Below are 228,710 nucleotides of genomic sequence, written 5' to 3' on the forward strand. Positions count from 1 at the left end.
CGCTGCGCCGCAGGAGCGTCTTGCGGTCCTGGATTTTCACCAGCCGCGCCAAGGTGTCCGGCTCGCCGGAGACGTCACCCACGAGTGAAACGAAATCCCCCGCCACCACCGGGTTCCTTCGCAGTTCCCTTGCCCTGGCGGCAATAACCACACGCTCGTTGCCCGAGTCCTCACCCACCACAGCCCTGTAACGGCCCCGGTCAACCGTGATGATCCGGCCGGTGACGGCGTCGTCGTGGCTGGGCCTGTCCTTTGTGCGGGGCCTGGAGCCCTTTTTGCTGGGCCGAATCCGGACGTCGGATTCGTCCCAGGAGTCAGTGCTCCGCGCCACCGCTGGAACCTTCCGCCCCCGCCTCGGGGGTGCCGTCCTGCGCAAGCATGTCCGCCCACAACCGGGGGAAGTCCGGCATGGTCTTGGCGGTGGTGGCGATGTCCTCCACCTCGACGCCCTCCACGGCCAGGCCGAGGATGGCTCCGGCGGTAGCCATGCGGTGGTCCGCGTAACTGTGGACGACACCGGCGTGCAGCCTGGCAGGACGGATCACCAGGCCATCGCTGGTCTCCTCAGCGTCACCGCCGAGCCGGTTGATTTCGGCCACCAGCGCGGCAAGCCGGTCCGTTTCGTGTCCCCGCAGGTGGGCAATGCCGCTCAGCCGCGACGGCCCGTCCGCCAGTGCACACAGGGCGGCTACGGTGGGGGCCAGCTCGCTGGTGTCGGCGAAGTCCGCGCCCTTGATGGCCGGTCCGCCCGTGACTGTCAGGACGCCGTCGTGCAGGGTGACGTCCGCGCCCATCCGGGCGAGGATGCTGCGCCAGAGGTCACCCACCTGCTGCGTTTCCTCGGGCCAGCCGGGGATCCGCACGGTGCCCCGCGAGGCCAGGGCCGCTGCGAGGAACGGCCCGGCGTTGGACAGGTCCTGCTCGATCCGCTGGTCAAACGCCCGGATGGGTCCCGGGCTGACAACCCAGTGGTTGGGAACGGAGTCGTCCACGGCAACACCGGCCCCACGCAGGACGGCCACGGTCATGTTGATGTGGTCGAGGCTGGGCACGGGTTCGCCCGCGTGTTCCAGGTGCAGCCCCTCGGTGAACCGTGCCCCCACCAGGAGCAGCGCCGAAACGAACTGGGAGGAGGCGCTGGCGTCGATTACCAGGTGGCCGCCGCGGACCTCACCCGTGCCATCCACCACAAACGGCAATGACGACGGCGTGCCGCCCTCCGTGGAGGAAACGGCCACTCCCAGCGACTTGAGTGCTTCGATGATGGTTCCCATCGGCCGCTTGCGGGCGTGGGGGTCGCCGTCGAATTCGCCGGCGCCCCTGCGCAGTGCCGCGAGGGGCGGGACGAACCGCATGACCGTGCCGGCGAGGCCGCAGTCAATCCTGGCCAGGGACGGGGCGGCGTCCGGGTTCAGCGGAACAACTTCCAGGTCGGGTCCGAAGGCTCCGTCCCCGGGCACCTCCGTAATGGTGGCCCCCAGCTGGCGAAGTGCTTCGATCATCAGCGCGGAGTCCCTGGAGTGCAGCGGTGCGCGCAGGCGCGACGGTCCGTCAGCCAGGGCTGCAAGGACCAGGTACCTGTTGGTCAGCGACTTGGAACCGGGTACCGTGACGGTGGCATTGACGGGCCGGGACGCGAAGGGAGCGGCCCAGTGGGGGACAGGCGTGCCGGAATCATCCCGGACGGCGGCTGCTGCGGTCATTCGTTGTTATGCCCCCGTGGCCTGCTCCACCGCGCGGCGCACGGCTTTGTCCGCTTTGTGGAGTTTCTTGTTGGTGGTCTTCCTGGCATCCGCCGCGAGGTGGGACGCGCCCTTGCGTGCATCCGCGGCCAGGTGCTCTGCCCGCCAGGCCAGGCCCGGCTTGCCGGCAGTATCCACTGACGCCAGCAGTGCGCCCCCGCTCAACGACAGGTTCTTGAGGAGCTGGTTACGCCGGGTGTCGCGGCCTTCCTTGCTGCTGATGTCTGCGCTGCGCCATTCGACGAACGTGTTGAGCAGGGAAACCACGGTGAGCACAGTGGCCGAAAGCCTGGAGAACTTGCCCAGCCCGAACAGCACGCCGGCACCAACCTGGGTTCCGCCGATGACGCGGGCCAGGGTCTTCTCGTCCGTTTTGAAGGGCAGCGAGGCGGCCGCCTTGCGGAGCAGCGGCGAGAGCTGCTGCGCGGTGTCGTCAGCGTTCTTGAGCTTATCCATTCCAGCAAGGACAAAGCTGGAGGCCAGCATGGGGCGGGCGAGCGTGCGGACAAAGGACATGGATTTCCTCCCGGGTGGACGAACCGCGTCGAATGCGGCGGAGTCCGTCCTAGTCTTGCACTTTTGGGGAATATTTGCCGAGCGCGGGAGGTTATGGATGTCGGATCCGGGAACACCGGTCCGCAGGGAAGTCATGGGTGAAACCATGGAACAGATGGCCGGGCACGGATCGCCAGACGCCGGTCCCCGGCCGGACAAGCAGAGCGGAGTTGGGCCCTTGGCGCGCGTGTTGGACGGAATTGAAGCAGCAGGCCCGGTGGCACTGGACACGTTTAAGTCGGAACCATCAGGGTACGGGCCGCCGCGTGCGCGGAGCCTGACAGTAGACTTGAGGGCAATGAGCACCTTGGATCCGGCCGTTTCGGCCATGTACGAAGCTTCCCATGACGAAGCGAAGAGCAGCCTTGCCGCCGGAACAGAGGCTGCCGATTCCGCAGTTGTCCCGGTGGCCGGGCCTGCCGCGGAAACGGGCGGGGACCTGGTGGATGTTTCCACTGAATCTGTGGAAGAACGCAGGCTGAGGTTCGAGCGCGATGCGATGCAGTATGTCGACCAGCTGTATTCGGCGGCGATGCGCATGGCCCGGAACCCGTCAGATGCCGAGGACCTCGTCCAGGAGGCCTACACCAAGGCTTTCTCCGCGTTCCACCAGTACAAGCCCGGAACCAACCTCAAGGCCTGGCTCTACCGCATCCTGACCAACACGTACATCAATCTGTACCGCAAACGGCAGCGGGAGCCGCTCCAGTCCAACTCGGACACCATCGAGGACTGGCAGTTGGCGAGGGCTGAGTCCCACACCTCCAGCGGTCTCCGGTCCGCCGAGGCCGAAGCGCTGGACCACCTCCCGGATTCCGACGTGAAAAGGGCGCTCCAGGACATTCCCGAGGAATTCCGCCTTGCGGTCTACTTCGCCGATGTCGAAGGGTTCGCCTACAAGGAAATTTCAGACATCATGAACACGCCCATCGGCACGGTGATGTCCCGGCTCCACCGCGGCCGGAGAATGTTGCGGGACATGCTGGGGGAGTACGCCGCAGAGCGCGGATTCAAGACAGCCGCCGAATCACCGGACGCGGCAGGAAGCACACAACAGGAGAGCAGGAAATGAGCGACTGCCAGGGATTGGGCGATTGCGATGACACCCGGATGCAACGGATCTACGAGTACCTCGACGGTGCTTTGACCCGCGAGGACATCACCGAAATCAAGAACCACCTTGATGATTGCCCGGAATGCACGGAGCAGTACGACCTCGAATGCGTGATCCGCAACATGGTTAAGCGCTCCTGCACCGAGGCTGCCCCGGAAAACCTGAAGAACGCCATTCTTGACCGGATCCACACGATCCGGCCGGTAGACGCGTAGGGCGGCCGCACAGCCGCCGCTGACAACAGCAAAGGACCCCGGAAGCCATGTGGCTTCCGGGGTCCTTCGCTTGAACCGTATTTCCTGGCATGTGCCTAGGTGTTGGGGCGCTTCCCGTGGTTCGCGCCGCCACGCTTACGGTCACGACGCTTGCGTGCACGCTTGCTCATAGCTGGCCTCCTTCTTACTGTTGGTACTCAAAAGAGCTGCCCTCAAGTCTCGCACATCAAGTAGCTGCCCGCGAACCAGGGACGGCCGCGTGACCTGCGCTTTGTCAGCTGTAAGGGCGTACAGGCCTAGGGTCTGAGCGAGTTGCGGATCGAGATGCCGGCCTGTTCGAGGACGGTCCTGACTGTTTCCAGTGCCAGGGGGCTGAGCGGCTGCCTGCCTGCGTGCAGCCGCAGTTCCGCCCTGAGATCGTCCCGGAACCGCTGGAGCATCATTTCCGCTTCCTTCAGGGAGCGCTGGCTTTCCGGGGGCAACCTGCCGGGGACCTTGAATTCCGTCGACAGCGCGGTGGCCCGCGCGGCCTCCGCCGTGGCGGCAAGATCCGCGCGCAGGCCCCGCATGTTGCTGCGGATGTCCTCGCGGAGGTTGTCGGCCAGGCGCCGGACGGAGGCGGAGATTTGGCTCTCCACCCCGGCCAGTTCGTCACGGCGCCGGTTCAGCTCAGCCAGTCCGGAAGCGGTGATGCGGTAGTTTGTCCGGCGCCCGGCGGATTCCGTGGCCACCAGACCCTCCTCCTCAAGTTTTCCCAGCCGCGGGTAAATGGTTCCGGCGCTGGGGGAGTAGGTGCCACCAAACCGTTCCTTGAGTTCCTTGATGAGCTCGTAGCCGTGTTTGGGACCTGACTCAAGCAGTGCCAGCAGGTAAAGGCGAAGCGCGCCGTGGGCGAATACCGGGGCCATTAGGAGCCGGCTTCTGCATTTTCAACCGCCGGGCCGTGGAAGATGGAGGTTTTGCCGGACACCGTGTTCGTCCGCACCAGCATGAGCTGTCCGTCCGGGCCCGCAATGGTTTCCACCTTGCCGCCGACCACCGTGTACCGCTGGTCTCCGATCACCACCGCACCGCTGGCAGACTTGGCCACGATGTCCACGCCGACGTCATGGGGCAGGCGGATGGTGAGGTCTCCGGACACCGAGTTGGCCCCGAAATCGTGCGTGAAGCCCAGGAGGTCAAAGCTCATGTCCCCGCTGACGGTGTTGGCGCGGATATTGCTCAGGTGCCCGGATGCGGTCACTTCGCCGGAGACGCTCTTGGCGGTGAGGACACCGGTGTGGTTCCGGGCGGAGACTTCTCCGCTGATGGTGCTGATATGCAGTTCACCCTCGGTACCGTCCGCCATGACCGAGCCGGAAACCGTGTTCAGGCGGGTCTGCCCTTTGATGCCGGACACCAGCCCGTCACCGCTGACTGTTCCCGCCTCCACGCGGACGTGGGCAGGAACGGCAATACTGATGACGGCTGAATTCTCGCTGTTGTGGCTGACGGTCCCCATCAGGTTCTTGAACCAGCCCTGGGGTCCGTGCAACTGGTGGCGGACCTCCAGCCGGCCATCGCTGAGGGATACCGCCACCGGGTCTCCCTGGACGTCCGCGATCTCGATCCGGGCTACGGGTTCCTCGTGCGTGACTACGTCGAAGCGGCCCTGGACCATGCCCAGCTTCAGGGACGCCACGCCGTCGACGTCGATGGTCTGCGGGCTGGTGACAGTCCATTCTTGATCAGTCACGGGGTCCTCCAAAAGGCGATATATCGTGTTGACCCTTCCAAGCTACCCGCCCATGGAAACAGCGTCAAGATATATCGCGAATCGGGCCTACTCCGGGACGTCCATGCCGAGCCACTGGAACCAGCCCCGGTGAAGAACCAGCCATGCCATCAGTCCGTAACCTGCCTGCCCCGGAGTTCCCCCGTTGGCTGCCAGGTCCTGGCGCCACTGTTCGTGGTTCAGGAGAGGGGAGAAGGTGTCAACGTACAGGTGCTTGCGCCGTGTTGTGACGTCGGCGAAGGCCGTGTTCAGCTCATCCAGGCGCCTGTTCCGGTTCGGGTCCAGTGTGGGGGGCGGCCCCACGACGAAGACCTCGATCCGGTTCTGCGACGCCGAATCCAGGATGTTGGCCAGGTTGAGCCTGCTGCGCGCCGTGGAGAGCCCAAACTCGATGTCACGCCCGGAAAGTCCGATGACCAGCCTGTTTTCGGCGTGGTCGCTGAACCGGCGGCCGGCTTCCTCGAGCCACCGCGCGGCCAGGCCTTCCGTGCCTTCCTGCGGGCATGGGAGGGCGTAGCTTTCCAGGAGCATGCTGTCCCGGGGCGTGCGGGCGAGGACGCGTCCCAGCCAGCCGAGCGCCCGGGGATCACCCAGTCCGGCCAGCAGTTCATCTCCTACAGCTGCAATGCGCAGCTTCCTGTCTTCCACACGTTCCTCTTTACGTCAGTGCCTTGCCGCTGCAACCGTGGATTCAACTGCCGGCCACGGAGCGGCGCCTGTGCATTCGTTGGGGCTGTCCATCTCGCGCCGTGCGTTTCATCGGCGCTGTGCACTCCATTAAACAGAACTGCCCGGCCGGAGTCTGGGATTTCGACGTCCGGCCGGGCAGCCTTACTGCTTTACTTCCGTGCAAATGCCTGCTTCAGGAGGACGTCCTGCTCAGCGGCGTGCCGCTTCATGGACCCTGCAGCGGTGGATGCCGAGGCCGGGCGGGAGACCAGCCGGATGCGGCGATCGAGGGCGTCCGGCAGGTTCAGGCCGATGAATGGCCACGGCCCCTGGTTGGCGGGCTCATCCTGGGCCCAGACCACCTCGGCGTTCGGGTACTTGGCCAGCTCCTTTGCGATCTCCTCGTGCGGCAGCGGGTAGAGCTGCTCCACGCGGACAATCGCGGTGGTCTTGTCACCGGTCTTTTGCCGCGTGGACAGGAGGTCGTAGTACAGGCGGCCGGAGACCAGGAGCACGCGTTCGACGGCGCCTCCCGCCAGCTGCTCGTGCTCGCCGATCACAGGGCGGAAGCTGCCGGTGGTGAAGTCCTCCACCGAGGATGCGGCCGCCTTGAGGCGCAGCAGCTGCTTGGGCGTGAAGATGATGAGCGGCTTCCGCGGACGGCTGTAGGCCTGGCGGCGCAGCAGGTGGAAGTGCGAGGCGGCCGTGGTGGGGTTGGCCACGATCATGTTCTCTTCGGCGCACAGCTGCAGGAACCGCTCGATCCTTGCGGAGGAATGGTCCGGTCCCTGGCCTTCGTAGCCGTGGGGCAGCATCAGTACCAGCGAGGAGCGCTGGCCCCACTTCTGCTCAGCGGAGGAGATGAACTCGTCGATGATGGTCTGCGCGCCGTTGACGAAGTCGCCGAACTGCGCTTCCCAAAGGACCAGCGCGTCAGGCCGTTCAACGGAGTAGCCGTATTCGAAGCCCATGGCCGCGTATTCGGAGAGCAGGGAGTCGTAGATCCACAGCTTCGCCTGGTCGTCGGAGAGATGGCCCAGTGGCAGCCATTCCTTGCCGTTGGCGCGGTCGTGGAAGACGGCGTGGCGCTGCACGAACGTGCCGCGGCGGGAGTCCTGGCCGGCAAGGCGTACGGGGACGCCTTCCATGATCAGCGAGCCGAAGGCCGCGATTTCACCGAAGCCCCAGTCGATGCCGCCTTCACGGGACATCTGTTCACGCTTCTCGAGCAGCTGCTTGAGCTTGGCGTGGACGGTAAAGCCCTCGGGGACCTCCACATGGGCCTTGCCGATCCGGGCCAGGGTCTCGGCGGAGATTGCCGTGGAGGCAGGGGCATTGACGCCGGAGTCCGACTGCTGGGAGATGGGACGCTCGATGTCCGAGACGGCGGCAGTATCCGCCGTCACGATCGGGATGGGGGAGGTCTGCGCCGCGTGGGTTTCGGCAAAGACGCGTTCCAGGCGCTCCTGGTAATCGCGGAGCAGCTGTTCGGCCTCTTCCTCGGTGATGTCGCCACGGCCGATGAGGGACTCGGTGTACAGCTTGCGGACTGAGCGCTTGGCCTCGATCAGGTTGTACATCAGCGGCTGCGTCATCGAGGGGTCATCGCCCTCATTGTGCCCGCGGCGGCGGTAGCAGACCATGTCGATGACAACGTCCTTGTGGAACCGCTGGCGGAACTCGTAGGCGAGCTGTCCGATGCGGACCACGGCTTCGGGGTCGTCGCCGTTCACGTGGAACACCGGTGCCTGGATCATCTTGGCAACGTCCGTGGAGTACGTGGACGAGCGGGATGACGAGGGGGCCGTGGTGAAGCCCACCTGGTTGTTGACCACAACGTGGATGGTGCCGCCGGTGCGGTAGCCACGGAGCTGGGACAGGTTGAGTGTTTCGGCAACCACGCCCTGGCCGGCGAAGGCGGCGTCGCCGTGGACCATGATGGGCAGGACCGGGAAGGACTCACCCTGGTCCAGCCGGTCCTGCTTGGCGCGGACGATGCCTTCGAGGACGGGGTCCACGGCTTCCAAGTGGGAGGGGTTGGCGGCCAGGTAGACCTTGGTTTCCTTGCCGTTGTCCGAGGTGAACGTCCCCTCGGTGCCAAGGTGGTACTTTACGTCGCCGGATCCCTGCACGGAGCGCGGGTCCTGGGTGCCTTCGAACTCCCGGAAGACCTGCGCGTAGGTCTTGCCGGCGATGTTGGTGAGCACGTTGAGGCGGCCGCGGTGGGCCATGCCGATGGCAACCTCGTCCAGGCCGTCGTCGGCCGCGTTGGACATGATGGCGTCCAGCAGCGGGATCAGCGATTCGCCGCCCTCGAGGGAGAATCGCTTCTGGCCTACGAACTTGGTCTGGAGGAAGGTTTCGAAGGCCTCGGCTGCGTTCAGCTTGGAAACGATGCGCAGCTGCTCTTCGCGGCTGGGCTTCGAGTAGGGGTGCTCCAGCTGGTCCTGGAACCACTTGCGCTCGGCAGGCTCCTGGATGTGCATGTACTCGATGCCCGTGGTGCGGCAGTATGCATCGCGCAGGACACCCAGGATGTCGCGGAACTTGAGCATGGGCTTGCCGCCGAAGCCGCCCGTGGGCCATTCGCGGTCCAGGTCCCAAAGTGTCAGGCCATAGGTGAGGACGTCGAGGTCGGGGTGCTTGCGCTGGACGTACTCCAGCGGATCGGTGTCCGCCATCAGGTGTCCGCGGACGCGGTAGGAGTGGATCAGCTGCTGGATCCGGGCCACCTTGTTGATTTCGTCGGCCGGGTCCACCTGCTTGTCGGCGCTCCAGCGCACGGGCTCGTAGGGGATGCGGAGGGACTCGAAGATTTCGTCGTAGAAGTCCTGCGCACCCAGCAGCAGCTGGTGGACCAGCTTCAGGAACTCGCCGCTGCCGGCACCCTGGATTACCCGGTGGTCGTAAGTGGACGTCAGCGTGAGGACCTTGCTGATCGCGTTATGGGCGATGATCTTTTCGCTGGCACCCTGGAACTCCGCAGGGTAGTCGAGGGCGCCGACGCCGATGATGGCGGCCTGGCCCTTTGACAGGCGGGGCACCGAGTGGACGGTGCCAATGCCGCCGGGGTTGGTCAGCGACACCGTAGTGCCCTGGTGGTCCTCCGCGGTCAGCTTGCCGTTGCGGGCACGCTTGATGAGGTCCTCGTAGGTGTGCCAGAACTCGGAGAAGTTGAGGGTCTCGGCCTTCTTGATGTTTGGCACCATGAGCAGGCGGGTGCCGTCAGGCTTGGGCATGTCGATGGCGATGCCGAAGTTGACGTGGGCCGGCTGGACCGCAACCGGCTTGCCGTCCACTTCGTCGTAGTACACGTTCATCGACGGGAACTGGGAAAGGGCCCGGATCACGGCATAGCCGATGAGGTGCGTGAAGGAAACCTTGCCACCGCGGGCGCGGGCGAGGTTCGAGTTGATGACCACGCGGTTGTCGATCAGCAGTTTGGCCGGGATGGCGCGGACGCTGGTGGCGGTGGGCACCTGGAGGCTGGTGACCATGTTGGTGGCGATCGCCTTTGCCGGTCCGCGAAGGACGGAGACGACGTCCTCTTCGGGGGCGGTGGGGGCCTTGACGTTCTTGGGCAGCTGCGCGGGGATGGGCTGCGAGCCGGTTCCGGTCCCGGTCTTCTTGCCGCCGTCGCGGGCTTCGGTGGCGGGGGCCTTCTTTGCCGGGGCTGCAGCGGACGCCGGCGGCGCGGCAGGAGGTGCCGGAGGCGCGGCGGGGGCAGCGGCCGGCGACGGTGCCGGGGCTGCGGGGGCGGGGTTTACGGCAGGCATTTCCCGGGTGGCAGGGTGGGCTGCGGCATGCGCCGGATGTCCGTTGGAAGAAGAACTGTTGCCCGACCCGAACGATTCAAACAGCGGCCACCACTTGGCATCCACAGCGTTCTTGTCCTGCTGGTACTGCTCGTACAGTTCGTCAACGAGCCACTCGTTTCCGCCAAATTCCTCTGGTAGACGGTGGCTAGGCTGCTCTGGCACTTGAAATACGCCTCTTCCATGAGTTTGATTTCTCTCCGGCCCCACGGTGCCTCAGCAACACGTTCGAACCGATCTCTGCGTCCTCTGAACCCAGACCTTTGCAAGTCTAGTGAGCATCTTGTCTTAACTGCCAATAAGGGTGATTCAAATCATGAAGTGACGCCGGGATCGCTGAATGTGGCGTTATGCACCACGGTCGAGCAGCGCCCTGCCGTGGCAAGAACCAGGCTGCGGGAGCTGCCGGCGGGCCGGCGGCGGCGGGGCGGGGGGTGCTGCTCCTGTAGACTAAAAACCTTATGGACAGTAAATCTAGGTGCCGGCCTGGGGGCTGTCAGCGGAGCATGAAGACCAGCTCCGCGCAGTCCACCCGCAGAGCCGGCAAACCCCGAACACGAGCCCATCATCCGCCGGCAGCCCGGCCGGCCGTAGCCCCCGCGGAAAGAGCGTCGGTCTCTGCCGACCATCCTCCGCCGGGAAGATCGTCCAGTCCCCGGCTTTCCCTTTTAAATGCCACGCCGTCGGCAACCGCCTCCCGGGCGGGATGCTGAATGGAGTGGCTTCTCCTCGCAGCAGGACTGCTGCTCATCGCCGGTACGGGTTTCTTTGTCGCCGTCGAGTTCTCCCTCATCGCCTTGGACCAGGCAACGGTCCAGCGCGCCATTGACGACGGCGACACGGCCGCCGCGCCATTGCTCACCTGCCTGAAGTCGCTGTCTACGCAGCTGTCCAGCTGCCAGCTGGGCATTACCCTGACCACCCTCCTGACCGGCTACGTGATGGAGCCCTCCTTGGGCCGCCTCCTGGAGGCCCCCCTGGCCGCCGTCGGACTTGCCGGCGTCGCGGCCTCCTCCATTTCCCTGGTCCTGGCCATGGTGATCGCCACCCTGCTCTCCATGCTCCTGGGCGAACTGGTGCCCAAGAACATGGCCATTGCGCTGTCCTTCCCCGTAGGGCGGGCCCTGGCGCGGCCGCAGCTGATGTTCACCGCCGTCTTCAGGCCCGCCATCGTGGTGCTCAACGGATTCTCCAACAAGGTGCTGAACGTTTTTGGACTGGAAGCAAAGGAGGAAATCTCCGGCGCCCGGACGCCCGCGGAACTTGCATCCCTGGTGCGCCGTTCGGCGGCGATGGGAACGCTCGACGCCGGCACCGCCAACTTCGTGGCGCGCACCTTGAACTTCTCCACGAGGACAGCGGCGGACGTGATGACGCCGCGCATCCGGGTGGAGACGATCGACGCCGACCAGCCGGTCTCGGACGTGGTGGATGCCGCGCGCCGGACCGGATACTCCCGTTTCCCGGTCATCGGTGACTCCGCGGACGACATCCGGGGGCTGGTGCACGTGAAGAAGGCGGTGGCTGTTCCCTGGGACCGCCGCCCGAACCTGGAAGCCGGGGCCATCATGACGGAGGTCCTGAGGGTTCCCGAGACCATCCACCTTGACGCGCTGCTGGCAGAACTCAGGGACGGCAACCTGCAACTCGCAGTGGTCCTGGATGAGTACGGCGGAACTGCCGGCATCGCCACCCTTGAGGACCTGGTCGAGGAAATCGTGGGGGAGGTGGCGGATGAGCACGACAAGGTCCGCCCGGGACTGCTGCAGAGTGCCTCCGGCGACTGGTACTTCCCGGGCCTGCTTCGCCCGGACGAGTTGTCCGAGCAGATTCCGCGGCTGACCGTCCCCGACGAAGCGGCCTATGAGACCGTGGGCGGGTACGTCATGAGCAAGCTGGGCAGGATTGCCGCCGTGGGGGACACGGTTCCCGTTGGCGGGGGGACACTGAGTGTCACCAGGATGGACGGCCGCCGGATTGACCGGATCTGCTTCCACCCGGCCGTTGAGCCCGAGCCCGCGGCCACCGATGACAAGACGAAGCGCAACGGCAGGTCCAAGCGCAACGACAGGACAGAACAATGAGCGACTGGGCCGGAATCGTCTGGCTGGGGATCCTGCTGCTTGGTAATGCGTTCTTCGTTGCCGCTGAGTTCGCGGTCATGTCCGCGCGGCGAAGCCAGATCGAGCCGCTGGCCGAGGCCGGGTCCAAGCGTGCGCAGACCACCCTCCGCGCCATGGAAAACGTGTCGCTGATGCTGGCATGTGCCCAGCTTGGCATCACCGTGTGTTCGCTGCTGATCCTGCTGGTGGCTGAACCTGCTATCCACCACCTGCTGGCCGTCCCCCTGGAGACGCTTGGCCTGCCGATGGAGATCGCCGACGTGGCGGCCTTTGCCGTTGCCCTGGTGCTGGTGACGTTCCTGCACGTCACGTTCGGCGAGATGGTGCCGAAGAACATTTCGGTAAGCGTGGCAGACAAGGCGGCGCTGCTGCTTGCCCCGCCGCTGATGTTTGTTGCCCGGCTGGTCCACCCCGTGATCTCGGTCCTGAACTGGTCCGCGAACCACATCCTCAAGCTCCTCCGCATTGAGCCCAAGGATGAGGTGAATTCCTCCTTCACCCTTGAGGAGGTGCAGTCGATCGTGCAGGAGTCCACCCGCCACGGCCTGGTGGACGACGACGCCGGGCTGATCACCGGCGCGCTGGAGTTCTCCGAATACACGGCCGCGGACATCATGGTGCCGCTGGACAAGCTGGTCATGCTGAAGGCGTCCACCACACCGGTGGAGTTCGAAAAAGCAGTCAGCCGCACCGGGTTTTCCCGATTCCCCATGCTTGACGAGGACGACATGCTGTACGGCTACCTCCACGTCAAGGACGTGCTCTCCATCCCCGAGGAGGCGTATGGGCTGCCGATAGCCGAAAGCCGCATCCGGTCGTTGGCCAACCTGGCACTGGACGACGAGATTGAAAAGGCGATGTCCGTCATGCAGCGCACTGGCTCGCACCTGGCCCGGGTGATCGGCCCGGACGGCAACACCCGGGGCGTCCTGTTCCTCGAGGACGTGATCGAGCAGCTGGTGGGCGAGATCAGGGACGCCACGCAGGCCACCGGCATCCGCAGGCTGGGACAGCCGAACGGCAGCTGACCCGAAGGCGCCCTTCCCGGCCAGTTCGGGGAAGGCGCCTTTTCTGCCGGCCTTCCGCCCTAAATAGGAATGATTCCCATTTAGGTATAAGCTGGACTGGTTGTTTTCACCTTCCCCTTTGAATGAGGTTCCCGTGCGCCGTACCGCCGCTGCCCGATCGTCCCTGGCCGCCCTTGCCGGGCTAGGCCTCCTGCTCACCGCGTGCAGCCCGCAGGCGGAACCGTCAACGCAGGCTGCCGACGGGATCAACGTGGTGGCGTCAACCAACGTCTATGGGGACATCGCCAAGACAATCGGCGGTGACAAGGTCAGCGTTACGGCCCTCATCACCAAGACCAGCCAGGATCCGCATTCCTACGAAGCCACTGCCCAGGACCGGCTGGCAGTGTCCAAGGCGGACCTTGTCCTGGAAAACGGCGGCGGTTACGACGGCTTCATCCACACCCTGGCACAGGACAGCGGCCTCGACGACGCGAAGGTGCTGAACGCCGTCGAACTTTCCGGCCTTGCCCACCCGGAGGAGGAAAAGCCCTCCGCTGGGGCGACCACGACGGAACCGGCAGCGGGGGATGGCTCCGCGCACGGCCACGGCGAAATGAACGAGCACGTCTGGTACAGCCTGCACGCCATGGAGCGGCTGGCCGACGGCATCGCCGCCAAGCTCGGCGAGCTGGACCCCGCCTCTGCTTCGACCTTCCAGTCGAACGCTTCCGCCTTCAAATCCAGCGTTGAAGAGCTGCACCTAAAGCTCGATGCCCTCAAGCCTGCGTCAGCCGGGGCCCAGGTTGCCGTCACCGAACCCGTGCCCCTCTACCTCCTTGAGGATGCCGGGCTGGTGAACGCCACCCCTGCGGACTACACTGCTGCGATTGAAGAAGGCTCCGACGTGCCGCCTGCAGTCCTCAAGGCGGCAACCGACCTGGTGGCCACGAAGTCGGTGCGGCTCCTCGCCTACAACAGCCAGACCGAAGGCCCGCAGACGGAGTCGCTGAAGAAGGCCGCGGAAACTGCCGGGGTTCCGGTGGTGGATTTCAACGAAACACTGCCTGAGGGCAAGACGTACCTGCAGTGGATGACGGACAATGTGGACAACATCAGCAAAGTTCTGGAGACAAATAGTTGAAACCCCTGGTCAGCCTTACCGGAGCGTCCCTGAAGTTCGGTAAGCGGGCGCTCTGGGAGGACCTGGACCTGGACATTAAGCCCGGCGAGTTCTTCGCCGTGCTTGGTCCCAACGGAAGCGGCAAGACCACATTCCTGAAGGTCCTCCTGGGGCTCCAGGACCTGCACCGCGGCCAGGCCGTCCTGGGCGGCCGCCCCGTGGAGCGCGGGAGCAGCCTGATCGGCTACATCCCGCAGCAAAAATCGTTCGCTCCGGACACTCCCATGCGTGCCAGGGACCTCGTGGGCCTGGGCGTTGACGGCCACCGCTGGGGCCTGCGCCTGAACACCGCCAAGGCCAACCGCAGGATTGACGAACTCCTTGAACTGGTTGGTGCCACGGAATACGCAAAAGTCCCGGTGGGCCAGCTCTCCGGCGGCGAGCAGCAGCGGCTCCGCGTGGCGCAGGCGCTTGCCACGGATCCGCAGGTCCTGCTTTGCGACGAACCCCTGCTTTCCCTGGACTTGCACCACCAGCAGGCGGTCAGCGCCCTGATCAACAAGCAGTGCCGCGACCAGAACAGCGCCGTTGTGTTCGTGACGCACGAAATCAACCCCATCATCGACTACGTGGACCGTGTCCTGTACTTGGCCGGCGGACGCTTCAGGGTGGGAGCCCCGGAGGAAGTCATGACCACGGAAGTCCTCTCCGGCCTCTACGGCAGCCACGTTGAGGTTATCCACGCGAACGGCCGCATCGTGGTGGTGGGCCTCCCTGACGCCACTACCCACCACCATGCGGAGACGCACGCGGCGGGAGAGGCTGCCTGATGGACGCGGACAGCATCCTTGGCGCGATCTTCAGCTTCGAGAACTACGGCGAGCTGCTGGTCCTGGTCCAGAACTCGATTTGGGCAGGTGCCGTCCTGGGCCTGCTGGGCGGGCTGGTTGGCACCTTTGTCATGAAGCGCGACCTGGCCTTCGCGGTCCACGGCATATCCGAACTCTCCTTCGCCGGTGCCGCCTTTGCCCTGCTGGTCGGCGCGAACATCGTCTTTGGATCGCTCATAGGATCGGTTGCCGCCGCCCTGCTTTTGGGCCTGATGGGCGTCCGGGCCAGGGACAAGAATTCAATCATCGGCGTGATCATGCCGTTCGGGCTGGGACTTGGGATCCTGTTCCTGTCCCTTTACGAAGGACGGGCTGCCAACAAGTTCGGCCTGCTGACCGGGCAGATCGTGTCCGTGGACACGGTGCAGCTCCAGGCGCTTGCCGGTACCGCCGTGGTGGTGATGCTGGCCCTGGTGGCCATTTGGCGGCCGCTCAATTTCGCCAGCCTGGATCCGGAACTGGCGGAGGCCCGGGGTGTTCCCGTCCGGACGCTTGCCATCGTATTCATGGTCCTCCTGGGCGTCTCCGTAGCGCTGTCCATCCAGGTGGTGGGCGCGCTCCTGGTCCTCGCCCTGCTGATTACCCCGGCCGCGGCGGCGCTGCGGGTGACGTCGTCACCGGTGGCGGTGGTGGTGCTTAGCGTGCTCTTTGCCATGACGGCCACGGTGGGCGGGATCCTGCTGGCCCTGGGCGGACGCATCCCCATCAGCCCCTACGTCACTACCCTGTCGTTCCTGATCTACGTGGTGTGCCGGGTGATCGGGTCGGTGCGGGCCGCAAGGGGCATCAACGGGCGGGTCCTGGCCGCATCCTGAAAGGCGGCCTGCCTACTGCCTGCCCCCTGCATGGTCGCCTACCTGGCTGCGTGCCTAAGGGATGCCGGCGGCCTGGCGCACCGTGCAGTCAGGGCAGAGCCCGAAAATCTCCACCGTGTGGGCCACGTCGGTATATCCGTGTTCTGCCGCGATGCGCGCCGCCCACGTCTCAACGGCGGGGGCCTCCACTTCCACGGCCTTTCCACAGTTGCGGCACAGCAAGTGGTGATGGTGCCCGGTGACGGCGCAGCGCCTGTACACCGCTTCACCGTCGCCGTTCCGCAGAACGTCCACCAGCCCCTCGTCCGCGAGAGACTGCAGGATCCGGTAGGCGGTTGCCAGCGAGACCGGGGCGCCCTGGTTTTGCAGGATCCGGTACAGCTCCTGCGTGCTGACGAAATCGTCGAGTTCATCCAGGGCGGCGCTTACGGCCCGGCGCTGCTTCGTGACGCGCTGTTCCTTGCCGCCGCCCGGCACGGGGGACGGGGTGGTGGAATCAGCCTTGGCGCCGAAGGGCATGGATGGACTCGCTTCCTCAGGATGGTGGCAAAGATACAGATTACCAGCCGGAGCGTCGTGGACACGGTCCCGCGGCGGACCCTAGGCTGGCGCTATGAAGCTGACCAAATACACCCACTCCTGCGTCCGCCTTGAAAAGGACGGCCGGGTCCTGGTCCTGGATCCGGGCAACTTTTCCGAGTCGGCGGAGGCCCTGGAGGATGCGGAGGCGGTCCTGGTCACGCATGAGCATGCCGACCACATCGACGTTCCGGTTGTGGTGGAGGCGTTGCGCGCAAACGGGGCGCTGGCGGTTTTCGCTCCGGCGCGGGTTGCCGGCCAGCTGCAGGACAAGGCCACGGGCGAAGCCGCGCGCATCCACGCCGTGAACCCTGGCTCAACATTCCAGGCTGCCGGCTTCACCGTCCGCAGCTTCGGAGGCCAGCATGCCCTGATCCACCCGCAGATCCCCGTTGTCGCCAACATCGGATACCTCATCGACGACAACGTCTACCACCCGGGGGACTCCTTCGTCATTCCGGACGGGACCAGCGTCCGGACCCTGTTGGTTCCCCTCCACGCGCCGTGGAGCAAATCCGCCGAGGTGCTGGACTTTGTGATCGGCGTCCGGGCGCCGAAGGCGTTCCAGATCCATGACGGACTGCTCAACGAGAACGGCCTGAAGATCGTGGAAGGCCATGTCCAGAGGATCGGCGCCAAATACGGCACCGAATACACCCATCTGGCTGCCCGGGAGTCGGTGGAAGTTTGAACCCCTTGATCGACGTGGCCGGCCTGCAGGCCCGCCTTGCCGAACACCGGCGCACGGTGCTCCTTGACGTCCGCTGGGTCCTGGGCGATCCGCACGGTTACCGCCACTACCTGCAGGGGCACCTGCCGGGTGCCGTGTTCGTGGACCTCGCCACCGAACTTGCCGCCCCGGCAGTTCCGGAGCGCGGGAGGCACCCGCTGCCGGCCGCCCGGGACTTCCAGGAAAGCGCCAGGCGCTGGGGCATCCGCGACGGCGACGTCGTGGTTGCCTACGATGACAGCGGCAGCATGGCCGCGGCACGCGTGTGGTGGATGCTTCGGAACGCCGGCTTCGCGGACGTTTACCTGCTCGACGGCGGCCTGGCCGCCTGGCGTGCCGCGGGCCTTCCGGTGGAAGCAGGACCGGTTGTCCCGGAGGCGGGAGACGTGACGCTCGCGGACGGAAACATGCCGGTGCTCGACGCCGCTGCCGCGGCCGGCTGGCCGCACGCCGGCCTCTTGCTGGATGCCCGTGCCGGGGAGCGGTACCGCGGGGAGTTTGAGCCTGTTGACCCCCGGGCCGGACATATCCCGGGTGCGGTCAGCGCGCCGACGTCGGAAAACGTGGACAGCAGCGGGCGGTTCCTGCCGTCCGACGCCCTCCGCCGCCGTTTTGAGTCGCTGGGCGTCCGGGACGGAGTGCACGTCGCGGTGTACTGCGGCTCCGGGGTCACTGCGGCCCATGAGGTGGCAGCCCTGGAACTCGCCGGCTTTCAAGCTGCACTGTATCCGGGTTCGTTCTCGGAGTGGTCCAACAACCCGGACCTGCCGGTGGCAACCGGCGCAGAGCCCGGCCGCCCAAGCGGACCGCCGAGTGGAAACACGGCTGCGGTCAAGGGTAGCGTCCCACTATGACTCCAGGACGCCCCGTACCGCCGCCCCTTGCCAAACCAGTCGCCCCGGAACCTGCCGCTCCTGAAGCAATTGTTGTCGACGGCGGCCGCCTCGCTGCCGCGTACGGCGCGACGTCACCGGACAGCGGGCTCGTGCCGCTGACCCTTGCCCGGCGCGCTCCCGGGGCGGACGACGTCGAAATCGCCATCGAGTTCTGCGGGCTGTGCCACTCGGATGTGCATGCAACCCGCGGCGAGTGGGGCGGCAAGGTCTGGCCGCTGGTCCCGGGACACGAAATTGTGGGCACCGTCAGCCGGGTGGGCTCCGCGGTGACGGATTTCGCCGCTGGCGACCGCGTGGGTGTGGGCTGCATGGTGGACTCGTGCCGCGAATGCGAAAGCTGCCTGGACGGCCTGGAACAGTACTGCGAAAACGGCATGACCGGCACGTACGGGGCCGTCGACCGGCGGAACGGCGGCGCCCTGACGCAGGGCGGCTACTCCTCCTCCGTGGTGGTGGACCGCCGCTACGTCCTGCGGGTGCCGGCAGCCCTCGATCCCGCCGCCGCTGCCCCACTGCTGTGCGCCGGCGTCACCACGTTCTCGCCGCTTCGGCACTTCGACGTCGAAGAAGGCGACGTTGTGGGCGTGGTGGGGCTGGGCGGACTCGGCCACATGGCCGTCAAGTTCGCCAAGGCAATGGGAGCGAAGGTAGTGGTGTTCACCACGTCGGAGGCAAAAGTGGCGGCTGCCGTGGAGCTGGGCGCGGATGAGGTTGTCCTGTCCCGCGACGAAGCGGCGATGGCAGCGGCCAACCGCAGCATCGACCTCATCATCGACACCGTGGCGGCCCCGCACGACCTGAAACCGTTCTTCCGGACCCTGCGGGTGGACGGTGCGCTCTTCCAGCTGGGCCTGCCGTCGGAGGCGATGCCGCCGGTGAACCCGGGCGCGCTCATCGGGCGTCGGCTTTCCTACACCGGCTCGCTGATTGGCGGCATCGCCGCAACCCAGGAGATGCTGGACTTCTGCGCCGGGCACGGTGTTGCTGCGGACATCGAGGTGGTGCGGGCAGACCAGCTGAATGAGGCCTACGACCGGATGGTGGCAGGCGATGTGAAATACCGTTTTGTGCTGGACACCAGCACCTTGCAGGGACCCGCCAAGGAGGCAGACGCATGAGCACGCTTTTCACCAGGATCCTGAACGGCGAAATCCCGGGCCGCTTCGTGTGGCGGGAACCGGATGTTTCCGCTTTCCTCACCACCGGTCCGCTGGCTGACGGCCACACCCTGGTGGTACCCACTGAGGAAGTGGACCGGTGGACGGACGCGTCGCCGGAAACGCTGGCGAAGGTCATGGAGGTGGCCCGGCGGATCGGTGCTGTGCAGGTGGAGACCTTCAAGGCCGCGCGGGCCGGGCTGATCGTGGCGGGTTATGAAATCAACCACCTCCACGTGCACGTCTGGCCCTCAAGGAGCATGGCCGAGTTCAATTTCGCGACGGCGGACCAGAACCCCGATCCGGACATCCTCGACGCCAACGCCGAGAAGCTCCGCCAAGGGTTGCGGGCCGCCGGGTACGGCGAGTTCGTCCCGTCCTAGGCAGCCCGTCCCGGTCCCGCTCCCGGTTTCCGCCTAGGCCGGGGCAAGTGCCTTGTTGAGCACGGCGCGGATCCTCTTCTCCGACACCGAATACGCTGTTCCGAGTTCAACGGCGAAGAGGCTCACCCGGAGCTCCTCGAGCATCCAGCGCACCTGGGTTAACTCAGGGCCGGCCTTCCGTCCGGGGAGCAGGGCCGATACGGCGTCGTCGTAGTCGTCCTCGAGCCGCTGCACCGCGGCCATGTTCAGGGCGTCGCGCTGGACGTTGCCCGGCAGGCGTTCCAGCCTCTTCTCAATGGCCGTAAGGTACCGGGGGAGCTGGCTCAGCTGGGCGTAGCCCGTCCGTGCCACAAAGCCGGGGTAGACCAGCTGTTCCAGTTGGCTTTTGATGTCGTTGAGGGCACTGATCAGCGCCAGGCTGGTGGTGCCCTTCAGCTGTTTTTCGATCCGCCGGGTGCTGGCCAGGATGCGTTCCACCACGGCGGTGACGCTGAACACGGTGTCGATCAGTTCGGCCCGGACCACCTCGTACAGCCGGTCAAAGGACTCCCGGTCCCAGGGCAGTTCCGCGGGCGTGAGCTTGTCGATGGCGGCCAGCGCGCAGTCCGCGATCAGGCTTGAGACCGAGCCGTGCGGGTTTTGGCTGAACGTGAGTTTCTCCGTGTTGCTTAGGTGCTCCAGCACGTACCGGTCAGGAGCCGGAACGCGCAGGGCCAGCAGCCTGACCACCCCGCCGCGCATTGCCTCCTGCTGTTCCTCGGCAGTCTGGAAGACACGCAGTGACACCGACGTGCCCTGGTCCACCAGTGCCGGGTAACCCGTCACTGTATGGCCGTTGACCGTGCTGCTGACCTGGCGCCGGACCGTTCCGACCGTCCATTCGGTGAGCCCGTCCTGTTCCCGGAAGCCGGGTGGGGCTGCGGCCCCCGGCACTTCGGCAGGCTGCCGCGCCGCGGATGATCCGGCGTCGTGCGTTTTCCCTGCTTTTTTGCCGTTGCCGGCGCCGGGCGCGGTGGAGGCAGGCGTGGCCCCCAGCGACTCGGCGATGGCCCGCCGCGTTGCCGGGGCCAGCTTCTCCTGGAGCGCGGCGAGGTCCTTGCCCTCGTCCAGGACTTTGCCCTTGCTGTCCACCACCTTGAAGCTCACCCGCAGGTGCGGGGGCACCGCGTCCCAGTTCCACGAACCCGGCGGGATGACGTGTCCCCGGATCCGGCGCAGGGCAAGCTCAAGGGAGGGTTCGAGTTCATCCACGGCGGGATCGAAATCGGCTTCCAGGAGTGCCACCGCCTGCCGGGCAACGTCCGGGGCGGGAACGAAGTTCTTCCGGACCTGCTTGGGCAGGGATTTGATCAGGGCCGTCACCAGCTCAACACGCTGCCCGGGTATGAGCCAGCGGAAGGCCTTGTCATCCAGCTGATTAAGGAACAGCACCGGCACCTCGGCCGTGACGCCGTCGGACGGGTTGGGCGGCGAACCCGGAGCCACCGGGTGGAACTCGTAGCTCAGCGGAAGCTCGAAGCCCTTGTGCAGCCACGTTTTGGGGTAGGCGGAGTCGTCAAGGTCGTCCGCGTCGTCGCTGAGGAGGAGGGATTTGTCGTAGTCCAGGAGGTCCGGGTTCTTCTGCCGCGCTTCCTTCCACCACTTGTCGAAGTGCCTCTCGGACACCACGTCAGGTCCGATCCGCGCATCGTAGAACTCGAACAGCGTCTCGTCATCCACCAGGAGGTCCCGGCGGCGCATCCTGGCCTCCAGTTCCTCCACCTCATTGAGGAGGGCCCGGTTGCGGTGGAAGAACTTGTGGTGGGTTTTCCAGTCGCCTTCCACCAGGGCATGGCGGATGAAGAGTTCCCGGGCGACGACGGGGTCAACCCTGCCGTAGTTGATCCTGCGCTGGGCGATGATGGGCACGCCGTAGAGGGTGACCTTTTCGTAGGCCATCACTGAACCTTGCCGGGTGGACCAGTGCGGTTCGCTGTAGCTGCGCTTCACCAGGTCCGGGGCCACCTGCTCGGCCCATACAGGATCGAACTTCGCAGCCACCCTCGCCCAGAGGCGGCTGGTCTCCACGAGTTCCGCCGCCATCACGAATGTGGGCGACTTCTTGAAGAGGGCAGAGCCGGGGAAGATGGCGAACCGGCTGCCGCGGGCTCCGGCATACTCCCGCTTGCGCTCATCCAGGATGCCGATGTGGCTCAGGAGGCCGGAAAGAAGGCTGATGTGGATGCCCTCGTGGTTGCCCACCGGATCGGCAAGCCGCTTGTTGTCGAGGCTGATGCCCAGGGGCCGGGCCAGCTGGCGCAGCTGGGCAAACAGGTCCTGCCACTCCCGGACCCGGAGGTAATTGATGAACTCGGCCCGGCACATCCGGCGGAAGGCGGACGACGAGAGCTCCTGCTGCTTCTCCTGCAGGTAGTTCCAGAGGTTAAGGAAGCCGGTGAAGTCCGAGTTCTCGTCCTTGAACCGGTTGTGCTTTTCCGCCGCGAGTTGCTGCTTGTCTGTTGGACGCTCGCGCGGGTCCTGGATGGTGAGGGCCGCGGCCAGGACCATCACCTCGCGGACGCAGCCGCGTTTGCCCGCCTCCACGATCATCCGGCCCAGGCGGGGGTCCACCGGCAGCTGGGCGAGCTTCTGCCCGACGGCGGTGAGCCCGCCGCCGCTTTTCGCCCCGTCCGTGCCGTTCTGCGGCCGGGCGGCAGCGAGGGCGCCGAGTTCGCGGAGCAGCGTGACGCCGTCGTTGATGGCCCGTGTTTCGGGCGGCTCCACGAAGGGGAAGTTTTCGACGTCCTTGGGGCCGCGCGCCACTCCCATGGCGGTCATCTGCAGGATGACGGCGGCGAGGTTGGTCCGCAGGATTTCCGGGTCGGTGTACAGCGGCCGCGAATCGAAGTCTTCCTCGGAGTACAGGCGGATGGCGATGCCGTCCGAGACGCGGCCGCACCGCCCCGAACGCTGGTTGGCGGACGCCTGCGAGACCCGCTCGATGGGCAGCCGCTGGACCTTGGTGCGGTGCGAGTACCGGGAGATGCGGGCGGTGCCGGTGTCGATGACGTACTTGATGCCTGGAACCGTGAGCGAGGTTTCGGCGACGTTGGTGGCAAGGACAATCCTGCGCTTGTTGCCCGGGTGGAAGACCTTGTGCTGTTCCTGCAGGCTCAGCCGGGCGAAGAGCGGAAGGACTTCGGTTCCGGCCAGCCGGCGGTTGGACTGGATGCGGGCCTGCAGCGCTTCGGCAGCGTCGCGGATTTCTCGCTCGCCGGAGAAGAACACCAGGATGTCGCCCGGCGCTTCCAGGGCAAGTTCGTCGACGGCATCACACACGGCGTCAAGCGGATCGCGGTCTTCCTCGAGTTCGTCATCGGAACCGTTCTCGTCGTCAGGGCCGGCTCCGCCTGGCGGCTGGGAGAGCGGGCGGTACCGGATTTCCACCGGGTAGGTCCGCCCGGAGACCTCGACAATGGGTGCGGGTTCTTCCGGTGTGCCGAAATGGTTGGCAAAGCGCTGGGGGTCGATGGTGGCGGAGGTGATGATCACCTTGAGGTCCGGCCGCTGCGGCAGGATCCGCTTGAGGTAGCCCAGGATGAAGTCGATATTGAGGCTTCGCTCGTGGGCCTCGTCGATGATGATCGCGTTGTACTTGCGCAGCAGTTTGTCCCGCTGGATTTCTGCAAGCAGGATGCCGTCGGTCATCAGCTTGACCTTCGTGGCGCGGCTGACCTCACCGGTGAAGCGGACCTGGAAGCCCACCTCCTGGCCGATGTCCACGCCAAGTTCCTCGGCGATGCGCTCGGCCACCGTGCGGGCGGCCAGCCTGCGCGGCTGGGTGTGGCCGATCAGCCCGTTTTCGCCCAGGCCAAGTTCGAGGCACATCTTTGGTATCTGGGTGGTCTTACCGGAACCGGTCTCGCCGGCGATGATGGTGACCTGGTTCGCCGCTATGGCTGCCATCAGGTCTTCGCGCCGCTCGGAGACCGGCAGCTCGGCGGGATAGGAGATGTGAAGTGTCATGTCTGCTGACAGTCTACTGCGGGAGCCCGGGCTTCCCGTCTGTACTGCCGGCAGTTGTCCGGCGCCTTTTGGTCCTGCCGGCTAGAAGACGCGGAGCGTGTAGTTGATGCTGGGGAGGTCCAGGGCGGACCAGGCTTCGTGGGATTCGACAGGAGGCGTATGCCCCCGGCCGTCACGCAAAAGCGCTGAAACGGTGGCGGCGGCCACGAGGAGGATCAGGAGGACGAGGAGGGTTATGAGGATTTCCATGACTCCATGCTTCTCCTCCCCGCAGCCAAGAAAAAGTGGCAGAAATGCCCAAAAAGCGATAATTCCTGCCACAATGGAAGCATGCTCAAATCAGTGGCCCTCATCGTGGTTCCCAACTTCTCGATATTCGAGTTCGGTACTGCCTGCGAGGTCTTCGGTATTGACAGATCCGGCCGGGGGAGCGGCGTCCCGGCCTTCGACTTCCGCGTCTGCACGCCGCAGCCTGGTAACGTCCGGCTCAAGTCCGGCCTGTCCCTGAACGTCGGCCTGGGACTTGAGGCAACCGACGATGCGGACCTGGTCATCATGGCGCCCTACGGCAGGGACGACGAGTTGCCCGAATCCGTCCTCGAGGCGCTCCGGGCTGCCGATGCGAGGGGAGCCTGGGTAATGTCCATCTGCTCGGGCGCTTTTGCCTTGGCCCGCGCCGGCTTGCTCGACGGGCGCCGCTGCACCACCCACTGGCACTACTCAGGCCAACTGGCTGCAGAGTATCCGCGCGTACAGGTGGACGAAAACGTCCTCTACGTGCAGGACGGCAACATCATCACTTCCGCAGGCACCGCCGCCGGGATCGATGCGTGCCTGCACCTTGTGCGCGTCGAACTGGGGGCGCAGGTGGCGGCCGCGATCGCCAGGGACATGGTGGTTCCCCCGCACCGTGACGGCGGCCAGGCGCAGTTCATCGACCGGCCAATGCCAGCCTGCGGTTCCGCTCCCTTGGAGGAACTGCTGCGCTGGATGGTGGAGAACCTGGACCGCGAGCACACGGTGAACGAACTGGCGGCACGGGTCCACATGTCGCCGAGGACCTTTGCACGGCGGTTCAGGTCGGAGACCGGAGCGACGCCTGCCGCCTGGCTCAATTCACAGCGTGTTCTACGCGCCCAGGAACTCCTTGAGTCCACCGACCTGAACATCGAAGAAATCGCCAGGGAGTCCGGCTTCGGGCACCCTGTCCTGCTGCGGCACCACTTCGCCAAGGTCCTGGACACCAGCCCGCAGTCATACCGCCGCGCTTTCCGCGGCCAACTGGCTGTGGCGGGATAGCGCCCCTTGCACGCTAACCGGGCGCCGGTCCGTTGCGGCGTTGTTTGGCGCGGATTTCCTCGGCCGCTTCCCGCGTACTGTCCACGAGAATCCGCCAAGGTCCGGTGACGGCCTGCTCAGGCAGGGCTGCCCGGCGCTGCCCTGCCCGGATCGAATAGATGAACCTGTCCGGTTGGGCTTCCGCAAACTGCTCGGAGGCTGCCTTCGGGGTCCTGGGTACTGAATCCCACGGGCATGCCTCCACGATGGGCTGCCACTGGCTGATGGCGCTCTTGGATTGGGCTTCCACAGTCCACACCCGTGGTATCGCGGCGATTCCTCCGGTGCGCTCAACACTGATCTTCATGGCCTGGTCCTTGGGCTTGCCCTACAGCCTGGCTGCCGCCCCGAAGTACGGCAGCCAGGCGTCCGTTAAAGCTTGACCTTCACAGTTTCCCACGCCTTCCGGACGGCGTCATGCTCGGTGGATCCGGAACCGAAGAGCTCCACGGCGGATGCGGCCGTGGCACGCGCAAAGACCCTGAAGGTCGCCGTGGGAGGCAGTGTTCCGCCCGTGAGTGTCTCGTACCAGATGCGCCCGGGCGAGTCCCAGGCGTTTCCCCCGAGGGTCTCCGCCACGAGGTAGAAGGCGCGGTTGGGGATGCCGGAGTTGATGTGGACCCCGCCGTTGTCGGCGCTCGTCTTGACGTACGCGTCCATGGAGTCCGGCTGGGGGTCCTTGCCCAGCACGTCGTCGTCGTACGCCGTGCCGGGGGCCTTCATGGAACGCAAGGCGCTGCCCTGCACTTCGGCTGTGAAGAGGCCCTCGCCGATCAGCCAGCTGGCCTCGGCAGTGGACTGGTTTTTGACATACTGCTCGACCAGTGCGCCAAAGACGTCGGACATGGATTCGTTAAGGGCCCCCGCCTGGTTGCGGTAGGCGAGCGCGGCGGAATACTGGGTGACACCGTGGGCCAGTTCGTGGCCGATGACGCTCAGGGACCGGGTGAACCGTTCGAAGACCTCGCCGTCGCCGTCGCCGAAGACCATCTGTTTGCCGTCCCAAAAGGCGTTGTCGTACAGCTTGCCGAAGTGGACCGTTGCGTCCAGCGGCAGCCCGCGTCCGTCGATGGAGTTGCGTCCGAACACGTCCGCGTACAGGCGGTGCGTGTGGCCCAGCCCGTCGTAGGCCTCATCGACGGCAGGGTCATCCGTGGCGGCTTCACCCTCCTTGCGGACCAGCCTGCCGGGGAGGGTCTCCGAGCCGCCGGCGTCGTAGATGGCCCGGGTTGACGGTCCCGGCTTCGCCTGGCGGACGCCTGCCGGAATGCCCGGCACAGGCTGGGACCGTGCTGAATGGAACGACTCCACATGGCCCAAAGCTTCCTTGGCTGCCCTGGCCGCGGAGGAAAACTCCGGCGCACCCTGTTTGGCCAACCGCCTCAACAGGTATGGCGGAACGATGGAACAGAACGGAACGTGCATGGCGTACCCCCTCGACTTGGTGATTTCAGCCTACGAGGGCGCACCGACAATCCTTCGCAGGCTCACGTACGGAAGCAGGCAGCGTGAACGGGCGTATGGGAGCAGAAAACCCCGCCACTTCATTGAAGTGGCGGGGTTCTTCTGGTGCCCTCGATAGGATTCGAACCTACGACCTTCTGCTCCGGAGGCAGACGCTCTATCCCCTGAGCTACGAGGGCAATCCGGGGTTTCCTGCCGTTGCTGGCGGGACGTCCTAGAGCTTAGCAGGAAGGTGGCCCGCAAGGGAAAATCGCTACCGCCCCGCCACCCCGTGCGCGGTCCCGGGCCGGAATCAGTAGCCGGAGAATGAGTCCACGTGGAGCCGGCGGGCCCCTGCCTGCTTAGCCGCCCGCCGCAGCGAGGCGACGCTGGCCGGTGAGCCCGAGACGTAAACGTCCCGCTCCGCGATGTCCGGGACCAGTGCCCGGAGGGCTTCGCCATCCAGCCGCGTGCCGTCCCAGGAGGCGGCGGCCAGGTCCGGCGGCGGCGCGGAACCATCCGCAGTGCGCACCAGGACGCGGATGCCCGCCGCCCGCAGTTCCTGCGCATAGGCAATCTCGTCGGCGCTCCTGGCAAGGAGGAGGAGGACAGCGTCCCGTTCCCGCAGTCCTCCCGAAGACAAGTGTGAAAGGTAGGGCGTGATGCCGATTCCGGCGGCAATCAGCAGTACCGGCTTCCGGGGATCCCGGGGGAGGACAAAGTCTCCCCCCACGGACGTGGCGGTCACTTTGTCCCCGGGCTTCAGTGCAAGGAGGACCCGCTTCGCCGGGGACACCGGCTCAGCTGTCCGCACGCCAAACTTCACCAGGCGGTCGTCCGGCGAACCTGTCAGGCTGAACACACGACGCCGTCCCTTCCTGTCCGACTTGACCTGCGGCAGGTCCAGCTCCATGTACTGCCCCGGCACAAAGCGGACCGGCCGGGACGGTTCGAAGGAGAACTCCGTAGTGCTGGGTGTCAACGCCCTGGTTCCGGCAAAACGAAGGGACACGCTCCCATGCTGGCCCGCCAGGAAAGCCAGCAGATTGCCCAGCAGGAGCGCCGCCTCCGGAGAGTTGGCCAGGAAACCGACGTTGTAGGGGACCGCGAAAACAACACCTACCACTGCGGCCAACGCCAGCTGCTGCCAGCGCCGCGGCGGCAGCGTCAGCGGCTCGGTAAGCATGAACCCCGCAAAGAACAGCAGCGGCCGCTGGGCAAAGGACTGCCACAAGGCCATGCCCGCTGACAGCCCGGCCTGGATCAGTTCGGAAGTGATGATCGCGGCGGCAACAACGGTGAACACCGAAGCCATGAGGAACTTCCGGGTGCGGTACAGGACCAGCAGGATCCCGGGGACCAGCAGCCACAGCATGGCCGGCGTGGCGGCCCACCAGGTTGCGATATTCAGGCCGGTGAGGCCCGTGACGAACGCGCCGGCTGCGGCGGGGTTGAACACATGCCGGCCGCGCCAGGCGAGGGCGTATTTCGACGCCGATGCCAGCACGCACGCCAAAGCCACTCCCGCCACATCCATGGGGGCGAAGGAGGGCCAGAACAGGAAATAGAGCAGCAGCCCGGTGATCAGCGACGACTCGGAGTGCGGCCGTACCCGGAACAGCACTGCCAGCGCCCTGTTCGACGCGTACGTCAGCCCAAGGCAGAGGACCAGGTGCGCCAGCATCTCCGGAATGCCGAAAGTCAGCCAGCCCAGGGCATCCAGCAGAAGGCTGTATCCGGCGAGGGCCGCCAGGACCAGGAGGATCAGCCGGTACATGGTGAACCGGCCCAGCACGGTATCCAGCAGGCCGGCCACGGACAGGGCCGGTCCGGCCCCCGGCGCTTCAACGGGGCTCATGAAAACAGTGTCCCTTCAAATCCTGCGGAATGGGTGGCGCTTCCGTCCGAGAAGACCGTCAACCAGGAAAAATCGAAAGACCGCTGGAGTTCGTCACCAGGGAGGAAAAAGAGCGCGGTTGCCAGGGCATCGGCCAGCATGGTGGTTTCCGCCAGTGTCCACGTGGCCACGGCGGTCCTGACAGGGCGACCGGTCCTGCCATCCAGGACGTGGTGCAGGCCGTCGCCCCAGGCGCGCCGGTTTGCGGCAGATGCACAGAGTGCCCGGCCTGCCAGCTGCACCACCCCGATGGCCTGGGCTTCGTTGTAGGGGTGTTCCAATGCCACCGGAACGGGATCCGGGCCACGCGCCAGGAGGTCCCCGCCGGCATCGATGATGAAGGCCTCCACGCCTCCCGCCTCAAGCTCCGCCGCCAGCAGATCCACGAGCAGGCCCTTGCCGGCGGCCCCGATGTCCAGGACGGCAGGAGCCTTCGCGGTGAGGGTGGTGCCGGCCCAGTCCAGTACGTCGTCCCAGGCCGGAGCAGGCAGCGGGGAGCCGGACGGCCGAAGCGAGTAGCCGGCGTCGTAGCCCAGGCGCTCCAGGCTGGTGCCGATGAGCGGGGTCATGGCCCCGCCGGTGAGCTGGTAGAGGGTGCGGTAGACCAGCCCGAGCGGTCCGGCCTCGGCGGGAAACTCGTACCGGCCGGGTTCCCTGGCCATCGCGGTGACGCGGGAATCGTCCCGGAAGCGGGACCAGTCGGCGTCGAACCGTTCCACCACGTCCAAGAGGCGGGTCCGCAGGGCCGGACCGAGCAGCCCGGGCGCAGAGACCTGCCAGCGCGTCCCGATCCCCTCAAACGCAAAGTCCTCCCGGTCCCCGTCCGGCACGGCCTACCGGGCCTCCGACTTGATCTGCTCCAGGGCCTTGTTGAAACCGCCGCTGGTGAGGGAAGAGCCCGCAACCTTGGACACATTGAGCTCGTCGATGTTCCTGCCAACCACCTGGGCCGCGATGCCGCCGGCAAACTCGCCCTGGAACTTGCGGGTATTCGGGTTGGACGGATGCTGGGTGATCTGCACGTCCGTGACGGTCCCGGCGGCGAGCGTGAGCTGGACGCCCACTGTCTCCGTACCGTTGGGCGACACATAGGTGCCGTCGGCGCTGTACGTGCCGTCCTTGTATTCCGCCCCGCCGGCCGCCGTTGTCGACGCTCCGGTGGAGGGGGTGGTTGCCGCGGTGCTGCTCCCGGCTGACGGCGCGCAGCCTGCCACCGCTCCCGCCAGGGACAGGCCGGCGACTCCGGCGTAAACACTTTTACGGACTGAGGGTCTCATCAGGGTTCTCGTTTCATCAGGGGACGCAGGAAGGGATCTGCTCAGTGCTTACTGTGTTGTCAACGCAAAAGCCAGCGTATTGGTTCAACCCGTGCGAAGATTTCCGGTTTCCTGTGGATCGACAGGGTGCAGGAAGCGCCCTGGATTCCTTTGCTGTGACCGGCCCCCGGTAGTCTAGAAGGGTGACTCCCGAAGAACTCTCCCTCGCCATATCCGCCTGCCTGAAGGATGCTGTCGCCGCCGGTGACATCGCCCTTGCAGCATCAGCTGTCCCTGATGAGGTGCGCGTGGAGCGACCCAAGAACCGGGACCACGGCGACTGGGCTACCAACATTGCCCTGCAGCTTGCCAAGCAGGCCGGCACCAGCCCGCGTGAATTCGCCACCATCCTCAGTGCCCGGCTGAAGTCCATCGACGGCGTTGCCGCCGTGGACATCGCGGGGCCGGGGTTCCTGAACATTACCGTGGATGCGGCTGCCGCCGGCGCCCTGGCCAAGGTGATTGTCGAAGCCGGAAAGCAGTACGGCACCAACTCCGCGCTCGCCGGCCACACGGTGAACATGGAGTTTGTCTCGGCCAATCCCACCGGTCCGCTGCATATCGGGCACACCCGTTGGGCGGCGTTGGGGGATTCGATCGCGCGCGTGCTGCGTGCGTCCGGGGCGGATGTGACCGCTGAGTATTACATCAATGACGCCGGCACGCAGATGAACGTCTTCGCACACTCCGTCTACAACCGGCTGCACGGCCTCCCCGTGCCCGACGGCGGCTACCCCGGACAGTACATTGCGGACCTTGGGCATGAGGTGCTGACGGAGCACCCGGACATCCGCGAACTGACTGAAGTTGCGGCCCTTCCAGTGATCCGCGCCGCTGCCTACGAGGCGCAGATGAAGGACATCAAGGCCACCCTTGCGGACTTCGGCGTGGAGTTCGACGTGTTCTTCTCCGAGCAGGAGCTGCACGACGCCGGCGCGATCGAGAGTGCAGTGGCGCGCCTGCGCGAGCAGGGCCACGTGTTCGACGACGGCGGCGCGGTCTGGCTGCGGACCACGGACTTTGGCGACGACAAGGACCGGGTGATGATCCGGGCCAACGGCGAGCCGACGTACTTCGCAGCCGACGCCGCCTACTACCTGTCCAAGAAGGACCGCGGCTATACCGAGAAGATCTACCTCCTCGGCGCGGACCACCACGGCTACATCAACCGGCTCAAGGCGATTGCCGCGTGCGCCGGCGACGACCCCGAGGTCCACATCGAGGTGCTGATCGGGCAGCTGGTGTCCGTTAACGGAGCGAAGCTGTCCAAGCGCGCCGGAAACATCATTGAGCTCAAGGACCTGATCGACTGGCTTGGGAAGGACGCCGTCCGCTACTCGCTGGCACGCTTCCCTGCAGATTCGCCCCTGACCCTGGACCCGGAGCTGCTGAAGAAGCACAGCAACGAAAACCCGGTGTTCTACGTCCAGTACGCCCACGCCCGCTCCCGCGGTGCTGCCCGGAACGCCGTGGCGGCCGGAGTGGAGCGCCAGGTGGACGGCAAAGACAGCTTTGACGCCTCGCTGCTGGACCACGCCACCGAGAACGAGCTGCTTTCCTACCTGGGCAGTTACCCCTCGATCGTGGCCAAGGCCGCCGAGCTGCGCGAGCCGCACCGTGTGGCCCGCCACCTCGAGGTCATCGCCGGCGCCTACCACCGCTGGTATGACGCCTGCCGCATTGCGCCCATGGGCGACGAAGCGGTGACGGATGTCAACCGCACCCGGCTGTGGCTCAACGACGCCACGAGCCAGGTGCTGGCCAACGGCCTTGACCTGCTTGGCGTTTCCGCGCCGGAACGGATGTGATCCAATGACTGCACAGGACCCCATTGCCGGTTCTCCGCTAGCCCCGGGCTGGCTGTCTGTCCCTGCGGACCTGAATGCCCTCGAGCCAAAGATGTGGGCACAGGATGCAGCCAGGAACGAGTCCGGTGAACTCACCATCGACGGCATTCCGGTCAGCGAGCTCCAGCGGCAATATGGGACCCCGCTCTTCGTCATGAGCGAGACCGACTTCCGTGCCAGGGCACGCGCCTTCAGCGACGCCTTCAACAATGCGTTCGCCGATATCTGCGGGGGAGTGGACGTCTATTACGCCGGCAAATCGTTCCTGTGCACCGCCGTGGTGCGGTGGGTCGAGGAGGAGGGGCTGCGGCTGGACACTGCGTCCGGCGGCGAGCTGGCCGTCGCGGCAAAGGCCGGGATTCCCGGCGCCGACGTGGCCCTGCACGGCAACAACAAGTCCGACGGCGAGATCCACCGTGCGCTGGACATGAAGCTGGGCCGGATTGTGGTGGACAGCCTCAGCGAACTGGTCCGGGTGGGCGCCATCGCTGAACTGCGGGGGGAAAAGGCCAAGGTCATGCTCCGGCTCACGCCGGGAGTCCACGCGCATACCCACGAATTCATTGCCACGGCCCACGAGGACCAGAAGTTCGGCCTCTCCATGGCGGCGGACACCACCGAACAGGCAGGGCTATCCGCTGCTGAAGAAGCAGTGGCAGCCGCTGCCGCGCACCCGGGCATTGAACTGCTGGGACTGCACTGCCACATCGGATCCCAGATCTTCGAGCCGGACGGCTTCGCGATGGCTGCCGAGAAGCTCCTTCGCTTCCTCGCCGCCATGCAGGAAAAGTACTCCATTGTCCTTCCGGAGCTGGACCTCGGCGGCGGCTACGGCATCGCCTACACCCCGGTGGACACCCCCCGCCCCGCAGCCGAGATCGCGGAGGCGATGGCCGCCGTCGTCCGTTCCACCTGCGCAGCACTGGGCATTGACTCGCCCCGCATCTCCATCGAACCCGGACGCGCCATCGTGGGCAGCACCACCTTCACCCTTTACGAAGCGGGGACGATCAAAACCGTGCGCGTGGACGCGCCGGCCCCCTCCGGAGCCAGTGACGGAGGCAACAACGTTACGTATCCGCGCCGGTATGTTTCGGTGGACGGCGGCATGAGCGACAACGCCCGGCCCGTGCTCTACGACGCCGATTACTCCGCAATTCTGGCCTCCCGCGCGTCCGCGGCGGCTCCGCAGCTGTCCCGCGTGGTGGGCAAACATTGCGAGAGCGGCGACATAGTTGTTAGAGATGTATATCTGCCCGAGGACGTGGCAGCCGGTGATCTGCTTGCTGTACCGGGGACCGGCGCCTACTGCTGGGCCCTGTCAAGCAACTACAACTATCTGGCCCGGCCGGGCGTTGTCGCGGTGCGCGACGGATCTGCCCGGCTGATTGTCCGCGGGGAAACCGAAGAAGATCTGCTGAACCGCGACATGGGAGCCTGAATGACGGAATTGCGAACCCTGAAAGTAGCCCTGCTGGGCTGCGGCAACGTTGGGGCCCAGGTTGCGCGGATCCTCATTGAGGACGCCGACACCCTTGCCGCCCGCACGGGCGCGAAGCTGCAGTTGAGCGGCATCGCCGTGCGCAACGTCAATGCCCCCCGCGACGTGGACCTGCCGCAGGAGCTCTTCACCACCGACGCCGAGACGCTGGTCAAGGACGCGGACCTGGTGATCGAGCTGATGGGCGGCATAGAGCCGGCCCGCACGCTGATCCTTTCTGCCCTTCGCAACGGTGCCTGCGTTGTCACGGGCAACAAGGCGCTCGTGGCGCAGGACGGACCCACCCTGCACGAGGAGGCTGACAAGGCGGGCGTCCAGCTCTCCTATGAGGCCGCCGTCGCCGGTGCCATCCCCATCCTGCGTCCCATCCGCGACAGTCTCGCCGGCGACCGGATCACGCGCGTCCTGGGCATCGTCAACGGAACCACCAATTTCATCCTTGACCAGATGGACAGCACCGGAGCCCAGTTCGCCGATGCCCTCGCCGAAGCGCAGCGCCTTGGCTACGCCGAGGCGGACCCCACTGCCGACGTCGAAGGCCACGATGCCGCCGCCAAGGCCGCCATCCTTGCCTCGCTCTCCTTCCACACCCGGTTTGCCCTGGAAAACGTCCACTGCGAAGGGATCACCTCGGTCACTGCGGCGGATATCGCCGCGGCCAAGGACGCCGGCTTTGTCATCAAGCTGCTGGCGATTGCGGAGAAGCTTCCCGCAGCAGGCACGGATGCCGACGGCGGCGAGGGCGTCTCCGTGCGCGTGCACCCCACGCTGCTTCCCCGGGAGCACCCGCTGGCCGCCGTCCGCGGCGCCTTCAACGCGGTGTTCATCGAAGCCGAGAATGCCGGCGAACTGATGTTCTACGGACAGGGAGCCGGCGGTACCCCCACTGCGTCCGCTGTCCTGGGCGACCTGGTCTCGGCCGCGCGCAGCCTGGTCCTCGGCGGACCCGGCCGGACGGAAACCACCACCGGCCAGGTTTCGGCGCTGCCGATCGACGCGGCCGTTACCAGCTACTACATCGGGCTCGACGTCGCCGACCAGCCGGGCGTGCTGGCCAGGATTGCCCAGCTCTTCGCCGAGCACGGCGTATCCATCGAGATCATGCGGCAGACCATCCACCGTGACGCGGAGTCCAACGTGGAATCCGCCGAGCTGCGGATCGTCACCCACCGCGCGTCAGAGGCTGCCCTAGCGGCCACCGTCGAGGCCGTGAAAGGCCTGGACGTCATCAATTCAGTTACATCCGTTCTGCGGGTAGAAGGAGTCTAAGTGGCTCACCAATGGCGCGGCGTCATCCGCGAATACGCTGACCGTCTGCCCGTGACGGAATCCACCAGGGTCATCACCCTTGGCGAAGGCGGCACACCGCTGGTGCGCGCGCAGAAGCTTTCCGAGCTCACCGGTTCCGAGGTGTACCTGAAGGTTGAGGGCATGAACCCCACGGGTTCCTTCAAGGACCGCGGCATGACCATGGCCATGACCGCCGCCGTCGCCTCCGGGGCAAAGGCTGTAGTCTGCGCCTCCACCGGTAACACCTCCGCCTCTGCTGCCGCCTACGCCACCGCTGCCGGCCTGAAGTGCGCTGTCCTGGTGCCGGAAGGCAAGATTTCCATGGGCAAGCTCAGCCAGGCCATCGCCCACGGCGCCACGCTGCTGCAGGTGGACGGCAACTTCGACAACTGCCTGGACATCGCCCGGAAGCTGGGGGAGTCCTACCCTGTGTTCCTGGTGAACTCAGTCAACCCGGCCCGCATCCAGGGCCAAAAGACCGGTGCCTTCGAAATCGTCGACGCGCTGGGCGACGCTCCGGACATCCACGTCCTGCCGGTCGGCAACGCCGGAAACATCACCGCTTACTGGAAGGGCTACAAGGAGTACTCCGCTCCCTTCGAGTCCGAAACGGCCGGCACCCTTCCCGCCGTCTCCACCAAGACCCCGGCCATGTGGGGTTTCCAGGCGGCTGGCGCGGCCCCCTTCGTCGCCGGCCACCCCATCACCGAACCGGACACCATTGCCACGGCCATCCGGATCGGAAACCCCGCCTCCTGGGACGGCGCCATTGGCGCCCGTGACGAGTCCGGCGGACTGATTGACGCAGTCACGGATGAGGAAATCCTGAATGCGCACCGCTGGCTGTCCGCACGCGAGGGCGTTTTCGTGGAGCCCGGATCCGCCGCAGGCGTGGCCGGGCTGCTGAAAAAGCACGCCGCCGGTGAAGTCCCGTCGGGCAAGACGATCGTCATCACCGTTACGGGCCACGGCCTCAAGGACCCCCAGTGGGCCCTGCGCACCGAGGACGGCAGCGATGTGCAGCCGGTCAAGGTACTCAACGACGTCGTCACGGTTGCAGCCGAACTGGGACTGGAAGACAAATAACCGTGGAAACCACCCTCACTGTGCCCGCCGAGTCCGCAGCAGCTGCGCCGGCAGTCCCGGCCGGCCAGCTGGTGACCGTCCGCGTGCCCGCCACCAGCGCGAACCTGGGCCCCGGGTACGACAGCCTGGGGCTCGCCCTGTCGCTGCACGACACCCTGACGGTGGAAACCCTGGGCAGTGGCGAGCTGCACTTCGACCTCAGCGGCGAGGGGGCTGAAACACTTCCCCGCGATGCCAGCCACCTGGTGGTCAGGGCCCTCACGGAGGCCCTGCACCGCCTGGGCTTCCGGCACGAGGGGCTTCGGATCACGGCGGACAACGTCAACCCTCACGGGCGGGGGCTCGGGTCCTCGGCGTCGGCAGTGGTAGCTGCCGTGACCGCAGCCAATGCCCTGGTTCCTGAGGCTGCCCGCCGCGGGAAGGACTGGATCCTCCAGCTCACGTCCGAGATGGAGGGGCACCCGGACAACGTCGCACCCGCCATTTTCGGCGGACTGGCACTGTCCTGGCAGAACAATGACCAGTACAGCAGCACGCGGGCAACGGTGTCGGAATCGGTCATCCCCGTTGTGGCGGTGCCTGACTTCGAGCTTTCCACGGAGGCGGCCCGGGCCCTCTTGCCGGCCTCGGTGGGCCACCACGCCGCCGCAATGAACGCCGGCCGCGCCGCGCTGCTGATCCACGCACTGACGGCCAAACCAGAATTCCTGCTGGCCGGCACCGAGGACTACCTGCACCAGAGCTACCGGGCGGAGGCCATGCGCCCGTCCGCAGCGCTGATCGGGGCGTTGCGCACGGCAGGATATGCCGCCGTCGTTTCGGGCGCCGGGCCCACTGTGCTGGTCCTGGCTGACGGCGAGGCCGAGGCTGCCGCCGTTGTGGCTTTCATCGAGGACTTCATCGCAGCCAACACGCCGGATATGGCATGGCGGGTGCTGAAGCTGGCAGTGGACGTTGAAGGTGCTAAGGTGGAGATGCACCGGCGGTAATTCCGCCTATCTGATCTCCTCCAGCATTCATTTGCGATTTGATCTCCTACTGCGCAATCTATTCCGGTGCCGCCTGCTTGGTCTGTCGCAGGAATCTGTAGCTATAAAGCTGCCCCTGATGCGTCAGCCCATCCCTCCGCCACGGGCGGAGTGGAAGGTGAATCAGTATCCGGCCCTGCTGGCCGATCTCCAACCGGCAAGGCCGAACAATCCGGCTGCAGATCTGAACTGCAGCCCAGATCAAATCATCGCGTCCAGCTCCTCGTCTGGACGCCGTCGAGGGGGAAGGATCCTTCGTGACCGAAACCACTGAGCTGTCGCCAGCTGTGGAACTATCATCTTCTGCTGCCGAATCGCCGGCCGCACCCGCCAAGAGCAGTGGCCTCGCAGGCCTTAAGCTCGCCCAGCTGCAGGCACTTGCCAGCCAGCTCGGTATTTCCGGCGGTTCCCGGATGCGCAAGGGGGACCTGGTCTCAGCCATTTCCGCCCATCGCGCCGGCACCCCGTTGACCAAGGCTCCTGCCAAGGCAACCGAGAAGCGGGCGGAGAGCATTGCCGCCCCGGCCGTCTCCGCCCCGGCTGCCGCCGCTCCGGCTGAGACTCCGGAAGCGCCCGCTGAAGGCACCCGCGCCCGCCGTGGCCGCAGCCGCCGCGCAGTGAGCGACGGAGTGGTGGCACCGGCCGCCGCTGAGCCCGCTGCTGCCGAAACGGGCCCCGCCGCGCCGGTGGAAGCGCCTGCGGAGGCTCCCGAAGCAACTGAAGGCGCCACCGAGCGCCGCCAGCCGCGCACCCGTAACCGCCGCCGCGGCGAAGCTGCCGCCGCAGCACCCCAGGGTGCGGAGGCCGCCGAGGCTCCTGCCGTGCAGGCCGACGTCGAACAGCGCCCCGCAGCACAGGCCGCGGAACAGCGCACCTCAGAACTGCGGACGTCAGAACAGCGCACCGAAGCTCCGGCTGAGGGCGATGCAGGCCAGCGCACCGACCGCCGTGAAGGCGGCCGCACCCGCGGCCCGCGTGAAGGCACCGAGGGCGGCCGTGACAACGCAGGCAGCCGCGAGGCCGGCCAGCGCGAAGGGTCCCGCCGCGAGGACAGCCGCGACAGTGACGACTCCGACGGCGGCAGCCGCCGCAACCGCCGTAACCGGCGCGACCGGAACGATCGCAATGACCGCTCGGGCGGCCAGGACCGCGACAACTCCCGCAATGACCGCTTCCGCGACCGCAATGACCGCCGCCGCGGCCGCGCCCAGGGTCCGGATGTCGACGACGTTGAGGTCACCGAGGACGATGTCCTCCTGCCGGTAGCCGGCATTTTGGACGTCCTGGAGAACTACGCGTTTATCCGTACCTCCGGTTACCTGCCGGGCCCCAACGACGTCTACGTCTCCCTGGCCCAGGTCAAGAAGTACAACCTGCGCAAGGGTGACGCCGTCGTCGGCGCCATCCGGGCGCCCCGCGATGGCGAAGACCGCAGCCAGCAGTCCGCCCGCCAGAAGTTCAACGCCCTGGTCCGCGTCACTTCCGTCAATGGCAAGACGCCGGAAGAGCTCAAGGACCGCGTCGAGTTCGCCAAGCTGGTTCCGCTCTACCCGTCCGAGCGCCTGCGCCTGGAGACCGATCCCAAGAAGATCGGCCCCCGTGTCATCGACCTCGTGGCGCCGATCGGCAAGGGCCAGCGTGGCCTGATCGTCTCGCCGCCGAAGGCCGGAAAGACGCTCATCCTGCAGTCCATCGCCAACGCGATCACCACCAATAACCCTGAGGTCCACCTCATGATGGTGCTGGTTGACGAACGCCCCGAAGAAGTCACGGACATGCAGCGCACCGTCAAGGGCGAGGTCATTGCCTCCACCTTCGACCGTCCTGCCGACGACCACACCACCGTGGCCGAACTTTCCATCGAACGCGCCAAGCGCCTCGTGGAAATGGGCATGGACGTTGTGGTCCTCCTGGACTCCATGACCCGCCTGGGCCGTGCCTACAACCTGGCGGCACCGGCCTCGGGCCGCATCCTGTCCGGTGGTGTCGACTCCGCGGCACTGTACCCGCCCAAGCGTTTCTTCGGTGCAGCCCGCAATATCGAAAACGGCGGCTCGCTCACCATCCTGGCCACCGCGCTCGTAGAGACCGGTTCCAAGATGGACGAGGTCATCTTCGAAGAGTTCAAGGGCACCGGCAACATGGAGCTCCGCCTGTCCCGCCAGCTGGCTGACAAGCGCATCTTCCCGGCCGTGGACGTCAACGCGTCCGGCACCCGCCGTGAAGAGAACCTGCTCTCGCCCGAGGAAGTCAAGATCATGTGGAAGCTGCGTCGCGTCCTCTCCGGACTCGAGACCCAGCAGAGCCTTGAACTGCTGACTAACAAGATCCGGGAAACCCAGAGCAACGTTGAGTTCCTCATGCAGGTCCAGAAGACGACGCTTGGTGCGAAGTCGGATAACGACAAGTAGCTGAGTCACCGCTCAAAATATGCCGGCCCCGCCCCTACGCCGGGTGGCTTGCGATCTACGATCCCAAGCCACCCGGCTCCGGCAGGCCCGTAAGGGAGATGACGAGGGCCCCGACCTGAGCTTGCGAAGGTTGGGAGTCATCGACTGCTCCTTGGCCGGCATATTTTGAGCGGTTCGTCGTTAACGGTTCCGCACCAAGAGACGCGACGCGGGGTCACTTTTGGCCCTCCGGGAGCCCTGGATTGGGCGTTAACTGACCCCGCGTTGCAGTAACTAGACTTGTACAAGTCGAAAGAGGTTTTAAATGTTTGAGTCCGTACAGGGCCTGCTTGATGAGCATGACTCCATCCAGGCGCAGCTGGGGGATCCTGCTGTTTATGCTGACCAGCGGCTTGCCCGGAAGCTGGGGCGGCGGTCGGCTCAGCTTAATGGCATTGTTGAGGCCTACCACAAGTGGGAGGCTATCCGGGATGACCTGGCTGCTGCCAAGGAGATGGCGGCCGAGGACCCTGAATTTGCTGCCGAGGTTCCCGAGCTTGAGGCCGCTCTGGAAACTGCCGCGGCCAAGCTGCGGCGGCTGCTCATTCCGCGGGATCCTGACGACGCCCGCAACGTCATCCTTGAAGTCAAGGGCGGTGAGGGCGGCGACGAGGCTGCGCTCTTTGCCGGCGACCTGCTGCGCATGTACACCCGGTACGCGGAATCGCGCGGCTGGAAAACCGAAATCATTTCCGCCACGGAATCCGACCTTGGCGGCTACAAGGACGTCCAGGTGGCGGTCAAGGGCAACTCGAACGATCCTGCCGAGGGCGTTTACGCCCGCCTGAAGTTCGAGGGCGGCGTGCACCGCGTCCAGCGCGTTCCCGTCACCGAATCCCAGGGCCGCATCCACACCTCGGCAGCCGGCGTGCTGGTCCTCCCCGAGGTGGACGAGCCCGAAGAGCTTGAGATCAACCAGAACGACCTCAAGATCGATGTCTACCGGTCCTCGGGCCCGGGCGGCCAGTCGGTCAACACCACGGACTCTGCCGTGCGCATTACCCACCTTCCCACCGGAATCGTGGTGGCCATGCAGAACGAGAAGTCGCAGCTGCAGAACCGTGAAGCCGGCATGCGCGTGCTGCGGGCACGCATCCTGGCTCACCAGCAGGAGCAGATCGACGCCGAGAACTCGGCCCAGCGGAAGTCGCAGATCCGCACCATGGACCGCTCGGAGCGCATCCGCACGTACAACTACCCGGAAAACCGCATCGCGGACCACCGCACCGGCTACAAGGCATACAACCTGGACCAGGTGATGAACGGCGACCTGGAACCCGTCATCCAGTCCGCAATTGAGATGGACGAACAGGCTCGCCTGGACGCCATCGGCGATTAGTCCTTCCGGCACATCCCAGACATGACACTTGAGCCAGGCCAGTCGCTTGCGGATGCCGTCGCCGAGGCAACAGCCATCCTCCGGGACGCCGGCGTGCCCAGCCCCCGCGTGGACGCCGAACTGCTCGCCGACCACCTCCTGAATGTCGGGCTCGGCCGCCTCCGTGCCATGATGCTTGGCGATACTCCAGCGCCGGAAGGCTATGCGGCCCTCGTGGCGGAGCGTGCCGGCAGGACGCCGCTGCAGCACATCACCGGTGTGGCGCATTTCCGCTACCTCGAACTGGCCGTGGGGCCGGGGGTCTTCATTCCCCGCCCGGAGACCGAGTCCGTGGTGCAGTTGGTGATCGACCACGTCATCGGCGTGCCGCACCCGCGCATTGTGGACCTTGGTACCGGATCCGGCGCCATCGCCGGCTCCATCGCCCACGAGGTGCCCGCCGCCGAAGTCCACGCGGTGGAGTTCAGCCCCCTCGCCCACGCCTGGGCTGCAAGGAACCTGGCGCCCCTGGGCGTCAACCTCGTCCAGGGGGACCTGCGGGACGCGCTGCCGGAGCTCAACGGAACTTTCGACGTGGTGGTGTCCAACCCGCCCTACATCCCCGCCGAAGCCATCCCCAACGAACCCGAAGTCGCCCTCCACGATCCGCCCGAAGCGCTGTACGGCGGGGGAGCGGACGGGATGGAACTTCCGACGGCGGCCGCTGCCTCCGCGGCCCGCCTCCTGCGGCCCGGCGGCTACTTCGTGATGGAACACGCGGAAGTCCAGGCGGCCTGGATCTCGGCCATGCTGGCCAGGGCAGGGAACTGGACCGGAATCAGGACGCATCTGGACCTCAACGGCAAGGAACGCGCCACCAGCGCCCTGCTCGCGGATCCGGACTACAGGGAATGAAAGAATAGGCGAGTGACCACTACCTACGACTGCACCAGTGACGACGAGCGCGCCAAGGGGCTGGAGCACGCCCAGCGGGCCATCAGCGAGAAGAAGTGCGTGGTCTTTCCCACGGACACTGTTTACGGCATCGCCGCCGACGCCTTTTCGCCCCAGGCCGTGACCATGCTGCTGGTATCCAAGGGACGCAGCCGCACCATGCCACCGCCCGTGCTGATCCCGCGGATCAATGCACTTGATGGACTGGCTACGGATGTGTCCCCGGACGCCCGCAAGCTTGCGGAGGCGTTCTGGCCGGGCGGCCTGACCCTGATCCTGCACGCCCAGCCGTCCCTCGACTGGGACCTGGGCGAGACCAAGGGGACGGTGGCACTGCGCATGCCGGACGACGAGATCGCCCAGGAACTGCTGACCCTCACCGGGCCGCTCGCCGTATCCTCTGCGAACCGCACGGGCCACGCGCCCGGGCAGACGGCCGCCGCCGCGCGCGAGCAGCTTGCCGATTCCGTGGAGGTCTACCTGGAAGGAGGCTTCCGGCCGCAGGAAGGCCAGGACGCCGTGCCCTCCACCATTGTTGACGCCACGGGGCCGCACCTGCGCGTGGTCCGCAACGGTGCCGTAAGCCTTGACCAGCTCCGGGAGCACGTTCCGGGTGTCCTGGGCCTGGGGGAGATCCCCATGGCTGAAGAGGAACCGGTGGATGCAGGACCCGCTGACGCGTCGCCTGCGGTTGCGGCTCCCGTGGCGGAGGAGCAGGCCGCCGCGCCGGTCCAGCCCCCGGCAGGGTCCTCCGCCGTCGAACCCCCCGCTCCCGCAACCCCGGCGCCGGCGCGGGACACTGAATCTTGATGGCACTGGACCGCCAGCAGGTCCCGGTGCTGGATGTTGAAGCAACCCCGCTGCGCGTTCCGGAACTGGTGGCGGAACTCAGCCGCTACGTCCAGGAAGGCTCCACCCGGACGGTGCTGGGCCATAACCTCCACAGCGTCACGCTGACCCTCTCGGATGAGGGCTTCCGCGACCTCTACCAGCGGAGCGACGTGGTCCTGCTGGACGGGGCTCCCGTGCTCTGGCTGTGGGGGAGGACAGGCAAGGCTGAAGGCCCCGTCATGGACTACAGGCTGGGCTCGACTGACTGGCTTCCGGCGCTGGACCAGGTGCGGGGACTGGAGCGGATTGCCGTGCTTGGCGCCGGTGCGGAGGCCAACGCCGGCGCCGTCAGGAAGCTGCAGTCAATCGTCCCCGGCGCAAAGGTTGCAGGCTTTCCGGGGGAGGGCTGGGATGACGGGCTTGAGGATGAAGCTGTGGCCTGGCTCCACCGGCAGCAGCCGCAGCTGGTCCTGATCGGACTTGGCATGCCCCTGCAGGAAAAAGTTTTGCAGCGGCGCCTTGGCGAGATGCCGCCGGCGGTCTACTGCGCCGTAGGCGGAGCGATCGAACAGCTTGCCGGCTTCCAGAAGCTCGCCCCCCGGTGGCTGGGCAGGCTGGGACTGGAGTGGGCGTGGCGCCTGCTGCTTCATCCCCGCCGCGTGGCGTACCGCGTGCTTGGCGAGCCCTGGGTGCTGCTGTGGCTCCTGGCCGCCCGCGGGCTGAAGCGCCAGGGGCTGGCGCGCAGGAGCTAGGAACCGCAGCCTAGAACTTCTGGTCTTCCAGCGGCGCGAACCCCTTGCCCCGGAGGCCGGTGGTGAAGGACCTGGCCCAGCCCAGGAAGCCGGGAAGGTCCCGGCGCTGCAGGAAGTAGCCCAGATAGCCGCCCACATCCGCAACGAAGGACCTGACGCGGAAGTACCGGCGGATCAGATAGCCGCGGTTCCGGTAGTAGTAGTACCGCTTGAAGGCCGATTCCGGAACAATGACGTGCCAGCCGGCGCCGAACACATGCTGGGTCTCCGAAAACGCGTGCGGGTGGGTGATGGCGGTAGTGGTCACCGTGCCGAACCTGATCCCCGCCTTGCGAAGACGGATGGTGAAGTCAACCTCGTCGCCGCGGATAAAGAGCCGCATGTCGGGCAGGCCCACTTTGAAGAAGACGTCGGAACGGATCAGCGCCCCGTTGAAGAAGTGGCCGTCGTTGGGCAGGAAGCCCAGCTTTTCCACCTCGGCGCGGCTGTGCGTGACCTTGCCGTCCAGGCGGAAGAAAAAGGAAAGCCGGTCGGGCTGGCCCGGCGCCGTCACCAGCGGAACCACCGCTTCCAGGTCCCGTGCCTCAGCCTCACGCACCAGCGTTGCAAGGCATTCCGGATCAGCCGGCTCGGCGTCGTCGTCCATCATCCAGATCCATGTGGCACCGCTGGCCACGGCCTTCAGCGCCGCCAGGGCGAATCCGCCTGCTCCACCGAGGTTTGCTTCCGAGCGGACGTAGTCGACATTCGGGTGCTTGGCGGCGACGTCCGCGGCCGGGGCCGTGCCGCTGTCCACCAGGCAGATCGTCTCCACGGGTGCGCTCTGCGCGTTGATCGCATCCAGCAGGACAGCCAGTTCATTGGGCCGGTCGAAGGTCACGGCAGCGACGGCTATGCGGGGGGTCATTGGGGTCCTTTCAGCATGGCTGACAGGGATTTCCCCGCTCGCACTGCGCCGTGTGGCGCGAAGCCATGATGCTGTTGGCGCTAGTATCTTTGACTAGAGTCCACTGTAATACAGCCCTGTAAGGCACTGCGTTCTGTAAGACACTGCGTTTTGTAAGACACTGCGTTCTGTAAGGCACTGCGTTTTGTATGGCACTGCGCATACGGAAATGCGTACTGCCTGCTGCGCGCTCGGCGACGGAGAAGTTTCATTTATCGAAGAACAGATTCCCGGCCAGTGAGCCCCTCGACCAAGGACCAGCTGCCGGCACGGTTGCCCTGCTTCAGCCTCCCCCCTGAAACGGCCCCCGCCCCATGATCATGTACCTGCTGATGGGGCTGACGGCTGCCATCGTGTCCTACGCGGCCACCTGGGCAGCGCGGGTCGTCGGCCACCGGCTGGAACTGCACCTGCCCATCCGCAGCCGCGACATGCATTCGATCCCGGTGTCGCGGCTGGGCGGCGTGGCGATTTTCCTCGGAGTGATGGTTGCGCTGATTGTTGCCAGCCAGTCATTCTTCGTCAAGGACATCTACCGCAATAACTTCTCCCCCTGGGGCGTCCTTGCCGGTGCTGCCGTCATCGTCCTGGTGGGCGTGGCGGACGACCTGCTGGACATCCGCTGGTGGGTGAAACTCATCGGGCAAAGCGCCGCGGGCCTTACGGTGGCCATCTGGGGAGTCCAGATGACCATCGTCCCCTGGGTGCCGGAAGCGATCTACCTCGAAAACGAGACGGTACGGGTGCTCTTGACCGCGGGGCTGATCGTCACCACGATGAACGCCTTCAACTTCATCGATGGCCTGGATGGCCTCGCCGCGGGTGTGGCCATCATCGGCGGGACCGCGTTTTTCTTCACCGCATACTGGGTGCACCGCAACGCCGTGCTGCTGGACTATTCGGACCTCGCCACCCTGATCACCGCCGTCCTGGTGGGCAGTTGCCTGGGCTTCCTCCCGCACAACTGGTTTCCGTCCAAAATCTTCATGGGCGATTCCGGTGCGATGCTGATCGGGCTGCTGATGGCTTCTGCCGGCGTCGTGTCCACCGGACAGATCACGTCGGGGCTGTATGACAGGGCCAACGGTATCTCCACCGTGATTCCCATCCTGCTTCCGTTCGCCGTCCTCTTCCTGCCGCTGCTGGACCTGGGCCTGGCCGTGGTGCGGCGCACCGCCCGCGGCCGCTCGCCCTGGTCCGCGGACAAGGGCCACCTGCACCACAAGTTGCTGGACATCGGCTACTCGCACCGCACCGCGGTGATCCTGATGTACCTCTGGACCGGCATCCTCTCCTTCGGCGGACTGGCCTTCGCCATCTTCCCGTGGCAGGTGGTGCTCGCCGTGGACCTCTTCGCCACCCTTGTCATGGGCCTCGTCACCGCCTGGCCGTACCTTGCCCGGCGCGGCGAAGAGACGCGGGCGTAACCTCGATGCCAATTATTTCTATCTCGTGTAGAATTTAGGGGCAGCCAAAGCTGCCCCTCCAAACCTGCCTGCCGGCGAACCGCCTGTTGGTGCCGACGATTGGGATCGAATGACCTCCAACGCCGAGTCCGGACCTCCGTCCGGCAACGGAAGTGTTGGCGCATCCGGCCCCACTCCGTCGCTCTGGCTGCACCTCCTCAAGCTGAGCTCGATTGCCTCTGCCGCCGGCCTGCTCCTCTGCGCGGCCGCAGCCGTGCTTCTGCAGGGCGTGAACGCCGCCCTGTCCAGTACCGCGGGTGGGCTGCTGGTCATGCTGTTCTTCGGAATCAGCCTCCTGGTGGGACATTTCGTGGGCCGCGGCAACCCTTCGGGCGCCATCGGCATGTTCGTGGCAACCTACTTCGTCAAGGTGGTCGGCTTCGCCGTCGTGCTGTTCGTCGTAGGGGCTCCGCAGTGGCTGCAAGGGCGCTGGTTTGTGGCCGGAGCGGTGACCGCAGTCGTCCTGTGGCAGGCTGCTGAAATCTACGGTTTCAGCAAGGCGCGCCTGCAGATCTACAACGAGCCGGAACAAGGAAAACCATGATGCGTGATCCGAAGAAGCCCAACAAAGGCCGCAACGGGAACAGCGGATCGAGCGGTTCTGCCCCCGGTGTATCGAGCGACGGAACCAGCGGCGGATACAACGCCGGCATGGCCGTATTCAGCTACATCATTGGCGGAATCATCGTCTGGAGTTTGATAGGGTGGGGACTGGATTACGTGTGGGGAACGCGCTGGATCGTGCTCGCAGGCGCCCTGCTTGGAGCCGTCGGAGGTTTCTACCTTTCCCACATGCATGGCCTTACCAGTTCTCGAAACAATGCTGGGGAGCGCCGTGCTTCCAGCGGGCCGTCCCAGGACGGCGACACTAATGCCAAATAATTTCACAGGGGGAACAGCAGGCCTTCCGGCTGCCGGTCCCCGCCCAACGCCCAATGATGGACACTGCAGAGAGGAAACGCGTTGATCGCGCTTGCGCTCCCGGCCCAAGATTCAGGAGAGTTTACTCCTCCTGGTATTAACGAAATGCATTTGCCGGCAATCCTGCCGTGGGGTGCCGCAGAAGGATTCTCCAAGCAGATGCTGCTGGTCCTCCTCTCTGTCGTCTTTATCGCCGTCTTCTTCGTGCTTGCCGCACGCAAGCAGCAGCTGGTACCCGGCAAGCTCCAGTTCGCCGGCGAGGCCGCCTACGGCTTCGTCCGGAACGGAATCGCCAAGGACATCATCGGCGGCAGGGACTTCATGAAGTACGTCCCGCTGCTGTTCAGCCTCTTCTTCTTCATCCTGGTCAACAACATCTACGGGGCCATCCCGTTCTTCCAGCTCCCCACGTTCTCGCACGTGGGCGGCGCCTACGTGCTGGCCGGCATTGTCTACGTCACCTGGATCGCCATCGGCGTCAGGAAGAACGGACTCCGTTACTTCAAGCTGGCCACCGTGCCCTCCGGTGTTCCGTGGTTCATCCTTCCGATCGTCATCCCGATCGAGATCATCTCCAACTTCCTGGTCCGGCCTGTTACGCACAGCCTCCGTCTGTTCGCCACCATGCTCGCAGGCCACCTCATCGTGATGATCGCCGGCTACGGCATCGAGTTCCTCGTCATGCAGGAGAACCTCCTGCTCAAGGGAACCTCGCTCCTGGTCCTGGCCGGGGCGATCGCCATGTACATGCTTGAAGCCCTGATCATGGTCCTGCAGGCCTACGTCTTTACCCTGCTGACTGCGATCTACATCGAAGGCGCACTTCACGCCGACAGCCACTAGGCACCCTGCCTGCCGGCAACCCGCCGCCGGGCACTAAGACTTCCCCTCGCGGGGATAGAGCAAACCAAACAACCTGCCACATGGGTGGCATCTTGAAAGGAATAAAAATGGAAGGCAATCTCAACCTCGTAGGTTACGGTCTGTCCGCAATCGGCGGTGGTATCGGTGTTGGTCTCGTATTCGCTGCCTACATCAACGGCGTTGCACGCCAGCCGGAAGCACAGCGCGTCCTGCAGCCGATCGCATTCCTCGGCCTTGCGCTGACCGAAGCCCTCGCCATCCTCGGCCTGGTCTTCGCCTTCGTTCTCTAGTCCTTAGAGCGAAGCGAACTTACAGAACCGAGTAGATAAGGACGGGTGAAATATGAATCAGCTGATCATCTCAGCCGCCACTGAGGGCGAAGTCAACCCCCTGGTTCCCAATATCTGGGAAATGGGCGTTGTCTTCGTGGGCTTTGCCATCCTCTTTTTCATCGTGGTCAAGTTCGTTGTCCCGATGTTCGAAAAGACCTTCGCCGAGCGTGCCGAGGCCATCGAAGGCGGCATTGCAAAGGCTGAAAAGGCCCAGGCTGAGGCGTCTGCTGCACTCGAAGAGTACAAGCAGCAGCTGACCGACGCCCGCGCCGAAGCCAACCGCATCCGTGAGGAAGCCCGCGCCGAAGGTGCCCAGATCCTCGCGGATCTCAAGGAGAAGGCAGCTGCAGAGTCTGCCCGCATCACGGCCCAGGCCCACGCACAGATCGAGTCCGAGCGCCAGGCGGCCGTTGTGTCCCTGCGTTCTGAGGTCGGCACCCTGGCCACCACCCTGGCGGGCCGGATTGTCGGCGAAGCGCTCAGCGACGACGAGCGTGCAGCACGGGTCGTGGACCGTTTCCTGGCAGATCTGGAGACCCAGAACGCAGGTGCAGCTAAGTAATGGCAGGCGTATCGAGCGAATCGCTGGCAACAGCGCTGGCAGAGTTGGAAGCCAAACTTCCCACCGCGTCGCTGCAGCTGGCAAAGGAACTCTTCGGAATTCTGGGAATGGTGGACAGCTCGGCTGGCTTGCGCCGCGCCCTGACTGACCCGTCCCGCAACGGTGGCGAAAAGTCGGCGCTGGTCAAGCAGCTGGTTGGCGGGAAAGTCTCCGCTGATGCTGCAGAGATCGCGGGCGGACTGGCCAGCTCGCGCTGGGCAACGGCCCGTGACATCGGCGATGCACTCGAGACTCTTGCCGCAACGGTGGTCATTTCCGTTGCTGAAAACAAGTCGGCCGTTTCTGCCTCCGGAATCACTGGCCTGGAAGAACTGGAAAACGATCTGTTCTCCTTCAACCAGGCCGTTGCCTCCAGCCACGAGGTGCAACGTGCTCTGTCCGAACCACAGGCCAGTGCTGCGGCCAAGGCCACACTGGCCGCGAAGCTGGTGCCAGCTGCAAGCGAGGAAGCTAAAGTCCTCATCTCGCAGGCCGTCACCCAGCCCCGCGGCATCAAGCCCACGCGGCTGGTTCAGCGGTTCGCCGAACTGGCGGCCAAGCGGCAGCAGCGCTGGATTGCAACGGTCAGCGTGACCCGTCCCCTGACGCAGACGCAGCTTGACCGCCTCCAGGCGGGCCTGAATGCCATGTACGGGCGGGAACTGAAGGTCAACCTCAATGTTGACCCGTCACTTATTGGCGGCATCCGTGTCCAGGTTGGTGACGAAGTGCTCGACGCTTCGGTCCTCGCCAGGCTGGGCCAATTGCAGCGCCAGCTGGCCGGCTAGCCGGACAAGCACAACCTAACTGATAGAAACCCCGGTCACCGGAAACGGTGATCACAAAACAGGAGAGCAGGGACTGCAGATGGCCGAATTGACCATCAACGCCGACGACGTCCGTATTGCGCTGAACGAGTTCGCGGCGTCCTACGAACCCGGAAACGCAGAACGCGTAGAGGTCGGCCGCGTATCTACCGCTGGTGACGGCATCGCCCGTGTTGAGGGCCTTCCCTCGGTCATGGCGAACGAGCTGCTTCGCTTTGAGGACGGCACGCTGGGCCTGGCCCAGAACCTCGACGTCCGCGAAATCGGCGTCATCATCCTCGGCGACTTCACCGGCATCGAAGAAGGCCAGGAAGTCCACCGCACCGGACAGGTTCTGTCCGTTCCCGTGGGCGACGCCTTCCTTGGCCGCGTTGTCGACCCGCTGGGCATGCCCATCGACGACCTCGGCGAGATCAAGGCCGAAACCACCCGCGCGCTGGAGCTCCAGGCTCCCGGCGTGACCCAGCGCAAATCGGTGCACGAGCCGATGCAGACCGGACTCAAGGCCATCGACGCCATGATCCCGATCGGCCGCGGCCAGCGCCAGCTCATCATTGGCGACCGCCAGACCGGCAAGTCGGCCATTGCGATCGACACCATCATCAACCAGAAGGCCAACTGGGCTTCGGGCGATGTGACCAAGCAGGTCCGCTGCATCTACGTGGCCATCGGTCAGAAGGCGTCCACCATCGCCGCCATCCGCCAGACCCTCGAGGACAATGGCGCACTGGAGTACACCACTATCGTGGCGTCTCCGGCATCCGACCCCGCAGGCTTCAAGTACCTGGCACCGTATGCAGGTTCCGCTATCGGCCAGCACTGGATGTACGGCGGCAAGCACGTCCTCATCGTGTTCGATGACCTCTCCAAGCAGGCCGAGGCCTACCGTGCAGTGTCGCTGCTGCTCCGCCGCCCGCCGGGCCGCGAAGCCTACCCGGGCGACGTGTTCTACCTGCACTCCCGCCTGCTGGAGCGTTGTGCAAAACTGTCCGACGAACTGGGTGCCGGTTCCATGACGGGCCTGCCGCTGATCGAGACCAAGGCGAACGACGTGTCCGCCTACATCCCGACCAACGTCATCTCCATCACCGACGGCCAGATCTTCCTCCAGTCGGACCTCTTCAACGCCAACCAGCGCCCCGCTGTCGACGTTGGTGTGTCCGTTTCCCGCGTGGGCGGCGCCGCACAGGTGAAGTCCATGAAGAAGGTCTCCGGTACGTTGAAGCTGGATCTGGCCCAGTACCGCGACATGCAGGCATTCGCCATGTTCGCGTCGGACCTGGATGCCGCATCCCGCCAGCAGCTGACCCGTGGCGCCCGCCTGATGGAACTGCTCAAGCAGGGCCAGTACTCGCCGTTCCCGGTGGAGAACCAGGTTGTGTCCATCTGGGCCGGCACCAACGGCTACCTGGACGACGTTCCGGTTGAGGACATCAGCCGCTTCGAGTCCGAGTTCCTGGAGCACCTGACGCACAAGTCCTCGATCCTCACCACGCTGGCGCAGACCAATGTGCTGGACGACGACACCGCAGCAGCCCTGAAGTCCGCCATCGTGGACTTCAAGAAGGGTTTCTTCGGCGAGGGCGACGACCGCTTGGTAGGCGCCGGCCACGAGGAGCATGAAGCCATCTCCGAGGGCGAAGTCGACCAGGAAAAAATCGTCAAGCAGAAGCGCTAGTTCCGCTGGCCGGATGTGCCGGGCCCAAGGGCCCGGCGCATCCGGTCTAAGGAATGTTAGGAAAGGATAAGTATGGGAGCCCAGATTCGGGTCTACCGCCAGAAGATCAGCTCGACCACGTCGATGCGCAAGATCTTCAAGGCGATGGAACTGATCGCTACCTCGCGCATCGGCAAGGCCCGTGCGCGCGTAGCAGCTTCACTGCCTTACGCGAACGCGATCACACGCGCCGTTTCTGCTGTCGCAACTCAAAGCGAAATCGACCACCCGTTGACCACCGAGCCGGATCAGATCCGCCGTGCCGCTGTCCTGGTAATTACCGCGGACCGTGGACTGGCAGGTTCGTACTCGGCCAGCGTGCTCAAGCAGGCGGAAGGTCTCATCGAGCTGCTCCACGAAGAAGGCAAGGAAGTCAAGACGTACGTCGTTGGACGTAAGGCCCAGGCCTACTTCGATTTCCGGAACCGTGAATACGCACGGGTCTGGACCGGAGGCACGGACGCACCCGAATTCGCCACCGCGCGCGAAATCGGCGAAGCACTGCTGTCCGAGTTCGCAACCGACTACGAAGAGGGCGGCGTGGACGAGATCCACGTGGTGTACACCCGCTTCAAGTCCATGGTTACCCAGGAGCCCACGGTCATCCGCCTGCTTCCGCTGGAAGTAGTGGAAGAGCAGGCCGCTTCTGAATCGGACCTGTTGCCGCTGTACGAATTCGAGCCGGAAACCGAGCAGGTTCTTGATGCCCTGCTGCCGCGCTACATCGAGTCACGCATCTTCGCGGCCATGCTGCAGGCTGCGGCTTCGGAGCTTGCTGCACGCCAGCGGGCCATGAAGTCCGCCGGCGACAACGCCACGGACCTCATCAAGAAGTACACGCGTCTGCGCAACACGGCCCGCCAGGCTGAAATTACGCAGGAGCTTTCCGAGATTGTTGCCGGCGCCGACGCCCTCGCGTCCTAGCCTGCAGCAGGTCGGATTCCGCAGGACCTGCACCACCACAGATAAACTTAAACCCACGCCATCTACTGAGTGAAGTGAGAGAGATGACTGCCACTGCTACCGAACACGTAGCCGCAACGTCCGGTGCCACCGGCCGCATTGCGCGCGTAATCGGCCCGGTTGTCGACGTCGAATTCCCGGCTGACGCAATCCCGTCCATCTACAATGCCCTCACCACCGAGATTACTCTCAACGGTGTAACCAAGACCATCACGTTCGAGACCGCCCTGCACCTGGGCGACAACCTCATTCGCGCCATCTCCCTGCAGGCTACCGACGGACTGGTCCGCGGCACCAACGTAGTGGACACCGGCGCCCCCATCTCCGTACCCGTTGGCGACGGCGTCAAGGGCCACATCTTCAACGTGCTGGGCCAGCCCCTGGACGTTGCAGAGTCGGAACTGGACATCAGCGAACGCTGGCCGATCCACCGCAAGGCACCGAACTTCGCCTCGCTCGAAGGCTCCACCGAGATGCTGGAAACCGGCATCAAGGTCATCGACCTCCTCACCCCCTACATCAAGGGTGGAAAGATCGGCCTCTTCGGCGGCGCCGGCGTGGGCAAGACCGTTCTGATCCAGGAAATGATCACCCGTGTGGCCCGCAACTTCGGTGGTACCTCGGTATTCGCCGGCGTCGGCGAGCGTACCCGTGAGGGCAACGACCTCTGGGTTGAAATGGAAGAGGCAGGCGTCCTCAAGGACACCGCCCTTGTGTTCGGCCAGATGGATGAGCCGCCGGGAACGCGCCTCCGCGTGGCCCTGTCCGCGCTGACCATGGCGGAGTACTTCCGCGATGTCCAGAACCAGGACGTGCTGCTCTTCATCGACAACATCTTCCGCTTCACGCAGGCAGGTTCCGAGGTCTCCACCCTCCTCGGCCGCATGCCCTCCGCCGTGGGCTACCAGCCGAACCTGGCTGACGAGATGGGCCTCCTGCAGGAGCGCATCACCTCCACCAAGGGCCACTCCATCACCTCGATGCAGGCCATCTACGTCCCCGCGGATGACTACACCGACCCGGCCCCGGCAACTACCTTTGCGCACCTGGACGCGACCACGGAACTTTCCCGTGAAATCGCCTCCCGTGGCCTGTACCCGGCAGTTGACCCGCTGACGTCCACCTCCCGCATCCTGGACCCCCAGTACATCGGCAAGGACCACTACAACACGGCTGTCCGTGTCAAGCAGATCCTGCAGAAGAACAAGGAACTCCAGGACATCATTGCCATCCTCGGCGTTGACGAACTCTCCGAAGAGGACAAGATCGTCGTGTCGCGTGCACGCCGCATCCAGCAGTTCCTCTCGCAGAACACCTACACCGCCAAGCAGTTCACCGGCGTCGAAGGTTCCACGGTTTCCATCAAGGACACCGTCGAAGGCTTCTCCGCCATCTGCGATGGCGAGCTCGACCACATCGCAGAGCAGGCGTTCTTCAACGTCGGCGGCCTGGATGACGTAGAGCGCCAGTGGGCCAAGATCCAGGAACAGACCAAGTAATATGGCTGAGCTTGAGGTTGAGATTGTCGCAGCGGACCACTTTGTGTGGTCCGGAGCGGCCAAGATGGTCAAGGCCCGCACCAGCGATGGTGAAATCGGAATCCTGCCCGGCCACTCGCCCCTGCTGGCGATCCTGGCCGAGGGTGAACTGGCCATCCAGCCGGTTTCGGGAGACCGGATTGCGGTAGAGGTTGACGGCGGGTTCTTCTCCGTCGACAACAACCGTGTGGTTATCGTTGCTGACAACGCCCAGCTGGGCGGCTCGGCTACCGCTGGGATCCGCTAGCATCACTTTGATGGACGCACCGGGTCTGTTCATCGCCTTGGCAGTCGCTTTTGGATTGCTGATATTTGCACTGTGCCTTTCGGGGGTGCGCCGCTTCAATCTGCGGCGTGCCCTCGGCACGGTGGACGCCTCCATTTGCATGGCTGGAAACAGCTGGCAGATGGGGGTTTGCCGTTATCAGGACAACGACCTTGAATGGTTCCGGCTGCTCTCCCTTAGCGTGCGGCCCAAGCACAAGTTCAAACGGCATTCCCTGGAACTGCTCGGCCGGCGGACGCCCACGGAGGCCGAGGCTGTCAAGGTGCAGCCCGACGTCGTCATTGTTGAACTGCGGTACGAAGGCCAGGACATGCGCCTCGCCATGAACTTCGACGCCTACACGGGCCTCTCTTCCTGGCTGGAAGCCGGCCCGGTCATCGGCATTGGGACTTGGCGCTAGCCAACGTGGACTGGTTCTTCGACATCCGGCTCATCGACGGGCCGCTATATTGGGCTTCCCTCGCCCTTGGGGTGGCCGGTGCCGCGTACCTTCTGCTGCCCCCGTCCGCCGTCGCCAGGCGGAGCTGGTTCTTGAAAGTCATTGCGGTTGCGGCTGCCGCCTTCGCCCTCGTGGCTTCCACCCACTGGGCTCTCATCAACGTTTTCTCGATCTTCCCGGAAAACATTCCCGATACCGTCCTCCTGTGGGTGGTGCCCGGCGTGGCCGCCCTGATCCTCCTCCTCCTGAGGATGCCCCGAAACACGTGGCGCCGGCGTGCGGCCGGATTGGTGGCCGCCCTTTTGGTGACGGCACTTTCGGCAGTGCAGATCAACGCCTATTTCGGCCTCAATAAGACGGTCAGCGATCTCTTCGGCACAGCACTCGCGAGGATTCCGACGCTGGAGCAGGAGCTGATGCGGCAGCCGGGACAGTCCGACGGCGCTACCCTCCGCGGGTGGGTGCCGCAAGGGGACGTCCCTGCCGAAGGCGAGCTGCGGAAGGCCTTCATCCCGGGGGAAAAGTCCGGGATGAGCGCCCGGGACGCGTACATCTACCTGCCGCCCGCCTACTTCGCCAAAAACCGGCCAGTCCTGCCGGTGCTGGTCCTGATCGCCGGACAGCCGGGCGGCCCCGCGGACTGGCTGACCGGCGGTGCCCTGGGCGGGCACATGAATTCCTTTGCGGCGGCGCACGGCGGCCTGGCACCGGTGGTGGTGATCCCCGATCCCAACGGCTCGCAGTCTGCCAACACCATGTGCATGGACAGCCAGATAGCGCAGGCTGACACCTACTTGTCACGTGACGTGCCGGCCTGGATCAGTTCCACCCTGGCCGTGGACACCAACCATAGTCAGTGGGCCATTGGCGGCTTTTCCTTTGGCGGCACCTGTGCCCTGCAGATGGGAACCCGGCACCCGGATCTCTTTCCGGCTGTCCTTTCGTTCTCCGGGGAAGCTGAACCGGCCATCGCCAAGGAGCGGCAAAAAACCATTGACGCTGCCTTTCCGGGGAGGCCGGAGGAATTTGAGCGGCAAACCCCCCTGGCCATCATGAAGGAACAGCGCTTCGAATCCAGCGGCCTGTACTTGACTGCCGGACAGAACGACCCAGAATTTGTGGGTTATCTCCGTACCCTGGCCGCCGCGGCACGGGAGGCCGGCTTTGACGTCCGCGCCTACGAGGTGGAACAAACAGGCCACTCCTGGGACACGTCCTCCAAGCGCCTAGCCGATGCCCTGGAGTTCCTGGCCGCCCGGTGGGGGATGGGGCAATGACAACGGGACATAAGGTCCGGACAGGATCGCTCGCCTGGGCAACGGTGGTCCGCCCGACACTCGACCGTGCCATCAGTGCCCTGAAGTCAATGCCCTTCTCCGTGGCGGTCCTGCTCGTGTTCCTCGCCACCGGTGCTGTCACCGGCAGCTTCCTTGCCGGGCCCCCGGAGCAGTTGCTGGACGGGGCAGGCGTCAGCGGGCCGGGGCTGCGGGCCGGCAACTGGTGGTGCCTGTTCACCAGCCTCTTCTTCGCCACGAACCCGCTGGCCTATATTTCCGCGTCGCTGATGATCCTCCTGCTGCTGGGGCTTGCCGAGCGGAAACTGGGAACCGTCGCAGCGGCCGCCTTCTTTTTCGGAGGACAGTTCGGTGCCGTAACGCTCTTCCTGCTGATCACGCAACTGGCGGGATACGTGGGGGACGGGTGGCTCGACCGGATGGCCGACGACATCCTGATCGGACCCTACCCTGCAGTCCTCGCGGCAGGTCTGGCAGCCTCCGGCCGGCTGCCGGTCCTCTGGCAACGCCGGCTCCGGACAGCTGTGCTGTCCATCTCCCTGCTGCTGGTGCTGTACATCGGGCATGCAGAAACGGTGATCGGCCTGATCGGTGCCATCCTGGGACTCCTGGCCGGCTGGTGGATCCAGGGTGATCGCGGCCAGCTCCACCGGCACCGGTCAACCGGCCGCGAAGCACGGAACCTGCTGGCCCTGACGGTGGCAGTCTTTGCGGTGGGGCCCATCCTCACCGGAATCGCCAGGTCACCCACAGGCCCGCTGGCGCTCCTGCGCGACGTAGTCCTCAACCCGATGCCAACCCTGAGCCAACTGGAGTTCAACTGCGGCGCAACCGTGGAGTCGTCCTGCCTTGAAGCGGGCCGGGCAGGCTTTGCCGGGCCCTTCGGACTCGCGCTTGCGGTGGTTCCGGTCATCCTGCTGCTGATCTGTGCGGACGGCATGCGCCGCGGGCGGCGCCTGGCCCTGAACATCGCCATAGTCATCCAGCTTGCGGTCACAGCCCTTGCCGGCGTCTATCTTGCGCTGTTCGCACTGATCCCGTCCAGGCCGCACAGCGCGTCCGCCACACCCATGGCCTCGGCGTTTGCCCATGTGCTTCCCCTGGTGTTCGTCCCCCTGCTCCTGGCGGTCCTTTTGTGGCTCAACCGGCGTCAGTTCCGCGTCCAGACGCGGCCTGCTGCCCGCCGGACGCTGGCCGCAGTCGTGGGAGGAACATGGCTTGTCCTCGCCGGAGCATACGCGGCGGCCTGGTTCTGGGCCGGCGGTCTGCTACGCGACGGCGGCATCCTGGCGCTCTTTGCAGAGCTTGCGCGCCAGTACGTCCCGGTTCCCATCCCGCAGTACTACCACCGGGTGTTCGCGGACCGGAACAACCTGGAAGCGGTGCTCTTTGCCTATTCCGGACCCGTGTTCTGGGTTGTCGCGCTGGTCAGCGTGTGGTGGGCCCTGCTCAGCGGCCACCACGGCAACGACTCCGGACGGCAGGACAGGATCAAAGCACGCGCCCTGCTCCACCAGGGCGGCGGACCCCTGTCCTGGATGGCGCTGTGGGAACCCAACACGTACTGGTTCAGCCCCGACGGCCGCGGCGCCGTGGCGTTCCAGCGGCACGGCAGCGTGGCTCTGACACTGGGCGGGGCTTTCGGGCCGCCAACTGCACAAGGGCGCGTGACCGAGGGTTTCCTTGACTACTGCAGCCACGAAGGCCTCATCCCTGCGCTCTACTCCTGCGATGATTCGCTCTGGCCCATGCTGCGGGAACGCGGTTTTTCCAGGGTTGCCGTTGCCCAGGAGACCCGGCTGGCCGTCCGTGAACTCGAATTCAAGGGCAAGGAGTGGCAGAACGTCCGGACCGCACTGAACAGGGCAGCCAAGCTGGGGGTTCAGGCTGTTTGGGGAACGTACCAGTCCCTGCCGCCGGCGCTGCGGTCCAAGCTGATCGAGGTCTCCGAGGAATGGGCGGCCGGAAAGACCGTTCCCGAAATGGGTTTTACCCTCGGCGGCATCGACGAGCTCGACGACCCGGAGGTGCTGTGCTGCCTTGCCGTGGATGCCGGCGGCACGGTCCACGGGGTGACCAGCTGGTTGCCGGTTTATGACGGCGGGGTCCTGGTCAGTAGGACGCTTGACGTCATGCGCCGCGGCGCCGACGGATTTCCCGGGGTCATGGAATTCCTCATCGCCTCTGCCGTGCTTGAGCTGCGCAGTTCGGTTGAGGTGATTTCGCTCTCGGGCTCACCGCTGGCCAGCCTTCCCGAATCCCCTGCCGGTGACGGATCCCGTTCTGAGGCCCCCGGTGAAGGCGAAGCGGACAACCTGGTCCGGATACTCGACCTCGTGGGGCACGCACTGGAACCCGTCTACGGATTCCGCTCCCTGGCCGCATTCAAGTCGCGCTTCAAACCCGAATACCGTGCGCTTTACCTGTATTACCAGGACGCGTTGTATCTGCCGGCGATCGGCCGGGCATTGACCCGCGCGTACCTGCCCGGGCTTTCCCTTCCGCAGGGCGCCCGCCTCGTGCGCAAATTGGTGAAATAGCTGTCCTGATTAACGACAATGGTCCCCGGCATAATTGCCGGGGACCATTGTTTCGCTGCCCGGCCGCAGCTGCGGCCGGAATGCGGGACTAGACCAGCGTTACGCCGGTAGCCTGGGGACCCTTGGCGCCCTGGCCGATTTCGAACTGAACGCGCTGGTTCTCGTCGAGGGTCTTGAAGCCGCCGGTCTGGATTTCGGAGTAGTGGACAAAAACGTCCCCATCCGAGTCATCCGGGGTAATGAAGCCGAAGCCCTTTTCAGCGTTGAACCACTTGACGGTTCCCTGTGCCATTTATTTCTCCTCATTATGGAACTTTTTAAGATCGGCACACCTCGTGCCGGCCTTGGTCACTCCGCGAGAAGAATCCTGAATTACCGTCCCGGAAAGGGAAGCGGCGTTGCAGGAGCTTCGCGCTCGCAACATGTCTTGCGAGCATGAAAAACACCTACACAAAGACTGAGACAAGAATTTCATGCCCGTTCCCGCAGGTCAACGGTTTGCACGGCGAAACGGACAAATTTTCGGCAAAAGACAGGTTAATGCGCATGTCAGGAGCTTATTCAACCGGGGTTTGAACACCTTGGCCCTGCAGTCAGAAAAGCCGTGACTCGCTGTCGTCAACGCCGCGCATGGCATCGTAGTCCAGGGTCACGCAGTCGATCCCGCGGTCGTTGGCAAGGACCTTTGCCTGCGGCTTGATTTGCTGGGCCGCAAAAATCCCGCGGACCGGGGCAAGGAGGGGGTCGCGGTTGAGCAGTTCGAGGTACCGCGTCAACTGTTCCACCCCGTCGATGTCACCGCGGCGCTTCAGCTCAATGGCCACAGTGGCGCCCTCAGCGTCGCGTGCAAGGATGTCCACCGGGCCGATGGCGGTGAAGTATTCCCGGCGGATGAGGGAGTAGCCGGCTCCCAGTGTTTCAATCTGTTCCGCCAGCAGGCGCTGCAGGTCCGCTTCCACGCCGTCCTTGATCAGCCCGGGGTCCACGCCGAGGTCGTGGGAGGACTCGTCGAGTTTTTCGTGGATGTTGATGATGAGCCGGTCGTCGGTTTTGGCGGACTGGACGGTCCACTGCTCCACCACCCCGAGTTCGAGGTCCACGTCCTCGGGGGAAATCACCCTGAGCGTGGCCGGCGGGCTCATCCAGTTGAGCGGTTTGTAGGAACCGCCGTCGGAGTGGACCAGGACGGAGCCGTCGGCCTTCACCAGCAGGAGCCTGGTGGCAAGCGGGAGATGGGCTTTGAGCCGGCCAACGTAATCAACGGAGCATCGGGCTATGACAAGTCGCACGCCGTACAGACTACCGTCTGCCGGGTGCAGGCTCCGCCGGCGGTCTCCGGGCGGCTGCGGCCGGCTCCGGCCGGTTGAGGAGCCTGCCGGCCCGCCGCTGGGGCAGAATGGATGCATGCCGCGCTCCAACCGCCCCCGCCGTCCCGTTTCCGGAAAGGGTTCCGGGTCCGGAAGAGCGGGCGCCGGAAAGAAGGGCGGCCAGGACGTCCCCGAACTCGACCTCGAACGCGCACGTGCCGGCATCGTGCGGCGGGAGACTGCGCCCGACGGCGAATGGATGGTCCGCACCATGACCGCCAAAAACGCCGAGAAAACCTACATCTGCCCCGAATGCTCCACCGCGGTGCTGCCCGGCGTCGCCCACCTGGTGGTCTGGAAGGATGACCACCTGTTCGGGGCCGCGGCCGGCCTGGCCGAACGGCGGCACTGGCACACCAACTGCTGGATGTCGCGCAGTTACCGCTACCGCTGACGGGCGGGCAAAGATGCGCCCGCTGTCGCTAAGCTGGCAGGCATGACTTTTGATCCGGCGTCGTACGAATTCCACCAGGCCGCAGGGCCCGCTCCCATCCGTGCCTCAACCGTGCTGCCCGCCAAACGCGAGCTGGTGAAGCTGGACACGGAAGACGGACACACCCTGGTGGCCGAGCTGGCGCTGCCGGAATCCGGCCCCGTGAATGCCACGTTGATCACCCTGCATCCCCTTCCAACGCACGGCGGCTTCATGGACTCGCATGTCTACCGCAAGGCGTCCTACCGGCTGCCGGCGCTTGCCGGCATCGCCGTGCTGCGGTTCAATACCCGCGGAACCACGTCCCCGCACGGAACCAGCAGCGGGGCCTTCGACGAGGGCGTCGGGGAACGCCATGACATGGAGGCCGCGGTGCGCTTCGCCGTCGAACGCGGCCTGCCCAACCGCTGGCTGGTGGGATGGTCCTTCGGCACGGAACTCGCCCTGATGTACGGAGCCGTGGAACCCGTGGCGTCCCTGGTTGAGGGCGCGGTCCTGCTCTCGCCCCCGCTGCACCGAGCCACAGATGAGCACCTGCGCCTCTGGGCCGCATCAGGAAAGCCGCTCACGGTCCTGGTGCCGGAGCACGATGACTTCCTCAAGCCGGACGAGGCCGCAGCCCGCTTCAGCCTGGTCCCGCAGGCCCGCGTGGTGGGCGTGGACGGCGCCAAGCACCTGTGGGTGGGGGAGAAGTACGCCTCCCGGGTGCTCAACGAAATTGTGGATGACGTCACCGAGGCGGGATCGGGCGCTGCCGGACTGCCGCACGAATGGAACGGGCCCGCGGCAACAGCGTCAGCCTAGGGAACGGCTGGGGCCGGGTCCGGTGACGCACACTTAGTGCTGGTCCTGCCTGACGATGTAGATCTCCCTGACCAGCAGCAGGACGGCGGCCGCCGTCGGAATGGCGATCAGCGCGCCGAGCACGCCCAGCAGGCTGCCGCCGGCAATGACTGAAATGACGGCCACGGCGCCGGGGACCGCCACGGCCTTCTGCATGATGCGCGGCGAGATGAAGTAGGCCTCGAACTGCAGGTAGGCGAAGTAGCAGATCCCGTACACCGCTGCCGCCTGCCAGCCCTCGGTGAGCGAAACCAGCAGTACCACGATCCCCGCGATCATGCCGCCTACCAGCGGAATGAACGCGAGCAGGGCCACCACGAACGCCAGCAGCAGGGCGAAAGGGATGCCCACGATGGACATCACGATGAAGGCGAAGGTGGCGTTCAGGAGGGCAACCACCGCCTGGCCGATCACGTAGTTTCCCACCGATCGGGTGATTTCCTCGGACAGCGCTTCAACGCGGTGCCGCCGGGAACGCGGCGCCAGCCGGTAGCCCCACTTCTTCATTGCGGGCAGGGCAGCGAGGAAGTACAGGCTCAACACCAGGACGATCAGGGTGCCGAAGAGGCCGTTGGCCACAGTGGAGCCAAAGCCCACCACGCCCCCGAAGATCCCGCCCATCGCGGCGGGGTCGTTGACGAACTTCTCCAGTTCCTCTGTGATCCGGTCGCGCACGCCGAACTGGTCATCCAGGCTGCGGAAAAAGTCGGAGTCTATGAAGTCCCGGATCCACACCGGTGCCTGCTCGACGATCTGGGTGACCTGCTCCACGATGGTGGGAATGAGCGTGGCAAAAAAGCCGACGACGGCGCTTATCAGCACCGTGACGGACACCAGGATTCCGGCGGGGCGGGGGATCTTCCGGCTTTCCAGCCAGCCGACCACAGGTTCCAGCCCCAGCGCGATGAACAGCGCAGCCACAATCCACAGCAGCAGCTGCGTGGTGTTGGAGCCGATCCAGTAGACCAGCAGGGCAAGTCCGACGCCCACCGTGCCCATGAAGCCCAGATAAAGGGGATGCTGCGGCGAGATTCGGGGGCCGGGGCTGCCGAACTGCGGCTGTACCGCGCTGTCCCGGCTGGCGTCTTCCCCGTTCTGGCGGGAGTACTCCGGCGGCATTTCAAACCGGAGCCTGGGTTGGGCGCCGGGGAGTGGCTGGCGCAGGCGGTGAAGCAGCAGCCCGAGGGCGGCCGCGGCGGGCCTCTTCCGGCGGGCAGCTGCGGGACCCTGCGGAGCGGCTGCCGGCGGCTGCCCACCCCCCGGGTTCTCTGGCGCCGCGGAGGATTCGTCCGTCTTGTCAGTCACTGGTTTTAAGGGCCTGTTCCGTTGATGGCACCGCGTCGGCGGGCCGGTGTGATGATCATCGCAAACACTATCAGCAGCCTTGTCAACAGCAGCGGAACGGCCCGGCCGGCGACCCGCTGGCGGTCCTCGCAGAAGCCCCGATCCGGGCCTTCGATAACAAAACGGATACTATTGAAAGGAAACCCCCGCTGATGATAGGTGTTCCCTTGCGTTTAAAGACTGCAGTCGCACTCGTGCTGCTCGGCCTCCTGACACTTCTGGCCGGCATCGGCCAGAGAACCATCTGGGCCCCCTCCGAGACTTTTACGGCCGCCGCTCCGGTGGATGCTGCCGAGGCCCCGCTGACCGTGATCGACCAAAACCTGCGCACCCTTCACGGCGGGACCGTCAAGATCAAGATCGAGGGCGACGGCAACTTCCTCCTGGCAGCGGGCCGGCCGGACGACGTGGAGGCGTGGGTGGGCCAGACTGCGCACAACACCATCACCGGCGTGTCCGGGGACGAGAAGTCGCTGCTGGTTGAGCACGCCGACGGCGAAGCCACCGCGCCCAACCCCGCCGGCTCGGACCTCTGGGTTTCCACCGAGAATGCGAGCAGCGAGCTTGAATACTCGTGGACAGCACCGGCGGACGGCGACTGGACACTCCTGCTCGCCTCCGACGGAACCAAGCCGGCGCCGGCCACCGTTTCCATGACGTTCCCCAACGACACGTCCACCCCGTGGGCCATCCCGCTGATCATCCTCGGCTCGCTGCTGATCCTGGGTGGAATCGCCCTGGCCCTGCTCTCCGCCCGCAGGCGCAACGGCGAAGGCGACGGCAAGGGCAGCGGCTTTGCGCAGCGCGCCCGGGCCCGCAATGAGGCACGGTCCTCGCGGGTAACCATGGCGGCCGCCGGAGTAGTGGCTGTTGCCGTCGTGGCCGGAACCGGTGCCGCCGCCAGCGCCACCTCGCCGGCGCCTTCCCCGGATCCGTCTTCCGCAGCTTCGCCTGCCGCGCAGGGGCAGTCCGGTCCGCCCGTCCTGCTGGATGCCCAGTTCCGCAGGATCCTGGAACAGGTTTCCAGCGCCGTTGACGCCGGCGATGCCGCAAAGGATGCGGCCAAGCTCGCGGACCGCGTGGGCGGCACTGAGCTTGAGGTCCGCACCCAGAATTACAAGATCCGCTCCCAGGTGGGCTCCTACGAGCCCCGCATGCCGGTCCGCTCCACCAAGCTGCTCACCACCGTGGTGACCAGCGACCGCGAGTGGCCGAGGTCCGTTATGGCGGTGACCCAGGGCGACGGCAACGTGGTGCCGCAGCTGCTGACGTTGGTCCAGCCCTCTCCGCGCGAGAACTACAAGCTGGTGGAAACCAACCCGCTGCAGCCCGGAACCACCTTCCCCACCATCAACCGGGACGGCACGGAGACCCTGGCCGCGGGCGACAAGACCGGCCTGCTCTACAGCGGTGAGGAAGCCATGTCCGGCCTTGCCGACCGACTGACCACAGCTGAGTCCGCCTACAAGGACAAGCTCGTGGAAGGGGAGTCCTCGCCGTACATTGCGGACACCCTGTCCTACCAGGCCGAGGTGGTGAAGGCCGGCGAGAACGGCAACTTCTCCTTCACCCACAAGGTGGCTCCGGAAAATACGGTTGTTTTCCGGACGGCTGACGGCGGCGCCCTGGTCCTGGGCCGGATCAACTTCGGCTTCGAGGGAACCCCCAAGGCCGCAGGTGACAAGCTCACCATTGGTGACGATGCCGCAGCCCTGGCCGGCGGCAAGGAAACCACCACCGGCATGGTCCTGACCTTCGCCGAGTCCGTGGCCGTGTACGTGCCGCCGGCAGGGTCAACCGACCCGATGAAGCTCGTCGCGGCGACCCGCGGACTGACGGGGGCCAGCTTCAAGTAACCCCGGTTCCTGCAGTAGCCCCGGCAGCGGCCGGAGTGGCTAGAGTGGAAAGCATGAGTTCGCCAGCTTCCCGCCCAGTCCCTCCTGCCGCTGCCAACCTGCTTAACCTGCGCGGCGCCGTCGACCTTTCCACGCTGAAGCAGCGCCCCGCGTCCCCGGCCGGGACCGGAACGCCGCAGGGCGGAGCCCCCGATGCTCCTGGCTCGCCGGAACTGAAAGTCAACGTCACCGAAGGCAATTTCCAGCAGCTGGTGGAGCTGTCAGCGCAGGTGCCGGTTGTTTTTGCGCTCTGGGCCTCCTACTCGCCGGAGTCCGCAACCATGCTGGACGTCCTGGAGCGGGTGGTGGCAAGCTACGGCGGCCGCCTGGTCCTCGGCGCCGCGGACATCGAGGCGTTCCCGCAGTTGGCCCAGGCCTTCCAGGTGCAGGCCGTGCCCACCGCGGTGGCCGTCCTCAAGGGCCAACCCGTACCGCTCTTCCAGGGCGGCGCAGACGAACAGCAGGTCCGCAGCCTCTTTGACGAACTGCTGAAGGTGGCTGCGGCAAACGGCGTGACCGGCAGCCTGGGTGCCGGTGCGGCTGAAGACGACACCCCCGCGCCCCTGCCGCCGCTGCACCAGGCGGCTTTTGACGCCATCGAGGCGGGGGACTACGCCGCAGCAGCCGATGCCTACCGCCAGGCACTGACCGAGATGCCCTCGGACCACGAGGCGAAGGCCGGCCTGGCCCAGGTGGAGCTGATGGCCAGGCTGCAGCCGCTCTCCGCGCAGGACAGCGAAGCCCTGCGGGCGCTGGCGGCCAACGAACCGGACAACCTTGAGGCGCAGCTGGGCGTGGCGGACCTGGATGTGGCAGGCGGCCACGTGGAGGATGCGCTGAACCGGCTGGTCACCTTCATCGGCAGGAACTTCGGCCCGGAGCGCGAAACTGCCCGCGTCCGCCTGCTGGAGCTGTTCGACGTGGTGGGGTCTGCGGACGAGCGGGTGGGCAAGGCGCGCCAGGCACTCGCGAGGGTCCTTTTCTAGTGCCGGCACTGTTCCAGCCGCTGAAGCTCCGGGGGCTGGAGCTCCAGCATCGGGGCTGGGTCTCACCCATGTGCCAGTACAGCTGCGATCCCGACGACGCCCCCGGCGTGCCGAACGACTGGCACCTGATGCATTTGGGGTCCTTCGCGGCCGGCGGCGCAGCGCTGATCCTCACCGAGGCGGCGGCCGTCAACGCCGAGGGCAGGATCAGTCCCCGGGACGCCGGGCTCTACAACGACGCACAGGCCGAGGCCTGGCAGCGGATCACGTCCTTCGTGCACCGCCACGGCCCGGCGGAGGCCAAGATCGGCGTGCAGCTCGCCCATGCCGGCAGGAAGGGATCCACCTACTGGCCGTTTTCCGGCAGGCAGGGCAGCGTGCCGGAGTCCGACGGCGGCTGGACCACTGTGGGTCCCTCGGCATCGGCTTTTGACGGCTATGCCGTTGCCGCCGCGATGACGGAGGAACAGATCCGCGGCGTCATCGGCGACTTCGCCGCGGCTGCCGGACGTGCCCTGGACGCAGGCTTCGACACCATGGAAATCCATGCCGCCCACGGGTACCTGCTCCATCAGTTCCAAAGCCCGCTGATCAATACCCGCGACGACCAGTGGGGCGGGGACGAAGCCGGCAGGAACCGACTGATGCTCGCCGTGGTGGACGCGGTACGGGCGGTCATTCCGGAGTCCATGCCGCTGCTCCTGAGGATCTCCGCCAGCGACTGGGCGGACGGCGGCGTGGACCTTGCCGCTTCCGTGCGCCTGGCCCGGCAGGCAGCCGAACACGGAGTGGACCTCATCGACGTTTCCAGCGGGGGTGCCGTGGCTCATCAGCACATCAAGGCCGGCCCCGGCTACCAGACCGGGTTTTCCGCCGCCATCCGCAAGGAAGCCGGAGTGGCCACCGGGACCGTTGGCCTGCTCACCTCCGCCGGGCAGGCAGAACACGCCCTTGCCACGGGACAGGCTGACGGCGTCCTCATTGCCAGGGCAGCGCTGCGGGACCCGCACTGGTGGCTGCGGGCCGCCTTCGAACTGGGCCACGACATTGCGTGGCCGCCGCAATACGAACGGGCCGTTCCCCGGCATTCATTCTGATGTCCGGCTCGATGGAGGCCCGCCGGCAGCACAAAGGCGCAGCTGGATAAGGGGCGTCGCCACGCCTTGTTTACTCCTCCTGCGGGAGGACCCCGAAGGGGTGGGCTGAGGGCTACGCTGGCTTCATGACTGCTCCGCAACCCGAGCCGGCGCTGCCACCGGACCCGGCCGCGCTTCCCGGCCCTGCGGCACACCTGCCTGCCTTGTCCATCAGGGGCCTGGCCAAGCGCTTCGGCGGCAAAATCGCCGTGGACGGCATCAGCCTGGACGTGCCGGCAGGTTCCTTCTACGGGATTGTGGGCCCCAACGGTGCCGGCAAGACCACCACGCTGTCCATGGCCACCGGCCTGCTTCGCCCGGACTTTGGCACAGCGGTGGTCCATGGCGTGGACGTGTGGCAGCGGCCGCTGGAAGCCAAACGGCTAATGGGCATCCTTCCGGACGGCGTGCGGCTGTTTGACAGGCTGACCGGGGAACAGCTGATCACCTACGCCGGGCTGCTGCGGGGAATGGACAAGGATGTCGTGGCCACGCGCGTTGCGGACCTGCTCGCGGCCATGGACCTCCAGGATGACGCCGGCACACTGGTGGTGGACTACTCCGCCGGCATGACCAAGAAGGTCGCGCTGGCCTCCGCCCTGATCCACGCGCCCCGGCTCCTGGTCCTGGATGAACCCTTCGAGGCGGTGGACCCCATCTCCGCGGCCAACATCCGCTCGATCCTGGACAAGTATGTTGCCTCCGGCGGCACCGTCATGGTGTCCAGCCACGTCATGGACCTGGTCCAGCGGATGTGCGACCACGTGGCAGTGGTGGCCGGCGGCCGGCTGCTGGCTGCGGGAACGGTGGACGAGGTGCGCGCCGGGGCAACACTTGAGGACCGGTTCGTCCAGCTGGTTGGCGGCCGCAGCCACACGGAGGGCCTGGAATGGTTGCGCACCTCCTGAGGCTCAAGCTCACCCTGCTGCGCAACGGCCTGCGCCGCAGCCCCTTGCAGCTGGTGGGCATGGCCTTCGCCGGACTGTATGCGCTCGGCCTGGTGGGCATGCTGGTGGTGGTCCTGGTACTGCTGCGCAACGCGCCGCACGATCTCGCCTACGCCGCCGTGGTGCTGGGCGGGTCCGCTGCCATCCTGGGCTGGGGAATCGTGCCGGTGGTTGCGTCGGCAACGGACATGACGCTGGACCCTGCGCGCTTCACAACCTTCGCCATCCCCATGAACCAGATGCTGGCGGGACTGGCCCTGGGCGGCCTGATCGGAATTCCCGGGCTCGCAACGTCCGTCGTTGCCCTGGCCACGGTGGTGACGTGGTCCCGGGCGGTCCTTCCCGCGCTCGCTGCCTTCGCCGGAGCAGTGCTGGGGGTGATGACCTGCGTGGTCATCGCCAAGGTGGTCACAACGGCGACGGCAAGCCTGGCAGCGTCACGGCGCTTCAAGGACATCAGCGCCGTCGCCTTCATGGTGCCCCTGGTCCTGATGGGACCCATCGTGGCCGGGGTAGGCCAGGGCATCTCCTCGTCCGCCGGATTCCTCCCCGGCTTTGCCCGGATGCTGTCCTGGACGCCGCTCGGGGCCCCATGGTCCATTGCCGGTGACGTCGCCGCCGGCGAGCCAGGCGCGGCAGCCCTGAAGCTGCTCCTGTCCGCGGCAACACTTGCCGCCCTGGCGTGGGCCTGGAAGGTCCTGCTGGAGCGGGCGCTGGTGACTCCTCCCTATGCGGGAAGCGGGAAGAGGAAAGGCGGCAAGCTGGGACTTTTGGGGGTCATGCCCGCGGTCCCGGCCGGGGCGGTGATGGCCAGGTGCCTCACGTACTGGTTCCGGGACCCGCGGTATTCGGGCTCGCTTGTGGTGATCCCGTTGCTTCCCGTGGTGCTGCTGTTCCAGGGCAGCCAGACCGGGGATTACACCAGCCTGGCTTTCCTCGCCCCGATGTCCGCGTTCATCCTCGCCTGGTCCATCTCCGCCGATGTGTCCTATGACAACACCGCGTTCGCCCTCCACCTGGCCACGGGCGTCCGGGGCGTGGCGGACCGGCTGGGCCGTGCCCTGGCCTGCCTGGCGTTCGCCCTGCCGGTGGTGCTGGTGTTTGCGCTGGGGTACTCCGCCTTCACGGGGGACTGGGGTGCCCTGCCCGGCCAGCTGGGCCTCAGCCTGGGCGTCCTGTTCACCGGCCTGGGCCTGTCTTCGGTTGTCTCCGCACGCTACACCGTGGCCGTTCCCTTGCCGGGCGACAGCCCGTTCAAAAAACCGCCGGGCAATGTGGGGCAGACCCTCGCGGTCCAGTTCGGCGGACTGGTGCTCCTGATGGTCCTGGTCCTGCCGGAGGCCGGGCTCCTGGCCGCCCAGCTGGTCACCGGCAACCGGATCTTCGGCTGGATCAACCTTGGCGCAGGGACGGCCCTGGGCCTGTGCCTGTTCGTGGCAGGCGTGCGGCTGGGCGGAAAATGGCTGGATGCCCGCGGTCCCGAGCTCTTGGCCCAAGTGGCCGTCAACCGCTGAAAAACTTCGGAAAGGAAGAGCATGGAAGTAGTCATCCTCAACGGCAGCAAACAGATCGGTAAGCTCGCCGCTGACGCCATCGAGGAACTCCTGCGGCGCAAACCGGGTGCTGTCCTGGGCCTGGCAACGGGCTCGTCCCCGCTGCCCGTCTACGATGAGCTGGCCGCCCGGCACGACCGGGACGGCCTGGACTTTAGCCGGGCGCACGCATTTGCCCTGGACGAATACGTGGGCCTTCCTGCCGGCCATCCCGAGTCATACCGCGAAGTCATCCGGCGTGAATTCACCAACCGGGTGAACATCTCCCCGGAGAATGTGCACGGACCGGACGGGACAGCCGAGGACATTCCGGCGTCCTGCCGCGCCTACGAGGAAGCCATCAGCGCCGCCGGCGGAATCGACCTGCAGCTCCTGGGAGTGGGGACGGACGGCCACATCGCGTTCAACGAACCGGGGTCCTCCTTCACCTCCAGGACCCGCATCAAGAGCCTCGTCGAGCAGACACGCCGGGACAACGCCCGGTTCTTCAACAGCCTGGCCGAGGTCCCGCACCATGTCCTCACCCAGGGCCTCGGAACCATCATGGAGGCGCGGCATGTCATCCTGGTGGCAACGGGCGCGCGCAAGGCCCAGGCGGTCCGCGACTTCGTGGAGGGTCCCGTCTCGGCCATCTGCCCGGCGTCGATCCTCCAGTTCCATCCGCACGCCACCGTCCTGCTGGACCAGGCCGCCGCCTCGGCGCTGAAGCTGGCGGATTTCTACCGCCACACCTATGACAACAAGCCCGCCTGGCAGGGCCTCTGACCACCGGCTGGCCGCTGGCTGACCGCGGGCCGGCAGCCAGGGTGCCCGGCGGAAAAGTACGACGGCGGCCGGTTCCGGGCGGCGCGGCGGCAGCGTCCGGCGTCGAACGTGGCCCCGCTCGAACGGCTAAGATGGTTCGCATGACTAGCATGACGGACCCTCTCGAGAACGACCCGATGCGCGAGCTTTCCGGGGCTGGATCGTCCACAGCCACCATTGAGCGCGAGGAACTGCGCCAGGAAGTGGAACCCGGGGACCGGGAGCGCTTTTCGCACTATGTGCGCAAGGAAAAGATCATGGAGTCCGCGCTGACCGGGGAGCCCGTCATCGCCCTGTGCGGCAAGGTCTGGACGCCGGGCCGGGACCCGCAGAAATTCCCGGTGTGCCCGATGTGCAAAGAGGTCTATGACGGCCTCCGCCCGGGCAACGACGGCGGCAAGGGTCCCGGAGGGGACTCGGGCAACAACAAATAGTGACGGAGACGCTCTTTGGCGGCCCCACCCTGCCTCCGGCTTATCCGGAACGCGCAGCCTGGGGAACCGCCCCGAAACTCCGTGCCTGGCAGCAGGAAGCGCTTGACCTCTACCTGAGCAACAGCCCCCGTGATTTCCTCGCGGTAGCAACCCCCGGCGCCGGCAAGACCACCTTTGCCCTCCGGGTGGCCTCCACGCTCATCGACTCCGGCGCCGTGAACAGGGTGACCATCGTGGCGCCCACGGACCACCTCAAGCGGCAATGGGCGGATGCGGCGGCCAGGGTGGGAATCGCCATCGATCCCAACTTCAAGAACTCCGACGGCCAGCACGGCCGCGGCTTCATCGGGGTGGCCGTCACGTATGCCCAGGTGGCCAGCAAGCCGCTGCTGCACCGTGCCAAGACCGAGGCCGCCCGCACCCTGGTGATCCTGGACGAGATCCACCACGGCGGCGAGGCCCTGTCCTGGGGCGACGGCCTGCGCGAGGCGTTCGACCCCGCCGTGAGGCGCCTCTCCCTGACCGGTACGCCGTTCCGCTCGGACACCTCGCCCATCCCGTTCGTCGAGTATGCCGAGGACCGGGACGGGATCCGCCGCTCCAAGGCCGACTACACCTACGGCTACGGCAACGCCCTGCGGGACCACGTTGTCCGCCCGGTGATGTTTATGGCCTATTCGGGGCAGATGCGCTGGCGGACCAGTGCCGGTGAAGAGATGGCGGCGTCGCTGGGGGAGGCCGCGGTGACCAAGGACATCACGTCCCACGCCTGGCGTACCGCCCTAAACCCCGCAGGCGAGTGGATTCCGGCTGTCCTGGCCGGTGCGGACAAGCGCCTCAGCGAGGTCCGGCGGACCGTCCCCGACGCCGGCGGCCTGGTGATTGCCACGGACCACGAGGACGCGCGCGCGTACGCCGGGCAGCTCAAGAGGATCACCGGGGAGTCGCCCACGGTCATCCTTTCCGACGACGCGAAGGCGTCGAGCAAGATCGAGGAATTCACCGCCAGCGAGAAACGCTGGATGGTGGCGGTCCGGATGGTGTCCGAAGGCGTTGACGTGCCCCGGCTTTCCGTGGGCGTGTACGCCACATCGACTTCAACGCCGCTGTTTTTTGCCCAGGCTGTGGGGCGTTTCGTGCGTGCCCGCAAACGCGGGGAAACGGCGTCGGTCTTCCTGCCCTCGGTGCCGCAGCTGATGGCCCTGGCCAACTCCATGGAGGCGGAGCGGGACCATGCCCTGGACCGCCCCGAGAAGGAAGACGGGGACGGCCTGTTCAATCCCGAGGACTCGCTGATGGCCGAGGCCAACCGCGAGGACAAGGCGTCGGACAGCCTGACCAAGGGCAAGTTCGAGGCCCTGGATTCACAGGCGTCCTTTGACCGTGTGCTGTTCGACGGCGGCGAGTTCGGCACGGGCGGCGAAGTGGGGTCCGACGACGAGATGGACTTCCTGGGCATTCCCGGGCTGCTGGACGCGGAGCAGGTGGGCACGCTGCTGCGGCAGCGCCAGCATGAGCAGCTGAACCGCAAGAACCGGAAGGCTCCTGCGGCGGCCGAAACCCCGGCGCCGGCCGTCCCGGACCACCGGATGCTGATGGACCTCCGGAACGAGCTGGCCAAGAACGTGGCCGCCTGGTCAGCCCGGACCGGTACCCCCCACGGCGTGGTGCACACCAAGCTGCGGACGGTGTGCGGCGGACCGCCCGTTGCCCAGGCGAACGAGGAGCAGCTGCAGTCGCGTCTGCGGAAGCTCCAGGACTGGTTCATCGGCCGGAAGTAGCGGCCGAAGCCACCAGGGCCACTCAGGCGACGTCTACCCCGCCGAGTTCCATTTCGGCCACCGCGTCCTCCAGGTCCTCCGCGATCCCCGCGGTCAGGGACCGGAGGACGGTGACCGAGTAGCCTGCCTGGACGGCGTCCAGGGCGGTGGCCATGACGCAGTAGTCGGTGGCGATTCCCACCACCACAACGTCCTCGACGTCGTGGCTTTGCAGCCAGTCATCCAGCCCGATAGCGTCCTCGTCCGGGGCGAATTTTTCCTCGCCTGCCGGTCCGGGCAGGGCCCCGGGCCGGCGTTCCCCGGTGGGTACTGCGTCTTCAGGGGCCAGCAGGCCCTCGAAGCCGGAGTAGGCAGCGGCGAACTGGCCTTTCTGGAAGTACGCCTGGATGTATTCGGTGTCGAGGTCCGGATGGAGTTCGGCGCCCCGGGTCCCGGCCACGCAGTGCGGCGGCCAGCTGTCCTTGAAGTCCGGTGTGTCGGAGAAGTGGGCGCCCGGGTCGATGTGCCAGTCCTGGGTGGCCACGATGTGGTCGAACTCGCCGTGGTGGGCGTCCACGTATTCGCTGATGGCGCCGGCAACGTCCGCACCGCCGGACACGGCGAGCGAGCCGCCTTCACAGAAATCGTTCTGGACGTCGACGATGATCAGTGCGCGGGACATCAGTCCTCCTCAGTTGTCTTCATAGAGAGTCGGGATGGCGGCTTCGCCGCGCTGCAGGCGGTTGACCACCGGGGGGAGTTCCGCCATGGAATCAGCATGGCGCTGGCGTGCGCGAAGCACCCCTTCATGGCCGGTCCAGCCCGGCATCACCTCGCCGTTCTTCATGAACTGCTGGAGCAGCGGGCGGTCATTGCCGTCATCCTCGGGCCGGTGCCCCACGCCCACCACTTCGGCAGTGGCGATGCCGCGTTCATCCAGCTTGCGCAGCGCGTATTTGCGGCCGCCCACACTGGCCTTGTTCTTGGCCGCCTTGGCGACGGAGACGAAGTTTCCGTCATCGTCCGTGCGGCTGACCAGTTTGTAGACCATGCTGGCGGTGGGTGCGCCCGAGCCGGTGACCAGGGAGGTGCCCACCCCGTAGGAATCGACCGGGGCGGACTGCAGGGCCGCAATGGCGTACTCGTCGAGGTCGGACGTGACCACGATCTTGGTGTTCTCGTTGCCGAGGTCGTCCAGGAGGCGGCGCACCCACTGGGCCTGCGCAACCAGGTCCCCGGAATCCAGGCGGACCGCTCCCAGCCGGGGACCGGCAAGGTCCACTGCCGTGCGGACGGCCGCTTCGACGTCGTACGTGTCCACCAGCAGGGACGTATGGTGCCCGAGGGACGCAATCTGCGCCTCGAACGCGTCGCGTTCGGTGTCGTGCAGGAGGGTGAAGGAGTGGGCGGCGGTGCCCACCGTCTTGATCCCGTAGCGGATGCCGGCCTCGAGGTTGGAGGTGCTGTCGAACCCGGCAATGATGGCCGCCCTGGCGGAGGCGGTGGCCGCTTCCTCGTGGGTGCGCCGGGAGCCCATCTCGATGCAGGGCCGGCCTCCGGCGGCACTGACCATGCGGGACGCGGCAGAGGCGATGGCGCTGTCGTGGTTCAGCACGGACAGCAGGTAGGTCTCCAGCATGCAGGCTTCGGCGAAGGTGGCTTCGACGATCAGGATGGGGGAATTGGGAAAGTACGCTTCACCCTCCGGGTAGCCCCAGATATCCCCGGAGAAACGGTAGGAGGCCAGGTATTCGAGGGTCTGGGCATTGACTACCTTGGTGCGCTCCAGGAACTCCAGCTCCGCTTCCCCGAAACGGAAGTTGGCGATGCCCTCAAGCAGCCGTCCGGTGCCGGCCACGATCCCATAGCGCCGGCCGTCCGGCAGGCGGCGGGCGAACGCCTCGAACACAGATTTGCGGTGCGCGGCCCCCGAGTGGAGCGACGCCTGCAGCATGGTCAGCTCGTAGTGGTCGGTGTAGAAAGACGTGCGGGGATGGTCCCAGCCGGCGGAGGTACTCACGAAAGTTACTCTAGTCCCCACCGGCTCCCGCGTCTCGCTCCGCTTCGCCGCGGGGCCCTCGCCGGTGTGGGCCCACCCACCGGCTCCCGCGTCTCGCTCCGCTTCGCCGCGGGGCCCTCGCCGGTGTGGGCCCACCCACCGGCTCCCGCGTCTCGCTCCGCTTCGCCGCGGGGCCCTCGCCGGTGTGGGCCCACCCACCGGCTCCCGCGTCTCGCTCCGCTTCGCCGCGGGGCCCTCGCCGGTGTGGGCCCACCCACCGGCTCCCGCGTCTCGCTCCGCTTCGCCGCGGGGCCCTCGCCGGTGTGGGCCCACCCACCGGCTCCCGCGTCTCGCTCCGCTTCGCCGCGGGGCCCGCCCATCATCCCCATAGAATGGATAGATGACCATAAGCGTTGCGCCCGGCCCCGATACACGGGAGGGCACCCGGACCGGAACAGCGGAATCCACCGATTCCCTGACGGCACCGGACATCCCCTGGAACCTGGTGATCTGGAACGATCCCGTCAACCTCATGAGTTATGTGAGCTACGTTTTCCAGAGCTACTTCGGCTACTCGGAGAGCAAGGCGAACAAGCTCATGATGGAGGTCCACAAAAAGGGCCGGTCCATTGTTGCCTCCGGCAGCAAGGAGCAGGTGGAGCGCCACGCGGTGGCGATGCACGGTTTTGGCCTGTGGGCGACGGTGGAGAAGGCCAGCGGCGGGAACGGCGGCAGCACCCGCAAATCCGGCGGACCGGGCCAGGGCAAGGGGAAACGTGGCTAAGGCATTCAAGTACGGACTCAAGGGCATTACCGGCTATCTTGAGCCTGCGGAGCGGGACCTGCTGCGCAGCCTGATCAGTGACGTCATTTCCATGCTGCAGCCGGAGGAACGGACGGGGCAGGATCCGCTGGCTGCCCTGATCGGCCTGGACATGGACGTCGCCGAGCCTTCGGACCGCGCCGTTAAGCGCCTCCTTCCCAACGTCATGAAGGACGACGCCGGCGCGTCCCTTGAGTTCCGCCAGCTCACCGAGCGGTCGCTGCGGGAGACAAAGATCGGCGCCCTGCAGGCGGCCGCCCTGGACCTGGACAAGGACGAGATTGTGCTGACGCCCGAAGGGGCGAAGCACTGGTCCATGGCGCTGAACGACGTCCGGCTTGTCCTGGCCGAGCGGCTGGACATCCAGGATGAGGAGGATGCCGAACATGTCCACCTCATGCAGGACTGGTCCCAGGCGGAGGACGTGGAAAGCTACCTGGCGCTGGTCTACAACTTCGCCACCTGGCTCCAGGAATCACTGGTCCAGGCCATGCTGCAGTCCCTGGACGCCCGCCGATGAGCGGCGCAGGCCGGTCTCCGTCCCCGTGCTGTGACACACCAGACATGAGCTGCTGGCCACAAGATCACCGCCGGGGCTGCAGGGAAGCCCTATCCTCGAATAATCATGAGTAGAGCCTCGAGCATTGATCCGCCGGCAGGCGCTGCAGCCGGGTCCGCCGCAAGCGACACCCCTGCCGCCGCCGTGGAGTCACGGCCCATCGGTGTCTTTGACTCCGGCGTGGGCGGCCTGACGGTGGCACGGTCCATCATCGACCAGCTGCCCAATGAGTCCATCCTCTACGTGGGGGACACGGCGCACGGGCCCTATGGCCCCCTGCCCATCGCGGAGGTGCGGGCAAACGCCCTCGGTGTGATGGACGAACTCGTGGACTCCGGCGTCAAGCTGCTCACCATCGCCTGCAACTCGGCGTCGGCCGCTGTCCTGCGGGACGCCCGGGAGCGCTACACGGCCAAGTACGGCATCCCGGTCATCGAGGTCATCCAGCCGGCGGTGCGGCGTGCCGTTGCCGCTACCCGCAGCGGACGGGTCGGCGTGATCGGCACCTCCGCCACGGTAGGGTCCCGGGCCTACGAGGACACGTTTGCCGCGGCTCCCGACCTGGCGATCACCTCGGTGGCGTGCCCTGAGTTCGTCAGCTATGTGGAGGCCGGCGTCACCACCGGACCGGCCCTTCTTGCTGTTGCCGAGGAGTACCTTGCACCCCTCAAGGCGGCCGGCGTGGACACGGTGGTCCTGGGCTGCACGCACTACCCGCTGCTCACGGGGGTCATCTCCTACGTCATGGGAGCGGACGTGACCCTCGTGTCCAGCGCCGAAGAGACCGCCAAGGACGTCTACCGCGCCCTGGCCACCCACGGTCTCCAGCGCACGGACGCCACGCCCCCGGAGCACCACTTTGTGGCCACCGGCGACGCCGGCCAGTTCGAGGCCCTGGCCAGGCGGTTCCTTGGCCCGGAAGTGCTCTCCGTCCGGCACGTGGACCATGTGTCCGCGCAGTACCCCACCGGCAGCCTTGCCCGGATCACCCCCGAGATGATCGCTGCCGCCCAGGGCGCCGCCGCCCGTCCGCGGATCTCCAACTTCGTTGGGACGTCAGTGACCGGGGGGCCGGGCCAGTGAAGCTCACCATCGTCGGCTGTACCGGTTCCTTCCCCGGCCCCGGATCGCCCGCATCCTGCTACCTCCTGACCGCGAACGACGGCGAGCGGACCTGGAAAGTGGTCATGGACCTGGGCAGCGGCGCACTGGGTGCCATCCAGCGGTACACGGACCTCGAGGACATCGACGCGATCTTCCTGACCCACCTGCACCCCGACCACTGCATGGACCTCTGCGGCCTGCACGTGGCCGTCCGCTGGAAGCCCGGCGGCTGGGGCCGGGGACGGATTCCGGTCTGGGGACCGGCCGCCACTGCAGACCGGATGGCCACCGCGTACGGGCTGCCGCTGGACCCTGGCATGCATGAGGAATTCGACTTCACCAACTGGGCCGAACGCCAGCCGGTCACCGTGGGTCCCTTCACCGTGACCCCCTATGCCGTGAACCACCCCGTGGAGGAGGCCTACGCCCTGCGGGTGGAAGTGGTGGAACCGGACAAGGAGGGAAACACCGTCTCCCGGACCCTGACGTACTCCGGTGATACCGATTCCTGCGCCGGGCTTGAGGAAGCCGCGAAGGACGCAGACCTCTTCCTGTGCGAAGCTGCATTCGAGGAAGGCCGCGACGACGGAATCAAGGACGTCCACCTCACCGGCAAGCGTGCGGGGGAGGCCGCCGCGGCGGCGGGGGCACGCCGGCTCCTGCTGACGCACATTCCGGTATGGACGTCCCAGACCACCGTGATGGCCGAGGCCCGGCCGGTGTTCGGCGGCGATGTTGCGGTAGCGGTTGCCGGCGTCCACTACACCATCTAGGCCCCGAATCAGGGCCAGGCGTCGGCAGCACCTGCAGTGGATAAGCTAAAGGCATGACTTCTGAAGCAACTGCAGTGCCCATCGTGCGCGCCGACGGCCGCGCTCCCGACCAGCTCCGGCCCATCAGCATCACGCGCGGATGGTCTTCCCAGGCCGAAGGATCGGCCCTGATCGAGTTCGGCAACACCCGGGTCCTGTGCACCGCCTCCCTGACCGCGGGCGTCCCGCGCTGGCTCAAGGGTGAGGGCCGCGGCTGGGTCACCGCCGAGTACGCCATGCTGCCGAGGGCCACCAACACCCGCTCCGACCGCGAATCGGTCAAGGGCAAGATCGGCGGCCGCACCCACGAGATCTCACGGCTGATCGGCCGTTCGCTCCGCTCGATCATCGACACCAAGGCCCTCGGCGAGAACACCATCGTGCTGGACTGCGACGTCCTCCAGGCTGACGGCGGAACCCGCACGGCAGCCATCACCGGCGCCTACGTTGCGCTCGCTGATTCCATCCGCTTCGCCCGGGACAACAAGCTGATCGCAAAGAACGCCCAGCCCCTCATCGACACCATCGCCGCGGTGTCCGTGGGCATCATCGACGGCGTTCCCATGCTGGACCTGCCGTACGTGGAGGACGTCCGGGCCGAAACGGACATGAACGTGGTGGTCACCGGGTCCGGCAAGTTCGTGGAGGTGCAGGGCACGGCTGAGGGCGCACCCTTTGACAGGGCAGAACTGGACCAGCTCCTGGACCTTGCCCTGCTGGGCACCACGCAGCTCGCGGCCATCCAGCGCGAAACCCTGGCAGACACGCTGTGAGCGCGGCCGCCGCCGCCCCGTGGCAAGGTGCTGCCCCCCGCCTGGTCCTCGCCACGCACAACAAGGGCAAACTCCGGGAACTGCGTGAGCTGCTGCGGGGACAGGTGCCCGGGCTCGACGTCGACACGCAGGTGGTGGACGCGGCGGCTGCAGGTGCCCCGGACGTCGTCGAAACAGGCGTGACGTTCGCCGAGAATTCGCTGCTCAAGGCGCGCGCTGTCGCCGAGGCCACCGGCCTGGTGGCCATCGCCGACGACTCCGGCCTCGCCGTGGACGTCATGGGCGGAGCACCCGGGATTTTCTCAGCCCGGTGGGCCGGCAGCCATGGCGACGACGCCGCCAATCTCCGGCTCCTGCTCAGCCAGCTCTCGGACGTTCCGGACCACCATCGGGGCGCCGCCTTCGTCTGCGCGGCGGCCCTCGCGGTCCCGGACGCGGACGGCACCCCCGGACGCGAGGTAGTGGAATACGGGCAACTCGAAGGGATCCTGCTGCGCGAGCCGCGGGGGAACGGCGGCTTCGGCTACGATCCGGTACTCCAGCCCGCGGGGGAGGACCGCAGCTGTGCCGAGCTGTCCGCCGAGGAAAAGAACGCCATCAGCCACCGGGGCAAGGCGTTCCGCGCGCTGCTGCCCGCCATCGTCGAGGCCCTGCAGGCGCCAAAGTCCTGACGCCCGCCGGTGGACGGCTCGCTGGGCAAACAAAAAAGGTGTGCACCCCGCCGGAGCGGGGGCACACCTTTTGCGTAGGATCCCTGGCCGGCTTCCTAGGGCAGGCGCGGCGTCTTCTGCTCGTCCTCGGGGGCGTGCTCTTCGATGAACTCGTCCACCGGATCGGTGCCGTAGGCCTTCGCCTGCCGCTTGGCGGAGATGCCGCGGAGGACCTCCACGCCGATGGGGAGGACCGAAACCAGGACGATGGCGATGAAGATGATGTCCAGGTTCTCGCGGACCCACGGCACGCGGTCACCCAGCAGGTAGCCCAGGAGCGTCACGCCGCCGCCCCAGAGCACTGCACCGATGACGTTGAAGAGGAAGAACTTCTTTTTGCTCATCTGGGCCACGCCCACGATGACGGGAACGAAAGTCCTGATGATGGGGACGAAACGGGCCAGGATCAGTGCCTTACCGCCGTGCTTTTCGAAGAACGCGTGTGCGTTTTCCACGTTCTCGCGCTTGAAGAGGCGTGAGTTTGGCTTGTTGAAGATGGCGGGGCCGGCCTTTGAACCGATGAGGTAGCCGGTCTGGTTTCCCACGATGGCCGAGATGATGATCAGCAGCGCGAACAGCAGCACGTTGAACTTGATGGTGTCCGTGGCCACCAGCAGTCCGGCGGTGAACAGCATGGAATCACCCGGCAGGAAGAAGCCAACCAGCAGGCCGGTTTCCGCGAAGACGATTCCGCAGACCAGGAGGACCACCCAAGGTGCCAGGGCGGGATCGGCCAGGAAGACCTGGGGGTTCAGCCAGTCGGGCAGGAAGGAGGCCAGCTGGGGCTGCACCGGTCCTGCCCCGCCCAGCATGGACACGGCGAGGTCATTCATCACAGGAAAGTTCACCTCTCAAGGGTACTTGACAGAGTTGTGCCTGCACGGAGGGGCGGCATTCCGGCGGTAAGGTGGGGGCCGTGGGTTTGGACTTTACGGCGATCGACTTTGAGACTGCAAACGGCTTTCGGGGCTCGCCCTGTGCAGTCGGCCTGACCAAGGTCAGGGGCGGCCGGGTCGTCGAGGAAGCTTCCTGGCTCATGCGGCCGCCGCAGGACCACGACCACTTTGACTACCACAACGTCCGGATCCACGGCATCCGGGCCGAGGACGTTGCAGGCAAGCCCCGCTTCGGGGACCTCTTCCCCGAGATCGGGGCCTTCATCGGCGACGACATCCTCGCGGCGCACAATGCTGCCTTCGATCTGGGCGTGATCCGTTCCGGCCTGGAGGTCTCGGGCCTGCCGGGGCCCGCTTACGACTACGTCTGCACCGTGATGCTCTCCCGGCGGTGCTATTCCCTGGTGTCCAACTCCCTGCCGTTCGCCGCGGAGGAAGCCGGCGTTCCCCTGGTGAACCATCACGACGCCGCCGAGGACGCGCGGGCGTGCGCGGGGATCCTGATCGACATAGCCCGCAGGAACCAGGCCAACAGCATCGCCGAACTCTACCTCTCCCTGGGACTGGTGATGCCCCGGCAACAGGCTTTCCACCCCGCGACGGATGCGCTCTCCAAACCGAGCCTGGCCGCCCTCTCGGCTGCGTCCGGCAGCACTGCTGCGCCGCTCCGGCCCTTCCAGGCGGGCTGGCCGGAGGAGGGCGCCAACCCGCTGCCCAACCCCGACGCCGAGCCCGGCCATCCCCTGTACGGGCAGACCGTCGTCTTCACCGGGCAGCTGTCCATGGGGCGCCCGGAGGCGAAAAGACGCTCTGCGGACGTCGGCGCCCGGCCCGAAAGCCGCGTAACCGGACGCACCACGGTCCTGGTGGTGGGCGACGGCTTTGTCGCCGCAGACCTTCGGTCCGGCAGGCTGACGGGCAAGGCCCGCCGGGTCCTGGAACTCCATGAGCGGGGGCAGGCCATCGAGGTGCTCTCCGAAGGGGAGTTCCTGCAGATGGTGGGCGGTTTCGCGGCCGCGGGCATCGCCTGAGGTGCCCGCCGGTTCATCCGGCGCAACAAACCTTGGTTGCGGGACAGACCGCTCCTAGCCTTGGCTCATGAGTTCCGTGTTCGCCTTCCCGAATCCCGTCAATGAGTACGCCGCACGCGTGACCGCGGGCCTGGTTGTGCTGCTCGCGGTTGTGACGGCAGCGAGCGGCTCAGTGTGGGGCCTGCTGGCCATCGCCGTCGGGTTCTGGCTGCGCGTGCTGTTCGGGCCGAGGGTTTCGCCGCTGGCGCTCTTGTCCGTGAAGGTCATCACGCCGCGGCTGGGACGGGTGAAGCTGGTCCCCGGACCGCCAAAGCGCTTCGCGCAGGGGATTGGGGCCGCAGTGTCCACCACCGCCCTGGTCCTGTTCGTGGCCGGGGCAGCGCCCGCAGCATGGGCAGCACTGGGCATCCTGGTCGTCGCGGCGTCACTTGAGGCTTTTGCAGGCTTTTGCCTGGGGTGCGTGATCTTCGGGTTCCTGCAGCGGAACGGACTGATTCCGGAGGACGTCTGCGAGGCGTGCAACAACATCAGCCTTCGGCGGTCGTAACCCTCACCAGCAGATCGGCCATGCCGCGGACCGCCTCGGGCGCTTCCAGCGATCCGAGCCAGTCTGCGGGCAGGCACTCCTCGCCGTAGAAGGCCCCCAGGATATTCCCGGCCAGCGAACCGGTGGAATCGCTGTTCCCGCCGTGGTTCACCGCCAATGCCAGCGCCGTCCGGAAGTGCCGGACGGGCAGCGTGCCTGCGCCGGCGTCGTCCGTGCCTTGTTTGTCCCCGCCCGTACCGCCTGTGCCTGGCGCAGTGGCAAGCACCGCGTAAAGCGCGACGGCGAGTGCTTCCGCCGCGGTCCGGCCTTCACCCAGTGCCTCCGTGAGTTCCTCCGGGCTGACTACGCCCTCGCCCGCGAGCCGGAGGGCGGATTCCAGGCGGTCGGGCAGTTCCGGTGCCACCTCGTTGAGCGAACGGGAGCGGGCGGCCACTGCGGCAGCCGCCTCGTGGAGCCCTTCGCCCGTGACGAGCCGGTGGATCAGCAGGCTGAAGATTCCGGCACTCTGGCGCGCCGCCGGGTGCCCGTGCGTCAGGGAGGCGGCGTCTGCACTCAGCTTATAGACGGAGTCGGGCGTGATGTGCGGGACCAGCCCGAACGGCGCCGACCGCACCACCGTTCCGCAGCCCTTCGACACCGGATTTACCGGGCGGAAGACAGTCCCCATCTCACCCGTGGCCAGCCCGGAGATGGACGCCTTGTCCGGACGCCGGCGCTCGTGGAGCACTGACTGGCGGTCGATCCACCGCGGCTGGGGTGCGGGGGCCGCCGCAGGGGCAGACTCTCCCTGCGTGGCCAGCCACCGGAGGTACGCGAGCCACAGGCAGGCGTTGACGTCCGCGCCTACCCCGGAATTCGCCCACTCAAGTGCCTCCACCAGTCCGTCAACCGTGTAAAGGGTCAGCTGGGTCTCGTCCGAAAAGGGGCTCCCGGACAGCTCACGGAAATCGGTAAGGCCGTGCCCGCCGAACCGGCGCCGGATCTCCTCCATCGAGTCCGTGCCGACGGCATAGCCCAGGGCATCGCCCAACGCGCCGCCTAGCAGGCAGCCGTGGATGCGTGATCTCAGTGCGGGCGCGGACGGGCCGGGTTCAATGCTCATGCTGCAAATTTACCGCGGCAGCGGCCGGCTTCCTGACGGGTGCCGGCCATCGCCGTCCGGGTCAACGCGCGGGCGCGGCAAACGCCCGGAAGCAGCTGGAATAATGGAGGGGTTGCCCGGCGGCCGCACCGCCATCTCCTGCCTACCAAAGGGTCCACCATGAGCACCCCCGCCCTTGACCATCACGACGCCTTGCTGCCCCGCGGTCCGGAGGCCTCACGCCCCGGACTGCTGCCGAGGCTGGGGGCCGAGGCCTTCGGCACGCTGTTCATCGTGGTGGCCGGCCTCGGTGTTCCGCTGTTCACCATCCCGGACTCCAGCCCCCTCCCTGCGGCGCTTGCAGCCGGCCTGGCCGTGACCGCCGCGATGCTCGCCTTCTCGCACGTTTCGGGCGGCCACTTCAACCCGGCCATCACCGTGGGGCACCTCCTGGCCGGACGGATCCGGGCCGGCGCCGCAGCCGCCTATGCCGGTGCCCAGCTGGCCGGTGGACTGGCTGGTGCCCTCGCCCTCTTCGGAATCCTGCGCACCCTCCCGGGGATTGCGGACAGCCGCACCGCTTTCGACACCGTCACGGCCGGCTTTGGCGAACACTCCATCATCCAGGCGCCGCTCGCTGCGGTGCTGCTCCTTGAAATGCTCGGCGCCGCAATCGTTGTTGCGGTCTTCCTGGGGACGTCCGGCAGGGACAATTCGCAGGACGGCGGCGGCCGGTCCGCCGCTGCCGTGGCGGTCGGCCTGTCCTTTGCGGTCCTCCTGCAGCTGGGCCAGTCGGTGGGCAACCTGCCGTTTAATCCTGCCCGCGCAGTCTCGTCCGCCCTTTTCAGCTCGGGCTGGGCTGCCGGGCAGCTGTGGGTTTTCCTGGCTGCCCCGGTGGTGGGCGCTGCCCTTGCGGGACTGGTGTTCCGGAGCTTCGGAGCGGCCGCTGGCGGACGCCGGCCGGCTGTCAGCGCGGTCCCCGGGACGCAGGGCGCAGACGTGTCCCCGCCCGCAGTGCCCGCCGTTTCCGGTGCGGACGGACGCCCCGATCCACGCACGGACAAGCCCGGGCCGGGGACCAGCGAAGCCCAGGACTTCTTTGAAGGAACGCGGGGCTGATCCCGGTGCCCGCGGCGGTTGCCGTCGCTGTCAGTGGCAGCCGATAGCTTAGGAACATGCGGTTACTACACACTTCGGACTGGCATTTGGGCCGGTCTTTCCACGGCGTCGGGATGCTGGACGCCCAGCGCGCCTTCGTTGACCAGCTGGTCGGTGCCGTCAAGCAGCACGGCGTGGACGTTGTCCTGGTGGCGGGGGACGTCTATGACCGCGCCCTTCCCGGCGTGGACGTGGTACGCCTGCTTGACGAGGCCCTGGTGCGCCTGACCGCTGCCGGCGCCAAGGTGGTGCTGACCAGCGGCAACCATGATTCCGCCATCCGCCTGGGCTTTGCGTCCCGGCTCCTGGAACGCGGGGGAGTGCACCTCCGCACCAGGATCGAGGACCTGGACGAACCGCTGCTGCTGCCGCTGGGGGACGCGGCTGCCGGGGAAGGTGGCAAGGCCGTGCTGGCCATCTACGGCATTCCGTGGCTCGAACCCCGGCTCGTCGCCGAACAACTCGGTGCGGACACCCCCAGCCACTTTGAAGTTACCCGGGCCGCAACAGGGATGATCCGCGAGGACATCAAGCGGCGTTCAGCATCGGCCACCGTTCATTCCGTGGTCCTGGCCCACACCTTCGCCAGCGGGGGGATCAGCTCGGACAGCGAGCGGGACCTCAGCATCGGCGGCGTCGGGGCCGTACCGCTGGACCTCTTCGAGGGCTTCAGCTACGCCGCACTGGGGCACCTGCACGGACGCCAAACCCTGTCGCCCCAGGTGAGGTATTCGGGCTCGCCGCTCGCTTACTCCTTTTCGGAAGCCACCCACCAGAAAGGCGGCTGGCTCGTGGACCTCGGCGCGGACGGAGTCACCTCAGTGCGGGAAGTCCTGTGGCCGGCGCCGCGCGCACTGGCCGTGCTGCGCGGGCCCCTGGCTGAGCTGCTGGAATCGCCCGCGCACCAGTGGGCCGAAACCGCCTACTGCCAGGTCACCCTGACCGACGCCCAGCGGCCCGCCCGAGCCATGGAGCGGCTCCGTTCCCGGTTCCCGGACACCCTGGTCCTTGGTTTCGATCCGGAGGGCGGAGCCCAGGCCGCCGCCTCAAGCTACAGCAGCAGGCTGGCCGAGGCGCCGGACGACCTGGCGGTGTGCTGCGGCTTCCTGGAACATGTGCGCGGCAGGGAACCCGATGCGGCCGAAAAAGCCGCGGTGGCTGCTGCCCTGGAGAACGTCCGGCTCCTGGAGGCTTCACGATGAGGATCCACCGCCTCCTGATCTCCGCGTTCGGGCCCTTTGCCGGTACCGAGGAGATTGACTTCGACAGGCTCAGCGCCCATGGCCTTTTCCTGCTCAACGGCCCAACAGGCGCAGGAAAGACCAGCGTCCTGGATGCCATCTGCTTTGCCCTGTACGGCTCCGTTCCCGGGGCCCGCCAGGACGGGAAAAGGCTCCGCAGCGACCATGCGGAACCGGCGCAGGAGCCTGCCGTCACCTGTGAGTTCTCGGCCCAGGGCCGCCGCTTCGAAGTGACGCGGTCCCCGGCCTGGGACAAGCCGAGCGCCCGGGGGAAGAACGGCTTCACCACGCAGCAGGCCAAGACGCTGCTGCGTGAACGCGTCAGCGGAACCTGGACGGAAAAGTCCGCCCGCAATGATGAGGCAGGCGCAGAGATTCTGGCCCTGCTTGGCATGGACCGGGAGCAGTTCACCCGGGTGGTGATGCTGCCCCAGGGCGACTTCGCCGCTTTCCTCCGTTCCAAGGCCACCGACCGGCTGGAACTTCTGCAGAAGCTTTTTGGTACCGAGCGGTTCGAATCGGTGGAGCAGGAACTGGCCCGCCAGGCGCAGGCAGCCAAGGAGGAAGTCTCCCTCCTCGCCGGCCAGCTCGAAATCCTGGCGGCGCGGGCGGAGTCGGAGACGGCCCCCCTGGGGCTGGACGGGGCCGGCGCTCCATCCCCGGATGATGCGGTGGCCCGGCTTGAATGGCTTGAAAGCGCGGTAAACGGGCGGCTGGCGGAACTCACGGGCCAAGCGGAACGGGCGGAAGCCGCAAGCACCGAATGCAGGGACGCCGTGGAAGCGGAAGCAGCGCGCGGGGAGCGGCGCCGCAAACTCGATTCCGCCGCGGCCCGGAAAGCGGCCGTGGACCAGGGGGCGCAGTTGCTGGAGGAACAGCTCCTCCGGCTGGCCCGGCACCGGAAAGCCGAGGTCCTGCACGGGCAGCTGCTGAACGTTGATGCAGGTGTCGCGAAGGTCCGGCGGGCCGCTACTGCCGTGGAGTCCGCCTTTACGTTGCTCAGCATGGCCGCAGGGGAAGACCCCGAGTTGTCCCAGCTGGAGTTGGGAATTGGCGCGGTCCCGCCTGCGGACGGGGCAGGAGCCGCTGCCGGCTGCGCCGCCGAACTGGGGCGCCTGCGTTCGCTCCTTGCCGTCGTGGAGGCCCGGGTGCCGGACGAGGACAGGCTGCTGGGCCTCCGGAAGCGCCACAGCGGGCTGGTGAAAAAGCAGGAAGAACTCGCCGCCGTCCTCGTGCAGGCGGGGAGCCGCTCCGAAGAACTCCAGGCCGAGCGGCGCCGCCTCCAGGACGGGCTGCAGGATCTCGAGCAGCGAGCGGGTGCCGAGGCCCTGCGGCGGAAGGAAGCCGCGGCCGCGGAGGAGCTGCTCGACGTCGTCAGGCGCTATGGCGGGGCCGTTGCTGTCCGGGACCAGGTCAAAGTCCGGTACGACGGGTTCCGGGACAGCCAGCTGGAAGCAAAACGCCACTGGCTGGACCTCAGGGAAGAGAGGCTCGCAAACGCGGCTGCTGAGCTGGCCGCCAAGCTGGTACCGGGCGAACACTGTGCCGTCTGTGGCAGCACCGATCATCCCGCCCCCGCCGCAGGCGGTCCGGGTGGTCCAGGGCTCGCGCAGGAGGAGGAGGAAGCGCGGCGTGTCCACGAGGCGGCGGAGGCCGCCTGTGCCGTGGTTGCCCATGAACTGGCAGAAGCCAGCCAATTGGTGGCCGTCCTGGCGGGCCAGGGCGGGGAAACAGCCGCGGAAGAGGCCGAAAACGGCGCGGTCCGCGCGCGCCTGGCAGCTGCCGAGGCAGAGGCCGCGGTCAAGGAACTCAGCGCTGTCCGGTTGCGGCTCGAGAAGCTTGAGGCCGCTGTCGAAGCAGCACAAAAATCGAGGACGGACGCAGAAGCCGAGCTTGCCCGGACTGTGGCCTCGCTGGCCGATGTGACCGAACAGTCCGCCGCCCTTGACCAGGCACTGGCCGGGCTCAGGGGAAGCCACCGGAGCCTGGCCCAGCGGTTGCGCGCGCTGGAAAACGCAGTGGCAGTCCTCAATAAGGCGGTTGAAGCACAGGCCCAGCTGGAACAGGCGGAGGCCCAGGCCGCCGAGGCGCGGGAGCAGCTGGAACAGGCTCTTCCTGCCGCCGGCTTCGCAACCGCCGGCGAGGCCCGGGAACAGCTGCTTGAGGCCGCCGAGGCAACTGCCCTCCAGGCCAGCGTGCGGGCCGCCCAGGACGAGCAGGCAAAGGTAGCGGAACTGTTCGTTTCAGCGGATGTTGTGCTGGCACTGGAAGAAAAGTCGGCCGGTTACGAAGTGGACCCGGCGCGGCTTGCGGGGTTCCGGGAAGCTGCGGCCACCGCAGTGCAGGAAGCCCGGGACGCGGACCTTGCTGCCGGCATGGCGTCCAGGTGCCTGGCCTCGCTCCGGGGTATCCGGGCCGAGTACAGCGATCTGGCAGGATCGGCGCGGCAGCCTGCCGAGCGGGCACAGATGCTCGCGGGCCTGGCGGATGCCGCAGCAGGCCGGGGCGAGAACACATACCGGATGAGCCTGAATAGCTATGTCCTGGCCGCCCGCCTGGAGCAGGTGGCCCTGGCGGCCTCGGAGCGGCTGGTGGCCATGAGCGATGGCCGGTACCTGCTCCAGCACACTGATGCCAAGGCCGCGCGCGGCGCAAAGTCGGGGCTTGGCCTGGAGGTAGTGGACCAGTGGACCGGGTTCCGCCGGGACACCTCCACGCTGTCCGGAGGCGAGTCGTTCATGGCCTCCCTGTCCCTGGCGCTCGGGTTGGCGGACGTGGTCCAGCAGGAGGCCGGCGGAGTGGAGATCGAAACCCTGTTCGTGGACGAAGGGTTCGGCAGCCTGGATGAGCAGTCCCTCGAACAGGTGATGGACGCCCTTGAAGGCCTCCGGGACGGCGGCCGCGTGGTGGGGCTTGTCAGCCACGTGGCAGAGATGAAGCAGCGGATCGGCGCCCAGCTCCAAGTACTGAAAGGCCGGAACGGATCGACGCTGCGGATCTCCGACGCGGTGGATGCTCCCGTGTGACAGCGGCGGCGGTCTCGGGAGCCGGATATAATTGGACAGTTACCGGGTTGCGCGCATCGGGAGGAGGGACGGTGTGCACAACATGAACGAGCCCGGAATTGACTTCATCCACCTCACCTGACAGCCCGCAAGTAACTGTCCCTGCCGGCCAGCCGTCGCCTTCCCCTGCACCCGCCCACGTCCCTGAGCCGCCTGGCGCCGCCAACCAGCCAGCTGCCAACCCGACGTCCGCCAACCCGGCTCTCGGCGGCAGCCGCTTCGCCCGGCTGCCCCGTCTTGCCGGCCGCAGCTTTATTCCGCTGGGGCTGTTTGCGCGGCTTCCGCTGGCCATGCTGACAGTCGGGACACTCACGCTGGTTACGTCAGCCAGCGGTTCCTACGCACTGGGCGGGACGGCTGCCGGTGCGGTCGGGATCGGTTCGGCATTGGGCGCTCCGGCCTTGGGAGCCTTGGCCGACCGGCGCGGACAACGTCCCGTGCTGGTGATCGCGTCCCTCCTTAATACCGCGGCAGTGGTGGCCCTGATGCTTGCGGTGTGGGCCATGGGGGAGTTCGGCGGTGTCACTGCGGCGGTGCTGGCGTCCGCCTTCGTGTCCGGTGCAAGCTGTCCGCAGGTCGGACCGCTGGCCAGGGTGCGGTGGATGGCCCTGGCCTCACGGGGGCCGGCCGCGGACAGGGCGAAGGACCTGCACACTGCCCTTTCCTACGAAAGCACCGCGGACGAGGTGACTTTTGTCCTTGGGCCGGCCCTGGTGGGAATCCTGGCCAGCCTGCTGGCGCCCTGGCTGCCCCTTGCCCTTGCGGCGGCCATGACCATCACCTTCGTTCCGGCCTTCGCGGTGCACCGCACCCATCGTGCCGTTCCGGTCATCAGGGCTGCTCCGGCGGGCAGCGCGGCCCGGACCGCCGCGGACCGGCGTTCGCAGGGTGCAGGAACCGCTGCCGGGCGCCTCCCGGCAGCGGTGGCCCTGCCGGTGTTTGCCATGGTGTGCATGGGAACGTTCTTTGGCTCGACGCAGGCCGCCCTGAGCTCGTTTTCGGGATTGTTTGGAGGCTCGGAGGTTGCCGGCCTGCTGTACGCCTCGATGGGCCTGAGCTCGGCCGCGGCGGCATTGTCGGTTGCCTACTGGCCGCAGGCCTTCAGCCTGTCCGGGCGGTGGGCGCTTTGCGCCGGGCTGATGGCCGCGCTGGCCCTGCTCCTGCTGCTGCCGTCCTCGATGCCCGGGATGGTGGCGGCGCTGCTGGTCCTGGGCCTCCCGGTGGGGCCGGTCATGGTCACGGTCTTTGGCGTCGGCGGTGCCGTCGCTCCGGCTGGCCGGCTCGGCACCGTAATGACGGCGCTGGCCAGCGGCATCGTGGCCGGCACTGCCCTTGGCTCGTCCTTGGGCGGCCAGCTGGCCGAACTGCACGGCTACGCAGCGGCGTTTGTTGTCCCGGTCTGTGCCGCAGCGGTCCTGGCACTCCTGGGTGCCGCGTCCGGCGTTGTTCTTCGCCGCAGGCCCTAAGCCAGTTGCCGCTCGATCCTGGCGGCGCTCTCCACCAGAGCCGCGCCCACCGTCGCGGGGTCATGGGATGAGCGGATATAGACGACGGCGAGGGCGGCCGGGCGGCTGCCGGGTACCCGGACGGGCGCAGCCAGGGACGATACGCCGGCGATGACCTCGTCGTGGCTGGCCGAGTATCCGGCGCGGCGGGCCTCGGCGGCCTCGGGGCGGTAGGGGATTCCCGTGGCCAGCCGGTCCCATTCGGCCTCGGTGAGCGCCGACTGGATGGCGATGCCCGGGGCGCCGGCGTTGACGGGATGGCGGGTGCCGGGGTGCTGGGCCACAGTGGCGCCCGAGTGCCTGGGTTCCACCGTGAGCAGGGTGATGCAGTCGTGGTGGTCCCACACGGCCACGAACGCCGTCATATCCAGGGTATTGGCGAGTTGCGTCAGCTCCGGAAGGGCTGCCGCCTGCAGGTTGCGCGAAACCCCGCGTGCCAGGACAGCCAGCCCCGGCCCCGGCTGGACCCGCCCGGCGTCGTCCCGCACCAGCAGCGAGTGGTCCTCCAGGGTCCGGAGGATGCGGTACGCCACCGACCGGTGCACGCCCATCGCGTCCGCCAGTTCCGCAATGGTCAGCGGGCCGGGCGCTGCCGCGAGGATCTCCAGGGCGCGGATTCCCCGGGACAGGGTTTGCGACGCGGACGCCTGGGCCGGCGCTGCTCCGGCCGGCGCTGCAGCGGTGGGATTCATGGTGACCATCCTAGGTGGCAGGTTCCGGCAGGGGGTGCCGGGGATCCGGCCAGGCGCGCGGTGTCCTCAATTCGAAAGGGCAATTCAAATATAGAACTGGGTGATCGCGGAGCCCAAACGTCAGGTCGGCTTTCCTGCAGGTTCCCGCAGTTCAACCGGCTGCGCATAAAAGTTTGCGCGGGCCGTGTTGTGCCTCACATTTTCGTAGTACCCTACTAACTAACTGACCGTTCTGTCGGTAATCCTGATGGCGTCCCGGCAGCGCTGCTGCCTTGAACAATGGAGTTTCAATGACCACACCTTCCAAGGTGGACACACTCGCCGGTCCCAGCACCCGGCGGGAGGAACGCAAGGTCCTCGCCGGCACCCTCGTCGGAACCACCATCGAGTGGTACGACTTCTTCATTTTTGCCCAGTTGACCGCAACGCTGCTGTCGCCGCTGTTCCTGGCACCGCTGAACCAGTCCAACCCCGGGCTGGCACAGATCCTCTCATTCGCCCTGATCGGCATCAGCTTCCTCTTCCGGCCCCTCGGCGCCGTGGTGGCCGGCCACCTGGGCGACCGCCTGGGCCGCAAGGCGATGCTGGTCTTCACCCTGGTGATGATGGGTGCAGCCACCGCCCTGATCGGCATGCTGCCCACCTACGCCCAGATCGGCGCCTGGGCACCTGTGCTGCTGATCACGCTCCGCATCATCCAGGGCTTCTCAGCCGGCGGCGAGTGGGGCGGCGCGGCGTTGATGGCCGTTGAACACGCGCCCCTGAACAAGCGCGGCCTCTTCGGTGCCTACCCGCAGATCGGCGTGCCCATCGGCATGATCCTGGCCACAGGCCTGCTCTTCTTCCTCAACACCAGCATGTCCAAGGAGGACTTCGCGGCCTGGGGCTGGCGCGTGCCGTTCCTGCTCTCCATCGTCCTTATCGTGGTGGGCTACCTGATCCGGCGGGCGGTGGCCGAAAGCCCCGTCTTCCGGGAGATGGCTGCCCGGAAGCAGGAAAGCAAGGCCCCGCTGGGCGAGCTGGTCCGCAGCCACAAGAAGCCGGTCCTGTACTCCACCATGATCTTCATCGGGAACAATGCGGCCGGCTACCTGCTGATTGCCTTCTTCATCGCCTACGCCACCAGGACCTTGAAGATGCCTACCGCGGAGGTGCTGCTGGCCACCACCCTGGCCTCCTTCGGCTGGCTGATCTTCACCCTTGCAGGCGGCTGGCTCTCGGACCGCATCGGCCGGGTCAAGACCTTCCTGACGGGCTACGCCATCATCTTCGCCTGGATGATCCCGATGTTCGCACTCATCGACACCAAGAACATCTGGTTCTACGGCCTGGCGCTGTTTGTCCTCACCATCGGGCTTGGGCTGTCCTACGGGCCCATGTCAGCAATGTACGCCGAGATGTTCCCCGCGAATGTGCGGTACTCCGGGATTTCCATCGGCTACGCTTTCGGCGCCATCCTGGGCGGGGCATTCGCGGCGACCATCGCTGAAACGCTGCTGCAGTCCACCAAGTGGACCGGATCCATTGGCATCTACATCATGGTCCTGTGCGTCATCTCCGCCATTGGTGTGGTTCTGGCCAAGGAAACCAAGGGGCGGCCGCTCGGCGTCAGCCACCACTAATCCCACCACCGCCCAGTGCAGGACGACGGCGGGCCGGACCATGGCGGTCCGGCCCGCTTCGCCGTCTGGGCCGCCTGTGCCGTGCCGGTTCGTCTCCTTTGCCATACTGCGAAAGGACATGGCCTGCTGTGTTACTGCTCCAGGATGCTGATCGCATCGTCGTCCGACAACTGCTCAAAGTGCCGGTAGAAACTGCCGACCGCGCGGAACTTTCCGGGCAGGTGCAGGCACAGGACGGCGTCGCATGCGCGCTCCACGGAGGCCTCTGCCTCAATGGAGCCGACCGGGGCAGCCGCCACGACGGTTGCCGCGCCGCCGTCGCGCACTGCTTCCACTGCTGCGCGCATGGTGGCTCCCGTCGCCAGGCCGTCATCGACCAGGAGGACGGTCTTTCCGGCGAGGTCGAGGTCCACGCCCGGATAGAGCTCCGCGCGGCGGAGCAGCTCGGCGCGTTCCCGCTGCTCCACGGCGTCGAGCCATTCCTGGCGGACGCCGTGTTCAAGGACGCGGTCCAGCAGGGGCTTGTTGACCAGCCGGACTGTTCGGCCGTGGACCCAGGCCAGGGCGCCGTAGGCTGTTTCTTCATGGCCGGGAATTCCGAGCTTCCGGACCAGGACGGTTCCGAGTGGAAGATGGAGGGCCTTTGCCACCGCGGCTGCCACGGGGATTCCCCCGCGGGCCAAGCCAAGCACAAGGGTGTCGGGCCGCTCCCGGAACTGCGGAAGGATGGCCGCAAGGCGTTCGCCGGCGTCCGTACGGTCTTCGAAGAACGTGCGCATCAGTCCCTCCGCGAAAAGGCTAGACGGCCAGAAAGGAAATGGCAGCCTGCTTGAAGGCCCTGCTCGTCACAGCGTTCGTATGGTTCCTGCCGGGCAGGATAAGCTGCTCGGCCATGGAACCGGCCTTCCGCGCCAGTTCTTCAAGCTGCGGCAGGCTGGCGGCCCGTTCGTCCATTTCCCCCGCCACCAGGAGCATCGGCACGTGGGGAACTGCCTCTGCGGGGTCGTACGGCTCGGCCTTGATGGCCTCCACCAGGGAGAGCAGCGCGAAGATGTTGTTGCTGGGCAGCAGGAGTGCCATCTTGAGCAGCCGGGCCGTGGACTCGTCGGCTATGGGTGTGCCGTCGGCAAGGTAATCCTGCGCGGCGCGAAGGTCGAACTCGGCCAGCGGATCAGAAATGTTGGGGCCGCCAAGGACAAGGCGGTGGGTGATTTCCGGCTGGGTGGCGCCGAATTCCCAGGCGAGCCTGGAGCCCAGCGAGTAGCCCACAATGTCGAGGCCGCTGGAAGGGTCACCCTTCTGCAAAGGCCGCACGCCGGCGTCGAACGCTGTTTGAAGCAGGTCTGCGCGGATCCTGCTGGGGGAGTAGGAGTCCCGGTCCTCCGGGGCGCCGCTGCGGCCGTGGCCGGGCAGGTCCACCGTGATAACCCGCCGGCCGGCGTCCAGCAGCGCGGACACCCACCCGGTGTCCTCCCAGTTGAGCTTGCTGGAGGAGGAGAACCCGTGCACCAGCAGGACCGGGCGGAACCCGGCATCAACCGCAGGATCATGCACCGCCACGTAGAGTTGCGGGTCCGTGCCTTCCACGGTGTGCGTGTGCTGTTGGCCGGTGTGCCTGCCGCTCATGGTGTCAGTCCTCATCAAGTACGGCGCCCAGGCGGACCCGGCGCTTCGGAACCTCGTGCTACTGGTTTTACTCTACCTGCCGGCCGCCCGGCTGTTTCCCCTCACCGGCGGCAGCCTCCGGGCGGCGGGTCCGGGCGGTGAGCCGGGCGCCCGCCGCGCAGGCCAGGGCAATCCCGGCGATAAGGGCAAAGGTGCTGAAGAGCTGGAGGCGGCTCTCTTCCGCGCTGAACCCCACAGCGAAAATGACGGCCAGCAGGACAAGTCCCAGGATGGTCAGCCCGGGGAAACCCTTCATCCGGAGGGGCAGCGGAATTCCTGCCCGGTCCGCCCGCCGCCGCAGGATCAGCTGGGAGACGAGGGCGCTTCCCCAGACCACCAGGCAGGTGGAGCCCACCAGCTGGAACAGGGCCGGAAGGATCCGTTCGGGGAACAGCAGCTCCAGGACGGTGGCGATGAAACCGAAGGCGACCGATACCCCCACCGCGAGCATGGGGACGTTGGCGCCGCCCAGGCGGGTGAGGATGCGGGGCGCTGCGGAGCGCTGTGCGAGGGAGTAGGCCATCCGGGACGCCCCGTAGAGATTGGCGTTCAGTGCGGAGAGGAGTGCGACGACGGCCACCAGGGTGATCGCCGTTCCGGCGCCGGGGATTCGCGCCGCGTCCAGCACGCCGGCGAAGGGTGAGGCGAGGCTTTCCGAGGTGGCCGGAAGGACGGCGGCGATGACGAACACGGAGCCGATATAGAACACCAGGATGCGCCAGACAACAGTGCGGATGGCCTTGGCCACGCTCCGCTCCGGATCCTGTGTTTCGGCCGCGGCAACGGACACAATCTCCGTCCCGCCGAACGCGAAGATGACCACGAAGAGTGCGGACGCAATGCCGCCCAGGCCCTGCGGCGCAAAGTCGCCGGTGATATTGGACAGTCCGGGTGATGTGACGGGCAGCAGGCCCAGGAGGAGGACGGCACCCACGGCCAGGAACAGCACGATCGCGGCAACTTTGAGGATGGCGAACCAGAACTCGAACTCGCCGAAGTTCCGGGCCCCCGCGAGGTTGATGCCGGTAAAAACCACCATGAACACCAGTGCCAGCGCCCACACTGGAATGACCGGCCAGACGGAGAAGAGGAGTGCGGCTGCCCCCAGCGCTTCGGCGGCGATCACCACCACGAGCTGGAGCCACCAGAGCCAGCCGATCGTGGCGCCGGCCGTCTTCCCCAAAGCGCGTTCCGCGTAAACGGAGAAGGCGCCGCTGTTGGGGTTCGCGGCAGCCATTTCGCCCAGGGCCCACATGACCAGGATGATCAGGGTGCCGGCCACCAGGTAGGAAATGAGGACGGCGGGGCCGGCGGCCTGCACTCCCGCGCCCGAGCCCAGGAACAGGCCGGCGCCGATGGCGCTGCCGAGCCCCATCATGGTCAGCTGCCGGGGCTTCATGCTGTGGGGAGGATGCGCGGGCTTTCCGGTGGGCCGGGCTGTGGTGGACTTCATCGTCATGTGCCGTGAACCTTCTTGGGGTTTGGATGGTGCCGCCTTGTGGGACCTCTTGAATTTACCGTTTACGGTCCCGCAGCGGAATTTGATGCCCCCGGGCGGCGGGAACCCCGGGACGGCAAACTTCCGAAATAGTTGGCGTTTATGGAGCGGCAGGCCGTAGAATTAGTTTTGGTCAAAATGACCATAACTCAGTCGGGCGCCTTTGCGGAGGGCGAGCCCCTGGTCCCCGGAAAGGCGGTGGGACATGTACTCCAGTTCTGCCAACGTCTCCGAGCGCCAGGCCGCGCCGCCGTCGCTGGCCATCTCCACGGTCATCTTCGCGCTCCGCCCCAGTGAAAAATCCGGGCGCCCTACGCTCTGGCTGCCGCTGGTGCGAAGGATCCGGGAACCCTTCAAAGGACTATGGGCGCTGCCGGGCGGCCCGCTGAGCCACGCGGAGTCGCTCCAGGACGCGGCCTCACGGAACCTGAGGGAGACAACAGGACTTGCCCCCAGCTACCTGGAGCAGTTGTACGCGTTCGGCGGGCTTCACCGCTCACCCACCCAGCGCGTGGTTTCGATCGTCTACTGGGCCCTGGTCCAGCCGACCGAAGCCGCGCTCGCGGATGAGTCCGAGAACGTCCGGTGGTTCCGTGCGGACCGCCTTGGCGAACTCGCCTTTGACCACAACGCGATCGTGGACTACGCGTTGTGGCGGCTGCGCAACAAGTTGGCCTACGGCTCCGTGGCCTACCACCTGCTGGGGGAATACTTCACCCTTGCCCAGGTGCGGGAGGTTTACGAAGCCGTCCTGGACCGCGAGTTGGATCCGGCGAACTTCCGCAGGCAGCTCAAGTCCACCCCCGAAATAGAGGAAACGGGCGAGTACCTCCAGGGCGGCAAGCACCGTCCACCGCGCCTCTACCGCTTTACCGGCCGGCCCGGCCTTGACCCAGACAACAGGAGCACACCATGAGCAGCGTCAACACGGCAATCCAGCTGATCACGCGCGAGCAGGCCGAAAACGGCGCCACCGCAAAGGGCAGCACCTGCAGCCCGGCCCTGGCCAAGGGCCCCTGGGACTACGACCTTGCCGAGGCGCTCGCCGGCGTTCCCGCCTACGGCCCGGGTGCCTCCAGTGCGGACGTGGCTCCCGCCGCCACCCCCCGCCAGGGCCAGCTGCCCGAGGAATACAAACTGGCCAGCGACGCCGAGCTGGGCGAAAGGATCCTGGCCGCGAAGGCTGCGCTGGGGGACCGGGCCGTCATCCTGGGGCACTTCTACCAGCGCGATGAAGTGATCCAGTACGCCGACTTCGTGGGCGACTCCTTCCAGCTGGCCAACGCCGCACTCACCCGTCCGGACGCAGAGGCGATCGTTTTCTGTGGCGTCCACTTCATGGCCGAAACCGCTGACATCCTCTCCGCCCCCGGGCAGGCCGTCGTCCTGCCCAACCTGGCGGCCGGCTGCTCCATGGCGGACATGGCCGACGCCGACTCCGTGGCTGAGTGCTGGGAGCAGCTTGAGGAGATTTACGGCACGGAGCCCGACGCCGAGGGCCGGGTTCCGGTCATCCCCGTCACCTACATGAATTCCTCCGCCGCGCTGAAGGCCTTCTGCGGCGAGCGCGGCGGCATCGTCTGCACCTCCTCCAACGCCAGGACGGTCCTTGAGTGGGCGTTCCAGCGCGCCCGGCGGGTGCTGTTCTTCCCGGACCAGCACCTGGGCCGCAACACTGCCAAGGCCCTGGGCGTGCCGCTGGAGCAGATGCCCATGTGGAATCCGCGCAAGGACCTGGGCGGCAACGACGAGCAGGCGCTGCTCGATTCCCGCGTCATCCTGTGGCACGGGTTCTGCTCGGTGCACAAGCGCTTCACCGTGGCCCAGATCGAGAAAGCCCGCGCCGACTTCCCCGGCGTCCAGGTGATCGTGCACCCGGAGTGCCCCATGGAGGTGGTGGACGCTGCCGATTCGGCCGGCTCCACCGACTTCATCAGGAAGGCCATCGCCGCGGCCACGGAACCCACCACTTTTGCCATCGGCACAGAGATCAACATGGTGAACCGGCTTGCCGCCGAATACCCGCAGCACACCATCTTCTGCCTGGATCCCGTGATCTGCCCCTGCTCCACCATGTACCGCATCCACCCGGGCTACCTTGCCTGGGTGCTGGAGGAACTGGTGGCCGGGCGGATCGTCAACCGGATCACGGTGGCGGACTCCGTCCAGGACCATGCACGGACCGCGCTCGAGCGCATGCTCGCCGCCAGGCCATAATGTCCGCCGCGCCCATTGTGCCCGGCACGCGCCGGCGGCTGGTCGTCGTCGGCAGCGGTATTGCCGGACTTTACGCCGCACTGCTGGCGGCCGACGCCGGGGCAGACGTGGTGCTGCTGAGCAAGGGCCAGCTTTGCGAGAGCAACACCTGGTACGCCCAGGGCGGCATCTCAGCCGTGCTGGACGAGCCCACCCCCGGGGACACCGTTGCGGCCCACATTGCCGACACCCTCCAGGCAGGTGCGGGACACTGCAACGAAGAGGCAGTCCGGCTCATGTGCACGGAGGCCCGCAGGGACATTGCCGGGCTGGAACGGTTCGGCGTGGTCTTTGATCCCGGTACAGACGGCGGCCCGGCATTGGGGCTGGAAGCCGCCCATTCCGCCCCGCGGATCCTGCACGCGGGCGGCGACGCCACAGGCGCGAAGGTGGCCGCGGCCCTGATCCGTGCAGTGCTGGCCCGGCAGGCAGGCGGTTCCCTGGCACTTCATACCGGCGCCCACGCCACAGCCCTCCGGCAAACGGACGGCCACGTCAAGGGCGTCGAGTTCCTGCAGGACGGCCGGACACTCACACTGCGCGGGGACGCCGTGCTGCTCGCCACCGGCGGAGCGGGCCAGTTGTTTGCCCAGACCACCAACCCCGCGGTGGCCACCGCCGACGGCCTTGCGCTCGCCGTCCGCAGCGGGGCAGCAGTGTCCGACCTGGAATTCTTCCAGTTCCACCCCACCTGCCTGGTGCCCGGCGCCGGCACCCCGGGCCCGGGCACCGCCCGCGGGCTGGACCAGGATCCGCTCCTCATCTCCGAAGCCGTCCGCGGCGAAGGAGCCGTCCTCGTCGATGGCAACGGGAAGCGATTCATGCGGGCCTACCACCCCGGCGCCGAACTCGCCCCCCGCGACGTGGTCTCCCGCAGCATTGCCCTGCACCTTGCCAAGCTCGGCGATCCCAACGGCCACGTCTACCTCGACGCACGCGTCATTGAGCAAGCCAAGGGTCCCGGATTCCTGGCGAAGCGGTTCCCCACCCTCACGCAGAGGACCCTCGACGCCGGCATTGACTGGACCCGCGAACTCGTTCCGGTGGCACCCGCGGCCCACTACTGGATGGGCGGAGTCCTTACCGACCTCCACGGCCGCACCACTGTTCCAGGACTGTATGCGGCCGGGGAAGTTGCGTGCACCGGGGTCCAAGGGGCAAACCGGCTGGCCAGCAACTCCCTCCTGGAGGGACTCGTCTTCGGCCGCCGCGCTGTTGAACACTTCCTGGCAGGTGACGACGGCGGTGCGCCCCCTCGGGGCACCGATGCTCCGCGTGCTGCCTCGGCCGCGGGCGGCCTCCCCTTGACGCACGCTTCCGCACCGCTGCCCCGAGAAGCTATGGACGCCGGCACCTTCCCTGCTGTTTTAGTAGGCGAGCCGGCCGCATCAGCTGCTCCGGGTGGGAGCCGGCCGTCCAACTTCGGTGGGGGGAGTGAGCCGTTCTCCCGTGAGGCCCTGCGCCGGATGATGACTGCCAAGGCCGGGGTGCTTCGCTCCGGGGAGCTGCTCCGGGAAGCGGGGGACACCCTGGGGCGGTGGGCCGCCGTCGTTCGTCCCGGCACTGTTGCCCCTTCTGCGGACGCCCGACTGCATGAGGACCGGAACCTGCTCCTGGCAGCGCAGCTCCTGGTGGCTGCGGCCCAGGAACGCCAGGAGTCCTTGGGCGCCCATTACCGCAGCGATTGCCCGGAGGATGCTTCCGGCATCAGGGAAGAATTCGACACCACGTACCCGAACCGCCCGAAAGTGAGCATCCTCCATGACTGAAACAACCCTGCTTGACCTGGCGCTGCCGTCGGCGCCGGTGCGGGAGATCCTGGAGCGCGCCTTCGCCGAAGACGCTCCGGCGGGGGACATCACCTCCCAGCTGCTCATCCCCGCCGAAGCCCGCGCCACCGCCGTGCTGAACGCCCGCGTGCCCGGCGTCTTCAGCGGCGCCACCGTGTTCCGAGACGCCATGCTGCTGGTGGACCCGGACACGGACGTGGAACTGCTGCGGGGGGACGGCGACAGGTTCGACGCCGGCACGCACCTCGCGAGGGTCAGCGGACGGGCCCGCTCGGTACTGCTTGCCGAACGCGTGGCCCTCAACCTGGTCCAGCGGATGTCCGCGATCGCCACCAGGACCGCGGAATTCGTCGAGCTCACCGAAGGGACGCCCGCCCGCATTACCGACACCCGCAAGACCACCCCAGGACTGCGGATCCTGGAGCGCTTCGCGGTGCGCTGCGGGGGAGGCGCCAACCACCGGTACAGCCTGTCGGACGCGGTTCTCGCCAAGGACAACCACCTGGCCGTCATGACCGGAGGGGACCCCGCCAGGCTCACGGGACTGCTCCTGGCCGCCAAGGCGCAGCTGGGGCACACCACGCACTTCGAGGTCGAGGTGGACCGGATGGACCAGATCGAACCTGTCCTGGCGGCAGGCGTGGACACCATCATGCTGGACAACTTCACCGTGGAGGAGCTGCGCGCCGGCGTTGCCCTGGTTGCAGGCCGGGCACGGGTGGAGGCCAGCGGCAACGTCAACCTCACCACCGTCGCGGGAATTGCCGCCACGGGGGTGGACGTCATCTCCGTTGGCGCGCTCACCCACACGGTGGCCGCGCTGGACCTCGGCCTGGACGTGGAACTGACGGCCGGGTGAATACACCATGATCTTCCTTGATGCTGCCGCCACCACCCCGGTCCGCCGCGAGGTCCTGGACGCCATGTGGCCCTACCTGACCGGCGAGTTCGGAAACCCCTCCAGCCACCACACCCTGGGCGAGGCTGCTGCCAGGGCGCTCGCGGATGCAAGGGCCTCGGTGGCAGCGGTCCTGGGCTGCCGGCCCGGTGAGGTCACCTTCACCTCCGGCGGCACCGAAGCGGACAACCTGGCCGTTAAAGGCATTGCCCTGGCGCGGCAGGCAGCCGACCCCGCGCTGAACCGGGTGGTGATCAGCGGCGTCGAACACCCGGCCGTTGAGGAGTCCGCACGGTACCTGGCACGCTTCCACGCCTTCGAGGTTGACGTGGTGCCGGTGGACGGGACCGGGCAGGTCACTCCCGAGGCGCTCCTCGCAGTACTGCGCCCGGAAACCGCGCTGGTCAGCATCATGTACGCCAACAATGAAGTGGGGACGGTCCAGCCGGTCGCCGAACTGGCCGCCGCAGCACACAGCCATGGGGTTCCCTTCCATACGGATGCAGTGCAGGCGGCGGGCTGGCTGCCCCTTGACACCAGGGCGCTGGGCGTTGACGCGATGAGCCTTTCGGGCCACAAACTGGGGGCACCCAAGGGCTGCGGGGTGCTCTTCGTCCGCGGCCGCACCAGGATCGAGCCGCTGATCCACGGCGGCGGCCAGGAGCGCGGCCGCCGTTCGGGGACGGAGAACGTTGCAGGTGCCGTGGGGCTGGCCGCCGCGCTGGCACTCGCCCAGGCCGGCCAGGAGGAAGAACGACGGCGGGTGGCCGCCCTGCGGGACAGCTTTATTGACGCCGTGCTCACGGGGGTACCGGGGGCGGTGCTGACCGGGCACCCCGCAGAGCGGCTGCCCTCCGTGGCATCGTTCTGCTTCCCCGGAACCAGCGGCGAATCGGTGCTCCTGGAACTGGAGCGCCAAGGGGTGGTGTGCTCGAGCGGCTCCGCCTGCGCAGCCGGGTCCGATGCGCCGTCGCCGGTCCTCACGGCCATGGGGTTCGAGGCTGAGGTGGCCCAGACAGCGGTCAGGTTCAGCTTTGACGCCGCGGTGGCGGGGGAGGACCTGGCGGTTGCCGCCAAAGCTGTCCGGCAGGCAGTGGCAAGCGTGCGGACCCTCGGCTCCTAGCCGTTACGGATGCCCCCGGTGCGACCTGCTAGTAGAGCTCTCCGACGGGGATATCCACGGCCAGCCGGTTTGACGGGCCCGGCAGGGGGCACGCCCAGGCCTCGTTGTAGGCGCAGGACGGGTTGTAGGCAAAGTTGAAGTCCAGGACAAAGGGGGCATCCGGTCCTGTCCCGTGGACGCCGTGGAAGGCTCCCTTGATGGTGTCCAGGAGGTAGCGGCCTGCCCCGTAGCTTCCGCCGGGCTGGCCTGCGGTCGCGTCGCGGAAGGGCACGAAGATGCCGCCGCCGTAGCCCCGCAGCTTCCACACGGCGAGCTGCCCCATCTCGGGGAGGTCGAACGTGCCCATCCTGACGAAGTTCACCACGCCGTCGGTCCCGGTTTCGATGCTCATTTCCCGTCCGGCACCTTCCTTGGTCAGCGGAACGTGGAAACGGAAAATCGGATCATAGTCCGCAGTCTTCAAGCCCCCGAAGCGTGCTTTCTCCTCGGCAGTCAGCGGGGATGCAGGGTGCGTGGCGAACATGAGGTCCCGCTGGTGGCGCCAATACAGATGCGCTTCCGCCGGACTCTCGGCCGAGACTTTGCGGACATTGGCGTACAGGCCAAAGGTCCGGAGGCGCCAGTCGGCGATGTCGACGGCGGAAATGTCCGCCAAATCTTCTTCGGCCGTGCCGTGGTGGGCTTCCATAAGCACCAGCCTAGTCCCCGGCGCCGGAGTTGCGCGTCCGACGACGACACGCATCCCTGCCATACGGCTTCCGCGCATCGGCGCAGGCCGAAACACCGTCCGGGGAAAGGACCCGACGCTGCCGCGTCCCGTTAGGCTGGCTGCATGGAAGGCATGGCAACATCAAGGGCCCTGGCGGGCGCATCAGTGCTCGTGGCCGGCGCGCTCCTGGCAGGATGCTCCACACCGTCAAACAGCGGGCCGGGATGGACAGCGGAGCCTGGCGGGCCGGGCACCGCGGCCGCCTCCACCGCGCCGGCGGAAGCATCAGCGTCAGCAACGGCCTCCGGAAGCGCCAAGCCCGGTGCCACGGAGTCCGCTACGGCCGGGCCCGTGGCCACGGCTTCCGCCTGGAAAACCTTCTCGGACCCTGCAAAGAGCGTGAGTTTCGAGCTGCCGCAGGAGTGGATAGCGCAGTCGGTGGCCCCGGAGGAGGGTGCCCTGCCCGGGGCCTTGAAGGTCGAGGTGAAGAAGCCCGACGGCACCTTCATGGCGGCACTGCGGACGGGACTCCCGCCGTCGTCCGCTGAATGTCCGCAGGACGCGCGGCGGCCCTACACCGTGATCAGCAGCGTGCCGTCGGACATGAAAGCCGAAGGCGGGGAGGGGACCATTCCGCCCAGGGTTGTGTTCAGGGTGATCCAGGGGTACCGGTACTTCGGCTCGTACGGGGTCACGAACCTTGTGGGCGGGGCGGACGGCCAGGCCTGCGAACTGCGCAACGTCATCCGGGGCCCGGCCGGCAAGGGGGACTACTCCTTCGGTGACCTGGTAGCCGTCAGGGCATTCGCGCCAGACGAAAAAGTGGCACCCGCCAAGGCATTCGACACTCTTGGCCAGGCCGCACAGTACGTCGGTGACAGCAGCGACTTCGCCAACGTCCAGCGGATGCTAATGTCTCTGGAGATCAAGAACTAGTCCCCGTTCCCGGCCCACATCAACGGCCGCGACAACCGGCGACTTCCTTCCACTGCCGACACCCCCGGAGAGTCATGGAACGCACTGTTTCCGCACGCCTGGTTTTCAGGACCACAGCCAACACCAAGGTGGCCATGGCCATAGCCGCGGCGAGGAACGACGGCTATTCCTCGTTTGAGGAGAGCCTGTCCATCACAGCCGGCGGCCGGCAGGTTCCCGTGGCCGAGGTGCCGGACCACCACGGCGGCAGGCTGCAGTACATGGAGTTCACCGACCCGGCCGAAGTGACCGTGGAATACTCCGCGACGGTGGGGGGGAAGGCACTGCCCGAGGAAACCGGGCTGGCCGACCGGATCCGGTACGTCCGGCCCAGCCGCTACGCGGAATCTGACCGCCTGTTGCCCACCGCGTATGCCGAGTTCGAAGGACTCTGCGACGGCGAACTGCTGCTCGCCGTCCGGAACTGGGTGAACGGGGAACTCCGGTACATGAGCGGCTCCTCCCGCGGCACGGACGGTGCGGTGGAGACACTCCTCAGCCGCCGCGGGGTGTGCCGCGACTTTGCGCACCTGGCCATTGCGCTGCTGAGGTCCAAGGACATACCCGCACGCCTGGCGGCCGTGTACGCCCCCGGCCTGAGCCCCATGGACTTCCACGCCGTGGCCGAAGCATACGTGGAAGGCGCATGGCACGTCATCGATCCCACCGGGCTGGCCCCGCGGGAGTCGATGCTGCGGATCACGGCGGGCAGGGACTCGGCCGACACGGCGTTCCTGTCCACGGTGGGCGGAAGCCTGACGCTGAACCAGATGCAGGTCACCGCCGTGGTCAACGGAGACCTCCCGGTTGAGGATCCCGCCCGGCTGGTGGCGCTGGGCTAGCCCGGTTCCTGCCGGGGCGGGCGCGGTCCCAGGGAGCTCCTGAGCTTGGTGGTGAGCCTTGTCAGTTCCTTCTGCTCAGCCGGTGTCAGGGCGGGACCCAGGACGGCGGAGATATCGCGCACGTGCTCGCGCCCGATCTCCTTCTGAAGCTCCCGCCCCTCGTCAGTCAGCTTCAGGAGCACGCCACGGCCATCCTCCGGTGCCGGCATCCTGGCCACGAGCCCGCGCTTCTCCAGCCGCTCCACCAGGCGGCTCAGGCTGGACTGGCTCAGCAGGACGTTGTCATTGAGCTCGTTGAGCCGCAGCCAGCCTGACGGGCAGCGGGACAGCGTGAACAGGACGTCGTACTCGTTCACCGCGAGCTTCCGGAACGCAGGCCCGGACTGCAGCTTGCGCATCACCGCCACCTGGGCCCGGAACAGCGACTCCCAGGTCTCTGCTGCGAGGCGGACCGGCGATTCAGGAGCCTTGCCTGCCATCACGCCTCCGCAGCAGACTTCTCGGCATCCTGCGCTGCCAGCAGCGCGGCAACCCGGCCGGCGTGCGTGGGCGGCTCAGGAATGTGCGCGGGCTTGCGGGCGGCGTATTCCTTGCGCAGGACGGGCAGGACTTCCTCGCCGAACAGGTCCAGCTGCTCCAGCACCGTCTTCAGCGGCAGGCCGGCGTGGTCGATCAGGAACAGCTGCCGCTGGTAGTCGCCGAAGTACTCCCGGAACGTCAGCGTCTTTTCGATGACCTCCTGCGGGCTGCCGACGGTCAGCGGCGTCTGGGAGGTGAAGTCCTCCAGTGACGGGCCGTGCCCGTACACAGGGGCATTGTCGAAGTAGGGGCGGAACTCCTTGACGGCGTCCTGGGAGTTCTTCCGCATGAAGAACTGGCCGCCCAGGCCCACAATCGCCTGGTCCGCCTTGCCGTGGCCGTAGTGCTCGTAGCGCTCCCGGTAGAGGCCGATCAGCTGCTGGTAGTGCTCCTTGGGCCAGAAGATGTTGTTGGCGAAGAAGCCGTCCCCGAAGTAGGCCGCCACTTCCGCGATCTGCGGCGTGCGGATGGAACCGTGCCACACGAAGGGAGCGACGCCGTCAAGCGGGCGGGGCGTCGACGTAAAGTTCTGCAGCGGGGTCCGGAACTTGCCGGACCAGTTGACGGTGTCCTCGTCCCAGAGCTTGCGCAGCAGGCTGTAGTTCTCGATGGCCAGCTCCACGCCGTCCTGGATGTTCTTGCCGAACCACGGGTACACCGGCGCGGTGTTGCCGCGGCCCAGGACCAGGTCCACCCGGCCGTCGGCCAGGTGCTGGAGCATCGCGAAGTCCTCGGCGATCTTGACCGGGTCGTTGGTGGTGATCAGCGTGGTCGCCGTTGAAAGGGTGATCCGCTCGGTCTGGGCGGCGATGTAGGCAAGGGTGGTGGTGGGGGAGGAGGAGAAGAACGGCCGGTTGTGGTGCTCGCCCAGGGCGTAGACATCCATCCCGATTTCCTCCACCTTTTTGGCGATGGCCACCGAGGCCTTGATGCGTTCGTTCTCGGTGGGGGTCCGGCCCGTCGTGGGGTCCGTGGTGATGTCGCTGACGCTGAAAACACCGATCTGCATGATGTGCCTTTCCGTTCCTGGACTGCTGGCTTGTTCCCAGTGTAGTCCAATTTAGATGCATTTGCATCTATCGACGGGTACAACGCGTCCTGCGGGAAAATATTCCGGGCCTGCCGTCGGCCCTGCCTATTCGGGGCTTCCGGGTGCAGCGCGCCTGCCGCTGGTTTTCCGCACCATGCCGGTGGTCCAGTCCCGGAACTCCTCATCGACGTCAGCCCCGGGGCCGAATTCCGGCCTCGCCTGCAGTTCCCGGAGCAGGGCCTTCCTCTCGCGCCGGCCCTCCACCAGCCTGTACAGGACAGGCACCAGGACCAGGGTGAGGGCCGTGGAGGAGATGAGCCCTCCGATGACCACCACAGCCAGGGGCTGCGAGATAAAGCCGCCGCCGCCCGTGAGGCCCAGCGCCATGGGGGTGAGGGCGAACACGGTTGCAAGGGCTGTCATCAGGATGGGACGCAGGCGCTGGCGCGACCCGTGCGTGATCGCGTCCGCAACGTTCATGCCCGGCCGTCCGTCGCGCGGCTGCCGGTACTGGTTGATGAGGTCGATGAGCACGATCGCGTTGGTGACCACAATGCCCACCAGCATGAGCATGCCGATCAACGAAGGCAGTCCCAGCGGGACCCCGGTGACCAGGAGCAGTGCGACGGCCCCGGTGGCCGCGAACGGCACCGAGACCAGGAGGATCAGCGGCTGGATGAGCGACTTGAAGGTGGCCACCATGATGACGTAGACGATGGCGATTGCCGCCAGCAGCGCGAGCCCGAGCTGCTGGAAGGACTCCTGCTGCTGGGTGGTGGCACCGCCGATTTCGGCAGTGACGCCCGCCGGCAGCTGTACTTCTTCGAGCCGTTTCTGGACCTCCGCGTTGACGGCGCCCAGGTTGGAGCCCGACGGCGTCACGGAGATCCGCGCTGTGCGCTGGCCGTTGCTGGCGGTGATGGATACAGGGACGTCCACCTGTTCAACCGCGGCGATGGTGCCGAGCGTGACAGGGCCCCCGGCTGCCGGCAGGGAAATTTGCCGGACGGCGTCGATGCTGGTGAACCTGGTGCCTTTGCCAATCCGGACCGGGAAGTCATCCGTGTCGATCCGGACGGTTCCGGCGGGGATGGGGCTGATGGTGGATGCGAGCACGCCCGCAACCTGTTCCTCGTTGAGCCCGGCGGCGACGGTCTTCGCCCGGTCAACCTTGACCTGGACCACCGGCTGGCTTGCCGCGAGGTTGGTTGCCACCTCGCTGGTGCCCGGTACGCCGGTCATCGCCGAAACCATCGTGTCGCTGGCCTCGCGGAGGTCGGCGGTGGTGGCGGCCTTGAGCGTGATGTCCACCGTGGACGATGTGCCGAAGCCGCCCTGTTGGGTGCCCACCGAGACCTTCCCGGAATCGGGGACCTTTGCCAGTTCGCTCCGCACCGTCTCCTGCAGCCGTGCCTGGTTCGCCTTTTCGTCCGTGACCACCGTGAACGTGGAGTTCGAGGACCCGGTGGAGGTGAGCGCGGCGAACCCGGCCTGCGCGTTGCCGGACGTCACCTGGACGTCCTTCACGCCGTCGATGCCTCGAAGGACTTCTTCCAGCCGGACGGCCGCTGCGCTGGTGTCGGCCAAACTGGTTCCGGCGGGCAGTACCTGGCGGACCGTGAGGCTGTTCTGGCCCGAGTTACCCAGGAGGTTCGTGGCCAGCAGGGGCGTCATGGCCGCCGTTGCGCCAAGCACCAGGACGGCGGCAACAAGGGTGAGCACCGGATGCTTCTGGGTTTTGGTGAGGATGGGCAGGTACCCGCGCTGGAGCCTGCTCCGCTGTTCCGCTTCCAGCGCCCGTTCCCGCACCTCGTCCGCGTTGCGGCGGGCAGCTGCTGAACCTGCCGCAGCCGCACCGGCCGCGGCGCCGGTGTTCTTCAGGAACCAGTACGCCAGCACCGGGACGATGGTCAGCGAAACCAGCAGGGATGCAAGCAGCGCCATGGTGACCGTGAGGGCAAACGGCCTGAACAGCTCGCCCGCGAGCTCACCCACGAAGGCAATGGGGAGGAAGACCGCAACGGTGGTGAGCGTGGATGCGGTAATGGCCCCCGCCACCTCCCTGATGGCGGTCAGGATGGCGGTGACCTTGTCTTCGCCGTAGCTCAGGTGCCGCTTGATGTTTTCAATGACCACAATGGAGTCGTCCACCACCCGGCCGATGGCGATGGTGAGCGCGCCGAGCGTCAGGATGTTCAGGGAATATCCGGTGGCGGACAGGCCGATAAAGGTGATCAGCAGCGAGAGCGGGATGGAGACTGCCGTGACCAGGGTGGAGCGGGTGGACATCAGGAAGACAAGGATGACCGCCACCGCGAAACCCAGCCCCAGCATGCCCTCGGTAGTGAGGTCCTTGATGGATTTTTCGATGAACGGTGCCTGGTCGAACACCGGGGTGAACTTGGCGTTCGAGCCAAGTTCGGCTTCGAGTTCGTCGAGGGTGTCCCGGACTGCGTGCGAAATGCCCACCGTGTCGCCTTCAGGCTTTTTGGTGATGGACACGGCAAGCGTTTCCGAACCGTTGGTCCGGGTGATGGAGGTGCGTTCGTCATCTTTGAGGGCGACGTCCGCCACGGCGCCGATCGTGGCGGCGTTCCTGGCCCCGGCAAGCGGAAGCGCCTTGATGGCGTCCAATGAATCGACCGGGCTGCCGATCTGCAGTGACAGCGTCTTGCCCTGCTCCTCCAGCGTTCCGGCCGGGATCAGCGCACCGTTGTTGGCCATCGCATCCCGGATGGAGGCGATGGTGGCGCCCGATGCCTCCATCGCGTCGGGCCGGGGAAGGATCTCGATGTGCTGGGTAGCGCCGCCTGTCACGTCGGCGCCCCGGACGCCGTCGATCTTCTGCAGGCGGGGCACGCTCAGCCGCTGGAGGTCGGCGTTGAGTTCGCTGAGGCCCTTGTCCGAGGAAACCGCCAGGAAAACGATGGGAAAATCATTGATGCTGCCGGCGAAGGCCTGCGGTTGGACGTCCTCGGGCAGGGTCCGCTTGGCGTTGGAGATGGCCCGGTCAATCTGGTTCCGTGCCCGGTCCAGGTTGGAACCGTACGTGAACACCATGGTGATCTGGGAGACGCCGTTGCGGGACGTGGAGGAGGTGGATTCCAGCCCCTCCACGCCGTTCAGGGCAGTCTCCAGCGGCCCGCTCACCTGCTTGTCCACCACCTCCGGGGAGGCGCCCGGCATGGCGGTCAGCACGGTGATCTGCGGGAACTCGATCGACGGGATGAGTTCCTGCTTCAGCGACGACATGGTGATCACGCCAAAGACGGACGCGAAGACAGTAACCAGTGCGATCAGGGCCCGGTTCGCAAGTGAGAGTTGTGCCAGCCGGAACATCGCATGGTCTCCTGAGGGGTTGACTGACGGATACGGACCCGGACGTGCCGGCCGCCGGCCCCGGCAGGGTCAGCGGCTGGCGGAAACGCTCTCCAGCTGAAGCGACTTGGCTGTTGCCTTTTCCAGCTCGACGGCAAGCTCCGGGTTCTCGTCCAGCTTGACCCCGTAGCCGGGCATCATGTCCTTCAGCTTGGACTGCCAGCCCTTGAAGTTCCGCGGGAAGGTCTTCTTCAGCAGTTCGATCATGATAGGGACCGCAGTGGATGCTCCGGGCGACGCGCCCAGGAGCGCGCCGATGGAACCGTCACGGCCGGCGATCACTTCAGTTCCGAACTGGAGGATGCCGCCCTTCTGCGGATCTTTCTTGATGATCTGTACACGCTGGCCGGCTGTGATCAGTTCCCAGTCACCATCCTTGGCCTCCGGGTAGTACTCACGCAGCGCTTCGACTTTGTCGCCGTGGCGCTTGGCCACTTCCTTGACCAGGTACGCGGTGAGGTCCATGTTGTCCTTCGCCACCGCCAGCATTGGAATGATGTTGCTCGGCCTGATGGACCGCGGAAGATCGAGGTAGGAACCGTTCTTCAGGAAGTTGGTGGAGAACCCGGCATACGGTCCGAACAGCAGCGAACGCTTTCCGTCCACGTACCGGGTGTCAAGGTGGGGCACCGACATGGGCGGCGCGCCCACCGATGCCTGGCCGTAGACCTTGGCACTGTGCTGGGCGGCGATGGTCTCGTCCGTGCAGCGGAAGAACTGCCCGGAGACCGGGAACCCGCCGTAGCCCTTGCTTTCCGGGATGCCCGAAGCCTGCAGCAGGTGCAGGGCGCCGCCGCCGGCACCCACAAACACGAACTTGGCGTGGATCTTGCCGTGCTCGCCTGACTTGGGGTACTTCAGCGAAAGGTCCCAGCCGCCGTCGGACGCCCTGGAGATGCCCGTGACGTCATGGCCGAAGTTGATTTCGACGCCGTTGTTCCCAAGGTAGGTGGTCAGTTCGCGGGTGAGTGCCCCGAAGTCGACGTCGGTGCCCTCCGCGGCGCGGGTAGCGGCGATGCGCTGCTTGGGATCGCGCCCCTTCACGATCAGCGGCGCCCACTTGGCGATCTGGCCGTGGTCCTCGGAGTACTCCATGCTCCGGAACAGGGTGTGGGGCTTGAGTGCCTCGTACCGGGTCCGCAGGAAGCGCGTGTGGTCCTCGCCGATGACGAAGCTCATGTGCGGCACGGTGTTGATGAAGCCCTTGGGAGAGCCGATCAGGTTCCGGTCCACCAAATGGGACCAGAACTGGCGGGACAACTGGAACTGTTCATTGATCTGCAGTGCCTTGGAGGGGTCCACTGAGCCGTCTTTGGCTGCAGGGGAATAGTTGAGTTCGCAGAGGGCAGCGTGGCCGGTGCCGGCGTTGTTCCACGGGCCGGAGCTTTCCAGCCCGGGCTGGTCCAGCCGTTCGAACAGGGAGATGGTCCAGTCCGGCTCCAGCTGCTTGAGGAATGCCCCCAGTGTGGCGCTCATGATGCCGCCGCCAATCAGGACGACGTCGGCATGTGGGGTCTTGGAAATGAAGGTCACGATCAGTCTCCGATTGCAGCGGCTCTGGCTGTCACAGAATATCCCCGGGCAGCGGACATACTGAAATTGGGCCGCTCCGTCAAGGCTTTAGTTGCACCTTCGTGAAAACTTCATTTAAGACCGGCGACGCCGGATAGCTCAGGACACGGTCGGACAGGGCCAGGGCGGAGATGGGGAAGGCGACGGGGACTGCGGGTACGGTCGCCGCAATCTGGGCGTTGATGGTGTGATATTGCTCATCCCGTTCCTTGCCTTCGGGCAACCCGCGCGCCCGGTTGATCTTCGAAAAGACCTGGGGATCATGGTAGCCAAACTCGCCGTTCTTCTCCCCGAAGAGGGGGCCCACGAAATTATCGGCATCGGAGTAGGAGCCGTTCCAGCCCAGGAGATGGAGCGCGTGGTCGCCGGGGGACTGCACCTTCTGCAGGTAGCCGTCGGACCAGTCCACCGGAACCGGCTGGATGTTGAATCCGACGGCGGTGAGCTGGCGGCTGATCTCGGCATAGACCTTCTCGGGGGTGGGCAGGTAGGGGCGGGTGACGTTCAGGGGGTAGTAGAACTTGAGTTCCTCGCCGGCGTACCCGCCCTCCTTCAGGTACTCCTTGGCCTTGGCGGGGTCGTGGCCCAACTCCGGGGCCTCGTTGTTGAATCCGCTGATCTTGGGCGGGACGAACTGCGTGGCCTTGGCCGTGTTGTCGATGAAGAACCTGCGGATCAGGGTCTCCTTGTCGATCGCCATTTCGATCGCCTGGCGGACCTTCAGGTTCTGGAGCACGGGGACATCCTGGTTGATGCCCACGTACATGACGGAGAAGGGGTCGCGCTGGACGATCTGCTTTCCGCGCTTGACCAGTTGGTCGAAGTTGCCCACCGTTACGGCGTCATAACCGTCGATCTTGCCGTCGAGCAGGGCCTGGAGCCTGGCCTGCGGGTGGTCGTAGGCGACGAAGTTGATGGTGGAAATCTGGCCGCGTTCGCCCCAATAGGACTTGTTGGTGGCCAGCGTAACGCTTCCTTCGTCCCAGGAGGAAAGGCTGAACGGACCGGTTCCCACCGGCTTGGTGCCAAAGGCGGAGACGGGCTGGCCGCCGCGGCTTTGGTCTAGGACGTCGGCCTTGCCCGCGGCGAGGGCGGCAGGGGAGGCCATGGCAAAGGCCGGCAGCGTAAGGGCCTGGAGGAAGGCGGTGAACCGCTGGGTAAGGTCAATCCTCACAGTGTCCGCTGAGAGTGCGGTGCAGCTTTTGAAGATGGAGAGCTCCGGCTCATCCGAATGCGCCTTGAAGACACCCTTGAAGGTTCCGCCCGGAGCCTGCCGCCTCAACTCCGCGGAAAAGGCGAACCAGCGGTTGAAGTTGACGCAGACGGCCTCCGCGTTGAACGGGGTCCCGTCCTGGAAAACGACGTCGGAGCGGAGTTTGAAGGTGTAGGAACGGCCTTCGTTCGATTCAGTCCACTCCGTGGCGAGCAATGGCGTGGGCTTTCCGGTGATTTGGTCCACTCCCACCAGACCTTCGAGGATCTGGCGGGTAATGCGCTGGGACTCGACATCGTTGGACAGGGCAGGATCCAGGCCCAGGGGCTGGGCAGCAGTTCCAAAATTGAAGGTGGCGGCGGGCTCGGCGGCGGTTGTTGCGCTGGGGGAGTCCGACGACGGCGAGGGGGCGGGGACGGCCGTGCAGGAGGTCACGCCCAACGCCAGGAGGACAGCGCCCGTCTTGATGACTGTCCGCCGCGAAGTACTGCTGGGCACTCGTTTATCACCTCTGGATCTGCCGGAGCCGCCGCGTGCGGACCGAAGCCCAGTCTAATAGACGCCACCTGCAGATCCCTGGCGCCGCCGGGTGTTCCGGCCGCGGGGCAGCAGCGGCCTCCGCGGCACAGGGAAGCCGGGGGCCATCCTTTCGGCAGGCCCCCGGCTTCGCTGTTCCCGCGGACACGGTGGGGTGTCCGCACCTGGTGGCTACTTGGGCATCAGCACCGAGTCGATCAGGTAGACGGTGGCGTTCTTGGTCTGGACGCCGCCGCAGACCACGTTGGCGTTATCTACCTTGAGCTGGTCACCGCTGCCCGTGACAGTAACTGAACCGCCCTGGACCGTAGCGTGGGTGCCGGCGATCTTGTCGGGGGTGATCTGGCCGGGAACAACGTGGTAGGTCAGGATCTTGCTCAGGAGGGCGTCGTCCGTCTTCAGGGTTTCGATGGTGGCGGCATCGATCTTGGCGAAGGCGTCATCCACCGGAGCGAAGACCGTGAACTCGCCGCCGTTCAGGGTGTCCACCAGGTCAACCTTGGGGTTCAGCTTTCCGGAAACGGCGGCGGTGAGGGTTGTCAGGATCGGGTTGTTGGACGCTGCAACCGCCACCGGATCGAGGGCCATGCCTTCCACGGAGCCTGCACCTGAGGGGACCTTTTCGGCGTAGCCCGCGCAGCCCGGGCCAACCAGGTTGGCCGCCGGATCCATGGCCGCAGCGGAGGCGGTGGCGGACGGTGAAGGCGCCATGCTCGTAGCCGCCGGCGATTCCGCGGGAGCGGAGGAGCCGGACGTCGATGCCGAACCGCCACAGGCGGTGAGGCTGAGCAGAGCTGCTGCTGCTACGCCTGCGACGGTGAAGGTTGTGCGCTTGATGGTCTGCATTTCGGTTCTCCTTGGATTGTGGCGTCTGCCCGCCGCGGACACACTGTCGGACGGCGTCGTTCGAATCTTGCTGGTGGGCACCTGCCCTTGGCCGGTGTCTCACTGGGTATTCGGCCGGGGGCGGGACGCGGATGGGTGCATTCCAAGGACTTTTTCGGCGGCCTGCGAATTTTGCCGTGCATAAGCGCAGGTGGCGGGCCGGTTAAACGGAGTGGTCCCCCGGCCACAGCCGGGGGACCACATAGTGCGCAAGGGGGGACTTGAACCCCCACGCCCGAAGGCACAGGAACCTAAATCCTGCGTGTCTGCCAATTTCACCACTCGCGCAGGGCTTCCTGCCGCCGTTTCCCTTCGGCAGGGCCCGACGGCGGATGCCAGTGTCCATTGTAGCGTCGCCACGGCAGGGCCTTGGTTAGCGCCGCACGGTCAGGCGTCGAGGTTGAGGTCCCGCCGCAGCTTGGCAACGTGGCCCGTGGCCCTGACGTTGTACTGGGCCAGCGCAACCTTGCCCTCGGGGTCCACCACGATGGTGGAACGGATCAGTCCCTCGTAGGTCTTGCCGTAGTTCTTCTTCTCGCCCCAGGCACCGTACGCCTCCGCAACGGCATGGTCCGCGTCCGAGAGCAAGGGAAAAGTGAGCTCTTCCTTTGCCGCGAACTTCGCCAGTTTTTCCACCGGATCGGGGGAGATGCCCAGCACGTCGTAGCCGGCCGACTGGAGAGAGGCAAGGTTGTCGCGGAAATCGCACGCCTCCTTGGTGCACCCCGGTGTTGCGGCTGCCGGGTAGAAGTACACAATGGTGTGGCGGCCGGGGCGCCCGGACAAACTGACGTCCGCGCCGGAAGAGTCCTTCAGTGTGAAACCGGGCGCGTCGTCGCCGGTTACGAGTCTGTCAGCCAATGTTTTTCTCCTTTTCGCGGGCGGGACACACCAGCCTAGTAAGGGCAGGGAACCAGTGCTAATCGGCACTTGGCTATACTTGCTGCATGCCTGATATGGATCACTGGCCCACGGGGCGCCTCTTGTCCACTGCTGCGCGCCTCGTTGAACACTCCTGGAATGAAAAACTGGGTGCCATCGGCCTCACCCATGCGGGAGTCATTGCCATCGAGGTTCTCGATGCGCAAGGCCCCATGACCCAGGCGCAGCTTGCCCAATACGTTCGTGTCCAGGCGCAGACTATGGGTAAGACGCTCAGCCGCCTTGAGGCCCACGGACACATCGTCCGCGTCCGCAGCACGTCGGACCGCCGGAGCCATGTGGTGTCCCTCACCGAGCAGGGCAAAGAAGCCGTTAAGGCCGCGGTGGAAATGGAACGGTCGGTGCTGGCGTCAGCCTCAATTGATCCGGACTTGCTGCGTCAGGAACTCCAGGCTGTCGTGCGCGAACTGGCCAGCCAGTTCGCCACAACCCCCAGCTCCGCCAACGGCGCGCTGGTGGAGAACACACCCTAGAAGTAAGGCGCCGGGCTAGTCGCCGGCGGGCAGGCGTGACTGCGGCCTCCAAGGGCTGCGGTCACGCCTTTTTTGTTGCCCGAGGACGGCCCCCGGCCACCTTCGCAACGTCGGCGCCATGCAGGTCCCTCCGCGGTGGCCAGGGGCCGAAACAAGTGGGGACACAGCAAAACAGCCTCCTGCTCGCGTTTCCGCGAGCAGGAGGCTGTTTTCCCAATCGTGCACCCCCCGGGACTTGAACCCGGAACCCATTGATTAAGAGTCAATTGCTCTGCCAATTGAGCTAGAGGTGCATCTTTTTGCTGTGATCACCGGCTTTTCTTTCCCGGTTGATCTCCGCAACGACATGAAACTCTACACGAACTTTTTGCGCATGTGAAATCGGGTGGAAAGCAGGGCCCACATCGAGGGGGAGGGGGCAGAACCAGCATAAAATCAGGGTTTTTATTGTCGGGTGGGAGCCGGAATCCGCCCTTCGGCGTCCTGGCGACGTCGCGGATCGTGCCGTACGGGCCTGTGAAATGGGCCACAGGGCAGCAGTGAAACCGATGATGGTGCCGTAGGTGCCGGCGCGGGCCTTACTCGAGCCGTTTCCGGCGGGGAACCCGGAAGCCCGCGGCCTCGGCATGGGCGGCCGACTCAAACCAGACCTCAGCCCGCGCCTGGTCATATTCGGGATGCCCCTCCTCGTAATAGACCATGGTTCCGGCGTCACCCTTGACCGTGTAGCCGGCCGGTCCGCTGCCATCCGCTCCCGCGGCCGCTGAGCCCGCCCCGTAGGGTTCATCCGCCGCCAGGTGTCCTGCGGGTTCCGTCGCTGCTGCGGCCTGGGGCTGTCGGGCGTGGTCGGCTCCGTTTTCAGTCACGGCGGATTCAGTCACGGCGGAAGACTGGGTGCGGTCCGCCGTTTCTGCCGCGGGCGCGCTGTCGGGAACGACGGCAGCTGTCGGCGTTGCGGGCGCGCCGCCACCGGCGGGCTGGCCCGCGGCAGAGGCACTCGCAGCACCACTTGCAGTGCCGTTTTCAGTACCGGCACCCGCCGGCGTGGAAGCCCGGCCCGCCGGACCGGCGTCGTCCAGGTCCTCCACCGCCGCCGTCTCGGCGCCCGGGAGGGTGGGGGCGTGCGGCTCCGTGTATTCAGGGTGATGGACCGGCCGGGATGCCGGCGCCGGCTCTGCCGGCTGGTCCGCGGGAGCCGGGGAAGGAGCCGCCGTGGACGCGCCACCGGTCCCGGCCGGGCTTTCCTGCAGAGGACTTTCCTGCGGCCCGCGGTGGGATGCTCCGCCGGCTGCAACGACGGAGGAGCCCGAGGCCTCGGACCATTTGGTTTCCCACTCGTCCTCGTCCTGGCTGCGGCGCTCGTCCTGGCCGGGTACTGGCGGGACTGCAGCCGGTGCCGCCGTATCTGCGGGTTCCTCTGCGGTGGTCGGCGCTGCAGGTTCGGCGGGACGGCCGAAACCTGCTGCGCCGGGAAGGCCGGTGGTGCCGGCTGCTTCAGCAGAGGCAGCGGCGCTTCCGCCCGAGAGCGCTCCGTCGGTGCGCGTGCCCTCGGCGCCGGACCTCCCGGACGGCTTGGATGCACTGTTGCGGTTCAGCAACCACCACACAACGCCGATGATGACAATGATCAGGATGATCCAGAAAACGAAATCCATGGCAGGCCCTTCAGTCCGGATGGCAAGGTGTCTTTTCCTGACGCTACGTCCGGCGGCCACGACTGTCCAGATTGACGGCAGTGGCTGTTGCGCGGGGCGGGGCATGGAAGACGCCCGTGAGCCAGCGCCGGGCGGGACGGGCCTCGAACGACTCGTCTCACTATGCGAGATGGCAGTCCATGATCCGGCATCGAATTTCAGGCTTTTGGTATTGAGGGGCGTGAACCTGTCGTTCCGGTGTGCAGCCGAGCCCTAGACTTTCCCCTATGAGTGACGCCCAGATCGCAACCGAGAACAAGCCTGACATCAAACCCCGGAGCCGGGTCGTAACGGACGGAATCCACGCGGCGCCCGCCCGCGGCATGTTCCGGGCGGTCGGTATGGGAGATGACGACTTCGCCAAGCCCCAGGTCGGCGTCGCCAGTTCCTGGAACGAAATCACTCCCTGCAACCTCTCCCTGAACCGGCTTGCGCAAGGCGCCAAGGAAGGCGTCCACGCCGGCGGCGGGTTCCCCATGCAGTTCGGCACCATTTCGGTTTCCGACGGCATCTCCATGGGCCATGAGGGCATGCACTTCTCCCTGGTGTCACGCGAAGTCATTGCCGACTCCGTGGAGACCGTTATGCAGGCGGAGCGGATTGACGGTTCGGTCCTGCTGGCCGGCTGCGACAAGTCCCTCCCCGGCATGCTGATGGCAGCTGCCCGCCTGGACCTGTCCAGCGTCTTCCTTTACGCCGGTTCCATCATGCCGGGCTGGGTCAAGCTTGAGGACGGCTCCGAGAAGGAAGTCACCCTCATCGATGCATTCGAGGCCGTTGGTGCCTGCGCCGCGGGCAAGATGAGCATGGAGGACCTGACCCGCATCGAAAAGGCCATCTGCCCCGGCGAAGGTGCCTGCGGCGGGATGTACACGGCCAACACCATGGCCTGCATCGGCGAGGCCCTGGGCATGTCCCTGCCCGGCTCGGCCGCCCCGCCCTCGGCAGACCGCCGTCGTGATGAATTCGCCCGCAAGTCAGGCGAGGCAGTGGTCAACCTGCTCCGCCAGGGCATCACTGCGCGCGACATCATGACCAAGAAAGCGTTCGAGAACGCCATCGCCGTCACCATGGCCTTCGGCGGCTCCACCAACGCCGTGCTGCACCTCCTGGCGATCGCCCGCGAGGCCGAAGTTGAGCTGACGCTGGATGACTTCAACCGCATCGGCGACAAGATCCCCCACCTGGGCGACCTCAAACCGTTCGGCCGCTACGTCATGACCGACGTGGACAGGATCGGCGGCGTGCCGGTGATCATGAAGGCACTGCTCGACGCCGGCCTGCTGCACGGCGACTGCCTCACCGTCACCGGCAAGACCGTGGCCGAAAACCTCGACGCCATCAACCCGCCGGATGTGGACGGCAAGATCCTGCGCGCCCTGGACAACCCCATCCACAAGACCGGCGGCATCACCATCCTGCACGGCTCCATGGCGCCCGAGGGCGCAGTGGTGAAGAGCGCAGGCTTCGATGCCGATGTCTTTGAAGGCACCGCCCGAGTCTTCGAGCGTGAACAGGGAGCCCTGGACGCCCTGGACAACGGCCGGATCCACGCCGGGGACGTCGTCGTTATCCGCTACGAAGGCCCCAAGGGCGGTCCGGGCATGCGCGAGATGCTCGCCATCACGGGCGCCATCAAGGGCGCAGGCCTGGGCAAGGACGTCCTGCTCCTTACCGACGGCCGGTTCTCCGGCGGCACCACAGGCCTGTGCATCGGCCACGTGGCCCCGGAAGCGGTCGACGGCGGCCCCATCGCCTTCGTGAAGGACGGTGACCGTATCCGCGTGGACATCGCAGCCCGCAGCTTCGACCTGCTGGTCGACGAGGCCGAGCTCGAAGCCCGCAAGGTGGGCTGGGAGCCGCTCCCGGCCAGGTACACCAAGGGCGTGCTCGCCAAGTACGCCAAGCTGGTGCACAGTGCCAGCACAGGCGCATACTGCGGCTGATGCCTTCCCCTTGCATGAGGCGCTGAGCGCCTCATGCAAGGGGCCCCTCGGCATCACCCTTGTTAAGCCCTTCCGGGCCAGGGTGATTGGCTGTAGGTTTTGATCCTTCCGCTGGAGGATCAATAAGTGGACAATGGGGTCCACATGGTGAGATCGTGACACGGCTCGTTGACACGCATCTCGCCCAGAGGGAAAACTGAACGCATGACTTTCGTTACCAGCTGCGCTGTTGCAGAAGCAGTCGTCGTCCTTAGCAAGCGCGTGGCCCACTAGCCCCGGCAACGAACTGTCACGCGCGAACCCCTCGAAGAGCCGCCAGGCTGAGGGGTTTTTTTATTTCCCGCAGTTTCCACGAACCACAGATGATCCACAAGGAAGAGTCCGATGAGCAAAGGATCGCCCATCAGCCCCTCGCTGATGGCCACCAAGTCCGCCGGAGCCGCCAAGGCTCCGGACCGCGCCGACCGGACGGCTGAGAACGCCGTCGTCGCCGAGCTTGCCGCCGTCTCTCCTGTCCTTGGGCCGAACAACGTCGTACCCCCGACGGTGATGACCGGCTCGCAAGCAATTGTCCGCTCGCTCGAAGAACTCGGCGTCGACGATATTTTCGGTTTGCCCGGTGGCGCGATCCTGCCCACCTACGACCCCTTGATGGCCTCCAGCATGAACCACGTGCTGGTCCGTCACGAACAGGGAGCCGGCCACGCCGCGCAAGGCTACGCCATGGTGACCGGGCGGGTGGGCGTCTGCATCGCCACCTCGGGCCCGGGCGCCACCAACCTCGTTACCGCCATCATGGATGCCCACATGGACTCCGTTCCGCTGGTGGCCATCACCGGCCAGGTGTCCAGCGGTGTGATCGGCACCGACGCGTTCCAGGAAGCCGACATCGTGGGCATCACCATGCCCATCACCAAGCACTCGTTCCTGGTGACCGACCCCAACGACATCCCGCATGTCATGGCGGAAGCGTTCCACCTCGCTTCCACCGGGCGCCCCGGTCCCGTCCTCGTGGACGTGGCCAAGGACGCCCAGGTAGGCGAGATGACCTTCTCCTGGCCGCCGCGCATCGACCTGCCCGGTTACCGCCCGGTCACCCGAGGGCACAACAAGCAGGTACGCGAGGCCGCCAAGCTGATTGCCGCGGCCAGCAAACCCGTGCTGTACGTGGGCGGCGGTGTCATCAAGGCGCACGCATCCGCTGAGCTGCTGGCACTCGCCGAGGCCACGGGAGCCCCGGTCGTCACCACGCTGATGGCCAAGGGCGCGTTCCCGGACTCACACCCGCAGCACATGGGAATGCCCGGCATGCACGGCACCGTTTCGGCGGTGACTGCCTTGCAGCAGTCGGACCTGTTGATCACCCTCGGTGCCCGGTTTGACGACCGCGTCACCGGCGTGCTGAAGACGTTCGCACCGATGGCCAAGGTCATCCACGCCGACATCGACCCGGCCGAAATCTCCAAGAACCGCACTGCGGATGTGCCGATTGTTGGTTCGGTCAAGGAGATCATTCCGGAGCTCACCGAAGCCGTCCGCACCCAGTTCGAGGCGTCGGGCACCCCGGACCTCACCACCTGGTGGGCCTTCCTCAACAACCTCAAGGAAACCTACCCGCTGGGCTGGACCGAGCCGGACGACGGCCTGACCGCCCCGCAGAAGGTCATCGAGCGGATCGGCGCCCTGACCGGTCCGGAAGGCATCTACGTGGCAGGCGTTGGCCAGCACCAGATGTGGGCAGCTCAGTTCATCAAGTACGAGCGCCCGCATGCGTGGCTCAACTCGGGCGGCGCCGGCACCATGGGCTATGCCGTGCCGGCTGCGATGGGCGCCAAGGTGGGCGAGCCGGACCGGGTGGTCTGGGCCATCGACGGCGACGGCTGCTTCCAGATGACCAACCAGGAACTGGCCACCTGCGCCATTAACAAGATCCCCATCAAGGTTGCCGTCATCAACAACTCCTCCCTGGGCATGGTGCGTCAGTGGCAGACCCTCTTCTATGAAGGCCGCTACTCGAACACCGACCTGAACACCGGCCACGACACCGTCCGCATCCCGGACTTCGTCAAGCTGGGGGAGGCGTACGGCTGCGCCTCGTTCCGCTGTGAACGCGACGAGGACATCGACGCCACCATCCAGAAGGCCCTCGAAATCAATGACCGCCCCGTAGTCATCGACTTCGTGGTGAGCCCCAACTCCATGGTGTGGCCGATGGTGCCCGCCGGCGTGAGCAACGACCAGATCCAGGTTGCCCGCAACATGACCCCGGAATGGGAAGAAGAGGACTGACCATGAGCCGCCACACACTTTCCGTCCTGGTGGAAGACAAGCCGGGCGTCCTGACCCGGGTTGCGAGCCTCTTCGCCCGGCGCGCCTTCAACATCAACTCCCTGGCCGTAGGCCCCACCGAGGTTCCGGGCATTTCCCGGATGACGGTCGTTGTCGACGCCGACGGCGACCTCATCGAGCAGGTCACCAAGCAGCTCAACAAGCTGATCAACGTCATCAAGATCGTTGAGCTGACTTCCGAATCTTCCGTACAGCGCGACCACATCCTGGTCAAGGTACGTGCGGATGCCGCAACACGCCTGCAGGTTACCCAGGCCGCAGACCTGTTCCGTGCCGCCGTCGTCGACGTGTCCACAGACTCGTTGGTGATCGAGGCAACCGGTACCCCGGAGAAGCTCGCAGCGCTGCTTTCAGTGCTGGAGCCCTTCGGCATCCGCGAAATCGTGCAGTCCGGCACCCTGGCCGTTGGACGGGGATCCCGCTCCATGAGTGACAGGGCGCTGCGCTCCGCTTAGGCCCTCAAGGTCCCGCGCGGCAGTACGCAACGCCCGTAACCGCACCACGCAAGACACCTATCTACAATCCACTCAAGAGGAGTTACGCAAGTGACTGAAATGTTCTACGACGACGACGCCGACCTGTCGATTATCCAGGGCCGCAAGGTAGCCATTGTTGGCTACGGTTCCCAGGGCCACGCCCACGCGCTTAACCTGCGCGATTCCGGCGTCGAGGTTGTCATCGCCCTGAAGGACGGCTCCAAGTCCGCACCCAAGGCCGAGGACGCAGGCTTCACGGTCAAGAACGTTGCCGACGCCGCCGAATGGGCCGACGTCATCATGATCCTGGCGCCGGACCAGCACCAGCGCTCGATCTACAACGACTCCATCAAGGACAAGCTGAAGCCCGGCAAGGCCCTTGCCTTCGCCCACGGTTTCAACATCCGCTTCGGCTACATCCAGGCTCCGGAGGGCGTTGACGTCATCCTCGTCGCCCCGAAGGCTCCGGGCCACACCGTGCGCCGCGAATTCGAAGCCGGCCGCGGCATCCCGGACATCATCGCCGTCGAACAGGACGCCACCGGTTCCGCCTGGGAGCTGGCCAAGTCCTACGCCAAGGCCATCGGCGGCACCCGCGCCGGCGTCATCAAGACCACCTTCACCGAAGAAACCGAAACGGACCTCTTCGGCGAGCAGGCCGTCCTGTGCGGCGGCGTGTCCCAGCTGGTCCAGTACGGCTTCGAAACCCTGACCGAAGCCGGCTACCAGCCGCAGATCGCCTACTTCGAGGTTCTCCACGAGCTCAAGCTCATCGTCGACCTCATGTGGGAAGGCGGCATTGCCAAGCAGCGCTGGAGCGTTTCGGACACCGCTGAGTACGGCGACTACGTCTCCGGTCCCCGCGTCATCACCCCGGAGGTGAAGGAAAACATGAAGGCCGTCCTGGCCGACATCCAGTCCGGCGCCTTCGCCAAGCGTTTCATCGAGGACCAGGACAACGGCGGCGTCGAATTCAAGGCCCTGCGTGCCAAGGCTGAGCAGCACCCCATCGAGGCTGTTGGCCGCGAACTGCGCTCCCTCTTCGCCTGGCAGCAGCAGGACGTGGACTACGTCGAAGGTTCCGCAGCCCGCTAAGGCTGGCCCAACGTGCCGTTATAAAGTCAGACTGTGAGGCCGGGTTCACACTTAACAATGTGAGCCCGGCCTTTCCGTCGGCCTAGACTATTTTTATCCCCCGGACTGCAACGCAGAGGATCAGCCGTGTCAAAACCCGTAGTACTGCTCGCCGAAGAACTTTCCCCCGCTACCGTCGAGGCCCTGGGCCCGGACTTCGAGATCCGCCAGACCGACGGCGCCGACCGTTCCCAGCTGCTCTCCGCCATTGGCGACGTTGACGCGATCCTGGTCCGCTCGGCAACGCAGGTGGACGCCGAGGCGATCGCCGCTGCGAAGAACCTCAAGGTCATCGCCCGTGCGGGCGTAGGCCTGGACAACGTGGACATCAAGGCAGCCACGCAGGCCGGTGTCATGGTGGTGAACGCGCCCACCTCCAACATCGTCTCGGCAGCTGAACTCACGGTGGGACACATCCTCAGCCTGGCCCGCCACATCCCGCAGGCCAGCGCCGCCCTCAAGGACGGGGAGTGGAAGCGCTCCAAGTACACGGGCATCGAACTCTTCGAAAAGAAGATCGGCATCATCGGCCTCGGCAGGATCGGCGCCCTCGTCGCTGCCCGCCTGAAGGGCTTTGACACCAAGATCCTCGCCTACGATCCGTACATCACCTCAGCCCGTGCGGCACAGCTCGGCGTCCAGCTGGTGACCCTGGATGAGCTCCTGGCCCAGGCGGACTTCATCACCATCCACATGCCCAAGACGCCGGAGACGGTGGGCATGCTGGGCGCGGACGCCTTCAAGAAGATGAAGAGCACCGCCTACGTTGTCAACGTGGCCCGCGGCGGACTGGTGGACGAGGAAGCACTCTTTACGGCCCTGCAGGACGGCGAAATCGCCGGCGCCGGCGTGGACGTCTTCTCCAAGGAGCCGAGCACCGACCTGCCGTTCTTCAAGCTGGACAACGTGGTGGTCACCCCGCACCTCGGGGCCTCCACCGACGAAGCCCAGGAAAAGGCCGGTGTTTCGGTCGCCAAGTCGGTCCGCCTCGCCCTCGCCGGTGAACTGGTGCCCGACGCCGTGAACGTGGCCGGCGGCGTCATCGCCCCCGACGTCCGCCCCGGCATCCCGCTGATCGAGAAGCTGGGCCGGATCTTCACAGCCCTGACCCATGCCTCCCTGACCCAGTTCGACGTTGAGGTTGCCGGCGAGATTTCATCCCTCGATGTCAAGGTCCTGGAGCTGGCCGCCCTCAAGGGCATCTTCGCCGACGTCGTGACCGAGCAGGTCTCCTATGTCAACGCGCCGGTCATCGCCGAGCAGCGGGGCATCAACGTCCGCCTGATCACCACCCCGGAAACCGAGTCCTACCGGAACGTCCTGACCCTCCGCGGCGCCCTCAGCGACGGCAGCCAGATCTCGGTGGCCGGTACCCTGACCGGACCCAAGCAGATCCAGAAGCTGGTGGGCATCAACGGGTTCGAGGTGGAAATCCCGATCAGCGAACACCTGGTGGTAGTGGCCTACACCGACCGCCCGGGCGTGATCGGAACGATCGGCCATATCCTGGGCATGAACAACATCAACATCGCCGGCATGCAGGTTGCGCGCTCTGACGAGGGCGGCCAGGTGCTCGCGCTCCTGACCATCGACAGCTCGGTGCCGCAGCAGGTCCTCGACGCCATCAAGGCCGGCATCGGCGCCGAAATGGTACGTGAAGTGGACCTGGAGGACTAGTCCACGGCAGCGAAACGCCGTACCCGCCGGACCCGCTTCGGCGAGTCCCCGCAAGGCCACGTATGATTGGCCGGTCTGCTTACAATGGCTTGGTCCTGATTCAGGACCGGGGCCGGCAGGCCGGCCAATTACCTTTTGCACATCAGTCCGTAATAGTCCATGTCCGCCCCGCGCGGACTCGAATGTGCGCACGCATTCCAGGTTTCAGGGAGTTCCATGAACGCCGTCCAGAGGTTCATCAGAAGCAGGGTGCTGCTGTTGACCGCGGCCATCTTGATCGCAGCCATGTGCTTGTCGGTCCTCGTCCAAAGCCAGTCACAGGCTGCACTCAACAGGACCGTGGATGAAAATTCACGGGGACTCTATGACATCCTGGTCCAGGCCAAGGCGCCTTCCGGCGCGCTGATGCAGCCGGAGATCGCCAACGGGACCGGAGGCATCAGCTTTGAACAGCTGGAAGCCATCAAAAAGCTGACCGGAACCTCCGTGGCAGCCCCCATCAGCCTCGTCTCCCGGGTGACCCAGAACCTCGAGTCGCCCCGCCTGGAGGCCATGGACTACCTGGGCTACAACGCCGGGCTGGCCGGCACCGCAACGGCCGACCAGGCCGCCGGGGCAACCGCCCCGGACCAGTGGCCTGCCGCCGAATCCGTGCTGAGCGACGAAAGCAAGAAGTACCGCCTGACCGCCAGCGCCGTCAGCTCCGACGGCGTCTCTGAGCAGACGCTGTTCAAGTCCACTGCCGAAGGCACCCTGGGCAAGGCCAAGCTCGTTGAAGAAAAGGCCGCCGGAGGCAGCAGTATCAGGATCGCTGCACCCAAGGATGAAACGGGCATCAAGTTTCCCGCCCCGGCCGGCGGCTCCGAGCACAACCTCTTCAACCTGTCCGTATCACTGCCCCTCGCCCCTGAGGTAACCGAATCGGTGGTGGCAGTGGACCCGGCCGCCGAGCGGGCCCTGCTGGGCTCGGCGGGCGACTTCCTGGCCCCGCTGGAGAAGGCGCCGCCCGCTGATGCACGCGACGCGGGCGCCGTGGGCCGCTACCTTGAAGGGCTCTTCACCAACGGCATCAGCCTGGACCAGCTTAAGGAAGGGCCGGACTTCCTCGGCGTCAAGCTCAAGTACTGGGCACCGCTGATGACCCAGTACCAGCAGGCCAAGCGGACCGGGCAGCTGACTGCCGACTCCCAGGCCATTCCGCTGATCGTGCGCTCCGGCACGTCGCTGGACCTCAAGTACAACGTCAAGATCGAAGAGATTGACGGCGCCGGCAAGGTCGTCAAGGACGTCGGTACCGTTTCCCGGTCCCTGGACAAGGATTACCTCCCGTTCGTCTCCAAGGACCCCTTCGTCCTTTCCTGGCCGGGCTCCACGGACCACTCATCCCTGCTTGGGAGCACCGGCAACTTCAACCAGGGCCTCTACACCCCGGCCACGTGGAGCACCGACTTTGCCGCCGCACCCAAGTACACGGACGGCGAAACGGCTGCGAACGGCGCCGTGGACAAGGCAGCAGTTCCCGGCGAATGGGTGACCGTCAACCGGCTGCCCGAGAAGAGCGCCAACGGCGCCCCTGTGGACCAGACCCAGCGCGAACCCGTGGACGAACGTTCCTACCGCGAGAACCTCGAAACGGGGTCGCAGGCAGCTGCTCCGCTGGCGATGGTCTACGGCACGTTCGACCCCTCTGCCGTTGCTGCCGCCGCCGGCGACGTCAACAAGCTGCCGCTCGGTGGCTACGACCCCACCCCGTTCACCCTGGTCAAGGACGCTGCCGGAAACGATGTCCCGGCCACGGAGCTGGAACCTTCCCTGAGCGCCACCGGCCTGGCCAGCCAGTCCGCCGGTGCCATCACCGATTACTACGGGCTTGCCGCTGCCCGGGGTTACACCGACAACGCCAGCGTGATCGACGCCGTCCGGGTCCGCGCGAAGGCGCCGGGCAGCTGGAAGCAGGCGCAGCCCGACGTCGAGAAGCTGGCGGGCGAAATCCGCGCGATGGGCCTGGAAGCCACCATTGTGGCCGGTTCCGCACGCGAGGATGCCAGCATCTTCGTTCCCGGCTACTCCAAGGACGGCGCCGGGAAGGAATCCGCCCTGGGCACCGTCCGGCAGTCCTGGGTGCGGCAGAACGCTGCCGAAGCCGTCACCGGATCCTTGTCCGGCACCAACGTCACGCTGCTCTTCCTGACGCTCTGCGGTGCAGCCCTCCTGACGGGGGCATCCACCGTCAGCTACATCCGCAAGCGAAGGAGCGAAGCCGGAACGCTCCGGGCCATGGGCTGGACCCAGCGCCGGGTGCGCCGGTGGGTGCTGGAGGAGTTCGGAGTGGGCGCCGTCCTGCTGGCCGTCGCCGGGACCGTGCTGAGCCTGGTGAGCTGGAGCCTTGCCACGGCCCTCGTGTCCGTGTCCGTCCTTGTGCTCTACGCTGCTGCGGCCTTCTTCGCAGCGCAGCAGCTGCGCCACGGCCACGTCGTGGACCAGGAGCCGCAGCATGACGAGCGGCTCATCCCGGTGGACTCGCCGCTGACTTTCGCCAACCGCCAGCTGAGCACCAACAAATTCAACACGATCTCCCTTGCCCTGGCCGTAGGCGTGTTCGGCGCTGCAGTGGGCGGCCTCATCGCCTTGCTCATTGACATTCCCCGCGCTGCCGGCGCCAGTGCCCTGAGTGGCCTGGCCGCAGCCAGTGTTGCCCTGCCCAGCATCCTCCTCGCCCTTTCGGGCGTGGCTGTCGGGCTGGTGCTCACGCTGGTCACCGGGCGGTTTGAGCTCAACGCCAAGCGCCAGTACCTCGGCATCCTCGAGGCGATGGGTTGGAACCCGGACATGCTGCGCCAGGTCCGGCTGTTCGAGAATGCCCTGGTGGGAACCCTTGCCCTGCCGCTGGGCGTGCTGGGCGCCCTGGGGATAGGCCTGCTGCTGGCGCCGTACGCTGCACTGTGGGCGGGCGTGGCAGGCCTTGTGGCTGTACTTTGCTGGATACCGATTGCAACGAAAGTGGTCCAATGACAAACCCGACGAATGTCCAGCGGAGCCGCCGGTCCGGCTCCGCGGAGGTCCCCCTGCAGACCCGCGCCAACACCATCGTCAAGGCCGCCGACCACGGGACCCCGCTGGAACTGAACGACATCACCATCCGCTACGGCGGGGGCAAGGGCGGTGCCGAAGCCGTCAGCGTGGTGGAAGGCTTCGACCTCACCCTGCACGCCGGCGAGATGCACTGCGTTGCCGGCCGCAGCGGCTCCGGCAAGACCAGCATCCTCACCGTCGGCGCGGGACTGACGCTGCCGACGTCGGGCCGTGTCTACTGGGAAGGCGATTCCCTCGAAAGCATGGGCGACGACGAAATCGCCGACCGCCGTCGTGCCTTGATCGGTTACGTCGACCAGGGCGGTGCACTGATTGACGGGATGAGCGCCCTCGAGAACGTGCTGCTGCCCGCTGTCCCTGACGGCGAAGTGGACCAGCGCCGCGACATGGCCAAGGACCTGCTGGACCTCGTGGGGCTGGGCCGCCGCATGCGGCACCGTCCTGCCCAGCTCTCCGGCGGTGAACGCCAGCGCGTCGCCATTGCCCGGGCACTGATCCTGGGCACGCGCGTCCTGGTGGTGGATGAGCCCACTGCCAGCCTCGACCGTGCCTCTGCCAACCGGATCATCAGCATCCTGAAGGACACCACGTCGGACGGAATCGCCGTCCTGGTGGCCTCGCACGACCACGAACTCGTCCGTCTCAGCGATACCCTGACCGAACTCATCTAGCCCGCCCCTCCGCACCGAAGGTAACGTCCTCTACGTGACTGCTTCAGAGAAAACGCCGTTCTACATCACCACGGCCATCACCTACCCCAACGGGGTGCCGCACATCGGCCACGCCTACGAGTACATTGCCACCGACGCAATGGCCCGCTTCAAGCGGCTGGACGGCTACGACGTGATGTTCCTGACCGGCACGGACGAGCACGGGATGAAGATCGCCCAGACGGCCGAGAAGGAAGGCATCACCCCCAAGGAACTGGTGGACCGGAATGTCGAAGCCTTCAAGGCGGCGCATGCCGCGCTGGGGATCTCGTACGACCGTTTCATCCGGACCACTGACGAGGACCACTACGCCGCGTCGCAGGCCATCTGGAAAAAGATGGAAGCCAACGGGGACATCTACCTGTCCAAGTACGAGGGCTGGTACTCCGTCCGGGACGAAGCCTTCTACGTTGAGGACGACACCGTGGTCAAGGACGACGGCGTGCGCTACTCCAAGGAGACGGACACGGAGGTGACGTGGACGGCGGAGGAGAGCTACTTCTTCCGGCTGTCCGCCTACCAGGACAAGCTCCTGGCGCTCTACGAGTCACATCCGGAGTTCGGTGCCCCGCAGTACCGCTTCAACGAAGTCATCAGCTTCGTGAAGCGCGGCCTGGAGGACCTGTCGATCAGCCGCACCACGTTCGACTGGGGCGTCCCGGTTCCGGGCAACGACAAGCACGTCATGTACGTCTGGGTGGACGCCCTGACGAACTACCTCACGGGAGTTGGCTACCCCGACGTCGAATCTGAAAAGTTCCGGAAGTACTGGCCCGCCGACGTACACATCATCGGCAAGGACATCTCACGCTTCCACGCCATCTACTGGCCCGCCTTCCTCATGAGCGCAGGCCTTGAACTGCCCAGGCGCGTCATGATCCACGGCTTCCTGCAGAACAACGGAGTGAAGATGTCCAAGTCCTTGGGCAACGTGGTGGCTCCATCCGATTTCGTGGACCAGTACGGCGTGGACCAGGTGCGGTTCTTCTTCCTCCGCGAAGTGCCGTTCGGCGCTGACGGCAGCTACAACCACGACGCCATCGTGGGGCGGATGAACGCGGACCTGGCCAACAACTTCGGCAACCTGGCCCAGCGTTCGCTGTCCATGGTCGCCAAGAACTGTGGGGGCACGGTCCCCGTTCCCGGCGCGTTCACTGCGGAGGACAACGCCATCCTGGAGCAGGCCGGCGGCCTCCTCGCCGCGGCCCGGGCAGCCTTTGATAAGCAGGAATTCAGCCGCGCCCTTGAAGCGATCTGGGGAGTCCTCGGCGACACCAACGCCTATTTCGCCGAGCAGGCGCCGTGGGTGCTGCGGAAAACCGACGTTGAGCGGATGAATACCGTGCTCTACGTGACGCTCGAGGTGCTGCGGATCGTGGCCATCCTGGCACAGCCGGTCATGCCCGCCGCAACGGCGGCGCTTCTGCAGACGCTGGGCCAGCCCGAAGGGGAAGCCCGGCAGTTCGCGGCCATTGGCACCCCGATCGTTGCAGGGACGGAGCTGCCGGCCCCTTCGCCGGTGTTCCCGAAGTACGAAGAGCCGGCTGAGGCCAAGTAGTTCCGTATTCCGAAGATAAGTACGTCCTACTGGGGATTCCGGACAGGAAAATCCATAGCCTGAACGTGTTAGCAAACTGACAGTTCGCATCTGGGAGAACCGTCGCCCCGATGCTGTCTGTTTGCCCTTCGACCCGTTACTCCGGGTTGATCCGTCAGGTTGGGGCGGTGCGTTCTCCTTCGCGTCTGGACAGTCTGAAGCAGACTATGGACGGAGACGGAAATGAAACGGATCCTTGCCACCTTGGGGGTCACAAGCCTCGCACTCCTGGGTGCAACAGCCACGGCATTCGCCACAGGCGAATCGGGCGGCGGTGAAAAAATCACCATCTGCCATGCCACGGGATCGGAAACGAACCCCTACGTGCCGATCACCATTGACCTCAATGCGTTGAACGGCCACGCCGGCCACCAGCATGAAGAGGACATCATCCCGGCCAACAACGGGAAGGTCCTGCCTGGCGGCCAGAACCTGGACAAAGTGGATGTGTGGAACGCCGGTTGCGCCAAGCCCGGTGGAAATCCCGCCGGGCCGCCCAAGGACAACGACAAGAAGATCACCATCTGCCACGCCACAGGTTCGGAAAAGAACCCCTACGTGGTCCTTTCAATCGCGTTGCAGGGCCTGAACGGCCACGGTGGTGCCCACCACCAGCACAGCGAGGACATCATTCCGCCGAACAGCGGAAAAGTGATTCCTGCCGGCCAGAACTGGACCGCTGAGGGGCAGGCAACCTTCAACAACAACTGCGTTCCCGTGGAAGTTACCACGACGCCGCCGACTACCCCGCCGACGGTACCGCCGGGTGGAAATGTCGTTCCTCCTGCCGGTGGAGTGGTGCCCGGGACGAATCCGCGCGGCGCTGTTGCCGGAGGCGGAACCGGTGCAGTGGCCTCGCCAAACGAGGGTTTCAACGTGCAGACCGCGGTCTCGGCGCCGTCCGGTTCGGGCGCAGCTCCGTGGCTTGGCGGCCTGGCCGCTGTGATGGTTGCCGGTGCCGCCCTTGCCGTCCGGAAGACGATGGCTAGGACTGCCGTCCGCGGACAGCACCGCGGATAGCACGTGGTAGCCGCCGTTTCGGCGGCATTCGGGTAAAAGGGACGCGAAGCGCCGTGCAGGTGTTGCACGGCGCTTTGCGTCTCCCGGCATTTTTCCCCACGCTGAACCGAAGCATGAGGACAATTCATGGCAGGTAATGACCCGGAGGAAGTACCGGGAAAGGACCCAACATCCGGCACAGCCGGCCACGGTCACGGGCTGTCGACTCTCAGGACCGTTGTTCTGCTGGCCCTGGCCGGAACCGTGGGCTTCCTTGCCGTGGCCCTTCTCCCTGCGCTGGTTGAGTCCGGGGCGCGGACGTCGCCGCCGGGCGGCGCAACTGCGGTGGCATCAGCGCCCGTTCCACTGCAGTCCGCGACGGGCGCCGTTTCAGGTTTCCCTGTTCCGGCCATCACCCCGGAAGTGCCGTCGGCCGCCGCCGGGCCGCCGGCTGCTCCTCCGGAGCGGCTGGTCTATCCAGCTGCGGATATCGACGTCCCTATCCATCAGCTCGATCCAAGCAGCTCGGACGTTGCCTCCCAGACCATAATTCCGCCGCCCACCATGGACGGATACTGGCTGACCCCCTACGGAATGCCGGGGGCGGGCTCCACCAACACCACCTACGTTGTGGGCCACAGCTGGCAGGACCTTGAGGCGCCCTTCAACCGGCTCAGTTCAAAGGCGGCAGCGGGGGACAGGCTCACGGTTGCCACGTCCGCGGGTGAGCTTGAATACCAGGTGGACTCTGTCACCACGTACGTCAAATCGGGACTCAAGGACAGTCCTGTCTGGGAGGTTGCGCCCAACAGGCTGGTCCTCATCTCGTGCTACACGGACGACCTCTGGGGCACGAACGTGGTTGTCAGTGCCTCCCCGGTAGTCCAGTGAGTGCCGCCCAGCGCCTCCTGCCGCCCGGCGCTGCGGCGGCCCTCGGCATCTTCTCGAATATTGAGACAGCTTGACCAGCATATGGATGTTTTGGCTAACCTGAATCCATGAGCGCATCCTCCATTGATCTTGCAGTTATTCCCGGCGACGGCATTGGCCCCGAGGTGATTGCCGAGGCCATTAAGGTCCTCGAGAAGGCCGTGGCAGCGGAGGGCGTGGAGCTCAAGCAGACCCACTACAAGCTCGGTGCAGAGCACTGGCTGGCCACCGGGGAGACCCTGCCGGACGAGGTCCTGGCGGACCTCCGGACCCGGGATGCCATCCTGTTCGGCGCGGTGGGCGCCGCCCCGGGAGACACACGTATCCCGTCGGGACTTATTGAACGCGAAATGCTGCTCAAGCTCCGCTTCAGCCTGGACCACTACGTCAACCTGCGGCCGTCCCGGCTCTATGGAACGGTGGGAAGCCCGCTCGCCACCCCGGGCACCATTGACTTCATCGTGGTCCGCGAGGGCACCGAGGGACCCTACGTGGGCAACGGCGGCACCCTGCGTGCGGGCACGCCCCACGAGGTGGCCACCGAGGTTTCACTGAACACTGCCCACGGCGTGGAACGGGTAGTCCGGGACGCGTTCCGCCGGGCCAGCGCCAGGGAGCGCAAGCACCTCACCCTGGTCCACAAGCACAATGTCCTGGTTTACGCGGGGCACCTGTGGAAGCGCACCGTTGAGGCGGTGGCGCAGGAGTTCCCGGAGGTCACCCACGACTACCTCCACGTGGACGCCGCCACCATCTTCATGGTCACCGACCCGTCCCGCTTCGACGTGATAGTCACTGACAACCTTTTCGGCGACATCCTCACCGACCTCGCCGCCGCGATCACCGGCGGCATCGGGTTGGCGGCATCCGGCAACATCAACATGGACCGCACGGCCCCCTCCATGTTCGAACCCGTGCACGGGTCCGCCCCGGACATTGCCGGCCAGGGCAAGGCAGACCCAACGGCTGCCATCCTCTCCGCTGCGCTCCTGCTGGACCACCTTGGCTACGCCGCAGCGGCCCGCAGGATCGAAGCGGCAGTGGTTGCCGACGTCGAGAAGCGCGACGGCGGTTCACGCACCACAAGCGCCGTGGGCGACGCGATCGCCGCCGGGCTCTGACACCGCGCCAGGGCCTCCGGCATCGGGCGTAAGCTTGTCTCGAATCACCAAATGCCGCCGCGCCGTTCAGTGCTGAACACGGGGCGGCCGATCGTGGAGGAACCATGACCCAGACCGCCCATGGCGTCGAATTCAGCCAGCAGCTTTCGGCCAACCCGAAGTCTGCTGAAGAGCGTGCAGCCATCCTGGCCAACCCGGGATTCGGCAACCACTTCACCGACCACACCGCCGTGGTGGACTACAGCGTCGACGAGAACGGCCACGGCGGCTGGCACAACGCCAGGATTGAACCGTACGGTCCCATCGTCCTGGATCCCTCTGCCGCCGTGCTGCACTACGGCCAGGAGATTTTCGAAGGCCTCAAGGCCTACCGCCATGCCGACGGCTCCATCTGGTCCTTCCGTCCCGAAGCAAACGCGGCCCGCCTGAACAAGTCAGCCCGCAGGCTTGCCCTTCCCGAACTGCCGGCTGAATACTTCCTCGGAGCGATCCGAGCCCTGGTGAACGTGGACAGGGACTGGGTTCCCGGCGGCGACGGCGAGGCCCTCTACCTGCGGCCGTTCATGATCGCCACCGAGGCCTTCCTGGGTGTGCGCGCCGCCCGCGAAGTTTCCTTCCGGGTGATCGCCTCACCGGCCGGCAACTATTTCGGCGGTGAGCTGAAGCCCGTATCCATCTGGATCTCCCGTGAATACGCCCGCGCCGGCCGCGGCGGAACGGGCGATGCCAAATGCGGCGGCAACTACGCCGCGTCGCTGATTGCCCAGCAGGAAGCAGAAGCCAACGGCTGCAAGCAGGTCCTGTTCCTCGACCATTTCAACGACAATGCAGTCGAGGAACTGGGCGGCATGAACGTCTTCTTCGTGATGAAGGACGGCTCGCTGGTCACCCCCGCGCTGACCGGCACCATCCTGGAAGGCATCACCAGGATGTCCGTCATCCAGGTGGCCAAGGACATGGGCCGCCAGGTCACCGAGCGCAAGATCACCCTTGACGAATGGCGCGACGGCGTTGCTTCCGGCGAGATTGCCGAGGTCTTCGCCTGCGGTACCGCAGCCGTCATCACCCCGATCGGAGTCCTCAAGGACGCCACCGAGTTCATCGGCTCCGAGGACGCCAAGGCGGGGGAGACCACCATGGCCATCCGCGAGCAGCTGCTCGGCATCCAGACCGGAACTGTCCCGGACACCCACGGCTGGCTGACCCGCCTGGCCTAGGCGCCCACTTTCCAGACGCGTACGACGGCGCCTGCCGGACTTTGCTCCGGCAGGCGCCTTTCGCGTCTGCAAGGATGGTGTGGTGACTTCAGCTTCCGGCCCCGTCCTGCAGCGCAGCTCGGCCCTGACCCGGTTTCTCCTGGCGCCCAATCCAGGACCCATGAGCCTGGCGGGGACCAACTCCTACGTCCTGCACGCACCCGGTAACCCCGGCGCCGTGGTGGTGGATCCCGGTCCGTTCGACGAGGCCCACCTGGAGGCCCTGGCAGCGGCAGGCCCCGTGGACCTCATCCTCATCACCCACCGCCACGCGGACCACACAGCAGGTTCCGCCCGGCTCCATGGCTTGACCGGCGCCCCCGTGCGTGCCGCCGACGCCGTCCACTGCCACGGGAGCGGCACTCCTTTGCAGGATGGCGAAGTTCTTTCCGCCGCGGGCGTGGACATCCGGGTGGTGGCCACTCCCGGCCACACTTCCGATTCCGTGTGCTTCCACCTCCCCGGCGACGGTGCCCACGGCTCGGTCCTGACCGGGGACACCATCCTGGGCCGCGGCACTACAATGATCGACTACCCTGACGGGACCCTCGCGGACTACCTTGCCTCCCTCGACCGGCTGGAAGCGATTGGCCCCGCCACAGTGCTTCCCGCCCATGGTCCCGTTCTTCCGTCGCTGGCGGAAATTGCGCGCGCCTACCGCAGCCACCGCCTCGAGCGGCTGGAACAGGTCCGCGCTGCGCTGGACACCCTGGGCCGGGACGCAACCGCCCGTGACGTCGCCGGCGCGGTGTATTCCGACGTCGACCCTTCCGTGCGGCGGGCCGCTGAAACGTCCGTGGCGGCGCAGCTCCACTACCTCCGGGGCACTGCGGCCCAGACGTAGCACTGGCAGGCGCGGGGTGGCGAGACGGTAGGGTAGGAGCCATGCGTATTGCCAGGTTTGTCGTTGATTCTGATCCCCTCTACGGCGTTGTCGAAGGTGACACGGGCAGTGAGGAAATCACTGTCATCCACGGAGACCCGTTCTTCAACGGGGTGGAGCGCACCTCCGTCCGCCACAAGCTGGAGGACGTCCGGCTGCTGGCCCCGATCATTCCCCGCAGCAAGGTCATCGGCGTGGGACGAAACTTCGTGGAGCACGCGCATGAACTCGGCAACGAAGTCCCGGCCCAGCCCCTCCTGTTCCTGAAGCCCAACACCGCCGTCGTGGGCCCCAACGATCCTGTAGTGCTGCCGGAGTTCTCCGAGGAAGTCTCCTTCGAAGCTGAACTCTGCGTGGTCATCGGTAGGATCTGCAAGGACGTCCCTGAGGACCGCGTGGACGACGTCATCTTCGGCTACACGTGCGGCAACGACCTCACTGCCCGGGACGTCCAGAAAACCGACCTGCAGTGGACCCGGGCCAAGGGCTTTGACACCTCCGCGCCGCTGGGCCCGTGGATCGAGACAGAGCTGGATACCGAGGACCTGCAGATCCAGGGCAGGCTGAACGGGGAGCTGCGGCAGGACGGCAGCACCAGCCAGATGGTCAGGGGAGTGCGCGAGCTGGTCTCCATTGTGTCCCAGGCTTTCACCCTCCTGCCCGGCGACGTCATCATGACGGGGACTCCGGCCGGCGTAGGACTCGTTAAAGCGGGGGACCGCTTCGAAGTGGAGATTGAGGGCATCGGCCGCCTGTCCAACCCCATCGTGCGCCGCTGACGCCAGGCCCGCCTTCACCCCTGGCGGCAGACGGTAAAGTTGGAGCCACTATGACTACTGCTTCTGCGTCGACTGCTGCCTCCTTGCCCTCCGTTTCTGCCGACACTCCCGTACGGGTCCGGTTCTGCCCGTCACCCACGGGCACCCCGCACGTGGGGCTGATCCGCACGGCACTGTTCAACTGGGCCCATGCCAAGCACACCAAGGGCACCTTCGTCTTCCGCATCGAGGACACGGACGCTGCACGCGACTCGGAGGAGAGCTACCAGCAGCTGCTGGAAGCATTGAAGTGGCTCGGCATCACCTGGGAAGAGGGCGTGGAAGTGGGCGGGCCCCACGAACCGTACCGGCAGTCGCAGCGGCTGGACCTTTACAAGGACGTCGTGGCCAAGCTGATCGAGGCCGGCTACGCCTATGAGTGCTACTCGTCCCCCGAGGAGGTCGAGGCGCGCCACCGCGCGGCCGGCCGCGACCCCAAGCTCGGCTACGACAACTTTGACCGCGAGCTGACCGAAGATCAGGTGGCTGCCTTCAGGTCCGAAGGCCGGCAGCCGGTGCTCCGGGTCCGGATGCCCGATGAAGACGTCACGTTCACCGACCTGGTCCGCGGCGAGATCACCTTCAAAGCCGGCAGTATCCCGGATTACGTCATCGTGCGTGCGGACGGGTCCCCCCTGTACACCCTGGTAAACCCCGTGGACGACGCCCTCATGGGCATTACCCACGTACTGCGCGGCGAGGACCTGCTGTCCTCCACACCGCGCCAGGTTGTCCTCATCCGCGCCCTGATGGAAATCGGTGTTGCCAGCTACATGCCGGAGTTCGGCCACCTGCCCTACGTGATGGGCGAAGGCAACAAAAAGCTGTCCAAGCGTGATCCGCAGTCCAACCTCTTCCTGCTGCGCGACCGCGGCTTCATTCCCGAGGGCCTCCTGAATTACCTGTCCCTGCTGGGCTGGAGCCTGTCCGCGGACGAGGACATCTTCACCGTGGACCAGCTGATCGAAAACTTCGATGTCCACGACGTTCTGGCCAACCCTGCGCGCTTTGACATCAAGAAGGCCGAAGCCATCAACGGGACCCACATCCGGATGCTCGCGCCGGGGGACTTCCGGGAGCGGCTGGTGCCGTACCTGCGCACCGCGGGCTACGTGGGGGAGCAGCTCACGGCGCGGCAGGAGGAAATCCTCACCGAGGCCGCGCCGCTGATCCAGGAACGCATCACGCTCCTGGGCGAGGCGCCCGACATGCTCGGATTCCTGTTCAAGGATGACGACGCCATCGATGTGGCGAACGACGCCCGGAAGGGACTTCCGGAGAACCTTGGGGAGGTCCTCGATGCGGCAATCGCCGCCCTGGACGGCGTGCAGGAGTGGACGGCGGAAGAAATCCAGGCTGCCCTGAAACGGACCCTGGTTGAGGAGCTGGGCCTCAAGCCCCGGCTCGCCTTCGGGCCGGTGCGTACGGCTGTTTCCGGCCGCCGCATCTCGCCGCCGCTCTTCGAGTCCATGGTGATCCTCGGCCGGGAATCCTCACTCCGCAGGCTCCGGGCCTTCCGCGGCTGATGTCAGCTCCCACCGCTGCCTCCACCAGTTTCCTGGACACGCCCTTCGGGGCGGTGCGGGGGATTCTGTTCGACATCGACGACACACTGGTGGACCTCGAGTTCTCGATGACAACCGCGCTGCGGGAAGTCAGCGAACACCTCCTGCCCGGACTGGACCAGGCCGGGTGGGAGAGGTTCGGCCGTATCTTTACGCACGAAACCACCCACTATTACGACCGCTACCTGGCCGGTGAACTCACCTTCAACGAGCAGCGGCTGCTGCGCGGCCGTGCCGCCCTGGGCCACTTCGGTGTCGAGTTGGACGAGGGCGAGCAGTCCCACCAGTGGCTGGCGGCCTACATTGAAAAGCAGCCCGCCTACGTAAAGCCCTTTCCGGATGTCATGCCGCTGCTGGACGTCCTGGACCAGGCAGGCATCCCTTACGGGGCGGTCAGCAACAACGTGCATGATTACCAGCGCGCCAAGCTGGACGGAGCCGGACTGGAACGCGTCCGGCGGCTGGTGGGGACGGACACGCTGGGCGTGGCGAAGCCCGATCCGGCCATCTACCTGGAAGGTGTCCGGCTGCTGGGTACCGCACCGGCCGACACGCTCTATGTGGGCGACAACCGGCTCCTGGACGCGGAGGGCTCGACGGCGGCGGGGCTGGTCGGCGTTTGGCTCAACAGGGTGGGGGAGCCGGTGGCGGAGTTTGAAGGCAACGCCGTGTCCTCGCTGGCAGAGCTGGTCGGCTAGGAAGCGCTCCGGGCAGGGGTCCGGCCGTCCTCCCCGCCCGGGGAAGTTCCGCTCTGCTCGGCCCGTTCACGCAGGCCGGCCAGCATTTTGCGGATCATCCAGAAGTCGGCAACTTCCAGCAGTGCCGAGAACGCAATGGATGCCGGCGACCACCGGATGCGGGAGCGGATCCGGGTGAGGAGCCGGGTGGTTCCGTCCGGTTGCGGGTCAAGCTGCCAAACCCATGTGGTGTCAGCCGGGGTTCCCCAGACCATGGAGCGCGGGTAGTCCATTGAGTAGACGTTGATACCGTGCTTGCCGTCCGGACTCATCGGCAGTGTGTCGCCCGGTTCCAGGGCCTGCCATTCGGGGCGGATCTGCCTGGCGCTGGGACGTCCGAGGTTGTCCAGCAGGTCATAGCTGTACCACCCGGCCCGCCGCACCCCGACCTGGACAAGCCAGGGCCAGATCCGTTCGGGTGGAGCTCCGACTGAGATGGCACGGGTGGCGTTGAAAGTCGGAGACCGCACCAGGTCATCACCCGGCAACGCCCGGGCCACCTCATCAGGGGTTGCGCCCCACGTCAAGTGCCGGGGGCGCCAGGCCCGAGCCCACGCCGCGACCCCGGCCGCACCGAGCAAACCGATGACTGTCCGCGCCCTCCAAGCCATTGCGTCGCCCCTTCCGTCCGTCCATTCACTATGCAAGGCTGTCGTGGCCAGCATCACCCGCGCCGATTTGTGCGAGCCAAGAGTCTCAGGTAAAGTAATTTCTCGTGCTGAGGCGCACGGAGCAGGGTAAAGCCCCTGAAATCCGGCCCGAAAGTATCATTGGGATATGGTGTAATTGGCAACACTACGGTTTCTGGTACCGTCATTCTAGGTTCGAGTCCTGGTATCCCAGCTCTGGTTTGAGCAGCAGTTCGAAGCTCGAAACAGACGGTTTCAGCCGGTCCGCCGATTTGAAACCAAAGCAAAGTGTGTGAAAGAATCACTGAGCTTGATCAGCGGAAACGCTGGCAAAAGTACGGAAATGTACACGGCCCCATCGTATAGCGGCCTAGTACGCCGCCCTCTCACGGCGGTAACGCGGGTTCGAATCCCGCTGGGGTCACCACCGAAATGGTCCCGGGCAAACGCCCGGGGCCATCTTTCTTTAAAGCTTCGGCAAACCTGACATGTTTCTTGGGGAAGCTGCCATACCTTGAACCCAAATCGAAGCCATTTGGGGGAATCTGTGCTGGGAAGCCGGTTTGCCGGAAACAAGAACTCTTTGAACGCCATCCGGCTGCTATTGGCCTCGGCTGTCATCCTGTCCCACTCCTGGTGGCTGGGAGGCTATGGGCCCGAGCCCAGTCCGGGGAGTGTAAAGCTCGGCAGTTGGGCGGTGCTGGGCTTCTTCGGGATTTCTGGATACCTGATAACGCGAAGCAGGACACGGGCGAGTTCAGCCGGCAGTTACTGCCTAGCCAGGTTTCTGCGGATCTTCCCCGGCCTTGCTGCTTGCGTGACCGCTGTAGCTTTTGTGGTTGCCCCTGTTACGGCCGCCTCGACGGGCCGGCATTACTCGCTTTCCGGTGCTGCGGTCTACTTTGTCACAAATCTGTCCGCCGGCACCCCCTTTATCGCAGTCGGGGGCATTCCCGGGTCGCTTGAAGGCCTGCCAGACCCCCGATTGTGGAACGGCCCACTGTGGACGCTGTTCTGGGAGATCGCCTGTTACATCCTGATCGGAATAGTGTTCCGGCTTTTCCGGCCCGACTTAGTACGCCTCGCGCTGCTGACTCTCTTCAGTGTCGCTTCAGCCGCTGCCGTGGCCGTCGACGCCGGTTGGATCGCCGCGCCCGTGCGTAACGACTGGCCGCTTATACCTGTCTTGTCGTTTCTCGCAGGAGCGTTGATCTACCTTTTCCAGGATGTCATTCCCGCGAACCCTACAACCCTCGTGCTTGCCGCCGGCCTGGTGGTCCTGGTGTCATCCTTCGGCTTCGCGTCATCCTTGGTACACCTTCCCCTGAGTCTTTTCCTCATCCTGGGGTCACTGTATCTTCCCCTCTTCGGAGTGGGGTCCCGCTATGACGTTTCGTTTGGTATCTATATCTATGGTTGGCCTGCGCAGCAGTTCCTTGCCGCCCTCGGGCTACACTCCGTTGTGCCTCCTTTGGTGTTTGCGGCTGCCTCGTTACTGCTGGTAGCACCAGTTGCGTGGCTGTCCTGCCGCTACGTGGAGAAGCCGGCCCAGCTATGGCACCGCGCGCAGGGCGTACGGCGAACAGTTCGGGAACTGGCATGATGTTGCTGTGACCTCCCGGAACGAGCAGGATGCCCCGCAGGATCCGCAGCGCAAACCTTCCGGCAGTGCTGCTGCCTCTGCGGCCTTAACGCTGCTCGAAGAGGTGCGCAATGATCTTGCGGCGGCGGAGCTGCCTCTTGCCCTGCCGGATGCTGAGCAGGCGCGCCGCGAGGCCGCCAGCGCCGTGGCCCAGCTCGATGACTACATCCTCCCGCGGTACCGCAGCCTTGACGCTCCGCTCCTGGCCGTCGTCGGAGGTTCAACCGGAGCCGGCAAGTCGACACTCGTGAACGGGATCGTAGGCCACCCGGTAACCCGTGCAGGCGCCATCCGCCCCACTACCCGCCAGCCCATCCTCCTGCACCACCCGTCGGAGGCGGCCTGGTTCGAGGGCCAGCGCGTGCTGCCGAGCTTGAACAGGATCCGCGGTTCCATCGTCAGCAGTCCCGTGCCTGCCAACCGGGCAGGAGCGGTTCCGGACGCCGCTGCAATGTCATCCCTCGTCCTCGTGTCGGACCCCGGGGTGCCCGCAGGAATCGCTGTCCTCGACGCCCCCGATGTGGATTCCATCTCGGATGACAACCGCAAGCTGGCAGCCCAGCTGCTGGCCGCCGCCGACCTGTGGGTCTTCGTCACCACCGCCAACCGTTATGCCGACGCCGTTCCATGGAAACTGCTCCTGAATGCAGCCTCGCGGGACATCATGGTGGGGGTGGTCCTGGACAGGGTCCCTCCGGCGGCGGAGGCAGAAGTCAGCGAGGACCTGCGCGGCCTCCTGGACCGCGAAGGCCTGGGGGCGGCGCAGATGTTCGTGATACCTGAAACCAACCTGGATCCCATGGGCATGCTCCCCGCCGGGGCGGTCCAGCCGCTGCGGACCTGGCTGGCAGGGCTGGCCGCTGACGCCGCCGGCCGGTCCGACATTGCCCGCCGCACGCTGAACGGAACCGTCAGGGCGATGGCGGACCGTGTCTCTGCCGTTGCGCAGGCAGCACGGGAGCAGCAGCATGCTGCCGCGAACCTGGAGGGCGCCGCCGTCTCCGCCTATGAAGCCGCTGCGGACCGCATCCTGGACGCGACAAGGGATGGCGCGCTCCTGAGGGGCGAAGTGCTGGCCCGCTGGCAGGACTTCGTGGGCACGGGAGAATTTTTCCGGGCCCTCGAACAGCATGTGGGCCGCTTCCGTGACCGCATGGGTGCCTTCTTCCGGGGTGAACCGGCGCCCGCGGTAAGGGTGGAAGCAGCCATCGAGACAGGCCTGCAGGCTGTCATCGTTGACGAAGCAGCCAACGCCGCCGAGGACACGGACCAGCACTGGCGCAACGACCCCGCCGGCCGGCAGCTGCTGGGGACTGATGATCTCTCCGGCACGACGCCGGGCTTCGAGGACCGCGCCGCCGCCGAGATCCGGGCGTGGCAGGAAGCACTGATGGAACTGATCCGCACCGAGGGCCAGGGCAAGCGGACCCAGGCGCGCTGGCTGTCCTTCGGCATCAACGGGCTGGGCGCCGCGCTGATGATCGTGGTGTTTTCGATGACGGCGGGACTCACCGGACTGGAGGTGGGCGTAGCAGGAGGCACCGCCGTCGTGGGCCAGCGGCTGCTCGAAGCGGTTTTCGGCGAGGACGCCGTCAGGCGGATGGCCGAACAAGCGCGCAAGGACCTGCACGCCCGCTGCCAGCGGCTGCTGCAGGAGGAGAGACGCAGGTTCCTCGCCCGGCTGCCGGAATACGACGGAAGCGCGCCCGAAGCCCTCGCCGCCCACGCCGCATCACTGCTCCGGCTGGCGGACAAGGCATGAGCCGCCACAGCGATACCCGCGAGTCGTCCCGGCTTGACCGGCGGCTCTCAGCCCTCAACGATGCCCGGGAACTTGGCGAAGGAGTCCTTCCGGATGAGTCCCTGCAGGAGGTCTTTAGCGTCCTGGAACGCGCAAGTTCACGGCGCTCCCTCTCCGCCGACCACACCGTGGTGGGCTTCTTTGGCGCCACAGGAAGCGGAAAGTCCTCCCTCTTCAACGCGGTCAGCGGCGCGGAAATTGCGACGGCGGCAGCCCGCCGTCCCACCACATCGGAACCTTTGGCAGGGGTGTGGGGGGCGGAAGGCAGCGAGCCGCTGCTCGACTGGCTCGAAGTCCGCAACCGCCATCACGCCGCCGCCGTCGATGGGTTCGCGGACGAAGGCACCGGCCTGATCCTGCTGGACCTGCCGGACTTTGACTCCACCAAGGCGTCCAACCGCGAAGTGGTGCAGCGGATGGTGGGGCTGGTGGACGTGCTGGTGTGGGTCCTTGACCCCCAGAAGTACGCGGACGCTGCCGTGCACAACGACTTCCTGTCCCGCCTGGCCTCCCACGGAGCCGTGACCCTGGTGGTCCTCAACCAGGTGGACAGGCTGCCGGAGCGCGATGTGCAGCCCGTCCTGGAATCCCTGCGCTCCATCCTTGCCCGGGACGGACTTGGCAAGGTCCAGGTGCTTGCGGCCTCCGCCTTGACGGGGGCCGGGGTGGACCAGGTCCGTGCGGCAATCCGTGGTGTTGCGGTCAAGCGGAAAGCCCAGGCCCAGCGGCTTGCAGCGGATATCTCAAAGGCGTCGGCCGACCTTGGTGCCGTGTCGGGCGAGGGGACTGCTGCCGGTGTCCGGCCTGCAGCCAGGACACGCCTGGCTGATGAGCTGGCCATCGCAGCGAACGTGCCGGTGGTGGTGCAGGCGGTGGCGCAGTCCTACCGGCTGGAGTCAGTGAAGCGCACGGGGTGGCCGGTGACCCGGTGGCTGTCCAGGTTCCGTGCGGATCCGCTGCGCCGGCTCAACCTGCGCAGCGCGGCGCCGTCGGAGTTGAACCGGACGTCGCTGCCGCCGGCAGGGGCGCCGGAACGGGCGCGCACGGACGCAGCGGTGCGGGAGTTCGCCGACGCCGCCAGTGCCGGTGCCCCCGGCCCCTGGCGTGCAGCCATCCGGGGGGCCGCCCGTGAAGGCAGGGAGCGGTTGCCTGATGCCCTGGACCAGGCCATCGCCGGAACGGACCTCGCCGCGAACCGTAAATCCTGGTGGTGGGGAGTCTTCAACGTGGTGCAGTGGCTGGCCCTGCTGACTGTGCTGGGTGGCTTGGGCTGGCTAGGTGTCCTGGCGGCACTGGGATACTTCCAGATGCCCGTGCCGGAGGTGCCCCGGGTCGAAGGATGGCCTGTGCCCACGCTGATGATCGCTTTTGGGGTGGCCTTGGGGATCTTCCTTGCCATCACGGGCCGCTTTATTGCAGCCGCCGCGGCCAATGCACGGGCGGCGAGGGCACGGAAGCGGTTGAATGCCGCCGTGGCCGCGGTGGCGCAGGAACTCGTCGTGGAACCCGTGGAGGTGGAGGTCAGCCGGCTGGCCGGCTTTAACTCCGCGCTCCGGACGGCTGCGGCCGGATAGGGCCTGCGCGGCCGGGCAGGCGAGCTAAGCCCCGCTCGCCGCGAGTTCGGCGGCGGCGTCCCTTACCTTGAGCAGGGTGCGCAGGTTGCGCGTAGTGGTCGCGGCTTTGAATTTGGCTTTCGCGGAAATCTTGCTGAAGGGGCTGTCCAGCGTTCCGCCGGCCGGTGCCAGCCAGGCGAGGGCCTCCGGACCCAGCCTCTCCTGTTCGTTTCCCTCCAGCGCCGCCCCTGCCGCATCGAGTTCATCGAGGACACCCGTGTCCGAGGAGAGCGTGATGTAGCTGTGGGTGGTTTTGTCGTCCTCGGGGTAGGGGCAGGCGGCCACGAGGTCCGACAGCCGGGCTGACTCGAGGACCACCACCCAGGCGTCATAGCCGAACGTGTCCCGCAGGCATTTTTCGCATTCGCGTTTGACGGCGTCCGCGTCCAGGGGGCTGGCCAGGACCACATTTCCGCTGGCAAGCAGGGTGCGGGCGTCAGCAAAGCCTGCGGCCTTGAGCGCCTCCCGCAGATCAGCCATCTTGATGTTGATGCCGCCCACGTTGATGCCGCGAAGAAACACTGCGTAGCTGCCCATGCCGAAAATCCTAGCCCGGCGGCGCCGGTACGGGCCGCCGGTTGGTGTCAGCGCGTCAGTCGTTGTTCTTCCGCAGGGCCTCGGTGAGGATGCGGCCGGCATTGCAGACCACTTCCGCATGCAGCCTGCCGGGCTGGCGGGTGAGCCGCTCGATGGGTCCGGAGATGGAAACTGCCGCGATCACCCGGCCGGACGGCCCGCGCACCGGCGCCGAAACTGAGGCCACCCCGGGCTCGCGTTCGCCGAGGCTCTGGCCCCAGCCCCGCCGTCGTACACCAGCCAGGACGGTAGGCGTAAAGCGGGCTGACTGAAGCCCCTCGAGCAGGCGGTCGTGGTCCTCCCAGGCGAGCAGCACCTGGGCGGCTGATCCTGCCTTCATGGACAGCTGCGTGCCTACGGGAATGGTGTCACGAAGGCCGATGGGCCGTTCGGCCGACGCCACGCATACCCGCCAGTCACCCTGGCGGCGGAAAATCTGGGCGCTTTCGCCGGTGGCGTCGCGCAGCTGCATCAGGACGGGCCCGGCGGAGGCGATCAAGCGGTCCTCGCCCGCGGCGGAGGCCAGTTCAACCAGCCGGCTCCCCAGGACGAACCGGCCTTGGATATCACGGCTTACCAGCCGGTGGTGCACCAGGGCGAGCGCAAGCCGGTGCACAGTGGGGCGGGCCAGGCCGGTGGCCGCCACGAGCTGCGCGAGGGTGGTGGGGCCGGCTTCCAGTGCATCAAGCACCTGGGCCGCTTTATCAATGACACCGACTCCACTAGAATTGTCCATGTAATGATATTGCCGTCTCAATATCTGAGATGCAAATCTTTCGGCTGGCGCAGTGCGGAGCCGTCCTGATTCAGTTGATCTCATCAGCCAAACAGCAGTGAAGGGAGATGGCCATGGCAAAGACATTGGCCGAGAAAGTCTGGGACGCACACGTGGTGCGCAAAGGTGATGGTGATGGAGCCAACGCCCAGCCCGACCTTCTCTTCATCGACCTCCACCTGGTCCACGAGGTCACGTCTCCGCAGGCATTCGAAGGCCTGCGGCTGGCCGGCCGCAAGCTGCGCCGGCCGGACCTGACCATCGCGACGGAGGACCACAACACTCCCACGCTGGACATCGACAAGCCTATCGCCGACCTGACCAGCCGCACCCAGATCCAGACGCTGCGCAACAACTGCGCCGAGTTCGGCGTGCGGCTGCACAGCCTCGGTGACGCCGAGCAGGGCATCGTCCACGTCGTGGGCCCGCAGCTGGGCCTCACCCAGCCGGGCATGACCGTTGTCTGCGGTGACTCGCACACCTCCACCCACGGTGCCTTCGGTGCGCTGGCCATGGGCATCGGCACTTCCGAGGTGGAGCACGTCATGGCCACCCAGACCCTCTCCCTGAAGCCGTTCAAGACGATGGCCATCAATGTCGAGGGAACGCTGCGTCCCGGCGTTACGGCGAAGGACATCATCCTGGCCGTGATCGCCAAGATCGGCACCGGCGGCGGCCAGGGCTACGTCCTGGAATACCGCGGCTCCGCCATCCGGGCGCTATCCATGGACGCGCGCATGACCATCTGCAACATGTCCATCGAAGCGGGTGCCAGGGCCGGCCTCGTTGCGCCGGACCAGACCACCTACGACTACATGAAGGGCCGCCCGCACGCGCCGGAAGGCGCGGACTGGGATGCCGCCGTCGAGTACTGGAACACCCTGCGGACCGACGACGACGCCGTCTTCGATGCCCAGGTGGACCTGGACGCCGACACCCTGGAGCCGTTCGTCACCTGGGGCACCAACCCTGGCCAGGGCGTCTCCCTGTCCGAGTCCGTCCCGTCTCCGGAGGATTTCGGTGACGAGAACGCCAAGGCAGCGGCCGAGCGGGCACTGCAGTACATGGGCCTCAAGGCCGGCACGCCGATGAAGGACATCCGGGTGGACACCGTGTTCCTGGGTTCCTGCACCAACTCCCGGATGGAGGACCTCCGTGCAGCGGCGGACATCATCCGCGGGCGCCGGAAGGATCCCAATATCCGCATGCTCGTGGTGCCGGGGTCGGCACGCGTGCGGCTGGAAGCGGAGGCCGAAGGCCTGGACCGCGTGTTCAAGGATTTCGGCGCTGAATGGCGCTTTGCCGGCTGCTCCATGTGCCTCGGCATGAACCCGGACCAGCTGGACGTGGGGGAGCGCTGCGCGTCCACCTCCAACCGCAACTTCGAAGGGCGCCAGGGCAAAGGCGGCCGCACCCACCTGGTCTCCCCGGTGGTTGCCGCAGCCACTGCCATCCGCGGCACGCTGAGTTCGCCGTCGGACCTCGATCCGGCTCCCGAATCCGCCGCCATCCGCACCGACGCAGCCTAGGACACGCCATGGAAAAGTTCACCACCCACACCGGAATCGGCGTCCCGCTGCGGCAGAGCAACGTGGACACGGACCAGATCATCCCCGCCGTCTACCTCAAGCGGATTACCCGGACCGGCTTTGAGGACGCGCTGTTCTCGGCGTGGCGCAAGGACCCGTCCTTCATCCTGAACAAGGAGCCGTTCAACGCCGGCTCCGTCCTGGTGGCAGGCCCGGACTTCGGAACAGGATCGTCCCGCGAGCACGCCGTCTGGGCGCTGAAGGACTACGGCTTCAAGGCCGTCCTCTCTTCCCGCTTCGCCGACATCTTCCGTGGGAATTCCGGCAAGCAGGGCCTGCTGGCCGCCGAGCTCTCCCAGGATGACATCGAGCTGATCTGGAAAGAACTGGAGAATGCTCCGGGGACCGAAGTCACGGTGGACCTGGTGTCCAAGACCGTGGTGTGCGGAAACATCGTTGCGCCCTTCGAGATTGACGACTACACGCGCTGGCGCCTGCTCGAGGGCCTGGACGACATCGGGCTGACCCTGCAGCATGAGGCGGACATCACGGCCTACGAGGCGACCCGTCCTTCGTTCAAGCCGAAAACCCTGCCGGCACGCCTTTCCTCCAACGGCTGAAGCAGCCGCGCAGGGCCGACGGCGGCACGCCACGCCCTGCCGCCGTCGCCCGCGTATTTCGGTTAGGTAACGCAACCTCCTATGCTTGGTTGGAGCCTTTGCAAGGATTTGGGGGCGAGTGATCGTAAGGAAACCGGTATATGAGTAGTGTTCTGACAATCCGCGGCGGAGTCCCGCTTACAGGCCGCGTCAGCGTCCGGGGAGCAAAGAACCTTGTTCCCAAGGCGATGGTGGCAGCGTTGCTGGGCAACGAACCGTCGGTGTTGCGGAACGTGCCGGAGATCAAGGACGTGGAGGTCGTCACCTCCCTCCTGCAGCTCCATGGCGTGACCGTGGTGAAGGACCCGGTGACCGGCGACCTCACGCTGGACCCCAAGGCCGCCAAGACGGCGTCCAGCACCGCCATCGACGCCCACGCGGGCGACTCCCGGATCCCCATCCTGCTTTGCGGGCCGCTGATCCACGCGATCGGCGAGGCGTTCATCCCCGACCTCGGCGGCTGCAAGATCGGCGACCGGCCCATTGACTACCACCTGGACGTCCTGCGCCAGTTCGGTGCCGTGGTGGAGAAGCGGCCCGGCGGCATCCACATCTCAGCCCCCAAGGGCCTGCACGGCGCCAAGATCTCCCTGCCCTACCCTTCCGTGGGCGCCACCGAGCAGGTGCTGCTGAGCGCCACGCGCGCCGAGGGCATCACCGAGCTGTCCGGTGCTGCAACAGAGCCGGAAATCATCGACCTCATCGCCGTGCTGCAGAAGATGGGCGCCATCATCAGCGTCCAGACTGACCGCACCATCCGCATCGAGGGCGTCCGCGACCTCGGCGGCTACAACCACCGGGCGCTTTCGGACCGCAACGAATCGGCGTCGTGGGCTTCTGCGGCACTGGTGACCAAGGGTGACATCTTCGTTGAAGGCGCCTCCCAGCGGGACATGATGACCTTCCTGAACACCTACCGCAAGGTGGGCGGCGGCATGGACATCGGTGAAGACGGCATCCGTTTCTACCACCGCGGCGGGAAGCTCAATCCGCTGGTGCTGGAGACTGACGTGCACCCCGGCTTCATGACGGACTGGCAGCAGCCGCTGGTGGTGGCCCTGACCCAGGCCGAAGGCGTCTCCATCGTCCACGAGACGGTCTACGAGAACCGCTTCGGCTTCACGGACGCGCTCATCCGGATGGGCGCCAGCATCCAGGTGCACCGCGAGTGCCTGGGCAGCGTGCCGTGCCGTTTTGGCCAGCGCAACTTCCTGCATTCCGCGGTGATCTCCGGACCCACCCAGCTCAAGGGCACCGACATCGATGTTCCGGACCTGCGCGGCGGCTTCAGCCACCTGATTGCCGCCCTCGCGGCCACCGGCACCTCCCGCGTCACGGGGATCGACATCATCAACCGCGGCTACGAGCGCTTCACTGAAAAGCTGGCCGGCCTTGGCGCCGACTTCGACATCACCACAGAGAAGTAGCAGGCAGCCGTGAAGGAACCGGCCAAGAGCCGCGCCACCCTCGCTGTGGTCGCCGGCATAGTCCGCCCCCTGTTCAACCTCATGATGGACAAGAAGTGGGAGGGCACGGAAAAGCTGCCTGCGGGCGGTTTTATCGCCGCGCCCAACCACTGCACCGAGATCGATCCCCTGATCGTCGGCCACCTCCTCTACAACCACAAGATTGCCCCGCACTTCCTTGCCAAGTCAGGGCTCTTCAAGGTTCCGGTGCTGGGCTGGGTCCTGCGGGCAACAAAGCAGATCCCGGTGGAACGTTCGTCCGCGGGGGCGAACCGCTCCCTGCAGCTCGCGCAGGAGATCGTTGCCGAAGGCGGGGCCATCATCATCTACCCCGAAGGCACCCTGACGCGTGATCCGGCGCTGTGGCCCATGAAAGGCCACACGGGTGCTGCGCGGCTTGCCCTGGAGGGCGGCATTCCGGTGGTTCCGATTGCCCATTGGGGCGCCCACGAAGTTTTCCCCCGCTACGGCAAGCGGTTCCACCTGTTCCCGCGCAAGAAGTCGACCGTAGTGGTGGGCGAGCCCGTTGACCTCAGCGCCTTCAGCGGCCGTCCGCTGGACAAGGCAACCCTTGCCGGGGCCACCGACGCGATCATGGATGCGATCACTGGACTCCTGGCCGAAATCAGGGGAGAAGAGCCTCCGGCTGAGCGGTGGGATCCGACCAAGAAGCAGCAGGCCCGGCACGGCAGGTTCGTGGAGCGCGGGCAGCAGCAGACCGGTACCGGAACGGAAGCTCCGTGACCCCTGGGGGAAGGCAGACGGGCTCGGCCCGCTCCGTTGCTGTTCTCGGCGCCGGCTCCTGGGGAACAACCTTTGCGAAAATCCTCGCTGACGCCGCGGCTGCTGCGGGCGAGCCGCGCAGCATCAGGCTGTGGGGCAGGCGTGCTGAAGTGGTGGACCGGATTAATGCGGACCACCGCAACGAGCAGTACCTGAAGGACATCCCGCTGCCGGAGAGCATCTCCGCGTCAACAGACGTCGCCGCTGTCCTGGAGGGCGCTGACCTTGTGGTCATCGCGGTCCCGGCGCAGTCGCTCCGGCCGCAGCTGCGGGAGTGGAAAAGCCTGATCGCTCCGGACGCCATGGTTGTCTCGCTGATGAAGGGCCTGGAGCTCGGTACGGACGCCAGGATGAGCGAGGTCATCAGCGAGGAACTGGGCTTGCCCGCCGAGCGCATAGCCATTGTGTCCGGCCCCAACCTGGCCATGGAAATCGCCCGCGAAGAACCCACTGCCTCTGTGGTTGCCTGCACCGACTCCGCCGCCGCAGGCTGGATCGCCAGGAGCTGCACGGCCCCCTACTTCCGGCCGTACACCACCGCCGACGTCGTGGGCGTGGAGATCGGCGGGATCGTCAAGAACGTTATTGCCCTGGCCGTCGGCATTTGCGAGGGCAGGCAGATGGGGGACAACACCAAGGCGTCCGTCATCACCCGCGGACTCGCGGAAACGTCCCGCCTGGCCCTTGCCCTTGGCGGAGAAGCCAAGACGATGGCAGGCCTCGCAGGCCTGGGCGACCTTGTGGCCACCTGTTCCTCCCCGCTGTCACGCAACCACACCGCCGGGCGGCTCCTGGGGCAGGGCCTCACGCTTGAGGAAGTGGGCCAGAAGATGACACAGACCGCCGAAGGCATAAAATCGGGCCAGGCGGTCCACGAGCTGGCAGGCAAGCTGGGCGTGGAGATGCCCATTACAGCCGCCGTCGTTGCCGTGCTGGCCGGCAAGCTGTCCGTTGACCAACTGGGGCCCGTCCTGCTGTCCCGGGAACTGAAACCTGAAGGCGAATACTGACGATGTCCCATGAAAACCTGGCTGCAGGGGAGCCCGCGCGCAGGGCCAAACCCCGGGTGGCGGTCCTTTTCGGCGGCCGCTCGAGCGAGCACGCCGTGAGCTGCGTGACAGCGGCCGGTGTCCTCGGCGCGATCAACAAGGACAAGTACGAAGTAATTCCCATTGGCATCGCCAAAACCGGGCAATGGGTCCTCGCGTCAGCCGATACGGCCCAGTGGTCCCTCGCGGGAACATCCCTCCCTGAGGTGGCGCCTTCGCCGCAGACCGTGACCCTTGCCGAGATCGGGGGCGAGCACCAGCTGATCGTCACGGCCCCGAACGAGGTACCCCAGGAGCTCGGCACGGTGGACGTGGTTTTCCCGCTTCTCCACGGCCCGTTCGGGGAGGACGGAACCATCCAGGGGCTCCTGGAACTCTCGGATACCCGCTATGTCGGCGCCGGCGTCCTGGCCTCGGCCGTGGGCATGGACAAGCACTTCATGAAGGTGGTGTTCGAGGCTGCCGGGCTGCAGGTCGGTCCGTATGTCGCGGTGACGGACAGGCAGTGGCGCAAGGACCCGGAGTCAGTGCGCAAGCAGGTGGACCGGCTGGGATTTCCCGTCTTCGTCAAGCCGGCGCGGGCAGGATCATCCATGGGTATCTCCAAGGTGGATTCCCTGGAACTCCTCGATGCAGCCATCGAGGAAGCCCGGCGGCACGACCTGAAACTGGTGATCGAGGCCGGCATCACCGGCCGGGAGATCGAATGTGCGGTCCTCGAAGGCAGGGGCACCGAAGCGCCACGCACCTCCATGCCCGGTGAAATTTCCGTGGCAGGCGGAACCCACGAGTTCTACGACTTCAACGCCAAGTATGTGGAGGACGACGCCGCCTCCCTCAGCTGCCCTGCCGACATCCCCGAGGAAGCCATAGCCCGGGTCCGGGAGCTTGCCGCGGCGGCGTTCGACGCCGTGGGGGCCGAGGGCCTGAGCCGGGTGGACTTCTTCTACACGCCCGCCGGGGAACTCATCATCAACGAAATCAACACCATGCCCGGCTTCACGCCCAAGAGCATGTATCCGCAGATGTGGGCGGCTTCCGGCCTGGGTTACGCCGACCTCATCGACGAACTGATCTACCTCGCGCTGAACCGCAAAACCGGGCTGCGCTGAGAGTCAGCCGCCGCGGCCTACTGGCTCGGCGGCAGGTTCTGGAGATCCTCCTGCCCCACGCAGTTCCTGGCGGCCGGCACCTTGCCGGCCGCTGCCGCAAGGTCGGCAAGGACAGTGGCAGAACTGATCTTGTCAGGGTCCAGGAGGATCTCCGTTGCCGGTTCGCGGCCGTAGGTTGTCAGGGTCCACACCGGATCCCCTTCCTTGATGACCCAGTCGATCCCGTTCACGGTCACGCAGCGGTCCGTGGTGGGCCCGGGCACATTCACGCCGCAGCGCAGGATCACCAGGGACGGATCGCCCCACGCGGCCGTGGCCTGGCTGTTTGTCTTTCGCAGCGCGTACTCGCCGATGGCATCAGGCAGGCCCACCATCATGGGCGCGCACGCCGGGTTGGCCGCGTCCTTGGCCGCCGGAACATCCACGGCAGGCGAGCACGAGGTTAAAGAAACGGCCGCAAGGCTCCCAATCAGTGCCAGCCTGGCAACGCGGGCGGGCAGGGAAAGCTGGGGACGGTGCATGTCTCCAGCCTATCGCCGCGGTGGGCTCCGCCCTGACGCGGCACCGTGGGCCGGCAATGTCGGAGTACCGCGATAGCGTAGTGGAGTGCCTGAGAATCCCATCACCCACCACGGGCGGCCCCAGCCTGAAGGCGCTGCCGCCGTCGGGGAGCCGCAGACCGTCTCCGCCCTGACCGTCTCTGCGCTCTCCGAGGCCGGGCTGCTGGCCCGGATCTTTCCGCGCCTGGCCATGGACGGCGCGCACAGCGACGCTACGTTGCTCGGCCCGGGGGACGACGCCGCCATAGTGGCTTCTCCTGACGGCAGGACCGTCATCAGCATCGACACCCAGGTCCAGGACCAGGACTTCAGGCTGCAATGGCCCAACGGCTACCGGACTACCGGCTTCGACGTCGGCTGGAAAGCTGCGGCGCAGAACCTGAGTGACATCAACGCCATGGGTGCGCGCGCCACGTCGATGGTGGTAAGCCTTACCCTTCCGCCCGAAACGGCTGTGGGCTGGGTGGAGGACCTGGCGGACGGCCTCACCGCGGGCATCAGGGAACTGGGCGCGGCATCCTGCTCGGTAGCGGGCGGGGACCTGGGGCGCGGGCGCGAAATCTCCGTCACCGTGGCCGTGCTGGGAACGCTCGACGCCGGCGCGCCGGTCCTCCGGTCCGGGGCCAGGCCGGGGGACGTCCTGGCCCTTGCGGGCACCGCCGGCCATGCTGCCGCAGGCCTCGCACTGTTGGAGTCGGACGTGCCTGTTGATGCCCTCAGCGACGGCCAACGCGCCTTGGTGAAACTGCAGTGCAGGCCACGGCCGCCCCTGGCGTCCGGGCCCGCCGCGCGTGCCGCCGGCGCCACCGCCATGCTGGACATCTCAGACGGGCTGCTGCGCGATGGGCTGAGGCTGGCAACAGCCAGCCGTGTCGCCGTCGACCTCAATCCAGGCCCGCTGAAGCGGCTGGCGGACGCCCTTCGGCCGGCCGCTGAACTGTTGGGCATGGACCCTGGAGAGTGGGTCCTCGGCGGCGGGGAGGACCACGGACTGCTTGCCACCTTCCCTCCTGGTTCGCCGCTGCCTCACGGATTCACTGCGATAGGCTCAGTACAAGCACTGGGAATCAATGAAGGCCCGGGCGTCAAAATTGCGGGCCGGTCCGCGGACACCGGGGGATGGGATCACTTTGCACACTAAGGTTGCCGCTAACGCGCAAGCGATGAAGAGATGGTTGGGCAAGGCTGAGACCGCCCTTGGCAACCACAGCGACCGCCTGAATGCCATCAACATCTTTCCCGTGGCCGACGGCGACACCGGCACCAACCTCTACGTCACCGTGCGCGCCGCAGCCCGTTCCCTCGCTGCCACGGGTGACCACCCCGCGCAGATGGACGTCGGCGCCGTCCTTGCCGCCGCGGGCCAGGCCGCCATGGAGGAAGCGCGGGGCAACTCGGGGACCCTTTTCTCGGTGTTCCTGTGCGCAGCCGCCGAGCCGCTGGCAGGCCACACCCGGCTGACCTCCACCCTGCTGGCGGCAGCCCTCAACCGTGCCCAGATCCGTGCCTGGTCGGCATTGAGCGATCCCGTGCCGGGAACCATGCTGTCCGTCATGGAAGCGGCAGCCCGGGCCGCGGCCGCTGTCGACGCCGGACAGAACGGGGACGACAGCAACCACGCCCTGGGCCTTGCCCTGGACGCCGTTGTGGAGGGCGCCCTCGCCGCGGTGATCCATACCGAAGACCAGTTGGACGTTCTGACGACCGCCCATGTGGTTGATGCGGGCGGAGTGGGCATGCTGCTGATCCTCGATTGCCTTCGCTCAGCGATCCTGGGCGAAGAGCTCCAAAGCGAACTCCTTGACGGCCTGCACGGCTACGACGTGTCGGACCCGCACATCCATACGGCCATGCCGGATGACGACGGCGTGGAAGTCATGTGCACCATCAGCCTGTCACCCCTCAATGCGGCAACCCTCCGCCAGCGGCTGGACGAGGTGGGCGAGTCCGTGATCATGAGCCAGGTTGGCAGCGTGCCCGATTCCGACGGCAACTACCGGTGGCGCGTCCACGTCCATGTCCCCGAGGCGGATCCCGCCGTCCACATCATCCGGTCCCTGGGGGAGCCGGCCAACATCAGCATCAGTGAACTCGCGCTGCCGCGGGACCCGGCAACGGATGCAGTGAACTCCAGTGGGCATGAGCGCTGAACTGGACCTGGCGCTGGAACGGCGGATTGGCAAGCGTTCCGCAGCGGTCATTGAAAAGCATCTGGGCATCACCACAGTCGAGGGGCTGCTGAATTACTACCCGCGCCGCTACATGAGCCGGGGAGAGCTGACGCCCATCAGCGAGATTCCCCGGGACGAAGAAGTCACCCTGATCGCCCGGGTGCTCTCCAGCAACACCCGCCGGATGCAGGCGCGCCGCGGCACCATCACCGACGTCGTGGTTTCCGACGACGACGGAAGACAGGGCCTCCGGGTGGTAGGCGGCACGGAGTACCGGGGCAAAGCGCCGGGTACGCTCAAGATCAGCTTCTTCAACGGCTACAAGGCCCAAGCGGACCTGCTCCCTGGCCGCCGGGCGCTGTTTTCCGGCAAGGTCACGTCCTTCAAGGGATCCCTTGGACTCACCAACCCCGACTACCAGCTGCTGGACGATGATCCGTTCAGCGAGGGCGGCCGGGATCCGGAAAAGCTGGCCGCCATGCCCATTCCCATCTATCCGGCCACCGCCAAGCTTCCCAGCTGGAAGATCCAGAAGGCTGTCTCAACCCTGCTCGAAACTGCTGACCTTGGCTCCCTGCCGGATCCCGTGCCAGCCGCCATCGCGGCCCGGGAGAAGTTCCTGCCGATCGCCGAAGCCTACCGGCTGATCCATGAGCCGGAGTCGGCCACGGACTGGCAGCAGGCACGTCGCCGCTTCCGTTACCAGGAGGCACTGGTGCTGCAGTCCGCCCTGGCCCGCCGCCGTGCACAGCTGGCCTCGGAAGAAGCCACCGCCCGCCGGCCCGCTCCGGAGGGCCTGCTGGCCAGTTTCGACCGGAGCCTTCCGTTCACGCTCACGGCCGGGCAGGCCGCCGTCGGGGAAACCCTGGCGGCAGAACTCTCCCGGGACGTCCCCATGAACCGGCTGCTGCAGGGAGAAGTGGGCTCCGGCAAGACCATCGTGGCGCTCCGTGCCATGCTGCAGGTGGTGGATGCCGGCGGGCAGGCGGCCCTGCTGGCGCCCACGGAGGTCCTCGCTGCCCAGCATTTCGAATCGATCCGCCGGACCCTGGGCCCACTCTCCGGAGACGGCCTGCTGGGCGGGATGGACGGCGCTTCCGTCCAGGTTTCGCTGCTCACTGGCTCCATGCCAACGGCGGCGCGCCGGCAGGCCCTGCTTGATGCCGCCTCGGGGACGGCCGGGATCATCATCGGGACCCATGCCCTGCTGAGCGACAACGTCTCATTCTATGATCTCGGCCTGATCGTGGTGGATGAGCAGCACCGCTTCGGGGTGGAACAGCGCGATGCCCTGCGCGCCAAGGCGCGGAAGCCGCCGCATCTGCTGGTGATGACGGCCACGCCCATCCCGCGGACCGTCGCGATGACAGTTTTCGGCGACCTCGAAACGTCGGTCCTGGACGAACTGCCGGCCGGCCGTGCCCCTATCGCCACCCACCTGGTGGGACTTGCCGAGAACCCGGCCTGGGCAGGCCGGATCTGGGCCCGCGCCCGGGAGGAGATTGACAGGGGCCATCAGGTGTACGTCGTCTGCCCCAGGATCGGAACGGACGACGACGGCGACTTCAGCCCCGGGGAGGCGGAGCTTCCGGCGGGGGATGCGGAAGGGGACGGCGGCCGGGAGCTCGCCTCGGTGACGGCCGTCGTCGAGCATCTGCGGGAAGAGACCACCCTGTCCGGAGTTCCCCTGGCGCCGCTCCACGGACGGCAGGAACCGGACGTGAAGTTCGGCGTCATGGAAGACTTTGCGGCCAACCGCATCAAGCTGCTTGTCTCCACTACGGTGATCGAGGTGGGCGTGGACGTTCACAACGCAACCCTGATGGTCATTCTGGATGCGGACCGGTTCGGTATTTCCCAGTTGCACCAGCTCCGCGGCCGGGTGGGCCGGGGCGGGCTGCCAGGGACCTGCCTGCTGGTCACCGCCCTTGAACCCGAGCATCCCAGCCGCCGCCGGCTGGATGCCGTGGCGGCGACTACCGACGGCTTCGTCCTGTCCGAAGAGGACCTGAAGCTGCGGCGCGAGGGCGACATCCTGGGAGCCTCGCAATCAGGCGGACGCTCCACCCTGAAGCTTCTCCGCGTCCTGGAGCATGGCGACGTCATTGCCCGGGCAAGGGAAGACGCCCAGGAGATTGTGCGCGAGGACCCTGCCCTGTCCGCTCGCCCGGAGCTTGCCGAAGCGATCGACAAATACCTCAATCCCGAGAAGGAGGCGTTCCTTGAACGCGGCTAGCATGGTGGGTGCCGGATATCCTGGCGGCCAAGACAGGAGCGTCGAATGAGCCGGATTATTGCAGGTGCCGCCGGCGGCACTCCTTTGACCGGCGTCCCGGGATCCCTCACCAGGCCCACCACGGACCGCGTCAAGGAAGCGCTTTTTTCCCGCCTTGATGCCTTCAACGTCATTACCGGCGCCCGCGTGCTGGACCTCTATGCGGGTTCCGGCGCCCTGGGGGTCGAGAGCGGCAGCAGGGGCGCCCGGACAGTGGACCTGGTGGAGTCCGATGGCAGGGCCAGCGCCGTTTGCCAGCGCAATGCCGATCTCGTCAACGGCGTCCTGGGCCGGAAAGTGGTAACCGTCCACCGCTCAAAGGTGGAATCCTTCCTGGAACGCGCATCGGAGGCGGCAGTCTGGGACCTTGTTTTCCTGGACCCGCCGTATTTGCTCGAGGAGGTTGGCTTGCAGGCAGTGCTCCTGAAGCTGTCCACCCACCTGTCGCCGGCGGCGGTGGTGGTGGTGGAGCGCTCCTCCCGCTCGCCTGAGCCCCGGTGGCCCGAGGCCCTCACCCGGTTTGCGGAGAAGAAATACGGGGAGACCAGGCTGTGGTTCGCGGAGCCTTTCGTGCCTGATGCAATCGACGATGACGACATTCCCGAGGCGCCGGAACCGGCCGGACGCTAGCCCGGGCGCGGGAACTTTGGCCTCCCGGAGTCATCCTGCAAAGGGGTCGAGGTCCACTCCGGCCAGCACTTTTGCCGGGTGCGGCCCGCGGGCGGTCAGTTCAGTGGTCCATTCCGGCGGCCACGGGGTGAGGGTGCCGGCGAGGATGATGTTGCCGGGGTAGCGGCCTTCGAACATGCCTGTTTCCGCGACGGCGGCCACATCCGCCATGGCCTGCCGCATGGCGGACACCTGGCTTCGGACCAGGGTCAGGCCCGGCTCGTCGCCGACATTGACGATCAGCAGTCCTGCAGGGTTGAGCCGCTCCCTCACCTCCCGGTAGAACGCGCCGGTGGTCAGGTGCGCGGGCGCGTCCGGCCCGGAAAAGATGTCCAGGATGACGACGTCGAACCGGACTTCGGGGTCAATCCGGACAAGTGACTCCCGGGCATCGCCGATGATGGTCTGCAGGTCCGTCCCCTCGGGCAGGGGCAGCTCCCGCAGGACGAAATCGAGCAGCTCACGCTCCAGCTCCACCGCATACTGCACCGACCCGGGCCTGGTGGCCTGGATGTACCGGGCCAGGGTCAGCGCTCCCGCGCCCAGGTGCAGCGCACTGACCGGAACCCCGGGGCTTGCCGCCAGGTCCACCAGGTGTCCGATCCGGCGCAGGTATTCGTAGAAGATCTCCTCGGGCTGCAGCAGGTTCACGTGGGACTGTTCCGCGCCGCCGATGCTGAGGACGTAGCTGCCGGCTGTGAAGGCGTCGGGTTCTATGGACGCGTGCTGTCCGGTGGTGCGCAGGAACCGGGACGCCCGGACTTCCCGCCCGCCGGGCATCAGAGCCTGCCGCTGAGTGCAGCCAGCCGCCCGGCAGCCTCTTCCAGGACCTCGGCCTTCTTGCAGAAGGCGAAACGGAGCAGGCTTCGGGTGCGCTCCGCTCCCTCGGCGTGGCAGAAAACCGGGACAGGGATCGCGGCCACGCCCACCAGTGCCGGAAGCTTCCGGGCCAGGTCCACGGAGTCGCTGATGCCCAAGGGGGCGGTGTCCACATTGACGAAGTACGTGCCCTGCGGCGAGAAGACCTCGAACCCCGCGGCACGCAGGCCTTCACTCAGGATGTCCCGCTTGTGCTCAAGGGACGCCGCGATGCCCTCATAGAAGGAGTCCGGCAGGGCCAGGCCCGTGGCGATGGCCGACTGGAACGGCGTGCCCGAACTGTAGGTGAGGAACTGCTTGACCGTCCGGGCGGCCGACACCAGCTCTTCGGGTCCCGTGAGCCAGCCGACCTTCCAGCCAGTCAGGGAAAAGGTCTTGCCGGCCGAGGAAATGGTGATGGTTCGGTCCGCCGCTCCGGGCAGGGAAGCCACCGGTACGTGCCGGACGCCGAACGTGAGGTGCTCATAGACCTCGTCCGTGATGATGATGCTGTCATGCCTGCGGGCCAGGTCAACGACCCGTTGGAGCACGTCCCGCGGGAAGACCGCCCCGGTGGGGTTGTGGGGGTTGTTCAGCAGCACCACCTTCGTCCGCGCGCTGAAAGCGGCCTCGAGGGCGGCCATATCCGGCATGAAGTCCGGGGCCAGGAGCGGTGCAGTCACGTGCGTCGCACCGGACAGGCCGATCACGGCGCCGTAGGAATCGTAGAAAGGCTCCAGGGTGAGGACCTCGTCGCCGGGACCGGCGAAGGCCAGGAGCGAGGCCGCGATGGCCTCGGTGGCTCCGGTGGTGATGATGACTTCCGTCGCCGGGTCGGGGGAGAGGCCGTAGAACCGCTGCTGGTGGGCCGAGACTGCCTCCCGCAGTTCCGGGATGCCCTTGCCGGGCGCATACTGGTTCGCGCCCGCCAGGATGGCAGACCGGGCGGCCTCCCTGATTTCCGCCGGGCCGTCCTCGTCCGGGAACCCCTGGCCGAGGTTAATGGCGCCTGTCTGCACGGCCAGGGTGGTCATCTCTTCGAAGATGGTGACGCCCAGGCCTCCGTCGGGGGCAAGGAGGTTTGCTCCGAGGGCGGCGCGCTGCCACGGAGCAGGGGCCATGGGGGTGGAAAGTTCCCGTGGTGGATGCATCCAGTCATGGTATCCCGGTGTTCCCATGGGGTAGGTTCGGAGCATGAGACGCGCTGTCTGCCCCGGATCCTTCGACCCTATCCACAACGGCCATCTCGAGGTTATTGCACGTGCCGCCGGCCTCTTTGACGAGGTCATCGTGGCCGTGTCCACCAACCAGGCCAAGCAGTACAGGTTCACCCTCCAGGAGCGCCTGGACATGGCACGGGAAACCCTCGCCTCACTCAAGGGCATCGTGGTGGAACCAGTCGGGGAGGGCCTGCTGGCAGAGTATTGCCGGCAGCGCGGTGTTTCGGCCATCGTCAAGGGACTCAGGTCGTCCTCGGACTTCGACTATGAGCTGCCCATGGCCACCATGAACCGGCAGCTCAGCGGCGTTGAAACGGTCTTCCTGCCTGCAGAGGCCCATTACCTCCACCTTTCCTCCACCCTGATCAAAGAGGTGGCCGGCCTGGGCGGAAATGTGTCCGAATACGTGCCCCGGTCGGTGCTGCGGCGGATGCTTGCGGGCGAGTCGGGCCCCGGCCAGCAGCCGAGGGGGTAGGCTGGTCCGGTACTTCGGCACTCCCTGCCGGCCGGTTTGAGTCCCTGTGGCTCTTCAGGCTAAGATAGTACGTCGGTCATATGTTCAACAGGAGTTCTCATTAAAAGAGATGCTGGTTCGCCCCTGGCGTTCGACGTCAAGGACCTCGGGCGCAGCCCGGGAAGCATGCGGACACTGAAGGAACATGTACCCGCGCCAGGTGATCTTGGCGTGGCGCTCATTGGCGTTCAGGAAGGCTCGGATATCGAGCTGGATCTGAGGCTTGAAGCCGTACACGAAGGAATTTTGGTATCAGGAACCGTGCTCACCGAGGTAACAGGTGAATGCGGCCGATGCCTGGATCCCCTTGCGTATGACCTCGAGGTCAATGTGCAAGAACTTTTCTTCTATGAGGGCGTGGAGCTCTCGGACGGAGAAGATGATGAAGAGCAACGTCGAGTCGAGCACGATGTAATCGATCTTGAACCGGTGTTGCGGGACGCAGTGGTGACCGCGCTGCCGTTCCAGCCGGTGTGCCGGGAAGACTGCCAGGGCCTTTGCTCCGAATGTGGAGTTCGCCTGGAAGACGAGCCGGGGCACCACCACGAGGTCTTGGATCCTCGCTGGGCTGCCCTAGCTGATATGGCTAAGCCTGACCGGCAAAATTGATTTGTACGTGTTTGTCTAGAGAGAAATGAGTTAGCCGTGGCTGTTCCCAAGCGGAAAATGTCTCGCTCGAATACCCGCGCCCGCCGCTCCCAGTGGAAGGCGACCGCCCCCCACCTGGTGAAGACCGTCGAGAACGGCCAGGTCACCTACAGCCTGCCGCACCAGGCAAAGGTCGTCACCGACTCGGCTGGCACTGCGCTGTTCCTTGAGTACAAGGGACGCAAGGTCGCGGACGTCTAATCGGCCCCTGAGGCTGACATGATGTCTTCAACTGAAGAGCTTCTGAAGCGTCTCGGTGTCTCTATAGACGCCGGGACGCTTCGTCTTGCGCTCACACACCGTTCCTACGCCTACGAAAACGGCGGCATCCCCACCAACGAGCGGCTCGAATTCCTGGGTGATTCCATCCTCGGGTTCTCCGTTACCGATGCCCTGTACCGGGACAACCCGGAACTGCCCGAAGGTGAGCTCGCAAAGCGGCGCTCCGCCGTCGTCAGCACCCGTGCGCTTGCCGGCATCGGACGCAGCCTGGGCATCGGGGAGTACATCTACCTTGGCCAGGGCGAAAAGCTCACCCACGGCAACAACAAGGCTTCCATCCTCGCGGACACCATGGAAGCACTGATCGGTGCCACCTACGTGTCCAACGACATCGAGACCGCACGCCAGCTGGTGATGCGCCTGATCGGCCCTTTGCTGAAGGACGCGGCCGCGCTGGGCGCCGGAACGGACTGGAAGACCAACATCCAGGAACTCGCTGCAAGCCGCCAGCTCGGCACCATCCACTACGCAGTGGACGGCTCCGGTCCGGACCATGCCCGCACTTTCACGGCTGTCCTCCATGTGGGCGGAACCGCCTATGGCAAGGGTTCCGGCCACTCCAAAAAGGAAGCGGAGCAGGAAGCCGCCGCGGACGCGTGGCGGGTGCTCTCCGGAGCAGCAGCGGGAGCAAAAAAGTCCGCCGGTTCCGTCCCCGCCAAGTAGCGCCATGCCTGAACTTCCCGAGGTTGAGGTGGTACGCCGCGGCCTGGTGAGCTGGGTCCGCGGCCGGACCATCACCTCGGTGGAGGTCCTTGATCCACGGTCGGTGCGCCGCCACGCCCTGGGCGTGGAGGACTTTACCGGCAACCTGGAAGGCGCCACGGTTGCAGACGTCGTCCGGCGGGGCAAGTTCTTGTGGATGCCGCTGGTGGAAGGCAGCCACGGGGACGGCGTCGCCGGGGACGCGCCGCCGCCGGCCGTGGAACGCCCCCGCATTGCCCTGATGGCCCACCTCGGGATGAGCGGCCAGCTCCTGATGCAGGACCGGGACGTCCCGGACGAAAAGCACCTGAAGGTCCGTTTCCGGCTCAGCCCCGGTGACGGCAAGCCGGAAGAACTGAGGTTCGTGGACCAGCGGATCTTTGGCGGGCTGTTCGTCACGGCGATGGTTCCCACGGACGACGGCGGCCCCGGCGGCCTCGCCGAATCGCCCCTGCCCTTGATAGCTGAGGAAGCGTCACACATTGCACGGGACCCCCTGGACCCCGCCTTCTCCTTCGACGTTTTCTACCGGCGCCTCCGCAAGCGCAAAACCGGCCTGAAGCGGGCGCTGCTGGACCAGGGACTGGTCTCCGGGATCGGAAACATCTACGCGGACGAAGCGTTGTGGAGCGCCCGGCTGCACTATGCCCGGCCCACCGACACCCTGCGCCGTGGCGATGCGGAAAGGGTGCTCGCCAGCGCCCGGCAGGTCATGCTGGATGCCCTCGCGGCCGGCGGAACGAGCTTCGACTCGCTGTATGTGAACGTCAACGGCGCCTCCGGGTACTTTGACCGGTCCCTTAACGCCTATGGCCGGGAAGGTCAGGCCTGCAAACGCTGCGCCGCAGCTGGAATCCACGCCGTCATCCGCCGCGAGCAGTTCATGAACCGGTCCTCGCACACCTGCCCCGTCTGCCAGCCCCGTCCCCGGAACGGGCGCTGGTGACAATGCCCGCGGGAATCCCGGATATTGGGCCCCCACGCAGTAGATTGAGGACAGCGAAGCAGCCGCCTCAGCCACTCAGGAGATCCGAAAAGCCTTGCACCTCAAAAGCCTGACCGTCCGGGGGTTCAAGTCATTCGCGTCCGCCACCACCTTCAATTTCGAGCCAGGGGTCACCGCGGTGGTTGGCCCCAACGGATCCGGGAAGTCCAATGTGGTGGACGCCCTGGCCTGGGTCATGGGCGAACAGGGGGCCAAAACGCTCCGCGGCGGAAAGATGGAGGACGTCATTTTCGCCGGGACGTCAGGCCGGCCGCCCCTTGGCCGGGCCCACGTCTCCCTGACCATAGACAACACTGACGGCGCCCTGCCCATCGAGTACACCGAAGTGACCATTTCGCGGACGCTTTTCCGTACGGGCGGATCGGAATACGCCATCAACGGCGCAGGCTGCCGCCTGCTGGACATCCAGGAACTGCTGTCCGATTCCGGGCTGGGCCGCGAGATGCACGTCATCGTCGGCCAAGGCCAGCTGGACCGCGTCCTCCATGCCACGCCGGAGGACCGGCGGGGCTTCATCGAGGAAGCGGCCGGAATCCTGAAGCACCGCCGGCGCAAAGAACGGACCGTGCGCAAACTGGAGGCCATGCAGGCCAACCTCCAGCGCCTCACGGACCTCACGGGAGAAATCCGGCGCCAGCTCACGCCGCTGGGGAAACAGGCGGAAGTGGCGCGCCGGGCCCAGCGGGTCCAGTTCGATGTCCGCGATGCCCGCGCCCGTTTGCTGGCCGACGATCTGGTCCAGCTCCAGCTGGCACTGGAACAGGACGTGGCGGACGAAGCCGCCCTGAAAGAACGGCGGGCCCTCGCCGGCCGGGAACTTGAGGCCGGCCGCCGCCAACAAGCTGAGCTGGAGCAACTCGCAGCTGAAGCAACCCCCCGGCTGAATGCCGCACGGGACGCCTGGTACCGTCTGTCCGCTGCCAGGGAGCGGCTGCGCTCACTGGGCTCCCTGGCACAGGAACGCAGCCGCCTCCTCGGTTCCGTGGAGGCACCGCCGCCGGGCCGGGACCCGGAACAACTGGAACGCCAGGCAGCCAGGGTCCGCGAGGAGCTGGTTGAACTCGAGCGCAGCATCCTTGACCGGCGCAGCGCCCTGGACACAGCAAGCGCCGCAAAGGCAGAGGCCGAGCGTGCCGCGCTCGAAGAGGACAAACGGCTCACGGCAGAGCTGCGGGCCGCAGCTGACAGGCGCGAAGGCCTGGCCCGGCTGGCAGGCCAGGTTGCGGCGGCGAGGTCCCGTGTTGAGTCCGCCCAGGCGGAACTGGGCAGGCTCCGTGAATCCCTTGCGGCGGGGACCGAACGCCGGGCACGTGCCCAGGCCGAATTCACGGCACTGGAAAACCAGGTGGCCGGTGTGGAGGAGGGAGAGGAATCCCTTGACGCCGACTACGAGGCCGCCAATGAGGCCCTCGACACCGTGGTCCAGGAAATCGCCGGCCTGAAGTCAGCCGTCAGTGAGGGGGTCCGGAAGCGCGACGCCCTGGCGGCGCGCCGTGACGCGTTGAAGCTGGGCCTGGAACGGAAAGACGGGGCGAGGCACGCGCTGCACGCGGGCCTCGATGGAATCCTCGGAACCCTGGCTGCCGGGCTCACGGTGGAAGCCGGCTTCGAGACTGCGATAGCCGCGGCATTGGGGGAGGCCTCCGAGGCAATCGTGGTGCGGGACGCGGAGACGGCAACGGCGGTGCTCCAGCTCCTCAAGGACGACGACGCCGGACGGGCGTCACTGCTCCTCGGATCGGCAGGGGCTGCAGCTGGACCCACAACCGGCACCGACATGTCCCTCCCCCCGGGCGCGCGCTGGGCCGCGGACCTCACCAGCTGCGACGCCTCCTCCGCCAGCCTGGTTGCGGACCTGTTGGCCGGCACTGCCGTTGTCCCGGACATCCAGGCAGCGGCCGCCCTGGTGGCGGGACACCCCGGGCTGACGGCCGTCACCACCGGCGGAGACGTTTTCACCGCAGTGTCGGTCACCGGCGGCTCGGCCAAGGCGCCGTCGCTCCTTGAGGTGCAGGCGGCGGTGGACGACGCCGAGAGCCGGCTTGCGGCGGTCACGGCAGCTTTGGAGCGGAACAGGTTCGCCCTCGCGGCCACCGAGGCAAAGCGCGCGGAGGCGCAGGATCGGGCCGACGCCGCCCTGGAAAGGCTGCACGAATCCGACGCGAAGCTGGCCGCCGTGGCTGAGCGCCTCGGCCACCTGAACTCCGTGCTCCGCAGCGCCGTCGGCGAAAGCGACCGCCTGGCGTCATCGCTGGCCAGGGCGGAGGAGAACGTGGCGGCAGAGGAGGAAGCGCTCGCAGCGGTGGCCGCACGCCTGGCGGCGGCACAGGAAGCGCCCGCGGAGCAGGAGCCGTCAACTGAACACCGCGACGCCCTGGCCCAGGCGGCGGCCCAGGCGCGCGCTGCAGAGGTTGAGGCACGGCTGGCGCTTCGGAGCGCCGAAGAGCAGCTCTCAGCCACCAGGAACCGGGTGGCCTCACTGGAGCGGGCCGCCGCCACTGAGCGCCGGGCCCGGGAGGAAGCCGCCGAGCGCGCCCGTGTCCGCCGCATCCAGGCGCGGCGCGCAGCCGCCGTGTCCGCCGCCGTCGACATGGCGCTCCGCCACGTTGACGTGTCCGTGGATCTGGCACGGCATGAACGTGACCTTGCCGAAGACAACCGTGAGCAGCGCGACCAGGCACTTGGGGAGATCCGGACCGCCAATGAACTCCTGGCGAGTGAACTGGCCGACCTCACGGACAACGTCCACCGCGACGAACTCGCCCGGGCCCGGCAAAGGGCGCAAATCGACGCACTGGAAACCCGCTCCATCGACGAACTGGGCATTACCCCGGACGCCCTGGCAGCCGAGTACGGACCGGACGTTCCCGTTCCGGTTCCGGCCGAAGAAAGCGGCGACAAATGGGCTGCCCTTCGTGCTCCGGTGGACGGCGCCGGCGCGGAAATCGTCGAGGGAAAGCCTTACGTCCGCGAAGAGCAGGAGAAGCGCCTGCGGAAGGCTGAACGCGACCTCGCCAGCCTGGGCCGGGTGAACCCCCTGGCACTGGAGGAATTCGCCGCACTCGAGGAGCGCCATCAGTTCCTCAGCACCCAACTCGAGGACCTGAAGGCCAGCCGGAAGGACCTGCTGGACATCATCAAGGAGGTGGATGACCGCGTCCAGCGCGTCTTCACCGAGGCCTTCGAAGACACCCAGGCCCAGTTCGTCAGGGTCTTCGCCCGGCTCTTCCCGGGCGGGGAGGGGCGGCTGGTGCTCACCGACCCTGCCGACATGCTCACCACCGGTATCGAGGTGGAGGCCCGTCCCGCCGGAAAGAAGATCAAGCGGCTCTCGCTCCTGTCGGGCGGGGAACGCTCGCTGACCGCGGTGGCGCTGCTGGTGGCGATCTTCAAGGCACGGCCCTCGCCCTTCTACGTCATGGACGAGGTGGAAGCTGCCCTGGACGACACCAACCTGGGCCGGCTCATCACCATCTTCGAGGAACTCCGGGAATCCAGCCAGCTCATTGTCATCACCCACCAGAAGCGGACCATGGAAGTGGCGGACGCGCTGTACGGCGTCACCATGCGCGGCGACGGCGTCTCCACGGTGATCAGCCAGCGGCTCGGGGCCGACGTATGACCGGCCGGGTGTAACGGCAGGTCAACTGCACGCCTGCCCCGGAAGGGCGCCCCCGCGCGTATGAGAAGCTAGGGGAGTGAATGACATCCTTCCCATAATCCTGTCCATTCTTGCTGCCCTGGTGGTTATCGGCGGGCTGATTCCGGTCCTGATGAAGACCCGGAAGAACATCACCCGGTACCCTGGCACACGCGGTGCCAACGACCCCGTACTGCCGCAGGGCGGGAGCACTGCCGTTGAGGACAGGCCCGGCGCGGTTGCGGACCGTACGGCCCCGGGCCCGGTGGAGCTGGAGGGGCTGGAAACCGCTGAGGTCCCGGATAACGCCGCGGGGCTGGAGGTCATTCCGGTTGAGACTCCGCTTCCCGTGGCGGGCCGGCTGGTCCGCCTGCGCGAGCGCCTGGTCCGGTCCAACAACATCATGGGCAAGGGACTCCTGGCGCTGCTCTCAAGCGACAAGATCGACGAGAACGTGTGGGACGAGGTGGAGGAGACCCTCCTCCTGGCGGACCTGGGCACCGAACCCACCATGCAGCTCGTGGACGCCCTCCGTGAACGGGTCAAGGTCCTGGGCACCCGGACCCCCGAGCAGGTCAAAGAGCTGCTCCGCGAAGAACTCATCAAGCTCGTGGACCCCACCATGGACCGCTCCCTCAACGTCCAGCGCCACGCGGACAAGCCGGCCGTCATGATGGTGGTGGGCGTCAACGGCGTGGGAAAGACCACCACCGTGGGCAAGCTCGCCCGCGTCCTGGTTGAGGAGGACAAGGATGTCCTCCTCGGCGCTGCGGACACCTTCCGCGCCGCGGCCGCCGAACAGCTGGCCACGTGGGGCCAGCGGGTTGGCGTTCCCACTGTGAAGTCGGACATCGACGGCGCCGATCCTGCCTCCGTTGCCTACGAGGCAGTCAAGGCCGGCATCGACCAGGAAGTGGACGTGGTCATGATCGACACTGCCGGCAGGCTGCAGAACAAAGTGGGCCTCATGGACGAACTGGGCAAGGTCAAGCGCGTCATTGAGAAACTGGCCGAGGTGGACGAGGTCCTCCTGGTGCTGGATGCTACTACCGGCCAGAACGGCCTGAACCAGGCCCGCGTCTTCTCGGAGGTCGTGAACATCACGGGCATTGTCCTGACCAAGCTGGACGGAACCGCCAAGGGCGGCATCGTCGTCGCCATCCAAAAGACCCTCGGAGTCCCGGTCAAACTGATCGGCCTGGGTGAGGGGGCGGACGACCTCGCCCCCTTCGACGCAGAGGCCTTTGTGGACGCGCTGCTGAACTAGCCCGCTGCTGAACTGGCCCGGAGGACTCAGGGCCGGGCTGTCCGCAGGGTTTCCCGGGTGGCGGCCCAGGCCACCGCGGCCACGAGCATGATGCCGCCGGTCACCCCGAAAGCCCAGCCGTAGCCCAGCCGGTCGGCCAGCACACCTGCCAGGACGGGCCCAACGATCGCGCCGACGTCGGACGTCATCTGATATACGGCCAGGACCTTGCCCCCGGACCGGCCGTTGCCGATCACGTCCGCGACGGCGGCCTGCTGGGCCGGGCCGAAGAGGCCGGAGCCGGCCCCGGCCAGGGCCGATGCCGCAAGGAACCAGCCCAGCCCGGACGTAAAACCGATGGCAGCGGTGGCGGCCCCGGCAACAATCAGTCCGGCAATCATCATGGGTTTGCGGCCCAGGGTGTCAGCCAGCCGGCCCGAGAAGGTAAGGGCTGCGGCGTTCCCGGCAGCAAAGACTGCCAGTGCAAACCCGGCCGCCTCGGGTCCGGCTCCGAGGGCCGCCACCGCGAAGAGCGGAACAGTGGCCATCCGGACCCCAAAAGTCGCCCAGCCGTTCACGAAGCTGGACAGCACGGCGGTCCGGTAGGTGCCCATGGCAAGCGCTTCGCCCAGGGGCATGTCCGGTGCGCGGTCCTGCCCGTCCCCGCCGCCCCGGCGCTGGTGGCTGAGCTGTGTCTGGACCACGACGGCGGCCATCACCAGTGCGGCCGCGTACGCCAGGAAGGGAACGCGCAGGCCGAAGCCGGCCAGCAGCCCGCCGACGATCGGGCCGCACACATTTCCGATGAGGAAGGCGGACGCGTAGGCGCCGGAAACGCGGCCCCTGCTCTCCGGCGGCGCAAGCCGCACCACCAGCGCCATCGAAGCGACCGTGAACATTACCGATCCGGCCCCGCCAAGCCCGCGGAAGAGCAGGAGCTGCCAATAGTCCTGGGCGAACGCGCAGGCAGCGGTGGAGGCGGCGACGATCAGCAGGCCCATGACGTAGACGGGCCGTTCGCCGATCCGGCCGATGAGGGCACCGCCGGCGGGCGCGAAGACCAGCCGCATGAACGCGAAGATCGCCACGATCACCGAAGCTTCGGTATTTCCCACGCCGAAGGTTGTGGCGAACTGTGGCAACACGGGCGCAACAAGACCGAATCCAAGGGCAATAAGGAAGGCCGCGGCCAGCATCACCTTGATGTCGCGCGGCAGCTTTTGCCTGCCGGGACGCAGCAGGGAAAAAATCCGCGCTGTGGCGCGGCTCACGCGGGGTTCTGCCGTCATGGTCGAGGGGTCCTTGCGTACTTGTCCGAGGGGCGTCGGCGGGAGAGGTGAAACATAACCGTAACAAGCCAGATATGCACCATTTACTTCCTAGAGGTTGTTGTAACAGCCCCGCAATAAAAAACCTCCGCGGCCGAAACACAGCGCCGACACACTCGTTACAGGACGCAAAAGGCGTTGGCAGGCGGATCATCTCCGCAATTTCGACCAAATCGATAAGAGAGGCGTGCACCATGGAACTTACCGCAGGTCACGTATGGATCATGGTGTCGGCGGCGCTTGTGCTGTTCATGACACCGGGTCTGGCATTTTTCTACGGCGGCATGACCCGGGCCAAGGCCGCGCTGAACATGATGATGATGAGCTTCATCTCCATCGGCATGGTTGGCGTTGTCTGGGTCCTCTGGGGCGCCTCCATGAGCTCCGGCGAGGGCTTCTTCCAGATTGTGGGCAACCCGTTTGCCACGTTCGGCCTTGAGGGCATCGACACCCCGGACGGACTGATCAAGGTCGGCTACGCCGCCACCTTCGCCATCATCACCGTCGCACTCATCAGCGGCGCCATCGCTGACCGCGCCAAGTTCGGCGCCTGGTCTGTCTTCGTGCCCGTCTGGGTCACGCTTGTCTACTGCCCGCTGGCCTTCATGGTGTGGGGCGGCGGACTGTTCGGTCCTGAAGGTGCGGTGGGCCAGGCCCTCGGCCCGGCCATCGACTTCGCCGGCGGCACCGTGGTCCACATCAACGCGGGTGTTGCAGCCCTGGTCCTGGTCCTCATCATCGGCAACCGCAAGGGCTTCGGCAAGGACCCGAACCACCGCCCGCACAACATCCCGTTCGTTATGCTCGGCGCAGCCATCCTCTGGTTCGGCTGGTTCGGCTTCAACGGCGGTGCCGCCACCACCGCTGAGCAGGGCGGCCTCATCTGGGTGAACACCCTTGCCGCCCCGGCTGCCGCGATGCTCGGCTGGCTGGTCACCGAGCGCATCCGCGACGGCCACCCCACCTCCCTGGGTGCCGCCTCCGGTGTTGTTGCCGGCCTTGTCGCCATCACCCCGGCCTGCGCCAACGTGAGCCCCGTCGGTGCCCTCGGCCTGGGCATCGTGGCCGGCGTGGCTTCCGCCCTCGCGGTGGGACTGAAGTTCCGCTGGGGCTTCGATGACTCACTGGACGTTGTCGGTGTCCACCTTGTGTCCGGCATCATCGGCACCGTGGCCCTGGGCTTCATTGCACTGCCCACCGACGGCGTGGGCGGCGGCCTCTTCTACGGCGGCGGCATGACCCAGATGTGGGCGCAGCTCGCAGCGGCCGGCATCGCCATCGCCTACTCCGCCATCCTGACGGCGATCATCGCCCTGGCCATCCACAAGACCATGGGCTTCCGTGTCTCGCAGGAACAGGAAACGGTGGGCGTGGACCTCAGCCTGCACGCCGAGACCGCCTACGAGTTCGGCGTCGGGGGACACGGCGGAAGTTTCCAGCCCCTGCACGACATGATCACCGGCAAGACCCAGCCGGACGCGGCACAGACTTCAGGCGCCGTGAAGACCGAATCAGCAACAGGTAAGGAAAGCGTGGGGGCATGAAACTGATTACTGCGATCGTCCGGCCGGAAAAGCTCGAGGCCATCCGTGAGGGGCTGGAGGCCTACGGCGTACAGGGCCTGACGGTCAGCGCGGCGAGCGGCTACGGCCGGCAGCGCGGCTACACCGAGGTCTACCGCGGCGCGGAGTACAACGTGGACCTGCTGCCCAAGATCCGGGTGGAGGTCCTCGCCACCGACGAGCAGGCAGACGACATCCTGGATGTCATCATCGCCAGCTCAAACACCGGCCGGGCCGGCGACGGCAAGGTCTGGACCGTGGATGTCTCGGAGGCGGTGCGGGTCCGCACCGGTGAACGGGGCGTTGCGGCAATCTAGGCCGGCAAAGCACTAAAACTAAAAAACGGAGCGGGCAGGAAAACCGGAAGGTTTTCCTGCCCGCTCCGCTGTGCTGTCCGATACCCTGCCGCCAGCGTGGATGCAGCTGCGGCGGAAGCTGGCCTTAGTCTCCCGGCACCGTGCCCGGCCAGCCCGCGGGGCCGGCCGATCCGGCGTCGTACTCTTCCAACGGGACAGAATCCTGCTGCCAGGCCTTGAGCACAGGCTCAACAATGCGCCAGCATTCTTCCGCGGTGTCGCCGCGGACGGAAAGCAACGGGTCGCCCGCGAGGACGCCTTCCAGGACTTCACCGTAGGGGAGGAGGTCCGAAGCGCTCAGTTCCGCGCCGAGGGTGATGCGGCCCAGGCTGAAGATGTTGCCGGGACCATTGACATCGACGTCGAACGCCAGGGTGTCCGGCCCGAAGCCGATCCTTAGCTTGTTCGGCGAGTCAACGCCGGTAAAACCGCGGGGAAGGTGGGGCACCGGGCGGAACGTGACCACGGCTTCCTTGCGCTTAACGCCCAGCGCCTTGCCGGAACGGAGGATGAAGGGGACGCCCTTCCAGCGCCAGTTGTCGATGTTCACCTGGATCTCGGCCAGGGTCTCGGTGCCGCGTGCCGCGTCCACACCGTCCTCCCGCGCGTAGTCCGGGACCTCCTTCCCCGCCAGTTCACCCGCCGTGTAGCGCGCCCTGCGGCTGGAACCGGCGTAGGGCTCCGGGACGCTGCTGGCGCGCAGGACCGTGGAAATGGCGTCGCGCAGGTCCCGTTCGCCGATCGTGGCCGGCGGTTCGATGGCCATCAGCGCCATGATCTGCAGGAGGTGGCTCTGGATCATGTCCCGGAGCGCGCCGGCGCCGTCGTAATAACGGGCGCGTCCCTCCAGCGCGAGGTCCTCGTCAAAGATGATTTCCACTTTTTCCACGTGGTGGCGGTCCCAGACGGGTTCCAGGAAGTTGTTGGCGAACCGCAGGCCCAGGATGTTCAGCACGGTGGCCTTGCCCAGGAAATGGTCCACCCGGTGGATGTGGTCTTCCGGGACCAGCCGGACCAGTGTCTGGTTGAGCGACCGGGCAGACTCCTCGCTGGAGCCGAAGGGTTTTTCCATCACCAACCGCGTGCCGGCCGGAACCTGGTCGGGCCTGAGCGCTTCACAGGCGAGCTGGCTGATCTTGGGCGGGAGGGCGAAATAGACGGCCGTTGGGCCGTCCAGCGCGGCAAGGAGCGAGGCCAGGGCGCCGTCGGCGGTGACATCCAGCTGGTGGTAGACCGTCTCCTTTTCAAGGGACTGCAGGGCGTCCTTTCCCTCGGGACCTGCGGGCCCGGCTGCTGCTTCGAAGGAGGTGTGAACCCTTTCCCGCCACTGTTCCGGCGTCCAGGGATCTGACCCGGCACCGACGAGCCGGAGATCCGTGGCGTGGCCCTTCGCCACCAGGCGCGCCAGGCCCGGCAGGAGCAGCCGGCCGGTCAGGTCCCCGGAAGCGCCGAGGATGAGGAGGGTTTTCACAGATGCTTGGCTCGTCATTTTGCCAGCATGCCACCTTGGGGGTCCGACTTGGTACCCTAGATAGTCGAGTCCCGATCATCCACAGCCTTTGATTATTCATAGCCTTTGATCATCCACAGAAAGAAGTGCACGTCGCGTGTTCAATTCACTCTCTGACCGGTTGACAGCAACCTTTAAGAATCTGCGGGGTAAAGGCAGGCTCTCCGAGGCCGACGTCGATGCCACAGTCCGCGAGATCCGCCGTGCCCTCCTGGATGCCGACGTTGCCGTTCCAGTTGTCCGTGAATTCACCGGCCGGGTACGGGAACGCGCCCTGGGTTCCGAGGTGTCCGGTGCGCTGAACCCGAGCCAGCAGATCGTCAAGATCGTCAACGAAGAACTGGTGGAGATCCTCGGCGGTGAAACCCGCCGGATCCGCCTCGCCAAGAACGGCCCCACCATCATCATGCTGGCCGGCCTCCAGGGTGCCGGTAAGACCACCCTCGCCGGCAAGCTGTCCAAGTGGCTGAAGGCCCAGGGCCACAGCCCCATGCTGGTGGCATGCGACCTGCAGCGCCCCAACGCGGTCACCCAGCTCCAGGTGGTGGGCCAGCGCGCCAAGGTGCCGGTGTTCGCGCCGCACCCGGGAGCCACGTCCTCCGAACTCGAGCACCCTGCCGGCGACCCCGTGGCCGTTGCCCGCGCCGGTGTGGAGGAAGCCCGCCAGAAGCTGCACGACGTCGTCATCGTGGACACCGCCGGCCGGCTCGGTGTCGACGCCGACATGATGGAGCAGGCGCGCCAGATCCGCCGCGCCATCGTGCCCAACGAAGTCCTCTTCGTCATCGACTCCATGATCGGCCAGGACGCCGTGAACACGGCGCTCGCCTTCGATGAGGGCGTCAACTTCACGGGCATCGTGCTCTCCAAGCTCGACGGCGACGCCCGCGGCGGTGCCGCGCTCTCGGTGGCGTCCGTCACCGGCAAGCCCGTCATGTTCGCCTCCACCGGCGAAGGCCTTGACGACTTCGAGCTGTTCCACCCGGACCGGATGGCGTCGCGCATCCTGGACATGGGTGACGTCCTGACGCTGATTGAGCAGGCGGAGAAATCCTGGGACAAGGACGAAGCCGCCCGGATGGCGAAGAAATTCGCCGACCAGGAAGACTTCACCCTTGAGGACTTCCTGGCCCAGATGCAGCAGATCCGCAACATGGGCTCGATGAAGAAAATGCTCATGATGATGCCGGGTGCGCAGAACATCCGCCAGCAGCTGGAGCAGTTCGACGAACGCGAGATCGACCGCGTCGAGGCCATCGTCCGGTCCATGACCCCGCACGAGCGTGTTGCGCCCAAGATCATCAACGGCTCCCGCCGCGCCCGTATTGCCCGCGGCTCCGGCGTCCACGTCTCCGAGGTCAACGGCCTCCTGGAGCGCTTCGCCCAGGCCCAGAAGATGATGAAGAAGATGGCCCAGGGCGGCATGCCGGGCATGCCCGGGATGCCAGGCATGCCGGGTGCCGGCGGCGGGGCGCGGAAGAACGCCAAGAACGCCCCCAAGAAGAAGGCGAAGTCCGGCAACCCCGCCAAGGCTGCCCAGGAGCGGAAGGACGCCGAGGCCCGCCGGGCCAACGCGGCCAAGGCTCTGCCGACCGGCGCCGCCTTCGGCCAGCAGCCGGGCGACTTCGATCCGTCCCAGCTGAACCTGCCCAAGGGCTTCGACAAGTTCCTCGGCAAGTAAGCACGCCTGGCCCAACTAAGTAGCGCCAAGTGTCGTTTTGACGGTTCATAACGACACTTGGCGCTACTTAGTTGGGATGTCGGGGCTGTGGAATAGGGTTGGCTCATGTTCAAGCAGAGGGTAGTGTTCGTGCACGGCGCGGGCAGCTTCGGCGCCGCGGCCTGGCCCCGCCAGCATGGCCTGGCACTGTCCTACGACGCACTGTTCCTGCGCCGCCACGGCTACGATCCCGTGGCAGAGCCGGTGGAATCATCCTTCGAAGAGGACGCGGGGATCCTGCTGCGGTCACTGGCCGACGACGGCAGGGGCGCCGTCGGCGGGCACGTCGTGGCACATGCCCAAGGCGCCGTCGCAGCGATGATGGCCGCCGTCGAACGCCCCGACCTTGTCTACTCGCTGACGCTGGTGGAGCCGGCCTGCCTGTCGCTGACCGCGGAACTGCCGGCGACGGCGGCGCACATTGCGCTGATGAAGCCGCTCCTGGACGTCCGGCACCAACTCGGCGACGAGGACTTCCAGCGGGAATTCGTGCGCCGGGTCTACGCCACGGACCTGCAGCACCCGGTCACCGTGGAAGAGAAGCGGTCCGCGCGGCGGCTCCGGCTGCAGGTGCCGTCGTGGGAAGCTCCGCTGCACATCGTGCCGGGCGTGCCTACGCTCGTCCTCACGGGCGGCTGGGAGCCGCTCTACGAAGAGATCGCGGGCTACCTCCGGGAGACCGGCGCCCTCCACCGCACTGCGGCGGGAGGGCACCGGCCCCAGGATTCAGTAGAGGGGGACCGCATCATCCGCTCGTTCATCGGCGATGCCAGCCGGGTCCGGGCACGCGCCTCCTGACGCCCTAGCTTCCGGCGGCAACACGGGGCTCCGGCAGGTACACCTTGCCGCCGGCTGCCCGGAATTCCTCGCTTTTCCCCTTCATCCCCGCGGCCGCCGCCGCCAGGGCCGCCTGCGACTCCGCCGAGCCAAATTCGTCCCGGATGTCCTGGCTGATCCTCATGGAGCAGAACTTGGGACCGCACATGGAACAGAAGTGCGCGGTCTTGGCAGGTTCTGCGGGCAGGGTCTCATCATGGAATGCTTCCGCCGTGACCGGGTCCAGGGACAGCGCGAACTGGTCGCGCCAGCGGAATTCGAAGCGTGCCTTGGACAGCGCATCATCGCGCTCGTGCGCCCCCGGGTGGCCCTTGGCAAGGTCTGCCGCGTGTGCGGCGATCTTGTAGGTGATCACCCCGGTCTTGACGTCGTCCTTGTTGGGCAGCCCCAGGTGTTCCTTCGGGGTGACGTAGCAGAGCATGGCGGTGCCGTAGCGTGCGATCTCCGTGGCACCGATGGCCGAGGTGATGTGGTCGTAGCCCGGTGCAACGTCGGTAACCAGGGGCCCGAGTGTGTAGAACGGCGCACCCTTGCACAGCTCCTGCTGGCGCTCTACGTTCTCGCGGACCAGGTGGAACGGGATGTGCCCCGGACCTTCCACCATCACCTGCACGTCGAATTCCCAGGCGCACGCCGTCAGCTCAGCCAGTGTGTCCAGTTCGGCGAACTGGGCAGCGTCGTTGGCATCCGCCGTCGCCCCTGGCCGCAGCCCGTCACCCAGGGAGAAGGCGACGTCGTACTTCGCGAAGATTTCGCACAGCTCATCGAAGTGCGTGTAGAGGAAGTTCTCCTGGTGGTGGGCCAAGCACCAGCCTGCCATGATCGAACCGCCGCGGGACACGATGCCTGTCACCCGGTTGGCTGTCAGGGGCACGTAACGCAGCAGGACGCCGGCGTGGATGGTCATGTAGTCCACACCCTGCTCGCACTGTTCAATGACGGTGTCGCGGAAGATCTCCCAGGTAAGGGCATTGGCTTCCCCGTTGACCTTCTCGAGGGCCTGGTAGATGGGGACGGTGCCGATGGGGACGGGGGAGTTGCGGAGGATCCATTCGCGGGTGGTGTGGATGTCATCGCCGGTGGAAAGGTCCATGACGGTGTCGGCGCCCCACTGCGTTGCCCACTGCAGTTTGTCCACCTCCTCCGCGATGGAACTGGTCACGGCCGAGTTGCCGATGTTGGCGTTGATCTTCACCAGGAAGGCCTTGCCGATAATCATCGGCTCGGACTCGGGGTGGTTGATGTTGCTGGGGATGATGGCGCGGCCCGCGGCCAGCTCGCTGCGGACCAGTTCAACATCGCAGTTCTCGCGCAGCGCCACGAAGCGCATCTCCGGGGTGATCACGCCCTGCCGCGCATAGTGCATCTGCGTCACGGTCCTGCCGTCGACGGCGCGGCGGGGCACGGGGCGCGCTCCCTTCCACTCGGCGCTGGCGGCGCCGCGGCGGACAGCCGAGCGGCCGTCGTCGAGCAGGTTCCGTTCCCTGCCGCTGTACGCCTCGGTGTCTCCGCGTGCTTCGATCCAGTCCGTCCGGAAGGCTGGGAGGCCGACGACGGGATCGCTGCCAGGTCCTGCCGTCCGGTAGGTCCGGAACGGCCTGTTCGGCGTCCCGTTCGGGGAAGCTTCCAGCGCAATCTCCGTCACCGGGACCCTGATCCCCGTGCCGGCATCCTCAAGGTAGGCCAGTGAATGGGATTTCAGGGACTGGGTCACCGTTGGCTGGTTGCCGGCTGCTCCCGCGGCCGGACGGTCTTGGGCAGGGTTCAGCTGTGCATTTTGTGTACTCAAGGAATACTCACTTCCTTCGCCGGCATTACCCGGACAGGTTCAACGGTCGCAGGCTGCGTCAGCCCGATCTCAGCCCCTGCAGGGGCACCCGTGTGGTCAAGATGTAAGCTACCACACGCCCCCGGAAGGGCGGCGTCACATTTGCGGGTGCTAGCCTGACCGGGCATCGAAAGGAAGCCCGATGGCAGACATCATTCACTTTCGCGGACCCGTCCTGACCGCCCCGGACGGGGTACGCCATGGACTCTGGTCGGTGGACGGCAGCCTCACGTTCAGCCGGCCCGCTGCCCCTCCGGCGCGGGAGCTCGACGGCTGGGTGCTGCCGGGATTCGCTGACGCCCACTGCCACATCGGACTGGGCCCAGCCGGCCCGGTCGAACCCGCCCTTGCACGGGAACAGGCGCTGGCTGACCTCAACGCCGGAACCCTGCTGGTCCGCGACGCCGGCTCACCTGCCGATACCCGCTGGATGCAGGGCGGCCGGGACTTTCCGGTGCTGATCCGTGCAGGACGGCATGTGGCCCGGACGCGCCGCTACCTGCGCGGCTTTGCGGCGGAGGTCGAACCCGACGGGCTCGTGGAGGCCGTGCGGAAGCAAGCACGCGACGGCGACGGCTGGGTCAAACTGGTGGGCGACTGGATCGACCGGAGCGCCGACGACCTCGCGCCCTCCTTTCCTGCCGCCGTCGTCCGTGACGCTGTCCAGGCTGCCCATGATGAAGGTGCCCGGGTCACGGCGCATTGCTTCGCCGAGGACACCCTGGACAAGATGCTGGACGCCGGCATTGACTGCATTGAGCACGCCACGGGGCTGCTGCCCCGCCACCTGCCCCGGTTCGTGGAGCAGGGCGTGCCGATCGTGCCCACCCTCATCAACATCGCTACCTTTCCTGACATAGCGGAGCAGGCAGACGCCAAGTTTCCGCGCTACGCCGCCCACATGCGTGCCCTGTGGGAACGCAGGCTGGAACGGGTGGCGGAGGCCCATTCCGCCGGCGTACGCATCTTTGCCGGGACGGACGCAGGCAGCGTGGTCCGCCACGGGAGGATCGCAGATGAGATCCTCGCCCTGCACGGGGCCGGCCTGCCCATGCCTGCGGCCCTGGATGCCGCCTGCTGGGCGGCCCGCACGTGGCTGGGAGCGGACAACCTGGAGGAAGGCGCGCGGGCCGACGTCGTGGTGTGCCGCGAAGACCCGCGGACCAACCCGGAAACGATCAGGGAGCTGGAACACGTGGTGCTGGGCGGCCGCATCATCCGCTGAGTTATTTGGGCCCCCACTTGGAATAAATTGAAGCTTCAAGTAATTTAGATATGTGACAGGCCGCCGACGGGACGGCCTCCAATACAAGGAGCCTTCAAATGACCGACGCAGCCGCCCGCCAGGATCTCCTTCCTGCCGACCTCGCCATGGGCACCGTGATGCTCAAGGTGGGCGACATGAAGGTCATGACCGATTACTACCAGCGGGCCCTCGGCCTGGAGGTCGTCGCGGAGCAGGACGGCGGGCTCTACCTCGGCCGGCTGCAGAAACCGCTGGTGCACCTGGCTCCCGCTCCGGGCCTGACGCTTCCGGGCCGGGGAGAGGCCGGCCTCTTCCATACCGCGCTGCTGTTCGAGAACCAGGCAGACCTGGCCGCGACCATCGCCACGGCCGCGCAGTTTGAACCCCGTTCCTTCACCGGCAGCGCAGACCACCTTGTCAGCGAGGCCTTCTACTTCACCGACCCCGAAGGCAACGGGATCGAACTCTACTGGGACCGGCCGCGCAGCAGTTGGTCCTGGAACGGCACTGACGTGGTGATGGACAGCCTGGCCCTTCCGCCGCAGCGCTATTTGGAGCAGCACCTCACTGAGGAGTCCCTGGAACGCCAGCGGGGAACCGTTGCGGGCGTGGGCCATGTGCACCTCCAGGTGGGCGACGTCCAGACCGCCCGCGACTTCTACGTGGGGACCCTCGGCTTCGAAAAGACCGCAGGCTGGCACGGCCAGGCCCTGTTCGTCTCGGCGGGCCGCTACCACCACCACATGGCAATGAACGTATGGAACAGCCGCGGCGCGGGGCCGCGCAAGGACACCCTCGGCCTGGGTGAGGTCCTCATCGAAGTGCCGTCGGGGGACGACGTCGGCGCCCTCGCCGACCGGCTCAAGGTTGCCGGTGTTGCCGCCCACCACACCGGAGCCGAACTCCGGTTCGAGGATCCGTGGCGCAACAGGATCCGGGTGGCAGTCCGCTGACCGGCGCACTCCCGGACAGGGGCTGCGTGCCGCCGCAGGGGTTGTCCGCCGGCTGGTACCGCCGGGAAGGCCCGGCGGTACCTGTACTAGGCTGAAACCGAACTGCCGGGCAGCGCGCGCTGCATCCCGGCGGGCCGCACCGTCAACGGAATGAGGGCACTTCCCATGGGCTTCACCGAAATCTTTGTTGCCACCCACGACGCCGCACTCAAGCGCGGCGGCATCCTGGACAAGGGCGGCAGCGCCCCTGCCGGCGACGCGGTCCGGATCCCGGGAATCAGCGACTTTGAAGTGGAACAGCTGGGCGACCTGGCCGGCACCGCCGTCCATGCCGGCGGGGCAGACTATGAGCTGACCATGGTGGACGTGGCGAGCGATTCGCTCCTTGCGGTTCCGCCCGCGATGGTGCGTGCCCTGGCCGACCTGCTCTCCTATGAAACCGAAGGGGAGGGCGACGTCCTCGACGACGTCGCTGAGCAGTGGGCGGCGCAGGATGACATGCCCTTCGATGCCGCCCAGGCGCGCACCTACGTGCGGCAGCTCGCTGAAATGGCCAGCGGAATCGCCGACTCGGAGCGCACCGGCCTCTACGTCTGGTCCGCCTGAGCCGTTCCTGCCCCGTCTGTCCGGGCGCGGCGGGGCCGCGCCCGGACGTGTCAAGTCGAAATCCGAACGCTGATCTGGCACAATAAACAGGTACTCGATCTGCGTGGCCCCTCTCTCCGCGTCAGGATCCTGTCCTTCGAGCCCGCAAGTATGGCCCGCCCCACGGGTGCAGAAAGCCGGGTTCACCCCCTTTTCTGAAACAGGAGTGACCACAACAGTGGCCGTAAAGATTCGCCTTAAGCGCTTTGGCAAGATGCGCGCACCGTACTACCGCATCGTCGTCGCGGACTCACGCACCAAGCGTGACGGCCGTGCCATCGAAGAAATCGGCAAGTACCACCCCACCGAAGAGCCCTCATTCATCGAGGTCAACTCCGAGCGTGCGCAGTACTGGCTGTCCGTCGGCGCCCAGCCGTCCGAGCAGGTCGCCGCGATCCTCAAGATCACCGGTGACTGGCAGAAGTTCAAGGGCCTGCCGGGCCAGGAAGGCACCCTGAAGACCAAGTCTGAGAAGGCTGCCTTCGTTGCCCCGGAAAAGGGTTCCGTGATCATCCCGGAAGCCATCACCAAGAAGGCATCCAAGTCTGATGCAGCCGAAGCACCCGCCGAGGCCGAAGCAGAGACCACCGAGGCTGAGTAGATTGCTGGCAGAAGCGCTGGAACACCTGGTCCGCGGAATCGTTGATTCCCCGGATGACGTCAAGGTCAGCTCCAAGAACAACCGCCGCGGGGACACCCTCGAAGTGCGTGTTCACCAGGACGACCTCGGACGGGTGATCGGCCGCCAGGGCCGCACGGCGCGTGCACTGCGCACCGTGGTGGCAGCCCTGGCCGGCGGGGAGCCGGTGCGGGTCGACGTCGTCGACACCGACCGCCGCCGCTGAGCGCTCGGCAATATCAGTTTTAGCTCCGGCCCCTCCACCAACGCGGTGGAGGGGCCGGAGTGCTTTCACCAGAACACCGTGGATTAACCACAACCCGAACAGAGGAACACATGCAGCTTCAGGTGGCACGAATCGGCAAACCCCATGGCATCCGCGGGGAAGTAACGGTCCAGGTCCTGACCGATGCCCCTGGGGACCGGTTTGTCCCGGGCGCCGAGTTCACGGTTGAACCGGCGGCCGTGGGCCCGCTCACCGTGAACAGTGCCCGCTGGAACAAGGACATCCTGCTGCTGGGCTTCGACGGGATCGAAACCCGCAATGAAGCGGAAACCCTCCGCGGTGCCAAGCTCTTCATCGAAACCGAGGAGCTGGAGGAGGACGACGACGAGGGCTGGTACGAGCACGAGCTCGTCGGCCTGGAGGCCCGGGTGGGCTCAACGGTTGTGGGCAAGGTTGCCGCCCTCAACACCGGTACCGCGCAGGACCTGCTGATGGTCACCACTCCGGAAGGCGGCGAGATCCTGGTTCCGTTCGTCGAACAGATTGTTCCGGAAGTCAATATCGAGGAGGGCTACATCCTCCTGACGCCGCCGGAGGGTCTTTTCGAGCTGAACGCGGAGGCCGAAGCAGCCCCTTCGGAGCCGGAAGGCAAAGCGTAGATGCGGATCGACGTCGTCAGCATCTTCCCGGAGTACCTGGCACCGCTGGAACTGTCGCTGATCGGCAAAGCCAGGCAGGACGGGATCCTGGACCTGCGTGTCCACGATCTCCGCTCCTTCACCACGGACCGGCACCGGACGGTGGATGACACCCCCTACGGCGGTGGCGCCGGCATGGTCATGAAGCCCGAACCGTGGGCGCAGGCCCTGGCCTCGATTGCCGAAGACCGCCCGGAAGGGGCGGCCCGGCCGGTATTGATAGTTCCCTCGCCCGCCGGGGAGCGCTTCACCCAGGCGCTGGCCTATGAACTGGCGGAACAGGAGCACCTGGCGTTCGCCTGCGGACGCTACGAGGGCATTGACGAACGCGTCATCGAGTGGTCCAGGGAGCATTTCGACGTCCGTCCCGTCAGCCTGGGGGACTACGTCCTGAACGGCGGCGAGGTGGCAGTCCTGGCCATGGTGGAGGCCATCGGCCGCCTCCTGCCGGGCGTGGTGGGCAATCCCGAGTCCCTTGTGGAGGAATCCCACTCCGACGGGCTCCTGGAGTATCCCGTCTATACGAAACCGTCCGTGTGGCGTGACCGTGAAGTGCCGGCCGTCCTGTTGAGCGGCAACCACGGCAAGATCGCGCAGTGGCGCCGGCACGAACAGTTCCGCCGGACGGCGGAGCGCCGGCCGGACCTCCTTGAAACGTTCGACGCCGGAAAGCTGCCGCGCGCGGACCGCGCCGAACTGCAGGAGCTGGGGTACGACGTCGTCGACGGGCGCCTGCGCCGCCGCCCCGGTGCTGAAGGCGCCCAGGCGGACTCATCCAGGTCCTAGGGCGGGCGGCGGGGCAGCCATTTTTCGGCGGCGGCCCCGGGGATTGGCTGTAGCCTCCGCAATGTGGCAAAATTAGTCCTTGTGTCTGCTGGGTCCGCACCTGCCACAGGGGGAGCGCAACCAACAGCCAAGACAACCGGCCCCGTCAACCAGTGAAGCGGCCGGACCACTTAACTTTCGGCAGCAATCTCCGGGTACGCCACCAGCGTCCGGGCTTGCCTGCCGTGACCCAAAGTGAATGACCTGTGGCGTTCACCAGGAGTGCACATTATGCATATTCTCGATTCCGTCGATGCAGCCTCGCTGCGTACCGATGTTCCCGCGTTCCGCGCCGGTGACACCCTCAAGGTTCACGTGAACATCATCGAAGGCAAGAACACCCGTGTCCAGGTATTCCAGGGCTTCGTCCTGGGCCGCCAGGGCGAAGGCGTCCGCGAAACCTTCACCGTCCGCAAGGTGTCCTTCGGTGTCGGCGTGGAGCGTACCTTCCCGGTTCACTCCCCGATCATTGAAAAGATCGAGGTCGTTACCAAGGGTGACGTCCGCCGCGCGAAGCTTTACTACATGCGTGCACTGCGCGGTAAGGCTGCGAAGATCAAGGAAAAGCGCGACTTCAGCACCGCCAAGTAAGTCCCTTCGGACCTACAGAGGCTGGGCCGCAGCCGTATCCGGCCAGCGCCGGAGCCATCCAGCACCAGCGCCCAGGATACGGACCATGGACCAGACAAAACGCCAGCCCCGAAAAATGGGCTGGCGTTTTGCGTTCCTCGCCGTCTTCCTGGCTGTTGCCGTCAGCGGACTGGTCCGCTCATTGTGGCTCGATATTTATTTCATCCCGTCTGCCTCCATGGAGCCCGGGCTGGAAGGCGGGGACCGTATCCTGGTTTCCCGGACCGACTTCCGGGACGAACCGGTCCGGCACGGGGATATCGTCGTCTTTGACGGCCGGGGTACCTTCGCTCCGCTCAAGAGCGGCAACGGCCCCTTCATGGATGCGGCGGCCGCCATTACCCAATGGGCCGGCCTTACGGGCAGCGACACAACCTACGTCAAAAGGGTCATCGGCATGCCGGGCGATTCGGTAGCCTGCTGCGACGCCGGCGGCAATGTGACGGTGAACGGCGAGCCCTTGGAGGAGCCGTACATTTTCAGCGGTGACGCCCCCAGCACCCAGAAGTTCAGCGTCGTGGTCCCGGAGGGGCGCCTCTGGCTGATGGGTGACCACCGCTCGCTGTCCGCCGATTCCCGAAGCCTGCTCGGTGCCCCCGGCGGCGGCATGGTCCCGCTGGACAGGGTTATCGGCAGGCCGGTCCAGATCATCTGGCCCCTTGATAGATTTGCTTCAGTACCACGTCCGCCTGCGGCAGGACCAACAACAGAGAACGGACAGTAGATGCCCGAGAACCACGCGCGGATTCCTGAACCACGTCAGGACGGGGCTTCGGGCACACCCGCCGATGCGGTTCCGGTGACGGCCGCCCGGGATCCCGAGGCGCCTGCCCCCGTCGCCGCCGACAGCCGCTCTGCCGCTAAGGCAGCCGGGAAATCCGCTGGCAGCCCGGTCCTCGCCTGGCTGAAGGAAATCGCCACTGTGGTGGTGATCGCCGTCGTGCTGTCCTTCCTCATCAAGACGTTCCTGTTCCGGGCGTTCTTTATCCCGTCCGAGTCCATGGTCAATACGCTGGACGTCGACGACCGGATTTTCGTCAACCTCCTGGTGCCTGAACCGTTCTCGCTTAGCCGCGGCGACGTGGTGGTTTTCCGGGACACCAAGGGCTGGCTGCCTGCCGCGCCGGAAAAGGAGCAGGGGCCCTTCACCTGGATCCAGGACGGCCTGACATTCGTCGGCCTGCTGCCGGACAACTCTGAACAGCACCTGGTCAAAAGGGTCATCGGACTGCCGGGGGACCATGTGGTCTGCTGCGATGCCGGCGGTAAACTGACCATTAACGGGACGGCAATCAACGAAAGCTACGTCAACCCCGCCGAGGTTCCGCAGATCCGCACCTTCGATGTAGTTGTCCCTGAAGGGAAGGTGTGGGTGATGGGCGACAACCGGAACCACTCCGCCGACTCCCGTGCCCACATGGATTCCGACGGCGGGTTCATCGACCTTGACGACCTCGAAGGCAAGGCGGCGGTCATTGCCTGGCCGCTGAACCGCATCACCACCCTTGGCAATTACCCGGACGTGTTCCGGAACGTGCCGGCGGCGCCCTGACCATGTCCACGGCAATCAAGCCCGGGACGGGTCCCGCCAGGCCGCCCGCGCGCGCAAAGGCCCCTACGTTGAGGCACGAGCGGACCTTCAAGGCACAGGGGATACGGTACCTCGCAGGGGTGGACGAGGTGGGGCGGGGCGCGCTTGCCGGCCCGGTCAGCGTGGGCATTGCCGTGGTGGACCTGGAACGCCAGAAGCCGCTGGCCGGCGTGCGGGACAGCAAGCTCCTGAGCCCCGCCGAACGGGAGCGGCTCGAACCGCTGGTGCGCCGTTGGAGCGTGGCTTCGGCAGTGGGCCATGCCTCCGCCCAGGAAATCGACTCCATCGGCATCATTGCCGCCCTGCGCCTCGCCGGAACACGGGCCTGGCGGGAGGTTCTCGAGGCAGGCATCCGTCCGGAGGCGGTGCTCCTGGACGGCAGCCACAACTGGCTTTCCCCCGCTGAGCAGCTGTCATTGTTCGACGAACCCGTTGTCGAGGCCAGCTGTGACGCCCCCGTGCATACCAAGATCAAAGCTGACATGCAGTGCTTGAGCGTCGCGGCGGCAAGCGTCATCGCCAAAGTTGAACGGGACCGGATGATGCGGGAACTGCACGTCGAGTTCCCCGATTTTGGCTGGGACATCAACAAGGGCTACGCCACGGCCCTGCACCGCGACGTCCTCCGCGCTGCCGGGCCGACGCCCTACCACCGGGTCAGCTGGCGCCTGCTCGGCGGGGACCTGCTCGACGGCGGGCTGCCGGACGGGCAGGATCCGGACGGTGAAGATCCGGATGGCGAGGATCCCGCCGTCGACGCCTGAGTGCTCCGGCGCGGGCAGCGGCGGCCCCGCCGATGGTGCAAGATGGAAGCATGAGTGCTGAGGATCTTGAAAACTACGAAACCGACATGGAGCTCCAGCTCTACCGTGAATACCGGGACGTGGTCGGATTGTTCAGCTATGTTGTCGAAACCGAACGCCGCTTCTACCTGGCCAACCATGTCGACCTGCAGGCGCGCAGCGCCGACGGCGAAGTCTACTTCGACCTCACCCTGCAGGACGCGTGGGTGTGGGACGTCTACCGCTCGGCCAGGTTCGTCAAGAGCGTCAGGGTCCTCACGTTCAAGGACGTCAACGTCGAAGAGCTGCCCCGCAACGAGGAACTTTCCCTTCCCAAGGACGTCGACCTGGGCAACTAGGTCCGTTCCGCCGGACGGACCCTCCCGTAAAGCGGACTCCTCCTGCACAGGGGCACCTGACCGCATTTAATCCACATAGGCGGTCATCGTCCTGTCCTCCGTGCTCCAGACACCACAGGCTGGTTGCGGAGGTAGAAATGAAATCGAAAGACCTGTTGGGCCGGCACGGCGAGGACCTCGCCGCCGGCTATCTTGAAACCCTGGGCATGCTGGTGGTTGAGCGTAACTGGCGCTGCACCGAAGGCGAAATAGACATAGTTGCCCTCGACGGCGACGCCCTGGTCATCGCCGAAGTAAAGACCCGCCGCACCCTGGACTACGGCCATCCCTTCGAAGCCGTGGGCCCGGAAAAACTTGCGCGGCTCCACCGGCTTGGGGCTGCGTGGTGCAGGGACCGGGAGCTGCGGATGCCGCTCCGGCGTGTTGACGTCATCGCGGTGATAGACGACGGCGGCGGGACACCCCTGGTGGAACACCTCAAGGGGGTGGGATAAGTGCCACTGGGCCGCACCTACTCCATTGCCCTGGTGGGGCTGAACGGATACATGGTGGAGGTTGAGGCCGACATCGGCCAGACCCTCCCGGCGTTCGTCCTCCTCGGCCTCCCCGACGCTTCCCTCAACGAGGCGAAGGAGCGCATCCGGTCCGCCGCGAAGAACTCCGGGATTCCCCTGAGCCGGAGGAAAATCACCGCCAACCTTATCCCCGCCTCGTTGCCCAAACGCGGTTCGGGATTCGACCTTGCCGTCACCATGGCAGTGCTCCGCGCCGCCAATGACATCAAACCCACGGGGCGGACCGTGTTCATCGCGGAGCTTGGGCTCGACGGCAGGCTGCGCCCGGTCAGGGGCATCCTGCCGGCCGTGATGGCCTCGGTGCAGGCCGGGTATCCGGACATCGTCGTGGCACAGGCGAACTTCGCGGAGGCGGCCCTGGTCCCCGATGCCAAGGTGCGGGGGTACAGCACGCTGGCCAGGCTGGCACTGGACTTCGGCGCAGACCCCCAGGAGCTCGCGCTGGATTTCGAACCCGAGGACGCGGACAGTGCCGACGAGGCAGCCGGCGAATCGGGGGTGTACCCCGATATGGCCGATGTCTCGGGCCAAGGCGATGCACGGCGTGCGCTGGAGGTGGCGGCCGCCGGGGCGCACCATCTCCTCCTGACGGGTCCGCCGGGCGCCGGGAAAACCATGCTGGCGGAACGCCTGCCCGGGCTCCTGCCCGATCTTGGCGACCATGAGTCCATGGAGGTTACAGCCATCCATTCGCTGTGCGGGCTGCCTTCCTCCTCAGTCCAGCTGCTCCGGAGGCCGCCGTTCGAAAGCCCGCACCACTCGGCAACCGCGGCTGCCATCATCGGCGGCGGCTCCGGGCTTCCCCGGCCGGCGGCGGCTCCGGGCTTCCCCGGCCGGGGGCGGCCTCCCGGGCACATCGGGGCGTCCTGTTCCTTGACGAGGCCCCGGAGTACGAGCGCCGGGTGCTGGACGCGCTGCGCCAACCGCTGGAAAGCGGCGAGCTGGTGATCCACCGGTCAGCCGGAACCGCCGCCTATCCCGCCCGCTTCCAGCTCGTCCTCGCGGCAAATCCCTGCCCCTGCGGCAAAGCTTCCGGAAAGGGACTCGAGTGCACCTGCACACCCATGATGCGTCGGCGGTATCTCGCCAGGATGTCCGGGCCGCTCCTGGACCGCGTGGACATCCAGCTGCAGGTGGAACGGGTCTCCCTGGCCGACTTCGGACAAGCCGGAGCGGAGGAAGATACCGCCACCGTGGCGTGCCGGGTGCGCGGCGCGCGGGGGCGGCAGCTCGAGCGGCTGGCACGCTATGGGCTGGAGACCAATGCACAGGTCCCGGGCCGCATCCTGCGGGGTGAGCTTAGGTTGCCGGCGGCCGTGACCCGCATCCTGGACCATTCGCTGGAACGGGGCGTGCTCACGGCCCGCGGCTACGACCGGGTGCTCCGGCTGGCCTGGACCCTGGCAGACCTCGGGCACCGGGAACAGCCGGACACCAACGACATCGGGCAGGCCCTGGGCCTTCGGCAGGCAGCGGCGGCCGCGGCATGACTCAAGTAGCCAGGGACATCGAACGGCGTTCCCGTGCCGCCCTCTCGCGATTGATGGAGCCGCAGGACGCGGCAGGTCTGGCCCTTGTGCAGGTTGCCGGGGCGGTGGACGCACTGCGGATCGCTACCGGCGAGGTGGCGGCAGGGCCGGATATGGAGCGGGAGATTACCGCACTCCTCACGGACGGCGGTTCGGCCGCGGTCTGGGCCGGGATGGCCAACGCCCTCAAACGCTGGAAGCCCCGCGTCCCCGATCTCGCTCCCGAACGCGACCTTGAAACCATGGCACGGCTCGGCGGGCGCCTGATCATTCCGTCGGACGGGTTATGGCCTGCCCAGCTGGCAGACCTCGGAATCCAGGAGCCTATCTGCCTCTGGTGGCGGGGCCAGGAACAGAGGCTTCCCGATGCGGCCACAGCCGTTGCCATTGTGGGGTCCAGGGACAGCACGAGCTATGGAGCATCGGTCACGGGCGATATGGCCTACTCCCTGGCCCAGCGCGGATTCACCGTGGTGTCCGGCGGCGCCTACGGCATAGACGCGCATGCCCACCGGGCAGCCCTTGCCGGTGCGTCGGATTCCCTGCCGACCATTGCGGTGATGGCCGGGGGAGTGGACCGTTTCTACCCCTCGGGAAACGAGGACCTCCTGCGGGCCGTGTGCAACCAGGGCGCAGTCCTCGCCGAGGTTCCCCCAGGGTCCGCCCCCACCCGCTACAGGTTCCTCCAGCGCAACCGCATTATTGCCGCGCTGTCAGCCGTTACCGTCGTTGTCGAGGCAAGGTGGCGGTCCGGGGCGCTGAACACCGCCCACCACGCCGAGACCCTCGGCCGTGCTGTCGGTGCTGTTCCCGGATCCGTGCACAGCGCCAACTCGGCCGGCTGCCACCGTCTTCTTCGGGATGGCGGGGCCGTTTGCGTGACGGACGCCGCCGAGGTTGCCGAACTGGCTGGACCCAGCGGTTCTGCCCTTCCTGACGCGCGCCAAGGCCAGGCCGCCGTTCAGGACGGACTGACCCTGGAGGATCTGATTCTTCTGGACGCCCTGCCGCTGCGCTCCACCACGTCCGTCGAAAAGCTCTCCACGGTCGCGGGCCTGGGCCAGGAATCCGTCCGGGCCGGCTTGGGCCGGTTGGGTTTACTGGGCTTGGCCGTCTCGGAGCGGGGCGGCTGGAAACGCGGAAAGGCAACCAGCTGATGCGCCTGATCCGCCGTTGTGGGCGTACGGGCGGGGCAGGAGGTGCGTGTCAGCGCTCCTTTCGGCGCTGGAACTGAGACAGTAGGGGGGTGGAAAATGAGGAACTGCCCGCGGAGCTTCGCGCGGCGCTTGAGGCCTTCGCGCGGTACCTGTCCGCCGAGCGCGCCGTTTCTCCACACACGCTCCGAGGGTACCTGGGCGACGTCCGGAGCCTCCTGTCCCACGCCGCGGCGGAAGGGGCCCTCCGCCTTGGGGACCTGGATCTTGGAACGCTCCGTCGCTGGCTCGGGGACCAGAGCCAGGCCGGAGCAGCACGGGCAACCCTCGCCCGTCGGTCCGCCTCCGTAAGGGTCTTCACGGCCTGGGCGCTGGCGGAGGAGCTCATCGTTGCGGATCCCGCCCTGCGTCTCAAGGCTCCCAAGCGGGAACAAGCTTTGCCCGGCGTCCTGCAGGCCGCACAGGTGACCCGGCTGCTGGCCACCCTGGACGATGCGGCGGCCGAGGGCGCGCCGCTTTCCCTGCGGAACCGTGCCATCGTGGAACTGCTCTACGCCACCGGTGTCCGTGTGGGCGAACTGGCAGGGCTCGACATCGATGATTTGGACCCCGACCGCCGCACCCTGCGCGTCATCGGCAAGGGCAACAAGGAACGCACGGTGCCCTACGGTGTTCCCGCTGCCCTGGCCGTGGACGACTGGCTGCGGCGGGGCAGGCCCCTGCTCGCCAAGGGCAGCAGCGGGCCGGCGCTCTTCCTGGGCGCCCGCGGCGGCCGGGTGGACCAGCGCCAGGTCCGCGCCATGGTCCACGACCTCTTCGCAGGGCTTGGCGATACCTCGGCCTCGGGGCCGCATGCCCTGCGGCATTCGGCGGCCACGCATCTGCTGGACGGAGGGGCCGATCTCCGCGCCGTACAGGAAATCCTTGGCCACAGCAGCCTGGCCACCACCCAGATCTACACCCATGTCTCGGTGGACCGGCTCCGGCAGAGCTACCAGCAGGCCCACCCGAGGGCGTGAGCCTGCACCGCCATGAATCGCACTGGCGTAATTTCGTGGGGTACGGCACAATGAGAGTCACGTCCGGTAACTTTCAAGTCCTGCGTGAAGCTTGCGGCTTTTCGCGTCACAGCAAGTCCGGACACAGCTTTATCTGATACATCTGAATAGGCAGGCAGGAACGCCGCCGCAGTGCAGGCACCAGCAGTTCCATCCAGGCAGAGGTCGTTGGGGAAGACGTACCTAGAGCTATGGAGGATGGAATGTCTGATGCAATGACCCGCGGTGTGCTGTTCGTTCACTCGGCCCCTACGGCCCTGTGCCCTCATGTTGAGTGGGCCATCGGATCCGTCGTGGACAAGCGGACGGATCTTGAGTGGACCCCTCAGCCTGCCGCGCCCGGAATGTTCCGGGCAGAGCTGTCCTGGACCGGCGCCCCCGGGACAGGATCCAAGCTTGCGTCGTCCCTGCGCGGGTGGGCGCACCTTCGGTATGAGGTCACGGAGGAGCCAAGCCAGGGCGTTGACGGCGGGCGGTGGTCGCACACCCCTGAGCTTGGGATCTTCCACGCCGTCACCGACGTCCACGGCAACATCATGGTGTCCGAGGACAGGATCCGTTACGCCTACGAGTCGGGCGCCGGTGACCCCGCCGCCGTCTACCACGAACTCTCCCTCGCCCTGGGCGAAGCCTGGGACGAAGAACTCGAACCGTTCCGGCACGCTGCTGAAGGCGCTCCCGTGCGCTGGCTCCACCAGGTGGGCTGACCGCCGTCGAGCTGACGTTTTCCATAGCAAAGAGGAGGCCCCGCCAACCGGCGGGGCCTCCTCTCGTAAACGGATCAAATCCGGGGCGTTAGACGCTGCGGACGGCAATCACGGCGTTGTGGCCGCCAAAGCCGAACGAGTTGCTCAGCGCGACGATGCTGCCGGCGGGCAGGTCCCGGGCGGAGGTGACGACGTCGAGCGGGATTTCCGGGTCCTGGTTTTCCAGGTTGATGGTGACGGGTGCCTTCCGGTCGTACACGGCAAGCACCGTGAGTACGGCCTCGACGGCGCCGGAGGCGCCCAGGAGGTGCCCCATCTGGGACTTCGTGGCGGAGACGGCCACATTGTCCACATGGGATCCGAGGGCGGCGCGGAGGGCGGTGTATTCAGGCTTGTCGCCCACCGGCGTCGACGTGGCGTGCGCGTTGACGTGCACCACATCCTCGGGCTGGATCCTGCCGTCGAACATGGCGGCCTTCAGCGCACGCGTGGCGCCCAGGCCCTGGGGGTCGGGAGCGGTGATGTGGTACGCGTCGGCAGTGACCGACGTTCCGGCCAGTTCGCCATAGATACGCGCACCGCGCGCCAGTGCGTGTTCCTCAGCTTCAAGGACCAGTGCGCCGGCACCCTCGCCCATGACAAACCCGTCACGTGCGGTGTCGTAGGGGCGGGATGCCCCCTGGGGATCGTCGTTCCGGCGGGAAAGTGCCTGCATGGATGCAAATGCCGCCAGGGGCATGGGGTGGATGGCAGCCTCGGCGCCGCCGCACATGACCACATCCGCCTTGCCCGAGCGGATCAAATCCAGGCCCAGGTGCAGCGCCTCGGTACCCGAGGCGCAGGCCGAAACAGGGGTGTGGGCGCCGGCGCGGGCACCGAGGTCCAGGCTGACCGCAGCGGCGACACCGTTGGGCATCAGCATGGGAACGGTCATGGGCAGCACACGGCGGGGGCCCTTCTCCTTGAGCGTGTCCCAGGCGTCCAGCAGTGTCCAGACACCGCCGATGCCGGTGGCGAAGGCAACAGCGAGGCGGTCCTTGTCGAACTCGGTGATGCCGGAATCGGCCCAGGCCTCACGGGCCGCAATGACGCCGAACTGGGTGGAGGGGTCCATGCGCTTGGCTTCGACGCGGCTGAGCACGTCCAGGGCCGGGGTGCTGCAGCGCGCAGCGAAGTGGACAGGCAGCTCGTACTTGGCCACCCAGTCGTCCTCCAGGGTGCGGGCACCGGAGACCCCCTTGAGCGCGTTGTTCCACATCGTGGGTACATCGCCGCCAATGGGCGTGGTGGCACCCAGACCGGTAATGACTACTTTGCGTGTCATGGGATCACTCTTTCGTCGGTGGGGAATCCGTCTTCCGGAGGTCCCGCGTTTTGATGATCGGCACCGTTCCAACGGGCGGAAGGTGCCGGAAAAATGCGGCGGGCTGCCGGTCCGGTCATCCGGACCGGCAGCCCTGCCATGCCGTAACGGCGGAAGCCTTGGCTAGGCCTGCGCTCCGGCAATGAAGCTGACGGCGTCGCCGACGGTCTTGAGGTTCTTGACCTCTTCGTCGGGGATGCGGACGCCAAACTTTTCCTCGGCGTTGACCACGATGGTCATCATGGAGATGGAGTCGATGTCCAGGTCCTCGGTGAAGGACTTGTCCAGCTCCACGGCCTCGGGGGCCAGGCCGGTTTCCTCGTTGACGATTTCAGCCAAGCCGGCCAGGATCTCTTCGTTGCTAGCCATTGATGGCTCCTTTTCTTGTATTGCCGGCAGGTGCTGCCGGAAATGGTCCGGGCCGCGGATGCGGCCCGTTGGGGCGTTCCTAGGGAAGGACAATTACCTGGGCGCCGAAGACCAGCCCCGCGCCGAAACCGATCTGCAGGGCCAGTCCGCCGCTTAGCTCCGGATTTTCCTGCAGCAGGCGGTGCGTGGCGAGCGGGATGGATGCTGCCGAGGTGTTGCCTGCGTCAGCGATGTCCCGTGCCACTGTAACGCTCTCCGGCAGCTTCAGCTTCTTCACCATCTCGTCGATGATGCGCATGTTCGCCTGGTGGGGAATGAAGGCCACCAGGTCCTCCGCCTGGATGCCGGCGGCATCAAGGGCCTGCTGGGCAACCTTGGCCATTTCCCAGACGGCCCAGCGGAAAACGGTCTGGCCGTCCTGGCGAAGGGTGGGGTACAACTCCTGGGCCTCTTCCAGGAGGGCGAGGTCGCCTGTGGAATCGGACTGCCGGGCGGCCATGCCGAGGTCGCGGACATCCAGCATGGAACGGGTCATGCCGATCGCGTCCCATTTGCTGCCGTCGGATCCCCAGACAGAGGGGGCGATTCCGGGGGTGTCGGAGGGGCCGATGACGACGGCGCCGGCTCCGTCTCCGAGCAGGAACGAGATGGTGCGTTCCCTGTTGTCGATGACATCGGACAGCTTTTCGGCGCCGACCACCAGGACGTACTTGGCGGCACCGGAGCGGACCAGGGCGTCACCCTGGGCGATGCCGTAGCAGTATCCTGCGCAGGCGGCCGAAATGTCGAAGGCAGGAGCGGGGGTTGCCCCGAGGCGGTCAGCCAGGCTGGCTGCGGCGGAAGGGGTGGCATACGGGTGGGTCACCGTGGACACAATGACGGCGCCGAGCTGGGAAGGTTCGATGCCGGCCTTTTCCATGGCCTCGCGTGCGGCACCCTCGGCCATGTCGATGACACTGATGTCCGCGGGGGCACGGTGGCGCGTCACGATGCCGGTCCGCTGGCGGATCCACTCGTCGGAGGAATCGATCCACTGGCAGACATCCTCGTTGGTGACGATGACGCTGGGACGGTAGGCGCCCAGTCCAAGGATGCGGGTGTGCTCCTGGATGGGAGCCTGCTTCAGCGTGGGAACGCTCATGCGTCTCCCTCCAGTTCTGCGAAGAGTGCCAGGGCGGCGGAAAGGTCGTCGGGGGTCTTGACGGCTACGGTCTTGACGCCGGGCATGCCCCTCTTGGCGAGGCCAGCCAGGGTGCCGGCGGGGGCAAGTTCAATGACGCCGGTGACGCCCCGGGCTACCATCGCCTCCATGCAGCGGTCCCAGCGGACGGGACGTGACACCTGGGCAATAAGGCTGTCGACGGCGGCGCTCCCGTCAGTGACTTCGCCGCCGTCGTAGTTGGACAGCAGCGGCACCTTCGGTGCCTGCGGCTTCAACTGTGGCTGCAGCGCCTTGAGGGCGCTGACGGCGGGGGCCATGTGGCTGGTGTGGAACGCGCCGGCCACCTTAAGGGGAATGACCCTGGCCTTCGCGGGCGGGTTCGCGGCCAGGGCGTTCAGCTGTTCAAAAGTGCCTGCTGCGACGGTCTGGCCCGCCCCGTTGACGTTGGCGGGGGTGGCGCCCGCGGCCGTGATGGCCGCAAGGACCTCGGCGGGGTCGCCGCCAACTACGGCGCTCATGCCCGTGGGAGTGACGGAGGCAGCCGCTGCCATGCTGTTGGCACGCTCGCGCACGAACGTCATGGCTTCCTGCTCCGTGAGCACTCCGGCGAGGGCGGACGCGGTGATTTCACCTACGGAGTGGCCCGCGAGGATAACCGGAAGGGAACTGAGCTCAACATCAAACAGCGAACCCGCGGCAACAAGGCCGGCTGCGACGATCAGGGGCTGCGCGACCGCGGTGTCCTTGATGGTTTCCTCATCCGAGGTGGTCCCGTGGGCGATCAGGTCAATGCCTGCGATCTCGCTCAAGGAGGCCAGTTGGCCTGCCACCGAGGGCAGTTCCAGCCAAGGGGCCAGAAAACCCGGGGTCTGTGAGCCCTGTCCAGGGCAAACTATTGCAAGCACGTATCCAGCTTTCCAAATTACTGTGTGCTCCAGCGGTGTTTGTCCGCACCAAGCTCACGGGGTCAGGTTGTAGGAAGTCTACAACGCCTTAGGCTTGATTCCGGGACGGCAGGCGCTCCGCGGCAGCTTTAGGCGGGGCGGAAAGACGCCCCACCACGAGCGCAGCCTGCAGGACAAAGGCTTCCCTGGGCAGGAGCGGATCCCAGCCTGTGACGTCACAGACACGCTTGAGCCGGTACCGGACGGTGTTGGCATGGACGAAGAGTTCCCGCGCCGTTGCCTCCAGCGAATGGCCCAATTCCAGGTAGGTTCCCAGGGTCTCCACCAGGCCGTTGGACGCCGCCAGCAACGGGCGGTAGATGTTCTTGACGAGGGAACGGCGCGCGGCGTCGTCCCCGGATATAACTCGTTCCGGGAGCAGATCGTCGGCGGCCACCGGACGCGGCGCGGCGGGCCATGCCCTGGCCGCGGTCAGCCCGGCGAAGGCCGACTGGGCCGATCCGCTGGCTTCCAGCAGGGAACCGGCCTCCGGGCCGTACACCACCGGCCCGGGCGCAAACATTTCGCTGAGCTTCACATACGCGGTTTCCCGGTCCTGGACGCCACCCAGGATGAGGATGAGCCGGTCGCCCTGGATGCCCACCAGGGCGTCCTCCGCATACCGGCCGGCCATCCGGCGCAGTTCGCTGACGTAGCTGGCGCTGGGCTCCGAGGGAGAATTGCCCACCATGACGGTGAAGCGCTCCTGTGCCTTCCAGCCCAGTGCCGCGATCCTGGAGCGCAGGGCGTCCGTGTTTTCCCCGCGCAGGATGGCGTCCACGATGAGGGCTTCGAGCCGGGTGTCCCAGGAACCGCGGGATTCGGCGGCCCGGGCGTAGACGTCGGCGGCAGCGAAAGCGACTTCCCGCGAGTACCTCAACACTGCTTCCCGCAGTGATGGCTGGTCGGCTTCCGGCGCAATCACGGGAACCTGGTCCTCCACCACCTCGACGACGATCCGGATCAGCTGCAGCGCCTTCTGCAGGCTGATGGACCGGGTCAGTTCGGTGGGCGCGGTGCCGAAGACGTCCGTGAGGATCCAGGACGGCGAGCTTGGCCGCTCGTACCAGGTGACAAAAGCGGCGATGCCGTTCTGGGCCACCATGCCCAGGGCCGAGCGTTCGTCCGAGCTGAGCCGGCTGTACCAAGGCAGCGACTTTTCCAGCTCGCGCATGGTGGTGGTGGACAGCTGGCCCACGTTTGCCCGCAGTTTCTTCAGCGTCTCGGATTTCTCCGGCGTGACCCTGGGCGTGGACGGTTTGCGCTTGGCGGACGGGGTGGCAGGTGCTGGCATTCTCTGAGCATACGGGCCCCGCCGCGCAACCTCCATTTGTGCAAAGGCTACAATGCGCATTGGCCTGCGTCACAGGACACTCCTGCCGAAACGGACGACGGCGGCCCCCGCCTTTCGGAGGGAGCCGCCGTCGCGGTTCTACTGCGGGGAGGTGCTAAGCCTCGCCGCCGGCGTTGCCGGTGGTGCCGGCATTGACGTTGTGGAGCCTGTACTTCTCAATCGCCTTGATCGGAGCCTGCGAATCCACTTCACCGCGGCGCGCGAGCATCTCCAGTGAACGCACCACGATGGAGTGGGTGTCGTTCTTGAAGAAGCGGCGGGCGGCGGCGCGGGTGTCGGAGAAGCCGAAGCCGTCGGCGCCGAGGGTGGCGAATTCGTTGGGCACGAATTGCCGGATCTGGTCCGGGACGGCTTTCATGTAGTCGGACACGGCGACGACGGGTCCGGTGGCTCCTTCGAGCTGCCGGGTGACGAAGGGGACGCGGGCGGGTTCGCCGGGGTTGAGGAAGGCTTCCTCTTCGGCGGCGAGGCCGTCGCGGCGCAGTTCGTTCCAGGACGTGACGGACCAGACGTCTGCTGACACGGACCAGTCTTCTGCAAGGATCCGCTGGGCTTCGATGGCCCACGGCACCGACACGCCCGAGGCGAGGATCTGGGTCCGGGGACCGTCGATCTTTGCCGGGGCGAGCAGGTAGATGCCCTTGATGACGCCCTCGACGTCGAGTTCCTCGGGTTCTGCGGGCTGGGTGATCGGCTCGTTGTACACGGTGAGGTAGTACATCAGGTTCCGGTCTTCCGAGTCCGGCCCGTACATGCGTTCGATGCCGTCGCGGATGATGTGGCCCATTTCGTAGCCGTAGGCGGGGTCGTAGGTGACGACGGCGGGGTTGGTGGAGGCGAGCAGGGGGGAGTGGCCGTCGGCGTGCTGGAGGCCTTCGCCGGTGAGGGTGGTCCGTCCTGCGGTGGCGCCGATGATGAAGCCGCGGGTCATTTGGTCGGCTGCGGCCCAGAAGGCGTCGCCGGTGCGCTGGAAGCCGAACATGGAGTAGAACACGTAGACCGGGACCAGGGGCACGCCGTGGGTGGCGTAGGCGGTGCCGGCGGCGGTGAAGGCTGCGACGGCGCCGGCTTCGTTGATGCCGGGGTGGATCAGCTGGCCTTGGGCGGATTCCTTGTAGGCCAGGACGAGGTCCCGGTCCACGGAGAGGTAGTTCTGGCCCTTGGGGTTGTAGATCTTGGCCGTGGGGAAGAACGCGTCCATGCCGAACGTGCGGGCCTCGTCGGGGATGATCGGGGCGATGTGCTTGCCGAAGTTCTTGTCCCGCATCAGGTCCTTGAGCAGGCGCACGAAGGCCATGGTGGTGGCGGCCTGCTGCTTGCCCGAGCCCCGCTTGGCTACCTCGTAGGACTTCGCGTCCGGCAAGGTGATCTCGGCGTGCTTGGACCGTCGTTCCGGGACGGCCCCGCCCAGGGCTGCGCGGCGCTCCATCATGTATTTGATTTCGGGAGCGTCGTTGCCGGGGTGGTAGTACGGGGGCTGGTACAGGTCTTTTTCGAGCTGTTCGTCCGTGATGGGGATCCGCAGGTGGTCGCGGAATTTCTTCAGGTCATCCAGGGTGAGTTTCTTCATCTGGTGGGTCGCGTTGCGGCCCTCGAAGTGCGGTCCGAGGCCGTAGCCCTTGACGGTCTTGGCCAGGATGACGGTGGGCTTGCCCTTGAATTCGGTGGCTGCCTTGTAGGCGGCGTAGACCTTGCGGTAGTCGTGGCCGCCGCGCTTGAGGTTCCAGATCTGGTCATCGGTGAGGTCCGCGACCATGTCCTTGGTCTGCGGGGTCTTGCCGAAGAAGTGTTCGCGGACGAACCCGCCGGATTCGGCCTTGTAGGTCTGGTAGTCCCCGTCGGGGGTTTCGTTCATGATCTTCACCAGCGACCCGTCGGTGTCCTTGGTGAGGAGGTCGTCCCATTCCCGGCCCCAGACGACCTTGATGACGTTCCAGCCCGCACCGCGGAAGAACGCTTCGAGTTCCTGCATGATCTTGCCGTTGCCCCGCACGGGCCCGTCCAGGCGCTGGAGGTTGCAGTTGATCACGAAGTTCAGGTTGTCCAGGTTCTCGTTCGCGGCGAGCTGGAGCAGGCCGCGGGACTCGGGCTCATCCATTTCCCCGTCGCCGAGGAACGCCCAGACCTGCTGGTCACTGGTGTCCTTCAGGCCGCGGTTGTGCAGGTACCGGTTGGACTGGGCCTGGTAGATCGCGTTCATCGGCCCGATGCCCATGGACACGGTGGGGAATTCCCAGAAGTGCGGCATCAGGCGCGGGTGCGGGTAGGAGGACAGGGCGTGGCCCTCGCGGGACTTTTCCTGCCGGAACCCGTCCAGGTCCTCCTCGGAGAGCCGGCCTTCCATGAACGCGCGGGCGTACATGCCGGGGGAGGCGTGGCCCTGGAAGAAGACCTGGTCACCGCCGCCGGGGTGGTCCTTGCCGCGGAAGAAGTGGTTGAACCCGACCTCGTACAGGGTCGCGGCCCCGGCGTAGGTGGAGATGTGTCCGCCCACGCCGATGTTCGCCCGCTGGGCCCGGTGGACCATCACCGCAGCGTTCCAGCGCATGTAGGCCCGGTAACGGCGCTCGAATTCCTCGTTGCCCGGGAATTCCGCTTCCTGGTCCACCGGGATGGTGTTCACGTAATCGGTGGTGGTCACCATCGGCACCCCGACGCTCTGCGCGCCGGCACGCTGCAGCAGGCTCCGCATGATGAATTGGGCACGCTCGGTGCCCTGTTCCCTGATCAATGCATCCAGGGACTCAACCCACTCGGCAGTCTCTTCGGGATCACGATCAGGCAGCTGGTTAGTCAACCCGCTGAGGATATGGGAGGTATCTTCTCCTGCAGCCACGTCCAACCTCTCTTTGCGCGCATTGGTGGCGCACTCAGGCCGGGCAGGGTGACCGCCCGGCGTACGTACGCCGTGTGCGACGTATCGGTTACAACAGCCCGGTCATGTGTGCCGGGCAGGGTCCTAAGTTTTCCTACGTCTGCATTGGAGTTACAGGGTTGTTGCCCCGCAGGCATAGTTGTCACCTGCCACTCTAACTCTGTCCCTTACGCGATGCGTAGCCGCGGCTTGGGCGGCCCAGTTGTATTTCGCCGTCATACTGGTTGTGTGACGAAAAGCCGCTGGGCAGCGGGCTGGACGAACCTGATGTGACGCAGAATATGGCGCATCGCGGGGGCGGCAGCTTGAAGCTCAGGCACAAAGGGTGTTGGCTTGGGAGTAATGGAAATCACTATGCGCACTGCATATATGAGGCATTGGAGGTACACGTGAGCGAGGCCGACGCCGCCACTTCGGTAAATGTGGCGGAAAAATTGGGTTTCAAGAACGGGGATCTGATTCAGGAGTTCGGTTACGACGACGACGTCGATTTCGACTTGCGTGACGATATTGAGGACCTCACCGGTTCTGAGCTGCTGGACGAGGACGACCATGAAGTGGCGGACGCCGTCATCTTCTGGTGGCGCGACGGCGACGGAGACCTCGTTGACAGTCTGATGGATTCGCTGACCACGCTGAGCGAAAACGGCGTGGTGTGGGTGCTGACACCCAAGTCCGGCCGGGCTGGATATGTCTCCCCGGCAGACATCCAGGAGGCAGCGCCGACGGCCGGGCTGCACGTTACCACCTCAGCGGGCGTGTCCAAGGACTGGAGCGCAACGCGGCTGGTGAGCAGGAAGAACAAGTGACGGCAGCGCTTGCCGCTGCCGCCGTAGCTGTCCCCGCGGTCGGTGGGGCCGCACCTGACTTCGAACTCGTTAACCAATACGGTGAGCCGGTCAGGTTGTCCTCCTTCCGGGGCCAGAACGTGGTCCTTGTGTTCTATCCCTTTGCATTCTCCGGTATCTGCACCGGTGAGCTCTGCGAACTGCGGGATAACCTCGCGCTGTTCCAGGATGCGAACGCCACCGTCCTGGCCGTCTCAGTGGACAGCAAATTCAGCCTCAGGGCCTATGCTGCCCAGGAACGGTACAGCTTCGACCTGCTCGCGGACTTCTGGCCGCATGGCGAGGTCGCCAGGCTGTATGGGGTGTTCGACGCCGACAGCGGCATGGCACGGCGGGGCACCTTCATCATCGATGCGGGCGGAACCATCCGGTACAGCGTGGTGAATCCGCGGGGCCAGGCCCGGGACCTCGGGGAATACCGCACGGCACTTGCCGGGCTCGAAAAGGCCTGACTCCACGTGGGCGGGCAGCGGCATGGTGTGGGCCTCACAGGCTTCGCGAGCATGCCGCCAGTGCCTGCCGGACCCCCGTCCGCAGAAGAGCTTGACGTCCTGGTCCGGATCCGGGACGTACTGGCAGGGGACCGTTTCGCGCTGCTCACCGGGGCCGGACTCAGTACCGACTCCGGGATCCCGGACTACCGGGGACCCGGTTCGCCCCCTCGTTCGCCCATGACCTACCAGGAGTTCGTCAAGGCGTCCGCCAACCGCCAGCGATACTGGGCGAGGAACCACATCGGCTGGTCCCACCTGCGGCGCGCGGATCCGAACCAGGGCCACCTCGCCGCGGCGGAGCTTGAACGCAGGGGACACCTCACCGGCCTCATCACCCAGAATGTGGACCGCCTGCACCAGGACGCCGGCAGCGTTAACGTCGTCGACCTCCATGGCAGGTATGACCAGGTTGTCTGCCTGAATTGCCGCCGGACCTATACGCGGCGTCTGCTGGCAGGAATCCTCGAGGAGCTGAACCCGGATTTCCTGGACCGGGCGGCACAGACGGGGCTGGTGGAGATGGCACCGGACGCCGATTCCACGGTGGAAGACCAGGCGTTGATCAGCAGTTTTGTGGTGGCGGCCTGCCCCGCCTGCGGAGGAATGCTGAAGCCCGACTTCGTGTACTTCGGTGAGAACGTGCCCAAGGACCGGGTCGAAATCTCCTACCGGATGGTCGATGATGCCGCAGCCCTGGTTGTTGCGGGATCGTCACTGACGGTAATGAGCGGCCTGCGCTTTGTCAGGCACGCCGCCAAGGAGGGCAAGCCGGTGGTCATTATCAACAGGGGAGCAACCCGCGGGGATGACAAAGCAACCATCAAGCTTGAGGCGGGCGTCAGTGAATCGCTGACCTGGCTGGCGTCGGAGCTCCCGCCCGTCTAAGGGCAGGCCGCAGGCTGCCCTTCAGCGGTCGATTCGCATTCGGGGGCCGATGTCGGGTAGAGTCTATGTTCGTTGGTCAGGGCGCAGCAGTGCCCGGTCCGGCCACTTTGGGTCTTTAGCTCAGCTGGTAGAGCGCCACGTTTACACCGTGGATGTCATCGGTTCGATCCCGGTAGGACCCACACGCAAGCCCCGCAGTTTCCGCCCTCAGGTGGAAGTGGCGGGGCTTTTGCGTTGCCCCGCCCCGCCAGGAATCCGGGCTCTTCCCCGAATGTCCGACCCCTGCCATAGCTTGCAGGAATGGAACACGTGATTGTGCGGACGGGGACGGACGGCAGGCCCGCGGCGGTGCTCTGCAATGGCAGGGAATGGGCTGTGGGCGCGGAACCGGTCCGGTGGTTTGAGCGGGTCAAATGGTGGGAGACGCGCCGCAGGATGCCTAAGGGCCTCAGCCGTGTGGATGTCGAGGTCCTGCAGCTTCAGGTGAGGCTGGGAAGGAACGCCGGCTCCGCCCTGACCACCATGCTCCTTGAGCGGGACGGGCTGGGTGGGGGCTGGCGTCTCAGGGAAGCCCTTGCCGACGCTGCCTAGGCGAATCGCGCCGGCCGGCGGCGGGCTCCGGGCATTGGAAAACCCTCCACCGCGACTATTGGGGGATGCCGCGGTGGAGGGCCTGAGTTGAATATACCGTGAACCTCTGGAAACAAAAAGTCGACGCAGCGGTGTCAGCGCTGCACCGGAATGAAGACGCGGGGTTGCTCGGTCCACGTATCGGACATCTGGGACATGGTCCGCCTCATGATTTTGTCTGACGACTCCCGGGCGGTGGCAGCATCGCCCCGGGCGATTGCCTCCGCCACGTCCATGTGCCACTGGAGCGCGGCCTCGTGCGGATGGTCGGGCATCAGTCCGTGCACGGTCCGGCCCGTCAGGGTCTCCGCCACCTGGCCCATGAGGTTCGCAAACATTTCGTTGCCCGAGCCGGACAGCAGCAGCGAGTGGAACTGGATGTCCAGCTCAAGGAAGCGGGGCACGTCACCCTTGCGGCCGGCGTCGAGCATTGCACGGGCGACGTCCACCAGCTCCAGCCGCAGCGGCGCCGGCGCGTTCTGGGCGGCCAGCTCGGCCGCGGCCGGCTCCACGGCGGACCGCAGCTCAGCAAGTGACCGAAGCTGCGCGCCGCGGGCGTCACTGGCCAGGCGCCACCGAATGACCTGGGGATCGAAGGGATTCCAGCGGCTCGGGGGCAATACCCGGATGCCCACCCGCTTGGTGGTCTCCACCAGGCCGAGGGACTGCAGCACGCGGACGGCCTCGCGGATCACCGACCTGGACACCCCGAGTTCATCCTCAAGGTTTTCGGCGAGCATGATATGGCCGGCAGGCAGCTCCCCTGAGACAATTCGGGTGCCAAGATTCTCAATGGCACGGTGGTGCAGGCTGCTGGTCATGCAGCTAAGCCTAGTGTGAACGGGTTGGCCGGAAGGCGGCCGGCCGGGACCGCAGCGACACAAACGCTTCCACAAGGTGGGCGTTACTTTCCTGTTACCTCCCGAATATATATGCTTTATTAAGACCCTTGGTCTGCAATCGTGCTTCCGACGCAACGGGAGCCCTGCACATCCGCGCAACGTACGAATTGGAGTTTTGATGTCTGCACACATCGGTGTCACCGGCCTCGCGGTGATGGGCGCCAACCTCGCCCGCAACCTCGCCAGGAACGGCTTCACGGTTGCCCTGCACAACCGTTCCGTCGAGAAGACCGACGCCCTGCTGGAAAGGTACGGCTCGGAAGGCGACTTTGTCCGGACGGAAACCCTGCAGGAACTGGTCGATTCCCTGGAGAAGCCGCGCCGCGTGCTGATCATGGTCAAGGCCGGCAAGCCTGTTGACTCAGTCATCGAACAGCTGGAGCCGCTCCTGGAACCGGGCGACATCATCATCGACGCCGGTAACTCCCACTACGAGGACACCCGCCGCCGCGAAGCTGCCCTTGCCAAGAAGGACCTGCACTTCGTGGGCGTCGGTGTCTCGGGCGGCGAAGAGGGCGCGCTCAACGGCCCCTCCATCATGCCCGGCGGTTCCAAGGAGTCCTACAAGGCCCTGGGCCCGCTGCTGGAAAAGATCTCCGCCAAGGTGGACGGCGAACCGTGCTGCGCCTGGGTGGGAACCGACGGCGCCGGCCACTTCGTCAAGATGGTCCACAACGGCATCGAATACGCCGACATGCAGGTCATCGGCGAAGCCTTCGACCTCCTGCGTTCCGGTGCCGGCATTGAGCCTGCCGAGCAGGCCAGGATCTTTGCGGACTGGAACAAGGGCGAGCTTTCCTCCTTCCTGATCGAGATCTCCGCCGAGGTTTTGGGTCACGTGGACGCCAAGACCGGCAAGCCGTTCGTCGACGTCGTGGTGGACGCGGCCGGCCAGAAGGGTACCGGCCGCTGGACCGTCATCTCCGCACTGGAGCTCGGCTCCCCGGTTTCCGGCATCGCCGAATCCGTCTTCGCACGCGCCCTGTCCTCCCAGACGGAGCAGCGCAAGCTGGGCCAGGAGTTGCTGGCCGGCAACGAGGCATCCGTGGAGATCCCGGAGACGTTCGTCGAGGACGTCCGCCAGGCACTGTACGCGTCCAAGCTCGTCTCCTACGCCCAGGGCCTGGACATGCTGACGTCGGCAGCGAAGGAGTACGGCTGGGACCTCAAGCTGGACGAGATCGCCTCCCTGTGGCGGGCCGGCTGCATCATCCGCGCCGAGCTGCTCAAGGACATCACCAAGGCCTACGCAGCGGACGAGAAGCCGGCCAACCTCCTGTTCGCTCCGGCGTTCACGCAGGCCATCGCCGAGGCACTGCCGGCATGGCGCCGGGTCGTCGCTACCGCCGTCCAGCTGGGGATCCCCGTTCCGGTGTTCTCCTCCTCGCTGGCCTACTACGACGGCCTCCGCCGCAAGCGCGTTGCTGCCGCCCTGATCCAGGGCCAGCGTGACCTGTTCGGCGCCCACACCTATGGCCGCGTCGACTCCGAGGGCACTTTCCACACCCTCTGGGGCGAGGACAAGTCCGAGATCGAAGCCGTGGACACGCACTAGCCTCCACCAGCGGTTAAAGCCAAAGGCCGGCAGTTCCTGAAGTTTCAGGAACTGCCGGCCTTTGGCTTTTGCCTGGCGCTGGTGACACGGCCAGGGTTGGCGGCTTCTGTTGTCAGATCCGGTATTCGATGTCGTACTCTGCCGGGTCCACCGCAGGCTTGGTTTCACGCTGGGCATCCCGGTGGCGCCACTTCGCGGGGACGCCGGTGACAATCGATTCCGGCGGCGCGTCCTTGACCACCACCGCGTTGGCGCCCACGGCGCTGTCCCGGCCAATGGTGATTGGCCCCAGGATCTTGGCGCCGGCACCAATGGTTACCCGGTCACCGATGGTGGGGTGGCGTTTGATCCGGGCCAGGGAGCGGCCGCCCAGGGTGACTCCGTGATAGATCATCACATCCTCGCCGATCTCGGCAGTCTCTCCGATCACCACGCCCATCCCATGGTCGATGAAGAAGCGACGGCCGATGGTGGCACCCGGATGGATCTCAATTCCGGTGAGGAACCGGCCCAGCTGCGAGATCAACCGGGCAGGGAAACGCAACCCCGGGTTCTGCCACAGCCAGTGCGTCAGCCGGTGGATCCAGATGGCATGCAGGCCGGAGTATGCGAAAAAGTTCTCAAAAGAACCCCGAGCCGCCGGGTCGTGGGACCGGGCGGCGTCGAGGTCTTCCTTTAGTCTTGCGAAAAAGCCCACAAAGTTCTTTCTACAGGAAACGGGCGAACAGCGGCTGGATCAGCCGCGGATGTCGTCATAGAGGACGGTGGAGATGTAACGCTCACCGAAGTCACAGACAACAGCCACGATCAGCTTCCCCGCGTTTTCGGGACGCTTGGCCAGTTCCAGGGCACCCCAGACAATGGCGCCGGAGGAGATGCCGCCCAGGATGCCTTCCTTGACGCCGAGCTCGCGGGCCACCCGGACGGAATCCTCAAGCGTGGCGTCCAGGACCTCGTCATAAACGTTGGTGTCCAGGATTTCAGGCACGAAGTTGGCGCCGATGCCCTGGATCTTGTGCGGGCCGGGTGCGCCGCCATTGAGGATGGCGGAGTCCTTGGGCTCGATCGCGACGATCTGGACGCCGGGCTTGCGCTCCTTGAGGACCTGGCCGACGCCGGTGACGGTTCCGCCGGTGCCTACGCCCGCGACGAAGATGTCCACTGCGCCGTCGGTGTCCGCCCAGATTTCCTCCGCCGTGGTGGTGCGGTGGATTTCGGGATTGGCTTCGTTGGCAAACTGCTGTGCCCAGATGGAGTTCTCGGTGTTGGCCACGATTTCCTGGGCCTTCTCCACCGCGCCGCGCATTCCCTCGGAACCCGGAGTCAGGACGATCTCGGCGCCAAAGGCGCGCAGCATGACGCGGCGTTCCGTGGACATGGTCTCCGGCATGGTGAGGATGACCTTGTAGCCGCGGGCAGCACCCACCATTGCCAGGGCGATGCCGGTGTTTCCGGACGTGCCTTCAACAATGGTTCCGCCGGGCTTCAGTGCACCGGACTTCTCGGCGGCATCGACAATGGCAACACCGATACGGTCTTTGACGCTGTTGGCCGGGTTGTAGAACTCAAGCTTGACGGCGACGGTGGCATCCAGGCCCTCGCTGAGCCGGTTGAGCTTGACCAGCGGGGTGCCGCCGACCAGCTGTGTCACATCGTCATAGATCCGTGCCATGTACATACGCCTATCTCTGAGGGGTGAATACTGAGGTCAGCCTAACGAGGCCGCGTAAGCGTGGCTAAGCGTTAAGCCATGCAGAGTAATATTTCCTGGCCTTGGCGAGCTTGGGGTTGATGATCACCTGGCAGTACCCCTGTTCGGGATGCTTGGCGTAATAGTTCTGGTGGAACTCCTCCGCGACATGGAAGCGGGGCAGCCGGCTGACCTCCGTGACAATCGGATGGGCCCACAGCGCCTGGTTCCGGTCGATCGCTTCTTCAAAGAGGATCTTCTCTTCGGTGGTCTCATAGAACATCGACGAACGGTACTGGGTGCCGACGTCGTAGCCCTGGCGGTTCAGCGTGGTGGGATCGTGCAGGGCGAAGAACATGTCCAGGATGACCTCCGCCGGGATGGTCTCCTCGTCGAACGTCACGGCAACAACCTCGGCATGGCCGGTGGTGCCGTTGCAGACCGAGTAGTAGTCCGGTTGCGGATCGTGGCCCCCGGTATAGCCGGACACCACCGAGCTGACGCCCTTGGTCTTCTGGTAAACGGCGTCGAGGCACCAGAAGCAGCCTCCGCCTAAAACAAAAGTTTTCATGACCTCTTCAATGGTTGGGGGCGCGGGAAGATTCCCGGGCCGTCCAGGGGCGGCGGCTGTAAACGTGCGGTCCGGACGGCCCGATGGGGTAAAACTAAGACTATGGAACCTGCGGACACCGACGTTACCGGCCCGGACAACATCGACGGCGGCACTTGCAACGGCGGCGCACCCTCCGGCGGGCCTGGGGCAGCGGAGTCCGCGGAGGCGCCCACCCTGGGTGAACTGCTCCTGGCCGTGGAAGAGCTGTGGCCCGAATCCCTGGCAGAGAACTGGGACGAAGTGGGACTGGTGGCAGGCCATCCCTCCGCGCCCGTCACCAAGGTGATGTTCGCCGTCGACCCAACCCTGGAAGTCATTGAGGAGGCGGTGGAGTGGGGCGCGGAACTCCTGATCACACACCATCCCCTCCTCCTGAAGGGCGTCACCAGCGTCGCCGCCACCACCCCCAAGGGCCGGGCAGTGCACCGGTTGATCGAGTCCGGCACCGCTTTGCTGACCGTCCACACCAACGGTGATTCCGCCGTCGGCGGCGTATCCGACGTCCTCGCCGACGCGCTCGGCCTCCAGGACGCCGCCCCGCTCACGGTGGCCGCAAACGGCCTCCCGGAAGAGGGCATCGGGCGGGTGGGGGACCTGGCGGAGGCCATGACCCTCGGCGATTTTGCGGCCCGCGTGTTCGGGATCCTCCCGTCCGTTGCCGGGGGAGTCCGGGTTTCCGGCGACAAGGACGGCCTGGTCCGGCGCATCGCCGTCTGCGGTGGTGCCGGGGACTCCCTCTTCAATGAGGTCAGAGCCAGCAACGCGGACGTCTATGTCACCGCTGACCTGCGTCACCACCCGGCGTCGGAAGCCCGGGAGGCCGCCCTGAACGGCCGGCCCTACCTGGTGGATGTGTCCCATTTCGCCAGCGAGTGGCTGTGGCTGCCTGCCGCTGCGGCTGCGCTGGGCAATGTCCTCGCCGACCAGGGCCATGACGTTGAAATCCGGGTCAGCACTACCAACAGCGACCCCTGGGACTTCATCCTGACCCCGGGCTAGGCCTTGAGTGCGAGGTCCGGTGGCGACGCAGCGAGGCGGGGGAGCAGGCCACGCGCTAGAGTCTAGGAAGCGCCGATCAGGTGCCCGGCCCCGGCCGGTAGGGATCAAGCGGAGGTAAATGTGGCGAAGGCAGCACCGGCGGAACAGTTGAAGTTGCTTGAGCTGCAGGGGCTGGACGCCAAGCTTAAGTCGCTCGCCAACCGCCGCCGCTCCCTGGAAAACGATCCCCGCATCAAGGACCTTGAGGCGGCCCTGTCTGTTGCCAATGGCGAGCTTGGTGCGGCGAAGGTGGCTGTCCATGACGCCGAGGCCGAACTGAAGCGGGCCGAGGCGGACGTGGAACAGGTCGCCTCGCGGATCCAGCGGGACGAGGCGCGGCTGAACAGCGGCACCGGGTTGTCCAAGGACCTGGTGGCCCTCCAGAAGGACATCGCCTCGCTCAACAAGCGTCGCTCGGACCTTGAGGACATCGAACTCGAGGTAATGGAGCGGCTGGACTCCCTTCGCGCCAGGCAGGCGGCGCAGCAGGGGATTGTGGACGATATCCAGGGATCCTTCGGCACCATCCGCGCCGAGCTGGATGCGGAACTGGCTGAGGTGGAGGCGGAAGCGAGCGGGCTCCGCACCCGGCGCGCCGAATTCGCTGCGGGGCTCGACGCCGGCCTGCTCGCCGTCTACGAAAAAACGCTCGCCAAGCGGGGCGTGGGTGCCGCCCGGCTGTTCCACGGCACGTCCGAAGCGTCAGGCATGAAGCTGAGCCCCGGCGACCTGGCCGAGATCAAGGCAGCCGCCGCTGACGACATCGTCTTCTGCCCGGACTCGGGCGCCATCCTGGTCCGCTCGGAGGAGTGGGCCTGACCCAACTAAGTAGCGCTAAGTGTCGTTTTGGCGGCTCATAACGACACTTAGCGCTACCTAGTTGGGGGAGGGGCGGGGGAATCAGCCCGGCAGGATGATGTTTAGCGCGTGGGGTTTCCTCGCTGACCCGTCCACGAGCTCTGCCTGCCACACTTCCCGGGCGGCCTTTGCAAGGTCCGACGGCGTCGCTGGAGCCTTGCCCCGCCGGGCCAGCAGGTGCCGTGCCAGTTCGCCGCGGGTGTGCTTGGCGAAATGGCTCACCACTTTCCGCACGCCCTGCACTTCGGTGAACACGTTGACCGTAACGGTCTGCGCCGGCGGCGGCGCCCACGCTGCGGCGTAGGTGCTGGACCGGCAGTCAACCAGCAGCTGCCCCTCGGTGAGCGGCGCCAGCGCACTGGACAGGTGCGGCTTCCAGAACGAGGCGAGGCGGCCGACGTCGGGCAGCGCCGTCCCCATTGACAGCCGGTAGGCGGGCACGCTGTCCCCGAAGCGGATGGCGCCCCAGAGGGCGGAGATCACCAGCACCGACTCGTCTGCCTTGCGCCGCTGCACAGGGGTGAGCGTCTTGTAGCCCAGTGCGTCGTACAGCACGCCGGAGTAGATCTGGTGGGCGGGAGCCGCCGGTTCAGCGTGGAGCCGGGTGTTGCGGTCGACGTCGTCCTTCAGCGAGGCCCCGACCCCCAGCAACGCGAGGGCGTCCTGGTGCGCGCTCACCGCCCCCAGTGCGTCGAGCACCTTGGCGCGGCAGGAGTTCAGGTCCGGGAAGCTCAGGGAAGGCCAGTCGACGGCCGAACCACGGACCGCGGGTGTCTTGCCTTCGGAAGGGGGGAGCAGAATCAGCACCGTCCGATCCTACCGGCGCAGGGAAAGCGGCACCGCGCCGGTAGACTGGACCTGGATGGGTTGACCAGGCGGCCGCGCGTCACGCAAGTGGCTCGAGGAACGTCCGGGCTCCGCAGGGCAGGGTGGTGGGTAACGCCCACTCGGGGTAACCCGCAGGCCAGTGCCACAGAGAACAGACCGCCTGGGTCGCGCCGGTTTGAAAGCGGCACGAACCAGGTAAGGGTGAAACGGTGGTGTAAGAGACCACCAGCTTCCCGGGTGACCGGGAAGGCTAGGTAAACCCCACCCGGAGCAAGGCCAGACAGGACACGTTTGAGGGCTGCCCGCCCGAGTGTCCGGGTAGGCCGCTGGAGGGCGCCGGCAACGGCGCTCGTAGATGGATGGCCGCTACTCCCGCACCGGCAACGTGGCGGGAGCACAGAACCCGGCGTATCGGTCAACCCATCCACCCATTCCGGTTTGACCTTGAGAGTTGTGTTGGGGATCCTGAACCGTGCCCGCAAATATTGACCCGCCCTCCGGCTATGGAGCCGCCCAACCGCAGGGTTCCGCCCGCGGACGGCAGGCTGTTGCCCTGGCCGGGTTCCTTGCGCTCTCCGCTGCAGCCTGGGCCTTGGCGTCGGTCCCCATCATCCTGAATTCCGGCGGCTGGTTCGCGGGGTCGGTCAAGGCTCCCTGGATGCCGCCGGGCTGGATGTTCAGGAGCATGTGGATGCTGCTCTACGCGGGGGTGGCGGTTGCCGCCTGGCTCGTCTGGCGGAAAGGGGAGCTGAGGGGAGGCGCCCTGGCCGGGTACCTTGTCCAGCTGGTGCTCAACGCCGCGTGGCCGCTGGCCTTCTTCGGGCTCTTTCCGGTATTTGGAGCCGCTGCACTCTGGGCTGCTTTCCTGGTGATTGCCGGGCTGGCGGCGTCCCTCGCCTTCCTCGTTGTGCGGTTCGGTCCGGTGAGCCCGGCTGCCGGCCTCCTGATGCTGCCCTATTTTTCGTGGGTTGTGTTTTCGGCCAGCCTCAATCTCTATTCGGCCATCCACAACTGATGCCCCGGGCGCAAGGCCGTTCCCTGTGAGTGATTTCACGTGGTTCCGGCCGGTTCAGGGGGGCCGGCCAACTTAGAATGGAGACCGGACGCAGGAGTTCTTCCGCCGGGGTTGCGTTCGCAGCCGGCGGTTTTTCTTTGCACGCGATCCAGGCGCCTGGGGGCCGACCCCTGCAGGCGCGGGTGCCCCTGCACAACATGTGGTGGCCGACATCCGTGTACGAGGACGTACACGGCTGAACCGAGGAAGGTATTTCTGTGAGCCAGACGTCAGATTCTTGTCTTGATACGTGGATGGGCCGGGAGGCCCTCGCCGAGGCCATGATTCCGGTGATCGGCCGGCTGTACCGCGAAAACAACGTGGTCACCAGCATCCATGGCCGGAGTTTGATCAACAAGTCCACCATGAACATCCTCAAGGCGCACCGTTTTGCACGCCGGATGAGCAAGGACGAGCTGCTCCTGGAGGAGACCGCGCCGCTGCTGAACACCCTGGCCGGCCTGGAGCTCGGTGCTGCTGCGATCGACATCGCACGGTTGAACCAGAAGTTCAAGGAAGAGGGCAGCGGCGCCACGCTGGAAGAATTCCTCCGCGCGGAACTTGCCGACGTTGTGGGCAAGCGCGGCGGCGACGACCGCACCAGCACCGACGTGGTGCTTTACGGCTTTGGCCGGATCGGCCGGCTTCTGGCCCGCCTCCTCATCGAAAAGGCCGGCGGCGGCCATGGCCTCCGCCTGCGCGCCATCGTGGTCCGCAAGGGCGCTGACAACGATCTCTCCAAGCGTGCCAGCCTCCTGCGCCGCGACTCCGTCCACGGGTCCTTCGAAGGGACCATCAGGATCGACGAGGAAGCCAACACCATCACGGCCAACGGCGTGCAGGTACAGGTCATCTACTCGGACAACCCTGCCACCATCGACTACACCGCCTTCGGCATCAACAATGCCCTGGTGGTGGACAACACCGGCCGCTGGCGTGACCGGGAAGGGCTGTCCCAGCACCTGCAGAGCAAGGGCGTGGCACGGGTTCTCCTGACCGCGCCGGGCAAGGGCGACCTGAAGAATATCGTCCACGGCATCAACCACGGCACCATAGAGGACACTGACCAGATCGTGTCCGCCGCGTCCTGCACCACCAACGCCATCACGCCGGTGCTGAAGGCCGTCAACGACAAGTTCGGCGTCGTGCACGGCCATGTGGAGACAGTGCACTCCTTCACCAACGACCAGAACCTGATCGACAACTTCCATAAGGGTGACCGACGCGGCCGCTCCGCCGCGCTGAACATGGTCATCACGGAGACCGGTGCCGCCAAAGCCGTGGCCAAGGCACTGCCTGAGCTGCTCGGGAAGCTCACAGGCAGCTCCATCCGGGTCCCCACCCCTGACGTCTCGCTGGCGATCCTGAACCTCCGCCTGGAGAACGGGACCACCAAGGACGAGATCAACAACTACCTCCGCGAGATGTCCCTGCACTCGGACCTGCGGAAGCAGATCGACTACATCGACTCACCCGAAGTTGTCTCCACTGACTTCGTCGGTTCCCGCCGCGCGGGCATCGTGGACGGCTTGGCCACTGTGTCCACAGACAAAAACGTTGTCCTCTACGTCTGGTACGACAACGAGTTCGGCTACAGCTGCCAGGTGGTCCGCGTGATGGAGGAAATGGCAGGGGTCAACCCGCCGTCCTTCCCCGCAAAGGAATCCGCCGCGGCCCTCGCAGCGATCGCCGTTTAGGCCGCGGCCGCCGGTCCCGCGAGTTCCCGGCTGATTCTGCTGGAATCAGCCGGGAAACGGGACCACACTGGTGGCATGGACAAAAATTCGACACTTCAGCACGAAACAACCCTTGAGCACGCCCTCGACGTCGCCAAAGCCAACCACAAGGAGGCCGTCCGGCTGCTTGAGGGCGCCCGCGCCGCCTACAAGACGGGCGACGTCGGCGAGGACCGGGTGCGCCAGCTGGAAGGACTGCTGGCAATCGCCGAGGAGGACCTCCGGAGGGTGATGCGCGAGCAGTAACCCCCGCGCGGACACTTCCTACCAGCGCCGCCACTTGCCCTCCACACTGTGGAAAACAACGGGGCGACCCGGGAGGCGGCCTAGGCTCTTCTGGTGCATGATGTCCGAGAAGGGGCCGGGTCCCCATGACTGTGAGCTGGTCCGCCTACCGGCGTGCCCGCCGTCGCTCGCGGCAGGCGTGGGGCATCCTGGCAGTGGCCGCCGTCGGTGCGCTGGCGGCACTGTCCTGGTTCTTTACTGCCGGCCAGTTTGCCTTGGCGGAGCCCGCGGCCTCCGGCCCCACCGAAGCCCCAGTGTTCGACCCTGCCTGGATGAAGCCCGTTGTGCCGGTGCACCCCGTGCCCTCCGGTACTGCCGTCACCGCGCTGGAACGGCTTCCCGTCAAGGGCCGGGCCGCGAAGGACAAGTACGACCGCGAAGCGTTCGGCCAGGCGTGGCTGGACGTGGACCGGAACGGGTGCGACACCCGCAACGACATGCTCAGGCGTGACCTTACCGCCGTGGTGTTCATGGAAGGTTCCACGTGCCGGGTGGCAGGGGGCTCCTTCCGCGAGCCCTATACCGGGCAGCCCTTGGACTTCCGGCGGGGCTCCGACAGCAGCCGGGCAGTCCAAATAGACCACGTCGTGGCCTTGGGTGACGCGTGGCAGAAGGGTGCCCAGGGATTGACAGCCAAGCAGCGCCAGAGCCTGGCCAACGATCCGCTGAACCTGATCGCGGCGGACGGCCCGGCAAACGTGCAGAAGGGTGCCGGCGATGCCGCAACCTGGCTTCCCAAGAATAAATCCTTCCGCTGCCACTATGTGGCCCGCCAAATATCGGTCAAGGCAGCCTACGGACTATGGGTCACCGAGGCGGAGAAGGGCGCCATGAAGCGCGTGCTGGGGTCCTGCCCGGACCAGCCCACCATTGCGGCGAAGTGACCGGGTGCCCTAGTGGCCGAACGGGTCCGGGTCGACGCCCGGCATCCAGGTCAGTCCGGGAACGCCCCAACCGCTCTTCTTGGCCTGCTTCATGGCTTTGCGCGCATAGCGGTCAATCAGCCGGTTGACGTACAGTTTTCCGTCCAGGTGGTCATATTCGTGCTGGATAACCCTGGCAAACCAGCCGGTGGCTTCGAACCTGACCGGCTGTCCAAAGCCGTCAAACCCTTCAACACGTGCCCACTCGGCGCGCTTCAGGGGATACTGCCCGCCGGGGAAGGACAGGCAGCCTTCTTCTTCCTCGTCCGGGTCCGGTACCGCGCCGGAAATCTTTGACAGGGTCAGCACCGGGTTGACCAGTACGCCCGTGGGCGGAGCGCCGTCGTCGTTGGCGTATTTGTAGACAAAGATCCTCTTGCCCACGCCTATCTGCGGTGCCGCGAGACCCACGCCGTTGGCGGCGTCGTTCGTTTCAAACATGTCCGCTATCAAAGTCCGCAGCTCGTCGTCGAACACTTCCACCTCGGAAGCCCGGCGGTGCAGTACGGGTTCTCCCCAGATGGTGATTGGCAGAACGGTCATCTTCAGCGGTCCTTCAGCGGTGTCTCGTGCCAGGTGCAAGTGTGCAAACGGCGAAAAAAGAAGGAGGCCGCACCGGATCTCCGGTGCGGCCTCCTTCTTGGACGGCTGCACATACCGTCCCGTGAGGGTGAGCTACGGGGGTTGAACCCGCGACCTCCTGGACCACAACCAGGCGCTCTGCCAACTGAGCTAAGCCCACCATGTGCCTGCAGATTTACCGGCGTACCGGCCCTCTGGAAAGGCAACTCATATAGCTTACCTGCTCTTCAGGGGTGCTTTGTCCACTTTTGGGATTTTTGCGGAAAATTCCGTCGAAGGTGGCGCAGATTACCCTTCCTGCTGCCCGGCGTCCCCGGCGGATGTGATGCGGCGGGCAATCTGCAGGGCAGTGGCACTGTCCGGTCCCGGTGCAGGCACGAACACGGCCTCCCGGTAGTAGCGGAGCTCGTCGATGGAGTCCTTGATGTCCCCCAGTGCGCGGTGTCCGCCCTTTTTGGCCGGTGACTGGAAGTACGCCCTCGCGAACCAGCGGCGCGAGAGCTCCTTGATGGTGCTGACGTCGATCACCCGGTAGTGCAGGTGTTCAACCACGGCGGGCATGTCCCGGGACAGGAACACCCGGTCCGTCCCCACGGAATTACCGCCCAGCGGCGCCTTGCGGGGGTCCGGCACCCATGTGGAGATGTATTCCATGACCGCGGCTTCCGCTTCGGCCATCGTCTTGCCGTTCGGCAGTTCCTTGAGGAGTCCCGATTTGGTGTGCATGTCGCGGACGAAATCGTTCATCTGGGCCACCGCGGCATCATCCGGTTTGATGACCACGTCGACGCCGTCGCCGAGGATGTTCAGTTCGGAGTCGGTGACCAGGGCGGCCACCTCGATCAGGGCGTCGTTCTTGATGTCCAGGCCGGTCATTTCGCAGTCGATCCAGACGATGCGTTCGTTAGATATAGGCACCGGACAAGCCTACCGTTACACCTTCAGGGCACCGGCCGATGCTAGGATTTCGAAGACGCGGCGGGTCATCCCGCTCCCGTGAGGATGCGCCTCGGCCGGCCGTTGGCCCGCCGGGCAGAATCGCAGACGAGATAGATTGGACGATCCTGAAATGACGGCGCCTGTGCCTGCGGCGGGGGAGGTGGCGCCCGCCGCCACTGTCGCAGCGGGCGGCGCGGAAGTGGATAATCCCCGGTCCCCGCTCCTTGCCGGCTTCGTGGGCTCCATGTTCATGCTTATCGGATCCTTGGGCGTGGGCTGGCTGGCCCCGGTCTCCGAACTCCGCCGTATGCCGCTGTTCATTTGGATGCGTGCCGAAGCAGTTGGCGTTGCCCTCTCGATTGTCCTGCTGGCCATAGGAGGCATGCTCCTGGTCCGTGCCTGGCTCAGGCTGGGGCAGCGGGTCAGGGTGTGGGGCAGGCAGGCCCGTAAAGCTACGCTGATGGCCGTTGTGGCATGGGGCCTGCCCATGATGTTCAGCGTGCCGCTCTTCAGCCGCGACGTCTACGCCTACATTGGCCAGGGCCGGCTGATGGTTGAAGGGTTCAACCCCTACGAGAACGGCATCTCGGCTCTGTCCAACTACTTCCAGCTGGGCGCGGACAAAATGTGGACGGAAGCCCCCGTTCCCTATGGCCAGCTGTTCCTGTGGATTGAACAGTTCGTTGTGTGGTCCACGAACGTCCAGCCGGAGGCAAGCGTGATGCTGTTCCGGCTGGTTGCCTTGGCCGGAGTCATCCTCTGCGTGATCTATGTTCCGCGGCTCGCCGAGCTGCACGGCATCAATCCGCACCGGGCCCTCTGGCTCACCGCTGCGAACCCGCTGTTCCTGACGAACTTCATCGCCAGCGTCCACAATGACGCACTGATGATCGGTCTGGCGCTGGCCGGACTCTACTACTCCGCGACGCACCGGGTGGTCCGCGGCATTGTGCTGGTAACCCTTTCCGTTGCGGTGAAGCCCATCACCATCGTCTTCCTGCCGTTCATCGGGCTCCTGTGGGCGGGCAGGGACGCGGGCTGGCTCCGCAAATTCGTGTTCTGGGGCCTGACCGGTGCATTGAGCCTCGGCATCCTGGCCTTGATGAGCCTGGTCAATGGTTTCGGCTTCGGCTGGGTCAATGGGTTCTCTGCCCCCGGAAGCATCTCCATCTGGTACGCGCCCGTGGGGCTCATCGGAATGGTGGTTGCCTCCCTGGCCAATTCGTTTGGACTCGACGGCGCCACCTTGGCCGGCTTTGTCTATAACGTGGGCAAGCTTGTTGCCGTGGGCATTGTCGCCTGGCAGATCTTCCGCGGTGACTACGACCGGCTGATGCGCCGCCTCACCCTCGCTCTGGCCGCGATTGTCCTCCTGTCTCCAATCATCCAAGCCTGGTACGTCGTATGGCTGATACCGCTCTTTGCAGTCACCGGGATCAGGAATGACTGGCAGGTCAAGGCGCTCTACTTCGTTGTCTCCTTCTTCATGATCTATGCCATTTCAGACCAGCTGGAAGTCTTCCCGTACCTTCAGACCGAGGACCTCGGCTTCGCACTGGCCCTCGCCCGAGTGGCCGCCGCGGTGACCGGCCTGCTCTTTGGCCTGTACCTGGTTTTCTGGGACCCCCGCACCCGCCGGCTGTTCTGCAAAACGCACGAGGCCGTCGTCGAACGCCCCATCATCTAGGCAGCGCCGCGTGTCGGTCCCGCGTTCGAAGCGACTCTCGACGCTCCCTCGCCGGGCTTAGTGGCCTCCACCATCTCCGGCGCTGATGTCCGGCCCGCTTGACGGGCCTTTGGACCCTGCTGCCGGGGATGCGCTGCCCGTACGGTCGAAGCATCCCCCACTTCAAGGAGGCGCCGGATGCAGAATTCGGGCCACGCGCCGACCGGCAAGGCGCTGCGCACCGTGACGGGCGTCTTTGGGCTGCTGGCGGCCCTGGCCGGCGTGGAGCACGGGCTGGGCGAGATCCTCCAGGGCCCGGTGGCGCCCGACGGTCCGGTGTTCCGTTCCTGGCCCGGGAACGAAGCGTTCGAAATCCTGGACGGAGAGCCGGCCTTCACGGTGTTACCCGATCTGTTGGTTTCGGGCGTTGTGACCGTGGCGGTGGCGGTAGTGTTCGGGGCTTGGGCGGTGGCCGGCGTACACCGCCGGCGGGGGCCCCTGGTGCTGATCGGGCTCGCGCTGCTGCTGTTCGCCGTTGGTGGCGGTTTCGGTCCGCCGCTGCTGGGAATCATCCTGGGCATCGGCGCATCCAGGCCCGCAGTACCTTCGCGGCCGCCGGGACCGGCCGCACGGGTGATGGCGAAGGCATGGCCGTGGGCGATGGGTGCCGGTGTTGCAGGGTACCTGGGATTAGTGCCGGGCACGCTGGTGATGCACGCCCTGAGGGGAACTCCACCCGAATCCGTGGTGTACGGGCTCATGGCGATGGCCTTCGGCGGTGTGCTCCTCGCGCTGGCCGGAGCCCGGGCCAGTAACAGGCTGGAGGCCTGGCATGCCGCACCATCCCCGCGCTCCCGGTCCGGAACGTCAACCTGACTCCAGGTTATTTGCCTGCCACCGCCGTTATGCGTCAGGTGCGGGGGCAGGGAGGCGCCGGAGCGCTTCCCTCCGGGACAACGGACTTAGGGCTGCCTCATGTTCTGCCACGAAGGCCGCCACCCACTCCGGCGCCGTCTTTGAATACTCGCGCAGGGCCCATCCGATCGCTTTCCGGATGAAGAACTCAGGGTCTGCCATGTTTGTTGCCAGGACCTGGGCCAGGAGCACGGTGTCAGTGGCTGCCTTCGCCTTAAGCTGAGAGAGGATGGCAGCCCTCCTTATCCAGGAGTCCGGGTCGGTGCTCCAGCCGAGCAGGACTTCTGACATCTCCTCACGGTTGGCTTGCAGCAGGCCGCACAGGCGCGCCGCTACCGGGTCCACGAAGTCCCACCACGCGCCGCTGCGAATCATTTCCTCGTACACGGGCAGCATCAGCATGTCACCCGCCGCCAGCGGCTCAGCGGTCAGGTCGATGGCTGCATACCGTTCCTCGCGGGCGGCGGCGTTCCGCCAAAGCTCAAGGACAGTGGCGCGCAGCTGGCCGGCCGACGCGAAGGGAGTGCCGCCGGCAGCTTCGGCAGCGATCCGGCGGACTTCGGGGACGCGCACACCGAGGCAGGGCATGGCGGACTTCATGTATGCCTGCGCCCCGGCACCCCGAACCGGATCTGCCCGTTCACGCAGCGCACGACGGACGGCAGAAAGCACCTCGCTGTTCAGCGCATCCGCTTCGGCCATGGGGAAACTCTATCCAGCGGAGGATTTCCTTGTGCCGCGCCAGGACACATGCGCTAGGCTGGTTAGCGCTCACAAGTGTCTCGGCCCCAAAGGGGATTTTCATGCCATCCACGGAACACAGCATTGCCAGCGGCCCCTACACCGCCGTGGTCACAGCCCGCGGGGGCGCCCTCCGGGAACTGCAGCACAACGGCCGGGACCTGGTGGTTGGCTTTGGTCCGGATGGCCGGGTTCCCGACTATCGCGGGGTTATCTGCGTCCCATGGCCGAACCGCCTGGCGGACGGCAGATATGCCTACGCCGGAACCGATTACCAGGCTCCCGTCAACGAGCCCGAGCGGGGTTCGGCGCTCCACGGCCTTGCCACCGAGCAGATCTGGGCGGTGCGGGAGGCGGCTGAGGACCGCGTGGTCCTGGTGTGCACGATCGGCGCAGGCCCGCACTACCCATCGGATCTCAAGGTCTCCGTTTCCTACTCGCTGGGTCCCGGCGGATTGCGCAGCACGGTGAGTGCTGTGAACGCCGGGTCCGCCAGCGCCCCTTACGGCGTGTGTCCCCACCCCTACCTGGTGGCCGGCCCTGGAATGCTGGACGAATGGACGCTGGAAGTGCCGGCGCGCGAATTCCTCGACGTGACGCCTGACCGGCTGCTCCCCATCGGCATGAAGACCGTGGAGGAAGGCGGCTTCGACTTCCGCAGTCCCCGTCGGCTGGGGCCGGTAAGGATTGACCATGCCTTCACTGGAATCACCCGCGACGCCGCCGGGCTGGCCCGGGTCCGCGTAAAGGATCCGGCGGGAACGGGCGTGGAACTGGAATGGGGCGCGGAGTGGCCCTGGGTCCAGATCCACACTGCAGACAAGCCGGTTGGCCCGGACAGGCTGGGGCTGGCGGTTGAACCCATGACCTGCCCGCCTGACGCCTTCAACTCGGGGGCGGACCTTCTTCACCTCAAACCGGGGGAGACGCACTCAGCGTCCTGGACCATCCGGGCCCTGGCCTAGTCCGGACTGCCGGCCCGCAAACACGGGGAGGTCCAGCCGGCTCGCGCGAGCCAGGCTGCGCACAGCCGCGTCCACTGGTCCGGCCCCGGCTCCTCCGCGGCGAGGCCCAATCCATGGCGGCCATGGGGAAAGACATGCAGTTCGGCAGGCACGCCGGCGCCCATAAGCGCCCCGGCGTAGCCCAGGCTGTGGCTGACGTGGACGGCGTCGTCATCCGCGGTGTGCCAGATGAATGCGGGAGGGGTGGCGGCAGTCACCTGCCGTTCCGCGGAAAGTTCCTCAAGGACGTCCGACGACGGCGCGCCGCCAAGGAGGTTGTCCACCGAACCCTGGTGCACTGACGTGGTGTAGGACACCACGGGGTAGCACAACACGGTGAGGTCCGGGACCGCGCCGGGAACGTCGAAGCGCTCGCAGCCCGTTGCCACGGCGGTAGAGAGCGTGGCGGCCAGGTGTCCACCGGCCGAAAATCCGAGGACGCCGACCCGCTGCGGATCGACGGCCAAACCATGGGACCCGCCACGGATATGCAGCATGGCGTCCTTGGCGTCCTCCAGCGGGGCCGGATGCCGGTCCGGGGCCACGCGGTATCTCAGCACGAAGGCGTGGATGCCGAGCGCGGCGAGCCATTCGGCCACCGGCTCCGCTTCGTGGTCCGCCTGGCGGCCGTAGCCGCCGCCGGGCAGGACCAGGACGGCGGGCCCCGGGCCTCCGGCGCCGTCCGTGCCGGCACGTGCAGGAACAGCGGTCAGCACGGACACCATGGTCAGGCCACTGTCTCCGTGCTGCGGCGCAGCGTGACTTCGCCCCTCACGGGCTGCAGGTCGGCGTCCTCCTGGCCATCGCTGCGGCCGGGGCCGCTGGCCGTCGCCCGGGTAGCAAGCCGGCCGATGTCTTCCAGCGGCAGGCGGACCGTGGAGAGGGCGGGGCGGAAATCCCGCAGCGTCTCGATATCGTCAAATCCGGCAATCCTGGCGTCCCGCGGAACCCGGAGCCCTTCAGCCCGCAGCGCTGCCGAGGCCCCGATGGCCATGACGTCGTTGACTGCGAAGATGCACATCTTCGCCGTGGCAGGGGCATCGCCGTCCGCTGTCCGCTGGGCCTTGATCCTGGCAGCCAGCTTGAGGCCCGCGTCGTAGCCTCCGGCACGGTTGAACGAGGTGCGCAGGATCTCCGCCGCGCCCCGGCCGGCCCTGGCCAGGCCTTCCTGGAAGCCCCGGATGCGGTCGTCCGACGTGAAGAGGCCCTCGGGGCCTCCTATGATGACGAAATCGCCAGTCCAGCCGGCAGCAAGTTCAGCTGCGAGGGCGCCGGCGAGTTCCTGGTTCGGCACGGCAACAACGTGGTAGCCCTCAGGAGCGCTGGCACCCACTACCGGATGTCCCACCACCGCCACCCGGCCGCCGTTGCGGCAGTACCGGTCAAGCTCCGCTGCAAGGTCCGCGTTGTCGTCCCGGTCCTCCTCCCGCGACGAGCGGGATCCCGCAATCACGATCGAATCGGCACGCCGTGCAGCGAAGGCAGCCACGGCCTCGCGCTCCTCCGCCGGCGCCCCGCCGGTGGTCGCCAGCAGCACCATCTTGCGCTGTTCACGGGCGGCCTCCTGGACCCCCCGTGCGATGGCGGCGAAATAGGGGTCTGCAATGTCGTGCACGATCAGGCCGATCAGGCCCGAACTGGACTTCGCCAGGCCCTGGGCCTGGGCGTTGGGAATGTATCCAAGCGAGGCCGCAGCCTGCCGGACACGGTCCGCGATGTCCTGCCCCGGCTTGCGTGCGGAACCGTTGAGGACGCGGCTGGCAGTGGCGGGAGATACCCCGGCCAGCCGCGCCACCTCGGTAAGGGTACTTGCGGCCACAGCGTCTCCTGATCGGCTTTGTTGGGTCAATAGGCGTTACCACATTATGGCAGTTGCGGACCGCTACTGGAAAGCGCTTGCCAAGAAGTCTGCGGACGTGCATCATTGACGTAGCGGGAATGCGCTTTCCCGAATCAGCTTCAGTAGGGCTTCAACTTCAGTAGAACTGCTCGCTCACCGTGGAGGACAAATGGGCTTCGAGACAAGAACAATCCGCATTGCCATGAACGGCATCACCGGCCGGATGGGGTACCGCCAGCACCTGCTGCGCTCCATCCTTCCCATCCGGGACGCCGGTGGATTCACGCTGGAAGACGGCACCCGCGTCCAGGTTGAGCCCATCCTGGTGGGCCGCAACGAAGCCAAGATCCGGGAGCTCGCCGAAAAGCACAAGGTCTCCGAGTGGAGCACCGACCTGGACGCCGTCATCAACGACCCCACCGTCGACGTCGTTTTTGATGCCTCCATGACCAGCCTCCGCGCAGCCACCCTCAAGAAGGCCATGCAGGCCGGCAAGCACATCTTCACAGAGAAGCCCACTGCCGAGACGCTTGACGAGGCCATCGAGCTCGCCCGGATCGGCAAGGAATCCGGCGTCACCGCGGGTGTGGTCCACGACAAGCTGTACCTCCCCGGCCTGGTCAAGCTCCGCCGCCTGGTGGACGAGGGCTTCTTCGGCCGAATCCTCTCCATCCGCGGCGAGTTCGGATACTGGGTCTTCGAAGGTGACATCCAGGCCGCCCAGCGCCCGTCCTGGAATTACCGCAAGGAAGACGGCGGTGGAATGACTACGGACATGTTCTGCCACTGGAACTACGTCCTCGAAGGCATCATCGGCAAGGTCAAGAGCGTCAGCGCCAAGACCGCCACCCACATCCCCACCCGGTGGGACGAGGCAGGCAAGGAATACAAGGCCACCGCCGACGACGCCTCCTACGGCATTTTCGAGCTGGAAACCCCGGGCGGCGACGAGGTCATCGGCCAGATCAACTCGTCGTGGGCCGTCCGCGTCTATCGCGACGAACTGGTGGAGTTCCAGGTGGACGGCACGCACGGCTCCGCCGTCGCAGGCCTGAACAAGTGCGTTGCGCAGCAGCGCGCCCACACGCCGAAGCCCGTCTGGAACCCGGACCTGCCCGTCACGGAATCCTTCCGTGACCAGTGGCAGGAAGTCCCTGCCAATGCTGACCTGGACAACGGCTTCAAGCTGCAGTGGGAAGAGTTCCTCCGCGACGTCGTCGCCGGCCGCGAACACCGATTCGGCCTGCTCTCCGCCGCCCGCGGTGTCCAGCTCGCCGAGCTCGGCCTGAAGTCCAACGACGAACGCCGCACCCTCGACATCCCGGAGATTACCCTCTAATGACCTCACTCATCCTGCCCTCCCACGACGGCGGCACCCGGGAATACCGCCTCCAGGGCGGCACGTCCTGGGCCCGGCCAGCGGCGCCGCTCATCGCCCGCCGCGCCTATGCCGCAGCGCATGTGATCCCCGAAGTCCTGGCGGACAACACGCCCGGCGCGCCCGCCCGGCTCGACTGGGACGCCACCATGGCCTACCGGCACGAGCTGTGGTCCTACGGCCTGGGTGTGGCCGACGCCATGGACACTGCCCAGCGCGGCATGGGCCTTGACTGGGCGGCAACCCAGCAGCTCATCAAGCGCACCGGCGTCGAGGCAGCCTCGGTGGTCTCCGCCGGCAACCCGGCAACGGCCGGCAAGTCGGTGCGGGACCTTGTTTCCTGCGGTGCCGGCACCGACCAGCTGGACAGGGCCACCCTGCCGGCCGGGGAGGCCGGCATCAAGGCCGTCCTTGAGGCCTACCGCGAGCAGATCGCGGTGGTCAGCGAGGCCGGGCCCAAGGTGATCCTCATGGCCTCCCGCGCCCTGGCCAAGGTTGCCCGCGGTCCCGAGGATTACCTGCAGGTGTACTCGACGCTGCTGGAGGAGGTGGACCAGCCGGTCATCCTGCACTGGCTCGGCACCATGTTCGATCCCGCCCTGGCCGGTTACTGGGGTTCGGACGATGTAGCAACGGCAACCGGAACCTTCCTCGGCCTTATCAGGGACAACGCGGCCAAGGTGGATGGCGTCAAGGTCTCGCTGCTCGACGCCAGCCATGAGGTTGCCCTTCGGGCGGCCCTGCCCGAAGGCGTCCGCCTCTACACCGGCGACGACTTCAACTACCCCGAACTGATCGACGGCGACGGCAGCCGCCACTCGGACGCCCTGCTGGGCATCTTCGCGGCCATCTACCCCACCGCCTCGGTGGCGCTGCAGAACTACGACGCCGGCAACGCCGCGAAGGCGCGCGAAATCCTCGACTCCACGAGGGAACTGGGGAAGCACATCTTCAGCGCACCCACGTTCTACTACAAGACCGGGATCGCGTTCATGTCCTGGCTCAACGGCAGGCAGCCCGGCTTCCAGATGGTTGGAGGCCTGCACTCCGGCCGCTCGGTATGCCACCTGGCAAGGACCTTTGAACTGGCGGACAAGGCGGGCCTGCTGCGGGATCCGGCTCTGGCCGCTTTCCGGATGTCCGACTACCTGCGGATCAACGGGGTGGGCGTATGACCAGCACGTCAGGAACGGCAGACTTTGCGCGCCTTTCCATCAACAGCGCCACCACCAAGAAATGGACCCTGGCCCAGGTGGTCGAGGGCTGCGTCAACGCCGGCATCCCCGCCATCGGGCCCTGGCGGGACCGAGTGGCGGAAGCCGGCCTGGACAAGGCAGCCCGCCTGATCAAGGACGCCGGGCTCCGCGTCTCCTCGCTCTGCCGCGGGGGGTTCCTCACCGCACCCGACGCCGCAGGGCAGGCCGCAGCCCTGGCTGACAACCGGGCAGCTATCCTGGAAGCCGTCGCGCTCGACACCAGGGAACTGTTCCTCGTGGTCGGCGGGCTGGCCCCGGGGGAGAAGGACGTGGTGGCTGCGCGCCGGCGCGTGGCGGACCGTCTCGCCGACCTGGTCCCCTTCGCCCGGGAGAACGGCGTCCGGCTGGTGCTGGAGCCGCTGCATCCGATGTACGCCGCTGACCGGGCGCTGATCTCCACCCTGGGGCAGGCCCTTGACCTCGCGGCGCCGTTCGACGCGTCGGCAGTGGGCGTCGCCGTCGACACCTTCCACGTGTGGTGGGACCCGGAACTGAAGCCGCAGATCGAGCGCGCCGGCCGGGAGGGGCGACTTGCGTCCTACCAGGTGTGCGACTTCAACATGCCCATCGCCGCGGATCCGCTGCTGTCACGCGGCTACATGGGCGACGGCGTGGTGGACTTTGCCACCATCGGCGCCTGGGTGCGCGATGCCGGGTACACCGGTGACATCGAAGTGGAAATCTTCAATCAGGACATCTGGGGCACGGACGGCAATACCGTCCTGGCCACAGTAAAGGAGCGCTACGCGGAGCTCGTCCTCCCGTACGCCTGACCTGACCCAAGACCGCGGGCTCCTGCCACGTTCCCAACATGACTGGCAGGAGCTGCGCCCCACATGGAAAGGACCCGGACCGCGCAGTGAATTCATCACAGTGCGGTCCGGGCCTTTCGCGTGGAAACGCCAGGCGGGCCCGGCGTCAGGTATCCCGGTGTCAGGTATATAGGGAGGCGCAGCGGCGGTACCGTGCCAGCACCCCGCCGCCGTCCTGCCCGGCAGGGAGGTCGACGGCGTCCAGCGCCCACTGCGGAAATTCCCCGGTGAGTGCCGCTGCGGCCTGGCGGGCGGCGCCGTCGGCCACATACTCACCCGGGCGCGGCACGGTGATGCTGATTCCCAGCAGTTGCGCTGCCGCCTCCTGTACTGCCGCGGACTGCGCTCCGCCGCCCACCAGGATGATGCGCCGCGCCTGCACGCCTTGTTGCTGCAGGGCGGCCAGGCCGTCCGCGAGCGAACAGACCACGCCTTCGACGGCGGCCCGCGCCAGGTTGGCCGGCGTGTAGTTCCCGCGGGTGATGCCGTGCAGGGAGCCGGTGGCGTCGGGCAGGTTCGGCGTGCGCTCGCCGTCGAAATAGGGAACGAGGGTGAGGCCCCCGGCCCCTGGTCCGGCGGACAGCGCCAGCTCATTGAACTCCGCAATGCTGATGTCCAGCAGGGCTGCAGTGGCGTCAAAAACGCGGGTGGCGTTCAGGGTGCACACCAGCGGCAGGTAGTTCCCGGAAGCATCGGCGAACCCGGCCACCAGCCCGGACGGGTCGGCGGCCGGTGTATCGGACACGGCGAAGACCGTCCCCGAGGTGCCCAGCGACATCACCACGTCACCCACGCCGGCGCCCACTCCCAGTGCCGCCGCCGCGTTGTCCCCGGCGCCGGCGGCCAGGAGGGCGCCCTCCGGTGTCTTGCCCACGACCCCCAGCGGGCCCACGACGCCGGGCAGCAGCGGAACGTGCCCCAGCGAGGACTCCAGGAGCCCCGGCAGGTACTCGCCGGTCGCCGTCGAGTAGTAGCCCGTACCGGAGGCGTCGGAACGGTCAGTGGCGAGGGCCTCGAGGTTTCCCGGACCGCTGCCTGGCCCGTGGTCCGCCAGCCGCCAGGTCAGCCAGTCATGCGGCAGGCAGACTGCCGCAACTTTGGCGGCGTTCTCCGGCTCGTTGGCGGCCAGCCAGTGAAGTTTGGTCAGCGTCAGCGAGGCGACCGGGACGGTGCCGGTTGCGCCGGCCCAGTAGCGGGCGCCGGCGGCAGTGTCGCCGTCGCCCGCATTGCTGATCAGTTCCAGTGCCGCGCCGGCACTGCGGGTGTCATTCCACAGCAGCGCCGGCCGGACCACCTGGCCCTCGCTGTCCAGGCACACCATGCCGTGCTGCTGCCCGCCCACCGAGACAGCTGCCACATCGTCCAGGCCGCCGGCCTGGTGTAGTGCGTCCAGCAGGGCGGCCCACCAGTGATCCGGGTGGATCTCGGTCCCGTCCGGGTGGCCCGCCCTGCCCTGCCGGACCAATGCTCCCGTGTCCGCATCGCGGATCACCACTTTGCAGGACTGGGTGGAGCTGTCGATCCCTGCTACGAGTGCCATGATTTACCGGGCGCCCAGGAGGTGTTCGATGGCGAGCTGGTTGAGGCGGACGAAGGCGAAGGAGCGTTCGCCGGCCTTGTCGGCGTCGAAGTCCTCGAAGACGGTGGTGTCCGCGAGCAGGTCCGCGACGGTTTCGCCGGCCGCGAGGGTGCTCTCGCCGAGTTCGAAGACCCCGGAGGTCTTGAGGGCTTCCTGGACTTGGGGGTCTGCGCGGAACGCAAGGGCGCGCTCCTTGAGGAGCAGGTACATGGCCATGTTGGACTTGGCCGATTCCCATACGCCGTCGTAGCCGTCGGTGCGGGAGGGCTTGTAGTCGAAGTGGCGCGGGCCTTCGTAGCGGGGCCCGCCGCCCGGGAAGCCGTTTTCGAGCAGGTCTACGGTGAAGAACGCGCTGGTGAGGTCGCCGTGGCCGAAGACGAGGTCCTGGTCGTACTTGATGCCGCGCTGGCCGTTGAGGTCGATGTGGAAGAGCTTGCCGGCCCACAGGGCCTGCGCGATGCCGTGGGTGAAGTTGAGCCCTGCCATCTGCTCGTGCCCGGTTTCCGGGTTGAGGCCCACGATGTCGCCGTGCTCGAGTTGGGCGATGAACGCCAGGCCGTGGCCGACGGTGGGCAGGAAGATGTCGCCGCGGGGTTCGTTGGGCTTGGGCTCCAGTGCGATGCGCAGGTTGTAGCCCTTGTCCTTGATGTAGGCGGCGGCGGTGTCCACGCCTTCCTTCATCCGGTCCAGGGCCGCGGAGAGGTCCTTCGAGCCGTCGTATTCGCTGCCTTCGCGCCCGCCCCACATTACGAACGTTTCGGCGCCGAACTCCGCGGCGGAGTCGATGTTGCGCAGCACCTTGGACAGGGCGAAGCGGCGGATGGAGCGGTCGTTGGAGGTGAAGCCGCCGTCCTTGAACACCGGGTGGCTGAACAGGTTGGTGGTCACCATCGGGACCTTCAGGCCGGTCTCGGCCAGGGCTGCCTTGAAGTTCTTGAGGATCAGGTCACGTTCCGAGGCGCTGGCGTCGAAGGGGACCAGGTCGTTGTCGTGGAAGGTGATGCCGTAGGCGCCCAGTTCGGCCAGCCGGTGGACCGCCTCCACGGGATCCAGGGCGGCGCGGGTGGCCACACCGAACGGATCGGCGCCCGTCCAGCCCACGGTCCAGAGGCCGAAGGTGAACTTGTCAGCGGGGGTGGGGGAGAGAGTCATGATGCGTCCTTGCACTCGTTGTCGCCGGTTGCGGCACTATTAGTTTAGTGCTTGAACTATATAAGCGAGTCTACGCTAGGGTCAATAGCGAAGGGCCTGTGAGGGACGGCCCCGCTTCCAGCCCGAGGAGAACGGCCATGGCCAGTACCGCACCTGCCACTGCACTGTCCGACGCCGCCAGCCCGGGGAACATGGCGGACGTTCGGCGCAACAACCTCGCCCTGGTCCTTGCCAGGGTGGCGCAGGCACCGGCCGGCACCCATCCGACCCGCGCACAGGTGGCCGCGGCCACAGGGCTGACCAAAGCCTCTGTTTCGAGCATCGTCCTGGACCTTTTGGGCGCCGGCCTCCTGCGCGAGGTCGGCCTGAGCCGGCAGGGGGAGCGGGGCCGGCCGGGGGTCGGGCTGGAACTGAATCCGGCGCGGGGTGTCATGGGTATGGAAATCAACGTCGATTACATTGCGGCCGGAGTGACTGACCTTTCCGGAACCCTGGTGGTGCAGGAAATCCGGGAACGGGACAACCGCGACAGCGACAGCGCCCCCGTGCTGTCCGCACTCGCCGCGCTCGCCGCCGACGTGCGGAAGGCGGCCGCGTCTTCGGGTGTTGAGGTCCTGGGCGGAGGGCTCGCCGTACCCGGCCTCGTTGACGCCGGCAGTTCAACCGTGACCGCCGCCCCGAACCTGGGCTGGCTGGGGACGAAGCTGGACATGGGGCGGCTGCTTCCCGACGTGCCGTTGGGGGTCTCCCTCTTCAACGAGGCCAATGCTGCCGCGCTCGCGGAACTGGCCCACGGCTCCCACGGAAGGCGGGACTTCCTGTTCGTCTCCGGCGAGGTGGGCGTCGGCGGCGGCCTGGTGATCAATTCGGAGCTTTTCACCGGCCCTGAAGGCAACGCCGGGGAGGTCGGCCACATCGTTGTGCAGCCGGAGGGGGGCCGCTGCTCCTGCGGCGGGACGGGGTGCCTGGAGACGATAGCCGGGCAGGATGCAATTTTTTCTGCTGCCGGTATCGCCGCGAAGGGGTGGCCAAGGTCTGAGAGCATGGCCCGTCTGCTGGGCGCCCTCGGCGCTGAGGACCCCGCTGCCCTGCTCGCCGTCCAACGGGCCGGGACTGCGCTGGGCGTGGCGGTGGCGTCGACGTCCCGCGTGGTGGACATCAGGGCTGTGGTGCTTGGCGGACACTTTGCCGTCCTGGACCAGTGGCTCCGCGGGCCGCTTTTGGACAGCCTTGCCAAGTACGCGCCGGGTGCGCTGTCCCCGGCGCACGTCACCATCTCCGCGGTAGGGGATGCGGGGGCCCTGCTGGGCGCTGCCGGCAGCGTGGTTCGCTCTCTGGTGGAAGCGCCGCACCGGCTGCAATCCTGAAACCCTGCCGGCACGTGTGGCCCCAAACGCCCCGGTCCGTGAACCGGGGCGTTTGCCCATGGGTGCCCCAGGAGGGAATCGAACCCCCGACCGGCGGATTAGAAGGCCGCTGCTCTATCCCCTGAGCTACTGAGGCAATGGATTCCGGAGCTGAAGTCCGGCGCCTCAAAAAGTTTACATTGCCCGAAGTCCCGGCGTCGTCAGTGACCTGCGGCGGCTCACTAATCCTCCACAGGCAGCCGCAGCCGCAGGTTATGCACATAGGCGAACCCCTGCCTCCCCGGTGGCCAGCGCCGGCGCCATGCTGGTCTTGCCTGCTAGGGCACCACCATTGACGACAGGACGTGAAGATGAGCGACACAATAACCATTCGGGGCTTCGTTGCCACCGAGATCAAGAGCGCCACAACTCCAGGGGGAGTTGCCACAGCCTCCTTCCGTATCGGTTCCACCTCGCGCCGGTTCGACAAGGAATCCGGCACCTGGACGGATGGCCACACGAACTGGTTCCTGGTCCAGGGCTATCGCCACCTCTCGGGAAGCATGGGCTGCAGCATCAGGAAAGGCCAGCCGGTCATCGTGGTTGGCAAGCTGAAGATCCGCAGTTGGGAAAGGGACGGCAGGGTCTTCTACTCACACACCATTGACGCCGACGCCGTGGGTCACGACCTGACGTGGGGTACGGCCAACTTCATCCGGTCCTCCACAAAACCGCTCCTCTCGCTCGTGGAGCCGGCGCCGCCCCTCGACGCCGAGCACCGGGCCGGCGCTGAGGGAACGTTCGACGAACCGGAGGACGGCGACGACGATCCCGACGGCGGCGATCCTGCCGCAGCGTACATCGAGGACAGCAACGGCAGCCTCGTGTCACTGGACCTGGAGACGGGGGAACTCGCCGAATCCGGAGTCTAGGTTTTCCATATCAGCGTCCCCTATCAACGGTTCCCCCGGTTCCTTGGCGGGCAGTGCCGCGGCACCCCCCGGCCGTGCACTGTCCGCCCAGGTTGCGGAGCCGGGACCAGGCCGCATGGCAGAATGACACCATGCGGCATACCCCTGACCACCGGCAGAACTCAACAGCCGGTGCCTCATCGGCCAGCCCCTCAGCTACCGTTCCCGGAGCTGCCGTTCCTGGAGCTGCCGTTCCTGGAGTTGCCCCGCCCAGCGCCGCGCGCCGGTTGCTGGCGGCCGCAACTGCCACAGTGCTGGCGGCAGGTTTATCGGGCTGCGTCAGCGGAACCTTGTCGGGTGCAACATCCACTGCTGCAGCCTCCGCCGGCCCCGCAGCAACGGAAACACGGGCTGCAGCAACACAGACAAATGCCGCCGGACCGCTGGCGGACACATCCGGGACCGCATCCGCCGCGGCAGCGGCGGCTGCCACTGAAACGGCCAAGAGGACCGTGACAGAGGCGCTGTCCAGGCTGGCGGCGGGATCGCCCAAACCCGCCACCGCACAAGTCACGGAAGCCCTCACGGGCGCGGGAATCGCCCCCGCGGCGTTGGAGGTTTCGCAGAGCCGCACCCCCACCGGCCTTGAAGCGGATGCCATCGAGGCGGCCGTGCTCCAGGGACAGGACTGCGTGATCGGCCAGGTCCGCGACGGCGCCGTGACAGTGACAGTGTTGCCCGTCCTGGCGAGCGGGAAGTGCTTTGTAGGCTCGTAAGCCTGTTGCGCGGAATGTGAGATATGCCTGCCCACCCACTAGATTTGGAACCATGGCGGAATTTATCTACACAATGACCAAGGCCCGCAAAGCCGTTGGCGAAAAACTCATTCTTGACGACGTAAGCATGTCCTTCTTCCCCGGCGCCAAGATCGGTGTTGTGGGCCCGAACGGTGCCGGTAAGTCCACCATCCTCAAAATCATGGCCGGACTGGACACTCCCTCCAACGGTGAGGCCCGGTTAAGCCCCGGCTACACCGTGGGCATCCTGCTCCAGGAGCCCCCGCTCAACGAGGAAAAGACCGTCCTGGGCAACGTCCAGGAGGGTGTGGGCGAGATCTACGGCAAGATCCAGCGCTTCAACGAAATCTCCGAGGAAATGGCCAGCCCCGACGCTGACTACGACACCCTCCTCGAGGAAATGGGCCACCTGCAGGAAGCCATCGATGCCGCGGACGCCTGGGACCTGGACTCACAGCTGGAGCAGGCCATGGACGCCCTCCGCTGCCCGCCCGCGGACGCCGACGTCACCAACCTCTCCGGTGGTGAACGCCGCCGCGTAGCCCTGTGCAAACTCCTGCTGCAGAAGCCGGACCTGCTGCTCCTGGACGAGCCCACCAACCACCTGGACGCCGAAAGCGTGCTGTGGCTCGAACAGCACCTGTCCACCTACGCGGGTGCAGTCCTCGCCGTCACCCACGACCGGTACTTCCTGGACCACGTCGCAGAATGGATCGCCGAAGTGGACCGCGGCCACCTCTACCCCTACGAGGGCAACTACTCCACTTACCTGGAGAAGAAGCGTGCCCGCCTGGAGATCCAGGGCAAGAAGGACGCCAAGCAGGCCAAGCGCCTCAGCGAGGAACTTGAGTGGGTCCGGTCCAACGCCAAGGGCCGCCAGACCAAGTCCAAAGCCCGCCTGGCCCGCTACGAGGAGATGGCCGCGGAGGCGGACCGCACCCGCAAGCTGGACTTCGAAGAGATCCAGATCCCGCCGGGACCCCGCCTGGGCGGCCTGGTGCTGGAAGCGAAGAACCTCCAGAAGGGCTTCGAGGACCGCACCCTCATCGATGGCCTGTCCTTCAGCCTGCCCCGCAACGGCATCGTGGGCGTCATCGGCCCCAACGGCGTCGGCAAGACCACGCTGTTCAAGACCATCGTGGGGCTGGAACCGCTCGACGGCGGTGACCTGAAGATCGGCGACTCCGTCAAGATCTCCTACGCGGACCAGAGCCGCGGCGGCATCGACCCCAACAAGACCCTCTGGGAAGTTGTCTCTGACGGCCTGGACTTCATCCAGGTGGGCCACGTCGAAATGCCGTCCCGCGCCTACGTTGCCGCCTTCGGCTTCAAGGGACCGGACCAGCAGAAGAAGGCCGGTGTGCTCTCCGGCGGT

208 protein-coding genes, 8 tRNA genes, 1 other RNA gene, 1 pseudogene and 1 riboswitch (2 of these 219 running past the window's edge) are annotated in these 228,710 nt (G+C 66.4%); of the genes and pseudogenes, 149 read left to right on the forward strand and 69 right to left on the reverse strand.

Features of this window, described 5'->3' with window-relative positions:
- The 3 genes in view from GK109_RS17285 to GK109_RS17295 are tightly spaced (at most 6 nt apart) and all read right to left on the reverse strand, a layout consistent with a single transcriptional unit that may run on beyond the window.
- Positions 1-331, reverse strand: the 5' portion of a protein-coding gene (locus GK109_RS17285; RefSeq protein WP_321213884.1) for a ribosome small subunit-dependent GTPase A. 785 nt of this gene lie to the left of the window's left edge; 331 of the gene's 1,116 nt are visible here — the first part of the coding sequence; the start codon lies at positions 329-331; the stop codon falls past the left edge of the window.
- Positions 315-1,703: a 3-phosphoshikimate 1-carboxyvinyltransferase gene (gene aroA, locus GK109_RS17290; protein ID WP_157241799.1), complete on the reverse strand. Its 1,389-nt coding sequence runs from the start codon at positions 1,701-1,703 to the stop codon at positions 315-317. Before aroA ends, GK109_RS17285 begins: the two co-directional genes overlap by 17 nt.
- Positions 1,704-1,709: 6 nt before the next feature.
- Positions 1,710-2,258, reverse strand: coding sequence for a DoxX family protein (locus GK109_RS17295; RefSeq protein ID WP_157241800.1), 549 nt, complete (start codon positions 2,256-2,258; stop codon positions 1,710-1,712).
- A gap of 337 nt (positions 2,259-2,595) precedes the next feature.
- Here GK109_RS17295 and GK109_RS17300 point away from each other — a divergent pair, with 337 nt between their 5' ends.
- On the forward strand, positions 2,596-3,369 hold the full coding sequence (locus tag GK109_RS17300) for a sigma-70 family RNA polymerase sigma factor (RefSeq protein ID WP_157241801.1): 774 nt from the start codon (positions 2,596-2,598) through the stop codon (positions 3,367-3,369).
- A complete protein-coding gene (gene rsrA, locus GK109_RS17305) occupies positions 3,366-3,626 on the forward strand; it encodes a mycothiol system anti-sigma-R factor (protein ID WP_157241802.1) in 261 nt (86 codons plus the stop codon). Before GK109_RS17300 ends, rsrA begins: the two co-directional genes overlap by 4 nt.
- Positions 3,627-3,721: 95 nt before the next feature.
- Here the strand turns inward: rsrA and GK109_RS22400 are convergent, their stop codons facing one another.
- The 5 genes from GK109_RS22400 to GK109_RS17325 all read right to left on the reverse strand — a co-directional run bounded on the left by GK109_RS22400 (position 3,722) and on the right by GK109_RS17325 (position 10,049).
- On the reverse strand, positions 3,722-3,796 hold the full coding sequence (locus GK109_RS22400) for a 50S ribosomal protein bL37 (RefSeq protein ID WP_369299106.1): 75 nt from the start codon (positions 3,794-3,796) through the stop codon (positions 3,722-3,724).
- 126 nt (positions 3,797-3,922) lie between these two features.
- Positions 3,923-4,534, reverse strand: coding sequence for a PadR family transcriptional regulator (locus tag GK109_RS17310; protein ID WP_157241803.1), 612 nt, complete (start codon positions 4,532-4,534; stop codon positions 3,923-3,925).
- Positions 4,534-5,361: a DUF4097 family beta strand repeat-containing protein gene (locus tag GK109_RS17315; protein ID WP_370460667.1), complete on the reverse strand. Its 828-nt coding sequence runs from the start codon at positions 5,359-5,361 to the stop codon at positions 4,534-4,536. Before GK109_RS17315 ends, GK109_RS17310 begins: the two co-directional genes overlap by 1 nt.
- Before the next feature lie 87 nt (positions 5,362-5,448).
- Entirely contained in the window at positions 5,449-6,048 is a 600-nt protein-coding gene (locus tag GK109_RS17320) for a GDSL-type esterase/lipase family protein (RefSeq protein WP_321213879.1), read from the reverse strand.
- 191 nt (positions 6,049-6,239) lie between these two features.
- Positions 6,240-10,049, reverse strand: a complete 3,810-nt coding sequence (locus GK109_RS17325) for a multifunctional oxoglutarate decarboxylase/oxoglutarate dehydrogenase thiamine pyrophosphate-binding subunit/dihydrolipoyllysine-residue succinyltransferase subunit (RefSeq protein WP_323056562.1) — start codon at positions 10,047-10,049, stop codon at positions 6,240-6,242.
- Between the two features lie 548 nt (positions 10,050-10,597).
- Between GK109_RS17325 and GK109_RS17330 the strand changes: the two genes are divergently transcribed.
- From GK109_RS17330 to GK109_RS17350, 5 genes are all read left to right on the forward strand, one after another.
- The gene (locus tag GK109_RS17330; RefSeq protein WP_157241805.1) at positions 10,598-11,968 is read left to right on the forward strand and encodes a hemolysin family protein; all 1,371 of its coding nucleotides are present in this window, start codon (positions 10,598-10,600) and stop codon (positions 11,966-11,968) included.
- The gene (locus tag GK109_RS17335; protein ID WP_157241806.1) at positions 11,965-13,035 is read left to right on the forward strand and encodes a hemolysin family protein; all 1,071 of its coding nucleotides are present in this window, start codon (positions 11,965-11,967) and stop codon (positions 13,033-13,035) included. The genes GK109_RS17330 and GK109_RS17335 overlap by 4 nt, the downstream gene beginning before the upstream one ends.
- Before the next feature lie 133 nt (positions 13,036-13,168).
- A complete protein-coding gene (locus tag GK109_RS17340) occupies positions 13,169-14,158 on the forward strand; it encodes a metal ABC transporter solute-binding protein, Zn/Mn family (RefSeq protein WP_370460668.1) in 990 nt (329 codons plus the stop codon).
- Entirely contained in the window at positions 14,155-14,967 is an 813-nt protein-coding gene (locus GK109_RS17345; protein WP_157241808.1) for a metal ABC transporter ATP-binding protein, read from the forward strand. The genes GK109_RS17340 and GK109_RS17345 overlap by 4 nt, the downstream gene beginning before the upstream one ends.
- A complete protein-coding gene (locus GK109_RS17350; protein WP_157241809.1) occupies positions 14,967-15,842 on the forward strand; it encodes a metal ABC transporter permease in 876 nt (291 codons plus the stop codon). The genes GK109_RS17345 and GK109_RS17350 overlap by 1 nt, the downstream gene beginning before the upstream one ends.
- Before the next feature lie 54 nt (positions 15,843-15,896).
- Here the strand turns inward: GK109_RS17350 and GK109_RS17355 are convergent, their stop codons facing one another.
- Positions 15,897-16,361 (reverse strand): Fur family transcriptional regulator, encoded by a 465-nt coding sequence (locus tag GK109_RS17355; protein WP_157241810.1) that lies wholly within the window; start codon positions 16,359-16,361, stop codon positions 15,897-15,899.
- Between the two features lie 94 nt (positions 16,362-16,455).
- Between GK109_RS17355 and GK109_RS17360 the strand changes: the two genes are divergently transcribed.
- Genes GK109_RS17360 through GK109_RS17375 form a run of 4 tightly spaced genes read left to right on the forward strand, consistent with a single transcriptional unit; the run spans position 16,456 to position 19,587 of the window.
- Positions 16,456-17,112: an MBL fold metallo-hydrolase gene (locus GK109_RS17360; protein WP_157241811.1), complete on the forward strand. Its 657-nt coding sequence runs from the start codon at positions 16,456-16,458 to the stop codon at positions 17,110-17,112.
- Positions 17,109-18,005 (forward strand): sulfurtransferase, encoded by an 897-nt coding sequence (locus GK109_RS17365; protein WP_157241812.1) that lies wholly within the window; start codon positions 17,109-17,111, stop codon positions 18,003-18,005. The genes GK109_RS17360 and GK109_RS17365 overlap by 4 nt, the downstream gene beginning before the upstream one ends.
- Positions 18,002-19,165, forward strand: coding sequence for an NAD(P)-dependent alcohol dehydrogenase (locus tag GK109_RS17370; protein ID WP_157241813.1), 1,164 nt, complete (start codon positions 18,002-18,004; stop codon positions 19,163-19,165). Before GK109_RS17365 ends, GK109_RS17370 begins: the two co-directional genes overlap by 4 nt.
- Positions 19,162-19,587, forward strand: coding sequence for an HIT family protein (locus tag GK109_RS17375; RefSeq protein ID WP_157241814.1), 426 nt, complete (start codon positions 19,162-19,164; stop codon positions 19,585-19,587). Before GK109_RS17370 ends, GK109_RS17375 begins: the two co-directional genes overlap by 4 nt.
- A gap of 33 nt (positions 19,588-19,620) precedes the next feature.
- Here the strand turns inward: GK109_RS17375 and hrpA are convergent, their stop codons facing one another.
- A complete protein-coding gene (hrpA, locus tag GK109_RS17380) occupies positions 19,621-23,592 on the reverse strand; it encodes an ATP-dependent RNA helicase HrpA (RefSeq protein ID WP_157241815.1) in 3,972 nt (1,323 codons plus the stop codon).
- An 81-nt stretch (positions 23,593-23,673) separates the two neighbouring features.
- A complete protein-coding gene (locus GK109_RS21955; RefSeq protein ID WP_197432488.1) occupies positions 23,674-23,841 on the reverse strand; it encodes a hypothetical protein in 168 nt (55 codons plus the stop codon).
- 81 nt (positions 23,842-23,922) lie between these two features.
- On the opposite strand from GK109_RS21955, the gene GK109_RS17385 reads away from it, so the two are divergent.
- Entirely contained in the window at positions 23,923-24,891 is a 969-nt protein-coding gene (locus tag GK109_RS17385) for a GlxA family transcriptional regulator (RefSeq protein ID WP_157241816.1), read from the forward strand.
- Positions 24,892-24,904: 13 nt separating this feature from the next.
- Here GK109_RS17385 and GK109_RS17390 read toward each other — a convergent pair whose 3' ends face one another.
- The 6 genes from GK109_RS17390 to GK109_RS17415 form a co-directional block, all read right to left on the reverse strand.
- Positions 24,905-25,237, reverse strand: a complete 333-nt coding sequence (locus tag GK109_RS17390) for a protealysin inhibitor emfourin (protein ID WP_157241817.1) — start codon at positions 25,235-25,237, stop codon at positions 24,905-24,907.
- A gap of 65 nt (positions 25,238-25,302) precedes the next feature.
- A complete protein-coding gene (locus GK109_RS17395; RefSeq protein ID WP_157241818.1) occupies positions 25,303-26,355 on the reverse strand; it encodes a M4 family metallopeptidase in 1,053 nt (350 codons plus the stop codon).
- Between the two features lie 142 nt (positions 26,356-26,497).
- Positions 26,498-26,573, reverse strand: a tRNA-Arg gene (locus tag GK109_RS17400).
- Positions 26,574-26,686: 113 nt separating this feature from the next.
- Complete coding sequence (locus GK109_RS17405; RefSeq protein ID WP_157241819.1) at positions 26,687-28,231, reverse strand: FAD-dependent oxidoreductase; 1,545 nt, start codon at positions 28,229-28,231, stop codon at positions 26,687-26,689.
- Positions 28,228-29,100 (reverse strand): FAD:protein FMN transferase, encoded by an 873-nt coding sequence (locus tag GK109_RS17410; protein ID WP_370460669.1) that lies wholly within the window; start codon positions 29,098-29,100, stop codon positions 28,228-28,230. Before GK109_RS17410 ends, GK109_RS17405 begins: the two co-directional genes overlap by 4 nt.
- A 3-nt stretch (positions 29,101-29,103) precedes the next feature.
- Positions 29,104-29,547 (reverse strand): hypothetical protein, encoded by a 444-nt coding sequence (locus tag GK109_RS17415; protein WP_157241820.1) that lies wholly within the window; start codon positions 29,545-29,547, stop codon positions 29,104-29,106.
- 182 nt (positions 29,548-29,729) lie between these two features.
- Between GK109_RS17415 and argS the strand changes: the two genes are divergently transcribed.
- The 10 genes from argS (at position 29,730) to GK109_RS17465 (ending at position 42,643) form a co-directional block, all read left to right on the forward strand.
- Positions 29,730-31,394, forward strand: a complete 1,665-nt coding sequence (gene argS, locus GK109_RS17420; RefSeq protein ID WP_323056554.1) for an arginine--tRNA ligase — start codon at positions 29,730-29,732, stop codon at positions 31,392-31,394.
- Between the two features lie 4 nt (positions 31,395-31,398).
- A complete protein-coding gene (gene lysA, locus GK109_RS17425) occupies positions 31,399-32,874 on the forward strand; it encodes a diaminopimelate decarboxylase (RefSeq protein ID WP_157241821.1) in 1,476 nt (491 codons plus the stop codon).
- Positions 32,875-34,203 carry a homoserine dehydrogenase gene (locus GK109_RS17430; RefSeq protein WP_157241822.1) on the forward strand — a complete coding sequence of 443 codons (1,329 nt, stop codon included), beginning with the start codon at positions 32,875-32,877 and terminating at the stop codon, positions 34,201-34,203.
- Entirely contained in the window at positions 34,204-35,310 is a 1,107-nt protein-coding gene (thrC, locus tag GK109_RS17435) for a threonine synthase (protein WP_370460670.1), read from the forward strand.
- A 2-nt stretch (positions 35,311-35,312) separates the two neighbouring features.
- Positions 35,313-36,299 (forward strand): homoserine kinase, encoded by a 987-nt coding sequence (thrB, locus tag GK109_RS17440; protein WP_321213863.1) that lies wholly within the window; start codon positions 35,313-35,315, stop codon positions 36,297-36,299.
- 296 nt (positions 36,300-36,595) lie between these two features.
- Positions 36,596-38,749 (forward strand): transcription termination factor Rho, encoded by a 2,154-nt coding sequence (gene rho, locus GK109_RS17445; RefSeq protein WP_370460671.1) that lies wholly within the window; start codon positions 36,596-36,598, stop codon positions 38,747-38,749.
- Positions 38,750-39,053: 304 nt separating this feature from the next.
- Positions 39,054-40,127 carry a peptide chain release factor 1 gene (gene prfA / locus GK109_RS17450; RefSeq protein WP_157241824.1) on the forward strand — a complete coding sequence of 358 codons (1,074 nt, stop codon included), beginning with the start codon at positions 39,054-39,056 and terminating at the stop codon, positions 40,125-40,127.
- Between the two features lie 21 nt (positions 40,128-40,148).
- Entirely contained in the window at positions 40,149-41,021 is an 873-nt protein-coding gene (gene prmC, locus GK109_RS17455) for a peptide chain release factor N(5)-glutamine methyltransferase (RefSeq protein WP_157241825.1), read from the forward strand.
- A gap of 12 nt (positions 41,022-41,033) precedes the next feature.
- Positions 41,034-41,870 (forward strand): L-threonylcarbamoyladenylate synthase, encoded by an 837-nt coding sequence (locus tag GK109_RS17460; protein ID WP_370460672.1) that lies wholly within the window; start codon positions 41,034-41,036, stop codon positions 41,868-41,870.
- Entirely contained in the window at positions 41,870-42,643 is a 774-nt protein-coding gene (locus GK109_RS17465) for a WecB/TagA/CpsF family glycosyltransferase (protein ID WP_157241826.1), read from the forward strand. Before GK109_RS17460 ends, GK109_RS17465 begins: the two co-directional genes overlap by 1 nt.
- Before the next feature lie 10 nt (positions 42,644-42,653).
- Here GK109_RS17465 and GK109_RS17470 read toward each other — a convergent pair whose 3' ends face one another.
- Positions 42,654-43,550: a glycosyltransferase gene (locus GK109_RS17470; protein WP_157241827.1), complete on the reverse strand. Its 897-nt coding sequence runs from the start codon at positions 43,548-43,550 to the stop codon at positions 42,654-42,656.
- A gap of 353 nt (positions 43,551-43,903) precedes the next feature.
- On the opposite strand from GK109_RS17470, the gene GK109_RS17475 reads away from it, so the two are divergent.
- The 14 genes from GK109_RS17475 to GK109_RS17540 all read left to right on the forward strand — a co-directional run bounded on the left by GK109_RS17475 (position 43,904) and on the right by GK109_RS17540 (position 57,378).
- Positions 43,904-45,016, forward strand: coding sequence for an MraY family glycosyltransferase (locus GK109_RS17475; RefSeq protein WP_157241828.1), 1,113 nt, complete (start codon positions 43,904-43,906; stop codon positions 45,014-45,016).
- Between the two features lie 109 nt (positions 45,017-45,125).
- Entirely contained in the window at positions 45,126-45,599 is a 474-nt protein-coding gene (locus GK109_RS17480) for a hypothetical protein (protein ID WP_157241829.1), read from the forward strand.
- Positions 45,599-45,937: a hypothetical protein gene (locus tag GK109_RS17485; RefSeq protein ID WP_157243091.1), complete on the forward strand. Its 339-nt coding sequence runs from the start codon at positions 45,599-45,601 to the stop codon at positions 45,935-45,937. Before GK109_RS17480 ends, GK109_RS17485 begins: the two co-directional genes overlap by 1 nt.
- Before the next feature lie 81 nt (positions 45,938-46,018).
- Positions 46,019-46,819, forward strand: a complete 801-nt coding sequence (atpB, locus tag GK109_RS17490) for a F0F1 ATP synthase subunit A (protein WP_157241830.1) — start codon at positions 46,019-46,021, stop codon at positions 46,817-46,819.
- Positions 46,820-46,926: 107 nt separating this feature from the next.
- Entirely contained in the window at positions 46,927-47,130 is a 204-nt protein-coding gene (gene atpE / locus GK109_RS17495; protein ID WP_009356484.1) for an ATP synthase F0 subunit C, read from the forward strand.
- A gap of 52 nt (positions 47,131-47,182) precedes the next feature.
- The gene (locus GK109_RS17500) at positions 47,183-47,734 is read left to right on the forward strand and encodes a F0F1 ATP synthase subunit B (RefSeq protein ID WP_157241831.1); all 552 of its coding nucleotides are present in this window, start codon (positions 47,183-47,185) and stop codon (positions 47,732-47,734) included.
- A complete protein-coding gene (locus GK109_RS17505) occupies positions 47,734-48,561 on the forward strand; it encodes a F0F1 ATP synthase subunit delta (RefSeq protein WP_157241832.1) in 828 nt (275 codons plus the stop codon). Before GK109_RS17500 ends, GK109_RS17505 begins: the two co-directional genes overlap by 1 nt.
- A 79-nt stretch (positions 48,562-48,640) precedes the next feature.
- Complete coding sequence (gene atpA / locus GK109_RS17510; RefSeq protein WP_157241833.1) at positions 48,641-50,278, forward strand: F0F1 ATP synthase subunit alpha; 1,638 nt, start codon at positions 48,641-48,643, stop codon at positions 50,276-50,278.
- Positions 50,279-50,350: 72 nt separating this feature from the next.
- A complete protein-coding gene (locus GK109_RS17515; protein WP_157241834.1) occupies positions 50,351-51,241 on the forward strand; it encodes a F0F1 ATP synthase subunit gamma in 891 nt (296 codons plus the stop codon).
- Positions 51,242-51,324: 83 nt separating this feature from the next.
- Positions 51,325-52,779 (forward strand): F0F1 ATP synthase subunit beta, encoded by a 1,455-nt coding sequence (gene atpD, locus GK109_RS17520; protein ID WP_157241835.1) that lies wholly within the window; start codon positions 51,325-51,327, stop codon positions 52,777-52,779.
- Between the two features lies 1 nt (position 52,780).
- Positions 52,781-53,065 carry a F0F1 ATP synthase subunit epsilon gene (locus tag GK109_RS17525; RefSeq protein WP_157241836.1) on the forward strand — a complete coding sequence of 95 codons (285 nt, stop codon included), beginning with the start codon at positions 52,781-52,783 and terminating at the stop codon, positions 53,063-53,065.
- A 10-nt stretch (positions 53,066-53,075) separates the two neighbouring features.
- Complete coding sequence (locus tag GK109_RS17530; RefSeq protein ID WP_157241837.1) at positions 53,076-53,504, forward strand: DUF2550 domain-containing protein; 429 nt, start codon at positions 53,076-53,078, stop codon at positions 53,502-53,504.
- A gap of 5 nt (positions 53,505-53,509) precedes the next feature.
- Complete coding sequence (locus GK109_RS17535; protein WP_370460791.1) at positions 53,510-54,820, forward strand: alpha/beta hydrolase; 1,311 nt, start codon at positions 53,510-53,512, stop codon at positions 54,818-54,820.
- Entirely contained in the window at positions 54,817-57,378 is a 2,562-nt protein-coding gene (locus tag GK109_RS17540) for a bifunctional lysylphosphatidylglycerol flippase/synthetase MprF (protein ID WP_157241839.1), read from the forward strand. Before GK109_RS17535 ends, GK109_RS17540 begins: the two co-directional genes overlap by 4 nt.
- An 88-nt stretch (positions 57,379-57,466) precedes the next feature.
- On the opposite strand, the gene GK109_RS17545 is transcribed toward GK109_RS17540, so the two are convergent.
- Together GK109_RS17545 and nucS are read right to left on the reverse strand one after the other, a co-directional pair.
- Entirely contained in the window at positions 57,467-57,670 is a 204-nt protein-coding gene (locus GK109_RS17545; RefSeq protein ID WP_011692441.1) for a cold-shock protein, read from the reverse strand.
- 301 nt (positions 57,671-57,971) lie between these two features.
- Positions 57,972-58,667 carry an endonuclease NucS gene (gene nucS / locus GK109_RS17550; protein WP_321213851.1) on the reverse strand — a complete coding sequence of 232 codons (696 nt, stop codon included), beginning with the start codon at positions 58,665-58,667 and terminating at the stop codon, positions 57,972-57,974.
- Between the two features lie 115 nt (positions 58,668-58,782).
- On the opposite strand from nucS, the gene GK109_RS17555 reads away from it, so the two are divergent.
- A complete protein-coding gene (locus GK109_RS17555; RefSeq protein ID WP_157241840.1) occupies positions 58,783-59,139 on the forward strand; it encodes an ATP/GTP-binding protein in 357 nt (118 codons plus the stop codon).
- A gap of 42 nt (positions 59,140-59,181) precedes the next feature.
- Positions 59,182-59,982 carry an alpha/beta hydrolase gene (locus GK109_RS17560; protein WP_157241841.1) on the forward strand — a complete coding sequence of 267 codons (801 nt, stop codon included), beginning with the start codon at positions 59,182-59,184 and terminating at the stop codon, positions 59,980-59,982.
- A gap of 33 nt (positions 59,983-60,015) precedes the next feature.
- Here the strand turns inward: GK109_RS17560 and GK109_RS17565 are convergent, their stop codons facing one another.
- Positions 60,016-61,326, reverse strand: coding sequence for an AI-2E family transporter (locus tag GK109_RS17565; protein ID WP_321213849.1), 1,311 nt, complete (start codon positions 61,324-61,326; stop codon positions 60,016-60,018).
- Between the two features lie 191 nt (positions 61,327-61,517).
- Here GK109_RS17565 and GK109_RS17570 point away from each other — a divergent pair, with 191 nt between their 5' ends.
- From GK109_RS17570 to GK109_RS17605, 8 genes are all read left to right on the forward strand, one after another.
- Positions 61,518-63,221, forward strand: a complete 1,704-nt coding sequence (locus GK109_RS17570; protein WP_157241842.1) for a hypothetical protein — start codon at positions 61,518-61,520, stop codon at positions 63,219-63,221.
- A gap of 53 nt (positions 63,222-63,274) precedes the next feature.
- The gene (locus tag GK109_RS17575; RefSeq protein ID WP_157241843.1) at positions 63,275-64,246 is read left to right on the forward strand and encodes a tetratricopeptide repeat protein; all 972 of its coding nucleotides are present in this window, start codon (positions 63,275-63,277) and stop codon (positions 64,244-64,246) included.
- Positions 64,246-65,343 (forward strand): NADH:flavin oxidoreductase/NADH oxidase, encoded by a 1,098-nt coding sequence (locus GK109_RS17580; protein ID WP_370460674.1) that lies wholly within the window; start codon positions 64,246-64,248, stop codon positions 65,341-65,343. The genes GK109_RS17575 and GK109_RS17580 overlap by 1 nt, the downstream gene beginning before the upstream one ends.
- Before the next feature lie 125 nt (positions 65,344-65,468).
- Positions 65,469-66,290: an ABC transporter ATP-binding protein gene (locus tag GK109_RS17585; RefSeq protein ID WP_157241844.1), complete on the forward strand. Its 822-nt coding sequence runs from the start codon at positions 65,469-65,471 to the stop codon at positions 66,288-66,290.
- On the forward strand, positions 66,272-67,843 hold the full coding sequence (locus tag GK109_RS17590; protein ID WP_157241845.1) for a transporter: 1,572 nt from the start codon (positions 66,272-66,274) through the stop codon (positions 67,841-67,843). The genes GK109_RS17585 and GK109_RS17590 overlap by 19 nt, the downstream gene beginning before the upstream one ends.
- A 21-nt stretch (positions 67,844-67,864) precedes the next feature.
- Positions 67,865-68,647 carry a glucosamine-6-phosphate deaminase gene (gene nagB, locus GK109_RS17595; RefSeq protein WP_157241846.1) on the forward strand — a complete coding sequence of 261 codons (783 nt, stop codon included), beginning with the start codon at positions 67,865-67,867 and terminating at the stop codon, positions 68,645-68,647.
- Positions 68,648-68,778: 131 nt separating this feature from the next.
- Positions 68,779-69,120, forward strand: a complete 342-nt coding sequence (locus tag GK109_RS17600; protein ID WP_139029610.1) for a DUF3039 domain-containing protein — start codon at positions 68,779-68,781, stop codon at positions 69,118-69,120.
- The gene (locus GK109_RS17605; protein ID WP_321213843.1) at positions 69,120-70,901 is read left to right on the forward strand and encodes a DEAD/DEAH box helicase; all 1,782 of its coding nucleotides are present in this window, start codon (positions 69,120-69,122) and stop codon (positions 70,899-70,901) included. Before GK109_RS17600 ends, GK109_RS17605 begins: the two co-directional genes overlap by 1 nt.
- Positions 70,902-70,923: 22 nt before the next feature.
- Here the strand turns inward: GK109_RS17605 and GK109_RS17610 are convergent, their stop codons facing one another.
- On the reverse strand, positions 70,924-71,562 hold the full coding sequence (locus GK109_RS17610) for an isochorismatase family protein (RefSeq protein ID WP_157241847.1): 639 nt from the start codon (positions 71,560-71,562) through the stop codon (positions 70,924-70,926).
- 9 nt (positions 71,563-71,571) lie between these two features.
- A complete protein-coding gene (locus tag GK109_RS17615; protein ID WP_321213842.1) occupies positions 71,572-72,900 on the reverse strand; it encodes a nicotinate phosphoribosyltransferase in 1,329 nt (442 codons plus the stop codon).
- A gap of 379 nt (positions 72,901-73,279) precedes the next feature.
- Here GK109_RS17615 and clpS point away from each other — a divergent pair, with 379 nt between their 5' ends.
- From clpS to rdgB, 6 genes are all read left to right on the forward strand, one after another.
- A complete protein-coding gene (clpS, locus tag GK109_RS17620) occupies positions 73,280-73,663 on the forward strand; it encodes an ATP-dependent Clp protease adapter ClpS (RefSeq protein WP_157241848.1) in 384 nt (127 codons plus the stop codon).
- Entirely contained in the window at positions 73,656-74,222 is a 567-nt protein-coding gene (locus GK109_RS17625) for a DUF2017 domain-containing protein (RefSeq protein WP_321213841.1), read from the forward strand. Before clpS ends, GK109_RS17625 begins: the two co-directional genes overlap by 8 nt.
- 105 nt (positions 74,223-74,327) lie before the next feature.
- Positions 74,328-75,344, forward strand: a complete 1,017-nt coding sequence (murI, locus tag GK109_RS17630; RefSeq protein WP_157241849.1) for a glutamate racemase — start codon at positions 74,328-74,330, stop codon at positions 75,342-75,344.
- Positions 75,341-76,138 (forward strand): MBL fold metallo-hydrolase, encoded by a 798-nt coding sequence (locus tag GK109_RS17635; RefSeq protein ID WP_370460675.1) that lies wholly within the window; start codon positions 75,341-75,343, stop codon positions 76,136-76,138. The genes murI and GK109_RS17635 overlap by 4 nt, the downstream gene beginning before the upstream one ends.
- A gap of 53 nt (positions 76,139-76,191) precedes the next feature.
- On the forward strand, positions 76,192-76,950 hold the full coding sequence (gene rph, locus GK109_RS17640) for a ribonuclease PH (protein WP_157241850.1): 759 nt from the start codon (positions 76,192-76,194) through the stop codon (positions 76,948-76,950).
- Positions 76,947-77,621: an RdgB/HAM1 family non-canonical purine NTP pyrophosphatase gene (rdgB, locus tag GK109_RS17645; protein ID WP_321213838.1), complete on the forward strand. Its 675-nt coding sequence runs from the start codon at positions 76,947-76,949 to the stop codon at positions 77,619-77,621. Before rph ends, rdgB begins: the two co-directional genes overlap by 4 nt.
- Before the next feature lie 95 nt (positions 77,622-77,716).
- Here the strand turns inward: rdgB and GK109_RS17650 are convergent, their stop codons facing one another.
- Complete coding sequence (locus tag GK109_RS17650) at positions 77,717-78,493, reverse strand: VTT domain-containing protein (protein ID WP_157243098.1); 777 nt, start codon at positions 78,491-78,493, stop codon at positions 77,717-77,719.
- An 83-nt stretch (positions 78,494-78,576) separates the two neighbouring features.
- Here GK109_RS17650 and GK109_RS17655 point away from each other — a divergent pair, with 83 nt between their 5' ends.
- Positions 78,577-79,587: an exonuclease domain-containing protein gene (locus GK109_RS17655; protein WP_370460676.1), complete on the forward strand. Its 1,011-nt coding sequence runs from the start codon at positions 78,577-78,579 to the stop codon at positions 79,585-79,587.
- Positions 79,588-79,654: 67 nt separating this feature from the next.
- Complete coding sequence (locus GK109_RS17660; RefSeq protein ID WP_157241851.1) at positions 79,655-80,134, forward strand: DUF4395 domain-containing protein; 480 nt, start codon at positions 79,655-79,657, stop codon at positions 80,132-80,134.
- Here the strand turns inward: GK109_RS17660 and GK109_RS17665 are convergent.
- A complete protein-coding gene (locus GK109_RS17665; protein WP_157241852.1) occupies positions 80,115-81,236 on the reverse strand; it encodes an ADP-ribosylglycohydrolase family protein in 1,122 nt (373 codons plus the stop codon). The two genes, GK109_RS17660 and GK109_RS17665, sit on opposite strands and share 20 nt — an antisense overlap.
- A 159-nt stretch (positions 81,237-81,395) precedes the next feature.
- Between GK109_RS17665 and GK109_RS17670 the strand changes: the two genes are divergently transcribed.
- The 4 genes from GK109_RS17670 (at position 81,396) to GK109_RS17685 (ending at position 88,145) form a co-directional block, all read left to right on the forward strand.
- Complete coding sequence (locus GK109_RS17670) at positions 81,396-82,334, forward strand: aquaporin (RefSeq protein WP_157241853.1); 939 nt, start codon at positions 81,396-81,398, stop codon at positions 82,332-82,334.
- Between the two features lie 56 nt (positions 82,335-82,390).
- A complete protein-coding gene (locus GK109_RS17675) occupies positions 82,391-83,575 on the forward strand; it encodes an exonuclease SbcCD subunit D (RefSeq protein ID WP_157241854.1) in 1,185 nt (394 codons plus the stop codon).
- The gene (locus GK109_RS17680; RefSeq protein WP_157241855.1) at positions 83,572-86,640 is read left to right on the forward strand and encodes an AAA family ATPase; all 3,069 of its coding nucleotides are present in this window, start codon (positions 83,572-83,574) and stop codon (positions 86,638-86,640) included. Before GK109_RS17675 ends, GK109_RS17680 begins: the two co-directional genes overlap by 4 nt.
- A 98-nt stretch (positions 86,641-86,738) precedes the next feature.
- The gene (locus tag GK109_RS17685) at positions 86,739-88,145 is read left to right on the forward strand and encodes an MFS transporter (RefSeq protein ID WP_157241856.1); all 1,407 of its coding nucleotides are present in this window, start codon (positions 86,739-86,741) and stop codon (positions 88,143-88,145) included.
- Here GK109_RS17685 and GK109_RS17690 read toward each other — a convergent pair.
- The gene (locus GK109_RS17690; protein ID WP_197432489.1) at positions 88,142-88,876 is read right to left on the reverse strand and encodes an IclR family transcriptional regulator; all 735 of its coding nucleotides are present in this window, start codon (positions 88,874-88,876) and stop codon (positions 88,142-88,144) included. The two genes, GK109_RS17685 and GK109_RS17690, sit on opposite strands and share 4 nt — an antisense overlap.
- Positions 88,877-89,166: 290 nt before the next feature.
- Here GK109_RS17690 and GK109_RS17695 point away from each other — a divergent pair, with 290 nt between their 5' ends.
- Positions 89,167-90,498, forward strand: a complete 1,332-nt coding sequence (locus GK109_RS17695) for an MFS transporter (protein WP_157241858.1) — start codon at positions 89,167-89,169, stop codon at positions 90,496-90,498.
- 131 nt (positions 90,499-90,629) lie between these two features.
- Here the strand turns inward: GK109_RS17695 and GK109_RS17700 are convergent, their stop codons facing one another.
- From GK109_RS17700 to GK109_RS17710, 3 genes are all read right to left on the reverse strand, one after another.
- Complete coding sequence (locus GK109_RS17700; protein ID WP_157241859.1) at positions 90,630-91,277, reverse strand: phosphoribosyltransferase; 648 nt, start codon at positions 91,275-91,277, stop codon at positions 90,630-90,632.
- 19 nt (positions 91,278-91,296) lie between these two features.
- Positions 91,297-92,124, reverse strand: a complete 828-nt coding sequence (locus tag GK109_RS17705; RefSeq protein ID WP_157241860.1) for an alpha/beta fold hydrolase — start codon at positions 92,122-92,124, stop codon at positions 91,297-91,299.
- A gap of 67 nt (positions 92,125-92,191) precedes the next feature.
- On the reverse strand, positions 92,192-93,622 hold the full coding sequence (locus tag GK109_RS17710; RefSeq protein ID WP_157241861.1) for an amino acid permease: 1,431 nt from the start codon (positions 93,620-93,622) through the stop codon (positions 92,192-92,194).
- A gap of 244 nt (positions 93,623-93,866) precedes the next feature.
- Between GK109_RS17710 and GK109_RS17715 the strand changes: the two genes are divergently transcribed.
- From GK109_RS17715 to GK109_RS17735, 5 genes are read left to right on the forward strand one after another with little or no spacing between them, the layout of a single operon-like run.
- A complete protein-coding gene (locus tag GK109_RS17715; protein WP_104998334.1) occupies positions 93,867-94,577 on the forward strand; it encodes an NUDIX domain-containing protein in 711 nt (236 codons plus the stop codon).
- On the forward strand, positions 94,574-95,878 hold the full coding sequence (gene nadA, locus GK109_RS17720; protein ID WP_157241862.1) for a quinolinate synthase NadA: 1,305 nt from the start codon (positions 94,574-94,576) through the stop codon (positions 95,876-95,878). Before GK109_RS17715 ends, nadA begins: the two co-directional genes overlap by 4 nt.
- On the forward strand, positions 95,878-97,686 hold the full coding sequence (gene nadB, locus GK109_RS17725; protein ID WP_157241863.1) for an L-aspartate oxidase: 1,809 nt from the start codon (positions 95,878-95,880) through the stop codon (positions 97,684-97,686). Before nadA ends, nadB begins: the two co-directional genes overlap by 1 nt.
- A complete protein-coding gene (gene nadC / locus GK109_RS17730; RefSeq protein WP_197432490.1) occupies positions 97,679-98,566 on the forward strand; it encodes a carboxylating nicotinate-nucleotide diphosphorylase in 888 nt (295 codons plus the stop codon). The genes nadB and nadC overlap by 8 nt, the downstream gene beginning before the upstream one ends.
- A gap of 7 nt (positions 98,567-98,573) precedes the next feature.
- Positions 98,574-99,728: a cysteine desulfurase family protein gene (locus tag GK109_RS17735; protein WP_157241864.1), complete on the forward strand. Its 1,155-nt coding sequence runs from the start codon at positions 98,574-98,576 to the stop codon at positions 99,726-99,728.
- A 28-nt stretch (positions 99,729-99,756) separates the two neighbouring features.
- On the opposite strand, the gene GK109_RS17740 is transcribed toward GK109_RS17735, so the two are convergent.
- Positions 99,757-100,416, reverse strand: a complete 660-nt coding sequence (locus GK109_RS17740; protein WP_157241865.1) for a DUF1684 domain-containing protein — start codon at positions 100,414-100,416, stop codon at positions 99,757-99,759.
- 144 nt (positions 100,417-100,560) lie between these two features.
- Between GK109_RS17740 and GK109_RS17745 the strand changes: the two genes are divergently transcribed.
- Positions 100,561-101,373, forward strand: a complete 813-nt coding sequence (locus GK109_RS17745; RefSeq protein ID WP_197432491.1) for a hypothetical protein — start codon at positions 100,561-100,563, stop codon at positions 101,371-101,373.
- A gap of 74 nt (positions 101,374-101,447) precedes the next feature.
- A complete protein-coding gene (locus GK109_RS17750) occupies positions 101,448-102,254 on the forward strand; it encodes a transglutaminase family protein (protein ID WP_157241866.1) in 807 nt (268 codons plus the stop codon).
- Here GK109_RS17750 and GK109_RS17755 read toward each other — a convergent pair.
- The 8 genes from GK109_RS17755 to bcp all read right to left on the reverse strand — a co-directional run bounded on the left by GK109_RS17755 (position 102,251) and on the right by bcp (position 112,309).
- Positions 102,251-102,733 carry a MarR family winged helix-turn-helix transcriptional regulator gene (locus GK109_RS17755; protein ID WP_157241867.1) on the reverse strand — a complete coding sequence of 161 codons (483 nt, stop codon included), beginning with the start codon at positions 102,731-102,733 and terminating at the stop codon, positions 102,251-102,253. The two genes, GK109_RS17750 and GK109_RS17755, sit on opposite strands and share 4 nt — an antisense overlap.
- Positions 102,733-103,842: an LLM class flavin-dependent oxidoreductase gene (locus GK109_RS17760; protein WP_157241868.1), complete on the reverse strand. Its 1,110-nt coding sequence runs from the start codon at positions 103,840-103,842 to the stop codon at positions 102,733-102,735. The genes GK109_RS17755 and GK109_RS17760 overlap by 1 nt, the downstream gene beginning before the upstream one ends.
- 126 nt (positions 103,843-103,968) lie before the next feature.
- Positions 103,969-107,202 (reverse strand): efflux RND transporter permease subunit, encoded by a 3,234-nt coding sequence (locus GK109_RS17765; RefSeq protein ID WP_157241869.1) that lies wholly within the window; start codon positions 107,200-107,202, stop codon positions 103,969-103,971.
- A gap of 69 nt (positions 107,203-107,271) precedes the next feature.
- Positions 107,272-108,774: a malate:quinone oxidoreductase gene (locus tag GK109_RS17770; RefSeq protein WP_323056529.1), complete on the reverse strand. Its 1,503-nt coding sequence runs from the start codon at positions 108,772-108,774 to the stop codon at positions 107,272-107,274.
- 79 nt (positions 108,775-108,853) lie between these two features.
- Positions 108,854-110,524: an ABC transporter substrate-binding protein gene (locus tag GK109_RS17775; RefSeq protein ID WP_321213830.1), complete on the reverse strand. Its 1,671-nt coding sequence runs from the start codon at positions 110,522-110,524 to the stop codon at positions 108,854-108,856.
- A gap of 210 nt (positions 110,525-110,734) precedes the next feature.
- The gene (locus GK109_RS17780) at positions 110,735-111,409 is read right to left on the reverse strand and encodes a fasciclin domain-containing protein (RefSeq protein ID WP_157241871.1); all 675 of its coding nucleotides are present in this window, start codon (positions 111,407-111,409) and stop codon (positions 110,735-110,737) included.
- A 245-nt stretch (positions 111,410-111,654) separates the two neighbouring features.
- Positions 111,655-111,736: transfer RNA gene (locus GK109_RS17785), tRNA-Leu, on the reverse strand.
- Positions 111,737-111,835: 99 nt separating this feature from the next.
- On the reverse strand, positions 111,836-112,309 hold the full coding sequence (gene bcp / locus GK109_RS17790) for a thioredoxin-dependent thiol peroxidase (protein WP_157241872.1): 474 nt from the start codon (positions 112,307-112,309) through the stop codon (positions 111,836-111,838).
- A gap of 95 nt (positions 112,310-112,404) precedes the next feature.
- Between bcp and GK109_RS17795 the strand changes: the two genes are divergently transcribed.
- Positions 112,405-112,863: a MarR family winged helix-turn-helix transcriptional regulator gene (locus GK109_RS17795; protein WP_157243103.1), complete on the forward strand. Its 459-nt coding sequence runs from the start codon at positions 112,405-112,407 to the stop codon at positions 112,861-112,863.
- Between the two features lie 220 nt (positions 112,864-113,083).
- Here the strand turns inward: GK109_RS17795 and GK109_RS17800 are convergent.
- Positions 113,084-113,156 (reverse strand) — tRNA-Lys (locus GK109_RS17800).
- Between the two features lie 285 nt (positions 113,157-113,441).
- On the reverse strand, positions 113,442-114,518 hold the full coding sequence (locus GK109_RS17805) for a hypothetical protein (protein ID WP_157241873.1): 1,077 nt from the start codon (positions 114,516-114,518) through the stop codon (positions 113,442-113,444).
- Between the two features lie 266 nt (positions 114,519-114,784).
- Between GK109_RS17805 and ilvD the strand changes: the two genes are divergently transcribed.
- The 16 genes from ilvD to GK109_RS17885 all read left to right on the forward strand — a co-directional run bounded on the left by ilvD (position 114,785) and on the right by GK109_RS17885 (position 135,809).
- Positions 114,785-116,503, forward strand: a complete 1,719-nt coding sequence (gene ilvD / locus GK109_RS17810; RefSeq protein ID WP_157241874.1) for a dihydroxy-acid dehydratase — start codon at positions 114,785-114,787, stop codon at positions 116,501-116,503.
- 384 nt (positions 116,504-116,887) lie between these two features.
- The gene (locus GK109_RS17815; RefSeq protein ID WP_157241875.1) at positions 116,888-118,792 is read left to right on the forward strand and encodes an acetolactate synthase large subunit; all 1,905 of its coding nucleotides are present in this window, start codon (positions 116,888-116,890) and stop codon (positions 118,790-118,792) included.
- Positions 118,793-118,794: 2 nt separating this feature from the next.
- Positions 118,795-119,307, forward strand: coding sequence for an acetolactate synthase small subunit (gene ilvN / locus GK109_RS17820; RefSeq protein ID WP_009356538.1), 513 nt, complete (start codon positions 118,795-118,797; stop codon positions 119,305-119,307).
- Between the two features lie 90 nt (positions 119,308-119,397).
- Complete coding sequence (gene ilvC, locus GK109_RS17825) at positions 119,398-120,423, forward strand: ketol-acid reductoisomerase (RefSeq protein WP_321213825.1); 1,026 nt, start codon at positions 119,398-119,400, stop codon at positions 120,421-120,423.
- A gap of 126 nt (positions 120,424-120,549) precedes the next feature.
- Entirely contained in the window at positions 120,550-122,139 is a 1,590-nt protein-coding gene (gene serA, locus GK109_RS17830) for a phosphoglycerate dehydrogenase (protein ID WP_321213824.1), read from the forward strand.
- Between the two features lie 216 nt (positions 122,140-122,355).
- Positions 122,356-125,151 (forward strand): ABC transporter permease, encoded by a 2,796-nt coding sequence (locus GK109_RS17835; RefSeq protein ID WP_157241877.1) that lies wholly within the window; start codon positions 122,356-122,358, stop codon positions 125,149-125,151.
- On the forward strand, positions 125,148-125,903 hold the full coding sequence (locus GK109_RS17840) for an ABC transporter ATP-binding protein (RefSeq protein ID WP_157241878.1): 756 nt from the start codon (positions 125,148-125,150) through the stop codon (positions 125,901-125,903). The genes GK109_RS17835 and GK109_RS17840 overlap by 4 nt, the downstream gene beginning before the upstream one ends.
- Positions 125,904-125,937: 34 nt before the next feature.
- Entirely contained in the window at positions 125,938-127,500 is a 1,563-nt protein-coding gene (gene metG, locus GK109_RS17845) for a methionine--tRNA ligase (protein WP_321213822.1), read from the forward strand.
- Positions 127,501-127,722: 222 nt separating this feature from the next.
- Positions 127,723-128,559 (forward strand): hypothetical protein, encoded by an 837-nt coding sequence (locus tag GK109_RS17850; protein ID WP_157241879.1) that lies wholly within the window; start codon positions 127,723-127,725, stop codon positions 128,557-128,559.
- Between the two features lie 126 nt (positions 128,560-128,685).
- Entirely contained in the window at positions 128,686-129,429 is a 744-nt protein-coding gene (locus tag GK109_RS17855; RefSeq protein WP_197432492.1) for a class F sortase, read from the forward strand.
- A gap of 107 nt (positions 129,430-129,536) precedes the next feature.
- Positions 129,537-130,589: a 3-isopropylmalate dehydrogenase gene (locus tag GK109_RS17860; RefSeq protein ID WP_157241880.1), complete on the forward strand. Its 1,053-nt coding sequence runs from the start codon at positions 129,537-129,539 to the stop codon at positions 130,587-130,589.
- A 104-nt stretch (positions 130,590-130,693) separates the two neighbouring features.
- Positions 130,694-131,806 (forward strand): branched-chain amino acid aminotransferase, encoded by a 1,113-nt coding sequence (locus GK109_RS17865; protein WP_157241881.1) that lies wholly within the window; start codon positions 130,694-130,696, stop codon positions 131,804-131,806.
- Between the two features lie 82 nt (positions 131,807-131,888).
- Positions 131,889-132,689: an MBL fold metallo-hydrolase gene (locus tag GK109_RS17870; RefSeq protein ID WP_370460677.1), complete on the forward strand. Its 801-nt coding sequence runs from the start codon at positions 131,889-131,891 to the stop codon at positions 132,687-132,689.
- Positions 132,690-132,730: 41 nt separating this feature from the next.
- On the forward strand, positions 132,731-133,507 hold the full coding sequence (locus GK109_RS17875) for a fumarylacetoacetate hydrolase family protein (protein ID WP_157241883.1): 777 nt from the start codon (positions 132,731-132,733) through the stop codon (positions 133,505-133,507).
- Positions 133,508-133,557: 50 nt separating this feature from the next.
- Complete coding sequence (gene gltX, locus GK109_RS17880) at positions 133,558-135,072, forward strand: glutamate--tRNA ligase (protein ID WP_157241884.1); 1,515 nt, start codon at positions 133,558-133,560, stop codon at positions 135,070-135,072.
- A complete protein-coding gene (locus tag GK109_RS17885; RefSeq protein WP_157241885.1) occupies positions 135,072-135,809 on the forward strand; it encodes an HAD family hydrolase in 738 nt (245 codons plus the stop codon). The genes gltX and GK109_RS17885 overlap by 1 nt, the downstream gene beginning before the upstream one ends.
- Here GK109_RS17885 and GK109_RS17890 read toward each other — a convergent pair.
- Complete coding sequence (locus GK109_RS17890) at positions 135,806-136,459, reverse strand: hypothetical protein (RefSeq protein ID WP_157241886.1); 654 nt, start codon at positions 136,457-136,459, stop codon at positions 135,806-135,808. The two genes, GK109_RS17885 and GK109_RS17890, sit on opposite strands and share 4 nt — an antisense overlap.
- Positions 136,460-136,619: 160 nt before the next feature.
- Between GK109_RS17890 and GK109_RS17895 the strand changes: the two genes are divergently transcribed.
- The 5 genes from GK109_RS17895 to GK109_RS17915 all read left to right on the forward strand — a co-directional run bounded on the left by GK109_RS17895 (position 136,620) and on the right by GK109_RS17915 (position 141,494).
- Positions 136,620-136,691 (forward strand) — tRNA-Gln (locus GK109_RS17895).
- Between the two features lie 137 nt (positions 136,692-136,828).
- Positions 136,829-136,904 (forward strand) — tRNA-Glu (locus tag GK109_RS17900).
- A gap of 120 nt (positions 136,905-137,024) precedes the next feature.
- Positions 137,025-138,080 (forward strand): acyltransferase family protein, encoded by a 1,056-nt coding sequence (locus tag GK109_RS17905; protein ID WP_370460792.1) that lies wholly within the window; start codon positions 137,025-137,027, stop codon positions 138,078-138,080.
- Positions 138,081-138,087: 7 nt separating this feature from the next.
- Positions 138,088-139,881 (forward strand): dynamin family protein, encoded by a 1,794-nt coding sequence (locus GK109_RS17910; RefSeq protein WP_370460678.1) that lies wholly within the window; start codon positions 138,088-138,090, stop codon positions 139,879-139,881.
- On the forward strand, positions 139,878-141,494 hold the full coding sequence (locus GK109_RS17915) for a GTPase (RefSeq protein ID WP_157241889.1): 1,617 nt from the start codon (positions 139,878-139,880) through the stop codon (positions 141,492-141,494). Before GK109_RS17910 ends, GK109_RS17915 begins: the two co-directional genes overlap by 4 nt.
- Positions 141,495-141,518: 24 nt before the next feature.
- Here GK109_RS17915 and GK109_RS17920 read toward each other — a convergent pair whose 3' ends face one another.
- Together GK109_RS17920 and GK109_RS17925 are read right to left on the reverse strand one after the other, a co-directional pair.
- Positions 141,519-142,070: a DUF1697 domain-containing protein gene (locus GK109_RS17920; RefSeq protein WP_157241890.1), complete on the reverse strand. Its 552-nt coding sequence runs from the start codon at positions 142,068-142,070 to the stop codon at positions 141,519-141,521.
- Positions 142,071-142,125: 55 nt separating this feature from the next.
- Positions 142,126-142,845: an IclR family transcriptional regulator gene (locus GK109_RS17925; protein ID WP_009356552.1), complete on the reverse strand. Its 720-nt coding sequence runs from the start codon at positions 142,843-142,845 to the stop codon at positions 142,126-142,128.
- A 113-nt stretch (positions 142,846-142,958) separates the two neighbouring features.
- On the opposite strand from GK109_RS17925, the gene leuC reads away from it, so the two are divergent.
- The 6 genes from leuC to GK109_RS17955 all read left to right on the forward strand — a co-directional run bounded on the left by leuC (position 142,959) and on the right by GK109_RS17955 (position 149,482).
- A complete protein-coding gene (gene leuC / locus GK109_RS17930) occupies positions 142,959-144,413 on the forward strand; it encodes a 3-isopropylmalate dehydratase large subunit (protein ID WP_157241891.1) in 1,455 nt (484 codons plus the stop codon).
- A gap of 8 nt (positions 144,414-144,421) precedes the next feature.
- Positions 144,422-145,033, forward strand: a complete 612-nt coding sequence (gene leuD, locus GK109_RS17935) for a 3-isopropylmalate dehydratase small subunit (RefSeq protein WP_157241892.1) — start codon at positions 144,422-144,424, stop codon at positions 145,031-145,033.
- Positions 145,034-145,173: 140 nt separating this feature from the next.
- Positions 145,174-146,499, forward strand: a complete 1,326-nt coding sequence (gene murA / locus GK109_RS17940; protein WP_157241893.1) for a UDP-N-acetylglucosamine 1-carboxyvinyltransferase — start codon at positions 145,174-145,176, stop codon at positions 146,497-146,499.
- A 9-nt stretch (positions 146,500-146,508) separates the two neighbouring features.
- The gene (locus GK109_RS17945) at positions 146,509-147,282 is read left to right on the forward strand and encodes a lysophospholipid acyltransferase family protein (protein ID WP_370460679.1); all 774 of its coding nucleotides are present in this window, start codon (positions 146,509-146,511) and stop codon (positions 147,280-147,282) included.
- Positions 147,279-148,331 (forward strand): NAD(P)H-dependent glycerol-3-phosphate dehydrogenase, encoded by a 1,053-nt coding sequence (locus GK109_RS17950; RefSeq protein WP_323056515.1) that lies wholly within the window; start codon positions 147,279-147,281, stop codon positions 148,329-148,331. The genes GK109_RS17945 and GK109_RS17950 overlap by 4 nt, the downstream gene beginning before the upstream one ends.
- A 2-nt stretch (positions 148,332-148,333) precedes the next feature.
- Positions 148,334-149,482, forward strand: coding sequence for a D-alanine--D-alanine ligase family protein (locus GK109_RS17955; RefSeq protein ID WP_157241894.1), 1,149 nt, complete (start codon positions 148,334-148,336; stop codon positions 149,480-149,482).
- 17 nt (positions 149,483-149,499) lie between these two features.
- On the opposite strand, the gene GK109_RS17960 is transcribed toward GK109_RS17955, so the two are convergent.
- Positions 149,500-150,003 (reverse strand): DUF3515 domain-containing protein, encoded by a 504-nt coding sequence (locus tag GK109_RS17960; RefSeq protein WP_157241895.1) that lies wholly within the window; start codon positions 150,001-150,003, stop codon positions 149,500-149,502.
- A gap of 229 nt (positions 150,004-150,232) precedes the next feature.
- Here GK109_RS17960 and thiL point away from each other — a divergent pair, with 229 nt between their 5' ends.
- The 4 genes from thiL to rsmD are packed head-to-tail and all read left to right on the forward strand — an operon-like array spanning position 150,233 to position 155,118.
- Positions 150,233-151,183, forward strand: a complete 951-nt coding sequence (gene thiL, locus GK109_RS17965) for a thiamine-phosphate kinase (protein WP_157243106.1) — start codon at positions 150,233-150,235, stop codon at positions 151,181-151,183.
- Between the two features lie 22 nt (positions 151,184-151,205).
- Positions 151,206-152,192: a DAK2 domain-containing protein gene (locus tag GK109_RS17970; protein WP_157241896.1), complete on the forward strand. Its 987-nt coding sequence runs from the start codon at positions 151,206-151,208 to the stop codon at positions 152,190-152,192.
- A complete protein-coding gene (locus tag GK109_RS17975) occupies positions 152,182-154,449 on the forward strand; it encodes an ATP-dependent DNA helicase RecG (protein ID WP_157241897.1) in 2,268 nt (755 codons plus the stop codon). The genes GK109_RS17970 and GK109_RS17975 overlap by 11 nt, the downstream gene beginning before the upstream one ends.
- A gap of 45 nt (positions 154,450-154,494) precedes the next feature.
- Positions 154,495-155,118 carry a 16S rRNA (guanine(966)-N(2))-methyltransferase RsmD gene (rsmD, locus tag GK109_RS17980; RefSeq protein ID WP_157241898.1) on the forward strand — a complete coding sequence of 208 codons (624 nt, stop codon included), beginning with the start codon at positions 154,495-154,497 and terminating at the stop codon, positions 155,116-155,118.
- Positions 155,119-155,148: 30 nt separating this feature from the next.
- Here rsmD and GK109_RS17985 read toward each other — a convergent pair whose 3' ends face one another.
- Both GK109_RS17985 and GK109_RS17990 read right to left on the reverse strand, forming a co-directional pair.
- Complete coding sequence (locus GK109_RS17985) at positions 155,149-155,937, reverse strand: spermidine synthase (protein ID WP_157241899.1); 789 nt, start codon at positions 155,935-155,937, stop codon at positions 155,149-155,151.
- Entirely contained in the window at positions 155,937-157,166 is a 1,230-nt protein-coding gene (locus GK109_RS17990) for an aminotransferase class I/II-fold pyridoxal phosphate-dependent enzyme (RefSeq protein WP_197432494.1), read from the reverse strand. Before GK109_RS17990 ends, GK109_RS17985 begins: the two co-directional genes overlap by 1 nt.
- A gap of 43 nt (positions 157,167-157,209) precedes the next feature.
- On the opposite strand from GK109_RS17990, the gene coaD reads away from it, so the two are divergent.
- The 7 genes from coaD (at position 157,210) to ftsY (ending at position 165,294) form a co-directional block, all read left to right on the forward strand.
- Complete coding sequence (gene coaD, locus GK109_RS17995) at positions 157,210-157,710, forward strand: pantetheine-phosphate adenylyltransferase (RefSeq protein WP_157241901.1); 501 nt, start codon at positions 157,210-157,212, stop codon at positions 157,708-157,710.
- 123 nt (positions 157,711-157,833) lie between these two features.
- Positions 157,834-158,358 (forward strand): DUF177 domain-containing protein, encoded by a 525-nt coding sequence (locus GK109_RS18000; RefSeq protein ID WP_157241902.1) that lies wholly within the window; start codon positions 157,834-157,836, stop codon positions 158,356-158,358.
- A gap of 36 nt (positions 158,359-158,394) precedes the next feature.
- Positions 158,395-158,598 (forward strand): 50S ribosomal protein L32, encoded by a 204-nt coding sequence (gene rpmF, locus GK109_RS18005; protein ID WP_009356569.1) that lies wholly within the window; start codon positions 158,395-158,397, stop codon positions 158,596-158,598.
- 21 nt (positions 158,599-158,619) lie between these two features.
- Positions 158,620-159,342 (forward strand): ribonuclease III, encoded by a 723-nt coding sequence (rnc, locus tag GK109_RS18010; RefSeq protein WP_157243108.1) that lies wholly within the window; start codon positions 158,620-158,622, stop codon positions 159,340-159,342.
- Positions 159,343-159,346: 4 nt separating this feature from the next.
- Complete coding sequence (mutM, locus tag GK109_RS18015) at positions 159,347-160,327, forward strand: bifunctional DNA-formamidopyrimidine glycosylase/DNA-(apurinic or apyrimidinic site) lyase (RefSeq protein ID WP_157241903.1); 981 nt, start codon at positions 159,347-159,349, stop codon at positions 160,325-160,327.
- 94 nt (positions 160,328-160,421) lie between these two features.
- Positions 160,422-164,009, forward strand: a complete 3,588-nt coding sequence (gene smc / locus GK109_RS18020) for a chromosome segregation protein SMC (protein ID WP_197432495.1) — start codon at positions 160,422-160,424, stop codon at positions 164,007-164,009.
- A 76-nt stretch (positions 164,010-164,085) separates the two neighbouring features.
- Positions 164,086-165,294, forward strand: a complete 1,209-nt coding sequence (gene ftsY, locus GK109_RS18025; protein WP_370460680.1) for a signal recognition particle-docking protein FtsY — start codon at positions 164,086-164,088, stop codon at positions 165,292-165,294.
- 26 nt (positions 165,295-165,320) lie between these two features.
- Here the strand turns inward: ftsY and GK109_RS18030 are convergent, their stop codons facing one another.
- Entirely contained in the window at positions 165,321-166,562 is a 1,242-nt protein-coding gene (locus GK109_RS18030) for an MFS transporter (protein WP_157241904.1), read from the reverse strand.
- Between the two features lie 233 nt (positions 166,563-166,795).
- On the opposite strand from GK109_RS18030, the gene GK109_RS18035 reads away from it, so the two are divergent.
- Both GK109_RS18035 and GK109_RS18040 read left to right on the forward strand, forming a co-directional pair.
- On the forward strand, positions 166,796-168,145 hold the full coding sequence (locus GK109_RS18035; protein WP_157241905.1) for an ammonium transporter: 1,350 nt from the start codon (positions 166,796-166,798) through the stop codon (positions 168,143-168,145).
- On the forward strand, positions 168,142-168,480 hold the full coding sequence (locus tag GK109_RS18040) for a P-II family nitrogen regulator (RefSeq protein ID WP_013601408.1): 339 nt from the start codon (positions 168,142-168,144) through the stop codon (positions 168,478-168,480). The genes GK109_RS18035 and GK109_RS18040 overlap by 4 nt, the downstream gene beginning before the upstream one ends.
- 124 nt (positions 168,481-168,604) lie before the next feature.
- Here the strand turns inward: GK109_RS18040 and GK109_RS18045 are convergent, their stop codons facing one another.
- Positions 168,605-170,008: a glucose-6-phosphate dehydrogenase gene (locus GK109_RS18045; protein WP_157241906.1), complete on the reverse strand. Its 1,404-nt coding sequence runs from the start codon at positions 170,006-170,008 to the stop codon at positions 168,605-168,607.
- A gap of 118 nt (positions 170,009-170,126) precedes the next feature.
- Here GK109_RS18045 and ffh point away from each other — a divergent pair, with 118 nt between their 5' ends.
- Positions 170,127-171,710: a signal recognition particle protein gene (gene ffh / locus GK109_RS18050; RefSeq protein ID WP_321213795.1), complete on the forward strand. Its 1,584-nt coding sequence runs from the start codon at positions 170,127-170,129 to the stop codon at positions 171,708-171,710.
- Between the two features lie 105 nt (positions 171,711-171,815).
- Positions 171,816-172,547: an alpha/beta fold hydrolase gene (locus tag GK109_RS18055; protein WP_157241908.1), complete on the forward strand. Its 732-nt coding sequence runs from the start codon at positions 171,816-171,818 to the stop codon at positions 172,545-172,547.
- A gap of 4 nt (positions 172,548-172,551) precedes the next feature.
- Here GK109_RS18055 and thiC read toward each other — a convergent pair whose 3' ends face one another.
- A complete protein-coding gene (gene thiC / locus GK109_RS18060; protein WP_157241909.1) occupies positions 172,552-174,375 on the reverse strand; it encodes a phosphomethylpyrimidine synthase ThiC in 1,824 nt (607 codons plus the stop codon).
- A riboswitch (TPP riboswitch) is annotated at positions 174,370-174,477 on the reverse strand. (Overlaps the previous gene by 6 nt.)
- Positions 174,478-174,556: 79 nt before the next feature.
- Between thiC and GK109_RS18065 the strand changes: the two genes are divergently transcribed.
- The 17 genes and pseudogenes from GK109_RS18065 to GK109_RS18145 all read left to right on the forward strand — a co-directional run bounded on the left by GK109_RS18065 (position 174,557) and on the right by GK109_RS18145 (position 188,011).
- Positions 174,557-175,639, forward strand: coding sequence for an amidohydrolase family protein (locus GK109_RS18065; protein ID WP_157241910.1), 1,083 nt, complete (start codon positions 174,557-174,559; stop codon positions 175,637-175,639).
- A gap of 98 nt (positions 175,640-175,737) precedes the next feature.
- Complete coding sequence (locus GK109_RS18070; RefSeq protein ID WP_157241911.1) at positions 175,738-176,613, forward strand: VOC family protein; 876 nt, start codon at positions 175,738-175,740, stop codon at positions 176,611-176,613.
- A 165-nt stretch (positions 176,614-176,778) separates the two neighbouring features.
- On the forward strand, positions 176,779-177,219 hold the full coding sequence (locus GK109_RS18075) for a hypothetical protein (RefSeq protein ID WP_197432591.1): 441 nt from the start codon (positions 176,779-176,781) through the stop codon (positions 177,217-177,219).
- 217 nt (positions 177,220-177,436) lie between these two features.
- Entirely contained in the window at positions 177,437-177,859 is a 423-nt protein-coding gene (gene rpsP / locus GK109_RS18080) for a 30S ribosomal protein S16 (protein WP_321213791.1), read from the forward strand.
- 1 nt (position 177,860) lies between these two features.
- On the forward strand, positions 177,861-178,103 hold the full coding sequence (locus GK109_RS18085; protein ID WP_018759999.1) for an RNA-binding protein: 243 nt from the start codon (positions 177,861-177,863) through the stop codon (positions 178,101-178,103).
- 110 nt (positions 178,104-178,213) lie between these two features.
- Positions 178,214-178,762, forward strand: coding sequence for a ribosome maturation factor RimM (rimM, locus tag GK109_RS18090; protein ID WP_157241913.1), 549 nt, complete (start codon positions 178,214-178,216; stop codon positions 178,760-178,762).
- Positions 178,763-179,587 carry a tRNA (guanosine(37)-N1)-methyltransferase TrmD gene (gene trmD, locus GK109_RS18095; RefSeq protein WP_157241914.1) on the forward strand — a complete coding sequence of 275 codons (825 nt, stop codon included), beginning with the start codon at positions 178,763-178,765 and terminating at the stop codon, positions 179,585-179,587.
- 270 nt (positions 179,588-179,857) lie between these two features.
- Positions 179,858-180,217: a 50S ribosomal protein L19 gene (gene rplS, locus GK109_RS18100; RefSeq protein WP_050054723.1), complete on the forward strand. Its 360-nt coding sequence runs from the start codon at positions 179,858-179,860 to the stop codon at positions 180,215-180,217.
- A gap of 85 nt (positions 180,218-180,302) precedes the next feature.
- Positions 180,303-180,980: a signal peptidase I gene (gene lepB, locus GK109_RS18105; protein ID WP_157241915.1), complete on the forward strand. Its 678-nt coding sequence runs from the start codon at positions 180,303-180,305 to the stop codon at positions 180,978-180,980.
- Positions 180,981-181,808: a signal peptidase I gene (lepB, locus tag GK109_RS18110; protein WP_157241916.1), complete on the forward strand. Its 828-nt coding sequence runs from the start codon at positions 180,981-180,983 to the stop codon at positions 181,806-181,808.
- A gap of 2 nt (positions 181,809-181,810) precedes the next feature.
- On the forward strand, positions 181,811-182,611 hold the full coding sequence (locus tag GK109_RS18115) for a ribonuclease HII (protein ID WP_157241917.1): 801 nt from the start codon (positions 181,811-181,813) through the stop codon (positions 182,609-182,611).
- A 50-nt stretch (positions 182,612-182,661) separates the two neighbouring features.
- Entirely contained in the window at positions 182,662-182,988 is a 327-nt protein-coding gene (locus GK109_RS18120; RefSeq protein ID WP_157241918.1) for a DUF2469 domain-containing protein, read from the forward strand.
- 137 nt (positions 182,989-183,125) lie between these two features.
- Positions 183,126-183,482, forward strand: a complete 357-nt coding sequence (locus GK109_RS18125; RefSeq protein WP_157241919.1) for a YraN family protein — start codon at positions 183,126-183,128, stop codon at positions 183,480-183,482.
- Positions 183,483-185,053 (forward strand): annotated as a pseudogene (locus GK109_RS18130) (YifB family Mg chelatase-like AAA ATPase).
- Positions 185,050-186,249 carry a DNA-processing protein DprA gene (gene dprA / locus GK109_RS18135; protein ID WP_157241920.1) on the forward strand — a complete coding sequence of 400 codons (1,200 nt, stop codon included), beginning with the start codon at positions 185,050-185,052 and terminating at the stop codon, positions 186,247-186,249. Before GK109_RS18130 ends, dprA begins: the two are co-directional and overlap by 4 nt.
- A gap of 89 nt (positions 186,250-186,338) precedes the next feature.
- The gene (locus GK109_RS18140; protein WP_370460681.1) at positions 186,339-187,265 is read left to right on the forward strand and encodes a tyrosine recombinase XerC; all 927 of its coding nucleotides are present in this window, start codon (positions 186,339-186,341) and stop codon (positions 187,263-187,265) included.
- A gap of 242 nt (positions 187,266-187,507) precedes the next feature.
- Positions 187,508-188,011: a DUF3145 domain-containing protein gene (locus tag GK109_RS18145; protein WP_157241921.1), complete on the forward strand. Its 504-nt coding sequence runs from the start codon at positions 187,508-187,510 to the stop codon at positions 188,009-188,011.
- An 88-nt stretch (positions 188,012-188,099) separates the two neighbouring features.
- On the opposite strand, the gene GK109_RS18150 is transcribed toward GK109_RS18145, so the two are convergent.
- The 6 genes from GK109_RS18150 to aceE form a co-directional block, all read right to left on the reverse strand.
- Positions 188,100-189,335, reverse strand: coding sequence for a beta-ketoacyl synthase (locus GK109_RS18150; RefSeq protein ID WP_157241922.1), 1,236 nt, complete (start codon positions 189,333-189,335; stop codon positions 188,100-188,102).
- A gap of 162 nt (positions 189,336-189,497) precedes the next feature.
- Positions 189,498-189,743, reverse strand: coding sequence for an acyl carrier protein (locus GK109_RS18155; RefSeq protein ID WP_009359314.1), 246 nt, complete (start codon positions 189,741-189,743; stop codon positions 189,498-189,500).
- Between the two features lie 79 nt (positions 189,744-189,822).
- Positions 189,823-190,884, reverse strand: coding sequence for a beta-ketoacyl-ACP synthase III (locus GK109_RS18160; protein ID WP_157241923.1), 1,062 nt, complete (start codon positions 190,882-190,884; stop codon positions 189,823-189,825).
- Positions 190,881-191,810, reverse strand: coding sequence for an ACP S-malonyltransferase (locus tag GK109_RS18165; RefSeq protein WP_370460683.1), 930 nt, complete (start codon positions 191,808-191,810; stop codon positions 190,881-190,883). Before GK109_RS18165 ends, GK109_RS18160 begins: the two co-directional genes overlap by 4 nt.
- A gap of 88 nt (positions 191,811-191,898) precedes the next feature.
- Positions 191,899-193,143 (reverse strand): CdaR family transcriptional regulator, encoded by a 1,245-nt coding sequence (locus GK109_RS18170; protein WP_157241925.1) that lies wholly within the window; start codon positions 193,141-193,143, stop codon positions 191,899-191,901.
- 154 nt (positions 193,144-193,297) lie between these two features.
- Positions 193,298-196,039, reverse strand: coding sequence for a pyruvate dehydrogenase (acetyl-transferring), homodimeric type (aceE, locus tag GK109_RS18175; RefSeq protein ID WP_321213781.1), 2,742 nt, complete (start codon positions 196,037-196,039; stop codon positions 193,298-193,300).
- Positions 196,040-196,467: 428 nt separating this feature from the next.
- Between aceE and GK109_RS18180 the strand changes: the two genes are divergently transcribed.
- The 5 genes from GK109_RS18180 to GK109_RS18200 all read left to right on the forward strand — a co-directional run bounded on the left by GK109_RS18180 (position 196,468) and on the right by GK109_RS18200 (position 198,896).
- Positions 196,468-196,887 carry a DUF3052 domain-containing protein gene (locus GK109_RS18180; protein WP_321213780.1) on the forward strand — a complete coding sequence of 140 codons (420 nt, stop codon included), beginning with the start codon at positions 196,468-196,470 and terminating at the stop codon, positions 196,885-196,887.
- Positions 196,884-197,378, forward strand: coding sequence for a peroxiredoxin (locus tag GK109_RS18185; protein WP_321213779.1), 495 nt, complete (start codon positions 196,884-196,886; stop codon positions 197,376-197,378). Before GK109_RS18180 ends, GK109_RS18185 begins: the two co-directional genes overlap by 4 nt.
- 6 nt (positions 197,379-197,384) lie before the next feature.
- Positions 197,385-198,305 carry an NAD-dependent protein deacetylase gene (locus GK109_RS18190; protein WP_321213778.1) on the forward strand — a complete coding sequence of 307 codons (921 nt, stop codon included), beginning with the start codon at positions 197,385-197,387 and terminating at the stop codon, positions 198,303-198,305.
- Positions 198,306-198,414: 109 nt separating this feature from the next.
- Positions 198,415-198,487, forward strand: a tRNA-Val gene (locus GK109_RS18195).
- A 118-nt stretch (positions 198,488-198,605) separates the two neighbouring features.
- On the forward strand, positions 198,606-198,896 hold the full coding sequence (locus tag GK109_RS18200; RefSeq protein WP_157241929.1) for a hypothetical protein: 291 nt from the start codon (positions 198,606-198,608) through the stop codon (positions 198,894-198,896).
- Between the two features lie 134 nt (positions 198,897-199,030).
- Here the strand turns inward: GK109_RS18200 and GK109_RS18205 are convergent, their stop codons facing one another.
- Positions 199,031-199,756, reverse strand: coding sequence for a FadR/GntR family transcriptional regulator (locus tag GK109_RS18205; RefSeq protein ID WP_157241930.1), 726 nt, complete (start codon positions 199,754-199,756; stop codon positions 199,031-199,033).
- A 199-nt stretch (positions 199,757-199,955) separates the two neighbouring features.
- Here GK109_RS18205 and gndA point away from each other — a divergent pair, with 199 nt between their 5' ends.
- Positions 199,956-201,392, forward strand: coding sequence for an NADP-dependent phosphogluconate dehydrogenase (gene gndA / locus GK109_RS18210; protein ID WP_157241931.1), 1,437 nt, complete (start codon positions 199,956-199,958; stop codon positions 201,390-201,392).
- 112 nt (positions 201,393-201,504) lie between these two features.
- Here gndA and epsC read toward each other — a convergent pair whose 3' ends face one another.
- From epsC to msrA, 3 genes are all read right to left on the reverse strand, one after another.
- Positions 201,505-202,089 carry a serine O-acetyltransferase EpsC gene (epsC, locus tag GK109_RS18215; RefSeq protein WP_321213777.1) on the reverse strand — a complete coding sequence of 195 codons (585 nt, stop codon included), beginning with the start codon at positions 202,087-202,089 and terminating at the stop codon, positions 201,505-201,507.
- 39 nt (positions 202,090-202,128) lie between these two features.
- Positions 202,129-203,064, reverse strand: coding sequence for a cysteine synthase A (gene cysK / locus GK109_RS18220; RefSeq protein ID WP_157241932.1), 936 nt, complete (start codon positions 203,062-203,064; stop codon positions 202,129-202,131).
- Positions 203,065-203,128: 64 nt separating this feature from the next.
- Positions 203,129-203,653 (reverse strand): peptide-methionine (S)-S-oxide reductase MsrA, encoded by a 525-nt coding sequence (gene msrA / locus GK109_RS18225; protein WP_157241933.1) that lies wholly within the window; start codon positions 203,651-203,653, stop codon positions 203,129-203,131.
- Positions 203,654-203,755: 102 nt separating this feature from the next.
- Between msrA and GK109_RS18230 the strand changes: the two genes are divergently transcribed.
- Together GK109_RS18230 and GK109_RS18235 are read left to right on the forward strand one after the other, a co-directional pair.
- Positions 203,756-204,694, forward strand: coding sequence for a Nif3-like dinuclear metal center hexameric protein (locus GK109_RS18230; RefSeq protein ID WP_157241934.1), 939 nt, complete (start codon positions 203,756-203,758; stop codon positions 204,692-204,694).
- 120 nt (positions 204,695-204,814) lie between these two features.
- A complete protein-coding gene (locus tag GK109_RS18235) occupies positions 204,815-205,552 on the forward strand; it encodes a C4-type zinc ribbon domain-containing protein (protein WP_321213774.1) in 738 nt (245 codons plus the stop codon).
- Positions 205,553-205,633: 81 nt separating this feature from the next.
- Here GK109_RS18235 and GK109_RS18240 read toward each other — a convergent pair whose 3' ends face one another.
- Positions 205,634-206,398: a YaaA family protein gene (locus tag GK109_RS18240; protein ID WP_370460684.1), complete on the reverse strand. Its 765-nt coding sequence runs from the start codon at positions 206,396-206,398 to the stop codon at positions 205,634-205,636.
- Between the two features lie 56 nt (positions 206,399-206,454).
- On the opposite strand from GK109_RS18240, the gene rnpB reads away from it, so the two are divergent.
- From rnpB to GK109_RS18265, 5 genes are all read left to right on the forward strand, one after another.
- Positions 206,455-206,846, forward strand: an RNA gene (gene rnpB, locus GK109_RS18245) — RNase P RNA component class A.
- 45 nt (positions 206,847-206,891) lie between these two features.
- A complete protein-coding gene (locus tag GK109_RS18250) occupies positions 206,892-207,434 on the forward strand; it encodes a TspO/MBR family protein (protein WP_321213772.1) in 543 nt (180 codons plus the stop codon).
- A gap of 257 nt (positions 207,435-207,691) precedes the next feature.
- Positions 207,692-209,170: a glyceraldehyde-3-phosphate dehydrogenase gene (locus GK109_RS18255; protein WP_370460685.1), complete on the forward strand. Its 1,479-nt coding sequence runs from the start codon at positions 207,692-207,694 to the stop codon at positions 209,168-209,170.
- A 75-nt stretch (positions 209,171-209,245) separates the two neighbouring features.
- Entirely contained in the window at positions 209,246-209,455 is a 210-nt protein-coding gene (locus tag GK109_RS18260; protein WP_157241935.1) for a hypothetical protein, read from the forward strand.
- Between the two features lie 125 nt (positions 209,456-209,580).
- Positions 209,581-210,378, forward strand: coding sequence for an HNH endonuclease family protein (locus GK109_RS18265; RefSeq protein ID WP_157241936.1), 798 nt, complete (start codon positions 209,581-209,583; stop codon positions 210,376-210,378).
- 9 nt (positions 210,379-210,387) lie between these two features.
- Here the strand turns inward: GK109_RS18265 and def are convergent, their stop codons facing one another.
- The 3 genes from def to orn form a co-directional block, all read right to left on the reverse strand.
- Complete coding sequence (def, locus tag GK109_RS18270) at positions 210,388-210,960, reverse strand: peptide deformylase (RefSeq protein ID WP_157241937.1); 573 nt, start codon at positions 210,958-210,960, stop codon at positions 210,388-210,390.
- A gap of 126 nt (positions 210,961-211,086) precedes the next feature.
- Positions 211,087-211,159: transfer RNA gene (locus tag GK109_RS18275), tRNA-His, on the reverse strand.
- Between the two features lie 128 nt (positions 211,160-211,287).
- Positions 211,288-211,917: an oligoribonuclease gene (gene orn, locus GK109_RS18280; protein WP_370460686.1), complete on the reverse strand. Its 630-nt coding sequence runs from the start codon at positions 211,915-211,917 to the stop codon at positions 211,288-211,290.
- A gap of 151 nt (positions 211,918-212,068) precedes the next feature.
- Between orn and mptB the strand changes: the two genes are divergently transcribed.
- Complete coding sequence (mptB, locus tag GK109_RS18285) at positions 212,069-213,625, forward strand: polyprenol phosphomannose-dependent alpha 1,6 mannosyltransferase MptB (protein ID WP_157241938.1); 1,557 nt, start codon at positions 212,069-212,071, stop codon at positions 213,623-213,625.
- A gap of 177 nt (positions 213,626-213,802) precedes the next feature.
- Positions 213,803-214,480 (forward strand): hypothetical protein, encoded by a 678-nt coding sequence (locus GK109_RS18290; protein WP_157241939.1) that lies wholly within the window; start codon positions 213,803-213,805, stop codon positions 214,478-214,480.
- A gap of 27 nt (positions 214,481-214,507) precedes the next feature.
- Here the strand turns inward: GK109_RS18290 and GK109_RS18295 are convergent, their stop codons facing one another.
- Entirely contained in the window at positions 214,508-215,221 is a 714-nt protein-coding gene (locus GK109_RS18295) for a DNA alkylation repair protein (protein ID WP_157241940.1), read from the reverse strand.
- Between the two features lie 101 nt (positions 215,222-215,322).
- Between GK109_RS18295 and GK109_RS18300 the strand changes: the two genes are divergently transcribed.
- On the forward strand, positions 215,323-216,225 hold the full coding sequence (locus GK109_RS18300) for an aldose 1-epimerase family protein (protein ID WP_157241941.1): 903 nt from the start codon (positions 215,323-215,325) through the stop codon (positions 216,223-216,225).
- On the opposite strand, the gene GK109_RS18305 is transcribed toward GK109_RS18300, so the two are convergent.
- A complete protein-coding gene (locus GK109_RS18305; protein ID WP_157241942.1) occupies positions 216,222-216,989 on the reverse strand; it encodes an alpha/beta hydrolase in 768 nt (255 codons plus the stop codon). The two genes, GK109_RS18300 and GK109_RS18305, sit on opposite strands and share 4 nt — an antisense overlap.
- 2 nt (positions 216,990-216,991) lie before the next feature.
- Positions 216,992-218,083, reverse strand: coding sequence for a LacI family DNA-binding transcriptional regulator (locus tag GK109_RS18310; protein WP_370460687.1), 1,092 nt, complete (start codon positions 218,081-218,083; stop codon positions 216,992-216,994).
- Between the two features lie 190 nt (positions 218,084-218,273).
- Between GK109_RS18310 and GK109_RS18315 the strand changes: the two genes are divergently transcribed.
- Genes GK109_RS18315 through GK109_RS18325 form a run of 3 tightly spaced genes read left to right on the forward strand, consistent with a single transcriptional unit; the run spans position 218,274 to position 221,511 of the window.
- Positions 218,274-219,443, forward strand: a complete 1,170-nt coding sequence (locus GK109_RS18315; protein ID WP_157241944.1) for a Gfo/Idh/MocA family protein — start codon at positions 218,274-218,276, stop codon at positions 219,441-219,443.
- Entirely contained in the window at positions 219,443-220,657 is a 1,215-nt protein-coding gene (locus GK109_RS18320) for a dihydrodipicolinate synthase family protein (RefSeq protein ID WP_157241945.1), read from the forward strand. The genes GK109_RS18315 and GK109_RS18320 overlap by 1 nt, the downstream gene beginning before the upstream one ends.
- On the forward strand, positions 220,654-221,511 hold the full coding sequence (locus GK109_RS18325; protein ID WP_157241946.1) for a sugar phosphate isomerase/epimerase: 858 nt from the start codon (positions 220,654-220,656) through the stop codon (positions 221,509-221,511). The genes GK109_RS18320 and GK109_RS18325 overlap by 4 nt, the downstream gene beginning before the upstream one ends.
- A 160-nt stretch (positions 221,512-221,671) precedes the next feature.
- On the opposite strand, the gene xylB is transcribed toward GK109_RS18325, so the two are convergent.
- Both xylB and xylA read right to left on the reverse strand, forming a co-directional pair.
- A complete protein-coding gene (gene xylB, locus GK109_RS18330) occupies positions 221,672-223,090 on the reverse strand; it encodes a xylulokinase (protein WP_157241947.1) in 1,419 nt (472 codons plus the stop codon).
- A 3-nt stretch (positions 223,091-223,093) separates the two neighbouring features.
- Positions 223,094-224,281 carry a xylose isomerase gene (xylA, locus tag GK109_RS18335; RefSeq protein WP_157241948.1) on the reverse strand — a complete coding sequence of 396 codons (1,188 nt, stop codon included), beginning with the start codon at positions 224,279-224,281 and terminating at the stop codon, positions 223,094-223,096.
- Positions 224,282-224,418: 137 nt separating this feature from the next.
- On the opposite strand from xylA, the gene GK109_RS18340 reads away from it, so the two are divergent.
- A complete protein-coding gene (locus GK109_RS18340; RefSeq protein WP_157241949.1) occupies positions 224,419-225,648 on the forward strand; it encodes an ROK family protein in 1,230 nt (409 codons plus the stop codon).
- Between the two features lie 63 nt (positions 225,649-225,711).
- On the opposite strand, the gene GK109_RS18345 is transcribed toward GK109_RS18340, so the two are convergent.
- Positions 225,712-225,784: transfer RNA gene (locus tag GK109_RS18345), tRNA-Arg, on the reverse strand.
- Between the two features lie 214 nt (positions 225,785-225,998).
- Here GK109_RS18345 and GK109_RS18350 point away from each other — a divergent pair.
- The 3 genes from GK109_RS18350 to ettA form a co-directional block, all read left to right on the forward strand.
- Complete coding sequence (locus GK109_RS18350; RefSeq protein WP_157241950.1) at positions 225,999-226,559, forward strand: single-stranded DNA-binding protein; 561 nt, start codon at positions 225,999-226,001, stop codon at positions 226,557-226,559.
- Positions 226,560-226,690: 131 nt separating this feature from the next.
- Positions 226,691-227,314 (forward strand): hypothetical protein, encoded by a 624-nt coding sequence (locus GK109_RS18355; RefSeq protein WP_197432496.1) that lies wholly within the window; start codon positions 226,691-226,693, stop codon positions 227,312-227,314.
- Between the two features lie 52 nt (positions 227,315-227,366).
- On the forward strand, positions 227,367-228,710 hold the 5' portion of the coding sequence (gene ettA / locus GK109_RS18360; protein ID WP_157241951.1) for an energy-dependent translational throttle protein EttA. 339 nt of this gene lie beyond the right edge of the window; the window shows 1,344 of its 1,683 coding nt (coding positions 1-1,344); the start codon lies at positions 227,367-227,369; the stop codon falls past the right edge of the window.

This window comes from Pseudarthrobacter sp. GA104 (assembly GCF_009741265.1).
GTDB lineage: Bacteria > Actinomycetota > Actinomycetes > Actinomycetales > Micrococcaceae > Arthrobacter.

Excerpts from the sequence above, each read along its gene's own strand:
- GK109_RS18145 (WP_157241921.1), top strand. The coding sequence starts at position 187,508 with ATGTCTGATGCAATGACCCGCGGTGTGCTGTTCGTTCACTCGGCCCCT.
- GK109_RS18155 (WP_009359314.1), bottom strand. The coding sequence starts at position 189,743 with ATGGCTAGCAACGAAGAGATCCTGGCCGGCTTGGCTGAAATCGTCAAC.
- murA (WP_157241893.1), top strand. The coding sequence starts at position 145,174 with ATGAGTAGTGTTCTGACAATCCGCGGCGGAGTCCCGCTTACAGGCCGC.
- GK109_RS17575 (WP_157241843.1), top strand. The coding sequence starts at position 63,275 with ATGAGTTCGCCAGCTTCCCGCCCAGTCCCTCCTGCCGCTGCCAACCTG.
- GK109_RS18065 (WP_157241910.1), top strand. The coding sequence starts at position 174,557 with ATGGCAGACATCATTCACTTTCGCGGACCCGTCCTGACCGCCCCGGAC.
- prmC (WP_157241825.1), top strand. The coding sequence starts at position 40,149 with ATGACACTTGAGCCAGGCCAGTCGCTTGCGGATGCCGTCGCCGAGGCA.
- GK109_RS17585 (WP_157241844.1), top strand. The coding sequence starts at position 65,469 with ATGACTGCTCCGCAACCCGAGCCGGCGCTGCCACCGGACCCGGCCGCG.
- GK109_RS17590 (WP_157241845.1), top strand. The coding sequence starts at position 66,272 with ATGGTTGCGCACCTCCTGAGGCTCAAGCTCACCCTGCTGCGCAACGGC.
- GK109_RS17975 (WP_157241897.1), top strand. The coding sequence starts at position 152,182 with ATGAGCGCTGAACTGGACCTGGCGCTGGAACGGCGGATTGGCAAGCGT.
- GK109_RS17835 (WP_157241877.1), top strand. The coding sequence starts at position 122,356 with ATGAACGCCGTCCAGAGGTTCATCAGAAGCAGGGTGCTGCTGTTGACC.
- GK109_RS17815 (WP_157241875.1), top strand. The coding sequence starts at position 116,888 with ATGAGCAAAGGATCGCCCATCAGCCCCTCGCTGATGGCCACCAAGTCC.
- GK109_RS18200 (WP_157241929.1), top strand. The coding sequence starts at position 198,606 with ATGGAACACGTGATTGTGCGGACGGGGACGGACGGCAGGCCCGCGGCG.
- GK109_RS17480 (WP_157241829.1), top strand. The coding sequence starts at position 45,126 with ATGACCTCCAACGCCGAGTCCGGACCTCCGTCCGGCAACGGAAGTGTT.
- GK109_RS17855 (WP_197432492.1), top strand. The coding sequence starts at position 128,686 with ATGGCAGGTAATGACCCGGAGGAAGTACCGGGAAAGGACCCAACATCC.
- GK109_RS18205 (WP_157241930.1), bottom strand. The coding sequence starts at position 199,756 with ATGACCAGCAGCCTGCACCACCGTGCCATTGAGAATCTTGGCACCCGA.
- nagB (WP_157241846.1), top strand. The coding sequence starts at position 67,865 with ATGGAAGTAGTCATCCTCAACGGCAGCAAACAGATCGGTAAGCTCGCC.
- GK109_RS17695 (WP_157241858.1), top strand. The coding sequence starts at position 89,167 with ATGACCACACCTTCCAAGGTGGACACACTCGCCGGTCCCAGCACCCGG.
- GK109_RS18055 (WP_157241908.1), top strand. The coding sequence starts at position 171,816 with ATGTTCAAGCAGAGGGTAGTGTTCGTGCACGGCGCGGGCAGCTTCGGC.
- coaD (WP_157241901.1), top strand. The coding sequence starts at position 157,210 with ATGAGACGCGCTGTCTGCCCCGGATCCTTCGACCCTATCCACAACGGC.
- mutM (WP_157241903.1), top strand. The coding sequence starts at position 159,347 with ATGCCTGAACTTCCCGAGGTTGAGGTGGTACGCCGCGGCCTGGTGAGC.
- GK109_RS17960 (WP_157241895.1), bottom strand. The coding sequence starts at position 150,003 with ATGCACCGTCCCCAGCTTTCCCTGCCCGCCCGCGTTGCCAGGCTGGCA.
- dprA (WP_157241920.1), top strand. The coding sequence starts at position 185,050 with ATGACTCAAGTAGCCAGGGACATCGAACGGCGTTCCCGTGCCGCCCTC.
- GK109_RS17885 (WP_157241885.1), top strand. The coding sequence starts at position 135,072 with ATGTCAGCTCCCACCGCTGCCTCCACCAGTTTCCTGGACACGCCCTTC.
- nadC (WP_197432490.1), top strand. The coding sequence starts at position 97,679 with ATGACTGAAACAACCCTGCTTGACCTGGCGCTGCCGTCGGCGCCGGTG.
- GK109_RS17760 (WP_157241868.1), bottom strand. The coding sequence starts at position 103,842 with ATGCAGATCGGTGTTTTCAGCGTCAGCGACATCACCACGGACCCCACG.
- GK109_RS18315 (WP_157241944.1), top strand. The coding sequence starts at position 218,274 with ATGGGCTTCGAGACAAGAACAATCCGCATTGCCATGAACGGCATCACC.
- GK109_RS17990 (WP_197432494.1), bottom strand. The coding sequence starts at position 157,166 with ATGCATCCACCACGGGAACTTTCCACCCCCATGGCCCCTGCTCCGTGG.
- GK109_RS17890 (WP_157241886.1), bottom strand. The coding sequence starts at position 136,459 with ATGGCTTGGAGGGCGCGGACAGTCATCGGTTTGCTCGGTGCGGCCGGG.
- GK109_RS17570 (WP_157241842.1), top strand. The coding sequence starts at position 61,518 with ATGATAGGTGTTCCCTTGCGTTTAAAGACTGCAGTCGCACTCGTGCTG.
- gndA (WP_157241931.1), top strand. The coding sequence starts at position 199,956 with ATGTCTGCACACATCGGTGTCACCGGCCTCGCGGTGATGGGCGCCAAC.
- GK109_RS18120 (WP_157241918.1), top strand. The coding sequence starts at position 182,662 with ATGAGTGCTGAGGATCTTGAAAACTACGAAACCGACATGGAGCTCCAG.
- GK109_RS17670 (WP_157241853.1), top strand. The coding sequence starts at position 81,396 with ATGAGCACCCCCGCCCTTGACCATCACGACGCCTTGCTGCCCCGCGGT.
- GK109_RS18170 (WP_157241925.1), bottom strand. The coding sequence starts at position 193,143 with ATGCCAGCACCTGCCACCCCGTCCGCCAAGCGCAAACCGTCCACGCCC.
- clpS (WP_157241848.1), top strand. The coding sequence starts at position 73,280 with ATGACCATAAGCGTTGCGCCCGGCCCCGATACACGGGAGGGCACCCGG.
- GK109_RS18340 (WP_157241949.1), top strand. The coding sequence starts at position 224,419 with ATGGCCAGTACCGCACCTGCCACTGCACTGTCCGACGCCGCCAGCCCG.
- atpE (WP_009356484.1), top strand. The coding sequence starts at position 46,927 with ATGGAAGGCAATCTCAACCTCGTAGGTTACGGTCTGTCCGCAATCGGC.
- rplS (WP_050054723.1), top strand. The coding sequence starts at position 179,858 with ATGCATATTCTCGATTCCGTCGATGCAGCCTCGCTGCGTACCGATGTT.
- GK109_RS17500 (WP_157241831.1), top strand. The coding sequence starts at position 47,183 with ATGAATCAGCTGATCATCTCAGCCGCCACTGAGGGCGAAGTCAACCCC.
- xylB (WP_157241947.1), bottom strand. The coding sequence starts at position 223,090 with ATGGCACTCGTAGCAGGGATCGACAGCTCCACCCAGTCCTGCAAAGTG.
- GK109_RS17780 (WP_157241871.1), bottom strand. The coding sequence starts at position 111,409 with ATGCAGACCATCAAGCGCACAACCTTCACCGTCGCAGGCGTAGCAGCA.
- GK109_RS18160 (WP_157241923.1), bottom strand. The coding sequence starts at position 190,884 with ATGAGCGTTCCCACGCTGAAGCAGGCTCCCATCCAGGAGCACACCCGC.
- rph (WP_157241850.1), top strand. The coding sequence starts at position 76,192 with ATGACTTCTGAAGCAACTGCAGTGCCCATCGTGCGCGCCGACGGCCGC.
- GK109_RS18305 (WP_157241942.1), bottom strand. The coding sequence starts at position 216,989 with ATGGTGTCCGTGCTGACCGCTGTTCCTGCACGTGCCGGCACGGACGGC.
- GK109_RS18300 (WP_157241941.1), top strand. The coding sequence starts at position 215,323 with ATGCCATCCACGGAACACAGCATTGCCAGCGGCCCCTACACCGCCGTG.
- GK109_RS17755 (WP_157241867.1), bottom strand. The coding sequence starts at position 102,733 with ATGGCAGGCAAGGCTCCTGAATCGCCGGTCCGCCTCGCAGCAGAGACC.
- GK109_RS17545 (WP_011692441.1), bottom strand. The coding sequence starts at position 57,670 with ATGGCACAGGGAACCGTCAAGTGGTTCAACGCTGAAAAGGGCTTCGGC.
- GK109_RS17610 (WP_157241847.1), bottom strand. The coding sequence starts at position 71,562 with ATGTCCCGCGCACTGATCATCGTCGACGTCCAGAACGATTTCTGTGAA.
- GK109_RS17665 (WP_157241852.1), bottom strand. The coding sequence starts at position 81,236 with ATGAGCATTGAACCCGGCCCGTCCGCGCCCGCACTGAGATCACGCATC.
- GK109_RS17355 (WP_157241810.1), bottom strand. The coding sequence starts at position 16,361 with ATGCCCTTCGGCGCCAAGGCTGATTCCACCACCCCGTCCCCCGTGCCG.
- GK109_RS17745 (WP_197432491.1), top strand. The coding sequence starts at position 100,561 with ATGGAAGGCATGGCAACATCAAGGGCCCTGGCGGGCGCATCAGTGCTC.
- GK109_RS17750 (WP_157241866.1), top strand. The coding sequence starts at position 101,448 with ATGGAACGCACTGTTTCCGCACGCCTGGTTTTCAGGACCACAGCCAAC.
- GK109_RS17715 (WP_104998334.1), top strand. The coding sequence starts at position 93,867 with ATGTACTCCAGTTCTGCCAACGTCTCCGAGCGCCAGGCCGCGCCGCCG.
- GK109_RS18295 (WP_157241940.1), bottom strand. The coding sequence starts at position 215,221 with ATGGCCGAAGCGGATGCGCTGAACAGCGAGGTGCTTTCTGCCGTCCGT.
- rsmD (WP_157241898.1), top strand. The coding sequence starts at position 154,495 with ATGAGCCGGATTATTGCAGGTGCCGCCGGCGGCACTCCTTTGACCGGC.
- trmD (WP_157241914.1), top strand. The coding sequence starts at position 178,763 with ATGCGGATCGACGTCGTCAGCATCTTCCCGGAGTACCTGGCACCGCTG.
- GK109_RS17920 (WP_157241890.1), bottom strand. The coding sequence starts at position 142,070 with ATGGGCAGCTACGCAGTGTTTCTTCGCGGCATCAACGTGGGCGGCATC.
- GK109_RS18355 (WP_197432496.1), top strand. The coding sequence starts at position 226,691 with ATGCGGCATACCCCTGACCACCGGCAGAACTCAACAGCCGGTGCCTCA.
- nadA (WP_157241862.1), top strand. The coding sequence starts at position 94,574 with ATGAGCAGCGTCAACACGGCAATCCAGCTGATCACGCGCGAGCAGGCC.
- GK109_RS17465 (WP_157241826.1), top strand. The coding sequence starts at position 41,870 with ATGGCACTGGACCGCCAGCAGGTCCCGGTGCTGGATGTTGAAGCAACC.
- GK109_RS17650 (WP_157243098.1), bottom strand. The coding sequence starts at position 78,493 with ATGAATGACCTCGCCGTGTCCATGCTGGGCGGGGCAGGACCGGTGCAG.
- GK109_RS17300 (WP_157241801.1), top strand. The coding sequence starts at position 2,596 with ATGAGCACCTTGGATCCGGCCGTTTCGGCCATGTACGAAGCTTCCCAT.
- GK109_RS17530 (WP_157241837.1), top strand. The coding sequence starts at position 53,076 with ATGGACGCACCGGGTCTGTTCATCGCCTTGGCAGTCGCTTTTGGATTG.
- GK109_RS17675 (WP_157241854.1), top strand. The coding sequence starts at position 82,391 with ATGCGGTTACTACACACTTCGGACTGGCATTTGGGCCGGTCTTTCCAC.
- GK109_RS17740 (WP_157241865.1), bottom strand. The coding sequence starts at position 100,416 with ATGGAAGCCCACCACGGCACGGCCGAAGAAGATTTGGCGGACATTTCC.
- GK109_RS17540 (WP_157241839.1), top strand. The coding sequence starts at position 54,817 with ATGACAACGGGACATAAGGTCCGGACAGGATCGCTCGCCTGGGCAACG.
- GK109_RS18290 (WP_157241939.1), top strand. The coding sequence starts at position 213,803 with ATGCAGAATTCGGGCCACGCGCCGACCGGCAAGGCGCTGCGCACCGTG.
- GK109_RS17660 (WP_157241851.1), top strand. The coding sequence starts at position 79,655 with ATGAGTTCCGTGTTCGCCTTCCCGAATCCCGTCAATGAGTACGCCGCA.
- GK109_RS18115 (WP_157241917.1), top strand. The coding sequence starts at position 181,811 with ATGTCCACGGCAATCAAGCCCGGGACGGGTCCCGCCAGGCCGCCCGCG.
- GK109_RS18035 (WP_157241905.1), top strand. The coding sequence starts at position 166,796 with ATGGAACTTACCGCAGGTCACGTATGGATCATGGTGTCGGCGGCGCTT.
- atpD (WP_157241835.1), top strand. The coding sequence starts at position 51,325 with ATGACTGCCACTGCTACCGAACACGTAGCCGCAACGTCCGGTGCCACC.
- GK109_RS18070 (WP_157241911.1), top strand. The coding sequence starts at position 175,738 with ATGACCGACGCAGCCGCCCGCCAGGATCTCCTTCCTGCCGACCTCGCC.
- GK109_RS18320 (WP_157241945.1), top strand. The coding sequence starts at position 219,443 with ATGACCTCACTCATCCTGCCCTCCCACGACGGCGGCACCCGGGAATAC.
- GK109_RS17385 (WP_157241816.1), top strand. The coding sequence starts at position 23,923 with ATGCTCAAATCAGTGGCCCTCATCGTGGTTCCCAACTTCTCGATATTC.
- GK109_RS17705 (WP_157241860.1), bottom strand. The coding sequence starts at position 92,124 with ATGAGCGGCAGGCACACCGGCCAACAGCACACGCACACCGTGGAAGGC.
- lysA (WP_157241821.1), top strand. The coding sequence starts at position 31,399 with ATGACTGCACAGGACCCCATTGCCGGTTCTCCGCTAGCCCCGGGCTGG.
- GK109_RS17335 (WP_157241806.1), top strand. The coding sequence starts at position 11,965 with ATGAGCGACTGGGCCGGAATCGTCTGGCTGGGGATCCTGCTGCTTGGT.
- GK109_RS17875 (WP_157241883.1), top strand. The coding sequence starts at position 132,731 with ATGCGTATTGCCAGGTTTGTCGTTGATTCTGATCCCCTCTACGGCGTT.
- GK109_RS17860 (WP_157241880.1), top strand. The coding sequence starts at position 129,537 with ATGAGCGCATCCTCCATTGATCTTGCAGTTATTCCCGGCGACGGCATT.
- msrA (WP_157241933.1), bottom strand. The coding sequence starts at position 203,653 with ATGAAAACTTTTGTTTTAGGCGGAGGCTGCTTCTGGTGCCTCGACGCC.
- GK109_RS17475 (WP_157241828.1), top strand. The coding sequence starts at position 43,904 with ATGATCATGTACCTGCTGATGGGGCTGACGGCTGCCATCGTGTCCTAC.
- GK109_RS18125 (WP_157241919.1), top strand. The coding sequence starts at position 183,126 with ATGAAATCGAAAGACCTGTTGGGCCGGCACGGCGAGGACCTCGCCGCC.
- GK109_RS17970 (WP_157241896.1), top strand. The coding sequence starts at position 151,206 with ATGAAGAGATGGTTGGGCAAGGCTGAGACCGCCCTTGGCAACCACAGC.
- atpA (WP_157241833.1), top strand. The coding sequence starts at position 48,641 with ATGGCCGAATTGACCATCAACGCCGACGACGTCCGTATTGCGCTGAAC.
- rnc (WP_157243108.1), top strand. The coding sequence starts at position 158,620 with ATGTCTTCAACTGAAGAGCTTCTGAAGCGTCTCGGTGTCTCTATAGAC.
- GK109_RS17515 (WP_157241834.1), top strand. The coding sequence starts at position 50,351 with ATGGGAGCCCAGATTCGGGTCTACCGCCAGAAGATCAGCTCGACCACG.
- rsrA (WP_157241802.1), top strand. The coding sequence starts at position 3,366 with ATGAGCGACTGCCAGGGATTGGGCGATTGCGATGACACCCGGATGCAA.
- ilvD (WP_157241874.1), top strand. The coding sequence starts at position 114,785 with ATGAGTGACGCCCAGATCGCAACCGAGAACAAGCCTGACATCAAACCC.
- GK109_RS17395 (WP_157241818.1), bottom strand. The coding sequence starts at position 26,355 with ATGCACGTTCCGTTCTGTTCCATCGTTCCGCCATACCTGTTGAGGCGG.
- GK109_RS18265 (WP_157241936.1), top strand. The coding sequence starts at position 209,581 with ATGACTGTGAGCTGGTCCGCCTACCGGCGTGCCCGCCGTCGCTCGCGG.
- GK109_RS17955 (WP_157241894.1), top strand. The coding sequence starts at position 148,334 with ATGTCCCATGAAAACCTGGCTGCAGGGGAGCCCGCGCGCAGGGCCAAA.
- GK109_RS17560 (WP_157241841.1), top strand. The coding sequence starts at position 59,182 with ATGACTTTTGATCCGGCGTCGTACGAATTCCACCAGGCCGCAGGGCCC.
- GK109_RS17700 (WP_157241859.1), bottom strand. The coding sequence starts at position 91,277 with ATGCGCACGTTCTTCGAAGACCGTACGGACGCCGGCGAACGCCTTGCG.
- lepB (WP_157241915.1), top strand. The coding sequence starts at position 180,303 with ATGGACCAGACAAAACGCCAGCCCCGAAAAATGGGCTGGCGTTTTGCG.
- thiL (WP_157243106.1), top strand. The coding sequence starts at position 150,233 with ATGGACGGCGCGCACAGCGACGCTACGTTGCTCGGCCCGGGGGACGAC.
- GK109_RS17370 (WP_157241813.1), top strand. The coding sequence starts at position 18,002 with ATGACTCCAGGACGCCCCGTACCGCCGCCCCTTGCCAAACCAGTCGCC.
- GK109_RS17735 (WP_157241864.1), top strand. The coding sequence starts at position 98,574 with ATGATCTTCCTTGATGCTGCCGCCACCACCCCGGTCCGCCGCGAGGTC.
- def (WP_157241937.1), bottom strand. The coding sequence starts at position 210,960 with ATGACCGTTCTGCCAATCACCATCTGGGGAGAACCCGTACTGCACCGC.
- GK109_RS17690 (WP_197432489.1), bottom strand. The coding sequence starts at position 88,876 with ATGAATCCCACCGCTGCAGCGCCGGCCGGAGCAGCGCCGGCCCAGGCG.
- xylA (WP_157241948.1), bottom strand. The coding sequence starts at position 224,281 with ATGACTCTCTCCCCCACCCCCGCTGACAAGTTCACCTTCGGCCTCTGG.
- GK109_RS17865 (WP_157241881.1), top strand. The coding sequence starts at position 130,694 with ATGACCCAGACCGCCCATGGCGTCGAATTCAGCCAGCAGCTTTCGGCC.
- GK109_RS18150 (WP_157241922.1), bottom strand. The coding sequence starts at position 189,335 with ATGACACGCAAAGTAGTCATTACCGGTCTGGGTGCCACCACGCCCATT.
- lepB (WP_157241916.1), top strand. The coding sequence starts at position 180,981 with ATGCCCGAGAACCACGCGCGGATTCCTGAACCACGTCAGGACGGGGCT.
- leuC (WP_157241891.1), top strand. The coding sequence starts at position 142,959 with ATGGCAAAGACATTGGCCGAGAAAGTCTGGGACGCACACGTGGTGCGC.
- murI (WP_157241849.1), top strand. The coding sequence starts at position 74,328 with ATGAGTAGAGCCTCGAGCATTGATCCGCCGGCAGGCGCTGCAGCCGGG.
- GK109_RS17805 (WP_157241873.1), bottom strand. The coding sequence starts at position 114,518 with ATGGATTTCGTTTTCTGGATCATCCTGATCATTGTCATCATCGGCGTT.
- GK109_RS18045 (WP_157241906.1), bottom strand. The coding sequence starts at position 170,008 with ATGACGAGCCAAGCATCTGTGAAAACCCTCCTCATCCTCGGCGCTTCC.
- GK109_RS17925 (WP_009356552.1), bottom strand. The coding sequence starts at position 142,845 with ATGGACAATTCTAGTGGAGTCGGTGTCATTGATAAAGCGGCCCAGGTG.
- nadB (WP_157241863.1), top strand. The coding sequence starts at position 95,878 with ATGTCCGCCGCGCCCATTGTGCCCGGCACGCGCCGGCGGCTGGTCGTC.
- leuD (WP_157241892.1), top strand. The coding sequence starts at position 144,422 with ATGGAAAAGTTCACCACCCACACCGGAATCGGCGTCCCGCTGCGGCAG.
- GK109_RS18230 (WP_157241934.1), top strand. The coding sequence starts at position 203,756 with ATGGAACCTGCGGACACCGACGTTACCGGCCCGGACAACATCGACGGC.
- GK109_RS21955 (WP_197432488.1), bottom strand. The coding sequence starts at position 23,841 with ATGGAAATCCTCATAACCCTCCTCGTCCTCCTGATCCTCCTCGTGGCC.
- GK109_RS17390 (WP_157241817.1), bottom strand. The coding sequence starts at position 25,237 with ATGAAGATCAGTGTTGAGCGCACCGGAGGAATCGCCGCGATACCACGG.
- GK109_RS17765 (WP_157241869.1), bottom strand. The coding sequence starts at position 107,202 with ATGTTCCGGCTGGCACAACTCTCACTTGCGAACCGGGCCCTGATCGCA.
- GK109_RS17470 (WP_157241827.1), bottom strand. The coding sequence starts at position 43,550 with ATGACCCCCCGCATAGCCGTCGCTGCCGTGACCTTCGACCGGCCCAAT.
- GK109_RS18040 (WP_013601408.1), top strand. The coding sequence starts at position 168,142 with ATGAAACTGATTACTGCGATCGTCCGGCCGGAAAAGCTCGAGGCCATC.
- hrpA (WP_157241815.1), bottom strand. The coding sequence starts at position 23,592 with ATGACACTTCACATCTCCTATCCCGCCGAGCTGCCGGTCTCCGAGCGG.
- GK109_RS17485 (WP_157243091.1), top strand. The coding sequence starts at position 45,599 with ATGCGTGATCCGAAGAAGCCCAACAAAGGCCGCAACGGGAACAGCGGA.
- GK109_RS17525 (WP_157241836.1), top strand. The coding sequence starts at position 52,781 with ATGGCTGAGCTTGAGGTTGAGATTGTCGCAGCGGACCACTTTGTGTGG.
- GK109_RS17710 (WP_157241861.1), bottom strand. The coding sequence starts at position 93,622 with ATGACGATGAAGTCCACCACAGCCCGGCCCACCGGAAAGCCCGCGCAT.
- GK109_RS17415 (WP_157241820.1), bottom strand. The coding sequence starts at position 29,547 with ATGAGACCCTCAGTCCGTAAAAGTGTTTACGCCGGAGTCGCCGGCCTG.
- GK109_RS18325 (WP_157241946.1), top strand. The coding sequence starts at position 220,654 with ATGACCAGCACGTCAGGAACGGCAGACTTTGCGCGCCTTTCCATCAAC.
- GK109_RS18350 (WP_157241950.1), top strand. The coding sequence starts at position 225,999 with ATGAGCGACACAATAACCATTCGGGGCTTCGTTGCCACCGAGATCAAG.
- mptB (WP_157241938.1), top strand. The coding sequence starts at position 212,069 with ATGACGGCGCCTGTGCCTGCGGCGGGGGAGGTGGCGCCCGCCGCCACT.
- GK109_RS17295 (WP_157241800.1), bottom strand. The coding sequence starts at position 2,258 with ATGTCCTTTGTCCGCACGCTCGCCCGCCCCATGCTGGCCTCCAGCTTT.
- GK109_RS17840 (WP_157241878.1), top strand. The coding sequence starts at position 125,148 with ATGACAAACCCGACGAATGTCCAGCGGAGCCGCCGGTCCGGCTCCGCG.
- GK109_RS17330 (WP_157241805.1), top strand. The coding sequence starts at position 10,598 with ATGGAGTGGCTTCTCCTCGCAGCAGGACTGCTGCTCATCGCCGGTACG.
- GK109_RS17850 (WP_157241879.1), top strand. The coding sequence starts at position 127,723 with ATGAAACGGATCCTTGCCACCTTGGGGGTCACAAGCCTCGCACTCCTG.
- GK109_RS17985 (WP_157241899.1), bottom strand. The coding sequence starts at position 155,937 with ATGCCCGGCGGGCGGGAAGTCCGGGCGTCCCGGTTCCTGCGCACCACC.
- GK109_RS17405 (WP_157241819.1), bottom strand. The coding sequence starts at position 28,231 with ATGAGCCCCGTTGAAGCGCCGGGGGCCGGACCGGCCCTGTCCGTGGCC.
- GK109_RS18030 (WP_157241904.1), bottom strand. The coding sequence starts at position 166,562 with ATGACGGCAGAACCCCGCGTGAGCCGCGCCACAGCGCGGATTTTTTCC.
- rimM (WP_157241913.1), top strand. The coding sequence starts at position 178,214 with ATGCAGCTTCAGGTGGCACGAATCGGCAAACCCCATGGCATCCGCGGG.
- GK109_RS17555 (WP_157241840.1), top strand. The coding sequence starts at position 58,783 with ATGCCGCGCTCCAACCGCCCCCGCCGTCCCGTTTCCGGAAAGGGTTCC.
- GK109_RS17430 (WP_157241822.1), top strand. The coding sequence starts at position 32,875 with ATGACGGAATTGCGAACCCTGAAAGTAGCCCTGCTGGGCTGCGGCAAC.
- aroA (WP_157241799.1), bottom strand. The coding sequence starts at position 1,703 with ATGACCGCAGCAGCCGCCGTCCGGGATGATTCCGGCACGCCTGTCCCC.
- prfA (WP_157241824.1), top strand. The coding sequence starts at position 39,054 with ATGTTTGAGTCCGTACAGGGCCTGCTTGATGAGCATGACTCCATCCAG.
- GK109_RS17310 (WP_157241803.1), bottom strand. The coding sequence starts at position 4,534 with ATGGCCCCGGTATTCGCCCACGGCGCGCTTCGCCTTTACCTGCTGGCA.
- GK109_RS18260 (WP_157241935.1), top strand. The coding sequence starts at position 209,246 with ATGGACAAAAATTCGACACTTCAGCACGAAACAACCCTTGAGCACGCC.
- gltX (WP_157241884.1), top strand. The coding sequence starts at position 133,558 with ATGACTACTGCTTCTGCGTCGACTGCTGCCTCCTTGCCCTCCGTTTCT.
- GK109_RS17795 (WP_157243103.1), top strand. The coding sequence starts at position 112,405 with ATGGATCACTGGCCCACGGGGCGCCTCTTGTCCACTGCTGCGCGCCTC.
- GK109_RS17375 (WP_157241814.1), top strand. The coding sequence starts at position 19,162 with ATGAGCACGCTTTTCACCAGGATCCTGAACGGCGAAATCCCGGGCCGC.
- cysK (WP_157241932.1), bottom strand. The coding sequence starts at position 203,064 with ATGGCACGGATCTATGACGATGTGACACAGCTGGTCGGCGGCACCCCG.
- GK109_RS17600 (WP_139029610.1), top strand. The coding sequence starts at position 68,779 with ATGGTTCGCATGACTAGCATGACGGACCCTCTCGAGAACGACCCGATG.
- GK109_RS17680 (WP_157241855.1), top strand. The coding sequence starts at position 83,572 with ATGAGGATCCACCGCCTCCTGATCTCCGCGTTCGGGCCCTTTGCCGGT.
- GK109_RS17915 (WP_157241889.1), top strand. The coding sequence starts at position 139,878 with ATGAGCCGCCACAGCGATACCCGCGAGTCGTCCCGGCTTGACCGGCGG.
- GK109_RS18075 (WP_197432591.1), top strand. The coding sequence starts at position 176,779 with ATGGGCTTCACCGAAATCTTTGTTGCCACCCACGACGCCGCACTCAAG.
- ilvN (WP_009356538.1), top strand. The coding sequence starts at position 118,795 with ATGAGCCGCCACACACTTTCCGTCCTGGTGGAAGACAAGCCGGGCGTC.
- GK109_RS17360 (WP_157241811.1), top strand. The coding sequence starts at position 16,456 with ATGAAGCTGACCAAATACACCCACTCCTGCGTCCGCCTTGAAAAGGAC.
- GK109_RS17505 (WP_157241832.1), top strand. The coding sequence starts at position 47,734 with ATGGCAGGCGTATCGAGCGAATCGCTGGCAACAGCGCTGGCAGAGTTG.
- GK109_RS17350 (WP_157241809.1), top strand. The coding sequence starts at position 14,967 with ATGGACGCGGACAGCATCCTTGGCGCGATCTTCAGCTTCGAGAACTAC.